This window comes from Salinispora sp. H7-4 (assembly GCF_013416675.1).
Classification (GTDB): domain Bacteria; phylum Actinomycetota; class Actinomycetes; order Mycobacteriales; family Micromonosporaceae; genus Micromonospora; species Micromonospora vitiensis.
Genome location: NZ_JABZED010000006.1, coordinates 139,658 through 329,008 on the forward strand (window position 1 = coordinate 139,658; position 189,351 = coordinate 329,008).

Consider the following 189,351-nt stretch of genomic DNA (forward strand, 5'->3'; position numbering starts at 1 on the left):
CCTTGCTGTCCCGCACCAACACCACCCCGGTCAGATTGTCCGCCACCTCGACACAGTTGCCCCCGGTGTCCCCAGAGCGGGTTGACGTGCGCCAGCGCGGTTCAACAGCAGTCATGACGTCACCTTCAGCTTTCGAATCATGTCCAGCGAAGTGCTTGTGGACAACGCCTCGCCCAGCACGCTATCCCATTTGCGGTTGATGAAGCGGACTGTCTCAGGGTCGTTGACCACATGCCCACGCGCAGCGTTCTCTAGATAGATCGCTTGCTCGCCGTCGGCCAGCTCAACCAACACAAAACCTCCGGATAGGCCGACGTGCTCGCCAACGCTGAGTGGCACAACGTGCAGCCGGAGTTGCGGTAGCTCGGCCACCTCCAGCAACTGGTCAAGCTGAGCATCAAACACAGCCGGTCCACCGACTGGTCGACGAATTGCCATCTCGTCCATCAGGAAGACCGCCTGCGACAGTGGGGGATCCCGATACAGCAGTCGCTGTCGCTCCATGCGGACAGTGACCAGCTCGTCTACTGCGGGAGCTTGCTGTAACCCGCCAGCCGAGATCACCGCCCGGGCGTACTCCTCGGTCTGGAGCAGGCCCGGCACCAGACACGGTTCAAAGGCGCGCAACCGGGTCGACTGCTGCTCGTAGCCCCGCCACGCCACGAACCAGGAGGGTCCTCGCTCCTGGTCAGCCTCCTTGAGCAACTCGGCGAGGAGGCCACCAGTGTCCAGCGCCTCATCTGCGGCGACCGCCAGCTCCATGGTCGGGCGCCGTCGGCCAGTCTCGATGGCGGCGATCAGGGATGGGCTCCACCTGATCATGGCTGCCAAGCCCTCTTGAGAAACGTTGGCAGCGGCACGGGCGGCCTTGAGCGCTCGGATCCACATCTCGAACTTCATCGCTCACCTACCTGGTAAGTACGTGATCGCGTTCTGTAGTAAGCACTGGCATCCTCCCCCGCCCGGGGCAGCGAGTCCAGGGTGGAAGCTGCGCGGCCCGGCTGGTGGAGGCGACGCCCGACAGCTGGTCCTGCGTCGGGTCGCCCCGAGCACTCCCGGTCGGGGCGACCCACCAGCCGGAGGAGGCAGCGATGCTCAGACTGTTCCGACGAAACGGCGCTCTGCGGTGGTACCGGCGCAGGGGCCGGCCGGCGGCGGCCAGCACGTGGGGGGCGACTGCGGTGGGGCGGGCGCCGGCTCCGCCGCAGCAGCCGCCCGCGTGGGCCAGTTGGCCGACGGTGGCGTCGCCCCAACCGGGCCGGGTCGGTTGGCTGACCCCGGCGCAGACCTGGCGGGCCAACGGTGGCCGCTGGTGAGCGGAGTACGACCGCCAAGGGGCCGCCCGGTGGCGGGTCGAGGGGTGCCGCACGTACCGATGCGCCCGCTCTGGCGGTGTCGGGCGTGTGGCGCCCCCTGGCCCTGCCAACCGGCGCGGCTCGCGTTGTTAATGGAGTACCGGCACGATCGACCGGCGCTCCTCGTCTACCTGGGAACGCTGCTCGCGGAGGCGACGACGCAGCTGGCGCCGCTGCACCGGAATGAGCTGTCGGACGGGCTGCGGGAGCGCTTCGTCGGCTGGGCGCGCGCCGGGGACGGCAGAATGTTCCACGTGAATCATGAGCCGGGCGCTGACATCCACCACACCGACCCGTTCGCCGTTCCCGCCGGCCAGCGGTCCCCCGTACGCCGGTTGCGGGGTCGACTGGCGACGCCGGTGACGCTCTGGACGGCGCCCGGCCCGGCCGGGCTGACGGTGTCGTCAACGCTGGTGGCGAAGGGTGAGCCGGACCGGCTACTCGGGTTGGTCGACCCGGAGTCGGAGCTGTGGGCGGCGGCCGAGGCGGCGGGGCGCTTCGCGGTGGCGCCACTCGGCCCGGCACACCGGCAGCTCGCCGACCGCTTCGCCGGGCTCTTCCCGTCGCCGGGCGGCCTCTTCGCCACCGGCGACTGGACCGACACGGAGTACGGCCCGGTGCCGTCGGACGCCGGCGGCTGGACCGGCTGCCGCCTCGACACCGCCCGGGAGTACGGCTGGGCGCTGCTGGTGGAGGCCACGATCGTCGCCGTCGAGCTGGTCGAGGAGGCGGAGCCGCTGCTGCACTACCGGGGCCGGTACCGCGAGATCGCCGGAGGTGGTCGCCGGTCACCGGAGTGAGCCAGGTCACTCGGCGCAGCCACGGTGCCGTTCGGCGCAGCTGACGACCGGCGACGATCGCCGCCTTCCGGGGCCGGTAGCGGATTCCCTACCGTGCGCGAAACCCCGGATACCTGTGAAGGTGGTGAGCCACGGATGTCCACAGACACACCCTCGTCCGCCCCGGCCGAGTCGGCGGCGGAACGCTATCTGGCCGTACAACGGTCGGCCGAGTTCGCCGGGTTGCGGCGCGCGTTGCGCGGCTTCGTCTTCCCGATGACCGTCGCGTTCTTCCTCTGGTACGCGCTCTACGTGATCCTGTCCGCGTACGCGCGGGACCTCATGGGCACGAAGATCGTCGGCAACATCAATGTGGCGCTGGTCTTCGGTCTGCTCCAGTTCGCCTCCACCTTCCTGATCGCCTGGCTCTACTCCCGGTACGCCGCCCGCCGGATCGATCCGGTGGCGGACCGGATCCGCGCGGAGATCGGGGAGATCGGGGAGGTGACCCATGACCACGGTCCTCGCGGCTGAGGCGGGTGACAGCACCGCCCGGAACCTGACCCTCACGCTCTTTCTCGTCTTCGTGGCGGTGACGCTGGCGATCACGGTGTGGGCCAGCCGGCAGACCAAGACCGCCACCGACTTCTACGCGGGTGGCCGCTCCTTCTCCGGCTTCCAGAACGGCATGGCGATCGGCGGCGACTACATGTCGGCGGCGTCGTTCCTCGGCATCGCCGGCCTGATCGCCCTCTACGGCTACGACGGCTTCCTCTACTCGATCGGCTTCCTGGTCGCCTGGCTGGTGGCACTGCTGCTCGTCGCCGAGCTGCTGCGCAACTCCGGCCGCTACACGATGGCCGACGTGCTCGCCTTCCGGATGCGGCAGCGTCCGGTACGGACGGCCGCCGCGGCCTCCACCATCACGGTCTCGATCTTCTATCTGCTCGCCCAGATGGTGGGTGCGGGGGCGCTGGTGGCGCTGCTGCTCGGCATCAAGCCGGGTACGACCTTCCTCGGCCTGGACGCGGACGCCGCCAAGATCGCCACGATCATCATGGTCGGCGCGCTGATGGTCACCTACGTGACGGTGGGCGGCATGAAGGGCACCACCTATGTGCAGATCGTGAAGGCGTTCCTCCTGATGGGCGGCGCCGTCGTGATGACACTGCTGGTGTTGGCGAAGTACAAGTTCAACCTCTCCGACCTGCTCGGGGACGCGGCGGACGCCTCCGGCCAGGGCGCCGCCTTCCTCGAACCGGGGCTGCGGTACGGCGTCGAGACACCCGGTGACGCCCTGAAGACCTTCTACAGCAAGCTGGATCTGCTCTCCCTCGGCGTCGCGCTGGTGCTCGGCACAGCCGGCCTGCCACACATCCTCATCCGCTTCTACACCGTGCCGACGGCGAAGGCCGCCCGGAAGAGTGTCCTCTGGGCAATCGGCATCATCGGTACCTTCTACCTGCTCACGCTCGCTCTCGGTTTCGGTGCCGCGGCGCTGGTGGGCCGCGAGGCGATCACCGCGCAGGACCGGGCCGGGAACACCGCCGCGCCGCAGCTGGCCGAGGCGTTGGGGGTGGACTTCCTCGGCGGGGAGCTGGGCGGGGCGACCCTGCTGGCGGTCATCGCGGCGGTCGCCTTCGCGACGATCCTGGCGGTCGTCGCCGGCCTGACCCTGGCCTCCTCGTCCAGCCTGGCGCACGACTTCTACGCCAACGTGATCAAGAAGGGCACCGCGTCCGAGCGGCAGGAGGTGGCCGTGGCGCGGATCTCCGCACTGGTGATCGGCGCGATCGCGATCGTCCTCTCCATCTTCGCGCAGAACCTGAACGTCGCCTTCCTGGTCGCCCTCGCCTTCGCGGTGGCCGCCTCGGGCAACCTGCCGGCGATCCTCTACAGCCTCTTCTGGCGGCGGTTCAACACCAGCGGCGCGGTCTGGGCCATCTACGGCGGCCTCTTCGCCGCGGTCTTCCTGGTCTTCTTCTCCCCGGTCGTCTCCGGTTCGCCGACCGCGATGTTCCCCGACCAGGACTGGCAGTGGTTCCCCCTGTCCAACCCGGGCCTGCTCTCCATCCCGTTCGGTTTCCTCTGCGGCTGGTTCGGGACGGTGATCTCCAAGGAACGCGACGATCAGCGCTACGCCGAGTTGGAGGTGCGCTCCCTCACCGGCGCGGGCGCGCACTGACCGTCCCGGGCGGCGACATCCCGGGCCAGGCGGCGACATCCCGGGCGGGGCGGCGACATCCCGCGCGGGGCGGGGCGGGGATGCTCCCGCCCCGCCCTTCCCCGCCGGGTGGGAACCGACTGCTCGGTAGGGTGGCCGCCATGAAGGTTGTGCAACGCTTCGGCCCCGGTCATCGCATCCTCGTCACCGGCGGGGCGGGCTTCGTCCCCTCCCACCTGGTTGACGCCCTCCTCGCCCGTGGCTGCACGGTCGTGGCGGTGGACAACTTCGTGACCGGGTCCAAGGAGAACGTCGCCCACCTGGCGGAGACGTCGACCTTCACGCTCGTCGAGGCGGATATCTCCGACGGGCTTCCCGAGCACCATCCCGCCCTCGCCGAACGGTTCGACGCCATTCTGCACATGGCGTCACCGGCCAGCCCCACCGACTTCGAGAAGCTGCCGGTGGAGATCCTCCGGGTCGGCTCGGTCGCCACCCTGCACCTGCTGGACCGGGCGGTCGCCGACGGTGCCCGGTTCCTGCTGGCCTCCACCTCCGAGGCGTACGGGGACCCGTTGGAACACCCCCAGCGGGAGACGTACTGGGGCAACGTCAACCCGATCGGGATCCGGAGCGTCTACGACGAGTCGAAGCGGTTCGGCGAGGCGGCGACGATGGCGTACCACCGGAGCCGGGGGGCCGACGTCGCCATTGTCCGGATCTTCAACACCTATGGTCCACGGATGCGGCCGGACGACGGCCGGGCGATCCCGACGTTCATCGCCCAGTCGCTGCGCGGCGAGCCGATCACCGTGCACGGCACCGGGGACCAGACCCGCTCCATCTGCTACGTCGATGATCTGGTGCAGGGCATCCTGTTGCTGCTGGACTCGACCGAGACCGGGCCGGTCAACTGCGGGACCGAGCACGAGCTGAGCATGCGTCGACTGGCGGAGTCGATCGTGTCACTCTGCGGGAGCAACTCCGAGGTGACCTATGTCACCCGGGCCGCAGATGATCCGAAGATGCGGCGACCGGATCTCACCCGGGCCCGGGAACTCCTCGACTTCGAGCCGGAGGTTACGCCCGAGGAGGGCCTACGCCGCACGATTGCGTACTTCCGCGACCGGCTCGGGTAGCCGCCCACGGGCGCCCGTCGCCGAATCGGGGTGCCACCGGCTTACAGCATCCCGACGTACCCTGACTCGCATGTCAGCGACCACCGCCGCCGCTTACCCGTTCCCGCACCTGAGCCGCAGCTCCGGGCGGGCCCGGGTGGCCGGCCCCACCACCGGACGTGCCCGCCCCGCGCCGACAGGCTGGCGCCCCGCGCCGGCCGGACCGACCGGCGGCGGACCCCTCGGCCCTGGCGGTCCCGGTGGTCCCGGCCGCCCTGGCGGTCCCGGTGGTCCCGGCGGCCCGGGGCGGCCGGGTGGTCGCCCCGGGCCGGGCCGGCGTGGCCCGCGTCCTCGCTGGGGTCGGATCGCGCTGGTGGCCGGAGTCGCGGTGCTGGTGTGCGCGCTGCTCGCCGGCACCGGGGCCTGGTTCTACGCCCGCGGCCTCGACAACGACCTCGCCCGGACCAATCCGTTCCCGCCGGGGGAAACCGAGGACCGACCGGTCAAGCTGGTTGATGGGGCGCTGAACATCCTCCTCGTCGGCACGGACTCCCGGGATCCGGACGCGCCGATGGACCAACGCGGCGAGTGGCGCGCCGACACGATCATGGTGATGCACATTCCCAGCAACCACCAGGAGGCATACCTGGTGTCGATCCCCCGTGACCTGTACGTGCCGATCCCGGAGAGCGCGAGTGCCGACTGCGGCTCGGGACAGCGGAGGAAGATCAACGCCGCTTTCGCGTTCGGCGGCCTCCCCTTGGCGGTCCGCACCGTGGAGTGCTTCACCGATGTCCGCCTCGACCATGTCATGGCGATCGACTTCGGCGGGTTCGAGGAGGTCACGGACGCGCTCGGCGGCGTTGATCTCACCGTGGAGAAGACGATCACCTCGATCCACAAGCCGTACCGGACCTTCACCGAGGGCGTCAACCACATGGACGGCGCCGAGGCGCTGGACTGGGTCCGGCAGCGCAAGCAGTTCCCCCGGGGCGACTTCGACCGGATGCGACACCAACAGGAGTTCCTGCGCGCGCTGATGAACAAGGCGGCCAGCACCGGAACGCTCACCAACCCGATCAAGATGAACGACTTCCTCAAGGCCGTGACCGCCGCGGTCACCGTTGACGAGGGCTTCTCCCTGATCGACATAGCCCTCCAGTTCCGCAGCCTGCGGGGGGAGAATCTGACCTTCATGACCAGCCCGCACAACGGCAGCCAGAACATCAACGGCGAATCAGTCGTGGTCTCCGACCGGGAGCAGGCGCTCGCGATGTACCAGGCCATCTCCGCGGACGGCATGGCCGACTGGGTTGCGGCGAACGAGAGCGACGCCGACAGCTGACCGCACGCCGGGGCAGCGCCGCCAGCATCGACCCGACCGGATTGGGATCCAGCGAACGGACCCGGCGGTGGCGCGCCGAACCGTAGCCTGATGCGAGGATTACTCACAGACGGTGACGGGGAGGAACCACGTCCAGGTCGAGGGGTGGACAGGAGCGGGCCGACGCAGGCGTCCGGCGCGGACGGCCACGTTGGCCCCGCCTCCTCCTCGGCGTCGGCCTCACGCTGGTGATCCTGGCCAGCCTCGCCATGTTCGGCCTCTACCGGCTCGCCCATCGGTACGACCAGACAGTGACCCGGGAGGAACTGCTCGACCCGGACGCCCGGCGGAGCCGGACGGACCTGGACGGTCCGCTGAACTTCCTGCTCATCGGGACCGACCGCTGGCGGAGCAGCAGCGCCACCGCCGACCGGAGGTCGGACACCATCCTCATCGTGCACGTGCCGGCCGGCGGGCGGGAGGCGTTCCTGATGTCGGTACCCCGGGACCTTCGAGTCATCATCCCCGCCGCTCCCGGCTTCGGCGGCGGGGAGGACAAGATCAACGCCGCGTACCAACACGGCGGTGGCGGAGAGTCCGGCACCCGACTTCTCTCCGCGACCCTCGCCCAGCTCACCGGGATCCGCTTCGACGGCGCAGCCAAGGTCGACTTCTCCGGCTTCCGCGACGTCATCGACCACCTCGGCGGCGTACGCATCTGCGTCGACACCCAGTTCCGCTCGATCCACACCGACCGGGTGTTCACCCCCGGCTGCCAGGAGATGGACGGCGGCACCGCGCTGGACTTCGCTCGCCAGCGTTACGACCTGCCCAACGGCGACTACGACCGGCAGACCCACCAGCAGCAGCTCCTCCGGGCGATACTGCAGCGCACCTCCGAGACCTCGATCCGGACCAACCCGGTCCGCCTGGACCAGGTGATCCGAGCGGTCGGCAACTCGCTGACGGTGGACACCAACGGCGTACCCCTGGCGGATCTGGTTCTCACGCTGCGGGACCTGCCGGCGGACTCCCTACGTGGGATCCGGCTGCCGTCCTACCCGCTGACTGTCGACGAGGTCTCCTACGTCGTCCTGGAAGAGGGCGGCGCCGGGATCTTCACCGCGATCCAGAACCAGCGGGTGCCGCAGTGGGCCCGGGCCAACCCCCGGTGGGTCACCCAGCTCTGACGAACCGGCAACACCCACCCGGAGCACCCCGCCCCTAAGCTGGAAGCCGTGTTCGGACCCCACGTACCCACCGTGACCGTGACCGATATCAACGACGATGCGTACCTGCTCGATGTCCGCGAGGACGACGAGTGGCTCGCCGGCCACGCACCCGGCGCCCATCACCTACCGATGACCCAACTCCCCGCCCGGCTGTCCGAAGTGCCCGACAACCGCGAGGTGGCTGTCATCTGCCGATCCGGCGGGCGCTCCGCGCGGGTCGTCACCTACCTCCTGGGCAACGGCTGGGAGCAGGTGCGCAACGTCGAGGGCGGGATGGGTGAGTGGGCCGCCACCGGTCGGCCGGTGGTCGGCGGCGACGGACAGCCAGGCCGAGTCCTGTAGGCGCACGTCATGGCCCACCCGCTGGTCTTCGCCCACCGCGGCTCGTCGTATGACCTCCCGGAGCACACGCTGGCCGCGTACCTTCGCGCCCTCGACGAAGGCGCCGACGGGTTGGAGTGCGATGTTCGGCTGACCCGCGACGGGCACCTCGTCTGCGTACACGACCGTCGCCTGGACCGCACCAGCAACGGGCACGGCCCGGTCAGCACCCGCACGCTCGCCGAGTTGGAGGGGCTCGACTTCGGGTCCTGGCATCCCGGACCCGCACGAGCCAACGGCGACGAGGTGCTGGACGAGTCGTACCTGCGGCTGCTCACCCTGGACCGACTCCTGGAAGCGACCCGCGCCGCCGGCCGGCCGGTCCGGCTGCTCATCGAGACCAAACACCCGTCCCGGTACGGGCGACACGTCGAGCGCCGGCTGGTCGCACTGCTCGAACAGCACGGGCTGACCGTGCCGAGGCCCGACCACCCGCTCCAGGTCACCGTCATGTCGTTCTCCCTGCTGGCGGTGCGGCGACTCCGTGCGCTGGCCCCCGCGCTGCCCGCCGTGCTGCTGTTGGACATGTTGCCGCGCGGGTTTCGGCTGGGCCGGTTGCCGTTCGGCATCCAGATCGCCGGTCCCGGCCTCGCGCTGATGCGTTCCCACCCCGCCCTGATCCCCACGCTGCAGGCAGCCGGCAACCAGGTGTACGTCTGGACCGTCAACAAACCCCGCGACCTGGAGCTGGTGCTGGACGCCGGGGTGGACGGCATCATCACCGATCGGCCGGCCCCCACGCTCACCCGGCTCCGCGGCTGAGCGCGGGACCAACGGGCCTGTCCCGGATCCGGTCGGCCGTGCACACTCGGGGCATGCCGAGACGCACGGACTTCTCTGCTCTGATCAACGGCCACACCGCGGTGATCGAAATGATCAACGCCGGCGAGGCCGGTGTGCCGGCACTCAACCAGCTCCTCCGGGTGGTCCAGCAGGCGCTGGGTGCCGCCGGGATGGCCTTTGTCGAGTTCACCTCCACCGGTGGGCGGGTGATCGCCGCCACCGGCACCACCGAGTGGACCCTCGACCAGCACCTGCCGGCGGACGATCCGGACGCCCGCTGCCTGCTCTCCGGACCCCGGGTCCACCAGCTCGACACGGACCGCCTCCGCGGCCGGCTCGGGACGAGCCTCACCGGCCCGGCCAGCTCCCAGATGGTGGTGTCCCGCGCCGAGATCAGCGGGCACACCGTGGGCAGCCTGCACGCCCTCTACCCCGCCGGCGAGGACCAACCAGACCCGGACCACCAGTGCGTCATCGCCTACGTCGCCTCCTGCATCGCCCACCTCTACGGCGACCAGCGCGGCCTGCCGGTGCACGTTGACGGACCGATCGTGGCCGCGCTCGCCGATGGCCTGGCGGTGGTGGACCGCGAGGCCCACGTCCGACTCTGGAACCCCGCCGCCGCCCAGCTCACCGGCCACGCGGTCGCCGACGTCCTCAGCCGGCCCGTGCCGTTCCCCCTTCCCGCGCCGGGGCAGGCACTCGACCACCGACTGCCGGACGGCCGCTGGCTGCGGGTCACCTCGGAAGAGCTGCCGGGGCCCGGAACGCTCCGCGTGGTCACCTTCCGCGATATCACCGACCAGCAGCAGAGCATCGCCGACCACGACCTCTTCGTCGCGGTGACCAGCCACGAGCTGCGCACCCCGGTGACTGTCATCAAGGGGTACGCGGACACCCTCACCGATCACTGGGAGGCGCTGAGTGACGCCGACCGGCAGCTGGCCGCCCAGAAGATCGGGCAGCGCGCCAACGAACTGGCCCGCCTCGTCGACCGGCTCCTCTCCTCCACCGCGGAGGCGGGTTCCGGTGGAACACCGCCCGCCCCGTACGACCTGGGCGACGCCCTGCGGGCGGCGGTGACCGAACTCCCCGCCGAGCTGCGGCGCCGGATCACCCTCACCGCGCCGGTCGGCCTGCCCTGGGTGCTCGGTCACCGGGCCAGTCTGGCGACGGTCCTCACTGAGCTGTGTACGAACGCCGGCAAGTACTCACCCCCCACCAGCCCGATCACGGTCACCGCTGGTACCGACGGACAGACCGTCTCCGTCCACGTCACCGACCAGGGCATCGGTATCCGTCCGGAGCATGTGGAGCGGGCGTTCGACCAGTACTGGCAGGGCGATTCCGGCGATCGCCATCGCCGCCCCGGAGCCGGGCTCGGCCTCTTTCTCGTCCGCCGGATCGTGGAGCAACAGAATGGACGGGTATACCTCCGGCCGAAGGCCGGCGGCGGTACGGTCGCAGAGGTACGGCTACCCCATGGGTGACCCGGGGCGGTGGGGGTGAAGGGCAACGGTGTTGACGGAGAGTCCCGAACGGACGTGGTGCGTGGTGGTTCCCCACGACGGGGTGGGAGCCCGGCAGGCGCGGCACTGGCTCGCCGGCGAGTTGGGCGCCGCCGTACCGTCAGCGCTGCTCGCGGATCTCGTGGCGGTCCTCGCGGAGTTGGTGGGCAACGCCGTACGGCACGCCGACCCACTGCCAGGCGGGGTGATCCGGGTGGGTTGGCGGCTGCGCCCCACCCCGATGGGCCCACGGATCTGGTTGCGGGTGACTGACGGTGGCGCCCCCGTCGAGCCGCGGATCCGGGCCATCGATCCCGACGCACCCGATGGCCGTGGTCTGCACATCGTCGCCGGACTGTCCAGCCGCTGGGGCGTTGACCGGGATGGCCACGGGCAGAGCGTCTGGGCTGAGTTCGAGCCGGCCGGAAGTCCGGCCGAGCCGGTCGGAGAGCAGGCCGGTCCGGCCGGACAGCAGGCCGAGCCGGTCGACAGCAACGCTTTCGGCGGGCCGGATCTGGTGATCGCCTGACCGGCGGGGCCGGGCGGGTCCCGCCCCCGTCAGCCCGCGCGGCCCTCTAGGCTGTCCGACCGTGAGCAAGCGTCGAAAGAGCCAGCGGGCCGCGGACACCACCGGGAAACGGGAGAAGGTGCGGGATATCTTCGTGCCCCGCCCCTTCGAGGGCCTGACCGATGAGCCGGAGTGGATCGCCCTACGCGAGCTCGTGCCGGCCGCAACGGCACCACTGCGCCTCGCCCCCGACCTGGTGACCGAGTTCGGCGAGCGGGAGGTCCTGCTGGCCACCGTCCTGCCGGCGGCGGCACCGGCGATGGTGCAGCCAACCGGCCGGGTCCTGCTCGGCCTCCAGCGGCATCAGCAGTCCGGTGACGTCTCCCGGGACCTGGCCGAGGCGTTGCTCTGCGCGCTGCGTACCGAGCCGGGCCGCCAGGTCAGCGTGCCGCCGCTGCCCGGCCCGGGGCCCCGGCTGCCGGACGTGCTGGTGGACGCTCCACTGGAGATCACCCTGCACCAGAGCTTCCAGTTCTGGCTCGACCCGGACTCGGCCGACGACCCGACCGTGCAGGCGTCGCTGGAGCGGGCCGACGCCGCGATCTACCCGACCGTGCGGCTCACCGCGGCCCGCGCCGCCTACTGGTGCCAGGTCCCGGAGAAGGCACACGTCCGGTGGGTGCTCCCCGAGGACGAGGACGTCGCCCTGGACGCGCTGGCCCGCCTCGGCGTGGCCGGCACCCTGACTCTGGGCGCGGAGACGAAGTTCGCCGGAATGTTCCGCGCGCACGGCCGCCTCGTGCCGGTCTGGGACCTCCCGGAGGAGACCCCGGCCAGCCACTGGGAGCAGCCGGTGGCCGAGTTCGCCGAACGCTACGCGGCGGCTCTGGCAGCCGCCGCCCCCCTGGATGCGGCGGCCCGGCGGGCCCGGCACGGGCTCCTCGGCCGCCAGCTCGCCCTCCGCTGAGTCCGCGCGGCCGGCGGAGGTGAGCGGCCGGTGGAGGTGAACGGGCAGCGGGGGGGTGAGCGGCCGGCTCAATCTTCCCGGCCGAGGGGGGCGCGGAGTAGCGGGCAGGACATGCATCGGGGGCCGCCCCGCCCGGAGCCCAGCTCCGAGCCGGCGATCGGGACGACCTCGATGCCGGCTCGCTCAAGCTGCGCGTTGGTCTCCGTGTTCCGCTCGTAGCTGACGCAGAGCCGGGGCGCCAGGGCGAGGGTGTTGTTGCCGTCGTCCCACTGTTCCCGCTCGGCGGTCACCGGGTCCAGGCCAGTGTCGATCACCCGTAGCTGGTCCAGGTTCATCGCGTCCGCGGCGGCCCGCAGGAACGGCGCCGGTCCTGCCACCCGCGGATCGTCGCCGCCGGTCCCGGCGATCACCGTGTACGCGACGAGCGTGCTGGCGATGTTCGGGTACATCAGTACCGCATCGGTGTCCACCATCGTGCAGACGGTGTCGAGATGCATGGTGGCCCGTTCCTGGGCGATCGGTACGACCAGGATGGTGTGGGCCAGCTCCGCGGCGAAGACCTGGCGGGAAAGACGCTCGGCACCCGCTGGCGTGGTCCGCTCGCCTACCCCGACCGCCAGCACTCCGGGGGCGAGCAGCAGCACGTCCCCACCCTCCAGATGCTCCATCCCCGGCTGGTACGCGAACTCGGTGCCGGCGAAACGTGGATGGTGGCGGTAGATGATGTCAGTCAGCGTGCTCTCCCGCCGACGGGCGGGCATGGCCAGGCTGGTGACGGCGGCCCGACCGCCGATCCAGACCGAGGAGTCGCGGGTGAAGAGCAGGTTTGGCAGCGGGTCGATGACGAAGTCATGCCGGTCCATCAGCTGGTAGACCAGGCCCCCGGGGCGCTCCCGGCTGATCCGCAGTTCCTCGTGGGCCAGACCGGCGATGAGGACACCGGCCAACGTGGCCGGGTCGAGGTAGGCGAGGTGGGCGGCAACCCGGGCGCGTAGCTGGTCGCCGAGCCGGGGCGAGCGCAGCACCTGCTCGGTCAGCTCGGCTCGCGCATCGTCGCCGGCGAGGGTCTCGGTGAGCAGCTCTGCCAGGTGCAGCACCTCCACGCCGCGCTCGCGCAGCACGGCGGCGAACGCGTCGTGCTCCTCCTGCGCGCGGCTGACCCAGGGGATGGCGTCGAAGAGCAGCGAACCACTGTTGCGGGGGGTGAGCCGGGCAAGCTCGGGCCCGGGGCGGTGCAGCAGGACCGTACCCAGGTGGCCAACCTCACTGTCCACGTAGTGGCTCACCATCGCAGCCTAGAGCCTGAGTTCTCGGTATCCGGCAAACAACGATGGATGAACACGGCATTCATCCGCACTCACTCCGGCGCTCCAACTTGCCCCCTCCGGGGAGTAGCGACGTAGGGTAGCGGGGACATAACTTCGAGGGACCTTTTGCCGGAGGTCGCGATGACTGTCTACCCTGCTCGCCGAACCGCAACCTCCGCCCAGGCGTTGCCGCCCATGGCGGTGCCGCACCCCCGGGTGGAGAGCCCGGGCACGCTCGCCCCACCCCGCTCCTCTCCCCTCGAGTGGGCCCGCCGCCGACGGGCCGAGCGGGGAGCACGGCGGCTGGAGGCAGCCGGAGCACGGGCACTGGGTCGACTCGACCAACTCGGTCCGGCCTGGCAGGTGATCGAATGGCCGCGTACCGACTCGCTCGATCTGCTCCGCGACGCCGCCGAGGACGAACGCGCCGGCTTCCTCGTGATCGGCCCGAGCGGGCTCTACGCGGTCACGATCGTTGATCATGGTCGGGCCCGAGTGCTGGTGGCCGGGGAGGTCGTGCAGATCAACGGCAAGCGCCCGGCCTACGTGACGGAGGCCCGCAAGGATGCCAAGCGGGCGAGCAGGGCCCTCAGCAACGCGGTCGGGCTACCAATCCCGGTGACGCCGGTGCTGACGTTCGTCGGCTCCGGCGTCATCAGCGTGTACGGCCTCCCGGAGGACTGTCTGATGGCCACCCACCGGGAACTGGACCGGCTCCTCGTCGCCGCCGGGAACCGCATCAGCCCGGAAACCGCGGCCAAGCTGTCCCGGGTCGCGCAGCACCCGGGCACCTGGCGCAACGGCAGCCACCGCCCGGCGGCCGACTACCGGTGGTATGGCGACGGCAGCTGACAAGCCGGGGCACCAACGGTACCGTCGGTGGGTCACGGTCCACATCACCAACAGTGAGCTGACGGTTGCCGGCGCGGTCAGCGAAAATGCGTTGGGTCACGCTAGCGTGGACAGACCGTCTCGGTTTACGTAGGAGGTGCGGTGGCCCACGTCGAACTCTCGCTCTCAGAAGTCCGCGTGCCGACGGTAGTGGCACCGCCAGAGCAGGAGTACGACAACGTCACCTCCTGGTCGGTAGCCGTCTCCCAGGCAGACGAGCCCTGCCTGCTCATCGCTGCCGACACTCGGGTGGTCGCCGTCTCCGCCACCGGGTCTCACCTGCTTTTTCTCGATGACTGTCTGGACGTGATCGGGCATCCACTACTCGACGGTAGCCTGCGGCTACTCGACTTCACCGCCAACCGGGGCGAGCTGACCGAGCCGGAACTCGACAAGATCCCACCGCTCCTTGCCATCACCTCCGGCCGCCTGGCCCGCGGGCTGCTCCGGATCAAAGGGGTGTCGGCGGGCGCACCGGCAGCCACCGTTGACGCCATCTCCACCCCGGTTCACCACGCCGGTGCGGTCGTGGGCTCCCTCACATTCTTCTCCGAGGTCTGACCCAGCACACTGCATGTGGCATGCGCCGCATGCAGTGTGCTGGGTAGGAGCCGTCCGAGGCCGTAAGGTGCCCTCATGCTGGATATCGCTCTGCTGCCGGGTGATTACGCTGTCTGCCGTCTGGCAGCCGGCTCTGCCCTGCCGCCCGGCCTTGCGGGCGGGCTGAGCGACGCTGACGTGGTCACGGTGAGCTGGACCACCGACGGCGTGTCGGTGATCTGCCCCGCAGCGCGCGCACCGGCACAGACCGAGACCACCTGGCGCTGCCTACGCCTGGTCGGCCCCTCTGACCTCGCGCTCTCCACCGGCTTGGCCGCTCTCATCGACCCGCTGGCCGAGGCCCGCGTCTCCGTGGTCGCCTTCTCCACCCACGACACCGACTACCTGCTGGTCCCGGCGGTCCGCCTCGATCAGGCCGTCACCGCGCTCGAGCGAGCTGGGCACCGGGTCCGTACCTAGCCAGGGCTGTGTCGGCGTCGGCTTCGGTCGAGAAGCGGCCCGGTTGAGGCTTCACCAGACCAGCGGACCCTCCTACGATGGGTTTCCCATCCGCCTGCACTTATTCATGTCGATTTGAGGATCGTCCGTGCCGTCCGGACCCCGCCCCGCTGCTCCCGCTCCGCCCACCCACCGGTCCCGGACCGGACCACCGGCCCGGCGTGGCCAGTCGCAGACCCCGGCCGCGCCCGTGGTCGGGCCGGTGGCGCTCCTGGCGGTGCTGCTCACCTCGGGCTGCGGCACCCCGCCCGAGCTGCGGGACGCCCAGCCGAGCCAGTCAGCCCGGTCCGCCTCGCCCAGCCCGACCGACGCCGCGACCACCCCTGCGGCACCGTCGCCGACCGGGGCGTCCACCCCGACGGCCAGCAGCACGCCGGTCGCCGTCCGGTGCCCCGCCGGCCCGTCCAGCCAGCAGGTGACCGACCTGGTACGCGGGCAGGACCTGCTCCCCGCCGACGCCCAGGTACGGGTGCTGACCGGGCCGCTCTGCGCCGACGACTGGCACTACACCGTCCTCACCGTCACCGGCTACGAACCGCTCCAGGTCGTCAGCCGGGGTTCCGGCACCGCGCCACGCCTGGTCACCGCCGGCACCGATGTCTGCACAGCGGAGGTACGCGTCACCTCCCCGACCGGCATCCGGACCCTGGCCTGCGACGCCAGCTCGGGTACGTAGGCTGTCGCCCATGCCGGGAACACCACCGACCCGCTTTGTCTACCTCGGGCCCGAGGGCACCTTCGCCGAGCAGGCGCTGCGGACCGTCCCCGCCGCCGAGCGGGCCAACCGGACGCCCGCCCGCAGCGTCGGCGAGGCGCTGGAGAGCGTACGTGTCGGTGCCGCGGATGCGGCGCTGGTGCCACTGGAGAACTCCATCGGCGGCGCGGTCGGGGTGACGCTGGACGAGTTGGCCGAGGGCGAGCCATTGGTGATCACACGGGAGGTGATCCTGCCGGTGCAGTTCGTGCTCGCCACCCGTACCGGCGGGCATCTCGGTACGGTGCACAGCGTGGCCGCCCATCCCCAGGCGTCCACCCAGTGCCGGGCATGGCTGCACGCTCACCTGCCCGACGCGACGGTGGTTGACGTGCTCTCCAACGGTGCGGCGGCGGTGGGGGCCGCCGCTGGCGACGTCGACGCGGCGATCTGCGCTCCGATCGGCGCGGCCCGGCACCGGCTCGCGGTACTGGCCGACAAGATCGCCGACCACCCGGACGCGGTGACCCGATTCGCGCTCTTCTCGCGGCCGGGGCCGCCCCCGCCGCCCACCGGTGACGACGTGACGTCGCTGGCGGTCTACATCGCCCACGACCGGGTGGGCGCGCTGCTCTCCGTGCTGATGGAGCTGGCCGTGCGCGGAGTCAACCTGAGCCGGATCGAGTCCCGGCCGACCGGCGAGGCACTCGGCCGGTACGTGTTCTTCCTGGACTGCACCGGTCATCTGGCCGATGCCCGGCTCGGCGAGGCACTACAGGGACTACGTCGGGTCTGCGCCCAGGTGCGCTTCCTCGGGTCGTACCCCCGGCACCGCTGGACCGGCGGCGGAGGTGAACGGCCCGCCTCAGCGGGGCCCGTGGACGCCGACTATGTCGACGCCGCCGCCTGGCTGGCCCGGCTGCGTAGCGGGGATCTCGGCTGAGACCGGTCGCCCAGTTTCCTGGCCACCCCCGCCCGGCGCCGGGCCGTGGCCGACCCTGTTCCGGGCGACCCGACGGCTCAACCCCAGCCCAACTCGTGCAGGCGCTCGTCGTCGATGCCGAAGTGGTGGGCGATCTCGTGCACGACGGTGACCGCCACCTCCTCCACCACGTCCTCCTCGGTGTCGCAGATGCGCAGGATCGGGTTGCGGTAGATCAGGATGCGGTCGGGCAGCACGCCCGAGTAGTCCCAGCCGCGGTCGGTCAGGGCGTGCCCCTCGTACAGGCCGAGTAGCTCCTCGCCGGGGGGTGGGGCGTCCTCGACCAGGATGACCACGTTGCTCATCAGCCTGAGCAACTCCTCGGGTACCTCGTCGAGCGCGTCGCCGACCAGCTCCTCGAACCGCTCCCGGTTCATCTCCATGGCCACCGCCCCATTCTGCCGGTACCCGAGGTTCTGCCGGGAAGCCCCGCCCCGGCGGGGAGCCGGCGGGGGAGGCGGGCAGCCGGCGGGGGAGGCGATTCGGTCCGGCCCGCCGCTGACTGGTTGTGCCATGATGCGGATCAATCTCATCGATAGGAAGGGCCTCCGATGGATCCGAAGCAACCCATCCCCCGGCAGGAAGACCGCTCCGATGAGATCGTCGGCGGGCAGTGGGGCGGGGACGGTCCTCGATCACCGGGCCACCGGCGCTCGGTCACCCAGCTCCTCCGTAACCGAGGCCTGCCCCTCGTTCTCGCCGGGCTCGGGGCCGTCGCCGGGCTGGCCTCGTTGACGCAGACGTGGGTGGTGCGGCACTTTCCCCCTATCAGTCCCGACGGCGGTGCGCTCCAGATCCGGGAGACGGTTGACCGGACGGGTGGTCTCGGCCTCGTCTACCTGGTCGGCATCCTCGGTCTGGCGGTGGCGGTCGCCCTCGCCCTGTATGGCACCGGAGCCAGTCGGCCGAACGCCCGCATCGCCGGCCTGGCCCTGGCGGCTGCTCTGCTGGCGGTGCTGGTCGCCGGGATGACCACGATCGACAACCAGGACGGAATCGCCGCCGGCTACTTCCCCGGCCAGGAGGGTTTCGTCGAATACGGGCGGGGGATGGTCGCCGCCCTACTGACCTGCGCACTACTCGGGGCTGCCGTGCTGCTCGCCCCGGCCGCCGACAGGTCCGAGCCGCAGGCCGGTGCGGCGAGGCCGGAGGACGGTGCGGCAGCGCTGGAGGACGGTGCGGCAGCGCTGGAGGACGGTGCGGCAGCGCTGGAGGACGGTGCGGCAGCACTGGAGGCCCGACGACCGCGTCCCCGCCGCGCCGCAGCGGACGACCTGCCGCCCCCCGCCGACCTCACCGTCCGCCCGACTGCCCCGTTTGTCCGCCCGGATTGATCGAGCTGTGCCACCGGGCACCGCCCGCACCACGGGCCTACCCGACCACTGGTCCCCGCCTGCCGCCCCGCCACCCGTTGGCACCGGATTCGCCGGTTGGCCATGGTTGGGGCCGCCTCCGCGAGGTACGGTTGCTGCCCGCCGTAACGCCGGGTCACACAACCGTGACGACTGGCCGCGACGGTGGCGGGCGAAGGAGGAGCCATGGTCCGCCCGGGATTACCCAAGTTGATCGCCACTGATCTGGACGGGACGCTGGTCCGCAGCGACAACACCGTCTCCGCGTACACGCACGGGGTACTCGACCGGATGCGCGCCGCCGGCATCCCGATGGTCGGCGCGACCGGTCGCGGACCGCGGCTGACCGAGCTGACCCGCAACGACATCCGCGCCGCCGACTTCCTGGTGATGGCCAACGGTGGCCGGGTGGTGGACCAGAGCGACCCGGACGGGCCGTTGGTGCTCCGCGACGAGTGGCTCTCCGGTGCGGTGCTGGCGGAGTTGCTGACCGAGCTGGAGACAGCGGTCGGCCCGCTGACCGTCATGGTGGAGTCGTCCGACGAACCCAACGCACCGCTCTGGGGGGACTACCACGCGAGTTGGCCGTACCCGGAACTGTTTGAGGCGCGCAGCCGCGCCGAGTGCCTCTCCGGCAACGTGATCAAGGCCTTCGCCCGGACCGCCGACCACCACACCGACGAGCTGTTGACGGCGGCCGAGCGAATCATCCCACCGCACACCGCCGCGCTTACCCAGGCTGGCCTGGGCTTCATCGAGATCTGCCCGCCCGGTGTGGACAAGGCGACCGGGCTCCAGGTGGTCGCCGAACGGCTCGGCGTGGACCCGGCGGAGGTTCTGGTCTTCGGCGACCAGCCGAACGACCTACCGATGTTCTCCTGGGCGGGGTGGGCCCGGGTGGCGGTGGCGAACGCGCACCCGGCGGTGCACGCCGCCGCCGACGAAGCCACTCTCCGAAACGACGACGACGGAGTCGCCGTCTACCTTGACCGGCTACTGACCCGCTGACACCGGCCCGGGCCGCACCGATCAGAGGTACTGACCGGTGCTGTGCCCCTCACCGCCCGCCGGCTGCCCCATCCCGGGCATTCCGGGGGCGATTCCGCCCGGCCCGCTGGGGAGGGCCTGCCGGCCGGAGCGCATCTGCTCCAGCTGCACCCGGGCCGCCATCTGTTGGGCGACCAAGGCCGCCTGGATGCCGTGGAAGAGCCCTTCCAGCCAGCCAACGAGCTGCGCGTGGGCGATCCGCAACTCGCTCTCGCTGGGCGCCTTCTCCTCGGTGAAGGGCAGGGCGAGACGCTCCAGCTCCTCCCGCAGCTCGACGGCGAGCCCCTCCTTGAGCTCGACGATGGAGCGCTCGTGGATCTCCCGCATCCGGTGCCGGCTGGCGTCGTCGAGCGGGGCGGCCTTGACCTCCTCCAACAGCTGCTTGATCATGCTGCCAATCCGCATCACCTTGGCCGGCTGCTCGACCAGTCGGGCCGGGTCCTCCTGGCTGTCGTCGGTCTGCACCGTGCCCACCGGACGGCCGTCCGGTCCCACCACCACCACGGTGCCGGACCGGGCAGCATCGTCCTGGCCCTGCTCGTCAGCCTGGTCCTGCACGTCGTTCTGTCCTGCGGACTGCGCTTCGGTCATGGCACCCATCTTTCCCCAGCCGCCGTCGGCGGCGCCCTCCGGGAGCAACGATCAGCGCCGATCGGGGCAACCCGCTACCGTCACCGGCATGTCCAGTGACCCGCGTGCCGTGCTCACCCGTCCCGCGCCGGCCCCGGACGTCACGGTCGCCTACGGCCCTCATCCGGACCAGGTCGCGGATCTGCGCCGACCAACCGGTGCCGGGCCGCCCGAGCGGCTGGTGATCGTCGTGCACGGCGGCTTCTGGCGAGCTGAGTACGACCGCCGGCACACCGCGCCGCTGGCGACCGCGCTGGCCGGGCTCGGCTACCCGGTGGCGCAGGTCGAGTACCGCCGGACCGGGCAACCCGGCGGTGGCTGGCCGAGAACCATGGCCGACGTCCTGACCGGGGTGTCCGAGCTGCCCCGGCTGACGGCTGAGGCGTTCCCCGGCGCGGTGGCGGCCGGCCCGCCGATCCTCATCGGTCACTCGGCCGGCGGGCAGCTGGCACTCTACGCCGCCGCCACCCGGCCCGCCGTCGTCGGCGGGATCCTCGCCCTGGCCCCGGTGGCGAACCTGGCCGAGGCATACCGGCTGGACCTGGACACGGGTGCGGTGGCCGCACTGCTCGGCGGCGACCCCACTGAGGTGCCGGACCGCTACGCCGCCTGCGATCCGCGTTCGCTGCCGCCACCCACATCACGGACAGTAGTTATGCATGGCACCCTCGACGAACAGGTGCCGGTGACGATGAGCCGTGAGTTCGTTACCGCCGGGCACGCCGCTGGCGGCAACGTCCAGCTACTGGAGCTAGCCAAGTGCGAACATTTCGGCCTCATCGACCCAGAATCACCGGCTTGGCCAGAGGTCGTCCTCGCATTACGTTCCCTCACCAAAACCTAGTGCCGAGTTGACGCAGCGTGTCCGAGCGGGGTAAAACGCCGGATGGGCCGGATACGCCCGGCCAAGATTTTCTGGAGAGGGACCGGTGACACAGGTGAACCGCAGGCGCGCCCTACAGCTGTTGGCAGCGCTGGGCACGGCCGGACTCGGGGCAGGATGCGCCGGCCGCAGTGCGTCCGACGCTCCGCTGAGCCCCATCAAGATCGGCATGCTCATTCCGCAGACCGGTGACCTCACCGATGTCGGAGTCGAGGTGGCCAACGGCTTCCAGCTCTTCCTGGATCTCAACGAGGAACAGCTCGGCGGGCACCCGACCGAGCTGGTCGCCGTCGATGAGGGCAACGACGCGAAATCCGGCCAGGCCGCGGTGGAGAAGTTGCTCAACCAGGGAGTGCTGGCCCTCACCGGCGTGGTCAGCTCGACCGTCATGCTCGGCATCCGGGACACCGTGGAGCAGGCCCAGGTGCCGCTGGTCGGTTCCAACGCCTCCCCCAGCAGTCTGCAGAGCGTCGTCTACATCTGGCGCACGTCATACGTGCTGGACGAGGCCGGTCGGGCCCTCGGACGCTACCTGCAGGAGGCGCTCGACCCATCGGCACGGCTGGCGATCATCATGCCGGACTCTTCAGCCAGCAAGGACGTACTCCGGGGCTTCCAGGAGGAATTCGGGCAGTCCGATCCCCGGATCGGAGCTCCTGTTACCTGGACGGAGGATTTCTCCGGCGTCCCGGGCAAGAACGCCTACCAGCGGGATATCGCCACGGCGCTCACGCGCGCTTCGGACGGCGTCCTCTGCTTCTTCGCCGGCGCCGCTGCCGTGGAGTTCCTCAAGCAGCTCCGCGCGGCGGGGTACACCGGCCCCGTCTACGCCCCGGGCTTCCTGACCGAGGGCAACGTCCTGGCGAGCTTCAAGAACAAGGCGGATGTTCTCGGCATCCAGACCACCCTGAACTACTCGCCCGACGTCAACAACGCGGCCAACCGGCTCTTCGCCTCCGCGTACCGCAAGAAGCATGGCACCTCCCCGACGGCGTACGCGACGGCGTCGTACGACGCGGCGCACGTCCTCAACCAGGCGATCCGGCGTGCTGGCGAGTCACCCACCCCGTCGGAGGTGAACCTCGCGCTCGGCAAGATCGGCCGAATTGACAGCCCTCGCGGCGTGTGGCAGTTCAACCAGTCGCGCACCCCGCAGCAGCGGTGGTACCTCCGGGAGGTCCAGCTCGACGGCCAGCTCCTCTCCAACGTGCTCCTGACCGAGCTGGCCACGCTCGGCTGACCGGGGGCGGCCCGGACCCGCCCCCGTGGCCACGCTCGGCTGAACGGGGGCGGCGCGGATCCGCCCCCGTGGCCACCTGCCGACGCGGGGCCGCTCGGCGGCGAGCGTTAGCGGCGCAGTTCAGCGATGCAACACTTCACGCTGCCGCCGCCCTTGCGTAACTCGGCCAGCGCCACCGGCACCGGCTGGTAACCGGCGGCTGCCAGCTTGTCGGCGAGGCCGGTCGCCTCGCTGTTCAGGACGACGTTGTGTCCGTCGCTGACCAGGTTCAGACCGAACGCGAGGGCGTCGGCGTCATCGGCGACCACGGCCGCGGGAAAGAGCTGCGCCAGAACCTTCTGGCTGGTGGTGGAGAAGGCACCCGGGTAGTAGGCGATGTTGCCGTCGTCGATCGAGGCCAGCGCCACGTCCAGGTGGTAGAAGCGAGGGTCGACCAACCGCACCGAGACCACCGGCCGGCCCAGCGCCTCCTGCGCCTCGGCGTGGGCGGCGGGTTCGGTCCGAAAGCCGTAGCCGGCCAGGACGAGGCCACCATGCGCCGCCGGCAGGTACGCGAAGTCACCCTCACCCTCGTTGGTAACGGTCGGGGCAATGAAGTGCCAACCGTGTGACTGGTAGAAGGCGCGGTGGGCCGCGGCCTCGGCGCTGCGCTGCGCATGCTTGAACCGCGCGCCGTAGACGGTGCCATCGACGACGAGGGCGCCGTTGGCCGCGTAGACCATGTCGGGTAGCCCCGGCGTGGGGGTGAGCAGGTGCACGTCGTGGCCGAGCCCGACCAGCGTCTCGCGCAGCCGGTCCCACTGCTTGACCGCCAACTCCACGTCAACCGCGGTGGTGACGTCCATCCACGGGTTGATCGCGTACTCAACCGCGAAATGCTCCGGCGAGCACATGAGATATGTCCGCTTTCGCGGCACTCGCTGCTGGTTCACGATTACCAAGGTAGGTACCGTCGAACAACGGTAACAGCCACAAATATTGCTTTCAGGAGGCAGAACCTTGCAGATTGACGCAGTAGATCAGCGAATCATTGCGCTGCTGGTCGCCGATGCCCGTGCGTCGTACGCCGACATCGGACAGCGGGTTTCCCTCTCCGCCCCGGCCGTGAAACGGCGCGTCGATCGGCTTCGCGCGACCGGAGTCATCCGCGGATTTACCGCCGTCGTTGACCCGGCCGCGGTCGGCTGGACCACCGAGGCCTTCGTCGAACTGTTCTGCGCCGGTCGAACCACGCCACCGCAGATCGGTGTCGCCGCCCGTCGACACCCCGAGGTCGTCGGCGCCTACACCGTCTCGGGCGAGGCGGACGCCCTCGTCCACCTGCGCGCCGCCGACATCGCCCACCTCGAGGCCGCACTGGAACGCCTGCGAGCGGAGTCCTTTGTGACCTCCACCCGCAGCACCATCGTGCTCTCCCGGCTCGTCGAGTCCCCCGGCGTCGGCCCATCCCCCGACTGATCACCGTCACTGCTGCTCCCAGCCATCCCGGGACCCACCACCGCCGCATCGGCAGGGGTAATCCCCCGCTGCTGCCGCGGCGCACGACAGCGCGCCGTACGGGAACCGCGGGCCGACCGGCGGCGTCGGAGGGGCATGACATCACGCCGTCCCACTCTTGTCGCGGGTACCTTGCTCGCGCTCCTCCTGCTCGCGGGCAGCGTCGCCGCGACCCGGTCACCGGCGCCGACGACGCCACCGGCCGAACCCGAGTCACCACTGCGGTTGGTCTCCTTCGACTCCTGCGCCGATGCGCTGGCCGAACTGCGCGCCGCGACGGCAGCCCAGGTCGGCCCGTGGGGGCTCGCCAACGGCGCGCCCCAGCAACGGACCGGGTTGACATCGGCGTACGCCGCCAGCAAAGCGGCGGAGTCGACGCCGGCCGGGGAATTCTCGCCTACCAATGCGTACGAGCCCGGCGTTGACGAGCCGGACCTGGTCAAGACCGACGGGCAGCGGATCGTCACCATCAGCCAGGGCGTGCTCCGGGTCGTCGACCCCGCCACCAACCGCTTCGCCGGGCGGCTGGACCTCAACGATGGCCTCAAGCAACGCCCCTGGGGCGGGCAGGACCTGCTCCTGTTCGGCGATCACGCGATGGTCCTCACCAGGGCGATGGTGACCCTCCCCGCGGCCAGGCCGGGTCGGGAGGGCAGTGCCGTGGCGTCACCCGGGTTGATCCCCCCTGCGACCCGGCTCCACCTGGTCGACCTGAGCGGCCCACCCCGGGTGCTCAGCACGTACGAAATCCACGGTCGCACCCTGGACGCCCGACAGACCGGGAGCACGGTCCGGTTGGTGGTCGAGTCCCACCCCCAACTGATCTTCCCGGAGTTGCCCACCAGCGCCGACGAGGCGGCCCATAGGGCGGCCTACCGGGCCACGATCGCCGCCGCGGGTATCGACGCGTGGCTACCAGCCTACGAGTGGACAGCCGGAGCGGAGCGCGGGAGCGGCCGGGTCGGCTGCGACCGACTCAGCCGCCCACAGACCGGCACCGGCTCCACGGTGCTGACCGTGCTCAGCTTCGACCTCACCGCCGACCGGCTCACCGACGGCGACCCGGTCAGCGTGGCCGCCGGCGCGGACACCGTCTACAGCACCGGTGACAGCCTCTACCTGGCGGGCCAGCGACAGCTGGCGGCATCGTCCACTCCGGCTCGGCGGCCCGACCAGGCCGGCCCGTCGGTCACCGACATCTACCAGTTCGACACCACCACCGGTCGTCCCCGGTACGTCGCCGCCGGCACCGTGCCCGGTGGGCTGATCAACCAGTACGCCCTGTCCCACTGGCAGGGCCACCTCCGCGTCGCCACCACCACCACGGGCCAGCTCGCCACCACGGGCCAGGACGCCAGCACGGACCGAAACGCCAGCACGAGCCAGGACGCCAGCACGAGCCAGGACGGGCGCAGCTCGGAGTCCGGCGTGCACGTGCTGCGTCGACAGGGCGGGGTACTGACCCAGACCGGTGCGGTCACCGGCCTGGGCCCGGGGGAGCAGATCTATTCGGTGCGCTACCTCGGTGCCACCGCGTACGTGGTGACGTTCCAGCGGACCGACCCGCTCTACGCGCTCGACCTGAGCGACCACGCCGCCCCCCGGGTCACCGGGGAGCTGAAGATCACCGGCTACTCGGCGTACCTGCACCCGGTCGCGGACGGCCGGCTGCTCGGTATCGGGCAGGAGGCCGACCTCGACGGACGCACCCAGGGGGTCCAGGTCTCGCTCTTCGATGTCCGGGACCCGGCCCAACCGCTCCGGTTGGACCGCTGGCACCGCCCGGACGCCTGGTCCGCCGCCGAGCACGACCCGCATGCCTTCCGGTACGACCCGAGCACCGGGCTACTCGCTGTCCCGGTCAACGCCGGTCTACGTCTGTTGCGGGTCGCCGGGGACACCCTCACCGACCAGGGCGAGGTGACCCACCCGGCTGGCGGGCACATCACCCGTTCGCTACTCGTCGGCGACACCCTCTGGACGGTGTCGGACGCGGGCCTGCGGGCCTCCGACCCGACAACCGGTCAGAGTGTGGCCTGGCTTCCCAACAGCTGACGGCCTGGCCTCCCTGCAGCTGATCAGCCCCGCTCCGGTGGTGGGCCCCGGCCCCTCGGGTTTCCGGGCCCACCACCGTCATCGGCCCAGCGTGTCGCCGGAGCCCTCGGAACCCAGCTCGACCGGCCAGTTGGCGACCAGCTGGTGGATCCGGGCCGCGGCGGCGGCGGGCTCCGCGCCCCCGCCCACCGCGACCCCCACCAGGTAGGCGGCGACCGGCGCGCCGGGTCGCAACACCTGATGTGCCACGTCCCGCGTCAGGTCAAGCACCGCCGGCACCGGCACCCGAGCCGGGTCGAGGCCGAGCTCGGCGCAGACCGCCGTCACCCAGTCGTCCATCGAAGTCATCGCACCCACTCCTCTGCCCGACGTAGATCCTCGTCGGTGTCACAGTCGAACCATGGCGGGGGCCCATCCCCACGCCACGGCACCTCGCGTACGGCCAGCCCATGCAGCAGGGCCCGCAGTGACGCCCCGGCCAGGGGGCGCTGGCTGACCAGCCGGGTGAACGCGGCCCGCAGCGGGGCGACCCGCCACACCCCGCAGAGCGGCTGCCGCCGCCCGGCGTCGTCGGCGAAACACACCCCGTCAATCCCGCCGGGACCGGCCGCCGGTTGGCCCGCGTCCCGCTCGCCGTCGAGCTGGCCCAGCAGTTCCCGGACCGCATCCCCCGTGAGTAGCGGCAGGTCGGCGGCGAGGAGGGCGAGGAGGTCCACATCGGCAGGTAGCCGGGCCAGCCCGGCCGCGGCAGCGGCGACCGGCCCCCCGCCCGGTGGCGACTCTCGGGTAATCACCACGTCGGCCGGCGCGCCGGCCGCTGGGCCCACCAGGATTCGCGGTGCGGCGTCGGCGACCGCGGCCAGCACCCGGTCCCGCATCGGGCGGCCACCGACCGGCCGGGCTGGCTTGTCCACGCCGTCCATCCGTCGGGCCGCACCCCCGGCCAGCACCACCGCCGCGTACCTGCGCACCCGGCTACGGTACCGGCCGAGCCTGGTTGGCCCCGCGCCCACCTGCACGAACAGCAGCCTGCCACGGGCCGGTCAGCGGGCACCCCGCCTGCCCCGCGGGGGGCGGGGACGAACCACGCCGGGCAGCGCGATGGCTGGCCACCCGGCCAGCCGGGTCGGCGGCACCCCACGCCGAAGCAGGTCGTCCACCAGCAGTGCGAGCGAATAGTCGGAGTGCAGGGCGAGCACCCGTTCCAACGCCACCGCCGCCAGCGCCCCCTCCCCGGCCCGCCAGGCCGCGAAGGCCAGCAGCGAACCCGGGGCGGCGATCAGCTCCGGCTCGGCGCGGCGGAGCAGGTCGGCCCAGAACGCGATGTCGGCGTCCCGCCCGTCGGTTCGCTCCCAGGCCAGGTCTCGCACCGTCTGGTCGGTCAGCAGCCAGCTCAGCCAGGCCACCTCGTCGTCGTCGAGTCGTCCGCCCCGTCGGTGCCGACGCTGAGCAGCCCGGATCGCGATGCTCCCCGCCGCCCGCACCGACCGTCCGCCGGACCGGTCAGCCGACCGCCCGCCGGACCGGTCGGCTCCGGGTGCCCGGGCTACCAGGTCGGCGAAGCGCCGCCCCGCCCGCAGCGCGGCCCGCCGCAGCCGAGCTCGCTCGTCGCCCTCGACCGACGCCACCTGGGCGACGAGCGCCGCCCGGTCGGGCAGAGCGACCTGACCGGCGAGGACCGCGGCGGCGGCCACCTGACTCGTGCTCGAGTCGTACCTGGTCCCGTCGGGCGGACAACACTCCGGCTCCGGGCAGAGATACGACCAGTAGCGGCCATCGGTGACTCGGAGCGCGTCGAGCACCGCGATCCCGACCTCGGCCAGGGCCTGCCGGACGGCGTCAACCGCGGGGGTGACCTTGGACGCGGGCCCGTAGCCGAGCACCGTCGCGCGGTCGGTGGGCTGTTGTGCGACCACTGCCGCCAGATGTCGGGCCGCCGCGGCAGGCCCGCCCGGAGTGGCAGCACCGCCCGCAGTGGCAGCACCGCCCACCGCGCCGACGGAGCCGGTCGCAGCGGTGGAACCGGCCAGGCCCGCAAGGTCTGCCCGCGCGGCGAAGGTGACCCGTGGACCACGCATCCCCACCACGACCACGCTGTCCGCCGGATGAAACCCGAGCAGGTAGGGCACGGCGGCGATCAGGTCCGCGCCGGAGCGTACGGAGAACCGGGGGAGGTCAGTCGGGGCCATTCCGGCAGCCTGCACGCCGCCCCCGACCGCCGTCCGCCCCTGTGGACGACACGCGGTCTGTCCACAGCTACGTTGGGTAGTTGCGCTGGTCATGGCGACTTCTCGGCCTCTGCCGCCCTCGGCCTGCCCCGACCCACTACCGTCCGACCCATGGATCTGGCGTACCTGCGGGCCCACCCGGAGCACCTGCCGACCTTCCGGACCCACCAGCGGATCCGGGAGACGCCGGTCGCCGGGGGCAGTAGCTGCACCGCCGCCCGGCTCACCCTTGACGACGGGCATTCGATCTTCGCGAAGACCTGGCCCGAGACGGCCACCGGGGACCAGCCGGGGCACTTCTTCGCCAGCGAGGCGGCCGGGCTGCGCTGGCTACGGGAGGCGGACGCGGTCGCCGTACCGGAGGTGGTCGTGGCACTGCCCAACCTGCTGGCGCTGGAATGGGTCGAGCCCGGCGAGCCCGACCCGGGGGCGGCCGAGCGGTTCGGCCGGGAACTGGCGGCCCTGCACCGGGCCGACGCCCCGGCCTTCGGCGCCGACTGGCCAGGCTTCATCGGCACGCTACCGGCGGACAACACCCGGGACGACGGCCCGTGGTCGCGGTGGTTCGTCGAGCGCCGGCTCCTGCCGTACCTGCGGATGTCGGTCGACAACGGCGCGCTCGGCCCGGCGGAGCGGAAGCTGGTCGAGCAGGTCGCCGACCGGGCCGCCATCCTCGGCGGCGACGAACCGCCGGCCCGGCTGCACGGCGACCTCTGGCCGGGCAACCTGCTCTGGGGCCGCGACGACCGGGCCTGGCTGGTCGATCCGGCAGCACACGGTGGCCACCGGGAGACTGACCTCGCGCAGCTCGCGCTCTTCGGTGGCGCACCGCACCTGGACCGGATCCGCGCCGCCTACGACGAGGCGTGGCCGCTGGCCGATGGCTGGCCGGAGCGGATCCCACTGCACCAGCTTCACCTGCTGCTGGTGCACACCGCACTCTTCGGTGCGTCCTACCGCGAAGCGGTAGGTCACACCGCCCGGAGCGCCCTACTCGGCTCCGGCGCGCTACCGTCGTGAGGTGAGCGCCGCCCGACCGACCGCTGGCGTCCTCGTTGACCGGCATGGCCGCGTCGCCCGAAGCCTGCGCGTCTCCCTGACCGACAAGTGCAACCTGCGTTGCACCTACTGCATGCCGGCCGAGGGGCTGCCCTGGCTCGCCGGGCCGCAGCTCCTCGACGACGACGAGGTGGTCCGGCTGATCCGGATCGCGGTGCAGCGGCTCGGGGTGACCGAGGTGCGGTTCACCGGTGGTGAGCCGCTGATCCGACCCGGCCTGGTCGGCATCGTCGCGGCGGTCGCGGCGCTGGCCCCCCGGCCGCGCATCTCGCTGACCACCAACGGCATCGGGCTGGACCGGCTGGCGCCGGCCCTGCGCACCGCCGGCCTGGACCGGGTGAACGTCTCGCTGGACACCCTCGACCGGGAGCGGTTTGTCCGGCTGACCCGACGGGACCGACTGGCTGCCGTGCTCGCCGGGTTGACCGGCGCGGCCCAGGCCGGGCTGACCCCAGTCAAGATCAATACAGTCCTGATCCGCGACATCAACGAGGACGAGGCGCCCGCGCTGCTGCGCTTCGCCCTCGACAATCACTACGAGCTGCGCTTCATCGAGCAGATGCCGCTGGATGCCCAGCACGGCTGGGACCGGTCAACCATGGTCACCGCCGACGAGATCCTCACCCTGCTCCGGGCCGAACACACCCTGGTACCGGACCCCGCCCACCGGGGGGCGGCACCAGCCGAGACCTGGCTGGTCAACGGCGGCCCGGCGCGGGTCGGCGTGATCGCCAGCGTCACCCGCCCCTTCTGCGGAGAGTGCGACCGTACCCGGCTCACCACCGACGGCCAGGTCCGGGACTGCCTCTTCGCCACCACCGAATCCGACCTGCGCGGAGCGCTCCGCGCCGGGGCCGACGACGACGAGCTCGCGCGCCGCTGGCAGGCCGCGATGTGGGGTAAACGGGCTGGCCACGGCATCGACGACCCGGGGTTCCTGCAACCCGACCGCTCGATGTCCGCGATAGGAGGCTGACATGTCCGACCTACGGGAGCCGGCGGCCGACGCCCGACCCGACCGGATGACCGCGACCCTCACGATCCGCTACTTCGCCGGGGCCCGGGCGGCGGCCGGACGCGCCGAGGAGCACCTGCCCGCCGGCCGGTCGCTGGACGCGGTCCTGACCGCCATCGCCGACCGGCACGGCGAGCGGCTCGGCGCGGTACTGGGCGTTGCCAGTTTCCTGGTTGACGGGGTGAACTGGCACGATCGACGGGCACCGCTGCCCGCGGGCGCCACGATCGACGTTCTGCCACCCTTCGCGGGTGGCTGAGGGAGGCACAACCGTGTTCGCGGTACTGGGGTTCGTCGCCGCTCTGGCCCTCCTCACCGGCCTGGTCCACCTCTACCTCTGGAAGCGACTGGTACGCGACACCACCCGGCCGGGGCTCCCGCGACGCGTCGGTGGTGTCACCATGCTGGTGCTCGCGGTGCTCGCCCCAGCCACGATGGTCGGCACCCGAGCCGGGGTGCACTGGCTCGCCTGGCCGGGCTACCTCTGGCTCGCGGTCCTGTTCTACCTGCTGGTCCTGCTGGTGGCCCTGGAGCTACCGATGGCGGTCGCCCGGCTGGTGCTGCGCCGCCGGAGGGCCGCCGCCACGCCCACCGCACCGGCACCAGAGCCCGCCCTGGTGGCGGCCGGCGGGTCGGCCGAGCCGCCGGCCACCGCCCCGCCCGTCGGCGGGCAGCCGGGCCACGATCCGTCCCGCCGGTTACTCCTCGCGCGCGGGGCGGCGATCTTCGCCGGACTCACCGCCACCGGCCTGACCGGCTACGGCATGCGCACCGCCCTCGGGCCACCTCAGCTGGACCGGGTACAGGTCCGCCTGGCCCGGTTGCCCCGGAGCATGGATGGCCTCCGCATCGCCACCGTCTCCGACATCCACATCGGCCCGCTGCTCGGGCGGGCGCACACCGAACGGATCGTGGCCACCATCAACCGGCTGGACGCCGACCTCGTCGCGATCGTCGGCGATCTGGTGGACGGCTCCGTCGCCGAGCTGGGCGAGGCGGCAGCGCCGCTACGCGACCTGCAGTCCCGACACGGCAGCTACTTCGTCACCGGCAACCACGAGTACTACTCCGGCGTGGAGGAGTGGGTGCAGGAGGTGGACCGCCTGGGCCTGCGGGTCCTGCAGAACCACCGGGTGGAGATCAAGGTCCGGGGCGGGGCACTCGACCTGGCCGGGGTCAACGACGCCGATGCCGCCGGCACCGGGGTGGCCGGCCCGCCGGACTACACCGCCGCCCTCGGCGATCGGGACCCGAACCGACCGGTGGTACTCCTCGCCCACCAGCCGGTCGCGGCCTTCGAGGCCGCCAAACACGGTGTTGACCTGCAGCTCTCCGGGCACACCCACGGTGGGCAGATGAGGCCCTTCAACTATCTGGTGCAGCTCGAGCAGCCGGTGGTCTCCGGCCTCGGCGAGGTCAACGGCACCCAGGTGTACGTGACCAACGGAGCCGGCTTCTGGGGGCCCCCGGTCCGGGTCGGCGCCGAGCCACAGGTCACCCTCGTCGAGCTGCGTTCGGTTTCGGCATAGTGCAGCTCACGTGAGCGCGTGGCGGCGAGCGTCGGACGCGGGCTTTGTGGCAAGATGCCTCGTGCCTCCGATCAACGCCGCACCCCCCGGTGGCCTCCCATCCTTCGTCGCGGACCTGCACATCCACTCGAAGTACTCGCGGGCGTGCAGCCGTGATCTCACCCTGCCGAACCTCGCCTGGTGGGCTCGACGTAAGGGCGTCGCCGTCCTCGGCACCGGCGACTTCACCCACCCCGCCTGGTATGACCACCTCCGGGAGACCCTGCAGCCGGCGGAGCCGGGTCTGTACCGACTCGCTCCGGAGGCCGAGCGGGAGATCACGCGCCAGCTACCGCCACGCCTCGCCGACGCGGCGGAGCACACCCCGGTACGGTTCATGCTCAGCGTCGAGATCTCCACGATCTACAAACGCGACGACCGGACACGCAAGGTGCACCACCTGGTCTACCTACCGGACCTGGCGGCGGTGGCCCGGTTCAACACGGCGCTCGGGCGGATCGGCAACCTCGGCTCGGACGGACGGCCGATCCTCGGCCTGGACTCCCGCGACCTGCTGGAGATCACCCTTACGGCGAGCCCGGACGGCTACCTCGTACCGGCGCACATCTGGACGCCGTGGTTCTCCGCCCTCGGCTCCAAGTCCGGCTTCGACGCGATCGCCGACTGCTACGCCGACCTGGCCGAGTACATCTTCGCGGTGGAGACCGGCCTCTCCTCCGACCCGGAGATGAACTGGCGGGTCGGCAGCCTCGACCGCTATCAGCTGGTGTCGAACTCCGATGCCCACTCGCCGCCCGCGCTGGCCCGGGAGGCGACGGTCTTCAGCTCCGCCCGCGACTACTTCGCCATCCGGGAGGCGCTGCGGACCGGCGACGGCCTGGCCGGGACGATCGAGTTCTTCCCGGAAGAGGGGAAGTACCACGCGGACGGCCACCGACTCTGCGGGGTCAACTGGGCGCCGGAGCAGACCCGGGCGGCCGGCGGCCGCTGCCCGGAGTGCGGCAAGCCGCTGACCGTCGGAGTCCTCAACCGGGTGGAGGAGTTGGCCGACCGCCCGGCGGGGCACCGGCCGGCGCACGCCCGGGACGTCACCCACCTGGTGCCACTGGCCGAACTCCTCGGCGAGATCAACACGGTGGGGGCGCGATCCAAGAAGGTCGCGGGCAAGCTCAACGACCTGATCGCCGCGCTCGGCCCGGAGCTGGAGATCCTCACCCGGACGCCGCTCGCGGAGATCGACCGGGTCGGCGGCGAACTCCTCGCCGAGGGCATCCGCCGGCTTCGTCGGGGCGAGGTCCGCCGGGTGTCGGGCTTCGACGGCGAGTACGGCGTCATCACCCTCTTCGACCCGACCGAACTCCGCCCCGGCGGGGGCGCGGCGGCGCAGGAGACGCTCTTCGACGTACCCGCCGTGCCGGCGCCGCGCCGTACCGCGGAACCGACCCCGAAGCCGAAGGCCCGTCGTCCGGCGGCCAAGCCGGAGCCGAGGCGGGTCAGCCCACCCGCACCGCCGATCGCGCCACCCCCCTCGCCGCACGAGCCCTTCGAGCCGATGCTGTCCGGGATGGAGGAGGTCGGCACCGGTCTGCTCGACCGGTTGGACGCGATGCAGCGAGTGGCCGCGTCCGCGCCGGGTGGGCCGCTGCTGATCGTGGCCGGTCCGGGCACCGGCAAGACCCGTACGCTGACGCACCGGATCGCGTACCTCTGCGCGGAGCTGAACGTCTTCCCGGAGCGCTGCCTGGCGATCACCTTCACCCGGCGGGCCGCCGAGGAGTTGCGGCACCGACTCGACGGGCTACTCGGGCCGGTCGCCGAGGACGTCACCGTCGGCACGTTCCACTCCGTCGGCCTGCAGCTTCTGCGGGAGAACCATGCGGCCGCCGGTCTGCCGGCGAACTTCCGGATCGCCGACGACGCGGACCGTGCCGCCGCCCGGGCCGAGGCCGGCGACGACGACGGCACCTACCTGGCGCTGCTCCGCAAGCAGGACCTGGTCGACCTCGACGAGCTGCTCACCCTGCCGCTGACCCTGCTGCGAGCCGATCGGCGGTTGGCCGACTCGTGTCGCGAACGGTGGCAGTGGATCTTCGTTGACGAGTACCAGGACGTCGACGAGGTGCAGTACGAGCTCCTCCGGTTGCTCAGCCCCGCCGACGGGAACCTCTGCGCGATCGGCGACCCGGATCAGGCGATCTACTCCTTCCGGGGAGCCGATGTCCGCTACTTCCTGCGCTTCTCGCAGGACTTCACCGATGCCCGGCTGGTCCGGCTGAACCGCAACTACCGTTCGTCGGCACCGATCCTGGCCGCCGCGGTACAGGCGATCGCCCCCACGTCGCTGGTCCGGGGTCGCCGGCTGGACCCGGCCCGGCTCGACCCGGAGGCACCGCTGCTCGGCCGGTACGCGGCCACCTCCGTCGCCGATGAGGCCACCTTCGTCGCCCGTACGGTGGACGAGTTGGTCGGCGGGCTGTCGCACCGCTCGCTGGATTCGGGGCGGATCGACGGCGGCACGACCACGCTCTCGTTCTCCGACATCGCGGTGCTCTACCGCACCGACGCGCAGGCCGCGCCGATCGTGGACGCGCTGTCCCGGGCGAACATCCCGGTACAGAAACGTTCTCATGACCGGCTCCGGGACCGCCCCGGCGTCGCCGAGATCGCCCGGGAGCTGCGACACACCGGCGGTGTTGACGGCGGCCTGCCGGCCCGGGTTCGGCTCGCCGGGCAGGTGGTCGCGCAACGGTTCGCCACCCCCACCCTCGACGGCTCGGGCACCGCCGGGCCGACCGACGTACGGGTGGCGGTCGACCTGCTCACCCCACTGGCCCGGCGCTGCGGCGATGACCTGGACCTGTTCCTGTCCCAGCTGGCGACGGGGGCGGAGGTGGACGCGCTCGATCCACGCGCGCAGGCGGTCACCCTGCTCACTCTGCATGCCGCCAAGGGGCTGGAGTTCCCGGTGGTCTTCCTGGTCGGCGCCGAGGACGGGCTGTTGCCGCTGCGCTGGCCCGGCAGCGAGCCGGACGACGACGCGGTCGCCGAGGAGCGCCGGCTCTTCTTCGTGGGGCTGACCCGGGCGCAGGATCGGCTCTACCTCAGCCACGCCGCCCGCCGATTCCGGCACGGCACCGAGTACGACTGTCGACCCTCACCATTCTTGTCCGCGATAGATCCGGGGCTCTTCGAACGCCTCGGGGAACCGGAGTCCCGCCGCCCCAAGGACCGCCAGCTCCGCCTGGTCTGAATCGCGGCCGCCACCCACTACGGTGGCGAAGGCGGCGATACCCCGGGTGTCCAGCCGCTCACACTCCCGCAGGAGGACGCGCATGCCGGACTACGAGCCACCAGCCAGCCCCGGTGCCGAGCCGCTTCCCGCTCGGCGCCGCGGACCGCTGGTTGCGGTACTCGGCATCGTCGTGTTCCTGACCCTCGGGGCCGGGGCGGGCGCCCTCTGGTTCCGCGCCGGGGGCGACGAGACGCCGGCGGCGTCCGGCCCCACCGGCACGGCCTCGGTCTCCTCAGCCGAGCCCGCCACATCGGTGGGGCCCGGTATGGCGGCTCCGAACTCCTCAGCCAACCCCCGCTTCGTCGAGGTCGGCCAGTGCGTCCGCAACGACGGGCCGGCCGACGGCACACCCGAACTGCTGATCACCGAGTGCGGCCCGCAGACGTACGAGGTGCTGCGCCGCGTGGACGGCCCGACCACGGGCGAGAAGGACGCGGCGGCGAAATGCGCCTCTGTCGGCGGCTACACCAACTGGTTCTTCTTCGACAGCGACCTGGACGCTCTCGACTTCGTGCTCTGCCTGAAACAACGCTGAGCACCGCCGCTCGGGGGACGACAACCAACGAGACACCGGACCGCGCACGTATTTCCACACCTAGGGCTATCTAGCGTGGTGGCTAGACAGCCCTAGATGTGACTCGACACCCGGATGCACGACACGCCGGTAGCTCCATCTACCGAGATCTAGCCCCACTGCTAGACAGCCCGATAGTCTCCGATGCGTGGATCCGATCCGCAATCCCTACGCTCCGGGCGCCGGGCAACGCCCGCCCGAGCTGGCCGGGCGCGGGCGGGAGCTGGACGTCTTCGACATCGTGCTGGAGCGGATCGCGCGCGGCCGCCCCGAGCGCAGCCTGATGCTCACCGGGCTACGCGGCGTGGGCAAGACGGTGCTGCTCAACACGCTCCGGTCGCAGGCCATCAACCGACTCTGGGGCAGCGGCAAGATCGAAATCCGGCCAGACCAGTCGCTGCGCCGCCCGATCTCGGCCGCCCTCCACATGGCCGTGCGCGAGCTGGCCCCCCGGCACCGCGCTCCAGACCGGATCGACGCCTTCCTCGGTGTCCTGAAGGCCTTCGCGCAACGGTCCGCCCCGAGCGGTCGGGGCGGGACCTCCCCCCGGCTACGGGACCGGTGGCAACCCGGCATCGACGTCCCCGCCGCGAGTGGGCGGGCCGACTCCGGCGACATCGAGATCGACCTGGTGGAGCTGCTGACCGACGCCGCCGCGGTGGCCGCCGACGTCGGCACCGGCATCGCCGTCTTCATCGACGAGATGCAGGACCTCGCCCCGGAGGAGGTCTCCGCGCTCTGCGCCGCCTGCCATGAGCTGTCCCAACTCGGCGCGCCGCTGATCGTCGTCGGTGCCGGCCTGCCGCACCTTCCGGCGGTGCTCAGCGCAGCGAAGTCGTACTCCGAACGGCTCTTTCGCTACCAGCGCATCGATCGACTGGACCGGATCGCCGCCGACCAGGCGCTCTGTGCGCCCGCCGCGCGCGAGGAGATCGAGTACGAGCAGAAGGCGCTCGACCTGCTCTACGAGAAGTCCGGCGGCTATCCCTACTTCGTCCAGGCGTACGGGAAGACGACCTGGGACCACGCTCCCCGCTCACCGATCACCGCCGCCGATGTCCGGGTGGCGGCGCCGGACGCCGAGGCCGAGCTGGCGGTGGGCTTCTTCGGCTCCCGGTTCGAGCGAGCCACTCCGGCCGAACGCGAATACATGCGGGCGATGGCGACCCTCTCCCTGGTTGACGGTACGGACGTCGGTGCCCCGGATGACATGGACGCCGCCGTGCCGACCGCCGAGATCGCCCGCGCGCTGGGGCGCAAGCCCGCAAGCCTCTCCCCGGCTCGGGACGCGCTGATCAAAAAGGGTCTCATCTACTCCGGCGAACGCGGCACGGTGGCGTTCACGGTGCCCCACTTCGGCCGCTACCTCCGCACCCAGCCGGCGTAGCCGGGTCGAGCCGGCCGGCGTAGCCCGGTCGACTCACACCTTCGACCACGGCGGCGGAAAGATCACCTCGCCGGGAGCGGGCGGTCCGGTCCCACCGCCGACCGAGGGCAACACCCGGGCCTGCCAGGGCTCGCCGAGCCCGGACCAGGGGCTGGTGAGGCCGAGCCGGTCGGCCCGACCGAACCCGAACCGCCGGTAGAAGGCCGGATCACCCAACACCACCACGAGGCGCTCACCCAGCTCGGCGGCGGCGTCCAGGACCGCCTGCACCACCGCGCTCCCCAGCCCGATGCGCTGCCGGTGCGGGGCGACCGCCACCGGCCCGAGGACGAGCGCGGCCACGTCGTCGCGGTCGGAGCGAACCCGCACCCGGGTGAGCAGCGCGTAGCCGACGACCTCCCCCCCGTACTCGGCCACCATGGCCAGCGCCGGCAGCCACTCCGCGCTGCCCCGCAGCTCGTCGACGAGGCCGACCTCCGGCGGGGTGGTCACATCGGGACGGGCGAACGCGCCGGCGAGGACCCGCCGCACCGCACCGGTATCCGCCGGTTCCTCGGGCCGTAGTCGCATGGTGGTCACGCCGGGGACGTTACCCCGCCCGCGCTGGCCCGTCCGGGACAGTCCCGCGATTCGGCGTGGCAGGCCGCGACGACCGATCCAGATCGGTCGGTTGCCGGGGTGGCCGCGGATCCGACAGGGTATGACTGACCCATGACACCCGTGCGCTCCCTCGCCCGAGTAATGCTCAGTGGCATCCTCGTGGTCGAGGGGGCCCGCAGCCTCGCCGCCCCGGGTCGGCTCACCCCCGCCGCCACGCCGATGGCCAACCGGGTCGCGCCCCTGTTGCGACGAGCTGTTCCCGGCGTCCCCACCGATACCGAGACCCTGATCCGCGCCAATGGAGCGGTACAGTTCGGGGCCGGTCTACTGCTCGCCACCGGACGACTCACCCGACCGGCCGCCTTGGTTCTGGCCGGCACTCAGATACCGGGTACTATCGCCGGACATCCGTTCTGGACTGACGCCGATCCGGAACAGCGGGTCAACAACCAACTCCATTTCCTGAAAAACCTTGGCCTAGTCGGTGGACTCTTGCTGGCCGCCGCGGACACCGCCGGGAAACCGGGGCTACGCTGGCGGGCCGGTCAGCGGCTCGGCCACTCCCAGCGTTGGGCGACGCGAGCTGCTCGTACCGCCCGCCGACAGGCTCGGACCGCCGTACGATCGGCAGCGACGGCTCGACGCTTCCCTGGTTGACCTGCGTCGATTCTCCTCCCGTCGCACTCCGTCGGAGCAAAACAGCGAGTCCGGCGTACCGACCGCCCGGTGTAAACCCCGGTGGAAATGTCAAAAACCAGTGTGGGATCGGACACGGTCATAGCACGCAGGAGGCAAAACGTGAGGGACCGTTCTAGGCTCCGTACCGGACCGGGACGGCTAGGACGATATTGGTACGGGGGTGGCCACTCAATGCCGACGACTCTCCGTCGGCGGGTACGCCGCCTCACCCCGGTTCGCCGCGTCCTGCGGGGGCTCGATCGTAGGACCGCCATCCGGATCGGCATCGTGGCCGTCGTCGCGTACGCCGCCTGGCTCGCCGTCGGCGCATTCGGGCGACCGTACAACTTCTTCGACATGAAGATCTACCACGGTGCGACGGTGTGGTGGGCGAACGGCCACGAGCTGTACGAGTTCATCGCGCCCGACACGACCCTCGGGTTCACCTACCCGCCCTTCGCCGGGCTCGCCATGCTCCCGATGGCGCACCTTCCGGTCGGGCTGGCCGGGCTGGTAAACGCGGTGGCGAGCGTCGCCGCGCTGGCCGTGGTCCTCACCGCGCTCCTCCGCCCGATCGCCGACCGGCTCAACTATCCCCTGTGGTACGCGGTGGCGCTCGCGACGGTACTCGCCACCGCTCTTGAGCCGTCCCGGGAGACCCTCGGTTACGGGCAGGTCAATCTGCTGCTGTTCGCGCTGATCATGGCCGACCTGGTCGGTCTGCGCTGGCGATCCCGTCGAGGCACCCACGTCGCGCCCACCGACGGGCCGCTGCTGCGCTTCGTCTACAGCGGCGCCTGGGCGGGCGTCGGGATCGGCCTCGCCACCGCGGTGAAGCTGACCCCCGCGCTCTTCATCGCCTACCTCATGATCACACGCCAGTGGCGGGTGGCGACCACCGCCGTGGGCACGGTACTGACCGTGACGATCGGGTCGTTCGCCATCGTCGGCCCCGAGTCCCGGGCCTACTTCGGTGGGGTGCTCTGGCAGACCGAGCGGGTCGGTGCCGCCGACATGACCCCCAACCAGTCGCTCGCCGGCCTGCTCGCCCGCCTCCACGACTCGATCGAGACCCCGGGGCTGCTCTGGTTCACATTCGCGATCCTGCTGCTCGCGCTCGGTCTGTCCCGGGCCGCCAACGCCCGGGCAGATGGCGACGAGCTGACGGCATTCACCCTGATCGGGCTCACCACCAGTGTGATCAGCCCGATCTCCTGGACCCACCACCTCGTCTGGGTGATCCCCGCGATCATCGTGCTCGCTGACGCCGCCGTCCGCCGCCGGGACGCCAGCCGGGCGCTCGCCGCCCGGGCCGGCGTGGAGGGCCTACCCGGAGTAAACGGTCTAAGCCCCCCGATCTGGTACCCGACGCTGACCGGGCTCCGGCACGCAGCCGCCGCCGTTGTCCTCTATCTCCTCTTCCTCGTCTCGCCGATCTGGCCGTACGAGCACCAACTGCCCGAGGTGTCGCACTATCAGGACGGTCTCTTCGGTGCCCTGATGGAGAATTCGCTGGCCCTGGCGCTGATCGTGCTGGTCGCCGCGCTGCCCTGGCGCCCCGGGGCCGAGCCGGCCTTCTACGGCGAGCGTCCGGGCCGGTCGGTCGTCCCGCTGGCCAGCCGCCGCTGACCGCTGGTCCGCGGTCGAGCCCGGTGAACCGAAGCCAGGCCGACCGCCCCGCGGTCCCGCGCGGACGGCGTCAGGGGCAGTTCACCCACTCCTCGGTGCCGTCCGCGAACACCTGCCGCTTCCAGATCGGCAGCCGCGCCTTCACCTCGTCAACCAATCGGGCACAGGCGGCGAACGCGGCGGCTCGGTGTGCGGTGCTGACCGCCGCCACCAGCGCCGCGTCGCCGATCTCCAACGGCCCGACCCGGTGCGAGACGGCCACCGCGTACACCTCGGGGTCGGCGGCGATCTCGGCAGCGACCTCGCGCAGCACCCGCTCGGCGCTCGGGTGCCCCTCGTAGGTCAACGCGACCACCGCTCGGCCGTGGTCATGGTCCCGGACGACGCCCTGGAACGACACCACCGCGCCAGCGGCCCGATCCGCCACCGCGCCCTCGTGTGCGGCGAGATCCAGCGGACGCTCGGTAACCTCGCCGAACGCCACGGTCGGGGCGGTCACGACCCACGCTCCCCGGGCAGCAACGGCAGCGGCACGACCGGCACCCGGTCGCCCGGCTCGCCGGACGCGCCGGGGCGGATCACCGCGAACCCGTCGGCTCCGGCCAGGCCGCGCAGCATCGCCGAGCCGACGTGCCGGAGCGGATGGGCGGTGCCGGTGACTCGATCCAGCCGGACCAACGCAAGGTGGGTGAAGGTGCCCCGCCCGGGGATCGGCTCGGCGAGCACCGCCTGCGGCAACTCCGGCATCGGCCGACCGGCGAGGCCGGCCAGCAACGGTGCGACCAGCGACGCCAGGGCGATAATCGCGGACTGCGGGTTACCGGGCAGCCCGGCGACGAAGCGTACCCGGCCGTCGGTGCCGACCACCCGGGCCAGCAGCATCGGGAAGCCGGGCCGGACGGCGACGGTGTTGACCACGTACTCCGCCCCCAACGCCTCGAGTGCGGGATGCAGGTGGTCCACCGGGCCGTGCATGGTGCCGCCGGTCGTGCAGACCAGGTCGGCGTGGGTGAGCGCATCGCGCAGCGCCGCCACGTGCGCCGGGAGGGTGTCCGCCACCGGCCCGACCACGTCGGCGGGGCGCACCGCACACCCGTACCGGCGCAGCCACGCCGGCACGGCGGGACCGAGTGCGTCCCGGACCCGCCCCGCCCCGGGCGGCCCGGCCGTCAACAGTTCATCCCCGAAGACCAGCAACGCCGCGCGTGGCTGCCGCCGTACGCGCAGGGTGTCGTGTCCGCAGGAGGCCGCCAACCCGATCACCGCCGGGTCCACGGGCGTCCCGGCCGGGCACAGCTGCTCACCGGCGGCGGCCTCCTCACCCGGCAGCCGCCACTCGGGCGACGGACGCGGGGTGCCGGCCACCAACCCGTCCAGAGTACGGCTCGACTCCTCCACCCGCAGCACGGCGGCGGCGCCGTCGGGAACCATCGCACCGGTGGCGATCTCGACGGTGGTGCCGTCCTCGGTCAGCGGCGCCGGGACCCCGCCGGCCAGGACCCGACCCACGATCCGCCACGGGCCGACACCCCGCACCGCCCAGCCGTCCACGCTGGTCGTGCGGAACGCCGGTAGCGGGGTCCGGGTGGCCAACGGCTCGGCCAGGGTATGCCCGTCGAGGTCAACGAGCGGCCGACTCACCACCGGCAGCGCGGCAGCTCGACCGACCGCGTACACCTGGGAACGCGCCTCCTCCCAGCCCGCGGGTGGGGGCGGCGGAGCGACGGGGTCGGCGGCTGCGGCTTCCATGCTCACCCGACGAGAGTATCGGGGCAGCCACGTGCCCGTTGGTTCGCGAACCGATCAGTGGTCCCCGCCACGGAGCTGGTCAACAGCGTGGGCGAGGATCGGTCCGAGCACGGCCAGCCCGTCGCGGGCGCCCCCGGTCGAGCCGGGGAGGTTCACCACCAGCGTCCGCCCCAGCACACCGACGACTCCCCGGGACAGCACCGCGGTGGGCACGCGGTCCCGGCTGTACGCACGGATGGCCTCCGCGATGCCCGGGATCTCGTGGTCGAGCAGCGCCCGGGTCACCTCCGGGGTGCGGTCCGTCGGGTTGATGCCGGTGCCGCCACTGGTCAGCACGACATCCACCCCCTCGGCGGCGGCGGCCCTCAGCGCCACGCCGACCGGGTCACCGTCCGGGACCACGATGACCGGCTCGTCCACCGCGCAGCCCAGCTCCCGCAGGCCGGCGGCGAGCAGCGGGCCGCTGGTGTCCGGGTAGACACCGGCGGAGGCTCGGTTGGAGGCGACGACCACCCGCGCCCGGATCACGGGCGGTCCTCGGGGCGGACCCACTCACCGGTCGCCCCGCCCTCCTTGCACAGGACCCGGACCGCGTCCACCGTGGCCGCCGGGTCGACCGCCTTGACCATGTCGATGAGGGCCAGGCCGGCGACCGCGACGGCGGTGAGCGCCTCCATCTCGACGCCGGTGCGGTCGGCCGTCCGGGCGGTCGCGGTGATCTCGACGGTGTCGTCGGTGAGGGTCAGGTCAACGGCGACCCCGTGCAGGGCGATCGGGTGGCAGAGCGGAATCAGGTCCGGGGTCCGCTTCGCACCCATGATCCCGGCGAGCCGGCCGACGGCGAGCGCATCCCCCTTGGGTAGCCCATCGCGGCGCAGGAGGTCGACGACCTCGCGAGTGGTCCGGAGCCGACCGGCGGCGACGGCCAGCCGCCCGGTCACCGCCTTGGCGGAGACGTCAACCATGCGGGCGGCGCCGGCCGCGTCAACGTGGGTGAGCTGCGCGGAATCCGTCACGACGGCGAGTCTAGCCACTGCGGTGCCAGGCCCGGCCGCCGGTGGAACGGCCGCCAGCGCACAACCACGCGGTGGGGTTTTCCGGCTACCGCCCGCGGTCGTTCCCAGCCCGCCTGACCCGGCGCCGCCGATCTGCAAAACTGACCGCGTGACCAGCGCCGTTCCGGGCGTACGCCGCGGGTGGCCCGCCGTCGACAACGCCGCCGGTGGCCTCGCCGTCGACCTGGCCCTCTACGCCGCCTCGGCCGGATTCGCCGCAGTCACCACCCTGACCTCCACCCTCGCCCCGCACCGCGCGTGGGGCAGCGTCGCCACCGCCGGCTACCTCGTCGCCGCCGTCGCCGCCACCGCCCAGTTGCTGATCTGGCGGCGCCGCCCCGGCTCCCCGCTGACCGGGCTCGCCACCCGCTGGGCGGTCGCCGGGCTCGCCGCCACCACCACCGTGCTGCTGCCGGTGCTCTGGCAGAGCACCGAACGGGCCTTCGGGCGTCCCGACCGGGCGCAGGAGGAGGTCATCGTCATCGAGGACTCCGGGCGGCGGCTGATCGAGACCGGTACCCCCTACCTCAGCCGCGAGGCGATCGCCGCGCTCCCCACCGGCGAGCAGCTGTTCGGCTACACCCCGTACCAACCGGCAATGGCCCTCTTCGGGGTGCCCCGCGCCATCGTCGACACCGCGTTGACCGACGCCCGGGTGTGGTTCGCGCTCGCCACCGTCGCCATCCTCGCCCTCGCCGGGCGCACGCTCTGGCGGTCCGGCGCCCCCGAGGCGCACCGGCCCGGCGACGGCATCCTGCGTGGCGTACAGGCCGCCGCGATCCTGCCGTTCAGCGCGCTCACCCTCGCCACCGGCGGCGACGACCTGCCCGTTCTCGCGCTCTGCCTGCTCGCACTCACCCTCGCCGCCGCGGGTAAACCGGGCCGGGCCGGAGCGGCCGTGGGGTTGGCCGCCGCCCTGAAGCTCTTCGCCTGGCCGGTCGCGGTGGTCTTGGCCGTCTGGGGTGCCACCCGCCGGTCCGGCCGGCGGGTCCTCGCCGGTGCCCTGGGGCTGCCGGTCATCGCCCTGCTGCCCGTCCTGCTGATCGACCCCGACGCGTTGGTCGAGAACGTGCTCCGCTTCCCGCTCGGCCAGGGCCTGGTCACCAGCCCGGCCCAGTCCCCGCTCCCGGGCCATCTGATCTCCATCACGCTGCCCGCCGGGCGGCTACTCACCGGCGGGCTGCTGCTCGCCGTCGGGCTGGCCTTCGCCCTGCGGCTCACCCGCTGCCCGCCGCGTACGGCCGCCGCCGCGTCGCTCATCTGCGGGTACGGCCTCCTCGTCGCGCTCCTGCTCATGCCCGCCAGCCGGTTCGGCTACCTGCTCTACCCGCTGGCCTTCCTGATCTGGACCCCCGCACTCGCCGGTCGGAATCCAGCAACCCGCCCCGGAACCGGCCAACCCGGCGTACACCTGAGAGGTGACCACCTTTCGTGACCGCGGCCACGCGGGTCGGGCGCTCGCCGATCGGCTCACCGCGCTCGTGGGCGAACCCGATGTCATCGTGCTTGCCCTGGTTCGCGGCGGAGTGCCGGTGGCCGAGGTGATCGCCCGTCGACTCGAGGCCCCACTCGATGTGATCACCGTCCGCAAGCTCGGCCTTCCCGGTGCGCCCGAGGTCGCGTTCGGCGCGATCGGTCCCGGCGGGGCCCAGGTGCTCAACGAGCGGATCGCCAGCCGACTCAGCCCGGCGGAGATCGCCGAGGTCGACCGCCAGGAGCGGGCCGAGCTGGATCGCCGGGAGCGGCTCTACCGGGCCGACCGTCCGCCGCTGGACCTCACCGACCGCACCGCCCTGATCGTGGACGACGGCCTCGCCACCGGCGCCACCGCCCGCGCCGCGGTCCAGGTCGCCCGCCACCTCGGTGCCCGACGGGTGGTGGCGGCTGCCCCGGTCGGCTCACAGGAGGCGTACGAGTTGCTCTCCGCCGAGGCCGACGAGGTTGTCTGTCCGCAGCACCCGGCCGGGTTCACCGCGGTCAGCGCCTACTACGACGATTTCCACGAGGTCTCCGACGACGAAGTCACCGCCACGTTGACCGCGACCGCCTAGGTCAACCAGGTACGGTCGGATGATGAGCCTCACCTGTCCCAAGTGTCACGGCGAGATGCGCCAGTACGAGCGCAGTGGCGTCGTCATCGATCAGTGCAGCGAGTGCCGGGGGATCTTCCTCGACCGCGGCGAGTTGGAGAAGCTGTTCGAGGCGGAGGCTAACTGGAACCGGCAGCAGGCCGCTCCGGCGCCCGCCCAGCCCAGCCAGCCCGGCGGGTACCCGCCGCCCCCGCCGCCGCAGCAGCAGCCCGGCTACGGCACCGTGCCGCCCCCGCCGCCACCGGCGCACGGCTACCCCCCGGCTCCGGCCCCGGCCTACGGCGGCCACGGTCAGCACTACGGTTACCACGGGCACTACCGCCGGAAGCGGCACAAGGGCTTCCTGGGCGACCTGCTCGGCTGAACGCCGGTACGGCGTCTTCCGAGGGACCCCACCGCGGCAGCGCGGGCCGGGGTCCTTCGGGGCGCTGCCCGTTCTTGCGGGGTGCTGAGCGGCCATTAGGGACGCTGGCGGTCCGCCGGCTGGGCGCATCGCCAGGGTCCACTCACACGATCGCCATGTCCACGAAGCGCGACAGGTGGAGCTGCGCTGCCACCGTCACCGTGTCGGTCGGCCCGTTCCGGTGCTTGGCCACGACGAAGTCCGCCTCCCCGGCCCGCGGTGACTCCTTGTCGTAGTAGTCGTCGCGGTGCAGCAGGATGACGACGTCGGCGTCCTGCTCGATGGAGCCGGACTCCCGCAGGTCAGAGAGCTGGGGCCGTTTGTCGGTCCGCTGTTCGGGGCCACGGTTCAGCTGGCTGACCGCGATGACCGGGCACTCGACCTCCTTCGCGAGGAGCTTGAGGCCACGGGACAGGTCGGCGACCTCCTGCTGCCGGCTCTCCGTACGCTTCGGCGAGGTCATCAGCTGGAGGTAGTCGACGACGATGAGCTTCAGATCGTGTCGCTGTTTGAGACGTCGCGCCTTGGCCCGGATCTCCATCAGGTTCATGCTCGGCGTGTCGTCCACGAACAGCGGCGCCTCACTGATCTCGCCCATGCAGCGGGCCAGCTTTGTCCAGTCGTCGTCGGAGAGCTGACCGCTGCGCAGCACGTGCAGGGGCACCCGGGCCTCGGCCGAGAGAAGTCGCATGACGATCTCGACCTTGCTCATCTCCAGCGAGAAGATCGCCGCAGCCTGGTTGGCGCGAATCGCGGCGTTCCGCGCGAAGTCCATGCTCGCCGTGGACTTCCCCAGGCCGGGCCGCCCGGCGACGATGATGAGCTGGCCCGCCTGCAGACCGTTGAGGAGGCGGTCGAGGTCGGTGAAGCCGGTGGGAACGCCGGTCATCATGCCGTGCTGGGCGCCAACCGCCTCGATCTCGTCGAGCGTGGGCTGGAGCATGTCGGCGAGGATGGCGAAGTCCTCGCTGACCCGCCGCTCGGTGACGTCGTAGACGGCCTGCTGGGCGAGGTCAACGACGTCATCCACGTCCCGGCTGCCGCTGGCGGCGGTGCCGAAGCCGAGCTGCACGATCCGGGTGCCGGCCTCGACCAGCCGCCGGAGCACGGCCCGCTCGCTGACGATCCGGGCGTAGTAGGCGGCGTTGGCCGCGGTGGGCACGCTGGCGATCAGGGTGTGCAGGTACGGTGCGCCCCCGATCCGGACCAGGTCGCCGGAGTCGGCCAGGGCCGCCGCGACCGTGATCGAATCAGCGGGCTCGCCCCGGCCGTAGATCTCGAGAATCGTGTCGAAGACGGTGGCGTGGACGGGTCGGTAGAAGTCGTTGCTCTTGAGAATCTCGACCACGTCGGCGATCGCGTCCTTGGAGAGGAGCATCCCGCCCAGCACACACTGCTCGGCGGCGATGTCCTGCGGTGGGGTCTTCTCGAACTGGCCGTCCCGCTGCACCGGCACCGAGGTCGGCCCGCCAGCACGCGGTTCGGCTGGCATCTCGTCGGCGACCGACACGGCTCCCCCTTCACACCGTCAGCTCATCGACCTGGCTCCACCACGGAGTCACGGCCTTATCGACCCGCTGGGCGATCGGGGGCCATCGTGCGGCGGGTCGGTTGGCAACCATACGGAAGACGAGGAGGACGCCTCAACAGCAGCGGTGGACGAGTCTCGGGACAACCTGTGGATAGCAGGGGGCAGGCATGTGTGCAGCTTGTGCACAGCCTGTGGATAACTGTGGAAGAGTATCCCTCAACACCGCTCTGAGCTGGAAAAACACCATCCACACCCTGTGGATAGAAAGAAAATTAGTCAGCCGCCGGGCTGAACACCGGCATCCGATCGGGCCGGGACGGGATACAGATCGAGCCGGGGCGGGATACAGATCGGGCCCGCGCCGAGTGCGGCGCGGGCCCGATCGGTGGTGCGGTTGGGTGTCAGCCCTGAACGACGCTCAGGTCGAACGCGGCGGTCACCTCGGGGTGCAGCTTGATCCGCACCGGGTAGGAGCCGAGCGACTTGATGTGCGCGGGCAGCTCAAGCCGGCGACGGTCCAGCGTCGGGCCGCCAGCGGCCTTGACGGCCGCGACGATCTCGGCCGCGGTGACCGAACCGAAGAGCCGACCGCCCTCGCCGGCGCGGGCCTTCAGGGCTACCTTCAGCCCTTCGAGCTGGCCCTTGACCTCGTTGGCGTGGCCGAGGTCACGAATCTCGCGGGCCGACCGGGCCCGCTTGATCAGCGTGACCTGCTTCTCCGCGCCCTTGGTCCAGGCGATCGCGAAGCCCTGCGGCAGCAGGTAGTTACGGCCGTAGCCGTTCTTGACCTCCACGATGTCCCCTGGGGCACCGAGGCCGGATACCTCCTGAGTCAGGATGATCTTCATGTCGGCGCCTCCTCTCAGCGAGCCGTCGCCGTGTACGGCAAGAGCGCCATCTCGCGGGCGTTCTTGACCGCACGGGCGATCTGCCGCTGCTGCTGCGAGGTCACGCCAGTCACTCGCCGGGCACGGATCTTGCCCCGGTCGGAGATGAACTTGCGCAGCAGCGCAGTGTCCTTGTAATCGATATAGGTGATCCCGTCCTTATCAAGCGGGTTCACTTTCTTCTTCGGCTTGCGAAGTGCCGCAGCCTTGGCCATTGACCTTGCTCCTGGTTTGCGATTGCGGGCGCTCGGCGCCATCAGAACGGAGGCTCCTCATCGAAGTTGCCACCACCGGACCCGCCGCGCGAGGGCGCGGAAGCAGGAGCGGCCGAGGCCCACGGGTCGTCGAAGTTGCCTCCGCCGCCCTGGCCACCACCGCCGCCAAAACCACCACCGCCCGAGCGGGACATCTTCTGCACCTTCGCCGTGGCGTAGCGCAGCGACGGGCCGATCTCGTCGACCTCCAGCTCGATGACCGTGCGCTTCTCACCCTCGCGGGTCTCGTACGACCGCTGCCGCAGCCGACCGGACACGATCACGCGGGTGCCGCGCTGCAGCGACTCCGCGACGTGCTCGGCGGCCTGCCGCCACACGGTGCACGAGAGGAACAACGGCTCGCCGTCCTTCCACTCGCTGGACGACTTGTCGAAGAACCGGGGCGTCGAGGCGACCCGGAACTTGGCGACCGCCGCACCGGAGGGGGTGAATCGCAACTCGGGGTCATCGGTCAGATTGCCGATGACCGTGATGATGGTTTCTCCTGCCATGACCATCTCCTCGCGCACTCATCGTCTCGCCGTACAGGCTGACAGAGCCGTCCGACAATGCCGACGAGGCTGATCCGGGGGTGTCGGGGTTGGGGGTCGGGGTGCGCCTCAGCGCACTTCCGGCCGAATAACCTTGGTACGCAGCACCGACTCGTTGAGCCGCAGCTGACGGTCCAGCTCGGCCACCGCTGCTGGCGTCGCCTGCAGGTCGATGACGGCGTAGATCCCCTCGGTCTTCTTGTTGATCTCGTACGCGAGGCGCCGGCGGCCCCACACATCGGTCTTCTCGACCGAGCCACCCGCGGTCCGAATCACGTTCAGGTACGTGTCGAGCGACGGAGCGACGGTGCGCTCCTCAAGGCTGGAGTCGAGGATCACCATGATCTCGTAATGACGCAAGACGTGCTCACCTCCTATGGGCTAGGACGGCCACGGTCCTTCCGTGGCAGGAGGTCGTGCGTCGTGGCCCACCCGGAACCGGGGGGACCCGGCCGGACGTGGACAACCAGACCAGGATACCCGGCCCGAACGATCATGCCCGGGGTGGTGGAAGTGCCCCCGGAACATGGTTCACGGGGGGCCCGGCCAGGACGTCGATGTCGAGGCGAGCCCCCCGTGAACCAGAGACCGCGGGGTGTCGTGTCCGCATTCCTTGGGTGGGACCTGGGGAGGAACGACCACACCGATGAGGTTGGACCGGCGACACCCCGCGGGGCTTCATCATGTTGTTTCCCGACCATAGCCCTAATGTGCAGGACTTGTCGGAGAATTCGGTAAATCTCAGACAATCTACTAGTCCAAGGCTACAGAACCGTCCATCCCACCTCGTTCAACGACCGCTGATCACTGCGGTGACGCACCTCTGACCACGCCGCTTGCGCGCCTCGCCGCACTGCGGTCACCGTCGGTCGGTGAACTCGACGTAGGCTCCCCAGCATGCGTATCGGAGCCCACGTCGATTCGTCCGACCCACTGGCGGAGGCGACCGCAAGAGCCGCCGACACCGCGCAGTTCTTCCTCTCCGACCCGCAGGGTTGGAAAGCGCCGAAGCCGCGGGCGGACGCCGACCGGCTGCGCAGCGCCGAGGTGGACCTCTACGTGCACGCACCGTATGTGATCAATTTGGCCACGTTGAACAACCGCATCCGGATCCCCAGCCGGAAACTCCTGCTCGCGCACGCCCGAGCCGCCGCCGCTGTCGGAGCCCGTGGCCTGATCGTGCACGGGGGCCACGTCAACGCCGGCGACGACCTCGCCACCGGCTTCGACAACTGGCGCAAGGCCTTCGCGTACGCGGCGGAATCCGGCGGCTTCGGCGTGCCGGTGCTGATCGAGAACACCGCCGGCGGGACAAACGCCTGCGCCCGCCGGCTGGACGCGCTCGCCCGGCTCTGGGACACGATCGGCGATCACGAGGTGGGCTTCTGCCTGGACACCTGCCACGCGTACGCGGGCGGTGAGGAGTTGCTCGGGCTGGTCGACCGGATCAAGGCGATCACCGGGCGGATCGACCTGATCCACGCCAACAACTCCAAGGGCGCCTTCAACTCGGGCCAGGACCGACACGACAACCTGACCGGCGGCACGATCGACCCGGAGCAGGTGGTGGCGGTGATCCGGGCGGCGGGCGCCCCGGTGGTGGTCGAAACACCCGGCGGGGCGGACGGCCAAGCAGCCGACATCACCTTCCTCCGGGAGCAGCTCGGCGTGCCGGGGCCAACCGGATGACCATCGGACGCTCCGGCGGCACACCGCCACCGAATCCCAAGGCGGCCAGCACCGCCGGTGATCGAAAGCCCAAGACCATCATGGACAAGCTCGAAACCGGCCCGGGTAACGCCGGATCACCCAAGGACGGCTCCACGACCGCCGCCACCGCCACCGCCACCGCCACCGCCACCAAGAGCACCACCGCGGACACCACTGCTGGCGGCAACGCCGCCGGGCGCAGCGACACCTCCTCTTCGGACGGCACCGCGACTCCTGCCGACGGCACCGCCGAGAGCACCACAGAAAAGGATGCCAAGGGCGATAAGGACGACCAGGAGAAACGGGACCCGTTCGCTTCCTTCGGCCCCGCTCCGACACCGGTACCGACCCGCATCGGCCGGGCAACCCGCGCCGTTGGCCGGTTCCTGACCCACGAGTGGATGCTCGCCGCGCTCGGCTCGCTGGCCCTGGCCGTCGCCATGACCTGGCCGACGCTGCGCTACCCGCGCTACACCGTGCCCCAGGACTACTGGGATCCGAGCCTGCAGGCATGGCAGATGGCCTGGTCCGGGCACGCGCTGTTGACCGACCCGGGCCGGCTGTTGCACTCCAACGCGTTCTTCCCGGAACGGTGGAGCTTCGTCTTCTCCGACACCCTGCTGGGGTACGCCCCGGCCGGAATGATCGGCACCGGCCCCGAAGCCGCCCTGCTCCGATACAACATCATGTTCGTGCTGGCCCACGCCCTCGCCACGTTCGGGGCGTACGTGCTGGCCCGGCAGTTGGGGTCCGGCCGGATCGGCGCCGCGGTCGCCGGAGTGACCTACACGTACGCGCCGTGGTTGCTGGCCCACGCCGGGCACCTGAACGTCATCTCCAACGGTGGTATCCCGCTGGCGCTGGCGATGCTCGCCCGGGGGCACGGCTGGTCGCTGCGGCACGGCTACCGACCGGAGAAGCGACGGGTCGGCTGGGTGTACGCCGGCTGGCTGGTCGCCGCCTGGCAGCTCAGCCTCGGCTTCGGCATCGGGCTGCCGTTCGCGTACGTCCTCGCCGGTACCGGGCTGGTCGCCGCGGTGACCTGGTTCCTGCGCCGCTGGGTCGTCCGCCCGGTGCGACGCCCCTTCGGTCGACGGCTGTTCGCCGCCAACGTGGTCGGCGGGCTGATCTTCGCTGCGGTTGGCGCGTTGCTCGCCCTCCCCTACTTCACCGTCGTCGAGCTGCATCCGCAGGCGGAGCGGACCGTCGCCGACCTCGCCTGGTTCTCCCCGCCCGCGACGGGCTTCCTCACCGCGCCTGCCGAGTCACGAATCTGGGGTGACCTGCACGAGGGGGCCCGGTCGACGCTGCCCTGGCAACCGGAGATGACCCTGCTGCCCGGGTACGTGCTCTACGCGCTCGCCCTGGGTGGCCTCTTCTTCTCGGTGTGGCGGGTTCGGCACCGGCTCCTGCTGCTGGCGGGGGTCGTGGTCAGCATGGTGCTGGCGATGGGCACCGAACTGTTCGACGGGCAGTACACCTACGTGCCGCTCTTCGAGCACCTACCCGGGTGGAACGGCCTCCGTACGCCGGGTCGGCTGATGCTCTGGACGACCCTGCTGCTCGGGCTCCTCGCGGCCGGCGCGGTGAGCGCCTTCGCCGGCCGGGTCCGGAAGATCTCCGCCGCGCGGATCCCGTCCTGGCCGAGCCCGTGGCTGCGGTTGGCCACGCTGCTGCCGCTGCTGTTGGTGACCGTCGAGGGGCTGAACCGTACCCCGCACCCGGTCGTCCCGGCGCAGCCCGCGGCGATGCGCACGGTGGACGGCCCGCTGTTGGTGCTGCCGAGTGACCAGAATCGGGACCAGCCGATCATGCTCTGGTCAACCACCCACTTCCAGGACCTCGTCAACGGGGGGAGTGGCTTCTCCCCGACCCTGGTCGAGGAGGTGCGTCAGGCGACGATCACGTTCCCCGACCAGGCCAGCGTCGACTACCTGCGCACCCTGGGCGTTCGCAACGTCCTGATCCCTCGGGATCAGGTGGCCGGCACGCCCTGGGAGTTCACCATCGACGCGCCGGTCGACACGCTCGGCATCACCCGGGAGGAGATCGGCGACGTGGTCGTCTACCGCCTGTGACCGGATCCCGCGCCGGTCAGGTCGCCGCCGGCGCGGACGCTCGCTGTCTGGCCACCCAGGGGGCGTCCGGTGCGCCGTCGATGACCCCGCCGTCCGGATCGTCGGGGTAGCTGGCCCGTACCGCGTCCTGCTCCGGCCGGAGAATCTCCTGGACGACCAGCACGCAGAGCACGACGACGGTGGTCAGCCGGAACGCGGCGGCCAGCACGAAGACGCCCTCGGGAAAGACCGGCGTACCGGTGGAGGTGCCCAGCAGCTCGCCGTAGAAGGCCAGGAAGTAGCCGACCTCGGCGAGCTGCCAGGCCAGGAAGGCACCCCACTTGGGGCGGGCGAGTACGGCGAGGGGCAGCAGCCAGAGCACGAACTGCTGCGACCAGACCTTGCTGAAAATCAGGAAGGCGGCGACCACGAGGAAGGCGAGCTGGGCGAGGCGCGGGCGGCGCGGGGCCCGCAGGGCCAGCACGGCGATGCCGACGCAGGCCAGGAAGAACAGCCCGTACGCCAGGTTGTTCAGCACCGGAATGTTGTTGCTCAGCCACTGGAACGGGCCGGCGCCGGGCTCGCCGATCCTGCCGTCGAGGTAGCGGCCGATGTACCAGAGGGTGCCCCAGTCGATCGCCCGCTGATCGTTGAATTCCAGAAACTCTTTCCAGTTGGTGAGGTTGGCCAGCGCGGCGGGGAGGTTCACCAGGACCAGCGCCGCCGCGCCGGTACCGATCGCGGTGAGCGCGGCCCGCAGCCGGCTACTCCGAATCGCCAGCAGCAGGATCGGCCAGAAGAGGAAGAGCGGCCAGAGCTTCGCCGCCCCGCCCAGGCCGAGTAGCAGGCCGGCCAGCGCGGGTTTGCGGCGTGCCCAGGCGAAGAGGCCGAAGGCGGCCAGTCCGATGGCGAGAAAGTCCCAGTTGACGGTGGCGGTGAGCAGCAGCGCGGGGGCGAGCGCGAAGAGTGCCGCGTCCCAGGGTCGTCGACGCCGTAGCGCCAGGATCACCGCGACGGTGGCCACCGCCAGTGCCCCGAGCACCAGCGCGTTCAGGTTGTAGAACCACATGGCCTGGTTCAGCCCCGGGTCCGCGCTGCCGAGCGCGTGCACCGGCAGGCCGAGGGCACCCATGAAGTAGCCGGTGAGCACCGGATACTCCACCGGGTGGTCCAGGTAGGGGACCTTGCCCTCGTTGAGCCCTTCGGCGTAGTAGAGGGCGAGCACGTCGGTGTAGCAGAAGCGAGTGTACTGGACGTTGTTCGCCCAGGCGCCGTCCTGGCAGGGCGACTTCTGCACCCAGTGCAGGGCCATCGTCAGGCAGACCAGGGCCAGGACGATCCGGACCGCGGTCCAGAACCGACGCTCCCCGCCGACCGGCCGGTCCAACGCGGTGGCGTGGTCGCCCAACGGGCCGCCGATCAGGCCGGAGACGCCACGAACGAAGCCGTCGGACCGGGACGGGTGGTCCGGTGCGGCGGAGTTGTCGGTGCCGCCCGTCGTCTGCGTGCTCATGACGTGCATCCTGCACTAGATCGGCGTTGCCGTCGTGCACCCGGATGGCCTTGGCGCTGGCCAGCCCGGCTAGTCCCGCCCAGGTCGTTGGGGGCCTCCGTTCGGCGGCGGCGGGAATCCGATATCCCCGCCGTTGTCACCGCCGCCGCCGTTGTCACCGCCGCCGCCGTTGTCACCGCCGCCGTTGTTGTCACCGCCGCCGTTGTCACCGCCGCCGTTGTCACCGCCGCCGTTGTTGTTGTCGTTGTCGTTGCAGAACAGGCCGAGCGGCCCGCAGTCCGGCTCCGGCGGGGGCGGCAACGCGCCGTTGCCGGCCTGGTCGTCCCCGACTCCGGTGATATTCGGCAGGTCAGACCTGGGCGCGCCCTTCAGCGCCTCGTTCATGAACTTTTTCCACACATCCGCCGGCATTTTGCTGCCGCCGATGTTAATGCCGTTCTTGTCTTTGATCGCACGAATGTCGTACTTGATCTCACTACTGGCGGCATTGTTGCTGCCGATCCAGATCGCGGTCGCCAGGTTGTCGTCGTAGCCGACCATCCAGGCGTTCGAGTTGTCGAGGGTCCCGTCCAACTCCCAGGTGCCGGTCTTCCCGGCCGCCTCCCGCCCCCCGGAGAGGGCGTCGCCGTTCCTCCCCGGGATCTGCTTGAGCACCGCGGTCACCTCATCGGTGACCTCCTTGCGGATCCGTTGCTGCCCGTCCAGCTTCTCGCCGGTCCCGCGGACGACCTTCCACTCGCCGGTGTCCTCGTCCTTCTGCTCGACCTTGAGCACGAAGTGCGCCTGGTGGAAGACGCCGTCGTTCGCCAGCGTCGCGAGACCGTTGGCGTGGTCGAGGACGGTGATCGGGTACTGGCCAAAGCCCACCACCCGGTCGAAATAGTCCGGCGCCAGGTCCTCCGGCTTCTCCGCCAGCAGGTTGTACGGCTTGGCCGGCTTGGCGTTGTTGTCCCACATGGTGGTGATACCCGCCTGCCGGGCCATGCTGATCACCTTGTCCGGGCCGATCTGCTCCGCCACGTGGAAGAACGGAACGTTGTACGACCTGACCGTCGAATAGTCGAGAGTGCAGGAGTTGTTCTCACAGTCGACGCGGCTCGAGTTCCTGATCGGGTACTTGTAGCCCTCGGGGTGGAAGGGCTCGGCGTCCCACCGTGAGTTGACGGAGATGCCGGCCTCGATGGCGGCCGCCAGGGTGTAGACCTTGAAAGACGAGGCGGGCGGATGGCCGCCGTAGATCGTGCCGCCCTTATCGGTGTTCATACCGGCCCAGTCGGTGCCGGCGCCACTCTCCCCACCGTAGTAGGCGAGCACCCGGCCGGTCTTGGGGTCCACGGCGACTCCGGCGGCCTGCAGGTTATCCGGCTCGCCGTTGAGGGGCGATCCCTTCACCTCCGCCCGGGCCGCGTTCTCCATCGCGGTCTGCATCTTGTCGTCGATCGTCGTGGTGATCTTGTAACCGCCGTTGCGCAGCGCGTCCATACAGGAGGGCATACCCTCGTCTTCCGCCCCGGTGTTGGTGCAGAGCCCCCACTGCTCCATCTCCGCCCGCACGTAGTTGATGACGTTGCCGCGGGGGGTGCCCACACCGAAGCCGTTGCCCTCCTCGGCCGGCGGCTTCACCTCCGGAAACTCGGTCGGCCGCTCCGCCGCGTCGAGCCAGCCCTCGGCCACCATCCCGTCGAGGACGTAGTCCCAGCGCGCCTTCGCGTCCTCCGGGCTGACCGCCGGGTCGTACCCGTTGTGGGTGGCGGTCTTCTCCGGCTGCTTGATGAGCCCGGCCAGCACCGCGCCCTCGCTGACGGTCAACTTGCTGGCGGGCTTACCGAAGAAGGTCTGCGCCGCGGCCTCGACCCCGTAGGCGCCGCGGCCAAAATAGATCACGTTGAGGTAGTTCCCCATGATCTCGTCCTTGCTGAAATCGTCGTTCAGCTTGGAGGCGAAGATCGCTTCCCGCACCTTGCGGGCGTAGGTGTCGTCCTCAAGGCTCGCGTAGGCGTTACGCGCGTACTGCTGCGTGATCGTGGACGCGCCCTGCCGGCTACCGCCGGTGAAGTTGTTCCAGGCGGCCCGGGCGATGCCCTTGTAGTCGACGCCCGAGTGCCGGTAGAAGTTCCGGTCCTCGGCCGCGGCTACCGCGTCCCGCACGTGCTGCGGCATCTGGCTGATGGTGATCAGCGTCCGGTTCTCGTTACCGAGCTTCGCGACCAGGCCCTTGCCGTCACTCGTGTAGACCGTCGTCGACTGCGGAAGGGGGATCTGGTTGGGCAGGACGACGTTGGTGGAGAAGTAGGTGAAGCCGACGACGCCCAGCCCGGCGAGCATGATGAAGACCGCGAACGAGGCGATCAACATGTTGGTCCGCTTCCGCTTCTTCGCCCGCGCGGCGTTCGGGTCACGGCCACCATTGCGGGATCGGCCCGATCCGCCGGGGCCGCCGGGGCCACCCGGGCCGCCGGGACCACCGGCGGCCGACGCGGCGCTGGCCCGCGCCACCGAGGCCCGGCCTCCGGCCGCTGCGGCACCGGCTCGGGCCCGCCCCACGGAGGCCGAGCCCACGGAGGCCGAGCCCACGGAGGCCGAGCCCACGGAGGCCGAGCCCACGGAGGCCGAGCCGCTCGCGGCACCGACGCTCGCGCGCCCGGCGGAGCCACCCGGCGCGGGGGATACCGGCACGGAGGCGCGTCCGGGCGCGGATGGCGGCGGCACCCGGCCCGGTCCGGCCGGGCTCGGCACCGAGGCACGGCCCGGTCCCGCCGGAGTCGGCACCGAAGCGCGACCTGCCCGGCCAACCGAGGCCGAGCCGGCGGCACCCTGGGTGGGGACGGAAGCCGAGCCACCAACCGAAGCCCGGCCGCTGGAAGCGCCACCCCGGGGTGTCACCGAGGCGCGGCCCGCTGTTCCCTCCGGTCCGGCCGACTGGCCGCGCGCCGCACCACCGGGGGCACGGTACGCGTCGTCGGCCCGCCCGGGGACGTCGTGCTGGCCCGGTATCTGGGCCCGCCCACGCGAGGAGCTGGGGTCGCCGTACGAGTTCATTCTTCACACCCTGCCGGTCGCGGTGGAGCGCTGCCGCGCCACCACCGGTTTGCCGTGAGTTGCGGCACCCAGTGATACGACGCGGTCCCGTCGCGCAAGGGTGCCTATTTGCCAATCAAGCGGGCTAATCGGACTATCAGGACGTCGATCTAGCTGGGTGGCGGCCCGTCGGGCCGAAGCGACCGATCGTGCTGACGTCACCGTTGCGCCTCTCGCCTCCGTTGCCCGCCGGGAGCGTCAGTGGTGGGCACCCCGCCCACTGCGGCCTGCTCCGGCCCGTTCTCCGCCAGCCCATCCCGACCGAGCAGATATTGCTCGATGAGGTGGTTCCAGGCGCAGCCAAGGCACACTTCTACCACGAAGACCTGAAACTCACGCAGCGTGATCGCCAGGGCGGGCAGCTCGGCCAGTCTCCTGGCCTGGCCGGCGGACTGCCGGAGTTCGTCGCCGTAAATGTAGTGCACCCGCGTCAGGTTCTCACTCCGACAGATCGGGCACCGCTCGTCGGTCGGCTCGCCGTGGAACCGGGCCGCGCTTTTCAGGTAGGGCGAGGCGTCACAGAGGTCATCCGGGCCGACCCGGTTGGTCAGGAGATCCCGCAGCGCCGCCCGCTTCCGGAGCGAGTAGTCGACCACCTGGCGCTGCGTACGCATGAGCACGAGAGTACGCGGTGCCGCCCCACCCGGCGACCGGGTGACTACCTGTAGTCGAGACACGGCGGTGCGGAGTTTGCCCCACCCCGGGGCGATCCGCTAGCGTGTCGATGTATCGGGCCGATACATCGCTGGGTTAGTGCGCGGGCAAGCAGGGTAAGGAGGATGACAGTGCTCGAATTCGCCATCCTCGGTCTCCTGCAGGAGGCTCCGATGCACGGTTACGAGCTTCGCAAGGAGCTCACCGCGAAACTCGGCGCCATCCGGGCGGCCATCAGCTATGGAAGCCTCTACCCAACCCTGCGCCGTCTACAGGCGGCAGGGTGGATCACCGAGGCCAACGAGACACCCACCGTCTCGGACGTTCCCGCGCTGACCAGCCGACGAGGCCGCGTGGTTTACAAGATCACCGCGGAGGGCAAGGAGCGGTTCGCCCAACTCATCGCCCACGCCGGGCCCGAGACGTATGACGACACCGGTTTCGGCGTGCACTTCGCGTTCTTCGCCCGAACCGACCAGGCAACCCGACTTCGCATCCTGGAGGGTCGCCGCCGCAAGATCGAGGAGCGCCGCGAAGGGCTCCGCGACGTGCTGGGTCGCGCCGCCGAACGGCTCGACGCGTACACCCTGGAACTGCAACGCCACGGCCTGGACGCCTGTGAGCGTGAGGTTCGCTGGCTGGAGGAGCTCATCGCCAACGAGCGCTCCGGCCGTGCCCCGACAGCCCCGATCACCGGGGTCGCCGGCGGTCGATCAGAAGACAACAGCCCGCCTCCGCCTGGCGAGTCCAGGGAAGAGCGGCCGTGATGAAGGAGAAGGAGGCAGACGCTATGGGCTCCGTCCGCGTCGCCATCGTCGGTGTGGGTAACTGCGCCTCGTCCCTCGTACAGGGCGTGGAGTACTACCGGAACGCCGACCCGAACGACCGCGTCCCGGGTCTCATGCACGTCACCTTCGGCGACTACCACGTCTCGGACGTGGAGTTCGTAGCGGCGTTCGATGTGGACGCCAAGAAGGTGGGCATGGACCTCGCCGAGGCGATCGTCGCCAGCGAGAACAACACCATCAAGCTGTGCGACGTGCCCCCGACCGGGGTGACCGTGCAGCGCGGCCCGACGTTCGACGGTCTCGGCCAGTACTACCGCGAGATCATCGAGGAGTCGGACACCCAGCCGGTGGACGTGGCCGAGACGCTGCGCGCGGCCAAGGTCGACGTGGTCGTGGCCTACCTGCCGGTGGGCTCCGAGGAGGCCGGCAAGTTCTACGCCCAGGCCGCGATCGAGGCTGGCTGCGCCTTCGTCAACGCCCTCCCGGTCTTCATCGCCTCCGACCCGACCTGGGCGAAGAAGTTCGAGGACGCGGGCCTGCCGATCGTCGGCGACGACATCAAGAGCCAGGTCGGCGCCACCATCGTGCACCGCGCCCTCGCGAAGCTGTTCGAGGACCGCGGCGTTGAGCTGCTGCGCACGTACCAGCTCAACTTCGGCGGCAACATGGACTTCATGAACATGCTGGAGCGCAACCGCCTGGTCTCCAAGAAGATCTCGAAGACCCAGTCGGTGACCTCCCAGGTGCCGCACGAGATGGCCAAGAGCGACGTGCACATCGGCCCGTCGGACCACGTGCCGTGGCTGGACGACCGCAAGTGGGCCTACATCCGCCTGGAGGGCCGCTCCTTCGGTGACACCCCGCTCAACGCGGAGCTGAAGCTCGAGGTGTGGGACTCGCCGAACTCCGCCGGCGTCATCATCGACGCGGTCCGGGCCGCGAAGATCGCCCTGGACCGGAAGATCGGCGGCCCGATCCTGTCGGCGTCGTCGTACTTCATGAAGTCCCCGCCGGTGCAGTACGCCGACTCCGACGCGCACGCCGCCGTCGAGGAGTTCATCGCCGGCGAGATCGCGCGCTGACGTTCTGACGCACCGCGAGGGGGTGGGGCCGGCTGGGCCCCGTCCCAGAGACAACTGTTGGCCGACACCCGAACCGGGTGCCGGCCAACAGTTTGTTTCCCCTTGTGGGTTAGGTCTATGGGTTTTTGGGTCAGCTGGTCCAGTGCTCGGCGACCAGGTCAGCGGCCTGGGTCTCCCACTGGGCGTAGTGGAACGGGTACGCCGACACCTGCACCTTCTGCGCGGCCTCGGTCAACGGCAGTTCCTGCCAGCCCTCGACCTGCTTCAGGCCCTTCAGGAAGGCGGTGGTGGAGTACTCGGGGTCGGTGATCTGCTCCACCGTGCCCCACCCGGACGACGGACGCTGCTGGAACAGGCCCTGCGAGTCGTGGTCGTTACGAGCACCCAGGTGACCCAGGTTCTCCAGCTTCGACTCCTGCAGGCTGGTGCCGATCGCCACCACGGCGGCCCGCTCGTCCATGCCGGCCTTCTTCGTGGCCTCGATGATGGCCTTCACGTTGCCGGTCTGCTCGTCACCCAGGTCGATGCGCGACTGCTCACCCTGCGTACCGTGCGGGATCAGCGTGCCCATGTCCGGCTCGCCCATGTCCGGCTTCTCCGCCGGCGCCGTAGCCGCCGCGGTGGCCGGGTCCGCCGAGGTGGTCGAGGCCGCCGCCGTGCTCGGGGTGGGGGTGGAAGCGGTGGTGGTGTCGAAGGTCTGGGGGCCAGCTACCACGCCGGCACCGAAGGCCAGACCAGCAATACCAAGTGCACTACGCAACATAATCGTGTTCATGAGTGTGTTGCTCCATTCGGGGGTCGACACCCACACGCACCCGAAGGGGGTCGGGAGCGGGGTGCAAGCACCGTCCGGCGCTCAAAGAACCAAGGGATAGGTCGGCGTCCGCGGGTCTCGTCGGGACACGCACGGCGCCGGGTCCAGAGGTAACGACCGGCCGGCCACCACCATTCCCGGTGGCCGTCCCCGCTTGCGGCGGGGCACTTCCTCGGTCGTACGCATGGTGTAACGCCCCGGCGCCCGCCCCGATTCCGCCCCCACCGTGACCCCGGCCACTTCCGTAACCGGCGCATACCGGACAAATCAACTCGGCTATCAGGGCCTATCGACCTCAATAGCGGCTTTCCCGGCACGCTCTCGGTGGCCGGCGTTCGGGTGGGGACATTTGACCGATTCGAGATTGCCGGGCGTTTCTCAGCCGGTCCGGGAGATCGGTAGTCGATGATACGTTCGTTTGGTTTGTGCCGCACTGTCCGCTCGGAGGTGGGAATGATGCCGGAAACTCGCCGGTGGGTAGTCCGGGACACCGACCCGCGCCGAGCGGGACGCACCGTGGCCGGCTGGTTCTTCCTCGCGCTGGCGGTGACCGTGACGCAGGTGACCGGCGGGTGGCCCGCCCTCGCGCAGCAGCAACCCGCCGCGTCCAGCGCGATGTCGGAGACCGTCCTCGCCTGGGGAGGAAACGGCCAGGGCGCGCTCGGCGACGGCACCACCACCGACAGCTCCGTCCCCGTGGAAGCGGAGTTACCGGCCAACACCACGATCACCGCCATCGCCGCCGGCAACGGCCACAGCCTCGCGTTGACCTCCGATGGCGCCGTCCTCGCCTGGGGAGAGAACCTCTCCGGCGAGTTGGGCGACGGCACCAACACCAACCGCAACACCCCGGTGGAGGTCAACCTCCCCCCGAACACCACGGTCACCGCCATCGCGGCCGGCCACAACCACAGCCTCGCGTTGACCGCCACCGGCACCGCCCTCGCCTGGGGCTACAACTACTACGGCCAGCTGGGCGACGCCACCAACACCAACAGCAACACCCCGGTGGAGGTGGACCTACCGACCGGCACCACCATCACCTCCATCGCCGCCGGCGCCGTCCACAGCCTGGCGATAGCCACGGACGGCACCGCCCTCGCCTGGGGCGGCAACTACTCCGGCCAACTGGGCGACGGCACCACCGACGACAGGAACACCCCGGTTGAGGTGGACCTACCGACCGGCACCACCATCACCTCCATCGCCGCTGGCGGCATCCACAGCCTGGCGGCAACCTCCACCGGCAGCGCCTTCGCCTGGGGCAGTAACACCTACGGCGAGCTCGGCGATGGCACCAACACCGAACGCACTGTGCCAGTTGCCGTCAATCTCCCCTCGAACACCACGGTCACCACCATCACCACCAGCGCCATCCACAGCCTGGCGATGACCTCCACCGGCACCGCCCTCGCCTGGGGCTACAACTACTACGGCCAGCTGGGCAACGGCACCAACACCAACAGCAACACCCCGGTGGACGTCAACCTGCCGACCGGCACCACGCTCACCACCATCACCGCCGGCGGCGGCCACAGCCTGGCGATGACCTCCACCGGCACCGCCCTCGCCTGGGGCGGCAACTACTCCGGCCAACTGGGCGACGGCACCACCAATCAGAGCAACACCCCAGTGAACGTCAACCTGCCGACCGGCACCGCCATCGCCACCATCACCGCCGGCAACGACCACGGCATGGCCCTCATCGAACCACCGAGTTCCACCACCACGCTGGAGGTCGCACCGCGGAGCCCGGAACCGGATCAGGACGTCACGCTCACCGCCACCGTCACCTGCACCACCGACGCCCCCACCGGAACCATCACCTTCCGAAACGGCAGCAGTGACCTCCACACCGTGCCCCTGGATGGCACCAACACCGCCGCCCACACCACCAGGCTCCCGGCCGGCACCCACACCCTCACCGCCCACTACGCCAGCACCAACACCTGCCCCAGCGGTCAGTCGGAGGCCACCACCATCACCATCGACACGCCCGCCAGCCCCAGCCCCGACACCCCCGACGACCCCGGCCTCCCCATCACCGGCCCAAGCCTGCCCACCACCGTCGGCGCCGCCGCCCTGCTCCTCCTCATCGGCACCGCCCTGATCCACCTCGCCCGTCGGCGCCGACCAACACACCACCCGCACTGAGCGAGCCGTCGTTGGTCGGCACCTGAGCGCTACCTCTCCTCCTGGGTGAGTCGGTCAAGCAGATCGCCCGGACGACCGACTTCGGTGTTCACGCCGAGCGCCGCCAAGAAGCCGCGCTCCACGAGCCGGCGAGAAGAACACGGAAACGGGTCGCCGCAGGTGCAGCGGTCGGCAACGGCGAGTTGGTGGCTGCGGTGCAACCGGTAGCTCAACCGCCAAACGGTCGGCGACACGCACTCGGCCGGCGGGTCCTCCGGTGGCTCCTCCGGATCGAAGCTGAGTCGCATCAGTCCACCACCAGTCCGAACCGCCTACGCCAGGCCCAGGTGAGCAGCGGTGCCGAACGTGGTCGAGCTCGCCGATGTGGCGCGAACCAGCGCCGCAGCGCGTAGCGGCGCTGCGGCGGCAGCACTGGTTCGAGAACCGGGAGGCCCAGCTCGACCAGACGGTTCGCCGCCGCGTTAGCCGGTGAGCACGGTGCGACAGCCAGACAGACCCGGCAGAGTTGGCTCTCCGGATCGGGGACGTGCGCGGCGAGCATCTCGTGCGCGGCCAGCGTTTCCGCTCGCGCCCTGCTCTGATGGACAGCCATGCCGTTGGCACCCTTCCGTTGGGGCGCGCACAGGTCGCATCGGAGTTGGCAGCCGCGACCGGTCGCGACGGCGTAGGACCAAATGCACGCCCGGCCTGGTCCGGCATCGAGAACACCGGACGGTCGGAAGCCGGGGAGGCACGCCTCGGCCCAAGACCGGCGGACTGCCGGCACAGGGGTACGGCATGGTAGACAGTCACTGAGTCGGTCTTCGGGACGCGATCTATCGCGATGTCTCCCACGGCTCGTTCCGGGTCGGGGTGGGCCGGCCGCCAAACCAGAGCCCACCTCGACCCGCTCTTCATCTCACTCGTCGTATCGCTATTACTACTGAGCATGCATCAGCTCTTGCATCGACGCAAGCTTGCATTTCAATGTTTCGTCGTTCATCCTGAATGCAGTCAAGGGCGGGAGTAGTGATGGCTACCGAGCAAGCGGTGACACTCCGAGCACAGTGGATCGGCCATCAGCTACGAGGCATGCGGGAGCAGGCCCGGCTGACCCTCAAGGAGGTCGGCGACTACCTGCATCGAAATCCGTCCACGGTAAGTCGCATGGAGTCAGGGCTCATCCCGCCCCGCGTTCCGGAGGTCCTGGCATACCTCGACCTCTGCGGCATCGACGATCCGCGACGGCGCGACGATCTCAAGACAATGGCTCAGGATGCCTGGCAGAAGGGCTGGTGGGATGGATTCACGCCGAACGTCGCCGGCACGCTGATCGACTGGGTCTGGCTGGAAAGCCGGGCCACCCGAATCTACTCGTTTCAGGTCAGTGTCCTCCCCGGCCTGATCCAGACAAGGGAGTACGCCGAGGCCGTCATCCGCGCCGAGGACGACGGAGCCAGCGAAGACGAGATCAACCGGTACGTCGAGCTACGGATGAGCCGACAGCGCCAGCTGGAGCAAGATCAGCCGGTCGCCTTCTCAACGATCATCGAGGAGGGCGTGCTGCGCCGGACCATCGGCGATCCCGGCGTCATGCGCGGTCAACTCGCCCACCTGCGAAACGTTTCTACCTGGCCAAACGTGGAGATCATGGTGTTACCAGCAACAGCTGGCGCGCATGCCAGTCCGGACGGCGCCTTCGACGCGTTCCGAATGCAGCGGCCCTACCCACCAACTGGCTGCATCTCCACCGCTGTCGGCATCGTCGTGGTCGAGGGGAACAAGGCCGATTCACTCTTCCAGCGGTACGATCGTCTTCGCGCCATGGCACTGCGAAACGGTGCCGTGCAGCGACTTCTCTTCGATCTCGAGGCGCGTCTGGAGTGAGTTGGCAATGGTGGCGACGGACACGACCAGACCGGTGAACCGAGCACCGGTTGATTGGCGAGTCAGCACCCGCAGCGGCAACGGTGGCGGCAACTGCGTGGAGGCGGGGCCGGTGCTCGATGGGAGCAGGCGGGTCGCCGTACGCGACAGCAAGGACCGCTCCGGCCCGGTCCTCGGCTTCTCCGCCACCAGCTGGACCGACTTCCTCACCGGCCTACGGTCCGGCACCCTGACCGGCTAGCCCGCCGCCGACCAGCTTCGCCGAAGGGCCACACCGGCCTCCAACTCCAACAGCTTCACCTTCCGGTCGAGCCCGCCACCGAAGCCGACCAGCTTCCCGCCGGAGCCGACGATCCGGTGGCAGGGCACGATCACCGGCACCGGGTTCCGGTTGCATGCCACGCCGACCGCCCGCGCCGCCGAGGCGTCGCCGAGCCGCCGGGCCACCTCGCCGTAGGTGAGCGTCTCCCCGTAGGGAATGGCGGTCATCTCCCGCCACACCGCCCGCTCGAACTCCGAACCCCGGGGGATCCGCACCGGCACGGTGAAGGCGGTCAGCTCGCCGGCGAAGTAGGCCCGCAGCTCGGCCACGGCGCGGGCCGAGAGCTCGTCGGCTGGTTCGTCGGCGGCCTCGGTGACCCGTGCGAAGTGCGTTCCGCACACGGTCTCACCGTCGGTGGCCAGGGAGAACTCGCCGATCGGCGAGTCGAGCACGGTCCAGCGCATCCGCCTATTCTCTCTCCTTCGCCGGAGCGTGCCTCTGGGCAGGGAACCCGCGGGCGGTGGCGCGCGTTGGGTAGTACGCTAGAGAACGAACGTTCCCGACGCCAGTCGAGCAGCGTGACCGTCGCCACGCTTGACCCAGGACAAGAGGAAGCCATGCCCCCCACCACCCGAAACCGGACCACACCCCAGACCGAGGAGATCCGCGAACGCGTCCTGATCACCGCCGACCGGCTCTACTACAGCCGCGGCATAAACGCCGTGGGCATGGACGCCCTACGCGACGAGTCCGGCGTCTCCCTCAAACGCCTCTACCAGCTGTTCCCCTCCAAGGAGAACCTCGTCGAAGCCGTCCTGCACCGTCGCCGTAAGGTCTGGAACAGCCTCGTCGAAACCGCCGTCGCCACCGGTAGGGACACACCCCGCGACCAGCTACTCGCCGTCTACGACATGCTGGCCCACTGGTTCGACGAGGACGACTTCCGCGGCTGCGTCTTCATCAACACCTTCGGCGAGCTCGGCGGCACCGCACCCCACATCGCCGCGCTCATCCGCGAGCACAAGGCGAGTTTCCAGGCACGCCTGGCCGAACTGGTCACAAAGACCGGCGCCCCCGCCGCACTCGCCCACCAACTCGCCATCCTCGCCGAAGGAGCCCAGACCACCGCCGCCATCGCCGGCACCAATGACGCCGCCCACCACGCCCGCGCCGCCGCCACCACCCTCATCGACACCGCCCTGGCCACGAACCGGCCAGAAGCCGACCCACCAGCCACCACAACGGAGTAAACCTCCCCGGGCACCGCCCGGCACCCGCACACCACGACTACCGGGCTCAGAGGAGGTTCACCCCGAGCAGCAGGGTGCCGGCGGTGAGGCTGGCGCCGCCGGCGACGGTGAGCCAGATGAGTTTGTTGGGCTTGGTGTCCCGGGGCCGGACCACCGAGAGGAAGAAGCCGAGCGGCATCAGGATCGGGGCGGCGACGAAGAGCAGCCGGATCAACGTACGGGTGCCGCTGCCCGCGTCGGCCTGTTCGATGTAGGGGAGGGCCACGAGGGCGAAGAGGACCAGCACCCCGGCATGCGCGTGCCCGGCGGTCCAGAGGCCCCGGCGGACCGGGTTGTCCAGGTAACCGGCGGTGCGCCCGGCGAGGTGCCGGAGCAGGGCCAGTCCGCCGAACGCGATCGTCGCGACGGTGATCAGCAGGATTCCGGCGATGTTGAGGGTAGACGGGGACATCGGGCACCTCCAATTAGTCAATGTAAAGATGCACCTCCGCCCGAATCTTGTCAACATCTAGATTCGCCCGGCAGGCAAGCTCTCAGCGGTCGCCGGCGTCAGAGATGTGGGAGGTGACCGGTGTCCGAACGCATCGACGGGGAGTTCACCGCGTTCGTCAACGAACGCGGTGGTGTTCTACTGCGGGCCGCCTACGCCCTCGCCGGCAGTCAGCACGGCGCCGAGGACCTGCTCCAGACCGCGCTGGCCAAGGCGTACGCCCGCTGGCCCCGGATCCGGGGAGAGCCCGAGCCGTACGTACGCCAGATCCTCTACCGGGACCAGGTGTCCGGCTGGCGGCGCCGTTCCCGCCGACCGGAGTTCCCGGTCGCCGTGCCGCCCGACCGGATCGGCGGACCCGACCGCGGGCACGAGGTTGACCTGCGGCTGCTGCTGCGCGAGGCGCTGCTGGCGCTGCCACCACGGCAACGCGCGGTACTGACCCTGCGCTACCTGGAAGACCTGAGTGTCGAGCAGACCGCCGAGCTGCTCGGCTGCCGGGCCGGCACGGTCGCCAGTCAGACCTCCCGGGCGCTGGCCCGGCTGCGGCAACTGGTTCCCGCACTCGACGGGCACCGCACCGAGGAGCGGAGATGAACGGACCAACCGAACAGGACCTACGGACCGCCCTGCGAGAGCTTGCCGACGAGGCCCGCCCGACCACCAGCCTCGCCGACGCCGCGCGAAGCCGGGGCCGACGGCTGCGGCACCGACGGCGACTGGCGGTGACCGGTGGCGCGCTGGCGACACTGGTCGCCCTGGCCGCTCCCTTCGTCTGGCTCCGGCCAACCGCCCCCGGGCCCGGCCCGGCCGCCTGGGTTCCGCCGTCGAGCTCGGCGGCACCGAACCCATCCCGGATACCGGCACCCACCGGAGACTGGACCCAGCAGCCCCTGCCGCTGCCCGGCGGGTGGCTACTGGTCGGTGCCACGCCAACCGGCATGTCCTACACGCCGGACGGCGAGCGCATCATCCAGCAGGGGTACGCGTTGGACCGCACCCAGGACCAGTACGTCAGCACCGACCAGTACGACGAGATCTGGGCCTCGCCCAGCGGTGCGGTAGCCGGGGTGGTGGACTACGACCAGCCGGGCGAGTTCGGGTTGCTCGACCTGGACAGCGGTGCGGTCAACTGGGTGCGTACCGGTCAGCACACCTCGATGCCGCAGTGGTCACCCGACGGCAGCCGAATCGCCCTGACCATCTTTGACAAGGCGAGCGGAGGCAGCGCCCTCGGCGTGCTGAGTGCCGTCGGGGAATGGCAGACGTTCCCGGTGGACACCGAGAGGTACTTCTGCACCGACTCCTGCTACTTCACCTGGACCCGGGACGGCCGGGAGGTGGTGTGGCAACAGACCGACCCCACCGCACCCCGCTCCGAGGCGGCACCGCACATCCGGCGGGGGGTGCAGCTCTTCTCCCCCGACGACGGTCGTCCCACCAGGTTCCTCCCGATCAAGGGGGACCCCACCGGACCGTGGTCCTGGTCGCCGGACGGCCAGCGGGTGGTGGTCAAGGGCCCGCAAGGGCCGGAGATCGTCGAGGTGGCCACCGGACGCGTGCTCGGGCCGACGGCGAGCGCGGAGGCGGCGTGGGGCCCCGACAACCAGTTGCTGTACCAGGACAGGGGGACCGGGGAGATGGTGCTGACCGACCTGGACGGTCGGGAACTCGTCCGGCAGACCCTTCCGGGCGAGGTCGGACAGCGCCCGATTGTTCTGGTGGCGCCCCGTTGACCAGCGGGCTACTCGACGATTCCCTGCTCGCGGGACCAGCGCAGCAGCTCGGCCTCGGCCTCGTCCCGCCCCAGCGGGCCCCGCTCCAGCCGTACCTCCTTAAGGTGTTTCCAGGCCTGCCCGACGACCGGGCCCGGCGGTACGCCGAGCAGCTCCATGATGGCGTTGCCGTCCAGGTCGGGGCGGACCCGGGCCAGGTCCTCCTCGGCCGCGAGCCGGGCGATCCGCTCCTCCAGCGCGTCGTAGTCGGCGGCGAGCCCGGCGGCCTTGCGCCGGTTGCGGGTGGTGCAGTCGGAGCGGGTCAGCTTGTGTAGCCGCGCCAGTAGGTCACCGGCGTCAGTCACGTACCGGCGCACCGCCGAGTCGGTCCACTCGCCCCGGCCGTACCCGTAGAACCGCAGGTGCAGCGCGACCAGCGCGGTGACCTTGGTGGTGGTCTCCCGGGGGAAGCGCAGCGCCTTCATCCGGGCCTTGGTCAGCCGGGCGCCGACCACCTCGTGGTGGTGGAAGCTGACCCGACCGTCCGACCCGACCGCCTTCGTCGCCGGCTTGCCGACATCGTGCATGAGCGCGGCCATCCGGAGGATGAAGTCGCAGCCGTCCTCCTCGTACGAGACGGCGTTGCGCACCACGGTCAGCGTGTGCTCGTACACGTCCTTGTGCTGGGCGTGCTCGTCGATCTCCAGCTTGAGCCCGGTCAGCTCGGGCAGGAACCGCTCGGCCAGCCCGGTGTCGACCAGCAGCCGCAGGCCGGCGACCGGGTCGGCGCCGCAGAGCAGCTTGGTGAACTCGTCCCGGATCCGCTCCGCCGTGATCCGATCCAGGTCGGCGGCCATCCGTACCATCGCCGCCCGGACGTCCGGGTGTACGGCGAACCGCAGCTGGGCGGCGAACCGGGCCGCCCGCAGCATCCGCAGCGGGTCGTCGCGGAACGACTCCTCCGGCGCCGCCGGGGTACGGACCACCTTGGCCGCGAGATCCGCCAACCCGCCGTGCGGGTCGGTGAAGTGATGCTCGGGCAGGCTGACCGCCATCGCGTTGACGGTGAAGTCCCGCCGCTTCAGGTCCTCGGCGAGGCTCGTGCCGTACTGCACCGCCGGGTTGCGGCTGACCTGGTCGTACACCTCCGCGCGGAAGGTCGTGATCTCCAGCCGCAGACCGTCGCGCTGCACGCCGATGGTGCCGAACTCCCGCCCGGTCTCCCAGATCGCCTCGGCCCAACCACGCACGATCCGCAGCGTCTCGTCCGGCTGCGCGTCGGTGCAGAAGTCCAGGTCGTCGCCGAGGCGGCCGAGCAGCGCGTCGCGGACCGATCCGCCGACCAGGTGCAGTTCGTGACCGGCGCTCGCGAAGCGGCGGCCCAACTCGTCGGCGACCGGTGAGACCCGGAGCAGTTCGGCTACGGCGGTGCGCTGCGCGGCGGTGAGTTCGCGGCGGTCGGCGGCGTGCGGTGCGGAATCGGACATGGGAGGGCCAGCCTATCGGTCCGACCGGGCCCGGCATCCGCCGGGCGCGGATGACGCCGGGCCGACGACTAGTCTGTGTCGAGGCCCTCGCCCGCGGACCCATGGTCGGTGCCGGGCACCGACCGGACCCTGGAGGCGACAACGATGAGCGGCCGGCTCTACCGCAGCGCGAACGCGCTGGGCGGCGGTGGCCGACCGACGGGTGACGACGCGATCTTCATCTCGGCCGAGCCGCTGAACCAGCCGGCCGCCGAGGCAGTCGCACCCCCGGATGAGGCGGTGGCCGAGGGGAGTGCCGCGGCGAACAGCCTGGTGATGGCCGCGGGCAGCCTGGTCAGTCGGGGTACGGGTTTCATCCGGAACCTGATGATCGGCGCGGCCCTGGGCAACCTGGTCGGTAACGCGTACACCACGGCGATCTTCCTTCCGAACCAGGTGTACGAGTTCCTGCTCGGCGGAGTGCTCACCAGCGTGCTGGTGCCGGTGCTGGTCCGGCGACGCAAGGCCGACCCGGACCGGGGCGAGGCGTACGCCCAGCGGCTGCTCACCCTGGCGGTGGTGGCGCTCGCCGCCGCCGCCCTGATCGCGGTGGTCCTGGCTCCGGTGCTGACCGGCATCTACGCCGGCGGCAAGGACGAGGACTACCGGGGCCTGGTCACCAACCTGTCGTACCTGATGCTGCCGATGTTGTTCTTCACCGGCATCAGCGCGCTGATCGCCGCCGTGCTGAACACGCGCGGGCACTTCGCCGCCCCGATGTGGGCGCCGATCCTGAACAACCTGGTGGCCATCGGCATCTTCGGCCTCTACATCTGGGTCTACGGCGCACAGCCGCTCCAGCCGGGCCAGGTCGGAACGGACCGGATCCTGCTGGTCGGCGGCGGCACCCTGCTCGGGGTGGCGGTGCAGGCCGCGGGTCTGCTGCCGGCGTTACGCAAGGTCGGCTTCCGGTGGAAGCTGCGCTTCGACTTCCGCGCCTTGGGGCTGCGGGAGTTGGCCCGGCTCGGCGCCTGGATGTTCTGCTACGTCGCGGTCAACCAGCTCGGGCTCTTCGTGGTGGTCAACCTGCTCACCCGGGTCGCCGGCGAGGACGACGCCGGCCTGCTGATCTACAACAACGTCTTCCTGCTGCTGATGATGGCGCACGGCGTCATCGCGGTCTCGATCATCACTGCGCTGATGCCCCGGATGAGCGCCGCCGCGGCGGACGGCCGTTTCACCGACCTCACCGCCGACCTGTCCCGGGGCACCCGGATGGTCACGGCCGTACTCGCCCCGGTGGCGGTCTGCTACGCCGTGCTGGCCGCGCCGATCTCCGTGGTGGTGTTCCGGTACGGCGCGTTCACCGGGGAGAACGCCACCGCCACCGCCACCGTGCTGCTGGTCGCCGCGATCGGCCTGGTGCCCTTCGCGGTCAGCCAGCTCCTCACGTTCGCGTTCTACGCACTGCCGGACACCCGTACGCCCGCGCTGGCCAACATCCCGGTGGTGGCGCTGCGGGTGCTGCTCCAGGTCGGGCTCTACGTCGTCCTTCCCGCCACCTTCGCGGCGGCCGGCATGATGCTCGGCAACGCGATCTCGTACCTGGCGGCGGTGGTGCTGTCCGCGCTGCTGCTGCGGCCCCGGGTCGGCCGGATCGGGCTGGGCGGGATCATGCGTACGGTGGGCAAGGTGCTGGTCGCCGCGCTCGGAGCGGCGCTGGTCGGTCTCCTGGTGGTCCGCCTGCTGCCGGGCCGGCCGGAGGAGCTCGGCTGGTTCGCGGCGGCTGTCCAGCTGCTGATCGGTGGGGCGGCGATCGGTCTCAGCTACCTCGGGCTCGCGATGCTGCTCCGGATCGGGGAGGTCACCGAGGTGGTCACGATGGTCCGCCGCCGGCTCGGTCACTGAGCGTCCCGTTCTGACCGGTTATCGGGGGGCGTGGACGATCGGATCTGCCCGTCCGGCGGGAGTGCACTCTGCGTGAACGAGGATCACCAATCTGGGGATACGGCTGTGGATAACTTCCGCTATGCCGCGCCATCGCCGCGTCAGCCTGTGGATAACCCGCCGGGCGGGGAGGCATGTCCGGTGCTGGCCCGGGAATCTGGCCCGGGTGCCCCGCCACCTGACCCCAGCCCCTGCGGCAACTACTAGCGGTCAACCTCTAGATTGGCTAGTACATGCGCGAGTAACACCGCCAACAACCGCCAAAACCGGACAAGCCACCCGATCCCGGCAGCCGCTGTTGGTGCGACGGGAAGATGACATGCTGGGGAAGGCGGGGAACCCAGGTAAGGTCGCTCTCGACGGGTGCGGCTGTTGTCGGCGCAGGCGCCGACAACAGCTGGCCGGTTCGTGGAAGGCAGAGCGGAAGCCACAATGCCCAGCAACACGGGTCCATCGATCGACACGATCACCGAGGGAGGACGGGTGACCCAGGTCGGCGGGGGTCAGGATGCGGACGAGAACGCTCCGCCGGTCATGACCTTCGGTGCTCCGATCGCCGGTGATGTGCTCGCCGAGCGGTACGAGCTCGTCGAGCACATCAACAACGACAGCGCTGGCCGGCTGCTCTGGCGTGGGGTCGATGTCGTGTTGCGCCGTCCCGTCGCCGTGGTGCTGCGCTACCCGGGCGGCGACTCCGCCACCGAAATGCTCCAAGCCGCCGTCGCCGCCAGCCGGGTCATCCACCCCAACCTGGTCGGTGTCTACGACGCGATCGACGAGGGCGAGCGGGCATATGTGGTCCGCGAGTGGGTCGACGGACAGTCGCTGCGGGAACTCGTGGCCGCGGGGGCGCTGGACCCAGCGCGGGCGACCGCCGTCGGCAACGCCGTCGCAAGCGCCCTGGCCGCCGTGCACGCCACCGGAATGGTGCACGGCAACGTCCACCCCGGCACGATCATGATCAGTGATGACGGCCGGGTGGTGTTGGCGGACGCGCGTACCGACGGGGCCGACAGCCAGGCCAGCGACCTTCGGGCGGTCGGCGGCGTCCTCTACTTCGCATTGACCGGCCACTGGCCCCACGCCGAGGTCCCGCTACACGGCGCCACCGCCGGACACGGACGGGCGGCGACCCCGGACGCGGTCCGGGGTCCGGGGGGTGCGCTCGCCGCGCCGCGCCAGGTCCGGGCCGGGGTTCCGGCATACCTGGACGACCTCACCATGGATCTGCTGGACGGCTCGCTCCCGCCCCCACCGTCGGATGTCCTCGCCGCGGAGTTGGCCCGGCTGGACGTCCCGGTCGATGAACACCTGCTGGAAGACAGCGGCCCGCTGCGGTTCACCGCCGAGACCGGGGACGAGCCGTCACCGCTGGCCGCGGCGGGTGGGCGCAAGTTCACCGTCGGGATCGCCAGCCTCCTCGCCGTCGCGCTCGTCGGCCTCCTGATCGGCATCATCGCGCTCAGCCGAGGCGAGGACGGCGACCGGAACCCGGCGACAGCTGCCAGCCCTTCTCCCACCACGACGGCTGGTGAGGATCCACCCGACTCCGCAGCGGCCGAACCGCCGAAAATCAGCGCTGCGAAGGTCATTGACCCGGACAGTGGGGACCGCGCCGAGGTCCGCGACGCCGAGAAGGTGTTCGACGGCAGCCTGGATGAGGGCTGGGAGACCCAGACCTACCGGGGGCACCCGGATTTCGGCAAGATCAAGCGCGGTATGGGCATCTGGCTCGACCTCGGTGAACCCCGCAACGTCAAGTCTCTGCAGGTCCAACTCTCGGCCCGAGGCGCGTCGGCCCGGTTGTACACGGGCACCAACGAGCACCCCTCGTCAAGCGCGGGCGACAACGCGCTCTTCGAGGAGTACGAGCAGAGTCCGATCGGGCCGGCCAAGGAAGACGCCGGCACGACGATGACCTTCGACGCGTTCGATGCGGACACGGAATACCAGTACCTGCTCGTCTGGCTAACCGAGCTGCCGCCGAGTGACGGCGGCTACAAGGTCGGCATTCAGGAGATCAAGGTCTCGTGATCCGCTCACCGCGTCCCCGGCACTGTCTCCGCCGGACGTGGTGATGGCGCCGAACGGGTCAACCGAGCGGCCGGTGGGAGACGACAGCCCCCCGGCAACCGCTCCCTCCGCCGATCTCGAGCTGCTGCGCGCGCATGTCGCTGGCGATCGGGACGCCTTCGCCGAGCTGCTGCGCCGGCACCGGGACCGGCTCTGGGCGGTGGCGCTGCGCACCCTCGGTGACCGGGAGGAGGCGGCTGACGCGCTGCAGGACGCGCTGCTCTCTGCCCATCGGGCCGCCGGGCGGTTCCGGGGTGACTCGGCGGTGACCACCTGGCTGCACCGGATCGTGGTCAACGCCTGCCTGGACCGGATCCGACGCCGCCAGGCTCATCCGACGGTGCCACTGCCCGATGGCGTACGCGACGTGGCCGGTGCCACCGAACCGGCCGCTCCCGCGCCCGACCACGACACTGCTCTGGTGGTCCGGGAGGCGCTGGCCGCGCTACCGGTCGAGCAGCGTGCCGCGCTGATCCTGGTTGATGTACAGGGCTACCCGGTAGCCGAGGTTGCCCGCATCCTTGAGGTAGCTGAGGGGACGGTGAAGAGCCGGTGCGCCCGGGGCCGGGCCCGGCTGGCAGCGGCGCTCGGCTATCTCCGGGCGGCACCGGAGGAGCCACTCCTGGAGGGAGGCATGCCAGCCGTCACAGGACGGAACCAGCAGCCGCGCGGTGGCGTCCGATCGGTGTCGGGGCGACCCCGGCGCGAAGCCAACCAGGAGGAGCTGTGACGACCGGGGGGTTCCGGGAGGTCGACCACGAGCTACTCGCCGACTACGTCGGTGGGGCACTCACGGGTACTACCGACGAGATGACCGTCGCCCGCCTGGTCGAGCGAGACGAGGCCTGGGCGGACGCCTACGCCCGGCTCGCGCCGGCGGTCGCGGAGGTCCACGCCGCCCTGCTCGCCTACCGGACGGCGGAGGAGATGCCCGCGACCGTGGCGGATCAGATTCGCGCCGCGCTGGCGGCGACCGACGCTGAGCCGACAGCCGAGGACATGACGGCCGAGGGCGTGCCGGCCGGCAGGGCAGCGCGCCCTTCGGTAGTGCCGGCTCAGCCCCACGCTGGGTCACGGCGCCCCGGCGGCGTTCCGCAACCGGCCACCGCCGGCCCCGGCCGACGGCGCCGGCGGTGGCAGCGAGTCGGTGCTCCCGTCGCGCTCGCCGCGGTAGCGGTGGCCGCTGTCGGGCTGCTCGGCCTGGACCAACTCGGCCGGGGGACGGACGCTCCGGAATCGAGCACCGGCACTCCCGAGCAGACCGTCGCCGGGATGGTACGCACCACCGCGCCGCCGATCCGGACCGGTACGGACTACCAGCGGGAGGACTTGGCGGCTCCGGTCTCGTCGCCGCAGCAGTACTCCGGCGAGGGCACCGCCGGGTCGGAGCCGTCCGGCGTGGGCACCGCCGAGTCCGAGCCCTCCGGCGTGGGGATCCAGGGCGACCGGACGGCGGGGTTGATCGGGCTCGATCGGCTGATGGATCCGGGCGCGCTCGAAACCTGCCTGGCCGAGATCGGCGTCGAGCACGACACCGGCGGATTGGCGGTCGAGGTGGTGGACTATGCCCGCTTCGAGGGCCAACCGGCGCTGGTCGTCCGGTTCGCCGATGCGACTGGTGCCCGCTGGGCCTGGGTCAGCGGGCCCGAGTGCGGTGTGCCCGGGTCGGGCGCAGACACCCGGTACCGTACGCGGGTAGGGTAGAACCCCACGACCCGTCGTGGGGGTGTGCTGCCGTGACGTGAGCTGACCCACCGGATGACCAGCTCGGGAATTCCCGGTTCGTACGATGGCGTTCTCTACATCAGCTGCCGACGCCTGATTCAGGGGTGTCGGCACCGACTCGCCGTCGGTGCGCGCCGTCGGCGAACACACAGACGAATCGGGAGACGGCAGTGGACGACGTCCGCAACCTGATCATCATCGGCTCCGGGCCAGCCGGATACACGGCGGCGGTCTACGCCGCGCGCGCGAACCTCGCGCCACTGGTCATCGAGGGGGCGCAGTCCGGCGGCGCGTTGATGACGACGACCGAGGTGGAGAACTTCCCGGGGTTCGCCGACGGCATTCTCGGTCCCGAGCTGATGGACAACATGCGCAAGCAGGCCGAGCGCTTCGGTGCCGAGTTCCTGACCGACGATGTCACCCGGGTTGAGCTCAACAACACCGGCGAGGTCGGCTCAGACGCGGTCAGCACCGTCTGGGTGGGGGAGACCAGCTATCGGGCGAAGGCTGTCGTCCTCGCCACCGGCTCGGCCTGGCGCCCGCTGGGTGTGCCGGGTGAGCAGGAGTACCTCGGCCACGGCGTGTCGTCCTGCGCCACCTGCGACGGCTTCTTCTTCCGGAACCAGCACATCATCGTGGTGGGCGGTGGTGACTCGGCGATGGAGGAGGCCACCTTCCTGACCCGCTTCGCCGAGTCGGTCACGATCGTCCACCGCCGGGACACGTTCCGGGCCAGCAAGATCATGGCCGACCGTGCACTGAGCAACGACAAGATCAAGGTCGAGTGGAACGCTGCGGTGGAGGAGATCCTCGGCGCCGACGGCAAGGTTTCCGGCGTCCGACTCCGCAACGTGCACACCGGTGATTCCCGGGTGCTTGACGTGACCGGCGTGTTCGTGGCGATCGGCCACGACCCCCGCAGCGAGCTCTTCCGCGGCCAGGTGGACCTGGACGACGAGGGGTATGTGAAGGTGGACGCGCCCAGCACCAAGACCAGCATCCCGGGGGTGTTCGCCGCCGGTGATCTGGTGGACCACACCTACCGGCAGGCCATCACCGCCGCCGGTACGGGCTGCGCCGCCGCCCTGGACGCCGAGCGCTTCATCGCCACGATCCAGGGCTGAAATTCCGAAACACATCCCCCGAGGAGGGAACGTAGTGGGAGCAACCAAGTCGGTCACTGACGCCAGCTTCACCACCGAGGTACTGCAGTCCGACAAGCCGGTTCTGGTGGACTTCTGGGCGGAGTGGTGCGGGCCGTGCCGGAAGGTGTCGCCACTGCTCGAAGAGATCGCCGGTGAGATGGGCGATCAGGTCAGCATCGTCAAGCTCAACATCGACGACAACCCGGAGACCGCCCGTAACTACCGGGTCATGTCGGTGCCGACGCTCACCGTGTTCAAAGACGGCAAGCCAGTGCAGTCGATCGCCGGAGCCAAGCCCAAGGGGGAGCTGGTCAAGCTCATCCAGTCCGCGCTCTGACCAGCACCCGACGCAGACCTGCCCCCGCATCCGCTCCACCGGGTGCGGGGGCAGGTCTTTTTCCGGCCGCCACACCTCAGGCCCGGCGAGCGCCTAACCTCAATCCCAGAGACAACACCGCAGGTCGTCTGTGGGGCCACCGGAACAGGGCCGCCGGCGGCCTCGCCGGGGCATCCGGCCAGCCAGCGTCCGTGCAAAAGGGGGTCGAGCGTGCGTCCGATCCGACCCGGCGACCGTGGACCGGCGGTCACCGAGATCCGTAAGGTGCTGGCCGACCTCGACCTGCTCGTCCCGGCAGCACCAGACAGCGACGAGTTCGACGCCCGCACCGAACGTGCGGTCCGCGCCTTCCAACAGTCCCGTGGGCTGAGCGTGGACGGCCGAGTCGGCACCGAGACGTGGCAGGCCCTGGACGCGGCCCGCTGGCGACTGGGTGCCCGTAGCCTCTACCACTCCGTACCGGAGCCCCTCATCGGTGAGGACATCCGGTCGCTCCAGGAACGACTCCTCGAGATGGGCTACGACGTCGGCCGGGCGGATGCCATCTACGGGGTCCGAACAGCCCGGGCGCTCGCCCAGTTCCAACGCGAGGTGGGGCTGGTACCGGACGGCACCTGCGGCCCTCACACCGTGAACTCGCTCCGACGCCTCGGCCGTAAGGTGGTCGGCGGGCGCCCACAGTGGCTCCGTGAATCTGACGCCATTCGACAGTCCGGGCCAACCCTGGTCGGGCGGATGGTGGTCATCGACCCGGGGCACGGCGGCAGCGATCCGGGCTTGACCGTGCCCGAGGGGCAGCTGCACTGGACCGAGGCCGACCTGGTGCACGACCTCGCCAGTCGCCTCGAGGGGCGGCTCGCCGCGGCCGGGGTACGAGTGCAGCTGACCCGGGGTCCGGCACAGCGGGACCACCTGCCCGACGCTGACCGGGCCGCCCTCGCCAACTCGCTCAGCGCGGACGTGTTCATCTCCCTGCACCTCGACGGTCACGTCAACCCCGCCGCCGACGGCGTGGCCACCTACCACTACGGCACCGACAACGGTGTCACCTCCACCACCGGCGAGCGCCTCGCCGGCCTCGTACAGCGGGAGATCGTGGCGCGAACCGGGCTGCGCGACTGTCGGTCCCACGCCAAGGCATGGGACCTGCTACGGCTGACCCGAATGCCGGCCGTCCGGGTCGAGGTGGGCTACCTGACCTCGCCAGCGGACCGATCCCGGCTGATCGACCCGCGGTTCCGGGACCGCGTGGTGGAGGCGATCGTCGCCGCCATCCAGCGGATGTACTACCCGATCGAACAAGATGTACCCACCGGGTCGATCGACGTGAGCAAGCTGCGGGCGATGGTGGCAGCTGAGAGCGTGGCCGCCGGGACAGTGGTCGACTGACCGAGGCAGTACCCGCGGCGGTCAGCCGATGCTGGACCGGTCGCGTGGTCAGCCGATGCTGGACCAGGTCGCGTGGTCAGCTGGCGCTGGACCGGGTCGCCGGAGTGGGCCGGACCGGCCGGAGCAGGCTCTCCGGGCTCATCGAGCCGAGCAGCTTCTCCAACGCGTACTCGACGTCTGACTTCCAGCTCAGTGCGGTGCGCAACTCCAGGCGCAGGCGGGGGAAGCGCGGATGCGGGCGGACCGTCTTGAAACCCACGGAAAGGAAGTACTCGGCCGGGGCCACACAGGCCCGCGCCGAGTCGTCGGCGTCGCCGAACTTCGCGTCACCGAACGCCTCGATCGCCTTGATTCCGCGCTTCGTCAGGTCCCGGGCGACCCCCTGCACGAGCATCCGGCCAAGCCCGCCGCCGGCGAAGGCCGGCACCACCTTCGCCGTCATCAACAGCGCCGCGTCGGGGGAGACCGGTGCGGTCGGAAAGGCCATTGATCGCGGCACGTATGCCGGCGGGGCATACAGCGCGAACCCCGCGGGCATGTCGTCCACGTAGATCAGCTTGCCGCAGGCACCCCACTCCAGCAGGGTCTGCGAGACCCAAGCTTCCTTCTCCAGACCGGGATCCCCAGCCCCGCGGGCTCGGTCGGCGGAGACCGGATCCAGCTCCCAGTAGACACACTGCCGGCACGAACGGGGCAGATCCTCCAGGGTGTCCAAGGTCAGACTGACCAGACGTCGCGACATTGGCGCATCCCCACAGTAGGCTCGGAGGTAAGACCGCCCTTCGGTGTCCCCCGACCACCGATCGTACGCCGGATCCGGACACCACGGGCAGTGTTACCCGAAACGACCACCGGGCAGGTGACAGCGGAACATGACCGGCACGACGCTAGACGACTACACCGACCGCTACGCCCGACGAGTCCGAGGCATGACCGCCTCGGAGATCCGGGCGCTATTCGCGGTGGCCAACCGGCCGGAGGTGGTCTCGCTCGCCGGAGGTGCGCCGTACATCGCTGCTCTCCCCCTGGACGCGGTCGGCGAGATGCTGGGCCGGCTCGGTGCTGACCACGGCACCACCACCCTCCAGTACGGCATCGGCCAGGGCACCCCGGAGCTACGGGAGCGAATCTGCGAGGTGATGTCGCTCTCCGGCATCGACGCCGCCTGCGGCGCCTCTCCCGACGACGTCGTCGTCACCGTCGGTGGCCAGCAGGCACTGGACCTGGTCGCCCGCCTCTTCCTCGACCCCGGCGATGTCGTACTCGCCGAAGGCCCGACCTACGTCGGGGCGCTCGGGGTCTTCCAAGCCGCCCAGGCGCAGGTCGTGCACGTACCGATGGACAACGACGGGCTGATCCCGGAGGCGCTGGAGACCGCCATCGCCGATCAGGCACGCGCCGGGCGCCGGATCAAGTTCCTCTACACCATCCCCACGTACCAGAATCCGACCGGCGTGACGCTGACCGAGCAGCGTCGGGAACGGATCCTCGACATCTGCGAACGCGCCGGCCTGCTGGTGATCGAGGACGACCCGTACGGGCAGCTTGGCTTCGAGGGCGACGCGCCGGCCCCACTGCGCGCTCGTCGCCGCGAAGGCGTCTTCTACCTCAGCACGTTCTCGAAGACCTTCGCGCCAGGGTTGCGGGTCGGCTGGATCCTCGCCCCGCACGCGGTGCGAGACAAGCTCGTCATCGCCAGTGAGGCACAGATCCTCTGCCCCAGCGGCTTCGCTCAGGCGGCCGTGGCCACCTACCTCGGCACCATGCCGTGGCGGGAGCAGCTCAAGGTCTACCGGGAGGTCTACCGGGAACGGCGGGACGCGCTCCTCGCCGCCATGGCGGACCTGATGCCGGCCGGCACGGCGTGGACCCGGCCCGGAGGCGGCCTCTTCGTCTGGGCCACCCTGCCGGACGGGCTGGACTCGAAGGCGATGATGCCCCGCGCCATCGCCGCCCGGGTGGCGTACGTGCCCGGCACCGGCTTCTACGCCGACGGCACCGGCAACGACGCGATGCGCCTCAACTTCTCCTTCCCACCGCCCGAGCGGATCCGGGAGGGGGTGCGGCGACTCTCCGGGGTGATGGAGCAGGACATCGCCATGCGCCGGGTCTTCGGCGCCGTCGGCCCGCCCGGCTCTCGTCGAGGGCGGGCCGGTTCCGACACCCCCGGACCACACTTGGCATGATTCGGGCATGGGTACGACCGCTGCCGATCCCGCTGTCCTGACCGACCTGCGCGTGCTGGTACTCGCCGGCGGGCTCTCCTATGAACGCGACGTCTCGCTGCGATCCGGCCGCCGGGTCCTCGACGCGCTACGCGCGGTGGGCGTGGAGGCGGAGCTGCGCGACGCGGACGTCGCCCTGCTGCCGGCGCTCGTCGCTGACCCGCCGGACGCGGTGGTCATCGCGCTGCACGGCGCCACCGGCGAGGACGGTTCCCTCCGCGGCGTGCTGGACCTCTGCGACGTCCCGTACGTCGGTTGCGACGCCCGCGCGTCCCGCCGTGCCTGGGACAAACCCTCGGCCAAGACCGTGCTTCGAGAGGCGCACATCCCCACCCCGGACTGGGTAGCCCTACCCCATGACCGTTTCTCCGAACTTGGTGCGGTGGCGGTGCTGGACCGCATCGTTGATCGGCTGAGCCTCCCGCTGATGGTGAAGCCCGCACAGGGTGGCTCGGGCCTGGGCGCCGCCGTGGTTCGGGACAGCGCCGCCCTCCCCGCCGCGATGGTCGGTTGTTTCGCGTACGACTCCACCGCCCTCGTCGAACGCTACCTACCCGGGACAGACGTGGCAGTGTCCGTGATCGACCTCGGTGCAGGACCGCAGGCCCTGCCGGCGGTGGAGATCGTGCCCCGAAACGGCGTCTACGACTACGCCGCCCGGTACACGGCCGGCCGTACCACATGGCACACACCGGCCCGACTGGCCACCGAGGTGGCCGAGGCGGTCGCCGAGCTCGCCGTCGCCGCCCACACCGCGCTCGGGTTGCGCGACCTCAGCCGGGTCGACCTGATCATTGATGCCGACGGTCAGCCGCACGTACTCGGGGTGAATGTCGCTCCCGGCATGACGGAAACCTCGCTGCTACCGCTCGCGGCCCAGGCCGCCGGTCTCGACTTCGGTCGGATGATCGGGACCCTGGTTTCCCAGGCCGCCTCCCGGGCAGCCTGAGCCGGCGCAGCGCGGTCGCGTTGGCGGGACCCGTCAGGACGGGACCGCGTTCGGTGCCGATGGCAGTGGCGGAGCATCATCGGCTTTCCGTGCACCGGAGTCAGTGCGGCCCACCAGGTCCTCGACGACCCCGCCGCCCGACCCGGCCTCGCTCGCGGTGCGGTCCGGGGCTTCCGTACCCTCCGCCGGAGATCCCGGATCCTCAGCGAGCAGGGACGAGGAAGATTCACTCTCGGGAGCGCCAACACCAGCATCAGTGCCGCCCGCCGGAACGTCAGCGCCGGCGCTAGCCGTCACACTCCCGGGCTCTCCGTCAGTCTCTCGGTCGGTCTCCCCGCCGGTCTTCCGGTCGGTCTCCCGGTCACTCGTCCCGCCGGTCTCCCGGTAGCTCTCTCCGTCGGTCTCCCCGCCCGCCGCACCGGCACGCCCCGCCGTACCGCCGCTACCTGTCGCGTTCTGCTGCCTGGTCACGGATGCCGAGCTCTCTGCGTCCACGGCTGTCTCCCCGGTCTCCACGGCCTCCGTGCCCGCTACCACCTCCACGGCCTCCGTGCCCGCTACCGCCTCCGTGGTCTCTACCGCCTCCGTGGCCCCTACCGCCCCGAAACTGGCCGGCGCCTGCCACTGGATTCGAGGCGGTTCGGCCAGTTGGCGTCCACCGAAATCCGCCAACCAGGCGGCGACGAGGGCGAGATTCTCCCGCCAGGTCGACTCGGGGATCGGCGGCAGAATCGAATCCCACAGAGGCAGGAAGGTCCCCCGGAGCTGGAGCTGACCGTACGGCCGGGCGAGAAACCAGAGGTGTAGGTGCGCGGATCCGTCGCCCCAGCGGTTCACATGCACCCGCGACACGCCATCGAGGGAGCGGATGGCGCGCTCCAGCCGGACCGTCAGCACACCGAGCTCGGCCGCGAGCAGATTCGGTAGGTCACCTAGATCCAAGTGCGAGCGGGACTCAAGGATCAACACCATCGGAAGCCCGGTAGGTCTATCCATCGCACGGACCCGCCACCGCTCGCCAACCCAGATGTACGCCTCATCGGGGGCGCCACAAGCGGTGCATTCCCGGTCGCCTTCGCCGCGACGGGGTGGCTCGGCAGCGACCGGATCATCAAGTTGTTTGACGCGGAGATCGCCCTCAAAGGGGAAGGAGGGCCATTGGGTGAAGTTCGGCACTGAGGGAGGGGTGTCGGGCACGAGGGTGACCCTAGCTGTTTCCGGGACGGCTGTCCCCACCTCCTTCGACCGTCGATCCGTCGGATCGACTCAACCGCCGTCCACCCGCCTCCAACGTTATCCACAGGAGGTAGGAGGTTATCCACAGCCATCTTCCACAGGTCAACACCGCGGTTGAGGCGCTGTTTCACGTGAAACAGCACCACCTGTGGACAACTGCTGTGGATAACGTTGGGGACGAGACTTCTACAACACCCGACGCCGACATCGGCGGTCAGAGTCGCGGGGGCCAGTGGGTAGGCGCACTCGGTCGCGAACCGACATGAGGTACGGGGAACAGTCGCCCGACAGGCACTTCCGAGCCGGTAGATCCGCGTGAGCGGATCGGCTCGAGTGGCCAAGCGAGCACGGGCGGGCGGGCGGGCGGACGGGCGGACGGACGGGCGGACGGGCGGGCAGAGGGGAGTGGCTGAGGCAACGGATCAGGCGCAGCACCGACCTGAGGCGGTCGCCCCCACTGATCCACAGGTCGAGCCCTCCAGGTCGAACGACAACCGCCCTCGTTTCACGTGAAACGGGGGCGGTGCTCAACGGACGCGAGTCGGGTCTTCGGTCAGTCCTCGGGCTGCTCCCGGTCGACCCCAATGATGTCGACGATCCGATCCAGGTCGTCCACACTGCCGAACTCGATCGTGATCTTTCCCTTACTCCGGCCGATGTCGACCTTGACCCTGGTGTCGAAACGGTCGGAGAGCCGATCGGCGAGATCAGTCATCGCTGGCGCACGCGGCTTCGACCGACGCTTCGGCGCTTCCTTCTCGCTGGTGTCGTCGCTGAGCGAGAGCGCCACCACCTCCTCGGTTGCCCGTACCGACAGTCCCTCAGCGACGATGCGCTGGGCGAGCCGCTCCTGCGCCTCCGGATTGTCCAGGCTCAACAGCGCTCGGGCGTGGCCGGCGGAGAGCACTCCGGCGGCGACCCGGCGCTGCACCTGGGCAGGGAGGTTGAGTAGCCGAATCGTGTTGGAAATCTGCGGCCGGCTCCGGCCGATCCGCCGGGCCAGTTCCTCGTGCGTGGCGCCGAACTCATCCAGCAGTTGCTGGTACGCCGCCGCCTCTTCCAGCGGGTTCAGGTTGGCGCGGTGGATGTTCTCCAGCAACGCGTCCCGGAGCATCGAATCGTCCCGGGTGTCCCGGACGATCGCCGGAATGGCGCTCCGACCAACCGCCTGCGCGGCCCGCCAGCGGCGCTCACCCATGACGAGTTCAAACTTCTCGTCGTCGAGCTGGCGGACAACGATCGGCTGGAGGAAACCGACCTCCTGGATGGAGACCTTCAGCTCCTCCAGGGCGTCCTCGTCGAAGACCTGCCGCGGCTGCTTAGGGTTGGGAACAATCGAGTCGACCGGTATTTCGGCGAAGCGAGCACCCGGTACCGGGCTGAGTGAGTCGGCCGCCGGTGCCGGCGTACTCACCGCCGCCAGACCGGCGGTCGGTGTCACCGCTGGGTTACTGACGACTGGGGCGGGCACGCCGGGCGCCGCCGCCTCGGTTGGAATGAGGGCGCCCAGCCCTCGACCGAGCCCACCCCTGGGACGATTCTTCATGCCTGGCCTCCCCGTGGCCTGTCCGCGCTACGCATTGCGGCTCACCTCGGCCTTGATGCCCCGCTCGGCGATCTCCTGGGCGGCCTCGAAGTAGCTCGTCGCCCCCCGTGACCCGGGATCGTAGGTCATCACGGACTGGCCGTAGCTGGGTGCCTCGGATACCCGGACGTTGCGCGGGATGACCGCCTGGAGCACCTTGTTCCCGAAGTGGTTGCGGACATCCTGCTCCACAGCGTCCGCCAGCCGCGTACGCCGGTCGTACATCGTGAGCAGGATGGTGGAGACGTCCAGCCGGGGGTTGAGGTGCTGCCGGACAAGGTTGATGTTGTTGATCAGCTGGTTCAACCCCTCCAGTGCGTAATACTCACACTGGATCGGGATGAGTACCTCCTCCGCGGCAACCAACGCATTCACCGTGAGCAGACCAAGCGACGGCGGGCAGTCGATGAGGACGTAGTCAAAGTGGCCCGGATAGCCGGTGATGGCGCGGGCCAGCCGCGACTCCCGAGCAACCACAGAGACCAGTTCGATCTCGGCACCGGCCAGGTCAATCGTGGCGGGTACACACCACAGACTGGGGATTCCCTCGACCGACTGGGCGACATCCGCCAAGGGCAGGCCGTTGATCAGGCAGTCGTACACGTCCGGCACCCCGGTGTGGTGTGGGACGTTGAGTCCAGTAGACGCGTTGCCCTGCGGATCGAGGTCAACCACCAGCACCCGGTTCCCGTGCAGCGCTAGCGCCACTGCCAGGTTCACCGTCGTGGTGGTTTTTCCCACGCCGCCCTTCTGGTTCGCGACGCACATGACCCGGGTCCGGTCTGGGCGAGGCATCGTCACCTCGCCACTCGGGTTCAGGATCTGCACGGCGCGCATAGCTTCCATCGCCAACGGTGGGTCATCCTCTTCGCGCGTCGGTGTTTCACGTGAAACGGGCGTGTCATCAACCCCGTCCTGCCCGGAGGGCAGGTTCGGAGCCTTGGTCGGTTCGGCCGGCCGCTCCGGCGTTGCCTGCTGCGGCACAGCCACCTCGATGCGTGTCGACGCGGCTGTCTTCCCCCGTACCGACGCGGCCTGCTCGGCCGCCGGCGGATCGCCGCCCCGGGAACTATCCCCGGTACTGCGGCTCAACGACACTTCCGGCGACGAGGGGCGGGAATGTCCCGGAGCTGGCGCCGCTCGCCGGAAGGTATCGTCCTGCGACGTTCGGACGGGCGGACTGACGGGAGGGCTGGGGGTGGCCCAACCGGGATCGTCGGTTTCACGTGAAACCAGGTCGCCCGTAGACCCGGTCCCGCGCGGATCGTCGTACCTGCCGTCGTCATGCACCTATCATCCCTGCCCGGCTTCGGATGGTCGGTCCGCATCCTGTCAACGGGTCGCTCGGATGGTCACCCCGAGCGTGCGGCCCGTTGGAAGCGATCGGAATCGGGCGAGTACCCGGCACCCCCGCTCCACATTATCGACGCGCGGCCAGCCTACGGGGATTGGGCGTGGTCGGTCCACGTCGGGCTGCAGGTCGCCTGCCACCCGTACCTATTTCAACGACCCAGCTGCGCGCCGGATCCGCCGAACACCGGCAGACCGCTGAGCAGGTGATGCGAAATACCACCGACGACTCAGCGCCGCCGACCACCACGGGAACGCTTCGTGGGCTTGGGTCGCGGCGGTGCCACCACCCGCTCCCGAACGATCTCGATCACCGTCGTCGGTGGCTCCACAACGCCCGCCCCGCAGTGGTGCACCTCCGGCACACCGCCGCCAAGCCGATCCACGACGACGGCATGCTCGGCGGCCTCCTCCGCTGCCGAGGCGCCCTTGAGAGCGACCAGCCGTCCGCCTGGCACTGCCAGCGGAAGGCACCACCGGGCGAGCCGATCCAGCGGGGCCACCGCGCGAGCGGTCACCACATCACCGGTTAGCGGCTCGACTCCACCACCACCCGAGGCGATCTCCTCGGCCCGGCCCCGGACAACCCGGACCGAGGCCGCCAGGTCGAGCTGCGCCACCGCCTCGACGAGGAAGGCGGTGCGACGGGCCAGCGGCTCGACCAGGGTGACCGAGAGATCCGGCCGAGCGATGGCAAGCACGAGGCCCGGCAGTCCGGCACCGCTACCCACGTCAAGCACCGTCGCGCCCGACGGAATCCGCTCCGCCACCGCCGCGCAGTTGAGCAGGTGCCGATCCCAGATCCGCGGTGCCTCCCGCGGCCCGATGAGTCCCCGGACCACCCCGTCGGTCACCAGCAGGCCCGCGTACGCAACAGCCAGGCCCAGCCGGTCACCGAAGAGCGTCCGGGCCACGGGGGCCAGTTCCGGGGGTGGGGTGGCATCCACCTCGGCCCGAGCGGGGCGATCGCCGACAGGCAACGGCCCGGGCGGCGTACCACCCGGGCCGGACGCGCGCGCCGCGTCGTGAGTCACCCGCTCAGTCCGCCGGCCGGACAATGATGCGCCGACTCGGCTCGACGCCCTCAGACTCGCTCGCCACCCCGTCGATGGCGTTGACCACGTCGTGCACGCACTTGCGTTCGAAGGCGGACATCGGCTCCAGCCGCACCGACTCGCCGTGCTCCTTAACCTTCTCGACGGCATTCTTCGCCACCGCGGCAAGCTCCTTACGACGGCCCGCCCGGTAGCCGCCCACGTCGAGCAGCAGTCGGCTGGGGGTGCCGGTCTGCCGGAAGACCGCGAGTCGGGTGAGTTCCTGCAACGCCTCCAGCGTGGCGCCGCGCTGGCCCACCAGGCTCTGGAGTCGTCCGCCAACCACCTCCACGACCGGACGTCCACCGGAGACCAGCTCGTCGATGTCCCCGTCGTAGTCGAGGATGTCGAGTAGGCCCTCCACGTAGTCGGCGGCGATCTCACTCTGCCGGAACAGATCGCTCTCCCCGGTGGACCGCTGCTCCGTGCCGCCGGCTGCGGCCTCGGCCGCCTCGGTCTGGCCCTTCGCCGTCGTCTCCGTCCCCTCGGCGTCCTGGGACTCGTCAGCGCGGGGCGTGCTGGTCTCGGTCACGGTCTCCTCCGTACTCACTCGGCCGGACCGTCGGGTCCGCTGGTCTCCCGGGGCCGGCGGGAACGCCGGTACCACGGGTAGGTCTATCGGGGCAGTCTCGCCCGTGGCCGCAGGGCCCGGCGGCGTTTTGCCCACCGGCGGCGGTATCAAGGTAGATACCGCCGAACACCGGTCGGATCAGCCCTGCCGTTTGGCGGGACGGCCCTTCTGGTTCGCGGGCTGGCCCTTCTTCTGGCCGGCGGCCTGGCCCTTCTGATTGGCCGGCTGCCCCTTCTGGTTCGCGGGCTGGGCCTTCTGGCCGGTGGACTGGCCCTTCTGATTGGCCGGCTGCCCCTTCTTCTGGCTGGTGGGCTTGGCACCCGGTTTCGGTGCGGCGACCTTGGTCGCGGCCGGCGGGGTGGCGGCCGAAGGGGCGGACTTACCGCGGCCGAAGAGGCCACCGCTCTTCGCCGGCTGCACCGGACCACGCGTACCAGTGGTGCTGGACTTCGCGCTCGGCGGCGGCGGGAACTTGCGCAACACCCACTGCTGCTGGGCCAGGGTGAACATGTTGTTGGTGACCCAGTAGATGATCACACCGATCGGGAAGATCGCGCCGGAGATGAGCAGCGACGCCGGGATGCCGTAGAGCATCAACCGCTGGATCATCCGCTGCTGCGGGTCCTCGGCCCAGCCGGTCTTGAGGATCATCTGGCGGCTGGTCAGGTAGGTGGTGCCCATCATCACCAGCACCAGAATGCCGGCCATGATCTTGACGGTGGTGCCGTCGGCACCCAGCGCGGCCAGTTCCTCGGGGGAGGAGCCGAACTTGCCGGCGATCGGCGCGGTGAACAGCTTCGCGATCGATGCGCTGTCGAACTGGTCGACCGTCCAGCCGTAGAGCGTCTTCTTGTCCAGGGGCTTGTCCGGGTTGAGCCGGCGAAGCACGTGGAACAGGCCGAGGAAGACCGGAATCTGGAGGAACATCGGAAGGCAGCCCATGAGTGGGTTGGCCTTTTCCTTCCGATAGAGCTCCATCATCTCCTTCTGGAGCGTCTCCCGGTCACCCTTGTGCTTCTCCTGCAGCGCCTTGACCTGCGGCTGCAGCGCCTGCATCGCCCGCTGTGACTTGATCTGCTTGACGAAGACCGGGAAGAGGATCACCCGGACGGTGACCACCAGGAAGATGATCGCCAGTATCCAGGACCAGTTGGTGCCGAGCACCACGCCTTCCGGCACCCCGATGGCGTCCCACACCTGATGCCAGCGCAGCAGGATCCACGAGATCGCGTAGTAGATCCAGTCGAGACTCAATTCTCAGACTCCAGTCACATCGGCACGGCGGCGACCGCCCGGCTCCGGCACCGGGTCGAATCCACCTGGGTGGAAGGGGTGGCAGCGCATCAGCCGCCGGGCCGTCAGGCCGGCTCCCCGAACCGGGCCGTGGCGGGTCACCGCCTCCAGGGCGTACGCGCTGCACGACGGGTAGAACCGACAGCGGGCCGGCAACGCCGGGCTTATCCACCGACGGTACGCGATGATGGGCCCGGCCAGCACCCGGGCACCAAGTGAGCTCGGCGGTGTTGGATCGGGTGTCGAACTCACCGGGACCGCCGCCCGCGGGGGGCGCGTGCGGCCGCGATCGCGGTGTCGAGATCAACACCGAGTCGTTGGTACGACCGGTGCGCCGCGGCGGGCAGGGCACGGACGATGAGGGTGCTCCCGGCCGGTAGCCCGGGGAGGCGTTCCCGGACCAGGTGCCGCAGCCGGCGGCGGACAGTGTTCCGGACGACGGCGTTGCCAACCGCCTTGGAGACGACGAAGCCGGCGCGGGCCGGTGCGGCTGTTTGCTCCGCACCAGTGTCCCGCGCCGGCTTCGTCGAAGAGGTCTCCGGTGGGGTGCCGGGCGAGGTCAGATGGACGACGACCACGCCGCGCCCGACGCGTCGGCCACCACGGACCGCCGCGGCGAAGTCAGTGCTGCGCCGCAGACGCTGCGCGGCGGTCAGCACGACTCTCCACGCCCTGCCGATCGGACCTGGCGGCCTCAGGCCGCCAGGCGAGCGCGGCCCTTGCTGCGACGGGTCGAGATGATGGCGCGGCCGGCACGGGTGCGCATGCGCAGCCGGAAGCCGTGGGTCTTCGCGCGCCGGCGGTTGTTCGGCTGGAAGGTGCGCTTGCTCACGTCAGGCTCTCCGATGTCCTACCCCTGGGCGAGGGATCGCCGGGGTCGCGTCTGGTCCGAGGTCGTCCCAGTTTCAGGTCGTGTCACGATCCGGGTCGTGTCATGATCCGAACCAGGTCATGATCTGGAACACCTTCGCGGCGCCCCCGATCAACGCTGCCCGACGCTGCGGACAGCAAGCATCCATCACCCTAGCAGAGGGTGAGAGAGCAGCCGCTCCAGCGTACGCAGGGGCACCACGAGCGTCAACGCTCCCACCGGCTGGCCCGACACCGGTCGTTCCGACGTTTCCGCTGCTGCCGCCGACGGTCGGCGTACGTCCGCTGTTGATGGCGTCCGGACATCGCTGTTACCGTGCCCGATTGCGGTACAGGGCTGTCGGCCCCGATCGCGAGTGGCTGTCGGAAGCCCGGGGCCGGTCCGGCTGTGGTCGCCGCCGGCAGGCAAGACCGAATCGGGCGGTGGATCGTTCGGCAAGATGACCCGCTTCAGCGCCCGCTCGTACCGGGTGAGGTCTGACCCACATGCCGTGGGCGGCCACAATCGGTACCCACACAGGCTGTGGATAACTTGTGGACAAGGGTCGTTCGGCCAGCCGGGGCGGGAGAAGCACCGCGTGAACACGGCGGGCCCGGACGGCCGACGGGGAGGACGGCGGCGTCCGGGAACAGAGGCGAGGGGGTGGCACGACGGTGACGGATACAACCGACCTTGCCGCGGTGTGGACGGCGACGACCGACGAGCTGGCCGACGAGATCGTCTCCGCGCAGCAACGGGCCTACCTGCGGCTGACCCGGCTCCGTGCCATCGTCGAGGACACCGCGCTCGTCTCCGTACCGGACGCCTTCACCCGAGATGTCATTGAGTCCCGGCTCCGCCCGGCGATCACCGAGGCGCTCACCCGCCGGCTGGGGCGCCCCATCCAGGTCGCTGTCACCGTACGAGCGCCGGAAGACGGCTCCGGCCGCCCGGCCGGCACCATCTACCACAGCGCCCCCAGCCCAGAGGTCGGCACGCTGCCCGGCGGCGCCACCGGCGATGCCGCGAGAGGGATCCCGGAGCACGGCGTGGACCAACAGTTCCCGCTGATTCCCGGGCAGGCCCAACCGGAACGCCGCGCCACGGTGCCTGCCGGTTCGTACGGCGAGCAGCCGACGCCGGTCTCCCAGGACGGCCAGGAGCCGTTGTTCGGCTCCGCTTTCGGCGGGCCGCCCCGAGGCGAGCGACGCGATGTTGACGAGCAGGCCCGACTGGGCCCACCAGTGTCCGAACGTCCCTTCGACGTCCGCTACCGCGCAGAGGCGGCGGAGCAGCGCGGGGGGCCGGCACTGCCCCGGGAACTCGGTACCGACAGCGGGCCGGGGCGGGTGGACCACCTGTCCCGGCCCGGTGGTCGCGAGGACCGTCGGTTGCCAACGCCAGCCGACGGCGGTGGCAACCGGCTCAACCCGAAGTACATGTTCGAAACGTTCGTCATCGGTTCGTCCAACCGGTTCGCCCATGCGGCTTCGGTGGCGGTCGCCGAGTCGCCCGCCAAGGCGTACAACCCGCTGTTCATCTACGGCAGCTCCGGGCTGGGCAAGACGCACCTGCTGCACGCGATCGGCCACTACGCCACCACGCTCGGCAACGCCAACTCGGTCCGGTACGTCTCGACCGAGGAGTTCACCAACGACTTCATCAACTCGCTGCGCGACGACAAGACCAGCGCCTTCCAGCGCCGGTACCGGGATGTCGACATCCTCCTGATCGACGACATCCAGTTCCTGGAGAACCGGGAGCGGACGCAGGAGGAGTTCTTCCACACCTTCAACACGCTGCACAACGCCAACAAGCAGATCGTGATCACCTCCGACCGGTCGCCGAAGCAGTTGGCGACCCTGGAGGACCGGTTGCGAACCCGGTTCGAGTGGGGTCTGCTCGCCGACATCCAGCCGCCGGACCTGGAGACCCGGATCGCGATCCTGCAGAAGAAGGCCGCCCAGGAGCGGCTGTTCGCCCCGCCGGACGTACTCGAGTTCATCGCGTCCCGGGTGTCGAGCTCGATCCGAGAACTTGAGGGCGCGCTGATCCGGGTCACCGCGTTCGCCAGCCTCACCCGGTCGTCGGTGGAGCTGTCGCTGGCCGAGGAGGTGCTGCGGGACTTCATCCCGGACGGCAGCGGACCAGAGATCACCGCCGACCAGATCATGGTGGCGACCGCCGACTACTTCGGGGTGAGTCTGGAGGACCTGCGTGGGCACTCCCGCTCGCGGGTGCTCGTCAACGCCCGCCAGGTCGCCATGTACCTGTGCCGGGAGCTGACCGACCTGTCGCTGCCCCGAATCGGACAGGCATTCGGCGGGCGCGACCACACCACGGTCATGCACGCCGACCGCAAGATTCGTCAGCAGATGGCCGAACGGCGGTCGCTCTACAACCAGATCGCCGAGCTGACCAACCGGATCAAGCAGAACAGCTGAGGCCCCGCCGCCGCCCCAGCTGTCGGCGGGCTGCCCCGAACCGTCGAACCACCCGCTGAGCGACCGAATCCGGCACCACAGCGGCGCTCCTTCGGCGCTCCTCCACCCCCACCGGACCGGACGACGGGGCCCGGATCTGGGTGGTGGACCGGATCCGGGCCCCGGTTCGGGGCCGAGAAGTCCCGCTCGTTGTCCACAGCCTCCGCTTCCGTCGGTGGAGAACGTGCGGCCATCGCCCCCTCGTTATCCACAGGTTGTGGAAAACCCTGGGGGTAGTGCTGTGGACGCTTGGGGATAACGAGGTCGTTGTCCACCGAGTGCGGACCGGGTGTGGACGGGCTGTTGAAGGTTCTGGGGATAACTCGGGTCGAGCTACGAGCGACGATCCACAGGTCTGGGGAAGAAGTCGGTGGATAACCGGTGGATAACCGGTGGACAACGGTGGACGAGCTGGGGGTAACTCTGGCCTGTGGATGACAGCCCGGGTTTTCCCCCGGGTTCTCCACAGGAAACCCACCGGTGGATACCCAGGCTGACCTGGGTCAACACAGGTTCTCCACAGTTTGCACAGGTGCGACGAAGACGATGAGTTAGATCTCTAAAGACAACAAAAACCAATCATCACCGTTGGACTTCCTGTGGATCGGGCCGCAGACCGCCGCAGCCGGTCAGCTGCACCTGGACATGCACGGGGCCGGGCGTACCGCCATTGCCCACGCGCCCTAAGGTGCCAGGAGAACCGGCACGCCCCGGCGGGTCGGCAGGCAGCGGTCGGCATGAGAGAGTTGGCGCTGACGTTGACGCGGAGGCATTGATGAAGTTCCGAGTAGAGCGCGACGCGCTCGCCGAGGCCGTGGCCTGGACCGCAAAGAGCCTGCCGAGCCGTCCTTCGGTACCGGTGCTCGCCGGAGTGCTGCTCCGGGTCACCGACGGCAACCTGCAGGTCTCTGGCTTCGACTACGAGGTCTCCAGCCAGGTGACCGTCGAGGTGCAGGGGGACGCCGACGGCGCCGCCCTGGTCTCCGGCCGGCTCCTCGCGGAGATCACCAAGGCACTGCCGGCGAAGCCGGTCGACATCGCGGCGGTCGGCGCCCACCTCGAGCTCGTCTGCGGCAGCGCCCGGTTCACGCTGCCCACCATGCCGGTCGAGGACTATCCGACGCTCCCGGAGATGCCGGTCAGCGCTGGCACCATCGACGCCGCCGCGTTCGCCGCCGCCGTTGCCCAGGTAGCCGTGGCGGCCGGCCGGGACGAGACCCTGCCGATGATGACCGGCGTCCGGCTGGAGCTCTCCGGGGGCACGTTGGCCATGCTCGCCACCGACCGCTACCGCCTCGCTCTGCGCGAGATCGAGTGGCACCCGGAAGACCCGGAGATCAGCCTCAACGCGCTGGTACCGGCCCGCACTCTGCACGACACCGCCAAGGCCCTGGGGCCGCTCGGCGGCCAGGTCACCATGGCGCTCTCCCAGGGGGCGGCGGGCGAGGGCATGATCGGTTTCGTTGGCGGCACCCGGCGCACCACCAGCCGACTCCTCGACGGCGCCAACTACCCGCCGGTCCGCTCGCTCTTTCCGGCCACCCACAACGCGCAGGCCCAGGTGCCGGTCAGCGCGCTTATCGAGGTCGTCAAGCGGGTCGCGCTCGTCGCCGAACGCACCACTCCGGTGCTGCTGAGCCTGAACGGTGACGGACTGGTGGTCGAGGCCGGTGGCACCGAGGAGGCCCGCGCCAGCGAGGCGATGGAGGCCACCTTCAGCGGTGATCCGCTGACTGTCGGCTTCAACCCCCAATACCTGATCGACGGTCTCTCGAACATGGGGACCCAGTTCGCCGTTCTGTCGTTCGTTGACGCCTTCAAGCCGGCGGTGATTTCTCCCGTCGGCGAGGATGGTGAGATCGTTCCCGGGTACCGCTACCTCATCATGCCGATCCGCGTCTCCCGCTGATCGCACCCGAGACGAACCACAACGCACGGAGGTACGGACAATGCAGCTCGGCCTGGTAGGGCTCGGCCGGATGGGCGGCAACATGCGGGAGCGGCTGCGGGCCGCCGGGCATGAGGTGATCGGCTACGACAACCAGGCCGAGCTGAGCGACGTGGCCAGCCTGGCGGAGATGGCGCAGAAGCTGGACGCGCCCCGCGCGGTGTGGGTCATGGTCCCCGCCGCCGTCACCGACGAGACCATCGACAAGGTGGCGGAGGCGCTCGACGCCGGCGACATCGTCGTTGACGGTGGCAACTCGCGGTTCAGCGACGATGCCCCGCGCGCCGAGCGGCTGAACGAGCACGGCATCGGGTACGTCGACGCCGGGGTTTCCGGTGGCGTCTGGGGCCGGCAGAACGGGTACGCCCTCATGGTCGGCGGTGCCCAGGAACACGTGCACCGGCTGATGCCGATCTTCGACGCGTTGAAGCCGGCCGGAGACTTCGGCTTCGTGCACGCTGGTCCGGTCGGTGCCGGGCACTACGCCAAGATGGTGCACAACGGCATCGAGTACGGTCTCATGCACGCCTACGCCGAGGGCTACGAACTGCTGGCCAAGTCCGAGCTGGTCACCGATGTCCCGGGTGTCTTCAAGTCCTGGCGGGAGGGCACGGTTGTCCGCTCCTGGCTGCTCGACCTCCTCGACCGGGCACTCGATGAGGACCCGGAGCTGGCCGAGTTGAGCCCCTACACCGAGGACACCGGCGAGGGGCGCTGGACCGTCGACGAGGCGGTCCGGCTCGCCGTGCCGATGAACGTCATCGCCGCCGCGCTCTTCGCCCGCTTCACCTCCCGGGAGGATGACTCGCCCGCGATGAAGGCCGTCGCCGCGCTGCGCCAGCAGTTCGGCGGGCACGCCGTTCGCAAGCGCTGACGGCCCCACCACCCGTGTACGTCCGCCGGCTGGAACTCGTCGACTTCCGCTCGTACGAGCGGGTCGGCGTGGATTTTGAACCGGGGGCGAACGTCCTGGTCGGCTCGAACGGGGTCGGCAAGACCAACCTGATCGAGGCGCTCGGCTACGTGGCGACCCTGGACTCCCACCGGGTCGCCACGGACGCCCCGTTGGTCCGGATGGGCGCCACCGCGGGGATCATCCGCTGCACCGTGGTGCACGAGGGGCGGGAGCTGCTGGTCGAGCTGGAGATCGTTCCGGGGCGGGCCAACCGGGCCCGGCTCGGCCGGTCCCCGGCCCGGCGGGCCCGGGACGTGCTCGGCGCCCTGCGGCTGGTGCTCTTCGCCCCGGAGGACCTGGAGCTGGTCCGGGGCGACCCGGCGCAGCGGCGCCGCTACCTCGACGATCTGCTGGTGCTCCGGCAGCCCCGGTTCGCCGGGGTGCGGGCCGACTACGAACGGGTGCTCCGGCAGCGGAACGCGCTGCTGCGCACCGCGTACCTGGCACGTAAGACCGGCGGTACCCGCGGCGGGGACCTCTCCACCCTCGCGGTCTGGGACGACCACCTCGCGCGGCATGGTGCCGAGCTGCTCGCCGGTCGGCTCGACCTCGTCGCCGCACTCACCCCCCACGTCACCCGGGCGTACGACGCGGTGGCCGCCGGTAGGGGCGCGGCCGGCATCACGTACCGGTCGTCGGTCGAATCGGCCAGCCCAACCGCGGACCGGGCGGAGCTGACCGCGGCGCTGGGCGATGCGCTCGCCGCCGGCCGGGCAGCCGAGATCGAGCGGGGGACCACCCTGGTCGGCCCGCACCGGGACGACCTCACCCTCACGCTGGGGCCACTGCCCGCGAAGGGGTACGCCAGCCACGGCGAGTCCTGGTCGTTGGCGTTGGCGCTTCGGCTTGCCGGGTACGACCTACTGCGCGCTGACGGGATCGAGCCGGTGCTGGTGCTGGACGACGTCTTCGCCGAGCTGGACACCGGCCGGCGGGACCGCCTCGCCGAGCTGGTCGGTGCGGCGAGTCAACTCCTGGTGACCTGTGCGGTGGCAGAAGATCTCCCCGCGCGTCTGCACGGCGCGCGGTTCGTTGTCCGCGAGGGGGAGGTGCAGCGTGTCGGATGAGGCGGAACCCACCGCCGGACCCCGTGCGGCGGGGGATACCGGAGCGGACGGGGCGGCCCCGCCAGCGGACACCGGGGCGGAGGCACCGGCCGGGCCGCAGCTCGCGCGGGCCGTGCTGGATGCGGCGAAGGCGCGGCGCCAGGCGGCGCAGCCGCAACGGCGCAGCCGCAACGGCGGGGCGAGCGGTGGGGGGCGAAGGCCGCGGGGCTACTCCGGCCCGGGGCCGGACCCGCGCGACCCGCAGCCGCTCGGGGCGGTGCTGGACCGGCTGGTGAAGGCCCGGGGCTGGCAGCAACCGGCGGCCGAGGCCACGGTCTTCGGCGCCTGGGAACGGGTGGTCGGCGCGGACGTGGCCCAGCACAGCCGGCCGGTGAAGCTGGAAGGGGGCGAGCTGACCGTGGAGGCGCGCTCGACCGCCTGGGCCACCCAGCTCCGGCTGCTCGCCGGCTCGCTGCTGCAGCAGATCGCCAGCGAGGTGGGCCACAACGTCGTACGCCGGCTGCACATCCACGGTCCGGCCGCGCCGTCCTGGTCGCGTGGCCCTCGTCGGGTGCGGGGCCGCGGCCCCCGGGACACCTACGGCTGAACGGCCCGGCGTGGTGCCACGGACTCGGCGTAGACCGCGAAGCCCCGCTCGGCGCAGCGGCGGTAGAACGCGGCGAGGACGCTCAGCTCCGCGCAGGTGAAGGTCCACTGCGGCGGAGCGCCGCTGTCGTCGCGGAGCCGGTCCAGCCGGCTGTCCAGCCACCGCAGCTGCTGCTCGGCCAGGCGTCCGTCGCCGAGTAGCGCGCGGAGCACCGCGCTGACGGTCTCGAAGGTGACTGCCTCGTCGACTACGCGGTGCCGCGCCACGAACCGTTCGACTCCGTCGGCGATCCACCCGCAGCCGTCCGGGTCGATCACCGGGTCCTCGTCCTCCTCCGAGTTCTCTGTGGCGTACAGCACATTCTCCAGGCCGAGGATCAGATCGACCAGCTCGGTGTACGCGGTTGCCCGGACCGTGCCGGTCTTGGCGATCAGCTCGGCGAGCGCGGCGGTCGGTGCGGAGATCTGCGGCATGTCGACGATCTCGCCGAAGTCCACGAACTCCGCCGGCGCGACCGGTTCGTAGAAGCGGCCGGTCCGCGGCCAGTTCACCACGACGTTGTCCAGCCCCATCTGGTGTCACCTCTCAAGCCATCTCCGTCCGAACGGGTCGATCGTCCGGTTCCAGCCGGCAAAGATCAAGCCGGAGTTGATCGCGAGATGGACACACATTGGGCGGGAGCGTTGCCGGCCGGTGCGAGCCTACGGCCGGCTCGGTGCACGTAGGGGGAGTCGTGGAGTGAGTGGTCGGCCGGCTATGAAGGTCTCAGCTGCCGCGCAAGGGGTGCCGAGTGGTGGATCTGTCGCCGACGCACAGTAGGATTGGGTCTGAGACGAAGACCCGGTGCGGAGCGATGAAACCCGGGGCCGGCACGGGCCCGAGATCATCGTTCCACATCAGGTCGAGCCGATCGCGATCCGCGGGCACCCGCGGCGGCCGGCGCGTTCGCCCCCGGCCCGGATCACTCTCCGGTGCCGGTCCGCGCGCCCGACGTCGCGTCCTGTCCGCCGAACCCCGTGACCGGTCGCGCCAGTGGTGTGGCCGACGCGAGAAAGTGGCCGAGGGTGGCAGCGCAGGACAAGCAGGAGTACGGCGCAGAGTCGATCACCGTCCTCGAAGGGTTGGAGGCGGTCCGTAAGCGCCCCGGTATGTACATCGGGTCCACCGGCGAACGCGGCCTGCACCACCTGGTGTGGGAGGTGGTGGACAACGCGGTGGACGAGGCGCTGGCCGGGCACTGCGACACCATCGATGTGGTGCTGCTCGCCGACGGTGGGGTTCGGGTCACCGACAACGGCCGTGGTTTCCCGGTCGACCCGCATCCGAAGCTCAAGAAGCCGGGTGTGGAGGTGGCGCTGACCGTCCTGCACGCCGGCGGGAAGTTTGACGGCAAGGCGTACGCCGTCTCCGGTGGCCTGCACGGCGTCGGTGTGTCGGTCGTGAACGCCCTCTCCACCCGGATGGCTGTCGAGATCCAGAAGGACGGCTACTTCTGGCGGCAGTCGTACACGGACTCGAAGCCGACGCCGCTGGAGAAGGGCGAGCCGACCGACGCCACCGGTTCGGCGGTCTCCTTCTGGCCCGATCCGACGGTCTTCGATACCGTTAGTTTCGACTTCCAGACCATCTACCGTCGGCTCCAGGAGATGGCCTTCCTCAGCCGGGGGCTGACCATCCACTTCCTCGACGAGCGAGTCGACGAGGGCGATGACAGCAAGACGCGCGAGGTCACCTTCTGCTACCAGGGTGGCATCGCCGACTTCGTCCGGCACCTGAACGCCTCGAAGACCTCGATCCACAAGTCGGTGGTCGAGTTTGGCACCGACGAAGACGGCATGTCGGTCGAGATCGCCATGCAGTGGAACGAGTCGTATGGCGAGTCGGTCTACACCTTCGCCAACAACATCAACACGCATGAGGGCGGCACCCACGAGGAAGGCTTCCGGTCGGCGCTGACCAGCGTCATCAACCGGTACGGTGCGGAGAAGCGGCTCCTCAAGGGTGACGAGAAGCTCTCCGGGGAGGATATCCGGGAGGGGCTGGCGGCGATCATCTCGGTGAAGCTGACCAACCCGCAGTTCGAGGGGCAGACCAAGACCAAGCTGGGCAACACCCCGGTCAAGAGCTTCGTGCAGCGGGTCTGCAACGAGTGGCTGGTCGACTGGCTGGACCGGAACCCGGCCGAGGCGAAGGTCATCATCACCAAGGCCTCCCAGGCCGCGCGCGCCCGGGTCGCCGCCCAGCAGGCCCGCAAGTTGGCCCGGCGTAAGTCGCTGCTGGAGTCCGGCTCGATGCCGGGCAAGCTGGCCGACTGCCAGTCAACCGACCCCCGCGAGTGCGAGGTCTTCATCGTTGAGGGCGACTCGGCGGGCGGCTCCGCCAAGCAGGGGCGCGACCCGCGGACGCAGGCGATCCTGCCGATCCGCGGCAAGATCCTCAATGTGGAGAAGGCGCGGATCGACCGGGTCCTGAAGAACAACGAGGTCCAGGCGCTGATCACCGCGCTCGGCACGGGTATCCACGACGACTTCGACATCGAGAAGCTGCGGTACCACAAGATCGTGTTGATGGCCGACGCGGACGTTGATGGTCAGCACATTCAGACGCTGCTGCTGACGCTGCTCTTCCGCTTCATGCGGCCGCTGGTCGAGCTGGGGCACGTCTACCTGGCCGCCCCGCCGCTCTACAAGATCAAGTGGAACCGGAAGGGCGACGACGCGCAGTACGCGTACTCGGACCGGGAGCGGGACGGTCTGATCACCCTGCGGCAGCAGAAGAAGCCCAACGCCAAGCCGGACGACATCCAGCGGTTCAAGGGGCTCGGCGAGATGAACTACCCCGAGCTGTGGGAGACCACGATGAACCCGGCCACCCGCACCCTGCGGCAGGTGACGCTCGATGACGCGGCGACCGCGGACGAGCTGTTCAGTGTGCTGATGGGGGAGGATGTCGAGGCTCGTCGCTCGTTTATCCAGCGTAACGCCAAGGACGTACGGTTCCTGGACATCTGAGGCCCGCTCGGGTCTGGTCCGGCGACTCGGTGATTTCCACAGAGTTATCCACAGTCAGGCCAGTTTCCACAGCGGTTATCCACAGCACAAAAGCGACTCTGAGTCTGATAAGGGTTAACAAGTGACCGATACCCCCGAGTCCACACCGAACGAGCCCGACGCCCCCGAGACCGCCGGCGCCGTCGTGGCGCACGACCGGATCGAGCCGGTCGGGCTCGAGGTGGAGATGCAGCGCTCCTACCTCGACTACGCCATGAGCGTGATCGTCGGGCGGGCGCTGCCGGACGTCCGGGACGGGCTGAAGCCGGTCCACCGCAAGATCCTCTACGCGATGTTCGACTCGGGGTACCGGCCCGACCGGGGGTACGTGAAGTGCTCCCGGGTGGTCGGCGACGTGATGGGCCAGTTCCACCCGCACGGTGACTCGGCGATCTACGACGCGCTGGTCCGGATGGCCCAGCCCTGGGCGCTGCGCTACCCGCTGGTGGATGGCAACGGCAACTTCGGCTCCCCGGGTAACGACCCGGCGGCGGCGATGCGGTACACCGAGTGCAAGCTCCAACCGCTGGCGATGGAGATGCTGCGGGACATCGACGAGGACACCGTCGACCTGCAGGACAACTACGACGGCCGGGCCAAGGAGCCCACGATCCTGCCGTCCCGGATCCCCAACCTGCTGGTCAACGGCTCCGAAGGCATCGCGGTCGGGATGGCCACCAAGATCCCACCGCACAACCTGCGGGAGATCGGTGCGGCGGTGCAGTGGTGCCTTGAGCACCCGGAGGCCGACGAGGCGAGCACCCTGGAAGCCCTCCTGGGGATCGTCAGGGGGCCGGACTTCCCGACCCACGGCCTGATCGTCGGCCAGGCGGCGATCCAGGACGCGTACCGCACCGGGCGCGGTTCGATCCGGATGCGCGCCGTGGTCGAGGTCGAGGAGGACAAGCGGGGCCGCCCGGCACTGGTGGTCAGCGAGCTGCCGTACCAGGTGAACCCGGACAACCTGGCCGAGCGGATCGCCGAGCTGATCAAGGAGGGGAAGCTCGGCGGAATCGCCGACATCCGGGACGAGTCCTCCGGCCGCACCGGCCTGCGCCTGGTGCTGGTACTCAAGCGTGACGCGGTCGCCAAGGTGGTGCTGAACAACCTCTACAAGCACACCCAGCTGCAGGAGACCTTCGGCGCCAACATGCTGGCGCTGGTGGACGGTGTGCCGCGCACGCTGAACCTGGCCCAGTTCATCCGCTACTACGTCGATCACCAGATCGAGGTGATCCGGCGGCGGACGGCGTACCGGCTGCGTAAGGCCGAGGAGCGGGCGCACATCCTGCGGGGTCTGACCAAGGCGCTGGACGCCCTCGACGAGGTGATCGCGCTGATCCGGCGCTCGCCGACGGTGGACGACGCGCGGCAGGGCCTGATCCGGTTGCTGGAGATCGACGAGATCCAGGCGACCGCGATCCTGGACATGCAGCTGCGCCGGCTGGCCGCGCTGGAGCGGCAGCGAATCCTCGACGACCTGGCGAAGCTGGAGCTGGAGATCGCCGACTTCAAGGACATCCTGGCGAAGCCCGAGCGGCAGCGGCGGATTGTCTCGGAGGAGCTGGGCGAGATCGTCGCGAAGTGGGGCGACGACCGGCGTACCCAGATCATTCCGTTCGACGGCGAGGTCTCGATGGAGGACCTGATCGCCCGCGAGGACGTCGTGGTCACCATCACCCGAACCGGGTACGCGAAGCGCACCAAGGTGGACGCGTACCGCTCGCAGCGGCGGGGCGGCAAGGGGGTCAGCGGCGCCTCCCTGCGGCAGGATGACATCGTCAGCCACTTCTTCGTGTGCTCGACGCACGACTGGATTTTGTTCTTCACCAACAAGGGCCGGGTGTACCGGGCCAAGGCGTACGAGCTCCCGGAAGCCAGTAGGGTGGCCAAGGGCCAGCACGTGGCCAACCTGCTCGCCTTCCAGCCAGACGAGCAGATCGCACAGATCATCGAGATTTCCGACTACCAGGTCGCCCCCTACCTGGTGTTGGCCACCAAGAACGGAGTGGTAAAGAAGACGAGGCTCGAGGAGTTCGACTCCAACCGATCCGGCGGCATCATCGCGATCAACCTGCGCGAGGACGACGAACTGGTCGGCGCTGCCCTGGTGGCGCCGGAGCAGGATCTCCTGCTGGTGTCGAAGAACGCCCTGGCGATCCGGTTCAACGCCTCCGACGAGGCGCTGCGGCCAATGGGGCGGGCTACCTCGGGCGTGATCGGGATGCGGTTCAGCGAGGACGACGAGTTGCTCGCGATGGAGGTCGTTCGGCACGGCTTGGACGTCCTGGTGGCCACCAATGGTGGTTACGCGAAACGTACTCCGATCGAGGAATACCCGGTCCAGGGCCGGGGAGGTAAGGGCGTGCTGACTGCGAAGATCACCGAACGGCGCGGTGGTCTGGTCGGTGCTGTGGTGATCGACCCGGACGACGAGCTCTTCGCTATCACCAGTAACGGTGGTGTCATTCGGACTCCGGTGAAGCCTGTACGCCGTACGCGCGACCGGAACACAATGGGGGTCAAGCTGATGGACCTTCCGGATGGCGTAACCATCGTGGCGATTGCTCGCAATGCCGACGAGCCTGACGAACAGGACTAGTTGCATGACGGAGACACAGGCGAAGTCGGGGAACGCGGGGAACTCGGCTGACCCGGTCGACGAGGACGGCGCCACGAGCGGTGCCTCAGCCGCCAGCCGTGCGGCAGTGGGCCGGGCCACCGTCCCCGCCGACGTGCCGGCCCCCAAGTTCACGAGAGCTCCGGGGATGGCGCCGCCGCCGGACAAGCCGACCAAGGAGCCGGAATCCAGCGAGGAACCGGTTACGGCCACGAAGGCTGAGACGCCGCGTACCGATGGTGCCGCCGCTGAGAAGAAGACGGCCGGGACTGCCCAGGTACCGACTGCCGGTGGCGCTGGGAAGACCAGCGCGGCGGCCGGGAAGACCAGCGTGGCGGCCGGGAGTGCGGCCGTCGGGAGTGCGGCGGCCGGGAGCGCGACCGCACTGGGCGGCCTGAACAGCGTCCCCCGACTTGGTGACACCGGAAGTCAGCCGCGGGTCACCGGGGCCGCCCGACCACAGCCGAACCCCGCTGGCCGGCCCCAGGGCGGCGGCCTCCCGCCGGGAATCGGCGGGGTGGCGGCCGTCGGGGCGGCGCGCGTCGGCGAGGCGGTACGCGCCGCGCGTACCGCGGTCAGCTCGGCCGCGTCACGCGGCCCGCGCCGGGCCCGGCTGAACCTGCGGCGGATCGACCCGTGGTCGGTGATGAAGTTCGCCTTCGCCGTTTCGGTGGTGCTCTTCATCGTCGTCGTGGTCGCGACCTCGGTGCTGTATCTGGCGCTGGACGCGATGGGCGTGTTCGCCAGCGTCAACGACAGCCTGAGTGATCTGGTCAACGCGGGCGGCGGGCAGAGCGCCAACGGCTTCCAGATCACCGCCCGTGGCGTGATTCTGAGTTCTGCGTTGATCGGCTTGGTCAACGTCGTGCTGTTCACGGCACTGGCAACGCTGGGTGCGTTCGTATATAACGTCTGCGCCGACCTGGTGGGCGGTGTCGAGCTGACGCTCGCCGAGCGCGACTGAGTACGTCAGCGGGACCCGGGTCGCCGGCCCGGGTCCGGCGAACCGCCGACCCGCGAGCGCGCCCGGAGCCACCCCCGATTTTGGGGCCGTCGGCCCGATGGGTTAACCTTGCTCGTCGCAACACGGGGCTATAGCTCAGTCGGTTAGAGCGCAGAGCTGATAACTCTGAGGTCGCTGGTTCGATTCCAGCTAGCCCCACCTCCCGCTCGGTCCTCACATTCTGGGGGCCGAGCTTTTCGTAGCGCCGATTACAGTTTCCCCCGCCGCACCAGCGGCGAGACACCGGCACCGCAGTATGCGTGGCGGGAGTGTCGTACCCCACTCCTAGTCTGGCGCCGTTCGATGCTCTGTCCGGCCCGGTCTTCCTGGGCCGGTTCGTCTTCGAGGGGGTCCGGTGCTCAACCATCTTGGCATTCAGGTGCGTGATTTCGATGCCAGTCTCGCCTTTTATGATGCTGTCCTGGCCCCCCTTGATGGCCGCCGCCTGATGGAGTTCCCGGAGGCGGTCGGCTATGGCAGCAGCACTCCTGACTTCTGGCTCAGTCCACTGGGTGGTGCGGCCGGGGGTGCCGAGGCGCACATCGCCTTCACCGCGCCGGACCGGGCTGCAGTGCAGGCCTTCCATGACGCCGCGGTGGCACTCGGGGTGGAGGTGCTGCACGCGCCCCGAGTCTGGCCGGAATATCACCCGACCTACTTCGGTGCTTTCGTCCGTGATCCGGATGGCAACAACGTCGAGGCGGTCTGCCATCGGCCGGAGTGATCGGTCCCGCAGCGTCGGCTGGGGGCGGGATGCGGTGCCGAGTCGTCCGGGGGCACTGCATCGGTGGGCCCGTTTACCGCCCCCTTGCTTCCGGCTGATACGGTCCTCGGGTAGGTCCGACGGCACTGTCGAGCGTGAGGGGTTGCCCTAATGTTCAAGAAGCTGCTGATCCTCGTCGGTATTGTCGGTGTGGCGGCAGTCGTGGCCAAGCGAGTCAAGGAAACCAACGACGAGCGCGCCCTCTGGCACGAGGCCACCAACGCGCCCGACCTGCGCTGACCCGTACTGGTCAGCGTTGGCGGCACGGACCGCTTCCGGGGCCCTAGCTCAACTGGCAGAGCACTGCCTTTGCAAGGCAGGGGTTAGGGGTTCAAGTCCCCTGGGCTCCACTTTCCAAGCCTGTGACCAGGCGTGATCTCGTTTTCAGATCGTCGGGGACTCGTCCGGGACACCCCACCTGGTCCGACGGCCGATTTTGGTCTTGCTGACCGCTGCACGGCGGCGCTCGTAGCGCGGCCAGAAGCGCACGTAGTCCCCAACGTGATCGACTACCATCGGTGCGTGTGGGAACAGCGGGCTTCGCCCATTCCCGAGATCCGGACAGTCTGGCGTGCCTACGTCGAGGAAGCCGCCGATTACATCGACGAGGCCAGCGAGCACTGGGGCCTGTCGTTCATCCGTCGCTCCGATGGATCGCTGGCGGCTGAGCTGGCGGGTCCGCGGATCACGGGTTTGCCGATTTGCGCACATGTCGGGGAGTCCTACTGGGGCGTCGAGCTCGCCGCTGACGTGGTGATCCCAGGCGTGGACAAGGCGGTGCTGCGCGGTGCGATTGCTGAGCTGCCGGTTGTCGACGGGCAGGTAGCGCTCGGGGGCCGCCGCTGTCGCGTTCCTAGGTGGGAGGAACTCGAGTCCTTCGTCGCGCGGCTTGTGGCCGACGGGGTGTTGGTGGCGGATGCCGACATCCGGCGGGCGCTCAACGGCGACGACCGTGGGCTGTCGCGGCGGAGCTGGCAGCGGCGGTTCCGGTCGATCACCGGCCTGCGTCGCAAGGAAATCGAGCGGCTCGACCGTGTGCGTCGTGCCTACCAGCTGCTCAGCGCGGGAGTGCCGCCGTCCGAGGTCGCTCTCGCCCTGGAGTATGCCGATCAGGCGCATCTAACCCGAGAGCTGAGGCGCATCCGGGGTGAGACGCCGGCTCGCATCCGCGCGGCGGCGACCGCCTGACGTTGGCGTTTTTGTTCAAGACCTCCGGACGGTCGGCCAGCGAGGGTGGGGACACTGATCAGCCGACCCTGCGCAGGAGGACGACACATGAAATCCATCGCCACCCCGCCCGGGTTCTCCACACTGAATCCGTTCTTTGTCGTCCACGATGCTGACGGGCTGATGACCTTCCTGCGGGAGGTGTTCGGGGGCGCAGAGCACCTCGAGGCCCGTACTGTAGACATCGACGGCCTGCTGTTGCATGCCGAGCTCGAGATCGACGGTACGACCTTGATGTTCGGCGAGCGAAAGCCGGGTTGGCCGTTCCTGCCGCAACTGACTCAAATCTACGTCGATAGCGTGGACAGCGTGCTCGCACGGGCCGTGCAGTGTGGCGCGCGGATCGTCACTCGGCCAACCGACTTTTTCGGCACGGTCTTTTCTCGGATGCGTGACCCGTGGGGCAACATGTGGTGGGTGTACCAGCACGCCGAGGCCCCGGAGCTGGACTGGGACGGCGGTGGGGGCAGCGACGCGGGCGCCACCGATTGGTCCGACCCCGACCTCGCCTACATCCACCGAACCCTCGTGGAGGCGATGCCGCGGCTGGACACCGAGCCCAGCGGCGAGCTCTAGGGCACGCCGTGTTGAGCTATCTCCACCCCCGAATCTCGGCCTACGCACTCGTCGGGCTCGTCCTGCCGATGGCCTTCCTGTCCGGGTGCGGGGAGGATGCCCCCGGGCGGACCGTGAAGGGGAACGGCGTCATCACGTTCGTGGCGCCGGAGGCCGATGGAGTCCGAGACGCCCTAATCATCGGTGAACTTGTGGTGAGCAAGGGCCAGTGCCTGGCCGTGCGGACCGCGGAGAATCAGACACTGGTCGTCGTCTGGCCGGCTGGAAGCGAACTGAAGACCGGCGGCGGCACCACCGGGGTCGAGGTGCCCGGCGCTGGCACTGTCAAGGTCGGTTCCACTTTCACTGCAGGTGGCGGTTACGTCACCCCACCGCTCGGTGACGACATGCCCAGCATCCCCGAGACCTGCGCCAGCGGTACGGATCAGGTCGCGGTCATCGACAACCTTAACCGTAGGTAGCGCTCGATTCAGGGATGACGCAGGATCTTCTGCTGTCGATGTAGCCTGGCGCTGGTGAGCGATGCCGGAGATCGCGAGAGCAGTTCGAGTCGGGCCGGCGAGGCTGCTGCGACGCAGTTGGTGGCGGCGCGGGCCGGTGACGGCGATGCCTTCGGCCGGGTGGTGGGGCCGTTGCGGGCTGAGCTACGCGTCCACTGCTACCGGATGCTGGGGTCCGTCCACGACGCGGAGGATGCGGTCCAGGAGACCCTGGATCGGGCGTGGCGCAGCCTGGAGCGATTCGACGATCACGGGTCAATTCGGCCGTGGCTGTACAAGATTGCGACGAACCGGGCGCTGACGATTATTGAGCGTCGGGGTCGGCGCGAGTTGCCCACGGATCTGAGTCCGGGCGGTGCGCCGCTGACCGAGGCGGCGTGGCTGGAGCCGTACCCCGATCGGCTTATGGATCCGACGGCGCGGCTGAGTCCCGAAGCCCGCGTTGTGGCGCGGGAGAGCGTGGAGTTGGCGTTCGTCGCCGCCCTGCAGCATCTGTCGGCGTCACAGCGAGCGGTTTTGTTGCTGCGCGACGTGCTCGGCTACACCGCCGGTGAGGTCGCTGAGGTGTTGGACACCACGGTGGCCGCGGTCAACAGCGCTCTGCAGCGGGCCCGCAAGGTCGTCGGGAAGCTGTGCCCCGAGCGCAGCCAACAGCAGACCCTGCGGACGCTCGGTGACGCGGAACAACGAAAGGTGGCCCGGCGGTACGTGACCGCCTGGGAGGCTGGTGACGTTGACGCCATCGTGGCGATGCTGACCGAGGACGCACGGTACTCGATGCCGCCGCTGACCAGGTGGTACGCCGGCCCGGCAGCAATCCGTGGGTTCCTGGTGGAGGCGGTGCTGCGACATCGCTGGCGGTTCGTGCCGGCGTGGGCGAACGGGCAGCTCGCGTTCGGCACCTACCTGTGGAGCGAGGAGCGGGGCGCGTACGTCCCGGCGGGTTTGGATGTGCTGACGCTGCGCGGGCGGCAGGTGGCCGAGGTGGTTTCGTTCCTGGACGCCGACTTCCCGACCTTCGGCCTGCCGGCCCAGCTGTGGGAAGAGAATTTTCTCGGCGCGCGATGATTTTGCGGACTGGCCCGGGTTGTAGTCCTGACGGACCCATCAACCCGGAAGGACCGAGCCGACCATGGCTAGCAACGAGGAGCAGATCCGTACCCTGATCGAGCACTGGGCCGAAGCGGTCCACCACGGCGATCTCACCGGAGTCCTTGCCGACCACACGCAGGACATCGTGATGTTCGACGTGCCGCCGCCGCAGCAGGGGGTGCGGGGTCTCGACGCATACCGCGAGACCTGGCCACCATTCTTCCGGTGGCAGGCCCAGGGGGCCTCGTTCGACATCGAGTCGCTGGAGGTCACCGCGGGCGAGGATGTCGCCTTCGCGTACGCCCTGCTGCGTTGCGGCACCGAGCGTGACTTCGCCGACAATCCCGAAAACCGGCTGCGGCTGACGTTCGGTCTGCGCAAGCAGGCCGGCCGGTGGGTCATCGTTCACGAGCATCACTCGTTTCCGCTCACCGACGGGTCCACCGCGGCCGACCCCGCTCCGGGCCAGGACCACGCCGCCACTGAACAGGACCACGCTGTCGCCGAGCAGGGCCACGCTGCCGTCCAGCAGGAGCATGCTGAGGCCGAGCAGGAGCTGCGCCGGCTGCACCAACGCTGGTTCGCCAGCACAACGGCCAAAGACCTCGACGGCCTGATGGCGCCCATCGCCGACGACGTCGTCTCCTACGAGCATGACCAGGCGCTGCAGTGCATCGGGGTCGAGACTGTCCGCGAGGTCTGCAAGGCAGGGCTCGACGCGGCCGGCGACAGCAGCGTCACCTGGCACGTTCCCGACCTGAAAATCCTGGTCAACGGTGATCTCGCCGTCGCCTGGGGGCTCAACCACGTCGAGGTCTCCGCCGGCAGCCAGTCAGTGGACACCTGGTCCCGCGGGACCCGCATCTTCCAGCGCAGAGACGGCGCCTGGTCGATGACCCACCAGCACCTCTCCTACCCCTTCGACCCAGCCACGGGCGAGGCCAAGACCGACCTACGCCCGTAACGGGAACAGCCGACCAGCAGCTAGCGTGGCGGTGCATGAGGTACCCAAGCGCCACCCCAGGTCTTGCGGGAAACGATTTGCGGCAGGTACGGGTCTTCGTGGGGCCTGACGCCATGGGAAACGTCACCGGCGTGGTGACTGTGGGCCCGGATACGCGGCCCGAAGGCCTGGCCGCCGGTGCGCGCCTGCTCGGCTACCCCGAGACGGCGTTCGTACGCCAGGACGCTGGCACTGTGCACGTCACCAGCTACTCGCCCTACGAGCGGCTGCGGGTGTGCACCCAGACGCTGCTCGCCACCGAACATGTGCTGCGGTCCCGCCGGGAACTGTCCCCCGGCACGGACCTGCTGGCCGGCACCGACGTGGGTGAGGTTCCGGTGCGCCGGTACGAGGACATGGCGTACGTCGTCCTCACCGGCAAACGTACCCCTGTCCGAGCGGCCCGTGCCCGGCTACCGCTCGACGGCGTCGTCCACGGCGAAGCGTTCGTCGTGGACACCGGCCGCGCCCGCAGCTACGTCCGCCTATCGCCAGACACGTTGGAGGCGGTTCGGTTGGACCCAGCCGCTGTGCTGAGCTACTGCGCTGCGGAGGGCGTCCGTGGGATTTGCCTGGTCGCCCGCTCCGACAACGCGGTCCGGCTGCGCGTGTTCACCACCTCCCTCGCCGGCACGGAGGATGTGGCCACCGGAGGTGCTGCCGGTGGTCTGCCGGCATTTCTCGCCGCTACTGGCGGCGGCCATTCCCAGTCGGTGCTGGTCCGGCAGGGATACGGCACCGCACTGACCCGGGGCGAGCTGCACGTGCGTCCGCTCGGCGGTGCGCAGGTCGCCGTCGGGGGTCGGGTGATCTCGTTGTCGACCGGGCGACTGGACGCCGGCTGCCTACCCTGACCCGGTAGGCAGCCGGGCGCACGATTCAGCTAACCGTGGTTTGCCAGGGATCAAGGACGTCGATTCCGGTGTCCGCGAAGTCCTTGGTGTTCCGGGTGGCGAGGGTGGCTGCTTGGGCGCGGCAGATGGCGGCGATCTGGGCGTCGAAACCGTCGATCGGTTGGCCGAGACGCTCCCGGCCAGCGACTACGTCGGCGTAGGCGCCGGCGGCGGCGAGGTCGAAGGGCAGCACTTGGCGGGGGAAGGCGGTGAAGATCTCATTGGCCGCCTGGTGCAGTGATTCCCGGCGCTGACCCTCCGGCAGCCGCGCGATGCCGTAGCGGATTTCGGCGACGGTGACGGTAGTGGTATACAAGCCGGCGCTCGAACTCTGCTGGAGCCACGCGAGTACCGCTGGGGCGGGCTGCGCCCGCATGAGCTCGGAGACGACGTTGGTGTCGAGAACGATCATCATTCGGGCAGCCGCGCCGCGCGGGGTGGCGTGGCACGGTCCGGCAGATCCAGTTCGACGCCGCCGAGTCTGGTGAATCGATCGGCGAGTGCGCTGAACAGGTCGGTTGCCGGAGCGTCCTCGGCGACGGCGGCGGTGAGGATGTCGCGGATCTCGGCTTCCATGGATCGACCGTGCCGTGCGGCGCGGCGGCGTAACTTGTCCCGGACCGCGTCGTCGAGATCTCTGATGCTGAGGGCTGCCATCGTTTCTCCTCACCGAGGAATGAGAGCAATGCTAGCACCGGTGGTGGGTTGGACTGGCCCTCCGCCTCCTACCGCGATCCGGTAGGAGGCGGAGGGCCGGTGCAGCCCGGGCCCCGTCAGCCGAGTGTGATCTCCGGCGTCAACGGCGTGTCCGCCTCGGTCGTGTCGACCTCCCGTACCACCCCCGCTGCCCGAACATCCCGGCTGACCAGAGCGAAGGCGGCGAGGTCGGTTGCGCGCCCGCGGAGGGTGAGCTGGGCTACCGGCACCCGCATCGACTGCTTCGCCTCGGACTTCGCCCGGCGGATGGCGGCGAGCACATCGGCGGCGAGCCCGAGCAACTCCGTCCCGGCTCCGATGGAGTCATGAGATTCCGCGGCCCCACGGGCGTCGGTGGAGTCGTCGGGGCTGACGAGCTCCTGCCGGGTCGGCCACGCCGCCCGGTGCACCGAACCCTCCTGCCACCACGACCAGGCTTCCTCGGTGACGAACGGCAGCATCGGCGCGAAGAGTCGCAGCAGCGTGTGCAGCGCCAGCGCGAGCGCGGCGTGGGCCGAACGGACGGCGGGATCGTCCGGTTCCCCGTACGCGCGCTCCTTGACCAACTCCAGGTAGTCGTCGCAGAAGGACCAGAAGAACTGCTCCGTGCACTCGAGCGACCGGGTGTAGTCGTACTGGGTGAACCCGGCGGTGGCGGAGTCGACGACGGAGGCCAGGCGGGCCAGCATCGCACGGTCGAGCGGTTCGGTCACCTGCGCCAGGCGGGGTGCCAACAGCGTCGGGGAGCCGAACCGCAGCACGAACTTGGTGGCATTAAGGATCTTGATGGCGAGTCGCCGGCCGATCTTCATCTGCCCGGTGTCGAAGGCCGTGTCGGTGCCCGGCCGGCCGCTGACCGCCCAATACCGGACGGCGTCGGAGCCGTACTCCTCCAGGAGCGCCATCGGCGTGACCGTGTTCCCCTTGGACTTCGACATCTTTTTGCGGTCCGGGTCGAGGATCCAGCCCGACAGCAGCGCCGTGTTCCAGGGCAGGCGATTGAACTCCTGGTGCGACCGGAGCACGGTGGCGAACAACCAGGTCCGGATGATTTCGTGCGCCTGCGGGCGGAGGTCCATCGGGAAGACCCGGGCGAAGAGGTCGTCGTCAACCGTCCACCCGCCGGCGATCTCCGGGGTGAGCGAGGAGGTGGCCCAGGTGTCCATCACATCCGGGTCCGCCATGAAACCGCCCGGTTGGTTGCGCTGGCTCTCCTGGTAGCCGGTCGGGACGTCGCTGCTGGGGTCAACCGGCAGCGCCGCGTCGTCCGGCAGGATGGGGTGCTCGTAATCGGGCTCGCCCGAGTCGTCGAGCGGGTACCAGACCGGGATCGGCACCCCGAAGAAGCGCTGTCGACTGATGATCCAGTCCCCGGAGAGACCCTCGACCCAGTTTTCGTACCGGCTGTGCATGAACTCGGGGGACCAGGTCAGCTCGCGCCCCCGGCGGACCAGCGCGGCCCGCAGCGCGGTGTCCCGACCACCGTTGCGGACGTACCACTGTCGGGTGGTGACGATCTCGAGTGGCTTGTCACCCTTCTCGTAGAACTTGACCGCCTGGGTGGTGGGGCGGGGCTCGGTCTCGAGATTCCCGGCGGCGCGCAGCAGCTCCACGATCTTCGCTTTCGCGGAGAACGCGGTCAGGCCGGCGAGCATCCGGTACGCCGCCACCGCGTCGGCGTTGACGACCCCGGATGGTGGCTCGGGGAGCAGGCGGCCGTCGCGACCCATCACCGGCCGGGTCGGCAGGTCCAGCTCCCGCCACCACAGCACGTCCGTCAGATCGCCGAAGGTGCAGATCATCGCGATTCCGGAACCCTTGTCCGGCTGCGCCAGCGGGTGCGCCCTGATCGGCACCGGGACACCGAAGAGCGGCGTGACGGCGGTGCTGCCGAAGAGATGTTGGTACCGCTCGTCATCCGGGTGGGCGACGAGCGCGACGCAGGCCGGCAGCAGCTCAGGCCGGGTGGTCTCAACGTAGATCTTGTCTCCGGTCGCCGAGTGGAAGGCGAGCCGGTAGTAGTTGCCCTGGCGCTCGCGATCCTCCAGTTCGGCCTGCGCGACGGCCGTGCGGAAGCTGACGTCCCAGAGGGTCGGGGCGTCCGCCAGGTACGCCCCACCCCGGGCCAGATTACGGAGGAAGGCCCGCTGGGAGATCGCCCGACTCCGGTCATCGATCGTCGCGTACGTCAGGGACCAGTCGACAGAGAGGCCCAGGTGCCGCCAGAGGGCCTCGAACGCCTGCTCGTCAAGCTCCGTGAGGTTTCGGCACAGCTCGACGAAGTTACGCCGGGAGATCGGTTGCGGCCGGCTCGGGGGCTCGGCCGGTGGCGTGTAGCCCGGGTCGTACGGCAGGGAGGGGTCGCACCGTACCCCGTAGTGGTTCTGCACCCGCCGCTCGGTGGGCAGACCGTTGTCGTCCCACCCCATCGGGTAGAAAACCGTCCGGCCCCGCATCCGCTGGAACCTCGCGATGGCGTCGGCGTGGGTGTAGGAGAAGACGTGACCGACGTGCAGCGCCCCGCTGACCGTTGGCGGCGGGGTGTCGATCGAGTAGACCTCGTCCCGGGTTACCGAGCGGTCGAAGCGATAGGTGCCGTTCTGCTCCCATACCCGCGACCAGACCTTCTCGATGCCCTCGAGGGACGCCTTGGCCGGCACAGCTAAACGCTTCGTGGTGTTCTCGGTCACGGTCGGACTATATGCCGCTGGTCCAATGGTTTCCGCCCGCTGATCGGGTCGGCGACGGGGGAGCGGGTCCGGCAGGCTAGCGTCGAGGCGTGAGCACGCCGCGAGTACTGCCCGCTGACAGCGGTGTCGCCGAGGCCGCTGCCGTCCTGCGGTCCGGTGGTCTGGTCGCCCTGCCCACCGAGACGGTGTACGGCCTGGGCGCGAACGCACTGGACGCCCCGGCGGTGGCGCGGATCTTCGCGGCCAAGGCGCGGCCGAGTTTCGACCCGCTGATCAGTCACCTGGCTGAGGCGGCGGAGCTGGAGAAGCTGGTGGGTATGGTGCCGGCGGCGGTGGCGGTGCTGGCCGAGCGGTTCTGGCCCGGGCCGCTGACGCTGATCGTGGACCGGCCGGCGGTGATCCCGCCGATCGTCACCTCCGGGCTGGAGACGATGGCGGTACGGGTGCCGGACCACGCGGCGACGCGCGAGTTGATCGCGGCGGCCGGGGTGCCGGTGGCGGCACCGAGCGCGAACCGGTTCGGTCAGCTCAGCCCGACCCGGGCCGAGCACGTGGTGGCGGGGCTGGGGGCGGCGGTTGACGTGGTGCTCGACGGTGGGCCGACCCGGTGTGGGATCGAGTCGACGATTGTGGACGCGCGAGGCGACCGTCCGGTGGTACTGCGGTTGGGCGCGCTGCCGGTGGAGTCGCTCCAGGAGGCGGTCGGTCCGGTGCTGGTCCGGCCGGGCAGCTCGGGGCAACCGGTGGCACCGGGGACGCTGGCGGCGCACTACGCCCCGCGTACGCGGCTGCGGTTGGTCACCGATGTCGAGCCGGCGGACGGCGGCGTTGCCCGGCGGGGGTTCCTGGGCTTCCGCGGTGCCCCGGAGGGGGACTGGGCGGCGGTGGAGGTGCTGTCCAGCAGGGGCGACCTGACCGAGGCGGCGGCCCGGTTGTTCGACGCGCTACATCGACTGGATGGGGCCGGTGTGGACGAGATCCTGGTGGAACCGGTGCCCGAGGTGGGGGTGGGCCGGGCGATCAACGACCGGTTGCGCCGCGCCGCCGCGACCTGGACGTAGCCGCGTGCGGAGACGCCCTTCGTCCCGGCGCTAGCTGCCGTGCCCCCGGTGGCGGAGGCGGGCGAGCAGGTCGGGCAGGTCCACCCCGGGGCGGGGCGGGGCCGGTAGCTGTTCCACCAGGCGGGCGACCGTGCCGTTGGCGAGGGCGGCGCCGGCCGCTGAGCCGGTGGCGATCGTCCAGCTGATCGGGCCGAGCGGGGTGCAGCCGAAGAAGTGGCTGAGGCCGGGGGTCTGCACGACCAGTACGAGTACCCCCACCGAGCCGGCGGTGGTGAGCAGGACGCCGCGGGTGGTGCCGCCGGCCAGCAGCGTCTGGCCGAGCTGGGTGCCGATCAGCGACACCAGGGCTACCGTGCCGGCCCGACGGGGTGACGCCGCCGCCCACCGGGACAGCACCCAGCCGGCGGTGGCACCGAGCGCGGTGGAGGTGGCGCGGACGCCGAGTTCCCGGTTGAGGGTGGCACCGAGGGAGGTGTCTGGCCCTTCCCGGAGCAGGTTCTCGCTCTGCTCCGGCGGGGGTGGCCGGATCGCCACGGCCAGGGCGGGGGCCAGATCGGTGAGCAGGTTGACGAGCAGCAGTTGCCGGCCGTTGAGCGCGGAGCGGCCCTCCGCGGCGGCGGTGACGATGCTGAACGCGATCTCGCCGAGGTTGCCGCCGAACAGGATGCTCAGCGCGTGCCGGACCGACGACCACATGGCCCGCCCTTCGGCGAGGGTGGCGATGATGGTCTCCAGCCGGTCGTCCAGGACCACCAGGTCGGCTGCCGCGCGAGCCGCGGGGGTGCCGCGCTGTCCGAGGGCGATGCCCACGTCGGCGAGGCGGATGGCGGGTGCGTCGTTGGCGCCGTCGCCGGTCATCGCCACGGTGCGCCCGCAGGTGCGGAGCGCCTGGATCATCCGTACCTTGTGGGCTGGCGTGCACCGCGCCACGACATCGGTGGTGACCAGGCGGGCCGCCAGCGCCTCGTCGTCGAGGTCCACGAGGTCGTTGGCGGTCGCCACCCGCTGGCCATCACCGGGGCTGATCACCGAGGCGATCGCCTCGGCGGTCGCCGGATGGTCACCGGTGATCATGATGGTGTGCACCCCGGCCCGGCGGATGCTCTCCACCGCCGGCGCGGCGCTGGCCCGGATCCCGTCGGCCAGCGCGAGGATGCCGACGAAGGTCAGGCCCTGGACGTCGTCGTCAGCGATGGACTCGTCGGACATGACCCGTTCGGCGAGGGCCAGCACCCGCTGGCCGGCTCCGGCATGCCGGAGCAGTTCCTGCTGGACCGCCGCTCGGGTCGTGTCGTCCAACGGCACCACGCCGGCCTCGGTCCGCCGATTCTGGCAGCGAGGCAGGACGGTCTCCGGGGCACCCTTGACGCTGAGGACCAGGCCGGCATCGCAGGTGCCGACGGTGGCGTGGTAGCCACGGGACGGTTCGAAGGGAAGCCCGCCGGCGGTACACCAGTCCTCGGCACCGGTCTGCTCCACCGTGTTGGTTTCCTGGGCCGCCCGGCGGATCGCCCGGTCGGCCTGCTCGGGAAGCTGTTCCGGGTCCTCGGCGTCCGGGGTGGCGCGCAGCGCGACCGCGAGGATCATGCGGAGGTGGTCGTCGAGCCGGTCAACGGTGGCGAACCGACTACCGTCGCCGACTCCGGAGAGCACCAGCCGCCCCTCGGTCAGGGTTCCGGTCTTGTCGAAGCAGAGCACGTCAACGCGCCCCAACGCCTCGATCGTGCGGGGGTTGCGCACCAGGGCGCCGCGTTCGGCCAGCCGCCGGGCCGCCGCCAGCTGCGCGGCGCTGACCAGGAACGGCAACCCCTCGGGCACCGACGCGACGGCCAGGTTCGCGGCCGTTGAGGCGGTCTCCGCCAGCGGTACGCCGCGCGCGACGCCGGCACCGGCGACCGCGACGGCGGATCCGAGCGCGAGCGGTATCGCCGAGCCGGTGAGCCCGCCGAGTCGCGCCTCGACGCCACCGCTGGGTCGGGCCTGCCGGGCGAGGCTGAGGCTGCGGCCGGCCTCCGTGTCGGTACCGGTGGCGACAACCACGGCCAACCCGTGACCGGCGGCGACGGTGGTGCCTTCGTACAGCATCGAATGACGGTCGGCGATGTCGGACGCGGCCACCGGTCGGTCGGTCTTGCCAACCGGCAACGACTCGCCGGTGAGTGAGGACTCGTCCGCCTCCAGCCCCGTGGCCTCGAGGATCCGGCAGTCGGCCGGTACGGCGTCACCGGGCTCCAGGACGATCACATCGCCGGGGACCAGATCGTCGGCGGGTAGCTGCTGCTCGGCGCCGCCCCGCCGGACCCGGGCGGTGACCGCGGTACGGGACAGTAGCTCGGCCAGCGACCGTTCGGTGCTGCGTTGGTGTACCGCCCCGACCAGGGCGGAGCCGCCCACCACCCCGCTGACCAGGGCGGCGTCGACCAGGGAGCCGAACGACGCGGAGAGCACCGCCCCGGCGGCGAGGACCGGGGTCAACGGGTTGGCCAGCTCGTCCAGGAAGGCGCGGAGCAGGGTCGGCGTCGGGCCGCCGTCGGCGACCTGGTTGGAGTGTCGGTGGCCGGCCTCCGTTGGATCCAGCCCGTCGAGGCTGCTGCCCAACTCGTCGAGGACGGTTCCCACCGGCATCAGGTGCCACGGGACCGCTGTCCGCCCGGCCGGGGCCTCGGTCGGTTTGGGCAGGTGGTGGGCCCGCCACACGCCGTGGGCGAACGCCAGCGCCGCCGTACCGTTGACCGCGGCCTGGGTCCGGTCCGGGAGCTGTTCCCGGGCGGCGGTGAGTGCGGACAGCGTACCGAGACCGGCGCCCCCGAGCCCCAGCCGGATGTTCTGCCGCGTCATCCGGCGGGCCACCCCAGCTGCCTCGACCACCAGCGCGGCGGCCCCGAGGTCGCCCCCGACCAGCAGGTGCGCACCCCAGGGTGGCAGCTCCTCGTCGATGGTCAGGCCGAGGCCGCAGTCGGCTGCCGCGAGCGCCCCCCGGTCACCGGAGAGCAGCATCACGACCGCGCCGTCGCGTTGCAGCTGGCGTACGGTGTCGGTGAGCTGGGCGCCGCCGGCGAGGACGATGTCGGCGAAGTCGTACCGGCCCGGGTCGTCGCCCGCCACCGCCAGTCGCAACCCCGCGCGTCGAGCGGCGGCCGGCAGGAGGTCCACGCCGGGGGCCGGCTCGGCCTCGACCCGCAGCAGCGCGACGAGCCGACCGCCGTGTGCCAGGCCGAGGAGCCGGCCGCCGGAGGCGCGAAGCCGGTCGCTGTGCACGGTGTCGCCGGGGTCCGCCGCGTCCAGGCGGTCCAACGGGCCGAGACTCCAGCCGTCGCCGTGCTGGACGGCCGCCGGCTGATCCGGGTCGAAGAGGGCAAACGCTCGAGCACCCACCTCGCCCAACTCCGCGTCGCCCAGTGGCGCCAGGTCGCTGAGGAGGCCGCGGTCGGAGCCGAGGATCGTGGCGTCCAGCACCAGGGTGTCGATCCGGTCGAGTTCGCGGAGCGCGCGGCGGTCCATGGCGATGACGCCGCGCCGCGCGAGCAGGCTACCGAGCTGGGCGGCGTACCCCTCCCGGCCGGCGCCGCTGGCCTTCGGCAGCGCGGCGATGCCGAGTGCGGCGGCGCGTTTCGGACCGGCCACCGGGGTTGCGGCGGCGGCGGCTGCCGCGCCGGCGTGGAGCATCCGGAGCACGTACCTCTCGGCCGGTCCGTCCGGCTTCGGGCAGGGGCGTTCGGCGGGCAGGACGGGGGCAGCGGCCCGGCCCGGGACGCCGGTGAGCCCGGGTTCGGCCGCGGTCCACGCGGCGAGTTGGGCTCGTGCCTCGCCCCACTGCACCACCCGCTGGAGGCTGTCCAGGACGATGCCGGTCCAGCCGCCCGCGAGGCCCTGCGCCACCGCCTCGGTCAGCGGGAAGAGGAGGTCGGCACGCGGGTCGGCGCGCACTCCCCGGTCGGCGAGGGCGTGCAGCCTCGGGTGTAGGTCGATCGCGTTGAGGAGGCCGGCGACCTCACCCGGCACCGGGGTGAAGGGCAGGATCCGGGTGGCGGCGGAGAGCGTCAGGCCGAGCGCGTCGGAGGCGAGGGCGCCGAGGGTGCGGGGGGTGCGGGGGCCCTCCTCCGGCGGGTGCGGCGGTGGGATCTCCGGGTCCGGTTCGTGCGGGCTGACGCGTTCGGCGCGGGCCACGGTGGCGATCAGATCGCGCAGCCGTGGCGCGGGGGAACCAACGGCGACCACCACCCGCCCCGAGGGGGCGTTCACCCGGGCCCAGTTCACCCCGGGTACGCGTTCCAGTGCCGCTTCGACCTGCCGGGCGAGCTGGTCCCCGCCGTCCTGACAGACACCGTGCACCTCGATGTGGTGTCGGCCGTAGCGGGACCAGACCCGGCGGCGGGTCAGCCCGGTGAGCCGCGCGGCCCGGGCAGCGGCCGATCCGAGACCGCGGGCCGTTAGCCCCATCAGCTCTGGCACGGCCGGTACGCGCACGCTGCCAGCGACGCGGCCCAGCGGGATCATCGAGGCGTACGGCGGTATTCGTATCGGCGCGAATCCCCGGTGTCGCTCTTCCCGTACGCCATCCCGCCTCCCACGCCGTGTGTCCCGGCGGTCTGACTTCCCGCCCGGCCGTCCGTTATGCCCCCGACCAGCGGTGAAGTTCTACCGGCCAGGCGGGCATGGCGGGCGGCGACGGTGGAAAGCCACGGCGGTCACCGCCGTTTCTGGGAGGTCGAGATGAGTATGTTGACCCGGGATCTCAGTGGGAGTCGGGACATGGTCCGGACGTTCACCCGCCGAGTGGACGTGCCGGTACTGGGGGAGGTGGCCATCCCGCCGCCGGACAAGCTGGCGTACTACGCGGGGGTGGGTCTGCTCACCCTGTTGCAGGTCATCGAGTGGCCGGTGGCGTTGGTGGTCACCGCTGGTCACGTGCTCGCCGACCAGCATCTGTCCGGGCTGGCCAAGGGGCTTGGGGAGGCGATGGAGACCGCCTGATCACCTCGGTGGGACACACCCGGCGACGCTCGGGGTGTTCCCGGACCGGGTCGGGCGGGTGGGCGCTGGACACGTACGGGGGAACCCGCCTGCGGCCACCGCCCCACCCGGTTCGGACAGACCTACGGTGGCTTCATGTTCGCCGTGGTCACCACCGTGATTCTGTACGTCGGAGGGTTCATCTTCCTGTACGGAGTGATCCGCCTCGCGATCCGGCACTCCCTGGAGGAGGTGGAGGTGCGTCGGATCGAGGCCCAGCGGGCCGAGGAGTTGGCTGCCCACCGGGATCGGGCCCTGTTGGAGAGGAAGGGCTACGTCGCCGAGAGCTGACCTGGTGGTAGCGGCACCCGCGCCACCAGGTAGCGGGGTTTGTCAATGTTGTTGCACGTGAAACATCAGGGCGGTCGATGCCCGGGGCTGCCGTCGGGTGTACTCCCTCAGGCCCCGGTCGCCAGGTGCCGCTGGGCCTCGGTCAGGGCGGCGAGCAGGGCTGACGAATCCTGTGCGCCGCTCACCGCGTACCGGCCGGCGAGAACGAAGGTCGGCACGCTCGTGATGCCGAGTTCCCGTGCGGTGGCCAGCCGGGCGCGGACCTCGGCTACCTGCCCGTCGGAATCGAGGAAGGTGTGGGCTGCCGCGGCGTCCAGGCCGACCTCACCCGCGATCGTGGCCAGAGCCGGTCGGGAGCCGATGTCGACGCCGTCGCGGAAGTGGGCCCGGTGTAGCGCCTCGACCGTCTCGGCGGCCCGGTCCCGCTCGGCCGCCCAGGCGACCAGCCGGTGCGCGTCGAAGGTGTTCGCGGCGAGCGCACGGTCGAAGTCGAACTCGATGCCGTCTCCGGCGGCGGCCCGCGTGACCTGGTCCGCCATCTGCCGCGCGCGCTCCCGGCCGCCGAACTTCGCGCCCAGCGCGTCCAGCAGCGGCAGCGGCTCGGGTACCGGCGCCGGGTCGAGCTGGAACGGTCGGTAGCTGACGGTCACCGCGCCGTCGTAGGACGCGAGCGCCCGCTCCAACCGGCGCTTGCCCAGATAGCACCAGGGGCAGACCAGGTCGCTGTAGATTTCGATCTCCATAACCGAAGGCAACCCGGTGGTCAGCTCGTCTGTTCCCGGACCTGACGTTTGAGTCGGGCCAGCACCGCGGTACCGCCCCGGATCCGCAGCGGACTGACCGCCTGGGTCAGCCCCATCCGCTGGTACAGGTCGTCGGGGACGGCCAGCACCTGCGCCGGCCGAGCGCCGGCGAGCCCTTCGGCAAGGATGCCCGCGAAGGCGCGGGTGGTGGCGGCCTCGGGCGGGCAGTCGAAGATGGTCTCGACGCTGCCCTCCGGAGTCACGCGTGCGCGGAGGAAGAGCGCCGTCTGGCACTCCGGGACCGGCTCCAGCTCCGCGCGGTCGGGGTGGCCGGACGGCAATGGCCCGATGGCGTCGGCGTACTCCAGCAGCAGCTCCAGCACGATGTCACGGGGTGCCGTGGCGAACTCGTCCACGATCTCGACCAGCCGGGGAGGCATCTCGGGCATCCCGCCAGGCTACCGTCGGGTCGCCTCCACCTCACGGCGGCGGCTCGCGTTCGCGCTATGGCAGCGGGTCGCGTTCGCGCTATGGCAGCGGGGCCTGTTCGGTGAGCTGGCCGAGCGCCGACTGGGGGTCGAGCCGCAGGGCGAGGTCACCGAGGGAGACGATGCCCACCAGCTTTCGCTCGTTGTCGCAGACCAGTACTCGCCGTACGCCCCGTTCCCGCATGAGGGCCGCCGCCTCGCCCGCGGTGCAGTTCTGTTCGATCATCACCACCTCACGGGTGACGATCGAGCCAATGGTGGTCCGGGCTGGGTCGCTCCGCTGGGCGACGGCCCGAACCACGATGTCCCGGTCGGTGAGTACCCCGGCGAGCGTGGCGCCGTCGGTCGCGACCACGTCCCCGATGTCGGCCTCTTTCATCACCCGTGCAGCTTCGTCCAAAGTGGTCTCCAGTGGCAGGTAGATGACCTGCTTCGTCATCACGTCACTGACCCGGAAACTGGTCATGGGACTCCTTTGGTAGTGATCCAGCCCGATCGGGATAGTTACCCGTTTCACCCCTACTACACCTACCTCTGCGGCCACCCCTTCGACCAGAGGCTTTCGGACTCGCGACAGCTTCGATGTCACCTGGCTCCGACCCCGGGGGCACCCCGAGAGGCATCATTGGTGAGAAACTATCGCTTCTCAGGCGGGGCTTGCCGCTACCGGAGGCGGAGACACGGGCCCTTCCCAACCCTGGAGGGCGTAGTGGGCTGGCGCAGTTTTGTGGCGGTCGGGGACAGCTTCACCGAGGGCCTGAACGACGCGTACCCGGATGGCGGCTTTCGGGGCTGGGCCGACCTGGTGGCCACCCGGCTCGCCGTGGAAGCCGGGTCTGAGTTCCGGTACGCGAACCTCGCTATTCGCGGCCGGCTCTTTCCTCGGGTGGTGGACGAGCAGGTTCCCGCCGCGTTGGCGATGCAGCCGGATCTGATCAGTTTCGCGGCGGGCGGGAACGACGTGCTGCGGCGAAGCTTCGACCCGGATGACCTGATCGCGCGCTTCAACGACGTGGTGGGGCGGCTGCGCGCGGGCGGGGCCGACGTGGTCCTGTTCCGCTTCGCCGACGTCATGGCCCGCCTGCCCGGGCAGCGGCTGGTCGCCCCTCGAGTGCAGTTACTCAACCAGGCGGTTGGGGACACGGCGGACCGGCACGGCGCGATCCTGGTCGACCTGTACGCCGACGACACATACCTCAATCCGATGCTGTGGAGCACCGATCGGTTGCATCTCTCCTCGGCCGGGCACCGGCGGGTGGCCGCCCAGGTGCTGACCGCGCTGGGGGTCAGCTGTGCCGAGGAATGGTTGCGGGCACCCGAGCGTCCGCTGCCCCGGCCGTGGCTGACGGCCCGCACCGACGACTTCCGTTGGGCCACCCAGCACCTGGCACCCTGGCTGACGCGTCGCCTCACCGGTCGCAGCTCTGGCGACACGGTCACCGCCAAACGCCCCGACCTGACCCCGGTGAAGGGCTGACCGGAATCGCTCTACCCAGGGGTCCACCGCGCCTGGGTTCTGTCCCGGCCGTGCTTCGGGAGGTCGGGGCACGGCCCCGACCGCTGCACACGGGTGGAGCCTGCGGACTACGCTTTCCCCGTGACGGTGCAGCAGTCGCCCAGAGCGGCGAACGGCGATACGGGCAGTGGCCGGCGTCGGTCCCGTAAGGACGAGATCCTCGAGATAGCGGTCGGGCTGTTTGCCGCCCGGGGCTACCACGGCGTGTCGATGGATGACATCGGCGCTGCCGCCGGGGTGACCGGTCCGGCGCTCTACCACCACTTCGCCGGCAAGGAGGCGATGCTGGTCGCCGCGTTGATCCCGGTCAGCGAAGGGCTACTCACCGGCGGCCGGGAGCGGGTGGCGGCCCATCCCGACGACCCGCGCGCCGCGTTGGAGTCGCTGATCGACTTCCATGTCGACTTCGCGCTGGCCCAACCGGCGGTGATCGCCCTGCACCTGCACGAGCTGGACCGACTACCTGACCAACCGCGTCGCCGCATCCGCCGGCTCCAGCGGCTGTACGTCGAGGAGTGGGTCAGCGTGCTGACCGCGTCGCACCCGGGCCTGCCCGACAACGAGGCGAGGGTGTTGGCCCACGCCGCCTTTGGCCTGATGAACTCGACCCCGTTCCTTGGTGGCGTGGTGGACCGGCAGCGCCGAGCCGAGCTACTCCGGAGCGCGACACTGGCTGCGCTGTTGGCACCGACAGCACGGTGAGTACTGGCCCCGGGACCGAGCCTGCCCCAGGCTGGATCGAGGGGCTGTGCCGCACACTGACTCGTCAGTAACCGGGGCGGCATGGTTCCCTAGCTTCCGTTCGACCCCCGGGACGCTGGAGGAAACATGATCGAGTCACTGCTGGTCGTCAATAGGGGCGAGATCGCCCGCCGGATCATCCGGACCGCGAAGCGGCTCGGTGTCCGGGCGGTGGCGGTGCACTCGGAGGCGGACGCCGGCCTGCCGTTTGTGACTGAGGCCGACCAGGCGGTCTGTGTCGGTCCGGCGAATCCGGCGCAGAGTTACCGGAACGTCGAGGCTGTCCTCGCCGCCGCCAAGTCGGCCGGCGTGCAGGCGATCCACCCCGGCTACGGCTTCCTGTCGGAGAACGCCGACTTCGCCCAGGCCGTCGCGGCGAGTGGTCTGCTCTGGGTCGGGCCCGGTCCGGACGCGATCACCGCGATGGGTGACAAAATCAACGCCCGAAATCTGATGGCGACGGCCGGGGTGCCGGTCGCGCCGGGCACCACGGAACCGGCGGCGGATCTTGCCGCGGCGGTCAACGCGGCGGCAGAGATCGGCTACCCGGTGATGGTCAAGGCCGCCGCTGGCGGTGGCGGCATGGGCATGGGAATCGCGAACGACGAGACCGCGCTTCGCACCGAGTACGACAAGGTGCGCGCGTTCGCCGAGCGGATGTTCGGGGACGGGTCCGTCCTGATCGAACGGTATTTCCCCCGGGTGCGCCACGTCGAGGTGCAGATTCTCGGCTTGGCCGACGGCCGGGTGGTGGCGCTCGGCGAGCGCGAGTGCTCGGTGCAGCGACGGAACCAGAAGTTGGTCGAGGAGTCCCCCTCCCCGGCGGTCACCCCGGAGCTTCGGTCCCGCTTTCTGGCCGCGGCGGTGCGGGCGGGCGAGGCGGTCGGCTACCGCAACGCCGGCACGGTCGAATGCCTGCTCGACCCCGGCACCGGCGAGTTCTTCTTCCTGGAGATGAACACGCGACTACAGGTCGAGCACCCGGTCACCGAGCTGGTCTACGGGGTTGACCTGGTCGAGGAGCAGCTGCGGGTGGCCGCCGGGCTGCCACCGACGTTCGACCCGGATGCCTTGACGCCGCGCGGGCACGCGATTGAGTTGCGGGTCAACGCCGAGGACCCGAAGCGTTTCCTGCCCGGGCCGGGGGCGATCACCACCTGGACCGAACCGACCGGCGAGGGCGTCCGCGTCGATTCGGGCTATGTCGCCGGCAACACGGTGACCCCGTTCTACGACAGCCTGATGGCCAAGCTGATCGTCAGTGGTGCGGACCGCGCCGAAGCGATCAGTCGGGCGCGGGCCGCGGTGGCGCAGTTCCAGCTGGCGGGGCCGAAGAACAACCTGCCCTTCTTCGCCGAACTGTTGGACAACCCGGAGTTCCTCTCCGGCGACTACGACACCGGCATCGTCTCCCGCATGCGCTGACCGCGGCTGCTCGGATGTGCGGGTCGTATCCGCTTTGATCGTGGTCCCGGGGTCGAGGTACTGATCCCGGGGCCACGCGGTTGATCTGGTGTCGGGTTGGCCCCGGCGGTGTGGGTGACATGCTGGGGGAGTCGGACCAGAGCGCGTCACAGTGAGGTGGCCCATGGGTAGCATGCCGGGATTCGTGACTATTCGGGAGGTTGGGCCGCGCGACGGTCTCCAGAACGAGGAGCCGATTCCGACCGAGGCGAAGGTACGACTGCTCGATGCGCTCTCCCGGACCGGGGTCGGGCGGATCGAAGCGGTGTCCTTTGTGCACCCAAAGGCGATCCCGCAGATGGCCGACGCCGACGAGGTGTGGCGGCGGGCGGAACGGACCGAAGGGGTGCGCTACTCGGCGCTGGTGCCGAACACCCGGGGTGCCCAGCGCGCGTTGGCTGCCGGGTTCACCGAGATCGAGGTGGTGGTCTCCGCCAGCGACACCCACAACCGGCGCAACGTCAACCGCTCCACCGACGAGTCGCTGGACGACATCGCCGAGTTGGTCGAGTTGCTCCACAACGCCGGTGCTCGGGCGGAGGTCATCGTCGCGACCAGCTTCGGCTGCCCGTACGAGGGGGACATTGACCCCGTTCGAGTGGCCGGGATCGTGGATCGGGTGGTACGCGACGGCGCCGACCGGGTGGCGTTCGGCGACACCACCGGCATGGCGACGCCCCGCCGGGTCCGTGAGTTGGTGACGGCCGTACGCGATCGTGACGCACACGTGCCGGTGCTGCTGCACTTCCACAACACCCGCGGCACTGCCCTGGCGAACCTGCTGACCGCCGTCGAGCTGGGGGTTACCGAGTTCGATGCGAGCGTCGGGGGGCTGGGTGGCTGCCCGTACGCGCCCGGGGCCAGCGGCAACCTGGCCACCGAGGAGGCCGTGCATCTGCTCCACGACATGGGCATCGACACCGGTATCGACCTGGCCGCCCTGATCGAGGTCGCCGAACTGGCCGAGGAGTTGGTCGGCCGAAGCCTGCCCAGCGGCGTGCTCCGGGCCGGCCCGCGGACCCGGCTGACTCCCTCGCCTGCCTGACTAAGCGCTGGCCTGGTTGGCTCCTGCACCGGGCTGGCTCTCACCACCGTGCGGTCGGTCCGGCCGCACGTTGGTCGCTGCCGTGGGGCCGGATGTTGCCGTGGGGACCGGGCGTTGCCGTGGGGCTTGGCGTCGGTGTCCCGAATCCACCCGGAGCGGGCAGGCACATGGTGGGCGTGGTGCGCTACCCTAACGATCGTTCAGGACGGTTCGGTGGTGCGCGCGAGTGCGCGCCGGACCGGGAGCGGCGGCACAGGAGGAGTCGGCGTGACGCTCGATGGTGAGGCGCTGGAACAGCTACGGAAGCGGGCCCGGGCCGGTGGCGCGGACAAGTACCATGCGGCGAATGCCGCGAAGGGCAAGCTCTTCGCCCGGGAGCGGGTCGCGTTCCTGGTTGACGAGGGGTCGTTGGTCGAGGACGGGCTCTATGCCAACGCGCTGGCCGAAGGGCTGCCCGCCGATGGCGTGATCACCGGAACCGCCACCATCGACGGCCGCCCGGTCTGCGTGATGGCCAACGACTCCACGGTCAAGGCGGGCAGCTGGGGAGCCCGGACCGTCGAAAAGATCATCCGGATCATCGAGCGGGCCTACGCGACCAAGGTTCCGATGGTCTACCTGGTCGACTCGGCCGGTGCCCGGATCACCGATCAGGTGGATCTGTTCCCCGGCCGGCGTGGCGCCGGAAAGATCTTCTGGAACCAGGTCCGCGCGTCCGGCTCGATCCCCCAGGTCTGCGCGCTCTTCGGACCGAGCGCGGCCGGTGGGGCGTACATCCCGGCCTTCTGCGACGTGGTCGCCATGGTCGAGGGAAATGCCAGCATGTACCTGGGCTCGGACCGCATGGTCGAGATGGTCACCGGAGAGCAGACCACGCTGGAGGCGATGGGCGGGGCCCGGGTGCACTGCGCCGAGTCCGGCGTCGGGCACTTCCTCTGCCGGAGTGAGGCCGACGCGCTCGACGTCGTGCGGCGCTACCTGTCGTACCTGCCGACAAACTGGACGCAGGAGCCGCCGTCGGCCCCCGCCGTCGACGCGCCGGCGAAGGCCGATCTGGCGGCGCTGGTGCCGGCCAGCGAGCGGCAGGCGTTCGACCTGCGTCGGTACGCGAAGGGACTGCTCGACCAGGGGAGCTTCTTCGAGATCCAGGCGCTGTGGGCCAAGGAGTTGACCATCGGCTTTGGCCGGCTCAACGGCGAGGTCGTTGGCGTGGTCGGCAACAACTCGATGTTCAAGGGGGGCGTGCTCTTCGTGGACTCGGCCGACAAGGCGACGCGGTTCGTGCAGCTCTGTGACGCGTTCAACGTGCCGCTGCTGTTCCTCTCCGACGTGCCCGGGTTCATGGTCGGCAGCGCGGTGGAGAAGCAGGGCATCATTCGGCACGGCGCAAAAATGATCACCGCGATCTCCGAGGCGACCGTACCCAAGATCTGCGTGGTGGTGCGCAAGGCATACGGCGCTGGCCTGTACGCGATGGCCGGCCCCGGGTTCGAGCCGGACGCCACGATCGCCCTGCCGACCGCGAAGATCGCCGTGATGGGTGCGGAGGCGGCGGTCAACGCCGTCTACGCCAACAAGATTGGGGCCATCGGGGACGAGGGTGAACGGGCGGCCTTCGTCGCCGCCCGGCGCGAGGAGTACGAGCAGGACATTGACATCGTCCGGCTCGCCAGCGAACTGGTGGTTGACGCGATCGTGGAACCACCCGAGCTGCGAGGCGAGCTGATTCGCCGGTTCGCCGCCGCCCGCGGCAAGGATCGCCACTTCGCCAATCGCCGGCACGGCGTCACCCCGGTCTGACCCGGCCGCCCCGGCGTCACGAGCGTCGGGTGGCCCGACCCCCACCAGGAGGAATCCATGGACTTTCGGCTCACCGAGGAGCACGAGGCGCTGCGGACGAGCGTCCGCGACTTCGCCCGCGAGGTGGTCGCTCCGGTCATCGCCGACCACTACGAGCAGCACACCTTCCCGTACCACGTTATTCGCCAGATGGGAAAGATGGGCCTGTTCGGCCTCCCCTTTCCGGAGGAGCACGGCGGCATGGGGGGTGACTACTTCGCGCTCTGCCTGGTGCTGGAGGAACTTGCCCGGATCGACTCCAGCGTGGCGATCACGCTCGAGGCGGCGGTCTCGCTCGGTGCGATGCCCATCTACCGGTTCGGTACGGATGAGCAGCGGGCACAGTGGCTGCCGCGGCTACTCAACGGCACGGCACTGGCCGCGTTCGGGTTGACTGAGCCGGGCTTCGGCTCGGACGCCGGGGGAACCCAGACCCGGGCGGTACTCGATGAGTCGACGGACGAGTGGGTGATCAACGGGTCGAAGGCGTTCATCACCAACTCCGGGACCGACATCACCGAGTTGGTCACCGTCGCGGCGGTCACCGATACCAGGCCGGACGGCGCGAAGGAGCTGTCAACAATCATGGTGCCGACCGGAACCCCGGGCTTCACCGTGGCGCCGGGATATTCCAAGGTGGGCTGGACGGCGTCCGACACGCACGAGCTGACCTTCGACGACTGCCGGGTGCCGGCGGGAAACCTGCTCGGCGAGCGGGGCCGAGGCTTCGCGCAGTTCCTGCGGATTCTCGACGAGGGACGGATCGCGATTGCTGCCCTCGCCGTCGGCTTGGCCCAGGGCTGTGTGGACGAGTCGGTCCGGTATGCGAAGGAACGGCATGCCTTCGGCCGTCCGATCGGGGCCAACCAGGCGATTCAATTCAAGATTGCGGACATGGAGCTGCGGGCACACACCGCCCGGCTGGCATATTACGACGCCGCGGCGCGGATGCTCGCCGGAGCACCGTTCAAGCGCCAGGCGGCCATCGCCAAGCTACACGCCAGCACCATCGCGGTGGACAACGCTCGGGACGCTACCCAGATCCACGGCGGGTACGGCTTCATGAACGAGTTTCCGGTGGCCCGATTCTGGCGGGACGCCAAGATTCTGGAGATCGGTGAGGGCACCTCCGAGGTGCAGCGCATGATCATTGCTCGGGAACTGGGGCTGTAGCCGGGAACTGGGGCTGTGGCCCGGAACTGGGGCTGTGGCCGGGAGCGGGTGTCTTGTCGCCGGAACCACGCGTGGCATCGCTGTCGGGTATCCGTTGGGCGCGTCAATAGGACGACGAGGGCCTGTTGGCAATCGTCGTTGATCCGTACCCTTCCTGGCCATGAGCCCGGAGGATGACTATTCGCGGTGGTCCGGCGGCCCGATGGGGCTGCCCGACCTGCTCCGCGGACACCGGCTCGCCGCCGGCCTGACCCAGGCCGAGCTGGCGGGCCGGGCCGGTATCGGGGTCCGGACTGTTCGGGATGTGGAGCGGGGCCGTTCGTCGCGGCCCCAGCGGACCACCGTCGAACTGCTCGCGACCGCCCTTGGGCTGGCCGGCGCAGCGCGGTCCACCTTCGTCGCCGCCCGACAGCTGCCGACGCCCCGGTACCCGGAGTCCGAGTCAGTGTTCTACGTCGGCCCGGACGGCATGGTACGGCCCGCGCTGCCCCCGGCCCCCGAGCTGATCGGTCGGGAGCGTGACGTCGCCGAGCTGGTCGGGATGCTCAGTGGCGAGCCGACAGCCCGGCTGGTCAGCCTGGTCGGATTGGCTGGAGTCGGCAAGACGGCGCTGGCGCTGTCGGTGGCCCACGCGGCTACCGGGCACCTCCCGGGTGGGGTAGCCGGGGTCCTCACCGGGGAGGGAACGGATGTTGCGGAGCTGCTTGCCGCCTCGGCGGCGGCCTTCGGTGTAGCTCGCCTCCCCGAGCTGGCCACCCGCCTCGCCGGCCAGCCGGCACTGCTGCTTGTGGACGCCGTGGAGCGGGCTCCCGGCCCGGTTGCCGAAGCCGTGCACCAGCTCGCGACCGCAGTGCCATCCCTGTGGGTGCTGGTCACCGGTCGGCACCCGGTCGGGCTCCGCGGTGAGCGGGTCCGGCCGGTGGCACCGCTCGATACGCCACCGCCGGACCGCGACGAGGCTGGCCCGGCGGCCCTCGCCCAATATCCGGCGGTGGCGCTGTTCACCGCCCGACTCGAGCTGGTCCGACCGAACCCGCCGGCGGCGGCGGAGCTGCCGGCGCTGGCCCGGCTGGTCCGTCGCCTCGGTGGCCTTCCGCTGGCGATCGAGCTGATGGCGGCGCGGGGGCACCTCCTCGACCTCAACGAGTTGCTCGACCGGTATGGCGATCGGGTTCTCGATCTGGCGACTGTTTCCGGTGTAGCCGAGCGGCCGGGCTGGAACGCTGCTGATCCGGGCTCGGCGCAGCGGACGCCCGCAGCGGTCGTCGAGACGCTGCGGGACGCCGTCGCCACCAGTTATCTCCTGCTCGCCCCCGAGGAGCGGGCTGCCCTGCGGCGGCTCGCCATCTTCGGTAACCGCTGGTCGATCACGTTGGCCGAGGAGATGCTCGGAATCGGGGCCGAGCCGGGGGGCACGGCGCTGGTCGTTGACCCGGTTGTGCTGCTGGACCGGCTTCGGGAGCTGGGTCTACTCAGCATCCTGGGGGTGGGGCCGTTCCGGTTCCGGCTGCTCGACGCGGTTCGGGAGTTCGCCGTCGAGCAGGCTGCCGGCGCGGGTGAACTCACCCTGGCCCGGCGTCAACATGCGCGGGTCATGGCCCGGCTGGTCGCCGAGACGGCTCCGTACCTGGTTGGCGCGGACCTGACCGCGGCGGTGCACCGACTGGACGACGTGGGTGGGGACATCAGCTCCGCACTCGGGCATGCCGCTGTCGACGAACCGGTGACCGCGCTGGGCCTGGCGGCCGGACTCGTCCGGTGGTGGCGCTTTCGCGGGCGCGACGTCGCCGGCCGGCAGTGGCTGCGCCGGTTGCTGGCGGATCCGCGTACCGCTGACGCCTCCCCTGTCCTGCGGGCGTGGGCGTTGCTGGGCGTGGCCCGGTTGGCCGCGGAGCACGGCGCTGGGGCGGAGGAACTGCCGGCTGCCCGCGCGGCACTCGCCGCCTTCCAGTCGGCCGGTGAGGTGGCTGGTGAGCTGGAGGCCCGTACCGTTCTGGGTAGGTTGTTCACCGGTACCGGCGACCACGACGAGGCGCGGGGGCAGGCCGAGGCGGTACTGGCGTTGGCCACCCGGCACGGGCGGATCCGGGATATGACGGTGGCGCAGAACAACCTGGCCTGGCACGGGATCCGGGTCGGTGACCTTGCTACTGCTCGGCGCCGGTTGGCTGCCGCCGATCGCCTCGCGGCCCAGTGCGGGGAGCGGCGGCTACGAGTACTCGCGATGGCCAACCTGGCCGAGGTCACGCGCCTCGAGGGTCGGTACGACATCGCTGTCGATCAGGGGCGGAGGACGTTGGCGGCGTTGACGGCGCTGGGCGACCCGGGGCACCACCGGCGGGTGCTGGGCACGGTCGGGCTGGCGCTGGCACAGGACGATCGCGTGGCGGAGGCGACCGAGGTGCTGGCCGAGCTGCGGCCCGGGGGGCCGGCGGCGGGTCTGAGCTGGATTCCAGCGGACGGGATCTGTGGGTTGATCGAAGGAACGCTGGCGTTACGCCGGGGCGATCGGGAGGTGGCGGCCGAGTGGTTCGCCGTCGCTGCCGAGGCGGGAGCCAACAGTCAGGACCGCCGTGACCTGGTGGAGGCGCTGGTGGGGCTGGCCGCCAGCACGGCGGAGCCGGCCGTGCTGGATCGGCTGGATGCGGTCTGTCGGGTCAGTGGGATCTGCCTGCTGCGGCCGGAGGTGGAGGCCCTGGCTGCGGCTACCCGTCGGCCGTGAGTCGTTGTCGGGGTGGGCCGGTGACAGGTCCCGGGAGCGGCGCGAGCGAGAGCCCCCTCTGTTACCCCTCGCTCGTCGCCCGCGCCCTCCCCCGGGTGCATCCCCCGTTGATTGGAGCTTAGTTGGCGGGGAAGTGTCAGCTGACCGACTTGCCCAACAATGATCTGGTTCTCAAGCAGTTCTGCCGCTCTTTCTGCCGGTAGTGTTCGCTGCCGGTGGTGTCCTGGCCAAGCCGGCGCTACCCACCGGTGGCGTCAATGGCTGTTCCGGTCCGGCTCCGGGTCAGTGGCGCCGGCGGTGGCGCCGGGGTGTACCGCATCTCGCACTCGACGTAGCCCATCGAGGAGCCGGGTCAGTGACTCCGGGTCGAGCTGCCCGGTGAACCACTCCTCGATGATGCGTAGGTGATCCGGGAGTACGGCCTCGAGCCGCTCCCGGCCGGATTCGGTGGCCACCGCGAAGGAGCTACGTCGGTCGGCGGGGCAGGCACGCCGGGCGAGGAGCCCATCGCGTTCCATCCGGTCCACCACGCGGGTCGTCCCGCTGGTCGAGAGAGAAGTCTGCGCGGCGAGATCGGTCATCCGAAGCTGATTGTCAGGTGAGCGGGCGAGCCGGGTGAGCACCTCGAATTCCACCGGGGAGAGGCCGTGCTCCTCGAATTGGGCGGCGAACCGGGCCAACAGCCCGGCGTGCGCCTCGACAAGTAGACCGACGGCGGTGATCCGGGGGTCGTCGAACACATTCTGGTCCACCGGCTGATCCTATCAGTAGTTGATCAACGAAATATTGCTGCGAGCAATATCTGTTGAGCACGTTATTTACAAAACAAGCATCTTTGTGGATCGTGCACATGACCAGGTTTGGTGGGCTCGTGTGTGCCCGGCTCTGGCCCGCTACCTTGGCCACTCTTACCGTGGAGGGTTCACAATGCGCTGCGGAGCGGTATCGCTCCGTCACCTCGGGCGCCGGGAGGATACATGGGCAGGGATGTCACGCGGGGCGCCTTCTCCCGGGAGGATCGGATCCGCTATCGGCGCAAGGTGCGTCGCTGCCTGGACGTCTTCGCCTTGATGTTGGACGACTTCGGGTTCGCTGCCGACCGGCCAATGACCGGCTTGGAAATCGAGCTGAACCTGGTCGACTCCGCCGCCGAACCGGCGATGCGGAACGAGGAGATTCTCGCCGACATCGCCGACCCGCTCTTCCAGACCGAGCTGGGGCAGTTCAATCTCGAGTTGAACGCCGCACCCCGGCTGATTGAGGGCACCGGCTTCACCGGTTACGAACAGGATCTTCGTGGCAGTCTTGCCCGTGCCGACGAGCGGGCGGCCAAGTCTGACGCAAAGATCCTCCTGGTGGGAATCCTGCCGACCCTGACCGAGGGGCACCTGGTCGTGGACAACCTCTCCGCCAACGAGCGCTACCGGGTGCTCAACGACCAGATCGTTGGAGCGCGTGGCGAAGACATCGAGCTCGACATCCGCGGGGTCGAGCGGCTACAGACCCACACCGACTCGATCGCGCCTGAGTCGGCCTGCACCAGTCTGCAGTTCCACCTCCAGGTTGCGCCGGACAGCTTCGCCGACTACTGGAACGCCTCACAGGCGATCGCCGCCGCCCAGGTGGCGACCGGGGCCAACTCTCCCTATCTGTATGGCCGACAGCTCTGGGCGGAGACCCGGATCGCGCTGTTCCAACAAGCGACCGACACCCGGCCAGACGAGTTGAAGGCGCAGGGTGTCCGTCCTCGGGTCTGGTTCGGCGAGCGGTGGATCACCTCGATTTTCGACCTCTTCGAGGAGAACGTCCGTTACTTTCCGCCGCTGCTACCGATCTGCGAGGACGAGGACCCGGTGGAGGTGCTGCACGCCGGGGGTGTGCCGAAACTCGGCGAACTCCGCCTGCACAATGGGACGGTCTACCGCTGGAACCGGCCGGTCTACGACATCACCGAAGGGCGTCCGCACCTACGGGTGGAGAATCGGGTCCTGCCCGCCGGTCCGACCGTGATCGACATGTTGGCCAACGCCGCCTTCTACTTCGGATCGGCACGGGGACTGGCGGAGGCGGACCGTCCGACGTGGAGTCAGCTGCCGTTCAGCTCGGCGGAGGAGAACTTCCACTCCGCAGCCCGACGCGGCATGGACGCCGTGGTGCACTGGCCTCAGCTCGGTGAGGTGCCGGTCGCCGAGCTGGTCCTCGACGTGCTGCTGCCGCAGGCGGCGGTCGGGCTCGACCGGTTCGGCGTGGCTCCCGGTGAGCGGGACCGGCTGCTCGGCGTCATCGAGCAGCGTTGTCGGACCCGGCGTAACGGCGCGGTGTGGCAGGCGGAAACGGTGTGGGCGGCCGAGCGGCACCGGAAACTCGACCGGCCGGCGGCCCTGCACCACATGGTCCAGCGGTACGCCGAACTCCAGCGCAGCAACGAGCCGGTGCACACCTGGCCGGTCGACTAGCTGGCCGGCGGGCGATCGTACGCCCTTCCGGTCGGAGTGTCGGGGCGATGGTGACCGAAGGCTCGGGGGCAGACCCCGATCCGGGGCGTGCTCGGCACCATGGTCAGCTGGTGCGGCGGGGGGACCGGGGCCGGGGCGGGCCCGTCTCCGTCGGCTCCGGTACGGCGGGGGCCGCGTCCGCTGCCGGTACATCGTCCACGCTGCGCTGAACCGGCACCCCGGCCGTGGTGTCCGCCGGCACAGTGCGGGGACGTCGGCTGCTTGATCCTCGCGCCCGGCGACGAGGGGCAGCCGTCGCGACGGTCGAACCGTCCGGCTGTGGGGCGGTCAGGGGCTCGGCCGGCTGGGGCGAATCGGTCGAGGGCTCGGCCGGCTCGGGCGAAACGGCCGGAGCCTCCGCCGGCTGGGGCAAAACTGCCCGCCGCCGACGGTCGGCCCGTTGGCCGAGCATGGCGACCAGCGCCGAGCCCCCAAAACCGATGATGACCGCGTACGGGGCGATGAGGTGCGCTGACGCCTGGCCGGGAGCGAGGTCCGCCAGCCCCGGCACGGCGAGCAGGTAGACGACTGCGACGAGGAGCGGGCCGGCTGCGCCGGAGGCGGTGGTGCCAACCCGTTGGTCGGGGTTCCGGGCCGTGCCACGGGCGACCAGTGCGCCGATGAGGAGGGCAGAGCCGAGGGACAGCAGCGCACCCGGCCAGTAGAACCAGTCGCGGAGCCACAGCTCGCTTCCGCCGACGCTGAGTTGCCAGATGCCGAGCTGGGCGGTATTCAGTCCCCGCCCCGCGATGACGCCATCCACAACGGCTACCACCGCGAGCAGCCACAGCCAGCCGACGGTCGCGATCACGTTGGTGGCGGCGGCGCGGGAGTGCAACGCCCATCCGGCGATGGCAACGCCGACCAGGACACCCAGGGCCGCGTATCCAGCGGCGACATCCCGGGGTGCGGCGACGCCGGGTACCACGGCCACCCGGGCCGGTACGGCGGTCAACAGGACCGTGATCAGGGCACCGATCCCGGCGGCTCCGGCGAGCGCCAGCTTGCCGAGTGCCCCGTCGGATTCACTCGGGTTGGCCTGGTTCCGCTTCGCCGTCTCCCGGATGGTTGGTGCGGTGGTCTCGGGGCCGCTCGGGCTGTCGGCCGACGAGTCCGCTCTGGAGGGCTCACTGTGGCTGCTGGTCGGTGGGTGTTCCACCGGGCCACGACGGCGGAGGTGTTGTGCGCACACCGCACCAACCACAGTAGAGGTAGCAGCGATCCAGGTGGCCCAGATCAGGCTGGCTGTCCAGGCGGTGACTGCGACACTCTGATCAGGCGGTGGGGCCCAGTTGATGATGCCCAGGCCGTAGCCGAAGCCCAGCGCGGCGGCGCCGGCACCGGCAGCGGTGCCGAGCGCGGTCATGATCGATATTGCCCAGCCGCGTCTCGCCATGCCGGCGAGCGTAACGTCCTGTGGTCGGGGCGGGGAGTACCGAGCCCAAATTCTTACGTAGAGTAGTTACAGCGGAGTGGTTTGGTTGTGGGGGTTGACACGGACCGGGCCGTGGTGAGCTGATTCCCGCCGGCCCCCCTGCTCGCCAGCTAGGTTGTCGTCAGGCAGCGAGGGGGGACGTGGGATGAGCGACGACCGAAAGCCCGCCGCTGACGGGCCGGACGACGAAACCCGCCCGCTGCCGGCGGATCAGACCGGGCCACTGCCGCCTGCTGACCAGACCGCGCCCCTGCCCCCCACCGGAGGGCCGGCGGCATGGTCCGGGCGTGCGGGTGTGCCGCCGCCGCGTCCGCCGGAGTACCAGGAGGAGGCCGGGTGGTACGCGGAGCCGAACGGGCGACGGTGGTGGTCACCGATTCTCTGGGGAGTGATTCTCCTTCTGCTCGCCGTCTTCGGCGTCGGTCTCTGGCTCACCCTCGGCGCCGGCGACGACGAGCAGGTCAACCCCGGCTCCACGCCGTCGGCCACCACGCCACCGGCATCGCCGACGCCAACGTCGCCCATGCCAACGTCGGCCGCGCCGACCACGACCACGCCGACCTCGGTCGCGCCGACCACTCCGTCGCCGACAGCGGAGCCGAGTGAGGTTCCGATGCCCCCGGTGGTCGACCTGCCACTGGCGACGGCCCAGGCGCTCCTGGACCAGATCGGACTGGCGTACCGGGTCCAGTATCGGACTGCGGATCAGCCGCCGGGCATCGTGATCGGGACGGAACCGCGAGCAGGTGTGCTGGTGCCGGAGGGGACAGCGGTCGTCCTGGTGGTGTCGAGGCCCGCGCCGTCGTCAGCGCAGCCGATGCCCACTCCCACCCCCGAACCCACCCCCACCGGCTGACCGAACGTTCACGCCACCCCACCGGCTGGCCGAACGTTCCCGGTCAACCTCACGGCTGACCGGGGGTGCCTTTACCGGCTGGCCGGGCGGTTACCAGGTTTCAGGATTTTGGCAGGTCAGCCCACGCGCGCTGGGGTCCGCGCCAGCGGTCGGCGCGGTGTCCCTACGGTCTGTGGGTGGCGTTGCGGCGCAGGCTGGATCTGGTCCAGTCCTTCCTGCTGTACGAAGATCGACCGCCGGCTGACCGCGTCCCCCGATGCGTTCAACTCGTAGCCGTCTAGCCAGAGCCAACCGTCGTAGGTCGGCCAGTCGAGGACCCGGATCACCCGGAAGGCGATGGGTCGGAGGAACTGGACACTCGCCGCGCGAGTCACGTGCAGTACGTCACCGGTGCGGGGAAGCACATGGGCTCCTGGGAAAGAGGGCCGGCGGAGGCGCCGGCGGGAGTTGTCGGGGGACATGTGTTGTCGGCCTCGGGGTGGTGCCCCGCCGGCTGGCGTTGTTGGTGCCTGACCGCGGGATCACCACGGTGTGAGAGCGGAGTGGGACTCTACGTGATCCGCCATAGGGAATAGAGTGCATCAGTGACGTGCGACATGCAAGTTGCATGTCGGTTGTTGCCGATGGGTTGTCGGTCCAGAGCGATGCAATGCTTGAGCTGTTCGTATTCGGGCGGCACACTGAGGTCCGGGTTCGCCCCGCCGCCATCCGCCGCCGCGAGCCCGTCCACCGTCGTGCCCTCCCCGGCACGATGGCCGAGCCGGGAAGTTGTCAAGGTGGAGGGGGACGGGTGGCAATGACCGCGAGTGTGAGTCCGGGGTGGCACCGTGGCTGAGCGGCGAAGCCCGACGATCCGCCGCCGGCGGCTGGGTGCGGAACTCCGTCGGCAGCGTGAGGGTGCGGGAATCACCATCGAATCGGTCGCCGAGCAGCTGGAGTGCTCGGCCTCGAAGGTCTCCCGGATCGAGACCGGCCACACCACAGCGACGCCCCGCGATGTCCGGGACATGCTCCGGATCTACGGCGTGGTGGGCGCGGAGAGCGACGAGCTGGTGCAGATCGCTCGGGAGGCCCGACAGAAGGGCTGGTGGCACCCGTACAGCACGGTTCTGGTCGGGGCGTACGTCGGACTGGAAGCGGCGGCCAGCTCCATCCGTGCCTACGAGCAGCAGGTCGTGCCGGGTCTACTGGAGACCGAGGAGTATGCGAGCGCCATGATCCGTGCTGCGCGACCGGACTTCACCGCCGAGCAGGTCGCACAACGTGTCCGTGTCCGATTGGGTCGTCAGTCGTTGCTGACTCAGGATGATTCAGTCGATGTGTGGGTGGTGCTCGATGAGGCAGTGGTGAGCCGGCCGGTGGGTGGGGACACGGTGATGCGTGGTCAGCTCAAGCGGCTGTTGGAAGTAACCGAACTACCGAACGTGACGTTGCAGATCCTGCCGTTCGAGGTGGGTGCGCATGCGGGCATGGACGGGACCTTCAGCATCCTGAGCTTCCCCGAACCCAGTGATCCGGATGTTGTGTACGCGGAGAACGCCACGGGTGGGCTCTTCCTGGAGAAGAGCGACGAACTGCAGAAGTACAGCTTCATCTTTGATCATATCCGCGCGGCTGCCATCAGTCCTGAGGAGTCCATGGCACACATCGCGAAACTGGCAGAGGAGCCGTTGTGGAAATGGCGACCAAGGAGTTCCCCGTGGACCTGACGCAGGGCACCTGGTTCAAGAGCTCGAAGAGTGGGCCGAACTGCGACAACTGCGTTGAGGTGGCGTACGTGCCGGGGGCGGTCGGCGTGCGGGACTCGAAGGACCGGTCCGGCCCGGCCCTGGTCTTCAGCCGGGGTGACTGGCGTTCCTTCGTCAGCAATGCGCGGGGCGGTGCCTTCGACCCGCGCTGACCAGTACCGATGCCCCCGCCCGGCCCGTTCGGGTGGGGCATCGGCCCGGTTGTGACCCGGCTCGCCAATGCCCCGTCGCCACAACGGCTTCGTCTCGTTGTACCCGTCGGTGCGCCATGGGGCCAGTGCCCGCCGCACCGATCGGCAACCGAACGAAGTAGGCGAGACGGATGACGACGATCGGGTCAGAGAACCTCACCAACGGTCCGGGCAAGCCGGAGCGGTTCGGTGGCAAGTACCGCGGGACACGCCGGGATACGGTGCTCACTGAGGTGGTGTCACCGGACGGTGAAGCCGGCGAGCGGCAGGACGGCTCCCCACCCCAGCGACCTGCTCCACCCCAGCCCCTGACTTCGCTCGACCCGGATCCGCCGACTGGGCCGGGCTTTCCAGCCGACCGCTGGTCGACTGGTCCGGTGGAATCACTGGTGGATCACCCGTTGCTGCGTGGTCTCCTGATGGAACTACCGCCGAAGGGCAGTGTTCCACCGCCGGGTTGGCTGGATCGCTGGTTCGAGGCGACCCGGGCCATTCTCGAACTGCTCTACGTGCAGGGCCCGGGTCGGCCCCGCTGACGGTTGTGCCGGTATCCCCGTGGCCGTATCGGTGATCTCCCAGGTAACCCTACCCGCAGGGTCGGTGACTCGATGTGTTGATTTCTCGTCTCCCCGCCGATTACTCTCATTGATGGATTGGCATCTATCGATCGACTCGCCGGGAGTCGGTGGACCCCGATGCCAGCCGGAGGGAGACAGAGGAGATGGGTCTATCCCGAAGGTCCATGTTCGTCGGACTAGCCACGATGGCCATGATGGCGTCCGCAGCCCCCGCTATGGCCGCTGAACCGGTCGGTGAGATCCGTAGTGCGGGGGGTGCTACGGCCGTAGCCGACAGCTACATCGTGGTCTTCAAGGACAGCGCGGTAGGCCGCGGTGCGGTCGAGCGGTCCGCCGATCGCCTGGTGGACCGGCACGGTGGCCAGGTAGCCCGGACGTACACCGCAGCCCTCCGCGGAGCCGAGCTGCGGGTGGACGCTGGTGCCGCCGCTCGAATCGCGGCCGACCCCGCGGTGGCCTACGTCGAGCAGAACCACCAGGTGTCCATCACTGACACCCAGAACAACCCCCCGTCCTGGGGCCTGGACCGGATTGACCAGCGCGACCTGCCGTTGGACAACTCCTACACCTACCCGAACACCGCCAGTGACGTGACTGTCTACATTCTCGACACCGGCATCCGCACCACCCACCAGGACTTCGGTGGTAGGGCCACCTGGGGCACCAACACCGCCGACAACAACGACACCGACTGTAACGGGCACGGCACGCACGTCGCCGGCACCGTCGGTGGCACGGCGTACGGTGTCGCCAAGGAGACAAACCTGGTAGCCGTGAAGGTGCTGAACTGCGCGGGCAGCGGCACCTGGGCCGGGGTCGTGGCCGGCGTTGACTGGGTGACCGCGAACGCGGTCCAGCCGGCGGTGGCGAACATGAGCCTTGGCGGCGGTGCGAACAGTGCGCTGGACGACGCGGTCACCAACTCGATCGACTCCGGTGTCACCTACGCGCTGGCGGCGGGGAACAGCAGCGCCAACGCCTGTAACTACTCACCGGCCCGCACCCCGGATGCGATCACTGTCGGCTCTACCACCAGCAGTGACGGACTGTCCTGGTTCTCCAACATCGGAACCTGTCTGGACATCTTCGCGCCGGGCTCGTCGATCACCGCGCCGTGGATCGACAGTGACACCAGCACGAACACGATCAGCGGCACGTCGATGGCATCGCCGCACGTTGCGGGTGCCGCGGCACTGGTCCTGTCGGCCAACCCGTCGTACAGCCCGCAGCAGATTCGGGACGCGCTGGTCGACAGCGCCACCGACGGCGCGATCGGCTCCCCGGGCAGCGGTTCCCCGAACAAGCTCCTCTACGTCGGCGACGGTGGCAGCACGCCGCCTCCGCCTCCGCCGCCGACCGGTTGCTCCGGCACCAACAACACCGACGTGTCGATCCCGGACGCCGGTTCCGCGGTGACCAGCTCGATCGCCATCGCCGACTGCGACCGGGACGCCTCCTCCTCCTCGACCGTGGCGGTGGACATCCCCCACACCTGGCGGGGTGACCTCGTCATCGACCTGATCGCGCCGGACGGCTCGTCCTACCGGCTGAAGACCAACGACCTGTCCGACTCCGCCGACAACGTCAACGAGACCTACACGGTGAACGTCTCCAGCGAGGCGGCCGAGGGGACCTGGCAGCTTCAGGTCCGCGACGTCTACCGCCGGGACACCGGCTACATCAACACCTGGACCCTGACGGTCTGATCTGGTTCCGCCGGGCGGGGCCCTTTCCGGAGTCTCCGGGAGGGGCCCCGTGCCGTGCCCGGACCTTCCTCAGACCGCGAAGCTGGTGGGCTGGTCGGTGGCGGGCTCCGGCGGCTCCGCCTTCCACAGGCCGGTCTTCTGTGCGGCGAGCCGGGCCAGGTAGGCCGGGTTGAGGATCACGTAGCGGCGCCAGAGCCGCTTCGGTTCCAGCCCGAGTCGCCAGAGCCACTCCAGGCCGGCCCGCTGCATCCACGGTGGCGGCTGCCGCAGCAGACCCGCGTGGTAGTCGAAGGCCGCGCCGACCGCCATCAGCGGCATGTCCAGCAGCGGTCGCATGGCGTACGCGAAAATCTCCTGCCGCGGGCAGCCCAGCCCGACCAGCACGAGCCGGGCCCCGCTGCCCCGGATCCGATCAGCGATCTCGACATCCTCGCCGGGTTGCACCGGTCGGAACTTGGACGGCTCCACCCCGGCGAGCTTCAGCGCGGGAAACATTCGCTCCAGCGCCGGCACCAGGGTTGCGAGCGTCTCCTCGGTGGAGCCGTAGAGGTAGACCGGAAGGCCCTCGTCGGCGAAGCGGGACAGCACATGCAGGGTGAGCGTCGGGCCGTAGACCCGGTCGGTCAACCCGGCGCGGTGCAGCAGGTTGAGCGCCCAGCGCACCGGCTGTCCGTCCGGAGTGACCACGTCGAACGAGTTCAACCGGGCGTTGTGTGCGGGGTCGAGCACACCGGTCATCACGCCGTGTACGGCCAGGGCGGTCAGCGCCAGCGGCTGCCGCTCGTGCGCCGCGGTAACGACCGTCTCGGTGGCGGTGGCGTAGTCGGTGACATCAACGAGGACGCCGAGCACGTTCCGCTTGCCCCGGGAGGTCATGACCGCGGAACCCACGTGTCGACGTTGGCCTCGTAGATCTCCCGCATGATCATGGGCACGTCGTAGACCTGCTTCCAGTCCGGGTAGTCGGCGTGGAAGGCTTCGTTCGAGCCGATCCACCACTTGTGGTCGCCGATTCGGTTCGCCTCGACGTACTCGGAGTCCATCTCCTGCCCGGTGATCTGCTGGGCCAGGGCGAATGCCTCCCGCATCGAGGTGTTGGAGTGCCGGCCGCCGCCCAGGTTGTAGACGGCGGCGGAGCGCGGGTTACGGAAGAACGACTCGAATGCCGAGACCACGTCCGAGCTGTGGATCGCGTCCCGGACCTGCTTGCCCTGGTATCCGAAGATCTTGTACTTCCGGCGTTCCATGTTGGCCCGCATCACGTACCCGAGGAAACCGTGCAGCTCGGTGGCGGCGTGCGCGGGCCCGGTCAGGGTGCCACCGCGGAAGCAGGCCGTCTGCATGTCGAAGTAGCGGCCGTACTCCTGCACCATCACGTCCGCCGCCACCTTGGAGGCGCCGAAGATCGAGTGCAGGCAGGCGTCGATCGACATGTCCTCGCGGATGCCCTGCTCGTACGGGTGCCCGGGCTCGATCTCCCACCGGGTCGCCAGCTCGACCAGCGGCAGGCTGTTCGGCCGGTCCCCGTAGACCTTGTTGGTGGAGCAGTGGATGACCGGCGCCTCGATGCAGTGCTCGCGGACGTTCTGCAGCACATTGAGGGTGCCGGCGGCGTTGACGTCGAAGTCCGTGAACGGGTCGCGGACCGCCCAGTCGTGCGACGGCTGTGCGGCGGTGTGGATCACCACGGCGGTGTCGCGGCCGTACCGGCGGAAGAGCTTCGCGAGCGCGTCCCGGTCGCGGATGTCGATGCTCTGGTGCGAGTAGGCGGCGCCCAGCTCCTCGGTGAGCCGTCGGACGTTCCATGCGGTCGAGGCCTCCGCGCCGAAGAACTCCTGCCGCATGTCATTGTCAATTCCGACGACATCGAGACCGAGGCCGGCAAAATGCCGGACCGCTTCGGAACCAATGAGACCGCCCGATCCGGTCACGAATGCGACACTCACACGTCACTCCTGGTCCGTCGGAGTCAAGAACGATCGGAGCATAGCGTGACGTACGACGTGCCCCGAGACGGCGCGAGGGCCCCGCTACTGCGGAGCCCTCGTCTGGTGGGGAAGGGGGGAGTTGAACCCCCACGCCCTTTCGGGCACACGGACCTGAACCGTGCGCGTCTGCCATTCCGCCACTTCCCCGTGGCTTCAACCGGAGACACCTGATTCCCGGCCCTCCGGCTGCACCGCCGAGCTCGGGACATTCTACGTGGCTCCTCGCGCTTGCCACCAACGGTTACCCTCGTAGGACGGCCACCGTTTGTGGCGGACGAAAGACTAGCACGACGGAACCGGCCCGCCGAACGGGCCGGGACAAGCACGGCCGAGCGGCGTGTGAGCTGCACGCTCCTCGGCCGGATACCATCATGTCCTCGGGACCCGAGGAGGAGCCGGTGAGCGTGCTGCAACGCTTCGAGAAGCGTCTGGAAGGCCTGGTCGAAGGGGCTTTCGCCAAGGTCTTCAAAGGGGTGGTCCACCCCGTGGAGATCCTCAACGCCATGCAGCGGGAGGCCGAGGCGCACAAGGCGATTTTGGCCGGTGGGCGCACGTTGGTGCCCAACCGCTACGTGATCGATCTCTCGCCATACGACCACAGTCGGCTGGCGCCGTACGCCGCCGCGCTGGCCCAGGAGCTGGCCCAGTCGCAGGCGGAGTTCATCGGCGAGCAGGCGTGGACGGTCTACGGCGACGTGATCGTCGAGGTCGAACGAGGGGAGGGGCTCGACACCGGTATGTTCCGGGTCACCGCCGAGGTCTATACCGGCGGTGAGGTCGCCCCGGTGTCGGGGCCGGGCTACGACGCCGGCCCGCCGGGTTATGACGCGGGCCCGCCGGCCTACCCCGCCTACGACCAGGGGGGTGGCTACGGCCCGCCGCCCGGTCAGGGTGGCGGCCACAACGTTCGGCTGGTCTCCGGCGATGGGCGGACCTACCCGCTCCAGCTGGGCACGACCGTGATCGGCCGTGGCGACCAGGCCACCCTGCGCCTACCCGATGTCGGCATCTCGCGGCGACACGCCCGGCTGGATTTCGACGGTGGGCAGGTCGTGCTGACCGACCTCGGGTCAACCAACGGCACGATGGTCAACGGTCAGCGGGTCTCCGCCGTCGCCCTGAACCCTGGCGACATGGTCCAGCTCGGCACCACCACCCTGACCTTCCGCGTGGATGGTTGATCGGCCTTGCCGGAACTCGTTGTCACCGTTGCCCGGTTCGGGTTCCTGATCCTGCTGTGGATTTTCGTCTTCACGGTGGTCGGGGTGATTCGCCGGGACCTCTTCGCGGGCGCCCGCTCTGGCCGGCTGGTAGCGGCCCCTCGGGGGGTCGGAGCCGTCCTTGGGCAGGGCGGTAAGCCGGCCCGGGTGAAGCGGGGAAAGGCAGCCCGCCAGCTGGTGGTGACCGCCGGCCAGTTGGCCGGCACTCGCATCACCCTCGGTGAAGCGCAGATCACAATCGGTCGGGCCGAGGATTCCACTCTCGTGATTACCGACGACTACGCCTCCGCGCGGCACGCCCGGCTTGTGCCCCGCGACGGGCAGTGGTTCGTTGAGGATCTGGGTTCGACTAACGGCACCTACCTGGATCGCGCTAAGGTCACCGGACCTACCCCCGTCCCCCTCGGCGTGCCGATCCGCATCGGGCGCACCTCACTCGAATTACGGCCATGACTCTGACCCTCCGTTATGCGGCCCACAGCGACCGCGGGCTGATCCGAGACGGCAACCAGGACTCCGTCTATGCCGGGCCACGGCTGCTCGCCGTCGCCGATGGCATGGGCGGTATGGCCGCCGGTGATGTCGCCAGCAACATCGTCATCGGCGCCATGGCGCCGCTGGACGAGGATGTCCCGGGCAACGCCCTCGTGGATGCGCTTCGTTCGGCTGTCACCAACGCCACCCAACAGCTACGCGAGACGGTTGACGCCAACCCGCAGCTGGAGGGGATGGGGACGACTCTCACCGCGATCCTCTTCTCCGGCAGCAAGCTGGGCATGGTGCACATCGGCGACTCTCGTGCCTACCTGCTGCGTGCCGGCGAGTTCGCCCAGATAACCAAGGACGACACCTACGTCCAGATGTTGGTGGACGAGGGCCGGATCAGCGCCGAGGAGGCGAGCAGCCACCCCCAGCGGTCGCTGTTGACCCGGGCCCTTGACGGCCGGGACATCGACGCGGAGTACTCGGTCCGCCAGGTCCTCGCCGGCGACCGGTACCTGATCTGTAGCGACGGTCTCTCGGGCGTGGTGAGCGCAGAGACGATCATGGAGACGATGCGGGAGTACGCCGACCCACAGCAGTGCGTGGAGCGGTTGGTTCAGCTCGCGCTGCGCGGTGGCGGGCCGGACAACATCACCGTGATCATCGCCGACGCGACCGACCAGGACATCGTCGAGGCGAGCCCGATCGTCGGTGGCGCCGCCTCCCGGGACCGGGGCATGGCGACCGCCGCCGATGACTCCACCCCCGCGGCCCGCGCCTCCGCGCTCTCCGGGGCGCCGCCGGCGCCGCCGGACGAGTCGACTGCCGGGGACGACGAGCCGGAGCGCCGCCGCCGGCCGATCCGCCTCGCGGCGATGAGTCTCGCCCTGCTCGTCCTGCTGGGCGGAACGCTGTACGGCTGGTGGAGCTACACCCAGCGGCAGTACTACGTCGGAGCCACGGGGAACGGCCAGGTCGCGGTGTTCCGCGGCGTCGAGGGTCAGATCGCCGGCGTCGACCTCTCTACCGTGCACTCGACCAGCTCCGCCGAGCTGGACGACCTCACGCTCGCCGCACAGGAACAGGTCAAACAGGGCATTCCGGCCAAGAGTGAAGCGGATGCGGAGCGTCGGCTCGCCGAGTTGACCGCTGATACTCCGACCAACCCCAACCTGAAACCGACCTGTCCCCCGAGCCCGACTCCGAGCCCGCCAGCGGCGCCGAGCCCGACCGCGGAGCTCGATGCGTCAACGCCGGCCACCGGTCCGAGTACACCTTCGGCGGCCTCCGCCACCCCGAGCGCGTCGGCAACCGGCGAGCCGACCGAGCCGACCCTCTCGCCCGACGCCTTGCCCGCCATCCCGCCGCCGGCTGTTGATCCGGCCGCCTGCCGGTCGCCCGAGTGAGCGCCGGCTTGAGCTGTCAGGACGTTCAGTGACCGGAGCGGCCACGTCGACCTCCCCGCCCACGACCACGGGCGGGCAGAGCGGCGTGCGGCTGGCCCGGTCCCGGCGTAACGCCGAGCTGTCGCTGCTGTTACTCGCCATGGTGCTGGTGGCCGCGTACGGGGCGATGGTCGAGGCCAGCGTGCTCGACACGGTCACGCCGAGCTTCTGGGTGCCGGCCGCCGCGCTCAGCGCGGTCTTCCTCGGCCTGCACGTGGTGATCCGGTTCCTGGCTCCCTTCGCCGACCCGGCCCTGTTGCCGTCCGTCGCCCTCCTCAACGGCCTCGGTGTCGGCTTCCTGCACCGGCTGGACCTGGCCCGCGCCACCCCGGCCGAGCGGGCCGAACTGGCGACCTTCGCCGGCACCGGCGGGCGTCAACTCGCCTGGACACTGATCTCGGTCGCCCTCGCCGCCGGGTTGCTCGCGGTGGTCCGCGACCACCGCTCGATCTCTCGGTACGCGTACACCCTGGGTCTCGCCGGCATCGTGCTGGTGATGATCCCGGCGGTGCTACCGCGGAGCATTTCCGAGATCAACGGCGCGAAGCTCTGGATCCGGGTCGGTGGTCTCTCCATCCAGCCCGGTGAGTTCGCCAAGCTCGCGCTGCTCGCCTTCTTCGCGTACTACCTGGTCCGCAAGCGGGAAGTCCTCTCCCTGGCCAGTCGCCGGTTCCTCGGTGTCGACCTCCCCCGGGGCCGGGACCTCGGGCCGGTGGTGGTGGTCTGGCTGATCAGCCTCCTGGTCCTGGTCTTCGAGAAGGACCTGGGGACCTCCCTGCTCTACTTCGGCATGTTCGTGGCGACGCTCTACATCGCCACCGAACGGGTGAGCTGGCTCCTCATCGGTTTGGTGCTCTTCTTCGGCGGCGCCTACCTGGCGTACGTGTTGGGCGACCTGATCGGTGGCCCGTTCGCCAACTTCTACCTGCGGGCCAACATCTGGCTGGACCCGTTCGCCGACCCGTACAACGACGGCTACCAGCTGGTGCAGGGGCTGCTCGCCCTTGGTAGCGGAGGCATGTTCGGCGCCGGGCCCGGCGCCGGCCAGCCGCTCAAGCTGCCCGAGGTGCAGAACGACTTCATCTTCGCCGGCCTCGGCGAGGAGATCGGTCTCTTCGGTCTCTCCGCCCTGCTGGTGGTCTACCTGCTCATCGTCGAGCGGGGGCTGCGCGCCGCGCTGGCAGTCCACGACTCGTTCGGCAAGCTGCTCGCCGGTGGTCTGGCGTTCACCCTCGGGCTCCAGGTCTTCGTGATCGTTGGCGGGATCAGCGGGCTGATCCCGCTCACCGGCCAGACCACGCCGTTCCTCTCCGCCGGCGGTTCGTCGCTGATGGCGAACTGGCTGCTCATCGCGATCCTGCTCCGGGTCTCCGATGCCGCCCGTCGGCCGGTGACCGGCGGAGGCGCTCCATCGACCCGACCGACGGGTGGCCCACCAGAGCAGCTACACGGTGCCCCCACGGAGGTGATCAGACCGTGAACGCACCACTGCGCCGGGTGGGTCTCGTCGTGATGGTCCTGTTCGGGATGCTCTTCGTGAACCTGAACTGGATTCAGGCCTACAAGGCCGACGACTACCGCAACAGCGACTACAACGGCCGGGTCCAGGTCGCCGAATACGAGCGCAAGCGCGGCAACATCGAGGCCGGCGGTACGGCGTTCGCGGTGAGTAAGGAGACCGACGGGGAGCTGGAGTACCTGCGCACCTATCCCGGCGGGGCGAAGTACGCCCACGCGATCGGCTACAAGCCGGTCAACCTGGCCGACACCGGCATCGAGGAGGCGGAGAACGCGTTCCTGGCCGGCACCAGCGACCAGCTGATCGGCGACCGGCTGCGGGACCTGGTCACCGGCGACGAGACCGCCGGCGCGAACGTCCTGCTCACCATCTCCGAGCAGGCGCAGGACGTCGCGTACGAGCAACTGCGGGACAACCGTGCGGGGGTCAGCAAGGGTGCGGCCATCGCGCTCGACCCGCGTACCGGGGCGGTGCAGGCGCTGGTCTCGATGCCGAGCTTCGACCCGAACCCCCTGGCCAGCCACGACTCGGACGAGGCCACGACGGCCTACAACGAGCTGCAGCAGAACCCGGACGGTCCGCTGAAGAACCGGGCGCTCGGCGAGGTGCTGCCGCCGGGCTCCACCTTCAAGATCGTGACAGCCGCCGCCGCGCTCGAGAACGGTGTCACCCAGGACACGAAGATCCCCGCCGGGCCCAGCTGGACGCCGCCCTCCTCGGGCGAGCCGATCGGGAACGCGGCCCCCTCCATCTGCCCGGAGGAGGAGGTCACCCTGATGAACGCGGTGACCGAGTCGTGTAACACCGGCTTCGCCCAGCTCGGCGTACGCCTCGGCGCGGACACCCTCAAGGAGAAGGCCCGGCAGTTCGGCTTCGAGCAGGACGACCTGACCGTGGGCCGGCTCGGTGAGGATGGCGAACCGGTCGCCGCCAGTCGGACCGGCAGCATGGAGAACCCCGACGGCAGCGTTGACCCGGCCGCCCTCGCCCAGTCCTCCATCGGCCAGCGGGATGTCCGGATGACCCCGCTCCAGGGTGCCCTGATCGCCGCCACGGTCGCCAACGACGGCAGCCAGATGCGGCCGTACCTGGTCAGTCAGATTCTCGGTGCTGACCGCACCACCAACTACTACACCGCCGAGCCCGACGAGCTGCGCCAGCCGGTCAGTGACCAGGTCGCCGCGGACCTGCGGGAGATGATGGAGAGTGTCGTCCAGAACGGCACCGGCCGCAACGCCCGGATCAGTGGCTACACCGTCGGCGGCAAGACCGGCACGGCGCAGGCGGGCCCGGACACTCCTCCCCACGGCTGGTTCATCGGCTTCGCGCTGGACGAGGACGGAAGCCCGGTCTCCGCGGTCTGTGTCCTGCTGGAGGAGGCCGGCGACGGCGGTAGCGCCGAGGCCGCGCGGATCGCCGGGCAGATCATGCGGGCGGCGATCGCCTCGCCGGGGAGCCGCTGACGTGCTCAGTACCGGGGTGAAGCTCGGCAACCGCTACCGTCTCGACGAGCGGATCGCCAGCGGCGGCATGGGCGATGTCTGGCGCGGCACCGACGAGGTGCTCGGCCGGACAGTCGCCGTGAAGAGTCTCCTGCCGGCCCTGCTGGACGATCCTGACTTCACCGAGCGGTTCCGGGGCGAGGCGCGCACGATGGCGACCATCAACCACCCCGGTGTCGTTGACATCTACGACTTCGGCAGCGACCAGCAGATCGCTTTTCTGGTGATGGAGCATGTGGAGGGCGAGGCGCTCCTGGCCACCCTGAACCGGGTCGGCCGGCTCACCTCCGCCCGGACGATGGCCCTGGTGGCCCAGGCCGCCGACGCGTTGCACGCCGCCCACCTGGAGGGCATCGTGCACCGGGACGTGAAGCCCGGCAATCTCCTGGTCCGGCCGAACGGCACCCTGGTACTCACCGACTTCGGTATCGCCCGATCCGACCTGGTGGCCCAGCTCACCGCCGCTGGCTCGGTGCTCGGTACCGCCTCGTACATCTCACCGGAGCAGGCCACCGGAGCGGTCGCCACCCCGGCCTCGGATGTGTACGCCCTCGGTGTGGTCGCCTACCAGTGTCTCTCCGGCCGGCGGCCGTTTGCGGGTGACAACCCACTGGAGATCGCCCTGCAGCACGTCCGGGACACACCTCGGGCGCTGCCGGCTGACATTCCGCCGCAGGTGCGGGCGGTGGTCGAGCAGGCCATGGCGAAGGACCCGGCGGACCGCTGGACGACCGCGGCGGCATTGGCCGGAGTGGCTCGACAACTGAAGACCCAGCTCTCCCAGGCCGCCCGGGCGGCGGGCCAGGCCAGTCCGGTTTCGGCGGTGCCGGGTCGGGCCAGCGTGGTTTCGCCGGCGTCCGCACCGCCGGGTCGGGCCAGCGTGGTTTCGCCAGCGCCTGCACCGCCGGGTTGGGCCAGGGTGAATTCGTCGGCGCCCGCACCTGCCGCGCCCGGGCCCGCACCTGCCGCCCCGGCGCCGGGCCGGGCCAAAGTGCCGCCGCCGGTCGTTGCCCGTCCACCGCAGGCTTCCCGTTCGCCGGTGGCGCCGCAGCCCTCCCCGCCGCAGCCCTTCCCGTCGCAGCCCTTCCCGTCGCAGCCCTCCCCGCCGCAGCCCTTCCCGTCGTTGGCCCCGCAACCGCCGGCGCAGTGGTCCCCGGTTGCCGCCGTGCCGCTGGCCTCAGGGCGACTCAGGCACTCCCCGAAACCGGCCCGGCGGTCGCGCCGGCCCCGGTTTAGGAGGGTGCTCCTTGTCCTCCTCCTGGCCGCTCTGGTCCTGACCTGCTTTGGCATGGTTTCCTACGTTTGGGGCGAGGTGTATGCCGGGCCCACCGGCCGGCCGGTGCAGTCGACGGGAACGTCCGGCGAACTCCGGCTCGACGGACGCGACGATTCGGACCAAACGTCGTACCGTCAACTGCAACTGCCCGCGACGGGCGGCGACGACACGACGACGAGCGAAGGACGACAGACGCGATGACAGCGCAGGCCCGCCTGCTCGGTGGCCGCTACCAGGTCGGCGAGCTTATCGGCTACGGCGGCATGGCCGAGGTGCATCGCGGTCGTGACCTGCGACTGGGTCGGGATGTTGCGATCAAGATGCTCCGGACCGATCTGGCCCGCGACGCCACCTTCCAGATGCGGTTCCGACGGGAGGCGCAGAACGCGGCCTCCCTCAACCACCCGGCCATCGTCGCCGTCTACGACACCGGCGAGGAGCAGGCGCCGACCGGTGAGACCCTGCCGTTCATCGTCATGGAGTTCGTCGGCGGGCGGACCCTGAAGGAGGTGCTGGGCGCCGAGGGGCGGCTCCAGCCGCGGCGGGCGCTGGAGATCTGCGCCGACATGTGCGCGGCGCTGGAGTTCAGCCACCGGCACAGCATCATCCACCGGGACATCAAGCCCGGCAACGTCATGCTCACCCAGACCGGCCAGGTCAAGGTGATGGACTTCGGGATCGCCCGGGCGCTGGCCAGCGGCGCGACCACGATGACGCAGACCAGCGCCGTGATCGGCACCGCCCAGTACCTCTCGCCCGAACAGGCCCGCGGCGAGTCGGTGGACGCCCGTTCGGATGTCTACGCCGCCGGCTGTGTGCTCTTCGAACTGCTCTGCGGGCACCCGCCGTTCGTCGGGGACAGCCCGGTCAGCGTCGCGTACCAGCATGTCCGGGAAACGCCGCCGACGCCCAGCGACCTCAACCCGGAGGTCCCCCCGGCCGTCGACGCGATCATCCTCAAGGCGTTGTCGAAGAACCCCCTCAACCGCTACCAGAGCGCCGGCGAGATGCGGGCGGACCTGCTGCGTGCCGCCGCCGGACGGCCGGTCATGGCGACCCCGGTCCTGCGGGAGGAGGAGGCCACCCAGATCGCCCCGGCCGGCGCTGGATACCCGGCCGCCGCGCCCGGTCCGCGTACCCAACAGATTCCGGCCCGGGTCGGCGACCCACGTCGGCGCCGGACATCGTCGTGGCTGATCGCCACCTTCGCCGCGCTCGCCGTACTCGCGGTGGCCGCGCTGGCGGTGTACGCCTTCCGGCCCACCGAACCCGAGCGGGCCACGGTCCCGCCGGTAACCGGGCTGACCCAGGAGCAGGCGTTCGCGGCGATCAAGAAGGCCGACCTGGTGGCGAATACCGGCCCGGAGGTCCGCGACAACGACTGCACCAAGGGGGAGGTGGCCAACCAGGATCCCGCCCAGGGTGAGCGGCTGGCCCCGGACGACGTCGTCACGGTCTTCATCTGCGCGGGGCCGGCGACGGTGACGATTCCGGACACCCTGGTCGGCTCCACCTACGACAACGCGAAGCGGCAGCTGGAGAATGCCGGCTTCGAGGTCGCGCGGGAGGAGGTCGACGACGCGAAGCCGGCGGGCACCGTCCTGCGGGTGACGCCGGATGAGGGCAGCCAGGCGGCGGAGGGTGAGGAGGTCACCCTGACCGTCTCCAAGGGCAACATCGGCACCGTACCGAACGTGGTGCAGTCCTATGTTGAGGATGCCAAGCGGGAGCTCGAAAACGCCGGCTACAAGGTTGACATCAGGGATGGCCAGCCGGTGCCGCCGGGTGAGGAAGGCCGGGTGACGAACCAGAACCCGAGTCCGAACACCGAGCTTGAGAAGGGCAAGACGGTGACCATCACGGTGACGGTGCTGGAGGAGCCGACCGAGCCCCCGACGCCGGAGCCGACCGAGACGCCGACACCGACGCCGGAGCCGACCGACACGCCGGGCAACGGTGATTGAGGTGCGGCGCCGTTGATCGCCGGTTAGGTGGTGCTGAAGGCGGTACGGCGGCGGGCGTCGACCTCGGCCGCCAACGCGGGGGCACGCTCCAGCGCCTCCGGAAAGCCGCAGGACGCCAGCCAGTTCGCCAGCATCAGGTGCCCGCCCTCGGTCAGGACCGACTCGGGGTGAAACTGCACCCCCTCGATCGGCAACGTCCGGTGACGCATCGCCATCACCACACCGGAACTGGTCCAACCGGTGACCTCCAACTCGGCCGGCAACGTCCCCGGCACGAGAGTGAGCGAGTGGTAGCGGGTCGCGGTGAACACCTCCGGTAGGCCGGCCAGTACCCCCACGCCCTGGTGCCGGACCTCCGAGGTCTTGCCGTGCAGCAGCTCCGGAGCCTGGGCGACGGTGGCGCCGAACGCCTCCCCGATCGCCTGGTGGCCGAGGCAGACACCGAAGAGGGGGAGCGCACCGGCGTACTCCCGGATGACATCCAGGCAGATGCCGGCGCGATCGGGGCTACCCGGGCCGGGGGAGAGCAGGACGCCATCGGCGTTCGCCTGCCCGACCTCCGCGACGCTGATCTCGTCGTTGCGGCGCACCTCGCAGTCGGCGCCGAGCTGACCCAGGTACTGCACCAGGTTGAAGACGAACGAGTCGTAGTTGTCGATGACCAGGATGCGCACGGGTCACTCTTCCGGTGAGGGGGGCGGGTTGTTCTCGTCCGTGTCGTACGGCAGGTCGTGCCCGTCCTCGGTCGGTGCCGGTCCGTCGCCGGGCGGCGGGTAGCCGGGAGCACCCGGGTCCCCGGGCTCTCCCGTTTGCTGACCGACCTGTACGTCGTCGAAGGGGAGCAGCGGCTCAGCCCAGGGGAAGACCACGTACCAGAGCAGAGCGACCGCGGCCGTTGTCAACAGGACGCTTCCGGCCAGCTTGCCGGGAAGCCCGAACGGCAACTTCCGCCAGATCCAGGCGTACATCTCCTCAGCCCCCCAGTTCCGCCGGGCGACCCGCCGACTTGGCCTGGGTCCGGTCCAGCTTCGCGTGGATGATCAGGCGTTCGTAGTTGTCGAACTTCGGGTGGCAGGTGGTCAGGGTGAGCATCGCGTCGGTCGGCTCGGCGCCCGGTTCGCTGGGAACCGGCGCCACCACCGACACCTCGCTCGGTTTGACGATGTGGTTGCGAGTGACTCGGTAGATGTGCCAGTTGTCCCGATCCTCGGCAACGATCACGTCGCCGTCGTTCAGCTCGTCAAGTCGCCAGAAGGTGGCCCGGTTCCGGTGCCCAGCGATGGAGAAGTTGCCGAGCTGGCCGGGGAGGGCACTCGTCGGATAGTGGCCCGGGGCGTATCGGAGGTCCTTCTGGGTCACCCCCTCGACGACAATCCAGTTCTTGTCGAGCTGTGGAATGTACAGGCCGGCGATCGGCGTGCCCTGCACTGCCGGCGAGGCGGGGGCGGACGAGGGAGCAGCGGAGGGCGTCACAGTTGGGTCACCGGTCGGCCCCCACGCCTCGGCGAGCTGCTGGCTGAGGTCGTTCTGGTGGGCGTTGACGATCACCGACTTCCCCCAGATCTCGTACCCGGCGAAGAGGAGCACCACAATGCCGAAGGTGATGAGTACCTCTCCGGCGGCGCGGACGCCGGTGCGGAAGCGGGACCGGAACGTCGGCCGGGTCAACTGCGAGTAGACGCTCTTGTAACCGTCGCCGGACTGCTCCGGGCGTAGCTTGACCACCCGCTCGCCCCGGCGTGGCGGGGCCGGCTCCCCGCCGGCGGGTCCGGTCGTGGCGTCCGCGTCCCGGGGTGGCTGGGGCACAGCGCCCATCAGGGCGGTGGAGTCGAGCGGCGGGGGGGTGTGGCTGGCGACTCGCGGGATGAGTGCGGTGGCCGCCGGATCGGCGGCGGAGCCAGTGCCCCGGGGGGGCTCGCTGACCGGGCCGGCCTTGGGCGCTGCGCCAGCGTTCGGGGCGGTGCCTGCCTTCGGGGCCGTGTCAGCGTTCGGGGCGGTGCCTGCCTTCGGGGCCGTGTCAGCGTTCGGGGCCGTGTCAGCGTTCGGGGTCGCGGTCCGCGGCGGTGTGGTGGGGATGAAGGCGGTGGGGGCGTCAGCCGTCGATGGGGTGCGGTCCCACGCTGACCGGCGCGGATGGACCGGGCTCGGTGCTGGGGACGGAGTGGGTGGCCCCGACGAGTGGGGTGGGGGTTCGGGCCGAAGTTCCCGGTGGGCTGCGGTCGGCTGCTCGAGCGGCCGGTCGGCCGAGTGTCGCGGTGACTGGCGCGGCGGGCCCGGCGGCGGGCCGGTCAACCCGGGCGGCTGGATCGGCAGGCCCGGTTGGGTTGGGGCGTCCTCCTGGCCCGGTGGGTCCGGTTGGCCTGGGGCGGCCGGCTGGCCCGGTGGACCCGGCTGGGCTGGGGCGGCCGGCCGGGGCAGGGGTCCCGGCGGGGGGAACGGTTGCTCCGCATCGTGCCGGGGCTGCTGCCAGGGGCGCTCCAGCCGCGGCAGGAACGCCGTCTCATCGTTGTCCCGATCGGGTTGCCAGCTCTCCGGTTCCCTGGTCATTCGGGCACCGTCGTCCAACGGAGGGCGGCTGAGCCATCAAACGCCGGCACCGTCACGGTGGAGCCAGTCTCCTTGTAGCCGAGCTTGTAGGTGTTCGCCAGGTCTCTGAACAACCGGACTCCCTCGGATTCGGTGAGGGACCGCTGGAGAGCAGCGGGGTCACCGATCGCTACGATCTTGAATGGAGGGGAGTACACCCGGCCATGGAGTAGCAGGGTGTTACCGACGCAGCGTACCGCGCTGGTGGCGAGTACGCGGACATCCATGATTGACATCGCCTCCGCGCCGCCGGCCCAGAGGGCGTTCACCACGGCCTGTACGTCGCCCTGGTGCACCACCAGGTCGTCGTTGGTGACGCCCGTGGGCAGGCTGCCGTCGCTGCGCCGCGGCGCGTCGTCGAGCTCCACGGTCACCCCGAGGCCGGTGAGGGCGGTGAATCCGGCCGGCTCCTGGCTGGCCGCCGCCCGCTCCTGCTGCTGCCGGATTGTCCCGTCAGAACCGGCGAGGGCGTTGGTACGGGCCTCGACCGCCGCGCGGAGCTCCGCCGCCCGCTGCTCGCTGTCCGCCACCTCGGCGTGGCGGTCCTGGATGAGCTGGTTGAGCTGAGGGCGACGGTCCTCGCGCAGGGTGGTGCCCCCGGCGGTGGTAGCGGTGGTGGTGAAGAGCAGCCCGGCCGCAGCGGCGATCAACGGTACGCCGACCGGCCAGCCGAGCCGGCGCTGCCGGGGGCGCCGGATGAGGGCGACGACGACCCGCCGGAGCACCTTCCGCCAGGAGGTCGCGCCGGATGTGTACTCCACGGGGTTCCCTCCCCTCGTCGCCGGCCAGCCCGCTCCAATAACCCCTCCGGGGTGTTGGAGAAGACCCTTTCGTGGCCTGAACGGGTCTTCCGGACTACGCTAGCTGTCGAACATTATTGGCCATGGACCGTCGCCCTCGCGCCCGGTTGTCAGGCCGGACGAGGTCGTCACCCCCTCTGGAGAGCGTCGTGCCCAAGTCTCAGGTTCGTAAGAAGAAGGTGTACACCCCGCCGACGGATGTGCGTCCGACGGCGACGGCGGCGACGCGTAAGCCTAGCCCGGTCTGGTTGCCGGTCACGGCGGTCGCGCTCATCGTCGCCGGCATCGGCTGGCTGGTGGTCTACTACCTTTCCGAGCAGGCGTATCCGGTCATGTCGTGGGGTTACTGGAACCTCGCGGTGGGCTTCGGCGCAATGGTCGGCTCCCTGATCCTGCTCTCGCGCTGGCGTTGACCACGCGTTCACCCGCGCGCCGGCCGGAGCCGGCGCGCTCGCCTGGCCCGCCCGGTCGACTCGGCCCCAACCGGCGCTGCCGGACGCGGCACCTTAGGGTGTGGCGCAGGACGGCATCGTTCAGGGATGCGAGATGCGTCACGTTACCGATGGGTAACCGTGCGCGTAGGCTGCACTGCACGACCGGGTGAGGCAAGGTCCAACGATCGGTCCGGGGCCGAGTACGCGGCAGAGTGTCGCCGACCGCGTCTGGGCCGGGTACCGATCGCCGAGCCGCTCGAGGCAGTAGTAGACCGGGAGGGCCGACTCGATGGGCAGCGTCCAGATCGCCACCACGATCGTCGCGGCCGCCATCACCGCGGTGGCGGTGTGGCTCGCCGTGCGGGCAGTCAGCAAGATGGTGGCGGTGATCCGGCTGGGACAGCCGGATCCGGCCCGCTTCACCGACTGGGCCACGCGGACGCGGACGATGCTGGCGGAGACCGCGGGGCACACCCGGATGCTTCGCTGGAGCCTGGTGGGGGCCGCGCACTGGTTCGTGATGGTCGGGTTCATCGTGCTGTCGCTGCTGGTGTTGGAGGCGTACTTCGAGGTCGTCTCTCCCACCGGCGGGCTCCCGCTGGTCGGGAACTGGGCGGTCTACGGTCTCGTCACCGAGTGGCTCGGCATCTTCGGGATCGCCAGCATCCTGGTGCTGATCGTGATCCGGCTGCGGAACCGACCGACCCGGCCCGGTGGGAAATCCCGGTTCACGGGCTCAACGATGTGGCAGGGCTACTTCGTCGAGGCCGTCATCCTCGGCGTCCTGGTGATGGGTTTCCTCATCCGGGGTTTCAAGGTCGCCACTGATCACTTCGAGTACCCGGTCTGGGCGGCGCCCCTCAGTCATGCGGTCGGCGGCCTGCTACCGAACTGGGAGGCCGGGGTCAGCGTCGCCGCCGTCATCAAGATCGCGATCTCGATGACCTGGCTGATCGTGATTTCGCTGAACGTGACCATGGGGGTCGCCTGGCACCGCTTCCTGGCCTTCCCCAACATCTTCTTCAAGCGCAACCCGGGTCGGCCGGGGTCCGGGCTCGGTGCGCTGCGGCCGATGACCAGTAACGGCGAGCTCCTCGACTTCGAGGAGGCGGACCCGGAGAAGGACCAGTTCGGGGTCGCCCAGGTCGAGCAGTTCACCTGGAAGGGGCTGCTGGACTTCAGTACCTGCACCGAGTGCGGCCGCTGCCAATCCCAGTGCCCGGCGTGGAACACCGGTAAGCCGCTGTCGCCGAAGTTGTTGGTGCTCAGCCTCCGCGATCACGCCTACGCGAAGGCCCCGTACCTGCTGGCTGGCGGTGGCAAGGATCTGACCGGTGCGGAGAAGGCGACCGACGGGCAGCTCGCCCACGTTGACGCGCTGGCGCTCGCCGAGGCGGAGAAGCCGCTGATCGGCGGGGCCGAGGAGTCCGGTGTCATCGATCCGGACGTGCTCTGGTCCTGCACCACCTGCGGGGCCTGCGTCGAGCAGTGCCCGGTCGACATCGAGCATGTCGACCACATCGTCGACATGCGTCGCTACCAGATGCTCATCGAGTCCAGCTTCCCCTCGGAGGCCGGGGTGATGCTGCGCAACCTGGAGAACAAGGGCAACCCGTGGGGTGCCCCGCAGAACACCCGGGAGGACTGGACCAAGGGTCTCGACTTTGAGGTGCCGCGGGTCGGCGAGGTTGACGACTTCGAGTACCTGTTCTGGGTTGGCTGCGCCGGCGCCTTCGAGGACCGGGCCAAGAAGACCACCCGGGCGGTCGCCACACTGCTGCACGAGGCCGGCGTCTCCTTCGCCATCCTGGGCGAGGGGGAGACCTGTTCCGGCGATCCGGCCCGCCGGATCGGTAACGAGTTCGTCTTCCAGATGCTCGCCCAGCAGAATGTCGAGACTCTGAACGAGGCATTCGACGGCCGGGAGCAGAGCCGGCGCAAGATCGTCGCTACCTGTCCGCACTGCTTCAACACCCTGGGCAACGAGTACGGGCAGCTCGGTGGTGAGTTCGAGGTGGTGCACCACACCCAGCTGTTGGCCCACCTGGTGGCCACCGGCGCGCTGACTCCGGTGCAGCCGGTCGATGGCGGCGTCACCTACCACGACCCCTGCTACCTGGGTCGGCACAACCGGGTCTTTGCTCCGCCGCGTGCGGTGCTCGGAACGGCGGTCCAGGGTGAGCTCACCGAGATGCCGCGGAACAGTGAACGCTCCTTCTGTTGCGGCGCCGGCGGCGCCCGCATGTGGATGGAGGAGAAGATCGGTAAGCGGATCAACGTGGATCGGGTCGAGGAGGCCATGTCGACCGGCGCAGCGATGGTTGCGGTCGGCTGCCCGTTCTGTTCGACGATGCTCAACGACGGCGTGAACGGTAAGGGCGCTGGCGAGCAGGTCGAGGTGGTGGACGTGGCGAGCGTCCTGCTCCGGTCGGTGCGCCCGGAGCAGCCGCCGGTTGACCAGAAGAGTGCACAGGTCGCGGGCTGATCTAGCCATGGCGGGCTCTACCAGGTGCCGAGCCGGCACCTGGTAGAGCCGCTTCCGGACCAGGACGCCGGCGGCATCCCATCGGGCCGCCGGTCGCTTCGTATCAGCCCGGCTACGTCTCGACTACGGAAGGTAACGGGTGTGGATATAAATATCGTTGAAAGTGTGCATTTTTTGAGTTGGGTCAGCACTATTTGTGGGCGAGCGACTACACAGAAGTAAAACCGTTGGCTTTCCTTGATTCTGTGCCAGACCCTGCCTATTGTTGTGCCTGCGCTGCGGTGGATCGTCTGCCTCGTACCCCCCCCCTTGTCCCGAGGCGCCCCGTGGTCTGGGTTGCAAAAGGAGTCGGTGCTGGTGGCAACCACGCCCCCTCATCGCCAGGACTGGGTAGGGCCACGCCGTTCGGGCGGATTGCGTCGGTCCGTTCACGGTCTGCTCGCTGCGGTCGCCGCGGTAGCGGTCAGTCTCGGTGTGCTGGCGGTCCCCGCGTACGCCGAGCCGTCCGTGGAGGAGATCGAGGCCGCGATTGACGAGCAGTGGCGCGAGATGGAGCCCACGATCGCGCAGTACAACAAGGTTCGGGCGGAGCTGAAGATCAACCGCGAGAAGTCGGAGGAGCTCGCGGAGAAGCTCGCTCCGCTCCAGCAGGAGACCGAGACCGCGATGAAGCGGATCGGCGGGCTGGCCTCGCAGTACTACATCAGTGGGCCGTCACGGGAACTCGGCGCGCTGCTGGTGAGCGATGACCCGAATGAGATCAGCGAGGAGTTGGCCTTGCTGAATCGGGTTGCCCTGATGGAGAACCGGCAGCTCGAGGAAGTGCTGACGATCCGCAAAAAGTACGAGGATCAGAAGAATTCGCTCGACGAGCTGATTGCGGAGCAGGATAAGCAGGAGAGCGAGCTGGCGGCGAGAAAGAAACAGATCGACACCGAGATCACACGCCTCAAGGACTCACTCCCAGTGACGACGGTGTCGACCCCGCAGTGCCCCACCATCAACGGTGTGGTCAGCGAAGCTGCCCGGACCGCCATCCGGACCGCCTGCGCTCAGGTGGGTGACCCGTACGTCTGGGGTGCCACCGGCCCCAACTCGTTCGACTGCTCCGGCCTGACGCAGTACGCGTACAAGGCGGCCGGTGTCTACCTGACGCACTACACCGGCGCCCAGTGGAACGAGGGCCAGGCGATCTCGCGGTCCGAAGCGCGCCCCGGTGACCTGGTCTTCTTCTCCAGCCCCAGCAACCTGCACCACGTCGGCCTGTATCTGGGCAACGACCAGATGGTGCATGCGCCCCGGACCGGCAAGCCGGTCATGGTTTCCAGCATCAACACCATGCCGTCGATCGCCGGTTTCCGTCGACCGGGCTGAGCCGGCGACTGAACCGAGGCCTCGGACGAGCTGTCTCGTCCGGGGCCTCGTCGGGTGGCTGTCGGTCCCGGCGGTGCCGCCGCCGGCTCGTCCGTGAGATGGCCGCCAGCTGATCCCGTGGGGTAGCCGGCGGCTCAGCCCGTGGGGTAGCCGCCGGCTCAGCCCGTGGGGTAGCCGCCGGCTCAGCCCGTGGGGTAGCCGCCGGCTCAGCCCGTGGCCAACCGCTGGGTCGCCCGGCGTCAGCGTGTCGGCCAGGTACGCCAACTCTGCCAGGAGCGGCTGGGCGTCGGGCCCCGCTGCCCCTGGTAACGGGACCCGTAGACGGCCGATCCGTAGGGGTGCTCGGAGGGTGAGCAGAGGCGGAAGATGCAGAGCTGACCGATCTTCATGCCGGGCCAGAGCATGATCGGCAGGTTCGCCACGTTGGAGAGTTCCAGCGTCACGTGGCCGGAGAAGCCCGGGTCGATGAAGCCGGCGGTCGAGTGGGTGAGCAGCCCGAGCCGGCCGAGTGAGCTCTTGCCCTCCAGCCGGCCGGCGAGCTGGTCCCCGAGCGAGATGACCTCGAGGGTGGAGGCGAGCACGAACTCGCCGGGGTGCAGCACGAACGGCTCGCCGTCGGGCACCTCGACCGCCGAGGTCAGGTCGTCCTGCTGCTGGGACGGGTCGATGTGTGTGTACAGGTGGTTGTTGAACACCCGGAAGAGCTTGTCCAGCCGTACGTCGATGCTGGATGGCTGGACCAGCGCGGGATCGAACGGCTCCAGCGCCAGCGTGCCGGCCTTGATCTCGGAGGCCAGGTCACGATCGGAGAGAAGCATCGGACCACCATAGCGAGTGGGACGACACGCGCCCATTTCGCCTGGGCATTCGAACGCACGTTCGATAGGGTGCGGGTATGGCTTCCTGGTCCGAGTTCGCCGCCGACGTACCCCGCCTCGCCGACGGGGTTCGCCGGCTTCTCCAGCAGTACGGGCCGGGCCTGGGCTACCTGGCCACGGTCCGCGCCGATGGCGGTCCTCGCGTGCATCCGGTCTCCCCGGTGCTCGCCGAAGAGGGCCTCTTCTGTTTCGTGATCGACTCGCCCAAGCGGCGTGACCTGGAGCGCGACGGGCGTTACGCGCTGCACTCTTTCCCCGCAGAGGAGAGCGACGACGAGGCCTACCTCGCGGGTCGGGCACAGCTGGTGACGGATCCGGCCCGGGTGACCCGCTTGGCCCGCCGGCACTGCGCGATCTACGACATCGACTGGCGGCTCTTCGAGTTCAGCATTGATGTCGCGATGATCGCCCAGCACGACATCGCCGGGGTGGCGAGACCGGCGGTTCAGGTGTGGCTGGAGCCGGGTGGTCAGACCGCGTCGGGTCACCCCGGCCAGCCTCGACGCGCCGGCTCGCCGGCCCCCACCGTCGATCAGGGCAGCGCGGCGGCCTGAGCGCCGGCTCGGCAAGCCTGAGCGCCGGCCCGGCAAGCGCCGCTGCCGGCTCCAAACCTTGGGAGCCGGCAGCGGGCCGTACCGGTCGAGGGCTATGCCCGATACGCATTCCAGGCGGTCAGCATGCGGCTGGCCTGGCCCGGAGTGAATTCGTACATGCAGGAGTCGTACGTGTAGTCCATGAAGTTGTGGATCGGGTCCACGCCCGCCGAGGAGCAGGTGTCCCGTCCGGTGGGGCACTGGTAGGCCGGGGAGGCTTCGGCCGGGGTGTCGCTGACCCCGTCCCCGGAGCCACTACAGCCGCCCTGGAAGGTGTGGTAGAGGTTCAGCCAGTGGCCAACCTCGTGGGTGCCGGTGTCGCCGAGGTTGTAGTTGGTGGCGGTGCCACCCGGCAGCGACTCGTTCAGCACGACGACGCCGTCCATCTTGTTTATCGAGCGCTTCGGGAAGGTTGCCCAGCCGAGCAGGCCGCTCGAAAGATCGCCGAGGTAGATGTTGAGGGTTTCCGCGCCACCGACGCGCAGCGACCTCTTCATCGACCGTTCCGATGATGAGCCGTAGTTGATCGGGTACCAGCTCGGGTTCGTAACCCGGTTGATCGATTGGAGCGTGAAGCCGAAGGCCGTCGGCGCGCCACCGGTCGCCCCGCCGAACGAATCGTTCAGCACGTCGATCTGCGAGTAGATCATGGAGTCCGGGATGTTGCCGCCGGCCCGGCTGCTGTTCTCCTGGATGACGTGCACCACCACCGGGATGGCGACCGACGCGGGAGCCACCGGTGCGAACGCGGCTGCGCCCTCGCGCCGCACCTGCATCTCCACCAGGTTGACCAGCTCATTCTCCCGTGCTGCCACCTCGGCTTCGGTCAGGTGGTTCGGGTCGTGGTCGGTGATGCTGCCCGGCCGGGCCTTGGCGTCGGCGTGGACCGGCTCGCACTCCTCGCTCGCGGCGTGTTCCGCGGCGTGGTTCGCGAGCGGCGCCGCGTGCGCCGGGACGTAGCCGGCCGTGACGGCGCCGAGGAGTAGCGCGAGCGACGTTGACGCGATGCCGGCGCTTCGACGGGACAGTAGGTTGGGACGGAGGCCCATGGGCCACCTCCTTCTGGCAGCACAGCGGGGGGAGTGTGCGTGCCATGGCAGGAAACGTGGGGCAGACCTTACAAGACATCGACAGGTTTGAAAATGCTGAGGCGGCTCCGAAGGGCCTGACCGGCAGTTCGCTCCATCCCCCTGGCCGGGCTCGTCCGGATGGCCGCTGTGTCGGCGCCGTCGTTCGCGGCTGTGGGTTCAGCCCGCCCAGGTGCTGTGGCTCGCCGGCTGCTCGGGTCGGCGGGTGCCGGGATGTGCGCCGCGTGGTGCTTGAGGTAGAGTGGTCCCGCCCGCGGGTGTAGTTCAATGGCAGAACATCAGCTTCCCAAGCTGACAGTGCGGGTTCGATTCCCGTCACCCGCTCCATGCACGGAAGCCCTGGTCAGGACACATGTCCCGCCAGGGCTTCCGTTGTTCTAGGTCATGCTGAAACAAGGATGGGCCATTAGCGGGCCATTAGCTCGCCTCGGTGGCCGGTCCGTCACCCTCGGCGACCCGCTTGACCTTGCGCTTGCTCGGCTTGCGCCGGGCCGCTTTGACCGCCTTGTCGATTGCGTCGGCGATGCCCTGGTCGGCCTCCCGGTTGGCGTGCTGGTAGATCAGCGCAGCGCGAGGGCTGTCGTGACCCATCCGCGCCATGATGTCGCGAAGGCTCGCGCCTGGTGCCCGCGACGCGAGGGTGTTGCCGGTGTGCCGCAGGTCGTGAAAGTGCAGGCCGGGAACACCCACGGCAGTGACCGCCTCGGGCCACTTGACCAGCTTGTTGAAGTTGCCTCGCCAGAGGTTTCGGCCGCCCTCGCCAGTGAACACGAACGCCTCGGGTGCCTCGCCGACGTGACTACTCATGTGCTGTTTCAGCACAGGTAGTGCCACCTTGGGCAGGGCGACGGTCCGCGCGCCAGCCCGCGACTTTGGCGGGCCGAGGATCAGACCGGTTCCCCGGTGCTCAACGAACGCCTGTCGCACCTGAACCGTGCCGGCCGACAGGTCAACGTCGCAACGCTGCAGGGCGACCACCTCGCCCCACCGCAGGCATCCGAACGTCGTGACCAGGATTAGTGTTCGGAAGCGCTCCGGCATTTGCTCGGCCAGCGCGAAGATCTGCGGGACAGTGAGGACCGGCCGCTCTGCGGGCTTCTCCTGGTCGGCACCGACGACGCGGCACGGGTTAGCCCTGATCAGTTCGTCCTCCTTGACGGCGGTCATCAGAACCGCACGTAGCAGTCGGTACGCCTTGGCGGCCATGGTTACCGACACGCCTTCGGCCAACAGTCGTGCCCGCCACTCGCGGACCATGGGCGTGTTGATCCGGTTAAGTGGCATGTCGCCGAGATGCGGCGTGATGTGCCTGCTAAGGGTCCAGCGGTACAGGTGCACAGTCCGGGGCCGCAGGTTCGGCCGCTCGGCGATCCACCGCTCGGCGTAGTCACGTAGCCGGATCTTGCCGCGCTCAGGGTCGATCCACTCGCCCCGCATCATCTGAGCCTCGACCAGCAACAGGTACTTCTCGGCCTCGGGCTTGCGGGCGAACGTCTGCGGGGCGGAGCGCATCCGCCCGTCCGGGCCGGGGTAGCGAGCCTGATAGCGGCCGGACTCCCGCTTGCGGATGTTGCCGAATCGGCGGTGTCCCTCTTGGTTTGCCATGATCAGGCGGCACTCCTCAATCCGCGCCAAACAGTCTCAGCGGTCATGGGCTCGACTCGTCCGGCGTGGACGAACGCGGCCAGGTCGGCGGGGTCGATCCGGATCGACCGGCCGATACGGTGGAAAGCGATCTGCCGCTCGGCAACGGCGCGGCGTACGTAGCGCACGCTCATGCCGATGCGGCTTGCGGCCTCGTTGATGGTCAGCAAGTCGGCGGGTAGCTCCAGTACCGGCGCGTTCTGGGTAATCCGCTTAGCCATCGGGTGTCCTTTCCGGGCGGTGCGGTCCGTCAGGGGTGGTGCGGCAAGGCGCTAAGAGCGCCCGTAGCGGTCGTTCCTCTGGTGAAGGCGGTTCGGCGAGGGTGGTGGGCTGCAATGGCAGAAGGCCGCAGGGTGGGCCGCTGAGAGCCACGCTGAGCCAAGATCTCGGGCCTCCGGGTGGTTCTACATAGGGTCGGTGCTGAAACAGTGCACTGCGCCTTTGTTTCAGCGTGTTTGTCAGGGTTGCGGCCAGAGTTCGGGTGTCCCCGTGGTGTCCCCCTTGTTTTCGCTGTTCAGGGTGGGTTGGGGGACACCGGGGACAGGGGGGACACCGGGGACTCGGTACCGGCCGCCGGTGTCGGCGGCGAGTTGTCCGTCGGCGAGCATTCGCTGACAGGTGCGTTTTACGTTGTCGTAGGCGAGACCGACTTCAGTGGCGATGGCCTTGGGTGTGCTGCCGGGGGTGGTTCGCAGGAACCGCAGGATCGTTGCGCGGGTTTCGCCGACCTGGTGGTCCTGGGCTGGGCCGTCGAGCATCTGCCACGCCCCGGCGGTAGTGTCGAAGTTCAGGGCGTACTCGTTTTCGTCGACGTCGCGTCCGGTTACGTGTAGTACCCCGTCGCCCTGGTTGCGTGCTCGCTTGAGGACGAGGGTGGCGTCGGCGGCTCCGGCGAGGCCGTTGGTGCCGGAGACCTCGGTGAGGAAGTCGTCTGATCCGGCCTTGCGTACGTGGTGGACCAGGACGAAAGCGACGCCGTAGTCGTCGGCGACCTTCTTTGCCCTGCCTACGGCGGCGTAGTCGGCGTCGTAGGCGGACGAGCCGGGTGCGGAGTTGCCGCGTAGCTTGGCGAACACGTCGATGATGACCATGCGCGCGGATGGGTTGCGGTCGAGCCACGCGGCGATGGCCCGGTCTCCGCCTTGCGGTAGGGGCGGGCACTCGGTGGCGAGGGTGAGACCGGCCGGGGCCTTTCTCTGGCCCAGCACCTTGCTCAGCCGTGATTGCAGGCGGCGGGCGGTGTCTTCCAGGGCGAGGTACAGCACCGGGCCACGCTCGACCGGGATCGAGCCGAACGCCTTATCACCGAGGGCCACGTCGACACCGAGGCCGAGCGACATCCACGATTTGCCGACCTTCGGTGGTCCGCAGAGCAGGTTGACGCCCTCGGACAGCACACCGGGCACGGCCCACTTTGGCGGGGCGAAGGTCATCGCCATGATGTCGGCGGCGGACCACGACGTGCGGATCCGGGCTGGCCGCGCCTGCTCGGCCGACAGCACTTCGGCGGCATCCTCCGGCCCAGCGACGTGCAGGTTCGGTCGCTCATTCGGTTCGGCGCTCATGCGGCCACCGTCCGGGGGCGGCGGGCACCGGCGGTGAGGCCGGAGCGGATCGTGCGCAGCGTCTCGAACCGGGACAGTCCGATGGACAGCGCGGCTTCTTCCAACAGCGCTTCGGCCTGGTCGCGGGTGAGTGCTGCGCCACCGGCAACGAGCTGGCCGAGGGCAACGGCGGAGACGTAGAGCGTGTGGTTGCGCTCACCTTTGGCTGCCCGCCGAAGGTGGTCGAGTTGTCTGGTGATTGCGGCGTCCAGGTAGGCCCCGGTCCGCCCGGTCGGCAGGTCAACGACGACCGGTCGTTGCGGCGGCAGCGGCGCGGGGGCGAGGCGTTCGGCGAGCCACCCGGGGAGGTCGGCGACCGGCAGGTCACGGGCGACGGTGTAGGGGCGGCCTGCGACGGTGCTTCCGGCGGCGACGATGTAGCCGCCGTGGGCGCGGGTGTCGACCAGCCAACCGATGCCGTTACCGCGTTCCCCCGCCGTGTTGCGTTGCGCCGGCCCGGTGGTCGGGTGCCGGAAGTACAGGTGGGTACCGCCCCGACCCGTGGTCACCGTGTATGTCTCGACGGGCCGTAGCTGGCCGGCGGCCTCGCACAGCGCGGCGAACACCTCGGCACCGTGGTGGGCCGCTGGGTGTGGACAGCCGGCCGGCGGGGTCTGGTCAGGCTTGCGCACGTCCAGGTCGACAACGACTAGCCCGGACGGTCCGCAGGCGATGCCGACGCCATACGGGGTCTCGGACCATCCGCGTCGGATCCGGTCGGGGTCGGTGGTGGCGCGTGCCTCCCAGCCGGTGTGTCCGTTGCGGCAGCGTGGGTCCCGGCCGGTGCAGGCGTCCGCTTGGTGGTTGGGAAACGCGGGCCGCTTGTCGTTCGGCCGTAGGGGAAAGACGTGCCAGCCGCGCGCGGCGGCGGTAAGGGCTACCTCGCGCAGTGTTGCGGCTTCGGGCATGATGTTCGACCTCGAATCGGATGGGTGGGCTTTGAGGTGCTTTTCGTGGGCGCACGCGGCGCAGTAGCGGGCCTTCTCCCACCGGGCGACCTGCAACGGCAGGCCGGAGGCGGTGTCTTCGGCGGCGACGGTTCGTTCGCAGATGTGCGGGTACGGCAGATCGACTGATACGAACCGACCGAGGGCTTTGCTCGCCCCGATCCAGTGCCCGCCGGTCATCGGCCGGTGATCGCGGCGCGGGTAATGGCGTGGCGTACGTCGCCGAGTAGGCCCGTGAGTTGGCGGCGGGCGGCTAGTTCGGTGGGGGCGAGTGCGACCCTGACGCGGACCTCGGCGTGCTCGCGGCCGGCGGCGGTGCGGACTCGTACGAGTACGGCGCGGGCGCGGCGGGGTAGGTCGACCACGATTTCGGTGGATCGGTGTTCGCCGAGGTTGCAGCGGTGCCCGCGGGCGCACCAGGTGGTGTGGTGGTCGGGGTTGTGGCGGTTCATCGGGTGCCGGCCCGGTACTCGTCGCGGACGCGTTCGATCACGCGGCGTCCGAGGCGTACTCGTTTGCCGGTGCCGGCGCAGCGGTGGCATTCGTGTGTGTGTCGGAGGATGAGGCCGCGCCGGGAACCGACGCCTTTGCAGCGGTGACAGGGGCCGAACGGCGCGGTGTAGCACTTGATCAGGTAGAACGCTGCGTAACCGAGGATGGTCAGGCTAGCTAGCGCGGCGATGGTCAGCACGAAACGCCTCCATAGGCCGTTTTGAGGGTGCGAGCGGCCGACGCCGCTAGGTGCTAGGGCGCTGGCCAGGAATTGTTTGGGTCGCTAGCGGTGCCGCTAGGTCTAGCGGGGCTGGCCGCTAGACCTAGCGGCGGATCGTCGGCTACTTGTGCTTGCCGTTGCCCGTCTCGCGGTCACGCTTGGTGAGAGCCTTGAGGATGTCGTCGCGGTGGAAGCCCTTGCGGTTGCCGGACTCTGCGGTGTCGGTGTCCTCGCCCCAGCACTGCTTCGTGGTCAGGCCGTGGACCTTGAGCGCTTCGCGGAGTTGGTCGGCGGTGAACCCGGCGTACACGTCGGGCCGCAGCGCGGCAAGGCGCTTGACGATCACGGTGGACCACAGCTTCGGCTCGGACTCGGCCATGACCCCGGCCACGTCCTCAAGGATCGTGTCCCGCCGCACGGCGGTGGTGTCGAGCACGACCCCGGCGGCGTGGCCGGTGATGTTGCCGTAGCGTTCCCGGGCCTTGCGGGCGCGGGCGACGATCGCTTCGGCGGCCGGGCCGTCGATCTCGAACGTCTTGACGATGACCGGCTCGTCTCCCTCACCGGCCAGGTAGCCGATGCCCTTGTCCCGGCGGGAAAACATCGTGGCCCGGATGCCGTTGCGGTACATCGACGTGCCGAGCACCATGTCGTTCTCGGTCTGGCCCATGACCTTGAGGCAGAACCGTAGTACCGCGTTGGCGGAGATGCCGGTGGGCAGGCTCTTGGCGTCCGGGCGCTGGGTGGCCAGCTTGAGCATGATCCCGACCGCCGGGCCACGACGTACCAGGTCTTCGCAGATCTGTTCGATCTCCGCCCCGTACACCGGGTGCTCGAACCCGCGCTGACACTCGTCAATCCCGATGCCGATGGGGTGCAACCCCAGCTTGCGGTTGGAGGCCAACTCGTCGGTGACCTTGTTCTCCGGGCACAGGTCACGCGGCAGGTCCCGGATCACCTTCGTGCGGCGGCGCATCTCCGCGTGAACCTCCCGCAGCGCGGTGACCAGGTATTCGATGTCCTCTTTCTCGTCACCGGCGCGGTAGGCGTGGCAAACCGACTCCAACGGGGACAGGTCACCGGTGCCCTTGAGGTCGAACGCCAACACCCACGAGCGGGGGTCGAGCGCGACCAGCAGCAGCGCCAACCTGAGCGCGAACGTCTTACCGAACCGAGGCAACGCCCCGATGATCACGGACGCGTACATGAGGGTGATGGTGACCAGCGCGCCGCGCGGGTCGGTGCCGAACGGCACGGCCTTGAACAGGTTCACAGTGCCAGCCGTGAGCAGCGGGAACGGCTTCTGCTTCGCCCGGGACATGTCCTTGTCCGCGACGAACAGCACCAGCCGGCCGGGGTGCACCTCGCCGTTGGCCTCCGGCCACACACACCCGAGCGGGCGGGTCAACGCGGCGGCCAACTCTTCGCGCTTCTCGACCACGCTGGATGCGGTGACACCGCGCGGTAGCTCCACCTCCGCGCGCCAGCCGACGCCGTTTTCCCGCGCGATCGGCGCCGGGAACCACCGCTTACCGTTGTCGCCCCGCCGGATCGCGTCGTTGATGCCCTTGATGTTCAACGCCGCCAGCGCGGCGAACACCTCCGCGCTGGTCAGCGGCGCGGCGTCGGTGCGAACCACGGCCGTGTCCAACAGCGGTTTGTCCGCCGGCGCGCCGAGCAACGCCAGCACCATCACCACCACGACCCCGACGGCGAGTTGCACCGCACCCGGGGCAACCAGGGCCAGCACCCCGACCAGGGTGAACAGGGCCAGCACGGCGACGATCGCGGTCAGGCCGCGCCAGCGCACCCGCCGGTCACGCTGCCGCGACAACCCCTGATAGGTGCGGGCCTCCTCCGGCTTGTCGATCGCGGCTCGGGCCACCGCCTGCCGGACCGGCTCGCCTTCCAGGTCGAACAGCCACCGCACGTACCCGCCCACCAGCCGGCCCAGCCCACGGGGGGCACGCCGCACGATCCGGCCCGCGTACTTCGGCACCCGCAGCGCGTGGTAGCCGGCGGCGTGCACGGCGAACCCGCCCGCCCACGTCAGGTTCCCGGCGAACTCCGCCCGGGAACGCAACCACCCAGGCAGGATCGGCACCCGCTCGGCGCTACGGAACCCGGCCAGGGAAAAACGCGGCCGACGCTGCGCCTCCACACTGTCCACCAACACCGGACCACCCGCCGGCCGGTCGTCGTCCAGGTCGCTTTCATCACCGTCGTCTGGGGTGACCGGACCCTGCCGGCGGGACCGGGCAGCGTCCAGGTCCACCACCTCGGCATCCCGGCCACCTGTGGTGGGGTTGGTCAGATCCGCCTCAGCGGCCTGCCAATCGAAACGCTCGTCGTCTTGGGGGGACGTCATGATGGGGGAACCTCCAACAGGTCAGGGGATCGGTAGGGGGCCGGCGGCGCGGCGCGGTTTGCGAGGCCAGGGCCGTGCCGCCGGGCGGGGGGACGGGTCAGTAGCCGTGTCGGCGGAGGGCGTCGTAGGCGGCGGCCTGATCAGCCGGCGTGGCAGAACGGAACGCCCGCTCGAACTTGGCCTTGGCGGCGCGGAAGCTGGGGCTGTCGATGTTGCGGTCAGCGGCGTCGGTCTCGGCCATTCCGAGCGTGAGTAGGGTGCGCACCGCGTCCCGGTTGATCGGGGCGGGGGCGGGGGCGGGCTTCTTGCTGAACAGACCCATGACGGGTGTTTCCCTTCCGGCGGCCAGACGGTCTGGCGGCCACCACCGCCACCGGGTGATGAGCCGGTGGCGACGGAGGCGGTCAGGCGGCGGCCGGCAGCTCGGCCGGGACGGCGGGCGCGCGGCGGGCGGTGTTCGTGGTGGCGGTGGCGCGGACCTCGTTGACTCGGTCGCGGCCCCACCGGTCGGACATGCCGAACTGGCGTCCGAGGGCGGCGCCGGACAGCGGGGTGCCGGCGGTGACGCTGCGCCGATACGCGGTGCGGGCGGTGGCGCGGCGGGACCGGTCGTCTAATTTCGGCGCGGGGGCCGGCGTCGGGTCGGGGGTGCTTGCCGGTTCGATCACGGGGGCGGGGGTGGTTTTTGGCGCGGCCGGGCTTGCCGGTTCGATCACTTCGGCCGCCGGCACGGGGGCCGCCTCGGTTACGGGCGCGGGCACCTTCTCGGGGGCCGGGGTGGCGTGGGCGCGGATGCCGGTGGCCAGTAGCGCGCCGGTCGCCATGATCATCAACCCGTCCACGGCCAGGGGGCCGATGGTGGCGGTCAGGCCGTCCTCGCCGTAGAAGGCGAGTAGCCCGGACAGGTGCTTGTAGGACACGATCGCGGCCACGGTGGCCACCGGCACCAGACCGCCGAAGCGAAGCGCCGACCAGCGGCGTCCCTCGGGCCAGGCGACGCGGGCCAGGATCTCCACGGCGACGAACAGTGCCACCGGCCAGAAGATCGCGCCGACTACCGCGCCGGCCTGCGGCGTCCAGTCCGCCGGCACCGGGGGTGCGCCGTCCGGCGGGGTTGGCGGGACGTAGGAGTGCGCGACGTTCGCGGCGATTGACACCGCGCCGCCGAGGATCGCGCCGAAGTAGGCCCAACCACGGCCAGGGACACGGGAAGTCATCAGGGGGTGCTCCTTGTCAGCGAGTGAGGGCGTCGGCGATCAGGTCGCGGTGGGCGGGGAACACCTGGCCGTCGTAGGCGGCGGCCAGGTGGCGAACCACGCACGGGTAGTCGACGGCGGGCACCCACACGGCACGGCGGGCGTCGTCGCGGCCGGTCACGTCGGGCAGGACGGTCCAGCCGTGGCCGAGGTCGATACGGACGGGGACGGTGACCATCCACGCCTCATCGGAGGCGCGCGGGTCGGGCACGTAGCGGGCCGGCAGCGTGTCGACCGACGGGTCGGTGGGGTCGGCGATCAGGCCGGTTTCCTCGGCCAGCTCCCGGAACGCCGCGTGTGTCGGCTCCTCGCCGGGGTCGACATGCCCACCGGGCAACGCCCACCCGTGTCCGTCGCCACGCTCGATCAGCAGCAGCCACCGCCACCCGTCAGGGTCCGAGGCGGTAACGATCGCGTCGGCGGCCAATGCCTCGCCCCAGTGGCCGAGCTCGTTGCGGCCGTAGCGGATGCCGGTCGGCGCGTGCGGGTTGACCGGCCGGCCGTCGACCAGGGAAAACGGAATCGCTGCGACAGCCCGGCGGGCGGTCCAGTCGATACGGGTCGGGTCCATCTCCGGGTCGGCCCACGACGCTCCGGCGGCGATGCCGGCCAGGACGGACGGGTCGGTGTAGGTACGGGCGTTCATGCGGCAGCCTCCAAAGGGTTCGCGCAGTCAAGGCACTCGCCGAGCGAGAGCGGGATGCAGTAGGGCCGGACGGTCCGGCAGGTCGGACAGGTGCGGCGGGCCGTCAACGCGGCCCGAACAGCGCGGAGCTGGGCCGGGGTGGCGGTGCGCTTCGGCCGTGCCAGGTCCAGCCGGTACAGGTACGCCATGCGAGTACCGCCGACACCGCGCCAGAGGATCTGCGCGGCCACCGGCTGACCACCAGGCCGTAGGCCGGCTGCGCGTAGCTGGCGGCGGGTGGCGTAGCCGGGCGGGGCACCTCGCCACCAGTAGGTGGGGATGCCGTATCGGTCCCCGTTCGGATCGTGGAAGACGGCGCGGATGCGCGACATCAGGCCGCGCGGTGCGCGTCGGTGCGGGCGCCCAGGTCGGCGGCGGCGCGGGTAGCCCGAGCCTCGGCCCGGCGCAACCGACGCCAGTCCAGCGGCGACGGGCCGCCGTGGTCCTCGGCGTAGAGCATCGTGATCTCGGCGTCCAACACGTCCAGCTCGGCCGCGATCACCGGCCACTCACGATCAATAGCCGCCAGGTCGGCGGCGGTCGGCTCGGCGGCCACGGGGGCAAGGTGCTTCCTCACGGGAAACCTCCGGGGAGTCGATGAAGTCGGGGGATAGCCCGGGGTTGCGACCAGACCGGCCGCATCCCGGGACGAACAGAAAGCAAGAGGCAGAAGTCCATGCCGCGCGCCGGATCCGGCCCGCTCGCCCCGCTCGCCCGGGAGGACACCGGGGTCGGCCACCGTGTGGCTCAAGGCGGGGATGCCGCAGACGGATCTACGCGGCGCTTCTGCTGTTCAGTTCTCAATGAACGACCACACGACCGGCCCGTGGGCGCGCAGCGCAGGCGCTACCTTCCCCGGCTTCCGCTCGGCTTGTCGTTCCTGGCTAGCCAGGTCCAACGCGATGAACGTAAGCCGGCTTGGCTAGTCAGGTCAAGAGGGCGCGGCAAACTTTCCCAACTTGGCTAGTCAGCGCTACCGTGGGTGGGTGAGCGAGAACCTTGACTTCCTCGGCGAGCTGGACCCCGACGACCCCAAACAGGCATCGCAGCAGATCGCGAACAAGCTGCGGGCGGCCATCCTCACGCGTCGACTCGCACCCGGTGACAAGCTGCCCTCGCAGCCCGATCTAGCCACCCGCTACGGCGTGGCGCGGGAGACGGTCAAGCGAGCCTTGGACCTGCTCCGGGCAGAGCGGCTGATCGTGTCCCGGCAGGGCAGTGGGGCGTTTGTTCGCGCGCAGACACAACGGGCTGTCGAGCTGCGGCCACACATCGAAGCCGCATTCGAAAGGCCGCACGTCACCATCGACTTTGCCGGGTTCTCCGGCGAGACGCTGCGGGACGCGCTCGCCGAGGCGCTCGACAAGGTGCGGGTTGGAAGGCTCGCGCCGGAAACGATCGCGGTGCGGGTGCTGATCTCTGACATGACGGCGCCCATGGCGCTGCCCGCTCGGGCTGAAACTCAGGCGGACGATCCGGTGGTGCGAGAGCGAGCCGAGCGCATCACGCGCCGAGCGGCTGAAGGGGTCATCGACCAGGTAACCGAGCTGGGCGACCTAGGTCTGATTCGGTCGACCACGGTAGAAGTGCGGATGCACCGAGCGTCGCCCCTGTTCAAGCTCTACATCCTGAACGGGGAAGAGGTCTTCTACGGCTTCTACCCGGTCGTTGAACGCACCGTCTCGATCAAGGGTGAACCCATGGCGATCTACGACCTCATGGGCAAGGACGTACCGCTGTTCCACTACGCGGTGACCGATGACGACACGTCTCACGGCACGCAGTTCGTGGAAGCCTCCCGCCAGTGGTTTGACTCGGTGTGGTCGACCATCGCCTACCGGTACGACGCATGAGCGCCGACCTCGATCGACTGTTTGGCGAAGTCGGCGCGGTGCTACTCGACTTCGACGGACCGGTGTGCAGCATCTTCGCCGGATATCCCGCGCCTCAGGTCGCAGCCGAGTTGGTTAACGTGCTGCGGCGGCACGGGGTCGACGTACCGCCGGATCTCGCCAGCGAGCCAGACCCGCTCGAAGTGCTACGCAGCACGGGCGCAGCCGGCGACCACGGTGTCACGCAGGCAGTAGAGGACGTGCTCTGCGGGGCCGAGCGCCGAGCCGTCGAGACTGCGGCGCCGACGCCGTACGGCCGGGAGGTCATCGTGGCGGCTCGACAGGCCGGAATGCCGGTGGCGGCGGTCAGCAACAACTCAGCCGGCGCGGTAACGGCCTACCTCGCGGCGCATCGGCTCGCCGAGTACGTCTCGCCGGTGGTTGGCCGGGCGTACGCCGAGCCGGGCCGCATGAAGCCCAATCCGGAACCGATCCTGCAAGCCGTGCGCTCCCTCGGCGAGCTACCGACCCGGTGCGTGCTGATCGGTGACTCGCTCTCGGACATCGAGGGAGCGCGGGCCGCCGGGGTCACGGTGATCGGCTACGCGAATCGGCCGGCGAAGGTCGACGCCTTCCGGCTCGCCAGGGCGGACGCGGTGGTCACCAGCATGGGCGAGATAGCTGCCGCGCTGATTGACCGGGGGAGCGACAACGCGAGTTAACCCCTCCGACAAGATGCGAGCCGTGGATGGGCTTCCACCCGCTGGCGCCGCGAGAGGGTCGAAGCTCTGTCTCCGGTGTCCCCCGTGTCCCCGCTGTCCCCCAGTGGGGGCTGAGCTGCGAAAACACGGGACAGCATGGGTACCAAGTGTCCCCGTGTCTCGGTAGGGGATAGGGCAACTAACTCAAGATCCGGGCCATTAGCGGGCCATTGCGGCAGGCTACGTGGGGCCACTCCAGGCCACTCGATCTCTCGCTGATCTGCCCTTCGGCCCAATCACCTGTGGCCCTTGTACGGTTCCCAAGCTGACAGTGCGGGTTCGATTCCCGTCACCCGCTCCACGCACGAAAGCCCTGGTCAGGACAGATGTCCGGCCAGGGCTTCCGTCGTTCTGGACGGCTGAAACAGGCGCTCGTGCCATTAGCGTGCCTCGGTGGCCGGTCCGCCGCCCTCGGTAGCCCGCTTTGCGATTCACGCCAGGCCGGATGTCTCCGCGCGGCCAGGGGTCCGTCCAGGGGTGAACAGACGGGCTATCACCGTGCGTACGATGCGGTATGCCTGCTGGCGGACCAAGCCGCTACAGTCGCCGGATGATCGCTGGAGTCATCGTCCCGGGGAGCGGCTACGGCCCCCAAGCCCCGTTGCTCAACCTCGCCGGCGAAGCGCTCACCGACCTCGACGCCGCAAAAGAGATCATTACGTGGACCGTGCCAAAGGGACTGCTGGACATCGGCCCCGAGCCTTTCGTCCGGGCGCACGTCTCTGCGGCACTGCACCGGCTCACCAATGCGGCACCAAACGTGCAGCCCGTGATCATCGCCAAGTCGCTCGGGACGTACGCCGCCGGGCTGGCGGCGGAGCGGCAACTACCGGCGATCTGGCTGACGCCACTCCTGAACGACAACGCAGTGGCCGAGGCGATCACCCTTAACCCAGCGCCGGCCCTGCTCGTCGGGGGGACACACGATCGAACCTGGGTTCCTGACGCTGCAGGACGGACAGGCAAGAAGGTCCTGACCATCGAGGGCGCCAACCATGCCCTGCGGCCGCATGGACCACTTAGTGCCTACACCGATGCACTGGCCGCTGTTGGCATGGAAATGGAAAAGTTCTTGTCTCAACTGGTCTGACCGCACCAGGCCGACGATCCGGCGCACTCGCTACCAGGACGGCTCACCACCGGTGGTGCAGGCCGAGCCCGTCGGAGATGCGCTGGTCACGCTCCGGTGCCGTGGGCGATCAGAATTCCCGCCACTCTGGCCACTGAGGCCGGGTATCTGAGGTCAGCGCCTCGAGCATGACGTGCTCTACCTCGGCTGGGGTCAGCTGGGGACGCTTCTGCGGGATCTTGCTTCCCGCGCGGGCCGCGTACCACATCCGGCCGTCATCTTCGGTCATCATGATGTCGGTCGGGGCCCGTCCCTCGCCGACCACGCAAACTGACCCCCATGACCGATGAATGATCACTGTCTGGTCACGCTCCTGATGGAGCTCGCGCAGCCACCGTACGACCGTATCCCGGTCATCGAGGCCCACGGTGTCGCCGGTTACCACCTTCCGGAACAACCCTTGCCGCCTGGTCGTCAGACGCTCGGCGACATCCCTCGGTGCGGCATTGTCTTCGCCCATGTGTATTCCTCACGTTGCTTGCGGTGACGCGAGTCTTCTGGTCGAGGTGGTCATGGCGCAAGTATCTGGCGGCGTGCCCGGTCCGTGCGCGTTCCAGCGGTCAACTCCGGTCGACAGCGGCACATTGACAGCCTCAACCTGACGGTCCGTCCCGCCCGACCGGTTCGATTCCCGTCACCCGCTCCACGCACGAAAGCCCTGGTCAGGGTGCATGTCCTGCCAGGGCTTCCGTCGTTTAGCCGGCAGAAGCAGGTGGTTGCGTCGTGGTCGGCGACGACTAGGTGCCGGCCCTGGTCAACAGGGTGCGGAGGATCGGCTCGGCATGTGTCCACAGCACCGCTCCGCCGATCGCCGGTACGAGGTGATGCTCGGCGCCGGGTATCCGGGCGGTGAGCAACGATCCGTTGTCCGGCGAGTGGCTCTGGTCCAATTCGCCGTACCAGATGTCGACCGGCACGGAGATTTTGCCGAGATCGATGGGCCAGGGGCTCATTGCCAGCACCGTGTCCCGCGCGTACCCAGCTGCCCCCTGCGCGAACGCCTCGTTCAGGGCACGACGATAGGCGGCCGCGAACCCGGCCTTGCGGTACACCGCGAGGTCACACTCCGGGCTGCTGTCCAGTACAAAGTCAAGCAGCGAGTCGGCGCTGTATCCGGCGAAGAAGCGCTCAGCCTCAGCTGGGTCCCGTACCGTCCAGTCGACGAGCTTGCGTAGCTCGGCGGGCAGTGCGGAGGCGAAGTCCGGCGCGGCCACCTCGTCTGCGCCGGAGACGATGGCGAGGGCCGCGGTGACACCTCCCTCCGCGCAGGCCAGCGCGAACGGCGCGCCCTGTGAGTTGCCGACCATCGCGGGCCGACCCAATCCGCGCATCGTGGTGAGCTGTCGGAGGTCGGCGACGAAGTCGGCGAACGTCCGACCGGGCAGTGGCGTCGAGGCGCCGAGCCCTGGACGGTCCACCGAAACTAGTCGTACGCCGAGCCGGTCGATGACTTCGGCGCCGAACCCGAGCCAACGGCTGGTGGCGGCACCAGGCGAGAACAGCACGGGTGTCCCATCCTGCGGTCCCCATTCTGCCCAACCCAGCAGCCGCCCGTCAGAGAGCTGGACTTCACCAATGCGGTCAGGAGCTGTGACGTACATGGGAGTAATCAAATCAAGTGGGATCGGCCATGTGCCGACACCCCCTGAGGCTGGCCGCCCACAAGGCTACCTGGCTTTGCCCTTGGGGAGAGGCAGTAGCTGAGTCGGCGGTTCAGGCAGGCTGTATGTCGAGCAACTCGGGTGATGGGAGCTCGTCGGGATGTTGGTTCCCGACGCCGACCCACTCGATGCCGCCCAGGACCTCCCCCCGATGGGGGTCCTCGACCGTGTAAAGGAACAGGCTTTCATCAGAGGCTGTGATCGTCGCATTGGCGCGCACCGCCATACCGAGGCCATGACCATGCTGGAAATCAATGGAGGGGCACCCGCAGACGGCGACCACGCCCGCCGTCTGGCGCCGCAGGCGAGGTGAAACTGTAGGCCAGGGTCGGCAGAATGCCCGGCATGAGTTACGACTTGGCGGTCTGGGAGGGCGAGCAGCCGGCCGACGACGCCACTGCGGGCAGGGCCTATGAGCAGGGTTACGCCGTATACGCGGAGGGTGAGGAGCAGCCACCGACCCCGCGTATTCGTGCCTACGTGCTCGCGTTGCTGGAGCGGTGGGTCGACCTATCCGACGACGAGGACGACGTGAGTCCGTGGTCCAGCGGTCCGTTGATGGACGAGGCATCGGGGTCGTTTGTCTACTTCACGATGCGGTTCAGCGTGTGTAAGGAAGTTTCGGCCGCGGCTGCTCAGATCGCAGTCGACCACGGGTTGATCTGCTACGACCCGCAGTGGGAACGACTAAGGCCAACTGCCGACGAGTTGGCGGCGTGCCGGTAGCGTGTCTTTGGGCTACTCCCTGCCGCTTTTGTCATACCAGCGAGTCAGGATGGGTCCATGCGTGGGCGGATCACGGACGACAGCGCCACCCCGAGGGCAGGGCGGCGGGACTACTGGGGCGTGGTGCTGGACGCACCGGACGCGGCGATGCTCGCCCGGTTCTACACCGAGTTGCTTGGTTGGCAGGTCCACCAAGAGGAGCCGGATTTCGTCAGCATCGCCGCGCCGGATGGTGTGGCCTATCTGGCGGTGCAGACCGCCGCCGGCTACCAGCGCCCCACGTGGCCGACCACCTCAGGTTCTCCACAGATGATGATGCACCTGGATTTTGAGGTGTCAGACCTGGGTGCGGCGGTGGCGCACGCGGTGGAGCTGGGCGCGACGGTCGCCGACCACCAACCACAGCAGCGGGTACGGGTACTGCTCGATCCCGCTGGGCACCCTTTCTGCCTCTACCTGGGCGGCTAGGCTGGATTACCGACGTGTCCGAAGCCGACTGTTGTGGCCGGCGCGGGTCGTGCCCCCCGAGTAGCCTTCGACCATGGGTCAGGTCGTGAAACTGCGGGACATGCGCCAGGACGAGTACGACGTCTACTCGGATCAGCAGCTCCGGGAGTATGTGGAGTCCCAGACCGGGTTGGTCTCGACCGAAGTCGCCCGGCGGAAGGCAGCTCGGGATCGGGAGCAGTTCCTGCCCCACGGGCTGGCCACCGAGCGCCATCGGCTGTTGGTGGCGGAGAACAGCAGCGGTGCGGCGGTCGGAGTCCTCTGGCTCGGCTTGGACGAGCCGCGCAGCAACTCGGCCGAGATGGCCTGGATCTTCGATATCAGGGTTGATCCCGCCCACCGACGGCTGGGCTACGGCGCTGCCATCCTGTCGGCGGCCGAGGAGCTGGCCCGGGAGGCGGGGGCGCTGCGCCTGGGGCTCAACGTCTTCGGTCACAACGAGCCGGCGATCGCCCTGTACGAGCAGAGCGGGTACGAGGTGACCGCTCAGCAGATGGCGAAGCCGCTGCGCTGACGGGCGGGCCTCGCCGCTGCGTGCGGCGATCAGCAGTTGGGTGGGTCCGCTCGCGGACCAGCCGAGCCTTCTCCCTGGCCACGGGGGTGCTGTCAGGGGAAGGGGATAGGCTGGTGATCATGCGGATCGGCATTGTGATCCTTCCAGACCAGCGCTGGGCGGAGTCGGAGCGGCGTTGGCGGCAGGCGGACGAGTGGGGTTTCGACCACGCCTGGACCTATGACCACCTGGGCTGGCGGGACCTGGTGGACGGGCCCTGGTTCGACTCGATGACCACCCTGACCGCCGCTGCGGCCTCGACCCGCCAGATCCGGCTGGGCACCCTGGTCGCGTCGCCGAACTTCCGGCATCCGGCCGCCTTCGCCCGCCAGGTCACCGCCCTCGACGATGTGTCCGGCGGTCGGGCCCTGCTCGGTCTGGGCGCGGGCGGCATCGGGTTCGACGCCGCGGTGTTCGGCGGCGAGACCCTTCCGCCGCGGCAGCGGGTGGACCGGTTCAGCGAGTTCGTCGAGCTGCTTGACCTGGTGTTGCGCGAGGATGGGACGACGTGGCGGGGTGACTGGTTCACCGCGGTGGACGCGCGGAACAACCCGGGCTGCGTCCAGACGCCGCGGGTGCCGTTCGTCGTCGCCGCCAACGGACCTCGTTCGATGCGGCTCGCGGTCCGGTACGGCCAGGGCTGGGTGACCACCGGCCCCACCACCGATGACGTGGAGGCGTGGTGGGACGGGGTGGCGGATCTGGCCGCTCGGCTGGACAAGTCGCTGGCGTCGGTCGGGCGCGAGCCCGGCTCCCTCGACCGGCACCTGTTGGTGGACTCCGCGCCGGTCTTCTCGCTCCGTAGCGCGGAGTTCTTCGCCGAGCAGGTGGGGCGGGCCGCGGCACTCGGTTTCACCGACGTGATCACCCATTGGCCCCGGTCCAGTAGCTGGTACGCGGGGGAGGAGGCGGTCCTGGTGGAGGTCGCCTCCCAGCTGCCGGAGCTGCGCCGGCTGACCGGCTGACCGCCCCGCACCGACGTCTGACCTCGGGTGACCGACCTATTCCGGCGGTCCGCCCCACACCGACGACTGACAGACCGACCTATTCCGGCGGTCCGGCCCGCACCTGACCGAGCCGCCCCGGCTGCGGCTCAGGGGGTGAGGTCGGCGCCGGTGAGCAGGCTCTGGATCCGGAGCTCGGCAGCGACTTCCGGGGAACAGTCGGCCACCACGGTGGCGGTGCCGATCGGGGTGGCGTCCCGGGCCGCGCAGATGTCGTAGAGGGCGCGCACCTGGGCTCCGGTGGAGACCCAGTCGTCCACCACCAGCACCCGGTCTCCGGCTTTCAGGTTCTGGTCGCGTACGGCGAGGTCGACTCGACGGCCGCGATAGTCCGGCGGGCCCTGTGCCCAGGTGAGCGTGCCCGGGGGGAGGCGACCGTCGCCGGGCTTGTGGGCCGCGACGAAGCCGATGCCGAGCGCGGTCGCGGCGAGTGGTCCGAGGAGGTATCCGGTGACCGCCGGGGAGATCACTACCGTCGGCTGGGACTGCTGGAAGGGGCTGACCAGGGCCGGGCCGAGGCGGGCCAGCACCACCGGGTCCCGCCACCAGCCGGAGATGTCACTCACCAGATGGGTGGCGCCCGGTCCTGGGTCGGTCCAACGGGTCAGCTCGGCGAGACGTCGACTCAGCTCGGGGCGCATGCCGCCATTCTGGTCCACCGCCGACGATCGGCTGGGCGGACCATCGCCGATCGGATGATCGGCTATTCGTTTCACCATAAATCGGGCAATACCTCTATGATCACGTTGACTTCGGATGCGCTTCGCTCGCTACGGTCCGACCCGCTTTGTTCGTTGGCGAAAGGATCGGGCTGGTGGCCGGCAGGCATGCGCGTACTCGAAGGGTCTCCCGGGCCGGCGTCGCGGCAACCGCGGCGGTCGGTGTCGTGCTCGCGATCGGTGGGACCGTGGGCACCGTCCGGCTGACCTCCGCCAACCAGTCCGACCGGTCCGTCGCGGTCGCGCCGACCACGGTTGACTCTCCGGCCGCCACGCCCGCCCCGCTCTCCGCTTCGCCGAGTGCCAGCGCCCCGTCTACTCCAGCCGCGAGCCCCACGCCGACCCGGAAGAGCGAGGCGCCGTCCCGGAGCAAGCCGAGATCCAGCACGCCGCAGTCGACGGCGACGACGTCAACCAGCGCCGCGCCGGCGCCCACCAACACCGACCCGACCGTGGTGGAGACCGGGTCCTGCGGCGCCTCCTACTACTCCGAGGGGCAGCTGACGGCGAGCGGGGAAGCCTTTGACCCTTCGGCGATGACCGCCGCCCACAAGACCCTGCCGTTCGACACGATGGTGCGGGTCACCAACCCGGTCACCAGTACGTCGGTGACCGTGCGGATCAACGACCGGGGTCCGTTCGTCACCGGGCGCTGCATCGACCTGTCCCAGGCGGCCTTCGCGGTGATCGCCCCACTGAGCGCGGGGCACGTCGAGGTTCGATACGACGTGTTGGGCTGAGCCCGCCGTCAACCGCGAACGGCTTCCCGGGGTGACCCGCCCAGCCAGAACCGCCTCGGATGTCAGGTCAGGTTCATTCAACGGTCACGGTCCATCAGGCATGCTGTCCCTCGTACGTACACAGCTTTCCCAGCTGGGCCGCGGCCCACTGGGCCCCGGATCCCGTGCCGGCCTCGGCGCGGCCCTTGCCCTGCTCGTAATCGTCTCGGCGCTGGAGAGCGCCGACGGCGGTGGGGCCAACTACATCGCTCTGCTGATTGCCGCCCCGTTCCTGGCCGCCGTCCTGGCCTCCTGGCAGGTGGTGCTGGGGGTGGGGGTCGTAGCCGTCTTCCTCGGCGTCGGCTTCGCGTTGGCCGAGGGGGCCGGGTCGCTGCCGGCCGCGGTCGCGGTGGCTGGCATCGCCCTGGGCGCCGCGTTGGCGGCCACCATGGCGTCGATCCGGCAGCGGCAGACCGAGCGGATCGAGGAGTTGTCGAGGCTCGCCACGGTTGCCCAGCAGGCGGTACTCCGTCCGCTCGGTCCACAGGTTGGCCCCTTGGCCGTCGCCGCCCGCTACATCTCCTCCACGGCCACCGCGGAGATCGGCGGTGACCTGTACGAGGCCCTGGACACGCCGTACGGCGTGCGCATGATCATCGGGGATGTGCGGGGTAAGGGTCTGGACGCGGTCCGGTTGGCCAGCATCGTGCTGGGCTCCTACCGGCATGTGGCGTACGAGCGGGCGGATCTGCGGGCGGTCGTCGCGGACCTGGATCGGGCGGTGGCCCGGAGCGGGGGGGACGAGGACTTCGTGACCGCGGCTCTGGTCGAGGAGCGGGGTGGCACCCTGACCATCGTGAACTGTGGACATCCGGCGCCGCTGTTGTTGCGTCGGGGGGCGGTGATCGCGTTGGAGCCGCCGGCGCCGGCACCACCGTTGGGGTTCATGCCCGCGGTGCGAACCCGGGTGGAGCGGTTGGAGCCGGGCGACCGGCTGCTGTTGTTCACCGACGGGCTCGGCGAGGCCCGGCGGGACGGTGAGTTCTTTCCGACCGCCGATCGGGCCTGGCGGTTGCTCGGGCATGGCACCGTCGCCGACGGGCTGGCCTCTCTGGAGTCAGCGCTGGTCGAGTGGGTGTATGACCGGCTCGACGACGACATCGCGCTGGTCCTGATGGAGTACACCGGTACCCGGCCCGGGGGTTCGGCCGCCGTGCCGAGTTGGGAGGTTGGCGCGGCGGAGGGGTGAAGGGCTTGTCGTTGCCTACCCGCGAGTAATACAGTCAGGGTTACTGATCGGTAACACGCGTCCGGAAGCGGGGCCAGCAACCATGACCCACTACAAGAGCAACCTTCGGGACCTTGAGTTCAACCTGTTCGAGGTGTTCGGGGCAGACCGGGCGTTCAGCCAGGCTCCCTACACGGAGCTGGATGTCGACACCGCCCGGAGCTTCCTCGCCGAGGTCGACCGCCTAGCCCGGGAAGACCTGGCAGCCAGCTACACGGACGGCGACCGCAACCCACCGGTCTTCGATCCGGCGACCCACACCGCGCCGCTGGCGGAGTCGTTCAAGAAGTCGTACCGCCGGTTCATCGACGCCGAGTTCTGGCGGCTGGACCTGCCCGAGGAGCTCGGCGGCAGCAACGCACCCCGCGCCCTCTGGTGGTCGCTGGCCGAGCTGGTGCTGGGCTCCAACGCCGCGGTCTGGATGTACGCCTCCGGCCCCTCGTTCGCACACGTTCTGCACGTGGAGGGCACCGAGCAGCAGCGGAAGTGGTCCAAGCTCTTCATCGACCAGGGCTGGGGCTCCACGATGGTGCTGACCGAGGCGGACGCCGGCTCGGATGTCGGCGCTGGCCGCGCCCGGGCCATCCCGCAGCCGGACGGCTCGTGGCACATCGAGGGCGTCAAGCGCTTCATCACCTCCGGCGAGCACGACCTCAGCGACAACATCGTCCACTATGTGCTGGCCCGGCCGGTCGGGGTCGAGGGCGTGGGTGGCCCGGGCACCAAGGGCCTCTCCCTCTTCGTGGTGCCGAAGTACCACTTCAACGAGGAGACCGGCGAGCTGGGCGAGCGCAACGGCGTCTTCGCCACCAACGTCGAGCACAAGATGGGCCTGAAGGTCTCGAACACCTGCGAGCTGACCTTCGGCGAGCACGGCGTGCCGGCCCAGGGCTGGCTGCTGGGTGAGAAGCACGACGGCATCCGGCAGATGTTCATGATCATCGAGTACGCCCGGATGATGGTCGGTACGAAGGCGATCGCCACCCTCTCCACCGGCTACCTGAACGCGCTCGAGTACGCCAAGAACCGGGTGCAGGGCGCCGACCTGACCCAGATGACCGACAAGAGCGCCCCCCGGGTCACGATCACCCACCACCCGGACGTACGCCGTTCGCTGCTGCTCCAGAAGTCGTACGCCGAGGGGCTGCGGGCCCTGGTCTGCTACACGGCCGGCTGGCAGGACAAGGTCGCCATGGCCGAGGCGGCCGGCGACGAGAAGACCGTCCAGCTCGCCAAGCGGGTCAACGACCTGCTGCTGCCGTTGGTCAAGGGGGTCGGCTCGGAGCGGGCGTACGAGCTGCTCGGCCACGAGTCCCTGCAGACCTTCGGTGGCTCCGGCTTCCTCCAGGACTACCCGCTGGAGCAGTACGTCCGGGACGCCAAGATCGACACCTTGTACGAGGGCACCACGGCGATCCAGAGCCTCGACCTGATCTTCCGCAAGGTCGTCCGGGACAACGGCAAGGCCCTGATGGCGGTCGCCGGCGAGATCCAGGAGTTCATCGCCGACGAGGGCGGCAACGGGCAGCTCAAGGAGGAGCGGCAGGCGCTCGGCCGCGCCCTCGGCGAGATCCAGAGCATCCTCGGCACGCTGACCGGCTGGCTGGGTGAGGCGCAGGGCGGCGAGACCCGGGCGCTCTACAAGGTCGGCCTGGGCAGCCGCCGGTTCCTGCTCGCCATCGGTGACGTGGTGGTGGGCTGGCTGCTCCAGCGGCAGGCCGACGTGGCGCTGACGGCGCTCGCCGGTGACGCCGGCAGCGACCGGGACTTCTACACCGGCAAGGTGGCCGCCGCCCGGTTCTTCGCCCGCGAGGTGCTACCCCGCATCGGCGCTGATCGGCGCATCATCGAGAACGTCGACCTGAGCGTCATGGACCTCCCGGAGGAGGCGTTCTGACCCGTTTCGACGGGCAGGGCTGAGCCCGGGGGCAGACCCGGCAGAATCGACGGCCGGCGGGGTGACCTGCCGGCCGTCGCGTTGGCTCCGACGCTCCGCCGCACCCCGCCCGGGGGTGGGGTTGCCGGCCCGGACGGGGTTGCGGTGCGGCGGCGGCGGGTAACCGGCATCAGGTCAGGCAGAGAACGCCCAGAAGCCATCGCACGGGGGAGTGCAGCGCACATGGGCATTGGTAGCGGTATTTTCCTGATCGCCCTCGGGGCGATCCTCACCTTCGCGGTCCGGGCCAACGTCTGGTGGGTTGACCTGCGTGCGGTCGGCTGGGTCTTCATCCTGGCCGGGCTGGCCGTCCTCCTCACCACGGTGTGGTTCTGGCAGGACCGGCGCAAGCGGGCGCGGACGCTGATCGTGGAGGAGAACCGGCTGTCGCATCCGACCGCGATGATGCCACCGCCGCCGGACCCACCGCCGCCGACAGCGCCGCCGTCCTGAGCGGCTCAGGTGAGCCGTCGCGACTTTGGCGGCGGCCCGCCCGGGTGAGCGGCCCGCCCGGGTGAGCGGCCCGCCCGGGTGAGCGGCCCGCCCGGGTGAGCGGCCCGCCCGGGTGAGCGGCTCAGCCGCGGGCGGTGTGCTCGGCGGTGATGGCGGTGTCCCGGCGGCCGAGGGCGGCCCACTCCGCCGTGGTGCGGTGCACCACGGCCTGGCTGGTCCGTTGCGGGTCCCGGTCCGCCTGCTCGGAGTCGAGCAGGATCGACAGTTGCGACACGCCGGGATTGTGGGCGATCAGGAGCACCGTCCGGGCGGTCGGTTCGACCCGCCGCACCAGGGCCAGCAGGTCCGCGGGATGCGCCTCGTACGCGTCGTCGGCGTAGTGCACGTCGGGTGCCGGGCCCGCGGAGCCGCCCTCCGGTGGCGCCCCGGTCATCCCCATCGCCACGCCGTGCCAGGTTTCCCGGGTGCGGCGGGCCGAGGAGCAGATCACCACGTCCGGGAGGAGCCCGTGGTGGGCCAGCCACGCGCCGGCCGCCGCCGCGTCCGCTCGCCCTCGCGCCGTCAGCGGCCGGTCCACGTCCGGCTGGTTACCCGGGGGCTCCGCCTTCGCGTGCCGAAGCAACACCAACGTACGGTTCTGGGCCTGCGCGTCCGTCATGCCCCCAGCTTGCCCGATTGGCGTTCCCGCCGGCCGGAGGGCTAGGCGAAGAGGGCGAAGTAGATCGCGATGTGGTGACAGGTCGCGGCGACCAGGGTGCAGGCGTGGAAGAACTCGTGGTGGCCGAAGACCGTGGGCCACGGGTTGGGCCGGCGCAGGGCGTAGCTCACCGCGCCGATGCTGTAGATCGCACCGCCAACGATCAGCAGGACCAGGGCGGTCACCCCGCCCGCGTGGAGGATGTCCGGCAGCATCGCCACCGCGACCCAGCCGAGCGCCAGGTAGAGCGGCGCGGAGACCCAGCGCGGGGCGTGCGGCCAGCTGAGCTTGAGGGCCACACCCCCGAGTGCGCCACCCCACACCAACGTGAGCATGATCGTCGCCGGTCGGGGCTCCAGCAGCAGGACGCAGAGCGGCGTGTACGTACCAGCGATGAAGATAAAGATCATCGAATGGTCCATCCGCCGCATGACCTGGAAGCCGCGCTCGGACCACACCCGCCGGTGGTAGAGCCCGCTGGTGCCGAAGAGCCCGCAGACGGTCAGGCTGTAGATCAGGGTGCTGACCAGCGGCGACCAGCCGGAGCGGGCGGCGGCGATGGAACAGAGGACGATCCCGCAGACAATGGCGACGAAGAACGCGTACGCGTGCAGCCAGCCGCGCATCCGGGGCTTGCCGAGGTCGCTCGGCTTGAGGCGGGTTGGTGCGGAGGAGGTCACGCCAACAGGTTACGACGCCGTAGGTTACCTGGTGGTAGTGCCGATGGTCACGTAACTGGTGGCCGAGCGGGTGGGCGTCCGGCAGCGCCAGCGGGCCACCCGGCACCGGCTTGTTCCGGAACCTGGCATGGTCCGGAAAGATGGCGGGATGCGGATCCGGCCGGTCGGGGCGTACGCCCTGCTGCTCGACTGTTCCGACGCCGACCAGGTGGAGGCGTGGCGAGCCGAGCTGTGGCGACGCCGGGAGCGGGGCGACCTGGACGCGGTTGAGATCATTCCGGCGGCCCGCACCGTGCTGCTCGACGGCCTCACCGACCCGGCCCACACCGCCGCACTCCTCGGCACCTGGGACCCGCCCCCCAGCACCGCTGCCGTCGGCACCGCCGACAAGGGCACTGGCACCGCCGACAAGGGCACTGGCATCGCCGCCCCGAGCGTCGGCACCGGCGGCACGGGCACCGGTAGTGGAGGCACCGACGTTGTCGAGGTTCCGGTGCGTTACGACGGGGCGGACCTGCCGACCGTCGCCGGCCACTGGGACGTCGCCGTGCCGACCGTCGTACGCCGGCTCATCGACACCGAGTTCCGGGTGGCCTTCTGCGGTTTCGCGCCCGGCTTCGCGTACCTGACCGGGTTGCCGGTCGGGTTGGCCGTGCCCCGGCTGCCGACCCCCCGCCCCCGGGTCCCGGCCGGCTCCGTCGCGCTGGCCGGTCCGTACGCCGGGATCTATCCGACCGCCTCGCCGGGCGGCTGGCTGCTCGTCGGCCACACCGACCTGCCCCTGTTCGACGTGCACGCCGACCCACCGGCCCGGCTCACGCCCGGCACCCGGGTGCGGCTGGTACCGGCATGACCGGCACCCGGCCCGCCGGGCCGCAGCCACCCAACGCGCCCGTAGCCGGCAGCGGCGGCGTGGTCGAGGTGCTGCGGGCCGGCATGCTCACCACCGTGCAGGATCTCGGCCGGCCCGGCTGGGCGCACCTCGGCGTACCGCGCTCCGGCGCCCTCGACCCGGGCGCGCTCCGGCTGGCCAACCGGCTGGTCGGCAATCCGGAGAGCGCCGCCGGCCTGGAGATCACCCTGACCGGGTGTGAGCTGCGGTTTCGCCGCGCCACCACGGTCGCGGTGACCGGGGCGGACGCCCCCGTCCACGTCGGTGAGCGTCCCGGCGACGTGGGGCGGCCGCTCGCGGTCCCGGCGGGCGCGGCGGTGCGGGTCGGTCCGCCCCGCAGCGGGCTGCGGTCCTGGCTCGCCGTCGCCGGCGGGATCGCCGTCGAACCGGTGCTCGGCAGCCGGGCCACCGACACCCTCTCCGGGCTCGGCCCGCCCCCGCTGCACGACGGCGACCGGCTCCCTGTGGGCGCGCCGGCCGGGCCGCCCGCCCCGGTCGATGTCACCCCGACCGTGCCGGCACCGGAGCAGGTACGGCTGGCGCTGCGCCTCGGCCCACGCGCCGACTGGTTCACCGCACCCGCATTCGACCGGCTGTTCGGTACGGCGTACACCCTGACCCCGGTCAGCAACCGCGTCGGCGCTCGCCTGTCCGGGGCACCGCTGCCCCGCGCGGTGTCGGGGGAACTGCCCAGCGAGGGCCTCGTACTCGGGGCGGTGCAGGTGCCGGCGGACGGCCAACCCCTGGTCTTCCTCGCCGACCATCCGACCACCGGGGGGTACCCGGTGGTCGGGGTGGTGGTTGACGTGACCCCGCTCGCGCAGGCCCGGCCAGGGACTACGGTGAGGTTCTATGGACCTCAACGCGGATCTCGGTGAGGGCCTCGGCGTCTGGCGGCTCGGCGACGATGCCGCGCTGCTGGACCTGGTCACCTCCGCCAATGTCGCCTGCGGCTTCCACGCCGGCGACGCCGTCACCATGCGCCGGGTCTGCGCCGGGGCCGCCGAGCGGGGAGTCATGGTGGGCGCCCAGGTCAGCTACCGGGACCTGGTGGGCTTCGGCCGCCGGCACATCGCGTACGAGTTCGCCGAGCTGCGCGACGAGGTCATCTACCAGCTCGGTGCGCTCGACGGATTCTGCCGGGTCGCCGGGACGCGGGTCCGCTACCTCAAGCCGCACGGCGCGCTCTACCACGCTGTCACCCACGACGAGTCGCAGGCGGCGGCGGTGGTCGCCGCGGTCGCCGAATACGACGACCAGCTTTCCCTGCTCTGCCCGTCCGGCTCGGTGCTCGCCCAGCTCGCGAACGGGGCCGGGCTGCGGGCGGTCAGCGAGGGCTTCGCCGACCGGGGCTACCAGCCCAACGGCCGGCTGGTGCCCCGGGGTGCCCCGGACGCGCTGGTCACCGACGCGGAGCAGATGGCCCAGCAGGCGCTCCGGATGGCGACCGAGCAGGCGGTGGTGGCGGTCGACGGCACCGTGATTCCCAGCCCGGTCCAGTCGATCTGCCTGCACGGCGACACCCCCGGTGCGGTGCGCTGCGCCGAGCTGATTCGCGCCGTGTTGGTCGACGCGGGGGTCCCGCTCGCCCCGTTCACGGGAGGTGCGGAGCGGGCGTAGCAGCGTCGCGGAACCCCCGCGTCCCGGTTCAGGTGCCGGGTCCCGCGCCAGCTCCGGTGCCGGGTTCTGCGCCAGTGCCGGTGCCCGCGCCGGTTCCGGCGTCGATGCCGCGGAGCACCAGCGGGAGGCGGTCGGCGGCGTCGTCCACCACCCAGATCGGCACGCCCCAGTCCTGTCGGGTCAGGTGGCACGCGGCGTGCGCCACGTCGGCGTCGCAGGTCGCCGCCTGGGCGGTCACCTGGAGCACCCCCTCGGGGACCGAGTCGTTGAGCACCAGCTGGCGGGTCAGCTCGGTGCCGGTGCCCGCGCCGGTCAGCAGCAGTTCCGGCGGGGACGCCGTGACCAACAGCCGGGTGGACGGTCCGTAGCTGTCGTCGAGCTTCTGACCGGGCGCCGGGGTGAAGATGACCTCCAGGGTCACCTCGCCGGCGCGTAGCTCGGTCGGTCTCCGCTCGGCGCGGTGCCGTGGGCCGTCGACCGTGCTGGCCCCGGCGGCGGTGAGCGCGCCCGGCGCGAGCCGGGTCAGCCGGTGGGCGGCGGACTCCACGACCAGCACCCCGCCGTCCGGGGTGAGTAGCAGGTCGCTCGGCTCGGCGAGCCCGTCGGCGACCGTGCCGACCGCGTCCGTCTCCGGGTCGTAGCGGCGGACCGCCCCGTTGTACGTGTCGGCGATCAGCACCGACCCGTCGGGCAGCGCGCAGACCCCCAGCGGATGCTGGAGTAGCGCCTGCGCCGCCGGCCCGTCAACGTGCCCGAACTCGAAGAGCCCCTGCCCGACCGCGGTGTGCAGGATGCCGTTCTCGACGTAGCGGACCGCGCTGGTCTCGCTGTCGGCCACCCAGAGCCGGCTGCCGTCGGCGGAGACCGACAGGCCGGAGGGCTGGGCCAGCCACGCCTCGGCCAGCGGGCCGTCCTTGCGGGCCTCGACGGTGCTGCCCGCGTACATGCCGGCGGTGCGTTTCACCGGGTCGAACCACCAGAGCTGGTGGATGCCGGCCATGGCGATGACCAGGCGGTTGTCGTACCAGGCCAGGTCCCAGGGGGAGGAGAGGTCGACCGAGCGGGCGTCGTGGGCGTGGTCATCCACGGTGGAACGCCACTGCCGGCCGGTGCCGGCAACGGTGACCACCTCGCCGGTGTCGAGGCGTACGCCGCGCAGCAGGTGGTTGACGGTGTCCGCGACGACCAGGTCGTAGCCGACGAGCCGGGAGACGTGGGCCGGGAGGAGGCAGAGCCCCTGCGGCTCGGCGAAGGTGGCGGCCGTGGCCGGCCCGTCGGCCCGACCGCGCGCGCCGGTGCCGATCCGGCGCAGCAGCGTCTCGCCGTCGGGGGCCAGCTCCGCGAGGGAGTGCCGGGCCGAGTCCGACACCAGCAGGTTCCCGTTGTCGAGTACGACGCCTTTGCCGGGGAAGCGCAGCGTGGTCTCCGGTTCGGCGGGTGGCACGTACGGGCCGTCGCCCCGGTGCAGGGTGCCCTTGGCCTCGTGGGTGGCGATCAGGTCGTCCACCAGCCGGACCAGGCCCTCGGCGTGTCCCTCGCCGGCCATCGTGGCCACCACGTACCCCTCGGGGTCGATCACGGCCAGGGTCGGCCAGGCCCGGGCGGCGTACTGCTGCCACATGTTCAGTTCGGGGTCGTCGAGCACCGGGTGGTGCACGCCGTACCGTTCGACGGCGTCGGCCAGGGCGTCCGGGTCCTTTTCGTGCTCGAACTTGGGCGAGTGGACGCCGATGACCACGAGCACGTCCGCGTACTTCTGCTCGATGGGGCGTAGCTCGTCGAGCACGTGAAGGCAGTTGATGCAGCAGAAGGTCCAGAAGTCGAGGACGGTGATGCGGCCTCGAAGGTCCGGCAGGGTCAGGTGTCGTCCGCCGGTGTTCAGCCAGCGGCGGCCCTTCAGTTCGGGCGCTCGGACGCGAGGCGCGGTAGCCATGGGGTAACCCTCCCATGGCGGCGTCCTGGGCAGCCCCGGGGATCGGCAACGTGACGTGCGAGACGACCCAGCCGTCACCCTGGTGGGCGAGGCGGGCCGGGAACAGCGGTGGTCGGCGAGTGCCCGATAGCCCGCTGGTCCTAGTACGGCAGTCGCCGTTCGTGAGGTGACCTCGGGTCCCGCGGGAACGAGGACGGC

Annotated in this window: 187 protein-coding genes and 4 tRNA genes; 115 read left to right on the forward strand and 76 right to left on the reverse strand. The window is 70.1% G+C overall.

Annotated features, from left to right (window positions below):
• On the reverse strand, window positions 1–115 hold a 115-nt coding region (locus tag H0524_RS06985; protein WP_180197914.1), incomplete at its 3' end, for a DUF397 domain-containing protein.
• Window positions 112–900 (reverse strand): helix-turn-helix transcriptional regulator, encoded by a 789-nt coding sequence (locus H0524_RS06990; protein ID WP_018812304.1) that lies wholly within the window; start codon window positions 898–900, stop codon window positions 112–114. The genes H0524_RS06985 and H0524_RS06990, both read right to left, overlap by 4 nt.
• A 191-nt stretch (window positions 901–1,091) precedes the next feature.
• Between H0524_RS06990 and H0524_RS06995 the strand changes: the two genes are divergently transcribed.
• The 12 genes from H0524_RS06995 to H0524_RS07050 all read left to right on the forward strand — a co-directional run bounded on the left by H0524_RS06995 (window position 1,092) and on the right by H0524_RS07050 (window position 12,119).
• Window positions 1,092–1,316 carry a hypothetical protein gene (locus H0524_RS06995; protein WP_080643036.1) on the forward strand — a complete coding sequence of 75 codons (225 nt, stop codon included), beginning with the start codon at window positions 1,092–1,094 and terminating at the stop codon, window positions 1,314–1,316.
• Between the two features lie 131 nt (window positions 1,317–1,447).
• Window positions 1,448–2,155 (forward strand): flavin reductase family protein, encoded by a 708-nt coding sequence (locus tag H0524_RS07000; protein WP_180197915.1) that lies wholly within the window; start codon window positions 1,448–1,450, stop codon window positions 2,153–2,155.
• A 135-nt stretch (window positions 2,156–2,290) separates the two neighbouring features.
• Complete coding sequence (locus H0524_RS07005) at window positions 2,291–2,668, forward strand: DUF485 domain-containing protein (protein WP_180197916.1); 378 nt, start codon at window positions 2,291–2,293, stop codon at window positions 2,666–2,668.
• The gene (locus H0524_RS07010; RefSeq protein WP_180197917.1) at window positions 2,646–4,319 is read left to right on the forward strand and encodes a cation acetate symporter; all 1,674 of its coding nucleotides are present in this window, start codon (window positions 2,646–2,648) and stop codon (window positions 4,317–4,319) included. The genes H0524_RS07005 and H0524_RS07010 overlap by 23 nt, the downstream gene beginning before the upstream one ends.
• A 140-nt stretch (window positions 4,320–4,459) precedes the next feature.
• Window positions 4,460–5,437: an NAD-dependent epimerase/dehydratase family protein gene (locus tag H0524_RS07015; protein WP_180197918.1), complete on the forward strand. Its 978-nt coding sequence runs from the start codon at window positions 4,460–4,462 to the stop codon at window positions 5,435–5,437.
• Window positions 5,438–5,507: 70 nt separating this feature from the next.
• Window positions 5,508–6,761: an LCP family protein gene (locus H0524_RS07020; protein WP_180197919.1), complete on the forward strand. Its 1,254-nt coding sequence runs from the start codon at window positions 5,508–5,510 to the stop codon at window positions 6,759–6,761.
• Between the two features lie 227 nt (window positions 6,762–6,988).
• The gene (locus H0524_RS07025; RefSeq protein WP_180197920.1) at window positions 6,989–7,930 is read left to right on the forward strand and encodes an LCP family protein; all 942 of its coding nucleotides are present in this window, start codon (window positions 6,989–6,991) and stop codon (window positions 7,928–7,930) included.
• A gap of 48 nt (window positions 7,931–7,978) precedes the next feature.
• Window positions 7,979–8,314, forward strand: a complete 336-nt coding sequence (locus H0524_RS07030; protein ID WP_180197921.1) for a rhodanese-like domain-containing protein — start codon at window positions 7,979–7,981, stop codon at window positions 8,312–8,314.
• Window positions 8,315–8,323: 9 nt separating this feature from the next.
• Window positions 8,324–9,115 carry a glycerophosphodiester phosphodiesterase family protein gene (locus tag H0524_RS07035; RefSeq protein ID WP_180197922.1) on the forward strand — a complete coding sequence of 264 codons (792 nt, stop codon included), beginning with the start codon at window positions 8,324–8,326 and terminating at the stop codon, window positions 9,113–9,115.
• A gap of 53 nt (window positions 9,116–9,168) precedes the next feature.
• A complete protein-coding gene (locus H0524_RS07040) occupies window positions 9,169–10,626 on the forward strand; it encodes a PAS domain-containing sensor histidine kinase (protein WP_180197923.1) in 1,458 nt (485 codons plus the stop codon).
• Window positions 10,627–10,687: 61 nt separating this feature from the next.
• Window positions 10,688–11,173: an ATP-binding protein gene (locus H0524_RS07045; protein ID WP_180198060.1), complete on the forward strand. Its 486-nt coding sequence runs from the start codon at window positions 10,688–10,690 to the stop codon at window positions 11,171–11,173.
• Window positions 11,174–11,234: 61 nt separating this feature from the next.
• A complete protein-coding gene (locus tag H0524_RS07050) occupies window positions 11,235–12,119 on the forward strand; it encodes a DUF5926 family protein (protein ID WP_180197924.1) in 885 nt (294 codons plus the stop codon).
• 68 nt (window positions 12,120–12,187) lie between these two features.
• Here the strand turns inward: H0524_RS07050 and H0524_RS07055 are convergent, their stop codons facing one another.
• Complete coding sequence (locus H0524_RS07055; protein ID WP_180197925.1) at window positions 12,188–13,408, reverse strand: arginine deiminase; 1,221 nt, start codon at window positions 13,406–13,408, stop codon at window positions 12,188–12,190.
• Window positions 13,409–13,567: 159 nt separating this feature from the next.
• Between H0524_RS07055 and H0524_RS07060 the strand changes: the two genes are divergently transcribed.
• From H0524_RS07060 to pheA, 5 genes are all read left to right on the forward strand, one after another.
• Complete coding sequence (locus tag H0524_RS07060; RefSeq protein ID WP_026322852.1) at window positions 13,568–14,278, forward strand: hypothetical protein; 711 nt, start codon at window positions 13,568–13,570, stop codon at window positions 14,276–14,278.
• A 141-nt stretch (window positions 14,279–14,419) separates the two neighbouring features.
• The gene (locus tag H0524_RS07065; protein ID WP_180197926.1) at window positions 14,420–14,878 is read left to right on the forward strand and encodes a hypothetical protein; all 459 of its coding nucleotides are present in this window, start codon (window positions 14,420–14,422) and stop codon (window positions 14,876–14,878) included.
• A gap of 75 nt (window positions 14,879–14,953) precedes the next feature.
• Window positions 14,954–15,337 (forward strand): ACT domain-containing protein, encoded by a 384-nt coding sequence (locus tag H0524_RS07070; RefSeq protein WP_018727701.1) that lies wholly within the window; start codon window positions 14,954–14,956, stop codon window positions 15,335–15,337.
• 229 nt (window positions 15,338–15,566) lie between these two features.
• A complete protein-coding gene (locus tag H0524_RS07075) occupies window positions 15,567–16,052 on the forward strand; it encodes a hypothetical protein (RefSeq protein ID WP_180198061.1) in 486 nt (161 codons plus the stop codon).
• A 10-nt stretch (window positions 16,053–16,062) separates the two neighbouring features.
• The gene (pheA, locus tag H0524_RS07080; protein ID WP_180197927.1) at window positions 16,063–17,013 is read left to right on the forward strand and encodes a prephenate dehydratase; all 951 of its coding nucleotides are present in this window, start codon (window positions 16,063–16,065) and stop codon (window positions 17,011–17,013) included.
• Window positions 17,014–17,090: 77 nt separating this feature from the next.
• On the opposite strand, the gene H0524_RS07085 is transcribed toward pheA, so the two are convergent.
• Complete coding sequence (locus H0524_RS07085; RefSeq protein WP_180198062.1) at window positions 17,091–17,435, reverse strand: metallopeptidase family protein; 345 nt, start codon at window positions 17,433–17,435, stop codon at window positions 17,091–17,093.
• A 168-nt stretch (window positions 17,436–17,603) separates the two neighbouring features.
• Between H0524_RS07085 and H0524_RS07090 the strand changes: the two genes are divergently transcribed.
• Both H0524_RS07090 and H0524_RS07095 read left to right on the forward strand, forming a co-directional pair.
• Entirely contained in the window at window positions 17,604–18,386 is a 783-nt protein-coding gene (locus H0524_RS07090) for a hypothetical protein (protein ID WP_180197928.1), read from the forward strand.
• A gap of 204 nt (window positions 18,387–18,590) precedes the next feature.
• Window positions 18,591–19,412 carry an HAD family hydrolase gene (locus H0524_RS07095; protein WP_180197929.1) on the forward strand — a complete coding sequence of 274 codons (822 nt, stop codon included), beginning with the start codon at window positions 18,591–18,593 and terminating at the stop codon, window positions 19,410–19,412.
• Window positions 19,413–19,433: 21 nt separating this feature from the next.
• On the opposite strand, the gene H0524_RS07100 is transcribed toward H0524_RS07095, so the two are convergent.
• Complete coding sequence (locus H0524_RS07100) at window positions 19,434–20,051, reverse strand: bacterial proteasome activator family protein (protein ID WP_026185572.1); 618 nt, start codon at window positions 20,049–20,051, stop codon at window positions 19,434–19,436.
• Window positions 20,052–20,130: 79 nt separating this feature from the next.
• Here H0524_RS07100 and H0524_RS07105 point away from each other — a divergent pair, with 79 nt between their 5' ends.
• On the forward strand, window positions 20,131–20,925 hold the full coding sequence (locus H0524_RS07105; RefSeq protein WP_180197930.1) for a S9 family peptidase: 795 nt from the start codon (window positions 20,131–20,133) through the stop codon (window positions 20,923–20,925).
• 85 nt (window positions 20,926–21,010) lie between these two features.
• Window positions 21,011–22,204: an ABC transporter substrate-binding protein gene (locus H0524_RS07110; RefSeq protein WP_180197931.1), complete on the forward strand. Its 1,194-nt coding sequence runs from the start codon at window positions 21,011–21,013 to the stop codon at window positions 22,202–22,204.
• Window positions 22,205–22,311: 107 nt separating this feature from the next.
• Here the strand turns inward: H0524_RS07110 and ddaH are convergent, their stop codons facing one another.
• Window positions 22,312–23,097, reverse strand: coding sequence for a dimethylargininase (gene ddaH, locus H0524_RS07115; RefSeq protein ID WP_180198063.1), 786 nt, complete (start codon window positions 23,095–23,097; stop codon window positions 22,312–22,314).
• A 106-nt stretch (window positions 23,098–23,203) separates the two neighbouring features.
• Here ddaH and H0524_RS07120 point away from each other — a divergent pair, with 106 nt between their 5' ends.
• Window positions 23,204–23,662, forward strand: coding sequence for an Lrp/AsnC family transcriptional regulator (locus H0524_RS07120; RefSeq protein WP_012015722.1), 459 nt, complete (start codon window positions 23,204–23,206; stop codon window positions 23,660–23,662).
• Window positions 23,663–23,797: 135 nt separating this feature from the next.
• Window positions 23,798–25,756 (forward strand): beta-propeller domain-containing protein, encoded by a 1,959-nt coding sequence (locus H0524_RS07125; RefSeq protein ID WP_180197932.1) that lies wholly within the window; start codon window positions 23,798–23,800, stop codon window positions 25,754–25,756.
• A gap of 78 nt (window positions 25,757–25,834) precedes the next feature.
• Here the strand turns inward: H0524_RS07125 and H0524_RS07130 are convergent, their stop codons facing one another.
• From H0524_RS07130 to H0524_RS07140, 3 genes are all read right to left on the reverse strand, one after another.
• On the reverse strand, window positions 25,835–26,104 hold the full coding sequence (locus H0524_RS07130; RefSeq protein ID WP_018217722.1) for a DUF6457 domain-containing protein: 270 nt from the start codon (window positions 26,102–26,104) through the stop codon (window positions 25,835–25,837).
• Window positions 26,101–26,727 (reverse strand): molybdenum cofactor guanylyltransferase, encoded by a 627-nt coding sequence (locus tag H0524_RS07135; protein WP_180197933.1) that lies wholly within the window; start codon window positions 26,725–26,727, stop codon window positions 26,101–26,103. Before H0524_RS07135 ends, H0524_RS07130 begins: the two co-directional genes overlap by 4 nt.
• Before the next feature lie 72 nt (window positions 26,728–26,799).
• The gene (locus tag H0524_RS07140; RefSeq protein WP_180197934.1) at window positions 26,800–27,945 is read right to left on the reverse strand and encodes a DUF4192 domain-containing protein; all 1,146 of its coding nucleotides are present in this window, start codon (window positions 27,943–27,945) and stop codon (window positions 26,800–26,802) included.
• Window positions 27,946–28,095: 150 nt separating this feature from the next.
• On the opposite strand from H0524_RS07140, the gene H0524_RS07145 reads away from it, so the two are divergent.
• The 7 genes from H0524_RS07145 (at window position 28,096) to H0524_RS07175 (ending at window position 36,840) form a co-directional block, all read left to right on the forward strand.
• On the forward strand, window positions 28,096–29,004 hold the full coding sequence (locus H0524_RS07145; protein WP_180197935.1) for a fructosamine kinase family protein: 909 nt from the start codon (window positions 28,096–28,098) through the stop codon (window positions 29,002–29,004).
• Between the two features lies 1 nt (window position 29,005).
• The gene (moaA, locus tag H0524_RS07150) at window positions 29,006–30,019 is read left to right on the forward strand and encodes a GTP 3',8-cyclase MoaA (protein ID WP_180197936.1); all 1,014 of its coding nucleotides are present in this window, start codon (window positions 29,006–29,008) and stop codon (window positions 30,017–30,019) included.
• Between the two features lies 1 nt (window position 30,020).
• A complete protein-coding gene (locus H0524_RS07155) occupies window positions 30,021–30,317 on the forward strand; it encodes a MoaD/ThiS family protein (protein WP_180197937.1) in 297 nt (98 codons plus the stop codon).
• A gap of 13 nt (window positions 30,318–30,330) precedes the next feature.
• Complete coding sequence (locus H0524_RS07160) at window positions 30,331–31,587, forward strand: metallophosphoesterase (RefSeq protein WP_180197938.1); 1,257 nt, start codon at window positions 30,331–30,333, stop codon at window positions 31,585–31,587.
• A 61-nt stretch (window positions 31,588–31,648) separates the two neighbouring features.
• On the forward strand, window positions 31,649–34,837 hold the full coding sequence (locus H0524_RS07165; RefSeq protein WP_180197939.1) for a UvrD-helicase domain-containing protein: 3,189 nt from the start codon (window positions 31,649–31,651) through the stop codon (window positions 34,835–34,837).
• A gap of 82 nt (window positions 34,838–34,919) precedes the next feature.
• Complete coding sequence (locus H0524_RS07170; RefSeq protein ID WP_180197940.1) at window positions 34,920–35,414, forward strand: hypothetical protein; 495 nt, start codon at window positions 34,920–34,922, stop codon at window positions 35,412–35,414.
• A gap of 187 nt (window positions 35,415–35,601) precedes the next feature.
• Window positions 35,602–36,840 (forward strand): ATP-binding protein, encoded by a 1,239-nt coding sequence (locus tag H0524_RS07175; protein WP_018217731.1) that lies wholly within the window; start codon window positions 35,602–35,604, stop codon window positions 36,838–36,840.
• Between the two features lie 33 nt (window positions 36,841–36,873).
• Here H0524_RS07175 and H0524_RS07180 read toward each other — a convergent pair whose 3' ends face one another.
• The gene (locus tag H0524_RS07180; RefSeq protein ID WP_180198064.1) at window positions 36,874–37,410 is read right to left on the reverse strand and encodes a GNAT family N-acetyltransferase; all 537 of its coding nucleotides are present in this window, start codon (window positions 37,408–37,410) and stop codon (window positions 36,874–36,876) included.
• A 141-nt stretch (window positions 37,411–37,551) separates the two neighbouring features.
• Between H0524_RS07180 and H0524_RS07185 the strand changes: the two genes are divergently transcribed.
• Window positions 37,552–38,097 (forward strand): DoxX family protein, encoded by a 546-nt coding sequence (locus tag H0524_RS07185; RefSeq protein WP_180197941.1) that lies wholly within the window; start codon window positions 37,552–37,554, stop codon window positions 38,095–38,097.
• A 213-nt stretch (window positions 38,098–38,310) separates the two neighbouring features.
• Entirely contained in the window at window positions 38,311–39,747 is a 1,437-nt protein-coding gene (locus tag H0524_RS07190) for a glycosyltransferase 87 family protein (RefSeq protein WP_180197942.1), read from the forward strand.
• 70 nt (window positions 39,748–39,817) lie between these two features.
• Here the strand turns inward: H0524_RS07190 and H0524_RS07195 are convergent, their stop codons facing one another.
• The 4 genes from H0524_RS07195 to moaC are packed head-to-tail and all read right to left on the reverse strand — an operon-like array spanning window position 39,818 to window position 42,512.
• Window positions 39,818–40,246 (reverse strand): molybdenum cofactor biosynthesis protein MoaE, encoded by a 429-nt coding sequence (locus tag H0524_RS07195; RefSeq protein ID WP_018221933.1) that lies wholly within the window; start codon window positions 40,244–40,246, stop codon window positions 39,818–39,820.
• Window positions 40,243–41,496, reverse strand: coding sequence for a molybdopterin molybdotransferase MoeA (locus H0524_RS07200; RefSeq protein ID WP_180198065.1), 1,254 nt, complete (start codon window positions 41,494–41,496; stop codon window positions 40,243–40,245). Before H0524_RS07200 ends, H0524_RS07195 begins: the two co-directional genes overlap by 4 nt.
• Window positions 41,497–41,550: 54 nt before the next feature.
• Window positions 41,551–42,024: a molybdenum cofactor synthesis domain-containing protein gene (locus tag H0524_RS07205; protein ID WP_180197943.1), complete on the reverse strand. Its 474-nt coding sequence runs from the start codon at window positions 42,022–42,024 to the stop codon at window positions 41,551–41,553.
• Entirely contained in the window at window positions 42,021–42,512 is a 492-nt protein-coding gene (gene moaC, locus H0524_RS07210) for a cyclic pyranopterin monophosphate synthase MoaC (RefSeq protein WP_180197944.1), read from the reverse strand. The genes H0524_RS07205 and moaC overlap by 4 nt, the downstream gene beginning before the upstream one ends.
• 148 nt (window positions 42,513–42,660) lie before the next feature.
• On the opposite strand from moaC, the gene H0524_RS07215 reads away from it, so the two are divergent.
• From H0524_RS07215 to H0524_RS07225, 3 genes are read left to right on the forward strand one after another with little or no spacing between them, the layout of a single operon-like run.
• The gene (locus H0524_RS07215; RefSeq protein ID WP_180197945.1) at window positions 42,661–43,986 is read left to right on the forward strand and encodes a glycosyltransferase 87 family protein; all 1,326 of its coding nucleotides are present in this window, start codon (window positions 42,661–42,663) and stop codon (window positions 43,984–43,986) included.
• Window positions 43,970–44,602, forward strand: a complete 633-nt coding sequence (locus H0524_RS07220; RefSeq protein WP_180197946.1) for a phosphoribosyltransferase — start codon at window positions 43,970–43,972, stop codon at window positions 44,600–44,602. The genes H0524_RS07215 and H0524_RS07220 overlap by 17 nt, the downstream gene beginning before the upstream one ends.
• Before the next feature lie 19 nt (window positions 44,603–44,621).
• Window positions 44,622–45,005: a zf-TFIIB domain-containing protein gene (locus H0524_RS07225; protein WP_180197947.1), complete on the forward strand. Its 384-nt coding sequence runs from the start codon at window positions 44,622–44,624 to the stop codon at window positions 45,003–45,005.
• A gap of 142 nt (window positions 45,006–45,147) precedes the next feature.
• Here H0524_RS07225 and dnaB read toward each other — a convergent pair whose 3' ends face one another.
• The 5 genes from dnaB to rpsF form a co-directional block, all read right to left on the reverse strand.
• A complete protein-coding gene (dnaB, locus tag H0524_RS07230) occupies window positions 45,148–46,554 on the reverse strand; it encodes a replicative DNA helicase (RefSeq protein ID WP_018727671.1) in 1,407 nt (468 codons plus the stop codon).
• A gap of 422 nt (window positions 46,555–46,976) precedes the next feature.
• Window positions 46,977–47,423, reverse strand: coding sequence for a 50S ribosomal protein L9 (gene rplI, locus H0524_RS07235; protein WP_018217745.1), 447 nt, complete (start codon window positions 47,421–47,423; stop codon window positions 46,977–46,979).
• 14 nt (window positions 47,424–47,437) lie between these two features.
• Window positions 47,438–47,677: a 30S ribosomal protein S18 gene (gene rpsR, locus H0524_RS07240; protein WP_007073789.1), complete on the reverse strand. Its 240-nt coding sequence runs from the start codon at window positions 47,675–47,677 to the stop codon at window positions 47,438–47,440.
• Between the two features lie 41 nt (window positions 47,678–47,718).
• Window positions 47,719–48,246 (reverse strand): single-stranded DNA-binding protein, encoded by a 528-nt coding sequence (locus H0524_RS07245; protein ID WP_018727668.1) that lies wholly within the window; start codon window positions 48,244–48,246, stop codon window positions 47,719–47,721.
• 90 nt (window positions 48,247–48,336) lie between these two features.
• Window positions 48,337–48,627, reverse strand: a complete 291-nt coding sequence (gene rpsF, locus H0524_RS07250; protein ID WP_025618049.1) for a 30S ribosomal protein S6 — start codon at window positions 48,625–48,627, stop codon at window positions 48,337–48,339.
• Window positions 48,628–49,164: 537 nt separating this feature from the next.
• Here rpsF and H0524_RS07255 point away from each other — a divergent pair.
• Together H0524_RS07255 and H0524_RS07260 are read left to right on the forward strand one after the other, a co-directional pair.
• On the forward strand, window positions 49,165–49,956 hold the full coding sequence (locus tag H0524_RS07255) for a deoxyribonuclease IV (protein WP_180197948.1): 792 nt from the start codon (window positions 49,165–49,167) through the stop codon (window positions 49,954–49,956).
• Window positions 49,953–52,055 carry a hypothetical protein gene (locus H0524_RS07260; RefSeq protein WP_180197949.1) on the forward strand — a complete coding sequence of 701 codons (2,103 nt, stop codon included), beginning with the start codon at window positions 49,953–49,955 and terminating at the stop codon, window positions 52,053–52,055. Before H0524_RS07255 ends, H0524_RS07260 begins: the two co-directional genes overlap by 4 nt.
• Before the next feature lie 16 nt (window positions 52,056–52,071).
• Here H0524_RS07260 and H0524_RS07265 read toward each other — a convergent pair whose 3' ends face one another.
• Complete coding sequence (locus H0524_RS07265) at window positions 52,072–53,547, reverse strand: glycosyltransferase family 87 protein (RefSeq protein WP_180197950.1); 1,476 nt, start codon at window positions 53,545–53,547, stop codon at window positions 52,072–52,074.
• Between the two features lie 69 nt (window positions 53,548–53,616).
• Entirely contained in the window at window positions 53,617–55,902 is a 2,286-nt protein-coding gene (locus tag H0524_RS07270; RefSeq protein WP_255435825.1) for a transglycosylase domain-containing protein, read from the reverse strand.
• Here H0524_RS07270 and H0524_RS24515 point away from each other — a divergent pair.
• Entirely contained in the window at window positions 55,871–56,644 is a 774-nt protein-coding gene (locus H0524_RS24515) for a hypothetical protein (RefSeq protein ID WP_255435826.1), read from the forward strand. The two genes, H0524_RS07270 and H0524_RS24515, sit on opposite strands and share 32 nt — an antisense overlap.
• 139 nt (window positions 56,645–56,783) lie before the next feature.
• Here the strand turns inward: H0524_RS24515 and H0524_RS07275 are convergent, their stop codons facing one another.
• The gene (locus tag H0524_RS07275) at window positions 56,784–57,239 is read right to left on the reverse strand and encodes a DUF5318 domain-containing protein (RefSeq protein ID WP_180197952.1); all 456 of its coding nucleotides are present in this window, start codon (window positions 57,237–57,239) and stop codon (window positions 56,784–56,786) included.
• Window positions 57,240–57,410: 171 nt separating this feature from the next.
• On the opposite strand from H0524_RS07275, the gene H0524_RS07280 reads away from it, so the two are divergent.
• Window positions 57,411–58,046 (forward strand): PadR family transcriptional regulator, encoded by a 636-nt coding sequence (locus H0524_RS07280; RefSeq protein ID WP_180198066.1) that lies wholly within the window; start codon window positions 57,411–57,413, stop codon window positions 58,044–58,046.
• 23 nt (window positions 58,047–58,069) lie between these two features.
• On the forward strand, window positions 58,070–59,149 hold the full coding sequence (locus H0524_RS07285) for an inositol-3-phosphate synthase (protein WP_180198067.1): 1,080 nt from the start codon (window positions 58,070–58,072) through the stop codon (window positions 59,147–59,149).
• Window positions 59,150–59,279: 130 nt separating this feature from the next.
• On the opposite strand, the gene H0524_RS07290 is transcribed toward H0524_RS07285, so the two are convergent.
• Entirely contained in the window at window positions 59,280–59,924 is a 645-nt protein-coding gene (locus H0524_RS07290) for a hypothetical protein (RefSeq protein ID WP_180197953.1), read from the reverse strand.
• Between the two features lie 492 nt (window positions 59,925–60,416).
• Here H0524_RS07290 and H0524_RS07295 point away from each other — a divergent pair, with 492 nt between their 5' ends.
• Window positions 60,417–62,117: an Ig-like domain repeat protein gene (locus tag H0524_RS07295; RefSeq protein ID WP_180197954.1), complete on the forward strand. Its 1,701-nt coding sequence runs from the start codon at window positions 60,417–60,419 to the stop codon at window positions 62,115–62,117.
• 29 nt (window positions 62,118–62,146) lie between these two features.
• Here the strand turns inward: H0524_RS07295 and H0524_RS07300 are convergent, their stop codons facing one another.
• Window positions 62,147–62,404, reverse strand: a complete 258-nt coding sequence (locus H0524_RS07300; protein WP_180197955.1) for a hypothetical protein — start codon at window positions 62,402–62,404, stop codon at window positions 62,147–62,149.
• Window positions 62,404–62,709: a hypothetical protein gene (locus tag H0524_RS07305; protein WP_180197956.1), complete on the reverse strand. Its 306-nt coding sequence runs from the start codon at window positions 62,707–62,709 to the stop codon at window positions 62,404–62,406. The genes H0524_RS07300 and H0524_RS07305 overlap by 1 nt, the downstream gene beginning before the upstream one ends.
• Window positions 62,710–63,128: 419 nt before the next feature.
• On the opposite strand from H0524_RS07305, the gene H0524_RS07310 reads away from it, so the two are divergent.
• On the forward strand, window positions 63,129–63,983 hold the full coding sequence (locus tag H0524_RS07310; protein WP_180197957.1) for a helix-turn-helix transcriptional regulator: 855 nt from the start codon (window positions 63,129–63,131) through the stop codon (window positions 63,981–63,983).
• Window positions 63,984–63,990: 7 nt separating this feature from the next.
• The gene (locus H0524_RS07315; RefSeq protein ID WP_180197958.1) at window positions 63,991–64,224 is read left to right on the forward strand and encodes a DUF397 domain-containing protein; all 234 of its coding nucleotides are present in this window, start codon (window positions 63,991–63,993) and stop codon (window positions 64,222–64,224) included.
• Here the strand turns inward: H0524_RS07315 and H0524_RS07320 are convergent.
• Window positions 64,221–64,709, reverse strand: coding sequence for a methylated-DNA--[protein]-cysteine S-methyltransferase (locus H0524_RS07320; protein ID WP_180197959.1), 489 nt, complete (start codon window positions 64,707–64,709; stop codon window positions 64,221–64,223). The two genes, H0524_RS07315 and H0524_RS07320, sit on opposite strands and share 4 nt — an antisense overlap.
• Before the next feature lie 153 nt (window positions 64,710–64,862).
• On the opposite strand from H0524_RS07320, the gene H0524_RS07325 reads away from it, so the two are divergent.
• Entirely contained in the window at window positions 64,863–65,495 is a 633-nt protein-coding gene (locus tag H0524_RS07325; protein WP_180197960.1) for a TetR/AcrR family transcriptional regulator, read from the forward strand.
• A gap of 46 nt (window positions 65,496–65,541) precedes the next feature.
• On the opposite strand, the gene H0524_RS07330 is transcribed toward H0524_RS07325, so the two are convergent.
• Window positions 65,542–65,946, reverse strand: coding sequence for a hypothetical protein (locus tag H0524_RS07330; RefSeq protein ID WP_180197961.1), 405 nt, complete (start codon window positions 65,944–65,946; stop codon window positions 65,542–65,544).
• Between the two features lie 120 nt (window positions 65,947–66,066).
• On the opposite strand from H0524_RS07330, the gene H0524_RS07335 reads away from it, so the two are divergent.
• Window positions 66,067–66,582 (forward strand): SigE family RNA polymerase sigma factor, encoded by a 516-nt coding sequence (locus H0524_RS07335; protein ID WP_180197962.1) that lies wholly within the window; start codon window positions 66,067–66,069, stop codon window positions 66,580–66,582.
• On the forward strand, window positions 66,579–67,721 hold the full coding sequence (locus tag H0524_RS07340; protein WP_180197963.1) for a hypothetical protein: 1,143 nt from the start codon (window positions 66,579–66,581) through the stop codon (window positions 67,719–67,721). Before H0524_RS07335 ends, H0524_RS07340 begins: the two co-directional genes overlap by 4 nt.
• A gap of 8 nt (window positions 67,722–67,729) precedes the next feature.
• On the opposite strand, the gene H0524_RS07345 is transcribed toward H0524_RS07340, so the two are convergent.
• Complete coding sequence (locus H0524_RS07345; protein ID WP_180197964.1) at window positions 67,730–69,187, reverse strand: CCA tRNA nucleotidyltransferase; 1,458 nt, start codon at window positions 69,185–69,187, stop codon at window positions 67,730–67,732.
• A gap of 144 nt (window positions 69,188–69,331) precedes the next feature.
• Here H0524_RS07345 and murJ point away from each other — a divergent pair, with 144 nt between their 5' ends.
• The 7 genes from murJ to H0524_RS07380 all read left to right on the forward strand — a co-directional run bounded on the left by murJ (window position 69,332) and on the right by H0524_RS07380 (window position 77,782).
• A complete protein-coding gene (gene murJ, locus H0524_RS07350) occupies window positions 69,332–71,074 on the forward strand; it encodes a murein biosynthesis integral membrane protein MurJ (RefSeq protein WP_180198068.1) in 1,743 nt (580 codons plus the stop codon).
• A 471-nt stretch (window positions 71,075–71,545) separates the two neighbouring features.
• Window positions 71,546–73,147: a protein kinase family protein gene (locus tag H0524_RS07355; RefSeq protein ID WP_180197965.1), complete on the forward strand. Its 1,602-nt coding sequence runs from the start codon at window positions 71,546–71,548 to the stop codon at window positions 73,145–73,147.
• A gap of 43 nt (window positions 73,148–73,190) precedes the next feature.
• Window positions 73,191–73,916, forward strand: coding sequence for an RNA polymerase sigma factor SigM (gene sigM, locus H0524_RS07360; RefSeq protein ID WP_180197966.1), 726 nt, complete (start codon window positions 73,191–73,193; stop codon window positions 73,914–73,916).
• A complete protein-coding gene (locus H0524_RS07365) occupies window positions 73,913–74,890 on the forward strand; it encodes a hypothetical protein (RefSeq protein ID WP_180197967.1) in 978 nt (325 codons plus the stop codon). The genes sigM and H0524_RS07365 overlap by 4 nt, the downstream gene beginning before the upstream one ends.
• Window positions 74,891–75,081: 191 nt before the next feature.
• The gene (trxB, locus tag H0524_RS07370) at window positions 75,082–76,035 is read left to right on the forward strand and encodes a thioredoxin-disulfide reductase (RefSeq protein ID WP_018727646.1); all 954 of its coding nucleotides are present in this window, start codon (window positions 75,082–75,084) and stop codon (window positions 76,033–76,035) included.
• Between the two features lie 34 nt (window positions 76,036–76,069).
• Complete coding sequence (gene trxA, locus H0524_RS07375) at window positions 76,070–76,393, forward strand: thioredoxin (protein ID WP_018221895.1); 324 nt, start codon at window positions 76,070–76,072, stop codon at window positions 76,391–76,393.
• Between the two features lie 210 nt (window positions 76,394–76,603).
• Window positions 76,604–77,782, forward strand: a complete 1,179-nt coding sequence (locus H0524_RS07380; protein ID WP_180197968.1) for an N-acetylmuramoyl-L-alanine amidase — start codon at window positions 76,604–76,606, stop codon at window positions 77,780–77,782.
• 76 nt (window positions 77,783–77,858) lie between these two features.
• On the opposite strand, the gene H0524_RS07385 is transcribed toward H0524_RS07380, so the two are convergent.
• The gene (locus tag H0524_RS07385) at window positions 77,859–78,524 is read right to left on the reverse strand and encodes a GNAT family N-acetyltransferase (protein WP_180197969.1); all 666 of its coding nucleotides are present in this window, start codon (window positions 78,522–78,524) and stop codon (window positions 77,859–77,861) included.
• Between the two features lie 130 nt (window positions 78,525–78,654).
• On the opposite strand from H0524_RS07385, the gene H0524_RS07390 reads away from it, so the two are divergent.
• On the forward strand, window positions 78,655–79,968 hold the full coding sequence (locus H0524_RS07390) for a PLP-dependent aminotransferase family protein (RefSeq protein ID WP_180197970.1): 1,314 nt from the start codon (window positions 78,655–78,657) through the stop codon (window positions 79,966–79,968).
• Window positions 79,969–79,975: 7 nt separating this feature from the next.
• Window positions 79,976–80,956 carry a D-alanine--D-alanine ligase gene (locus tag H0524_RS07395; protein ID WP_180197971.1) on the forward strand — a complete coding sequence of 327 codons (981 nt, stop codon included), beginning with the start codon at window positions 79,976–79,978 and terminating at the stop codon, window positions 80,954–80,956.
• Between the two features lie 33 nt (window positions 80,957–80,989).
• On the opposite strand, the gene H0524_RS07400 is transcribed toward H0524_RS07395, so the two are convergent.
• The 9 genes from H0524_RS07400 to rpmH all read right to left on the reverse strand — a co-directional run bounded on the left by H0524_RS07400 (window position 80,990) and on the right by rpmH (window position 88,917).
• Window positions 80,990–81,928: a hypothetical protein gene (locus tag H0524_RS07400; RefSeq protein WP_218941554.1), complete on the reverse strand. Its 939-nt coding sequence runs from the start codon at window positions 81,926–81,928 to the stop codon at window positions 80,990–80,992.
• An 817-nt stretch (window positions 81,929–82,745) separates the two neighbouring features.
• Entirely contained in the window at window positions 82,746–83,738 is a 993-nt protein-coding gene (locus H0524_RS07405; protein ID WP_180197972.1) for a ParB/RepB/Spo0J family partition protein, read from the reverse strand.
• A gap of 27 nt (window positions 83,739–83,765) precedes the next feature.
• Window positions 83,766–85,067 (reverse strand): ParA family protein, encoded by a 1,302-nt coding sequence (locus H0524_RS07410; protein WP_309225036.1) that lies wholly within the window; start codon window positions 85,065–85,067, stop codon window positions 83,766–83,768.
• Between the two features lie 290 nt (window positions 85,068–85,357).
• Window positions 85,358–86,107, reverse strand: coding sequence for a 16S rRNA (guanine(527)-N(7))-methyltransferase RsmG (gene rsmG / locus H0524_RS07415; protein WP_218941612.1), 750 nt, complete (start codon window positions 86,105–86,107; stop codon window positions 85,358–85,360).
• Window positions 86,108–86,165: 58 nt separating this feature from the next.
• A complete protein-coding gene (locus tag H0524_RS07420; RefSeq protein WP_026322934.1) occupies window positions 86,166–86,771 on the reverse strand; it encodes a R3H domain-containing nucleic acid-binding protein in 606 nt (201 codons plus the stop codon).
• Between the two features lie 159 nt (window positions 86,772–86,930).
• Complete coding sequence (yidC, locus tag H0524_RS07425) at window positions 86,931–88,046, reverse strand: membrane protein insertase YidC (protein ID WP_180197973.1); 1,116 nt, start codon at window positions 88,044–88,046, stop codon at window positions 86,931–86,933.
• Window positions 88,047–88,049: 3 nt separating this feature from the next.
• Window positions 88,050–88,337: a membrane protein insertion efficiency factor YidD gene (yidD, locus tag H0524_RS07430; RefSeq protein WP_180197974.1), complete on the reverse strand. Its 288-nt coding sequence runs from the start codon at window positions 88,335–88,337 to the stop codon at window positions 88,050–88,052.
• Window positions 88,334–88,744, reverse strand: coding sequence for a ribonuclease P protein component (gene rnpA / locus H0524_RS07435; protein ID WP_180197975.1), 411 nt, complete (start codon window positions 88,742–88,744; stop codon window positions 88,334–88,336). The genes yidD and rnpA overlap by 4 nt, the downstream gene beginning before the upstream one ends.
• Window positions 88,745–88,779: 35 nt before the next feature.
• The gene (gene rpmH / locus H0524_RS07440; protein WP_018221882.1) at window positions 88,780–88,917 is read right to left on the reverse strand and encodes a 50S ribosomal protein L34; all 138 of its coding nucleotides are present in this window, start codon (window positions 88,915–88,917) and stop codon (window positions 88,780–88,782) included.
• Window positions 88,918–89,609: 692 nt separating this feature from the next.
• Between rpmH and dnaA the strand changes: the two genes are divergently transcribed.
• The 5 genes from dnaA to H0524_RS07465 all read left to right on the forward strand — a co-directional run bounded on the left by dnaA (window position 89,610) and on the right by H0524_RS07465 (window position 95,974).
• A complete protein-coding gene (dnaA, locus tag H0524_RS07445; protein ID WP_180197976.1) occupies window positions 89,610–91,379 on the forward strand; it encodes a chromosomal replication initiator protein DnaA in 1,770 nt (589 codons plus the stop codon).
• 814 nt (window positions 91,380–92,193) lie between these two features.
• Window positions 92,194–93,327 carry a DNA polymerase III subunit beta gene (gene dnaN / locus H0524_RS07450; protein ID WP_180197977.1) on the forward strand — a complete coding sequence of 378 codons (1,134 nt, stop codon included), beginning with the start codon at window positions 92,194–92,196 and terminating at the stop codon, window positions 93,325–93,327.
• On the forward strand, window positions 93,269–94,240 hold the full coding sequence (gene gnd / locus H0524_RS07455) for a phosphogluconate dehydrogenase (NAD(+)-dependent, decarboxylating) (RefSeq protein ID WP_180197978.1): 972 nt from the start codon (window positions 93,269–93,271) through the stop codon (window positions 94,238–94,240). Before dnaN ends, gnd begins: the two co-directional genes overlap by 59 nt.
• 14 nt (window positions 94,241–94,254) lie before the next feature.
• On the forward strand, window positions 94,255–95,388 hold the full coding sequence (gene recF / locus H0524_RS07460) for a DNA replication/repair protein RecF (RefSeq protein WP_180197979.1): 1,134 nt from the start codon (window positions 94,255–94,257) through the stop codon (window positions 95,386–95,388).
• Complete coding sequence (locus H0524_RS07465; protein ID WP_180197980.1) at window positions 95,378–95,974, forward strand: DUF721 domain-containing protein; 597 nt, start codon at window positions 95,378–95,380, stop codon at window positions 95,972–95,974. The genes recF and H0524_RS07465 overlap by 11 nt, the downstream gene beginning before the upstream one ends.
• On the opposite strand, the gene H0524_RS07470 is transcribed toward H0524_RS07465, so the two are convergent.
• A complete protein-coding gene (locus H0524_RS07470) occupies window positions 95,965–96,546 on the reverse strand; it encodes a hypothetical protein (protein WP_180197981.1) in 582 nt (193 codons plus the stop codon). The genes H0524_RS07465 and H0524_RS07470 overlap by 10 nt on opposite strands.
• Before the next feature lie 492 nt (window positions 96,547–97,038).
• Here H0524_RS07470 and gyrB point away from each other — a divergent pair, with 492 nt between their 5' ends.
• The 13 genes from gyrB to H0524_RS07530 all read left to right on the forward strand — a co-directional run bounded on the left by gyrB (window position 97,039) and on the right by H0524_RS07530 (window position 108,662).
• A complete protein-coding gene (gyrB, locus tag H0524_RS07475) occupies window positions 97,039–98,985 on the forward strand; it encodes a DNA topoisomerase (ATP-hydrolyzing) subunit B (RefSeq protein ID WP_180197982.1) in 1,947 nt (648 codons plus the stop codon).
• Between the two features lie 121 nt (window positions 98,986–99,106).
• Window positions 99,107–101,626, forward strand: coding sequence for a DNA gyrase subunit A (gene gyrA, locus H0524_RS07480; protein WP_180197983.1), 2,520 nt, complete (start codon window positions 99,107–99,109; stop codon window positions 101,624–101,626).
• Between the two features lie 4 nt (window positions 101,627–101,630).
• Entirely contained in the window at window positions 101,631–102,608 is a 978-nt protein-coding gene (locus tag H0524_RS07485) for a DUF3566 domain-containing protein (protein ID WP_180197984.1), read from the forward strand.
• Between the two features lie 124 nt (window positions 102,609–102,732).
• Window positions 102,733–102,806: transfer RNA gene (locus tag H0524_RS07490), tRNA-Ile, on the forward strand.
• Between the two features lie 196 nt (window positions 102,807–103,002).
• Window positions 103,003–103,371 (forward strand): VOC family protein, encoded by a 369-nt coding sequence (locus H0524_RS07495; RefSeq protein WP_026322936.1) that lies wholly within the window; start codon window positions 103,003–103,005, stop codon window positions 103,369–103,371.
• Window positions 103,372–103,521: 150 nt separating this feature from the next.
• On the forward strand, window positions 103,522–103,650 hold the full coding sequence (locus H0524_RS24265; RefSeq protein WP_018221871.1) for a DLW-39 family protein: 129 nt from the start codon (window positions 103,522–103,524) through the stop codon (window positions 103,648–103,650).
• A 37-nt stretch (window positions 103,651–103,687) separates the two neighbouring features.
• Window positions 103,688–103,760 (forward strand) — tRNA-Ala (locus H0524_RS07500).
• A 172-nt stretch (window positions 103,761–103,932) separates the two neighbouring features.
• Complete coding sequence (locus H0524_RS25370) at window positions 103,933–104,598, forward strand: AraC family transcriptional regulator (protein ID WP_180197985.1); 666 nt, start codon at window positions 103,933–103,935, stop codon at window positions 104,596–104,598.
• A gap of 87 nt (window positions 104,599–104,685) precedes the next feature.
• Window positions 104,686–105,213 (forward strand): glyoxalase/bleomycin resistance/extradiol dioxygenase family protein, encoded by a 528-nt coding sequence (locus H0524_RS07510; RefSeq protein WP_180197986.1) that lies wholly within the window; start codon window positions 104,686–104,688, stop codon window positions 105,211–105,213.
• A gap of 8 nt (window positions 105,214–105,221) precedes the next feature.
• A complete protein-coding gene (locus tag H0524_RS07515) occupies window positions 105,222–105,674 on the forward strand; it encodes a hypothetical protein (protein ID WP_180197987.1) in 453 nt (150 codons plus the stop codon).
• 120 nt (window positions 105,675–105,794) lie between these two features.
• A complete protein-coding gene (locus tag H0524_RS07520; protein WP_309225041.1) occupies window positions 105,795–106,781 on the forward strand; it encodes a sigma-70 family RNA polymerase sigma factor in 987 nt (328 codons plus the stop codon).
• Window positions 106,782–106,845: 64 nt separating this feature from the next.
• Window positions 106,846–107,769 (forward strand): nuclear transport factor 2 family protein, encoded by a 924-nt coding sequence (locus tag H0524_RS07525; protein WP_180197989.1) that lies wholly within the window; start codon window positions 106,846–106,848, stop codon window positions 107,767–107,769.
• A 35-nt stretch (window positions 107,770–107,804) separates the two neighbouring features.
• Window positions 107,805–108,662: a PhzF family phenazine biosynthesis protein gene (locus H0524_RS07530; RefSeq protein WP_180197990.1), complete on the forward strand. Its 858-nt coding sequence runs from the start codon at window positions 107,805–107,807 to the stop codon at window positions 108,660–108,662.
• A gap of 25 nt (window positions 108,663–108,687) precedes the next feature.
• Here the strand turns inward: H0524_RS07530 and H0524_RS07535 are convergent, their stop codons facing one another.
• From H0524_RS07535 to valS, 3 genes are all read right to left on the reverse strand, one after another.
• Window positions 108,688–109,116, reverse strand: a complete 429-nt coding sequence (locus H0524_RS07535; protein WP_255435827.1) for a type II toxin-antitoxin system VapC family toxin — start codon at window positions 109,114–109,116, stop codon at window positions 108,688–108,690.
• Window positions 109,113–109,358 (reverse strand): Arc family DNA-binding protein, encoded by a 246-nt coding sequence (locus tag H0524_RS07540; protein WP_180197991.1) that lies wholly within the window; start codon window positions 109,356–109,358, stop codon window positions 109,113–109,115. The genes H0524_RS07535 and H0524_RS07540 overlap by 4 nt, the downstream gene beginning before the upstream one ends.
• 116 nt (window positions 109,359–109,474) lie before the next feature.
• Window positions 109,475–112,057: a valine--tRNA ligase gene (valS, locus tag H0524_RS07545; RefSeq protein ID WP_180198073.1), complete on the reverse strand. Its 2,583-nt coding sequence runs from the start codon at window positions 112,055–112,057 to the stop codon at window positions 109,475–109,477.
• Between the two features lie 137 nt (window positions 112,058–112,194).
• Between valS and H0524_RS07550 the strand changes: the two genes are divergently transcribed.
• Window positions 112,195–113,148: an L-threonylcarbamoyladenylate synthase gene (locus tag H0524_RS07550; RefSeq protein WP_180198074.1), complete on the forward strand. Its 954-nt coding sequence runs from the start codon at window positions 112,195–112,197 to the stop codon at window positions 113,146–113,148.
• A gap of 30 nt (window positions 113,149–113,178) precedes the next feature.
• Here H0524_RS07550 and H0524_RS07555 read toward each other — a convergent pair whose 3' ends face one another.
• Window positions 113,179–117,645 (reverse strand): HAD-IC family P-type ATPase, encoded by a 4,467-nt coding sequence (locus H0524_RS07555; protein ID WP_180197992.1) that lies wholly within the window; start codon window positions 117,643–117,645, stop codon window positions 113,179–113,181.
• A gap of 117 nt (window positions 117,646–117,762) precedes the next feature.
• Between H0524_RS07555 and H0524_RS07560 the strand changes: the two genes are divergently transcribed.
• Complete coding sequence (locus tag H0524_RS07560; protein ID WP_309225037.1) at window positions 117,763–118,122, forward strand: hypothetical protein; 360 nt, start codon at window positions 117,763–117,765, stop codon at window positions 118,120–118,122.
• 135 nt (window positions 118,123–118,257) lie between these two features.
• On the forward strand, window positions 118,258–118,452 hold the full coding sequence (locus H0524_RS07565; protein WP_018728049.1) for a hypothetical protein: 195 nt from the start codon (window positions 118,258–118,260) through the stop codon (window positions 118,450–118,452).
• 107 nt (window positions 118,453–118,559) lie between these two features.
• Here H0524_RS07565 and H0524_RS07570 read toward each other — a convergent pair whose 3' ends face one another.
• The 3 genes from H0524_RS07570 to H0524_RS07580 all read right to left on the reverse strand — a co-directional run bounded on the left by H0524_RS07570 (window position 118,560) and on the right by H0524_RS07580 (window position 120,149).
• On the reverse strand, window positions 118,560–119,195 hold the full coding sequence (locus H0524_RS07570) for a DsbA family protein (RefSeq protein ID WP_180197994.1): 636 nt from the start codon (window positions 119,193–119,195) through the stop codon (window positions 118,560–118,562).
• Window positions 119,196–119,215: 20 nt separating this feature from the next.
• A complete protein-coding gene (locus H0524_RS07575) occupies window positions 119,216–119,644 on the reverse strand; it encodes a SufE family protein (RefSeq protein ID WP_180197995.1) in 429 nt (142 codons plus the stop codon).
• A 79-nt stretch (window positions 119,645–119,723) separates the two neighbouring features.
• The gene (locus tag H0524_RS07580) at window positions 119,724–120,149 is read right to left on the reverse strand and encodes a CBS domain-containing protein (protein WP_180197996.1); all 426 of its coding nucleotides are present in this window, start codon (window positions 120,147–120,149) and stop codon (window positions 119,724–119,726) included.
• 243 nt (window positions 120,150–120,392) lie between these two features.
• Between H0524_RS07580 and H0524_RS07585 the strand changes: the two genes are divergently transcribed.
• The 7 genes from H0524_RS07585 (at window position 120,393) to H0524_RS07615 (ending at window position 130,183) form a co-directional block, all read left to right on the forward strand.
• On the forward strand, window positions 120,393–121,160 hold the full coding sequence (locus H0524_RS07585; RefSeq protein ID WP_180197997.1) for an SGNH/GDSL hydrolase family protein: 768 nt from the start codon (window positions 120,393–120,395) through the stop codon (window positions 121,158–121,160).
• Between the two features lie 120 nt (window positions 121,161–121,280).
• Window positions 121,281–121,901, forward strand: a complete 621-nt coding sequence (locus H0524_RS07590; protein ID WP_026322941.1) for a TetR/AcrR family transcriptional regulator — start codon at window positions 121,281–121,283, stop codon at window positions 121,899–121,901.
• A gap of 126 nt (window positions 121,902–122,027) precedes the next feature.
• Window positions 122,028–123,365 (forward strand): acetyl/propionyl/methylcrotonyl-CoA carboxylase subunit alpha, encoded by a 1,338-nt coding sequence (locus tag H0524_RS07595; protein ID WP_180197998.1) that lies wholly within the window; start codon window positions 122,028–122,030, stop codon window positions 123,363–123,365.
• Window positions 123,366–123,537: 172 nt separating this feature from the next.
• Complete coding sequence (locus tag H0524_RS07600) at window positions 123,538–124,449, forward strand: hydroxymethylglutaryl-CoA lyase (RefSeq protein ID WP_180198075.1); 912 nt, start codon at window positions 123,538–123,540, stop codon at window positions 124,447–124,449.
• Between the two features lie 267 nt (window positions 124,450–124,716).
• A complete protein-coding gene (locus H0524_RS07605; RefSeq protein ID WP_180197999.1) occupies window positions 124,717–126,249 on the forward strand; it encodes an acyl-CoA carboxylase subunit beta in 1,533 nt (510 codons plus the stop codon).
• Window positions 126,250–126,306: 57 nt separating this feature from the next.
• Window positions 126,307–127,461 (forward strand): acyl-CoA dehydrogenase family protein, encoded by a 1,155-nt coding sequence (locus H0524_RS07610; RefSeq protein ID WP_180198000.1) that lies wholly within the window; start codon window positions 126,307–126,309, stop codon window positions 127,459–127,461.
• Window positions 127,462–127,621: 160 nt separating this feature from the next.
• Complete coding sequence (locus H0524_RS07615; protein WP_180198001.1) at window positions 127,622–130,183, forward strand: helix-turn-helix domain-containing protein; 2,562 nt, start codon at window positions 127,622–127,624, stop codon at window positions 130,181–130,183.
• A 254-nt stretch (window positions 130,184–130,437) separates the two neighbouring features.
• Here H0524_RS07615 and H0524_RS07620 read toward each other — a convergent pair whose 3' ends face one another.
• Window positions 130,438–130,935, reverse strand: a complete 498-nt coding sequence (locus H0524_RS07620) for a MarR family winged helix-turn-helix transcriptional regulator (RefSeq protein ID WP_180198002.1) — start codon at window positions 130,933–130,935, stop codon at window positions 130,438–130,440.
• A gap of 225 nt (window positions 130,936–131,160) precedes the next feature.
• On the opposite strand from H0524_RS07620, the gene H0524_RS07625 reads away from it, so the two are divergent.
• Entirely contained in the window at window positions 131,161–132,639 is a 1,479-nt protein-coding gene (locus H0524_RS07625; protein ID WP_180198003.1) for a glutamate--cysteine ligase, read from the forward strand.
• 103 nt (window positions 132,640–132,742) lie between these two features.
• On the opposite strand, the gene H0524_RS07630 is transcribed toward H0524_RS07625, so the two are convergent.
• Complete coding sequence (locus H0524_RS07630; RefSeq protein WP_180198076.1) at window positions 132,743–134,044, reverse strand: hypothetical protein; 1,302 nt, start codon at window positions 134,042–134,044, stop codon at window positions 132,743–132,745.
• A gap of 214 nt (window positions 134,045–134,258) precedes the next feature.
• On the opposite strand from H0524_RS07630, the gene H0524_RS07635 reads away from it, so the two are divergent.
• Window positions 134,259–134,969 carry a PASTA domain-containing protein gene (locus tag H0524_RS07635; RefSeq protein WP_180198004.1) on the forward strand — a complete coding sequence of 237 codons (711 nt, stop codon included), beginning with the start codon at window positions 134,259–134,261 and terminating at the stop codon, window positions 134,967–134,969.
• 116 nt (window positions 134,970–135,085) lie between these two features.
• On the opposite strand, the gene H0524_RS07640 is transcribed toward H0524_RS07635, so the two are convergent.
• The gene (locus H0524_RS07640) at window positions 135,086–135,373 is read right to left on the reverse strand and encodes a hypothetical protein (protein WP_018728065.1); all 288 of its coding nucleotides are present in this window, start codon (window positions 135,371–135,373) and stop codon (window positions 135,086–135,088) included.
• 423 nt (window positions 135,374–135,796) lie between these two features.
• Between H0524_RS07640 and H0524_RS07645 the strand changes: the two genes are divergently transcribed.
• The 4 genes from H0524_RS07645 to H0524_RS07660 all read left to right on the forward strand — a co-directional run bounded on the left by H0524_RS07645 (window position 135,797) and on the right by H0524_RS07660 (window position 139,192).
• Window positions 135,797–136,678, forward strand: a complete 882-nt coding sequence (locus tag H0524_RS07645; RefSeq protein WP_180198005.1) for a helix-turn-helix transcriptional regulator — start codon at window positions 135,797–135,799, stop codon at window positions 136,676–136,678.
• The gene (locus H0524_RS07650; protein ID WP_018221845.1) at window positions 136,648–136,869 is read left to right on the forward strand and encodes a DUF397 domain-containing protein; all 222 of its coding nucleotides are present in this window, start codon (window positions 136,648–136,650) and stop codon (window positions 136,867–136,869) included. The genes H0524_RS07645 and H0524_RS07650 overlap by 31 nt, the downstream gene beginning before the upstream one ends.
• A gap of 170 nt (window positions 136,870–137,039) precedes the next feature.
• Window positions 137,040–137,444, forward strand: coding sequence for a hypothetical protein (locus H0524_RS07655; protein WP_180198006.1), 405 nt, complete (start codon window positions 137,040–137,042; stop codon window positions 137,442–137,444).
• Window positions 137,445–137,629: 185 nt separating this feature from the next.
• The gene (locus tag H0524_RS07660; RefSeq protein ID WP_180198007.1) at window positions 137,630–139,192 is read left to right on the forward strand and encodes a S8 family serine peptidase; all 1,563 of its coding nucleotides are present in this window, start codon (window positions 137,630–137,632) and stop codon (window positions 139,190–139,192) included.
• Window positions 139,193–139,261: 69 nt separating this feature from the next.
• Here H0524_RS07660 and H0524_RS07665 read toward each other — a convergent pair whose 3' ends face one another.
• The 3 genes from H0524_RS07665 to H0524_RS07675 form a co-directional block, all read right to left on the reverse strand.
• Complete coding sequence (locus tag H0524_RS07665) at window positions 139,262–140,068, reverse strand: WecB/TagA/CpsF family glycosyltransferase (RefSeq protein WP_180198077.1); 807 nt, start codon at window positions 140,066–140,068, stop codon at window positions 139,262–139,264.
• Window positions 140,065–141,138, reverse strand: a complete 1,074-nt coding sequence (locus H0524_RS07670; RefSeq protein ID WP_180198008.1) for an NAD-dependent epimerase/dehydratase family protein — start codon at window positions 141,136–141,138, stop codon at window positions 140,065–140,067. Before H0524_RS07670 ends, H0524_RS07665 begins: the two co-directional genes overlap by 4 nt.
• A gap of 103 nt (window positions 141,139–141,241) precedes the next feature.
• Window positions 141,242–141,327, reverse strand: a tRNA-Leu gene (locus H0524_RS07675).
• A gap of 224 nt (window positions 141,328–141,551) precedes the next feature.
• On the opposite strand from H0524_RS07675, the gene H0524_RS07680 reads away from it, so the two are divergent.
• The 7 genes from H0524_RS07680 to pknB are packed head-to-tail and all read left to right on the forward strand — an operon-like array spanning window position 141,552 to window position 150,589.
• Window positions 141,552–142,361 (forward strand): DUF3662 and FHA domain-containing protein, encoded by an 810-nt coding sequence (locus H0524_RS07680; protein WP_018728071.1) that lies wholly within the window; start codon window positions 141,552–141,554, stop codon window positions 142,359–142,361.
• 6 nt (window positions 142,362–142,367) lie between these two features.
• Entirely contained in the window at window positions 142,368–142,853 is a 486-nt protein-coding gene (locus H0524_RS07685; protein ID WP_018217829.1) for an FHA domain-containing protein, read from the forward strand.
• The gene (locus tag H0524_RS07690; RefSeq protein WP_180198009.1) at window positions 142,850–144,289 is read left to right on the forward strand and encodes a PP2C family serine/threonine-protein phosphatase; all 1,440 of its coding nucleotides are present in this window, start codon (window positions 142,850–142,852) and stop codon (window positions 144,287–144,289) included. Before H0524_RS07685 ends, H0524_RS07690 begins: the two co-directional genes overlap by 4 nt.
• Window positions 144,290–144,317: 28 nt before the next feature.
• Entirely contained in the window at window positions 144,318–145,808 is a 1,491-nt protein-coding gene (locus H0524_RS07695; RefSeq protein ID WP_180198010.1) for an FtsW/RodA/SpoVE family cell cycle protein, read from the forward strand.
• A complete protein-coding gene (locus H0524_RS07700) occupies window positions 145,805–147,310 on the forward strand; it encodes a penicillin-binding protein 2 (RefSeq protein ID WP_180198011.1) in 1,506 nt (501 codons plus the stop codon). Before H0524_RS07695 ends, H0524_RS07700 begins: the two co-directional genes overlap by 4 nt.
• A gap of 1 nt (window position 147,311) precedes the next feature.
• A complete protein-coding gene (locus H0524_RS07705; RefSeq protein ID WP_180198012.1) occupies window positions 147,312–148,826 on the forward strand; it encodes a serine/threonine-protein kinase in 1,515 nt (504 codons plus the stop codon).
• Entirely contained in the window at window positions 148,823–150,589 is a 1,767-nt protein-coding gene (gene pknB / locus H0524_RS07710) for a Stk1 family PASTA domain-containing Ser/Thr kinase (protein ID WP_180198013.1), read from the forward strand. The genes H0524_RS07705 and pknB overlap by 4 nt, the downstream gene beginning before the upstream one ends.
• 23 nt (window positions 150,590–150,612) lie before the next feature.
• On the opposite strand, the gene H0524_RS07715 is transcribed toward pknB, so the two are convergent.
• From H0524_RS07715 to H0524_RS07730, 4 genes are read right to left on the reverse strand one after another with little or no spacing between them, the layout of a single operon-like run.
• Window positions 150,613–151,263 carry an aminodeoxychorismate/anthranilate synthase component II gene (locus H0524_RS07715; protein ID WP_018728077.1) on the reverse strand — a complete coding sequence of 217 codons (651 nt, stop codon included), beginning with the start codon at window positions 151,261–151,263 and terminating at the stop codon, window positions 150,613–150,615.
• Between the two features lie 3 nt (window positions 151,264–151,266).
• On the reverse strand, window positions 151,267–151,557 hold the full coding sequence (locus tag H0524_RS07720) for a hypothetical protein (protein WP_180198014.1): 291 nt from the start codon (window positions 151,555–151,557) through the stop codon (window positions 151,267–151,269).
• 4 nt (window positions 151,558–151,561) lie between these two features.
• Window positions 151,562–153,136, reverse strand: a complete 1,575-nt coding sequence (locus tag H0524_RS07725) for a class E sortase (RefSeq protein WP_180198015.1) — start codon at window positions 153,134–153,136, stop codon at window positions 151,562–151,564.
• A complete protein-coding gene (locus tag H0524_RS07730; protein WP_180198016.1) occupies window positions 153,133–153,936 on the reverse strand; it encodes a DUF881 domain-containing protein in 804 nt (267 codons plus the stop codon). The genes H0524_RS07725 and H0524_RS07730 overlap by 4 nt, the downstream gene beginning before the upstream one ends.
• 188 nt (window positions 153,937–154,124) lie before the next feature.
• Between H0524_RS07730 and H0524_RS07735 the strand changes: the two genes are divergently transcribed.
• The 3 genes from H0524_RS07735 (at window position 154,125) to H0524_RS07745 (ending at window position 158,268) form a co-directional block, all read left to right on the forward strand.
• Window positions 154,125–154,388 (forward strand): cell division protein CrgA, encoded by a 264-nt coding sequence (locus H0524_RS07735; protein ID WP_018217839.1) that lies wholly within the window; start codon window positions 154,125–154,127, stop codon window positions 154,386–154,388.
• 310 nt (window positions 154,389–154,698) lie between these two features.
• A complete protein-coding gene (locus tag H0524_RS07740; protein WP_180198017.1) occupies window positions 154,699–156,894 on the forward strand; it encodes a (Fe-S)-binding protein in 2,196 nt (731 codons plus the stop codon).
• A gap of 357 nt (window positions 156,895–157,251) precedes the next feature.
• Window positions 157,252–158,268 carry an NlpC/P60 family protein gene (locus H0524_RS07745; protein WP_180198018.1) on the forward strand — a complete coding sequence of 339 codons (1,017 nt, stop codon included), beginning with the start codon at window positions 157,252–157,254 and terminating at the stop codon, window positions 158,266–158,268.
• Between the two features lie 239 nt (window positions 158,269–158,507).
• Here H0524_RS07745 and dcd read toward each other — a convergent pair whose 3' ends face one another.
• Window positions 158,508–159,086 (reverse strand): dCTP deaminase, encoded by a 579-nt coding sequence (gene dcd, locus H0524_RS07750; protein ID WP_018728083.1) that lies wholly within the window; start codon window positions 159,084–159,086, stop codon window positions 158,508–158,510.
• 77 nt (window positions 159,087–159,163) lie between these two features.
• Between dcd and H0524_RS07755 the strand changes: the two genes are divergently transcribed.
• Window positions 159,164–159,700 (forward strand): pyridoxamine 5'-phosphate oxidase family protein, encoded by a 537-nt coding sequence (locus H0524_RS07755; protein WP_180198019.1) that lies wholly within the window; start codon window positions 159,164–159,166, stop codon window positions 159,698–159,700.
• Window positions 159,701–159,792: 92 nt separating this feature from the next.
• On the opposite strand, the gene H0524_RS07760 is transcribed toward H0524_RS07755, so the two are convergent.
• Window positions 159,793–160,788, reverse strand: a complete 996-nt coding sequence (locus H0524_RS07760; RefSeq protein ID WP_018728085.1) for a zinc metalloprotease — start codon at window positions 160,786–160,788, stop codon at window positions 159,793–159,795.
• A gap of 292 nt (window positions 160,789–161,080) precedes the next feature.
• Between H0524_RS07760 and H0524_RS07765 the strand changes: the two genes are divergently transcribed.
• Window positions 161,081–161,154 (forward strand) — tRNA-Gly (locus H0524_RS07765).
• A 90-nt stretch (window positions 161,155–161,244) separates the two neighbouring features.
• On the opposite strand, the gene H0524_RS07770 is transcribed toward H0524_RS07765, so the two are convergent.
• The 12 genes from H0524_RS07770 to H0524_RS07825 all read right to left on the reverse strand — a co-directional run bounded on the left by H0524_RS07770 (window position 161,245) and on the right by H0524_RS07825 (window position 170,620).
• Entirely contained in the window at window positions 161,245–162,432 is a 1,188-nt protein-coding gene (locus tag H0524_RS07770) for a tyrosine-type recombinase/integrase (protein WP_180198020.1), read from the reverse strand.
• Window positions 162,433–162,434: 2 nt separating this feature from the next.
• A complete protein-coding gene (locus H0524_RS07775; protein ID WP_180198021.1) occupies window positions 162,435–162,692 on the reverse strand; it encodes a helix-turn-helix domain-containing protein in 258 nt (85 codons plus the stop codon).
• Between the two features lie 237 nt (window positions 162,693–162,929).
• Complete coding sequence (locus tag H0524_RS07780; protein ID WP_180198022.1) at window positions 162,930–164,036, reverse strand: AAA family ATPase; 1,107 nt, start codon at window positions 164,034–164,036, stop codon at window positions 162,930–162,932.
• On the reverse strand, window positions 164,033–165,202 hold the full coding sequence (locus H0524_RS07785; protein ID WP_180198023.1) for a bifunctional DNA primase/polymerase: 1,170 nt from the start codon (window positions 165,200–165,202) through the stop codon (window positions 164,033–164,035). Before H0524_RS07785 ends, H0524_RS07780 begins: the two co-directional genes overlap by 4 nt.
• Complete coding sequence (locus H0524_RS07790; RefSeq protein WP_180198024.1) at window positions 165,199–165,474, reverse strand: hypothetical protein; 276 nt, start codon at window positions 165,472–165,474, stop codon at window positions 165,199–165,201. Before H0524_RS07790 ends, H0524_RS07785 begins: the two co-directional genes overlap by 4 nt.
• Entirely contained in the window at window positions 165,471–165,713 is a 243-nt protein-coding gene (locus H0524_RS07795) for a hypothetical protein (protein WP_180198025.1), read from the reverse strand. The genes H0524_RS07790 and H0524_RS07795 overlap by 4 nt, the downstream gene beginning before the upstream one ends.
• A gap of 142 nt (window positions 165,714–165,855) precedes the next feature.
• Entirely contained in the window at window positions 165,856–168,102 is a 2,247-nt protein-coding gene (locus H0524_RS07800) for a cell division protein FtsK (protein WP_180198026.1), read from the reverse strand.
• A gap of 97 nt (window positions 168,103–168,199) precedes the next feature.
• Window positions 168,200–168,424, reverse strand: coding sequence for a hypothetical protein (locus H0524_RS07805; RefSeq protein WP_180198027.1), 225 nt, complete (start codon window positions 168,422–168,424; stop codon window positions 168,200–168,202).
• 82 nt (window positions 168,425–168,506) lie between these two features.
• Complete coding sequence (locus H0524_RS07810) at window positions 168,507–169,319, reverse strand: hypothetical protein (RefSeq protein ID WP_180198028.1); 813 nt, start codon at window positions 169,317–169,319, stop codon at window positions 168,507–168,509.
• 16 nt (window positions 169,320–169,335) lie between these two features.
• Window positions 169,336–170,004, reverse strand: a complete 669-nt coding sequence (locus tag H0524_RS07815) for an NUDIX domain-containing protein (protein WP_180198029.1) — start codon at window positions 170,002–170,004, stop codon at window positions 169,336–169,338.
• The gene (locus H0524_RS07820) at window positions 170,001–170,375 is read right to left on the reverse strand and encodes an RRQRL motif-containing zinc-binding protein (RefSeq protein ID WP_180198030.1); all 375 of its coding nucleotides are present in this window, start codon (window positions 170,373–170,375) and stop codon (window positions 170,001–170,003) included. Before H0524_RS07820 ends, H0524_RS07815 begins: the two co-directional genes overlap by 4 nt.
• A complete protein-coding gene (locus H0524_RS07825; protein ID WP_180198031.1) occupies window positions 170,375–170,620 on the reverse strand; it encodes a DUF6284 family protein in 246 nt (81 codons plus the stop codon). Before H0524_RS07825 ends, H0524_RS07820 begins: the two co-directional genes overlap by 1 nt.
• Before the next feature lie 409 nt (window positions 170,621–171,029).
• On the opposite strand from H0524_RS07825, the gene H0524_RS07830 reads away from it, so the two are divergent.
• The 3 genes from H0524_RS07830 to H0524_RS07840 all read left to right on the forward strand — a co-directional run bounded on the left by H0524_RS07830 (window position 171,030) and on the right by H0524_RS07840 (window position 173,726).
• Entirely contained in the window at window positions 171,030–171,896 is an 867-nt protein-coding gene (locus tag H0524_RS07830) for a GntR family transcriptional regulator (RefSeq protein ID WP_038848399.1), read from the forward strand.
• On the forward strand, window positions 171,893–172,597 hold the full coding sequence (locus H0524_RS07835; RefSeq protein ID WP_180198032.1) for an HAD family hydrolase: 705 nt from the start codon (window positions 171,893–171,895) through the stop codon (window positions 172,595–172,597). Before H0524_RS07830 ends, H0524_RS07835 begins: the two co-directional genes overlap by 4 nt.
• 589 nt (window positions 172,598–173,186) lie before the next feature.
• A complete protein-coding gene (locus H0524_RS07840) occupies window positions 173,187–173,726 on the forward strand; it encodes an alpha/beta hydrolase (protein ID WP_180198033.1) in 540 nt (179 codons plus the stop codon).
• 109 nt (window positions 173,727–173,835) lie between these two features.
• Here the strand turns inward: H0524_RS07840 and H0524_RS07845 are convergent, their stop codons facing one another.
• Together H0524_RS07845 and H0524_RS07850 are read right to left on the reverse strand one after the other, a co-directional pair.
• Window positions 173,836–174,225, reverse strand: coding sequence for a hypothetical protein (locus H0524_RS07845; RefSeq protein ID WP_180198034.1), 390 nt, complete (start codon window positions 174,223–174,225; stop codon window positions 173,836–173,838).
• Between the two features lie 277 nt (window positions 174,226–174,502).
• Window positions 174,503–175,366, reverse strand: a complete 864-nt coding sequence (locus H0524_RS07850; protein ID WP_180198035.1) for an alpha/beta fold hydrolase — start codon at window positions 175,364–175,366, stop codon at window positions 174,503–174,505.
• 405 nt (window positions 175,367–175,771) lie between these two features.
• On the opposite strand from H0524_RS07850, the gene H0524_RS24525 reads away from it, so the two are divergent.
• The 4 genes from H0524_RS24525 (at window position 175,772) to H0524_RS07870 (ending at window position 178,177) form a co-directional block, all read left to right on the forward strand.
• Window positions 175,772–176,152, forward strand: coding sequence for a hypothetical protein (locus tag H0524_RS24525; protein ID WP_255435828.1), 381 nt, complete (start codon window positions 175,772–175,774; stop codon window positions 176,150–176,152).
• A gap of 57 nt (window positions 176,153–176,209) precedes the next feature.
• On the forward strand, window positions 176,210–176,620 hold the full coding sequence (locus H0524_RS07860; protein ID WP_180198036.1) for a VOC family protein: 411 nt from the start codon (window positions 176,210–176,212) through the stop codon (window positions 176,618–176,620).
• A 73-nt stretch (window positions 176,621–176,693) separates the two neighbouring features.
• On the forward strand, window positions 176,694–177,173 hold the full coding sequence (locus tag H0524_RS07865; RefSeq protein WP_180198037.1) for a GNAT family N-acetyltransferase: 480 nt from the start codon (window positions 176,694–176,696) through the stop codon (window positions 177,171–177,173).
• Window positions 177,174–177,286: 113 nt separating this feature from the next.
• Entirely contained in the window at window positions 177,287–178,177 is an 891-nt protein-coding gene (locus H0524_RS07870) for an LLM class flavin-dependent oxidoreductase (protein ID WP_180198038.1), read from the forward strand.
• Between the two features lie 128 nt (window positions 178,178–178,305).
• Here the strand turns inward: H0524_RS07870 and H0524_RS07875 are convergent, their stop codons facing one another.
• Complete coding sequence (locus H0524_RS07875; protein ID WP_180198039.1) at window positions 178,306–178,857, reverse strand: phosphoribosyltransferase family protein; 552 nt, start codon at window positions 178,855–178,857, stop codon at window positions 178,306–178,308.
• A gap of 173 nt (window positions 178,858–179,030) precedes the next feature.
• Between H0524_RS07875 and H0524_RS07880 the strand changes: the two genes are divergently transcribed.
• From H0524_RS07880 to H0524_RS07895, 4 genes are all read left to right on the forward strand, one after another.
• Window positions 179,031–179,675, forward strand: a complete 645-nt coding sequence (locus H0524_RS07880; protein WP_180198040.1) for a septal ring lytic transglycosylase RlpA family protein — start codon at window positions 179,031–179,033, stop codon at window positions 179,673–179,675.
• A 100-nt stretch (window positions 179,676–179,775) separates the two neighbouring features.
• Window positions 179,776–180,903 carry a PP2C family protein-serine/threonine phosphatase gene (locus H0524_RS07885; protein ID WP_180198041.1) on the forward strand — a complete coding sequence of 376 codons (1,128 nt, stop codon included), beginning with the start codon at window positions 179,776–179,778 and terminating at the stop codon, window positions 180,901–180,903.
• A gap of 82 nt (window positions 180,904–180,985) precedes the next feature.
• Window positions 180,986–182,839 (forward strand): acyl-CoA dehydrogenase, encoded by a 1,854-nt coding sequence (locus H0524_RS07890; RefSeq protein WP_180198042.1) that lies wholly within the window; start codon window positions 180,986–180,988, stop codon window positions 182,837–182,839.
• A 222-nt stretch (window positions 182,840–183,061) separates the two neighbouring features.
• Entirely contained in the window at window positions 183,062–183,331 is a 270-nt protein-coding gene (locus H0524_RS07895; RefSeq protein ID WP_018217865.1) for a DUF6458 family protein, read from the forward strand.
• 121 nt (window positions 183,332–183,452) lie between these two features.
• Here H0524_RS07895 and H0524_RS07900 read toward each other — a convergent pair whose 3' ends face one another.
• Entirely contained in the window at window positions 183,453–183,989 is a 537-nt protein-coding gene (locus tag H0524_RS07900) for a histidine phosphatase family protein (protein WP_018728096.1), read from the reverse strand.
• 41 nt (window positions 183,990–184,030) lie between these two features.
• Window positions 184,031–184,708, reverse strand: coding sequence for a hemolysin III family protein (locus tag H0524_RS07905; RefSeq protein ID WP_180198043.1), 678 nt, complete (start codon window positions 184,706–184,708; stop codon window positions 184,031–184,033).
• Window positions 184,709–184,856: 148 nt separating this feature from the next.
• Here H0524_RS07905 and H0524_RS07910 point away from each other — a divergent pair, with 148 nt between their 5' ends.
• From H0524_RS07910 to H0524_RS07920, 3 genes are read left to right on the forward strand one after another with little or no spacing between them, the layout of a single operon-like run.
• Window positions 184,857–185,561, forward strand: a complete 705-nt coding sequence (locus tag H0524_RS07910; RefSeq protein WP_180198044.1) for an allophanate hydrolase subunit 1 — start codon at window positions 184,857–184,859, stop codon at window positions 185,559–185,561.
• Window positions 185,558–186,478 carry a biotin-dependent carboxyltransferase family protein gene (locus tag H0524_RS07915; protein WP_180198045.1) on the forward strand — a complete coding sequence of 307 codons (921 nt, stop codon included), beginning with the start codon at window positions 185,558–185,560 and terminating at the stop codon, window positions 186,476–186,478. Before H0524_RS07910 ends, H0524_RS07915 begins: the two co-directional genes overlap by 4 nt.
• Window positions 186,453–187,220 carry a LamB/YcsF family protein gene (locus H0524_RS07920; protein WP_180198046.1) on the forward strand — a complete coding sequence of 256 codons (768 nt, stop codon included), beginning with the start codon at window positions 186,453–186,455 and terminating at the stop codon, window positions 187,218–187,220. Before H0524_RS07915 ends, H0524_RS07920 begins: the two co-directional genes overlap by 26 nt.
• Window positions 187,221–187,248: 28 nt before the next feature.
• Here the strand turns inward: H0524_RS07920 and H0524_RS07925 are convergent, their stop codons facing one another.
• A complete protein-coding gene (locus tag H0524_RS07925; protein ID WP_180198047.1) occupies window positions 187,249–189,153 on the reverse strand; it encodes an NHL domain-containing thioredoxin family protein in 1,905 nt (634 codons plus the stop codon).
• Window positions 189,154–189,351 lie beyond the last annotated feature (198 nt).

Excerpts from the sequence above, each read along its gene's own strand:
- H0524_RS07920 (WP_180198046.1), top strand. The coding sequence starts at position 186,453 with ATGGACCTCAACGCGGATCTCGGTGAGGGCCTCGGCGTCTGGCGGCTC.
- H0524_RS07265 (WP_180197950.1), bottom strand. The coding sequence starts at position 53,547 with ATGAGCACGCAGACGACGGGCGGCACCGACAACTCCGCCGCACCGGAC.
- H0524_RS07725 (WP_180198015.1), bottom strand. The coding sequence starts at position 153,136 with ATGACCAGGGAACCGGAGAGCTGGCAACCCGATCGGGACAACGATGAG.
- H0524_RS07000 (WP_180197915.1), top strand. The coding sequence starts at position 1,448 with ATGGAGTACCGGCACGATCGACCGGCGCTCCTCGTCTACCTGGGAACG.
- H0524_RS07155 (WP_180197937.1), top strand. The coding sequence starts at position 30,021 with ATGTCCGACCTACGGGAGCCGGCGGCCGACGCCCGACCCGACCGGATG.
- H0524_RS07125 (WP_180197932.1), top strand. The coding sequence starts at position 23,798 with ATGACATCACGCCGTCCCACTCTTGTCGCGGGTACCTTGCTCGCGCTC.
- H0524_RS07560 (WP_309225037.1), top strand. The coding sequence starts at position 117,763 with ATGCCCCCGACCAGCGGTGAAGTTCTACCGGCCAGGCGGGCATGGCGG.
- H0524_RS07780 (WP_180198022.1), bottom strand. The coding sequence starts at position 164,036 with ATGAGCGCCGAACCGAATGAGCGACCGAACCTGCACGTCGCTGGGCCG.
- H0524_RS07470 (WP_180197981.1), bottom strand. The coding sequence starts at position 96,546 with ATGGGGCTGGACAACGTCGTGGTGAACTGGCCGCGGACCGGCCGCTTC.
- H0524_RS06995 (WP_080643036.1), top strand. The coding sequence starts at position 1,092 with ATGCTCAGACTGTTCCGACGAAACGGCGCTCTGCGGTGGTACCGGCGC.
- H0524_RS07860 (WP_180198036.1), top strand. The coding sequence starts at position 176,210 with ATGCGTGGGCGGATCACGGACGACAGCGCCACCCCGAGGGCAGGGCGG.
- dcd (WP_018728083.1), bottom strand. The coding sequence starts at position 159,086 with ATGCTTCTCTCCGATCGTGACCTGGCCTCCGAGATCAAGGCCGGCACG.
- gnd (WP_180197978.1), top strand. The coding sequence starts at position 93,269 with ATGGTGAGATCGTTCCCGGGTACCGCTACCTCATCATGCCGATCCGCG.
- H0524_RS07820 (WP_180198030.1), bottom strand. The coding sequence starts at position 170,375 with ATGTCGCGCATCCGCGCCGTCTTCCACGATCCGAACGGGGACCGATAC.
- H0524_RS07385 (WP_180197969.1), bottom strand. The coding sequence starts at position 78,524 with ATGTCGCGACGTCTGGTCAGTCTGACCTTGGACACCCTGGAGGATCTG.
- H0524_RS07190 (WP_180197942.1), top strand. The coding sequence starts at position 38,311 with ATGCCGACGACTCTCCGTCGGCGGGTACGCCGCCTCACCCCGGTTCGC.
- H0524_RS07925 (WP_180198047.1), bottom strand. The coding sequence starts at position 189,153 with ATGGCTACCGCGCCTCGCGTCCGAGCGCCCGAACTGAAGGGCCGCCGC.
- H0524_RS07805 (WP_180198027.1), bottom strand. The coding sequence starts at position 168,424 with ATGGGTCTGTTCAGCAAGAAGCCCGCCCCCGCCCCCGCCCCGATCAAC.
- H0524_RS07310 (WP_180197957.1), top strand. The coding sequence starts at position 63,129 with ATGGCTACCGAGCAAGCGGTGACACTCCGAGCACAGTGGATCGGCCAT.
- H0524_RS07635 (WP_180198004.1), top strand. The coding sequence starts at position 134,259 with ATGAGCGACGACCGAAAGCCCGCCGCTGACGGGCCGGACGACGAAACC.
- H0524_RS06990 (WP_018812304.1), bottom strand. The coding sequence starts at position 900 with ATGAAGTTCGAGATGTGGATCCGAGCGCTCAAGGCCGCCCGTGCCGCT.
- H0524_RS07405 (WP_180197972.1), bottom strand. The coding sequence starts at position 83,738 with ATGAAGAATCGTCCCAGGGGTGGGCTCGGTCGAGGGCTGGGCGCCCTC.
- H0524_RS07100 (WP_026185572.1), bottom strand. The coding sequence starts at position 20,051 with ATGGGTGCCATGACCGAAGCGCAGTCCGCAGGACAGAACGACGTGCAG.
- H0524_RS07300 (WP_180197955.1), bottom strand. The coding sequence starts at position 62,404 with ATGCGACTCAGCTTCGATCCGGAGGAGCCACCGGAGGACCCGCCGGCC.
- H0524_RS07185 (WP_180197941.1), top strand. The coding sequence starts at position 37,552 with ATGACACCCGTGCGCTCCCTCGCCCGAGTAATGCTCAGTGGCATCCTC.
- H0524_RS07200 (WP_180198065.1), bottom strand. The coding sequence starts at position 41,496 with ATGGAAGCCGCAGCCGCCGACCCCGTCGCTCCGCCGCCCCCACCCGCG.
- H0524_RS07915 (WP_180198045.1), top strand. The coding sequence starts at position 185,558 with ATGACCGGCACCCGGCCCGCCGGGCCGCAGCCACCCAACGCGCCCGTA.
- H0524_RS07510 (WP_180197986.1), top strand. The coding sequence starts at position 104,686 with ATGAAATCCATCGCCACCCCGCCCGGGTTCTCCACACTGAATCCGTTC.
- H0524_RS07015 (WP_180197918.1), top strand. The coding sequence starts at position 4,460 with ATGAAGGTTGTGCAACGCTTCGGCCCCGGTCATCGCATCCTCGTCACC.
- H0524_RS07865 (WP_180198037.1), top strand. The coding sequence starts at position 176,694 with ATGGGTCAGGTCGTGAAACTGCGGGACATGCGCCAGGACGAGTACGAC.
- H0524_RS07790 (WP_180198024.1), bottom strand. The coding sequence starts at position 165,474 with ATGAACCGCCACAACCCCGACCACCACACCACCTGGTGCGCCCGCGGG.
- H0524_RS07525 (WP_180197989.1), top strand. The coding sequence starts at position 106,846 with ATGGCTAGCAACGAGGAGCAGATCCGTACCCTGATCGAGCACTGGGCC.
- H0524_RS07900 (WP_018728096.1), bottom strand. The coding sequence starts at position 183,989 with ATGACGGACGCGCAGGCCCAGAACCGTACGTTGGTGTTGCTTCGGCAC.
- murJ (WP_180198068.1), top strand. The coding sequence starts at position 69,332 with ATGAGCGGCCGGCTCTACCGCAGCGCGAACGCGCTGGGCGGCGGTGGC.
- H0524_RS07625 (WP_180198003.1), top strand. The coding sequence starts at position 131,161 with ATGGGCAGGGATGTCACGCGGGGCGCCTTCTCCCGGGAGGATCGGATC.
- H0524_RS07355 (WP_180197965.1), top strand. The coding sequence starts at position 71,546 with ATGCCCAGCAACACGGGTCCATCGATCGACACGATCACCGAGGGAGGA.
- H0524_RS07895 (WP_018217865.1), top strand. The coding sequence starts at position 183,062 with ATGGGCATTGGTAGCGGTATTTTCCTGATCGCCCTCGGGGCGATCCTC.
- H0524_RS07885 (WP_180198041.1), top strand. The coding sequence starts at position 179,776 with ATGCTGTCCCTCGTACGTACACAGCTTTCCCAGCTGGGCCGCGGCCCA.
- H0524_RS07305 (WP_180197956.1), bottom strand. The coding sequence starts at position 62,709 with ATGGCTGTCCATCAGAGCAGGGCGCGAGCGGAAACGCTGGCCGCGCAC.
- H0524_RS07315 (WP_180197958.1), top strand. The coding sequence starts at position 63,991 with ATGGTGGCGACGGACACGACCAGACCGGTGAACCGAGCACCGGTTGAT.
- sigM (WP_180197966.1), top strand. The coding sequence starts at position 73,191 with ATGGCGCCGAACGGGTCAACCGAGCGGCCGGTGGGAGACGACAGCCCC.
- H0524_RS07325 (WP_180197960.1), top strand. The coding sequence starts at position 64,863 with ATGCCCCCCACCACCCGAAACCGGACCACACCCCAGACCGAGGAGATC.
- H0524_RS07840 (WP_180198033.1), top strand. The coding sequence starts at position 173,187 with ATGATCGCTGGAGTCATCGTCCCGGGGAGCGGCTACGGCCCCCAAGCC.
- H0524_RS07660 (WP_180198007.1), top strand. The coding sequence starts at position 137,630 with ATGGGTCTATCCCGAAGGTCCATGTTCGTCGGACTAGCCACGATGGCC.
- ddaH (WP_180198063.1), bottom strand. The coding sequence starts at position 23,097 with ATGTGCTCGCCGGAGCATTTCGCGGTTGAGTACGCGATCAACCCGTGG.
- H0524_RS07225 (WP_180197947.1), top strand. The coding sequence starts at position 44,622 with ATGATGAGCCTCACCTGTCCCAAGTGTCACGGCGAGATGCGCCAGTAC.
- H0524_RS07035 (WP_180197922.1), top strand. The coding sequence starts at position 8,324 with ATGGCCCACCCGCTGGTCTTCGCCCACCGCGGCTCGTCGTATGACCTC.
- H0524_RS07720 (WP_180198014.1), bottom strand. The coding sequence starts at position 151,557 with ATGTACGCCTGGATCTGGCGGAAGTTGCCGTTCGGGCTTCCCGGCAAG.
- H0524_RS07340 (WP_180197963.1), top strand. The coding sequence starts at position 66,579 with ATGAACGGACCAACCGAACAGGACCTACGGACCGCCCTGCGAGAGCTT.
- H0524_RS07295 (WP_180197954.1), top strand. The coding sequence starts at position 60,417 with ATGATGCCGGAAACTCGCCGGTGGGTAGTCCGGGACACCGACCCGCGC.
- H0524_RS24515 (WP_255435826.1), top strand. The coding sequence starts at position 55,871 with ATGATGAAGACCGCGAACGAGGCGATCAACATGTTGGTCCGCTTCCGC.
- H0524_RS07565 (WP_018728049.1), top strand. The coding sequence starts at position 118,258 with ATGTTCGCCGTGGTCACCACCGTGATTCTGTACGTCGGAGGGTTCATC.
- H0524_RS07810 (WP_180198028.1), bottom strand. The coding sequence starts at position 169,319 with ATGACTTCCCGTGTCCCTGGCCGTGGTTGGGCCTACTTCGGCGCGATC.
- H0524_RS07740 (WP_180198017.1), top strand. The coding sequence starts at position 154,699 with ATGGGCAGCGTCCAGATCGCCACCACGATCGTCGCGGCCGCCATCACC.
- H0524_RS07535 (WP_255435827.1), bottom strand. The coding sequence starts at position 109,116 with ATGATGATCGTTCTCGACACCAACGTCGTCTCCGAGCTCATGCGGGCG.
- H0524_RS07680 (WP_018728071.1), top strand. The coding sequence starts at position 141,552 with ATGTCCTCGGGACCCGAGGAGGAGCCGGTGAGCGTGCTGCAACGCTTC.
- H0524_RS07180 (WP_180198064.1), bottom strand. The coding sequence starts at position 37,410 with ATGCGACTACGGCCCGAGGAACCGGCGGATACCGGTGCGGTGCGGCGG.
- H0524_RS07665 (WP_180198077.1), bottom strand. The coding sequence starts at position 140,068 with ATGACCTCCCGGGGCAAGCGGAACGTGCTCGGCGTCCTCGTTGATGTC.
- H0524_RS07875 (WP_180198039.1), bottom strand. The coding sequence starts at position 178,857 with ATGCGCCCCGAGCTGAGTCGACGTCTCGCCGAGCTGACCCGTTGGACC.
- H0524_RS07060 (WP_026322852.1), top strand. The coding sequence starts at position 13,568 with ATGACTGTCTACCCTGCTCGCCGAACCGCAACCTCCGCCCAGGCGTTG.
- H0524_RS07815 (WP_180198029.1), bottom strand. The coding sequence starts at position 170,004 with ATGAACGCCCGTACCTACACCGACCCGTCCGTCCTGGCCGGCATCGCC.
- H0524_RS07395 (WP_180197971.1), top strand. The coding sequence starts at position 79,976 with ATGGGTACGACCGCTGCCGATCCCGCTGTCCTGACCGACCTGCGCGTG.
- H0524_RS07255 (WP_180197948.1), top strand. The coding sequence starts at position 49,165 with ATGCGTATCGGAGCCCACGTCGATTCGTCCGACCCACTGGCGGAGGCG.
- H0524_RS07130 (WP_018217722.1), bottom strand. The coding sequence starts at position 26,104 with ATGACTTCGATGGACGACTGGGTGACGGCGGTCTGCGCCGAGCTCGGC.
- H0524_RS07760 (WP_018728085.1), bottom strand. The coding sequence starts at position 160,788 with ATGGGCCTCCGTCCCAACCTACTGTCCCGTCGAAGCGCCGGCATCGCG.
- H0524_RS07055 (WP_180197925.1), bottom strand. The coding sequence starts at position 13,408 with ATGGTGAGCCACTACGTGGACAGTGAGGTTGGCCACCTGGGTACGGTC.
- H0524_RS07345 (WP_180197964.1), bottom strand. The coding sequence starts at position 69,187 with ATGTCCGATTCCGCACCGCACGCCGCCGACCGCCGCGAACTCACCGCC.
- H0524_RS07105 (WP_180197930.1), top strand. The coding sequence starts at position 20,131 with ATGTCCAGTGACCCGCGTGCCGTGCTCACCCGTCCCGCGCCGGCCCCG.
- H0524_RS07540 (WP_180197991.1), bottom strand. The coding sequence starts at position 109,358 with ATGGCAGCCCTCAGCATCAGAGATCTCGACGACGCGGTCCGGGACAAG.
- pheA (WP_180197927.1), top strand. The coding sequence starts at position 16,063 with ATGCCGGGAACACCACCGACCCGCTTTGTCTACCTCGGGCCCGAGGGC.
- H0524_RS07655 (WP_180198006.1), top strand. The coding sequence starts at position 137,040 with ATGACGACGATCGGGTCAGAGAACCTCACCAACGGTCCGGGCAAGCCG.
- pknB (WP_180198013.1), top strand. The coding sequence starts at position 148,823 with ATGACAGCGCAGGCCCGCCTGCTCGGTGGCCGCTACCAGGTCGGCGAG.
- H0524_RS07690 (WP_180198009.1), top strand. The coding sequence starts at position 142,850 with ATGACTCTGACCCTCCGTTATGCGGCCCACAGCGACCGCGGGCTGATC.
- H0524_RS24265 (WP_018221871.1), top strand. The coding sequence starts at position 103,522 with ATGTTCAAGAAGCTGCTGATCCTCGTCGGTATTGTCGGTGTGGCGGCA.
- H0524_RS07390 (WP_180197970.1), top strand. The coding sequence starts at position 78,655 with ATGACCGGCACGACGCTAGACGACTACACCGACCGCTACGCCCGACGA.
- H0524_RS07095 (WP_180197929.1), top strand. The coding sequence starts at position 18,591 with ATGGTCCGCCCGGGATTACCCAAGTTGATCGCCACTGATCTGGACGGG.
- H0524_RS07270 (WP_255435825.1), bottom strand. The coding sequence starts at position 55,902 with ATGTTGATCGCCTCGTTCGCGGTCTTCATCATGCTCGCCGGGCTGGGC.
- H0524_RS07275 (WP_180197952.1), bottom strand. The coding sequence starts at position 57,239 with ATGCGTACGCAGCGCCAGGTGGTCGACTACTCGCTCCGGAAGCGGGCG.
- H0524_RS07010 (WP_180197917.1), top strand. The coding sequence starts at position 2,646 with ATGACCACGGTCCTCGCGGCTGAGGCGGGTGACAGCACCGCCCGGAAC.
- H0524_RS07005 (WP_180197916.1), top strand. The coding sequence starts at position 2,291 with ATGTCCACAGACACACCCTCGTCCGCCCCGGCCGAGTCGGCGGCGGAA.
- H0524_RS07890 (WP_180198042.1), top strand. The coding sequence starts at position 180,986 with ATGACCCACTACAAGAGCAACCTTCGGGACCTTGAGTTCAACCTGTTC.
- H0524_RS07850 (WP_180198035.1), bottom strand. The coding sequence starts at position 175,366 with ATGTACGTCACAGCTCCTGACCGCATTGGTGAAGTCCAGCTCTCTGAC.
- H0524_RS07020 (WP_180197919.1), top strand. The coding sequence starts at position 5,508 with ATGTCAGCGACCACCGCCGCCGCTTACCCGTTCCCGCACCTGAGCCGC.
- rpsR (WP_007073789.1), bottom strand. The coding sequence starts at position 47,677 with ATGGCCAAGGCTGCGGCACTTCGCAAGCCGAAGAAGAAAGTGAACCCG.
- H0524_RS07770 (WP_180198020.1), bottom strand. The coding sequence starts at position 162,432 with ATGGCAAACCAAGAGGGACACCGCCGATTCGGCAACATCCGCAAGCGG.
- H0524_RS07650 (WP_018221845.1), top strand. The coding sequence starts at position 136,648 with ATGGCGACCAAGGAGTTCCCCGTGGACCTGACGCAGGGCACCTGGTTC.
- dnaN (WP_180197977.1), top strand. The coding sequence starts at position 92,194 with ATGAAGTTCCGAGTAGAGCGCGACGCGCTCGCCGAGGCCGTGGCCTGG.
- H0524_RS07085 (WP_180198062.1), bottom strand. The coding sequence starts at position 17,435 with ATGGAGATGAACCGGGAGCGGTTCGAGGAGCTGGTCGGCGACGCGCTC.
- H0524_RS24525 (WP_255435828.1), top strand. The coding sequence starts at position 175,772 with ATGAGTTACGACTTGGCGGTCTGGGAGGGCGAGCAGCCGGCCGACGAC.
- H0524_RS07755 (WP_180198019.1), top strand. The coding sequence starts at position 159,164 with ATGGCTTCCTGGTCCGAGTTCGCCGCCGACGTACCCCGCCTCGCCGAC.
- H0524_RS07485 (WP_180197984.1), top strand. The coding sequence starts at position 101,631 with ATGACGGAGACACAGGCGAAGTCGGGGAACGCGGGGAACTCGGCTGAC.
- H0524_RS07290 (WP_180197953.1), bottom strand. The coding sequence starts at position 59,924 with ATGAACACGATTATGTTGCGTAGTGCACTTGGTATTGCTGGTCTGGCC.
- H0524_RS07800 (WP_180198026.1), bottom strand. The coding sequence starts at position 168,102 with ATGACGTCCCCCCAAGACGACGAGCGTTTCGATTGGCAGGCCGCTGAG.
- H0524_RS07320 (WP_180197959.1), bottom strand. The coding sequence starts at position 64,709 with ATGCGCTGGACCGTGCTCGACTCGCCGATCGGCGAGTTCTCCCTGGCC.
- H0524_RS07570 (WP_180197994.1), bottom strand. The coding sequence starts at position 119,195 with ATGGAGATCGAAATCTACAGCGACCTGGTCTGCCCCTGGTGCTATCTG.
- H0524_RS07090 (WP_180197928.1), top strand. The coding sequence starts at position 17,604 with ATGGATCCGAAGCAACCCATCCCCCGGCAGGAAGACCGCTCCGATGAG.
- H0524_RS07600 (WP_180198075.1), top strand. The coding sequence starts at position 123,538 with ATGCCGGGATTCGTGACTATTCGGGAGGTTGGGCCGCGCGACGGTCTC.
- rplI (WP_018217745.1), bottom strand. The coding sequence starts at position 47,423 with ATGAAGATCATCCTGACTCAGGAGGTATCCGGCCTCGGTGCCCCAGGG.
- H0524_RS07835 (WP_180198032.1), top strand. The coding sequence starts at position 171,893 with ATGAGCGCCGACCTCGATCGACTGTTTGGCGAAGTCGGCGCGGTGCTA.
- H0524_RS07910 (WP_180198044.1), top strand. The coding sequence starts at position 184,857 with ATGCGGATCCGGCCGGTCGGGGCGTACGCCCTGCTGCTCGACTGTTCC.
- H0524_RS07555 (WP_180197992.1), bottom strand. The coding sequence starts at position 117,645 with ATGATCCCGCTGGGCCGCGTCGCTGGCAGCGTGCGCGTACCGGCCGTG.
- H0524_RS07785 (WP_180198023.1), bottom strand. The coding sequence starts at position 165,202 with ATGACCGGCGGGCACTGGATCGGGGCGAGCAAAGCCCTCGGTCGGTTC.
- H0524_RS07285 (WP_180198067.1), top strand. The coding sequence starts at position 58,070 with ATGGGCTCCGTCCGCGTCGCCATCGTCGGTGTGGGTAACTGCGCCTCG.
- H0524_RS07845 (WP_180198034.1), bottom strand. The coding sequence starts at position 174,225 with ATGGGCGAAGACAATGCCGCACCGAGGGATGTCGCCGAGCGTCTGACG.
- H0524_RS07140 (WP_180197934.1), bottom strand. The coding sequence starts at position 27,945 with ATGGCCCCGACTGACCTCCCCCGGTTCTCCGTACGCTCCGGCGCGGAC.
- H0524_RS07040 (WP_180197923.1), top strand. The coding sequence starts at position 9,169 with ATGCCGAGACGCACGGACTTCTCTGCTCTGATCAACGGCCACACCGCG.
- H0524_RS07145 (WP_180197935.1), top strand. The coding sequence starts at position 28,096 with ATGGATCTGGCGTACCTGCGGGCCCACCCGGAGCACCTGCCGACCTTC.
- H0524_RS07615 (WP_180198001.1), top strand. The coding sequence starts at position 127,622 with ATGAGCCCGGAGGATGACTATTCGCGGTGGTCCGGCGGCCCGATGGGG.
- H0524_RS07630 (WP_180198076.1), bottom strand. The coding sequence starts at position 134,044 with ATGACCGCGCTCGGCACCGCTGCCGGTGCCGGCGCCGCCGCGCTGGGC.
- H0524_RS07575 (WP_180197995.1), bottom strand. The coding sequence starts at position 119,644 with ATGCCCGAGATGCCTCCCCGGCTGGTCGAGATCGTGGACGAGTTCGCC.
- H0524_RS07775 (WP_180198021.1), bottom strand. The coding sequence starts at position 162,692 with ATGGCTAAGCGGATTACCCAGAACGCGCCGGTACTGGAGCTACCCGCC.
- H0524_RS07595 (WP_180197998.1), top strand. The coding sequence starts at position 122,028 with ATGATCGAGTCACTGCTGGTCGTCAATAGGGGCGAGATCGCCCGCCGG.
- H0524_RS07170 (WP_180197940.1), top strand. The coding sequence starts at position 34,920 with ATGCCGGACTACGAGCCACCAGCCAGCCCCGGTGCCGAGCCGCTTCCC.
- H0524_RS07070 (WP_018727701.1), top strand. The coding sequence starts at position 14,954 with ATGCTGGATATCGCTCTGCTGCCGGGTGATTACGCTGTCTGCCGTCTG.
- H0524_RS07530 (WP_180197990.1), top strand. The coding sequence starts at position 107,805 with ATGAGGTACCCAAGCGCCACCCCAGGTCTTGCGGGAAACGATTTGCGG.
- H0524_RS07330 (WP_180197961.1), bottom strand. The coding sequence starts at position 65,946 with ATGTCCCCGTCTACCCTCAACATCGCCGGAATCCTGCTGATCACCGTC.
- H0524_RS07580 (WP_180197996.1), bottom strand. The coding sequence starts at position 120,149 with ATGACCAGTTTCCGGGTCAGTGACGTGATGACGAAGCAGGTCATCTAC.
- H0524_RS07610 (WP_180198000.1), top strand. The coding sequence starts at position 126,307 with ATGGACTTTCGGCTCACCGAGGAGCACGAGGCGCTGCGGACGAGCGTC.
- H0524_RS07400 (WP_218941554.1), bottom strand. The coding sequence starts at position 81,928 with ATGGTGTTGATCCTTGAGTCCCGCTCGCACTTGGATCTAGGTGACCTA.
- H0524_RS07260 (WP_180197949.1), top strand. The coding sequence starts at position 49,953 with ATGACCATCGGACGCTCCGGCGGCACACCGCCACCGAATCCCAAGGCG.